At 39.3% G+C, this 166644-nt stretch carries 154 protein-coding genes, 5 tRNA genes and 1 pseudogene (1 of these 160 running past the window's edge); 45 read left to right on the top strand and 115 right to left on the bottom strand.

Features of this window, described 5'->3' with window-relative positions; genetic code table 11:
• From FPV17_RS20815 to FPV17_RS20835, 5 genes are all read right to left on the bottom strand, one after another.
• Positions 1-272 carry the 5' portion of a distal tail protein Dit gene (locus tag FPV17_RS20815; protein ID WP_060704390.1) on the bottom strand. It extends 478 nt beyond the left edge of the window, so only the first 272 of its 750 coding nucleotides appear in the window; its start codon is at positions 270-272; its stop codon lies off the left edge, out of view.
• Between the two features lies 1 nt (position 273).
• Positions 274-2058 (bottom strand): phage tail protein, encoded by a 1785-nt coding sequence (locus tag FPV17_RS20820; RefSeq protein ID WP_144560296.1) that lies wholly within the window; start codon positions 2056-2058, stop codon positions 274-276.
• Positions 2058-2189: a hypothetical protein gene (locus tag FPV17_RS22565; RefSeq protein WP_307188675.1), complete on the bottom strand. Its 132-nt coding sequence runs from the start codon at positions 2187-2189 to the stop codon at positions 2058-2060. The genes FPV17_RS20820 and FPV17_RS22565 overlap by 1 nt, the downstream gene beginning before the upstream one ends.
• 104 nt (positions 2190-2293) lie before the next feature.
• Positions 2294-2743: a hypothetical protein gene (locus FPV17_RS20830; RefSeq protein WP_035397348.1), complete on the bottom strand. Its 450-nt coding sequence runs from the start codon at positions 2741-2743 to the stop codon at positions 2294-2296.
• Positions 2733-3161: a hypothetical protein gene (locus FPV17_RS20835; RefSeq protein ID WP_055736180.1), complete on the bottom strand. Its 429-nt coding sequence runs from the start codon at positions 3159-3161 to the stop codon at positions 2733-2735. Before FPV17_RS20835 ends, FPV17_RS20830 begins: the two co-directional genes overlap by 11 nt.
• Before the next feature lie 217 nt (positions 3162-3378).
• On the opposite strand from FPV17_RS20835, the gene FPV17_RS20840 reads away from it, so the two are divergent.
• Entirely contained in the window at positions 3379-4239 is an 861-nt protein-coding gene (locus FPV17_RS20840) for an SHOCT domain-containing protein (protein ID WP_060704386.1), read from the top strand.
• Positions 4240-4646: 407 nt separating this feature from the next.
• Here the strand turns inward: FPV17_RS20840 and FPV17_RS20845 are convergent, their stop codons facing one another.
• Positions 4647-5867 (bottom strand): IS110 family RNA-guided transposase, encoded by a 1221-nt coding sequence (locus tag FPV17_RS20845; RefSeq protein ID WP_246117084.1) that lies wholly within the window; start codon positions 5865-5867, stop codon positions 4647-4649.
• A gap of 367 nt (positions 5868-6234) precedes the next feature.
• Between FPV17_RS20845 and FPV17_RS22310 the strand changes: the two genes are divergently transcribed.
• Positions 6235-7116, top strand: coding sequence for an SHOCT domain-containing protein (locus FPV17_RS22310; protein WP_246117085.1), 882 nt, complete (start codon positions 6235-6237; stop codon positions 7114-7116).
• Positions 7117-7155: 39 nt separating this feature from the next.
• Here the strand turns inward: FPV17_RS22310 and FPV17_RS20855 are convergent, their stop codons facing one another.
• The 6 genes from FPV17_RS20855 to dcuS all read right to left on the bottom strand — a co-directional run bounded on the left by FPV17_RS20855 (position 7156) and on the right by dcuS (position 13543).
• On the bottom strand, positions 7156-7548 hold the full coding sequence (locus FPV17_RS20855) for an ArpU family phage packaging/lysis transcriptional regulator (RefSeq protein ID WP_038484369.1): 393 nt from the start codon (positions 7546-7548) through the stop codon (positions 7156-7158).
• A 79-nt stretch (positions 7549-7627) separates the two neighbouring features.
• Positions 7628-8398: an N-acetylmuramoyl-L-alanine amidase gene (locus tag FPV17_RS20860; RefSeq protein ID WP_055736176.1), complete on the bottom strand. Its 771-nt coding sequence runs from the start codon at positions 8396-8398 to the stop codon at positions 7628-7630.
• A 168-nt stretch (positions 8399-8566) separates the two neighbouring features.
• Positions 8567-9730: an NAD(P)-dependent malic enzyme gene (locus FPV17_RS20865; RefSeq protein WP_144560297.1), complete on the bottom strand. Its 1164-nt coding sequence runs from the start codon at positions 9728-9730 to the stop codon at positions 8567-8569.
• 20 nt (positions 9731-9750) lie between these two features.
• Entirely contained in the window at positions 9751-11109 is a 1359-nt protein-coding gene (locus tag FPV17_RS20870; protein ID WP_095151005.1) for a 2-hydroxycarboxylate transporter family protein, read from the bottom strand.
• Positions 11110-11205: 96 nt separating this feature from the next.
• Positions 11206-11919 (bottom strand): response regulator, encoded by a 714-nt coding sequence (locus FPV17_RS20875; RefSeq protein WP_144560298.1) that lies wholly within the window; start codon positions 11917-11919, stop codon positions 11206-11208.
• Complete coding sequence (gene dcuS / locus FPV17_RS20880) at positions 11912-13543, bottom strand: DcuS/MalK family sensor histidine kinase (RefSeq protein ID WP_144560299.1); 1632 nt, start codon at positions 13541-13543, stop codon at positions 11912-11914. Before dcuS ends, FPV17_RS20875 begins: the two co-directional genes overlap by 8 nt.
• Before the next feature lie 1264 nt (positions 13544-14807).
• On the opposite strand from dcuS, the gene FPV17_RS22610 reads away from it, so the two are divergent.
• From FPV17_RS22610 to FPV17_RS20895, 3 genes are all read left to right on the top strand, one after another.
• Positions 14808-15014, top strand: coding sequence for a lactococcin 972 family bacteriocin (locus FPV17_RS22610; protein WP_246117086.1), 207 nt, complete (start codon positions 14808-14810; stop codon positions 15012-15014).
• Between the two features lie 74 nt (positions 15015-15088).
• Positions 15089-17242 (top strand): DUF1430 domain-containing protein, encoded by a 2154-nt coding sequence (locus tag FPV17_RS20890; protein WP_144560300.1) that lies wholly within the window; start codon positions 15089-15091, stop codon positions 17240-17242.
• Positions 17239-17856 carry an ABC transporter ATP-binding protein gene (locus tag FPV17_RS20895; RefSeq protein ID WP_144560301.1) on the top strand — a complete coding sequence of 206 codons (618 nt, stop codon included), beginning with the start codon at positions 17239-17241 and terminating at the stop codon, positions 17854-17856. The genes FPV17_RS20890 and FPV17_RS20895 overlap by 4 nt, the downstream gene beginning before the upstream one ends.
• 79 nt (positions 17857-17935) lie before the next feature.
• Here FPV17_RS20895 and FPV17_RS20900 read toward each other — a convergent pair whose 3' ends face one another.
• From FPV17_RS20900 to FPV17_RS20920, 5 genes are all read right to left on the bottom strand, one after another.
• The gene (locus FPV17_RS20900) at positions 17936-19558 is read right to left on the bottom strand and encodes a catalase (RefSeq protein ID WP_144560302.1); all 1623 of its coding nucleotides are present in this window, start codon (positions 19556-19558) and stop codon (positions 17936-17938) included.
• 106 nt (positions 19559-19664) lie between these two features.
• Positions 19665-21380, bottom strand: a complete 1716-nt coding sequence (locus tag FPV17_RS20905) for an ABC transporter ATP-binding protein (RefSeq protein ID WP_144560303.1) — start codon at positions 21378-21380, stop codon at positions 19665-19667.
• 76 nt (positions 21381-21456) lie between these two features.
• Positions 21457-22272, bottom strand: coding sequence for an endonuclease VIII (nei, locus tag FPV17_RS20910; RefSeq protein ID WP_144560304.1), 816 nt, complete (start codon positions 22270-22272; stop codon positions 21457-21459).
• A 35-nt stretch (positions 22273-22307) separates the two neighbouring features.
• Entirely contained in the window at positions 22308-23243 is a 936-nt protein-coding gene (murB, locus tag FPV17_RS20915; protein WP_144560305.1) for a UDP-N-acetylmuramate dehydrogenase, read from the bottom strand.
• Between the two features lie 277 nt (positions 23244-23520).
• On the bottom strand, positions 23521-24141 hold the full coding sequence (locus tag FPV17_RS20920; RefSeq protein WP_035397316.1) for a flavin reductase family protein: 621 nt from the start codon (positions 24139-24141) through the stop codon (positions 23521-23523).
• A gap of 658 nt (positions 24142-24799) precedes the next feature.
• On the opposite strand from FPV17_RS20920, the gene FPV17_RS20925 reads away from it, so the two are divergent.
• The 6 genes from FPV17_RS20925 to FPV17_RS20950 are packed head-to-tail and all read left to right on the top strand — an operon-like array spanning position 24800 to position 31384.
• Complete coding sequence (locus tag FPV17_RS20925) at positions 24800-26353, top strand: ABC transporter substrate-binding protein (protein ID WP_186370685.1); 1554 nt, start codon at positions 24800-24802, stop codon at positions 26351-26353.
• A 52-nt stretch (positions 26354-26405) separates the two neighbouring features.
• On the top strand, positions 26406-27323 hold the full coding sequence (locus FPV17_RS20930) for an ABC transporter permease (protein WP_060704380.1): 918 nt from the start codon (positions 26406-26408) through the stop codon (positions 27321-27323).
• A gap of 14 nt (positions 27324-27337) precedes the next feature.
• Positions 27338-28261: an ABC transporter permease gene (locus tag FPV17_RS20935; RefSeq protein ID WP_144560306.1), complete on the top strand. Its 924-nt coding sequence runs from the start codon at positions 27338-27340 to the stop codon at positions 28259-28261.
• 13 nt (positions 28262-28274) lie between these two features.
• A complete protein-coding gene (locus FPV17_RS20940; RefSeq protein WP_035397313.1) occupies positions 28275-29264 on the top strand; it encodes an ABC transporter ATP-binding protein in 990 nt (329 codons plus the stop codon).
• Positions 29261-30238: an ABC transporter ATP-binding protein gene (locus FPV17_RS20945; RefSeq protein ID WP_144560307.1), complete on the top strand. Its 978-nt coding sequence runs from the start codon at positions 29261-29263 to the stop codon at positions 30236-30238. The genes FPV17_RS20940 and FPV17_RS20945 overlap by 4 nt, the downstream gene beginning before the upstream one ends.
• A gap of 21 nt (positions 30239-30259) precedes the next feature.
• Positions 30260-31384: a M20 family metallopeptidase gene (locus FPV17_RS20950; RefSeq protein ID WP_144560308.1), complete on the top strand. Its 1125-nt coding sequence runs from the start codon at positions 30260-30262 to the stop codon at positions 31382-31384.
• Positions 31385-31986: 602 nt separating this feature from the next.
• Here FPV17_RS20950 and FPV17_RS20955 read toward each other — a convergent pair.
• The gene (locus FPV17_RS20955) at positions 31987-32253 is read right to left on the bottom strand and encodes a hypothetical protein (protein ID WP_144560309.1); all 267 of its coding nucleotides are present in this window, start codon (positions 32251-32253) and stop codon (positions 31987-31989) included.
• Between the two features lie 96 nt (positions 32254-32349).
• On the bottom strand, positions 32350-32658 hold the full coding sequence (locus tag FPV17_RS20960; protein WP_144560310.1) for a hypothetical protein: 309 nt from the start codon (positions 32656-32658) through the stop codon (positions 32350-32352).
• A 1904-nt stretch (positions 32659-34562) separates the two neighbouring features.
• Between FPV17_RS20960 and FPV17_RS20965 the strand changes: the two genes are divergently transcribed.
• Both FPV17_RS20965 and FPV17_RS20970 read left to right on the top strand, forming a co-directional pair.
• The gene (locus tag FPV17_RS20965; RefSeq protein WP_144560311.1) at positions 34563-35330 is read left to right on the top strand and encodes a DUF421 domain-containing protein; all 768 of its coding nucleotides are present in this window, start codon (positions 34563-34565) and stop codon (positions 35328-35330) included.
• A 54-nt stretch (positions 35331-35384) separates the two neighbouring features.
• Entirely contained in the window at positions 35385-36278 is an 894-nt protein-coding gene (locus tag FPV17_RS20970) for a diacylglycerol/lipid kinase family protein (RefSeq protein WP_060704637.1), read from the top strand.
• A 38-nt stretch (positions 36279-36316) separates the two neighbouring features.
• Here FPV17_RS20970 and FPV17_RS20975 read toward each other — a convergent pair whose 3' ends face one another.
• Complete coding sequence (locus FPV17_RS20975) at positions 36317-37000, bottom strand: DsbA family oxidoreductase (protein WP_144560313.1); 684 nt, start codon at positions 36998-37000, stop codon at positions 36317-36319.
• A gap of 1054 nt (positions 37001-38054) precedes the next feature.
• Here FPV17_RS20975 and FPV17_RS20980 point away from each other — a divergent pair.
• Both FPV17_RS20980 and ribD read left to right on the top strand, forming a co-directional pair.
• Complete coding sequence (locus FPV17_RS20980) at positions 38055-38918, top strand: oxidoreductase (RefSeq protein WP_051667692.1); 864 nt, start codon at positions 38055-38057, stop codon at positions 38916-38918.
• 13 nt (positions 38919-38931) lie between these two features.
• Complete coding sequence (gene ribD / locus FPV17_RS20985; RefSeq protein ID WP_246117087.1) at positions 38932-40035, top strand: bifunctional diaminohydroxyphosphoribosylaminopyrimidine deaminase/5-amino-6-(5-phosphoribosylamino)uracil reductase RibD; 1104 nt, start codon at positions 38932-38934, stop codon at positions 40033-40035.
• A gap of 33 nt (positions 40036-40068) precedes the next feature.
• Here ribD and FPV17_RS20990 read toward each other — a convergent pair whose 3' ends face one another.
• Both FPV17_RS20990 and FPV17_RS20995 read right to left on the bottom strand, forming a co-directional pair.
• On the bottom strand, positions 40069-42084 hold the full coding sequence (locus tag FPV17_RS20990) for a hypothetical protein (protein WP_144560314.1): 2016 nt from the start codon (positions 42082-42084) through the stop codon (positions 40069-40071).
• 8 nt (positions 42085-42092) lie between these two features.
• The gene (locus FPV17_RS20995; protein ID WP_144560315.1) at positions 42093-42773 is read right to left on the bottom strand and encodes an ATP-binding cassette domain-containing protein; all 681 of its coding nucleotides are present in this window, start codon (positions 42771-42773) and stop codon (positions 42093-42095) included.
• An 80-nt stretch (positions 42774-42853) separates the two neighbouring features.
• Between FPV17_RS20995 and FPV17_RS21000 the strand changes: the two genes are divergently transcribed.
• Entirely contained in the window at positions 42854-43483 is a 630-nt protein-coding gene (locus FPV17_RS21000; protein ID WP_035393360.1) for an NUDIX hydrolase, read from the top strand.
• Between the two features lie 16 nt (positions 43484-43499).
• Here FPV17_RS21000 and FPV17_RS21005 read toward each other — a convergent pair whose 3' ends face one another.
• From FPV17_RS21005 to brnQ, 4 genes are all read right to left on the bottom strand, one after another.
• Positions 43500-44045: a GNAT family N-acetyltransferase gene (locus FPV17_RS21005; protein ID WP_035393361.1), complete on the bottom strand. Its 546-nt coding sequence runs from the start codon at positions 44043-44045 to the stop codon at positions 43500-43502.
• Between the two features lie 116 nt (positions 44046-44161).
• Complete coding sequence (locus FPV17_RS21010; RefSeq protein WP_035393364.1) at positions 44162-45094, bottom strand: nucleoside hydrolase; 933 nt, start codon at positions 45092-45094, stop codon at positions 44162-44164.
• Between the two features lie 73 nt (positions 45095-45167).
• Positions 45168-45482, bottom strand: coding sequence for a CHY zinc finger protein (locus tag FPV17_RS21015; RefSeq protein ID WP_060705526.1), 315 nt, complete (start codon positions 45480-45482; stop codon positions 45168-45170).
• Positions 45479-46825, bottom strand: coding sequence for a branched-chain amino acid transport system II carrier protein (gene brnQ / locus FPV17_RS21020; protein WP_144560316.1), 1347 nt, complete (start codon positions 46823-46825; stop codon positions 45479-45481). The genes FPV17_RS21015 and brnQ overlap by 4 nt, the downstream gene beginning before the upstream one ends.
• A 170-nt stretch (positions 46826-46995) precedes the next feature.
• On the opposite strand from brnQ, the gene FPV17_RS21025 reads away from it, so the two are divergent.
• The gene (locus FPV17_RS21025) at positions 46996-47265 is read left to right on the top strand and encodes a 4a-hydroxytetrahydrobiopterin dehydratase (RefSeq protein WP_246117088.1); all 270 of its coding nucleotides are present in this window, start codon (positions 46996-46998) and stop codon (positions 47263-47265) included.
• A gap of 117 nt (positions 47266-47382) precedes the next feature.
• Here the strand turns inward: FPV17_RS21025 and FPV17_RS21030 are convergent, their stop codons facing one another.
• From FPV17_RS21030 to FPV17_RS21050, 5 genes are all read right to left on the bottom strand, one after another.
• Complete coding sequence (locus FPV17_RS21030) at positions 47383-47772, bottom strand: hypothetical protein (protein ID WP_060705528.1); 390 nt, start codon at positions 47770-47772, stop codon at positions 47383-47385.
• A 94-nt stretch (positions 47773-47866) separates the two neighbouring features.
• Positions 47867-49261 (bottom strand): sensor histidine kinase, encoded by a 1395-nt coding sequence (locus FPV17_RS21035; protein WP_144560317.1) that lies wholly within the window; start codon positions 49259-49261, stop codon positions 47867-47869.
• Complete coding sequence (locus tag FPV17_RS21040) at positions 49258-49941, bottom strand: response regulator transcription factor (RefSeq protein ID WP_144560318.1); 684 nt, start codon at positions 49939-49941, stop codon at positions 49258-49260. Before FPV17_RS21040 ends, FPV17_RS21035 begins: the two co-directional genes overlap by 4 nt.
• Positions 49938-50903, bottom strand: coding sequence for a YncE family protein (locus FPV17_RS21045; RefSeq protein WP_144560319.1), 966 nt, complete (start codon positions 50901-50903; stop codon positions 49938-49940). The genes FPV17_RS21040 and FPV17_RS21045 overlap by 4 nt, the downstream gene beginning before the upstream one ends.
• 72 nt (positions 50904-50975) lie before the next feature.
• Positions 50976-52139, bottom strand: a complete 1164-nt coding sequence (locus FPV17_RS21050) for an MFS transporter (RefSeq protein ID WP_144560320.1) — start codon at positions 52137-52139, stop codon at positions 50976-50978.
• Positions 52140-52445: 306 nt separating this feature from the next.
• Here FPV17_RS21050 and FPV17_RS21055 point away from each other — a divergent pair, with 306 nt between their 5' ends.
• Entirely contained in the window at positions 52446-53873 is a 1428-nt protein-coding gene (locus FPV17_RS21055) for an aldehyde dehydrogenase family protein (protein WP_144560321.1), read from the top strand.
• Positions 53874-53909: 36 nt separating this feature from the next.
• Here the strand turns inward: FPV17_RS21055 and FPV17_RS21060 are convergent, their stop codons facing one another.
• The 7 genes from FPV17_RS21060 to FPV17_RS21090 all read right to left on the bottom strand — a co-directional run bounded on the left by FPV17_RS21060 (position 53910) and on the right by FPV17_RS21090 (position 62812).
• The gene (locus FPV17_RS21060; RefSeq protein WP_144560322.1) at positions 53910-54452 is read right to left on the bottom strand and encodes a glycerol-3-phosphate responsive antiterminator; all 543 of its coding nucleotides are present in this window, start codon (positions 54450-54452) and stop codon (positions 53910-53912) included.
• Entirely contained in the window at positions 54452-56104 is a 1653-nt protein-coding gene (locus FPV17_RS21065) for a glycerol-3-phosphate dehydrogenase/oxidase (protein WP_144560323.1), read from the bottom strand. Before FPV17_RS21065 ends, FPV17_RS21060 begins: the two co-directional genes overlap by 1 nt.
• A gap of 156 nt (positions 56105-56260) precedes the next feature.
• Positions 56261-57757 carry a glycerol kinase GlpK gene (gene glpK / locus FPV17_RS21070; RefSeq protein ID WP_144560558.1) on the bottom strand — a complete coding sequence of 499 codons (1497 nt, stop codon included), beginning with the start codon at positions 57755-57757 and terminating at the stop codon, positions 56261-56263.
• A gap of 23 nt (positions 57758-57780) precedes the next feature.
• Positions 57781-58485: an MIP/aquaporin family protein gene (locus FPV17_RS21075; protein WP_144560324.1), complete on the bottom strand. Its 705-nt coding sequence runs from the start codon at positions 58483-58485 to the stop codon at positions 57781-57783.
• A 278-nt stretch (positions 58486-58763) separates the two neighbouring features.
• A complete protein-coding gene (locus FPV17_RS21080) occupies positions 58764-60431 on the bottom strand; it encodes an SLC13 family permease (protein ID WP_035393379.1) in 1668 nt (555 codons plus the stop codon).
• Between the two features lie 82 nt (positions 60432-60513).
• On the bottom strand, positions 60514-61215 hold the full coding sequence (locus FPV17_RS21085; RefSeq protein WP_052007541.1) for a response regulator: 702 nt from the start codon (positions 61213-61215) through the stop codon (positions 60514-60516).
• A 16-nt stretch (positions 61216-61231) separates the two neighbouring features.
• Positions 61232-62812: an ATP-binding protein gene (locus FPV17_RS21090; RefSeq protein ID WP_144560325.1), complete on the bottom strand. Its 1581-nt coding sequence runs from the start codon at positions 62810-62812 to the stop codon at positions 61232-61234.
• A gap of 247 nt (positions 62813-63059) precedes the next feature.
• Between FPV17_RS21090 and FPV17_RS21095 the strand changes: the two genes are divergently transcribed.
• Genes FPV17_RS21095 through FPV17_RS21105 form a run of 3 tightly spaced genes read left to right on the top strand, consistent with a single transcriptional unit; the run spans position 63060 to position 65151 of the window.
• Positions 63060-63956: a DMT family transporter gene (locus FPV17_RS21095; RefSeq protein ID WP_144560326.1), complete on the top strand. Its 897-nt coding sequence runs from the start codon at positions 63060-63062 to the stop codon at positions 63954-63956.
• A 14-nt stretch (positions 63957-63970) separates the two neighbouring features.
• Positions 63971-64525 (top strand): cysteine dioxygenase, encoded by a 555-nt coding sequence (locus FPV17_RS21100; protein ID WP_144560327.1) that lies wholly within the window; start codon positions 63971-63973, stop codon positions 64523-64525.
• Between the two features lie 11 nt (positions 64526-64536).
• Positions 64537-65151, top strand: coding sequence for a YdcF family protein (locus tag FPV17_RS21105; protein WP_035393383.1), 615 nt, complete (start codon positions 64537-64539; stop codon positions 65149-65151).
• A 70-nt stretch (positions 65152-65221) separates the two neighbouring features.
• Here FPV17_RS21105 and fakB read toward each other — a convergent pair whose 3' ends face one another.
• Complete coding sequence (gene fakB, locus FPV17_RS21110; protein WP_035393385.1) at positions 65222-66067, bottom strand: DegV family protein; 846 nt, start codon at positions 66065-66067, stop codon at positions 65222-65224.
• A gap of 289 nt (positions 66068-66356) precedes the next feature.
• On the opposite strand from fakB, the gene FPV17_RS21115 reads away from it, so the two are divergent.
• The 3 genes from FPV17_RS21115 to FPV17_RS21125 are packed head-to-tail and all read left to right on the top strand — an operon-like array spanning position 66357 to position 69669.
• Positions 66357-67790, top strand: coding sequence for an oligosaccharide flippase family protein (locus FPV17_RS21115; RefSeq protein WP_210244249.1), 1434 nt, complete (start codon positions 66357-66359; stop codon positions 67788-67790).
• The gene (locus FPV17_RS21120; protein WP_144560329.1) at positions 67784-68590 is read left to right on the top strand and encodes a glycosyltransferase family 2 protein; all 807 of its coding nucleotides are present in this window, start codon (positions 67784-67786) and stop codon (positions 68588-68590) included. Before FPV17_RS21115 ends, FPV17_RS21120 begins: the two co-directional genes overlap by 7 nt.
• Positions 68587-69669: a glycosyltransferase gene (locus FPV17_RS21125; protein ID WP_144560330.1), complete on the top strand. Its 1083-nt coding sequence runs from the start codon at positions 68587-68589 to the stop codon at positions 69667-69669. The genes FPV17_RS21120 and FPV17_RS21125 overlap by 4 nt, the downstream gene beginning before the upstream one ends.
• A gap of 50 nt (positions 69670-69719) precedes the next feature.
• Here the strand turns inward: FPV17_RS21125 and FPV17_RS21130 are convergent, their stop codons facing one another.
• A complete protein-coding gene (locus FPV17_RS21130) occupies positions 69720-70058 on the bottom strand; it encodes a hypothetical protein (RefSeq protein ID WP_144560331.1) in 339 nt (112 codons plus the stop codon).
• A gap of 262 nt (positions 70059-70320) precedes the next feature.
• Here FPV17_RS21130 and FPV17_RS21135 point away from each other — a divergent pair, with 262 nt between their 5' ends.
• Genes FPV17_RS21135 through FPV17_RS21155 form a run of 5 tightly spaced genes read left to right on the top strand, consistent with a single transcriptional unit; the run spans position 70321 to position 75351 of the window.
• Positions 70321-71709, top strand: coding sequence for an O-antigen ligase family protein (locus FPV17_RS21135; protein ID WP_144560332.1), 1389 nt, complete (start codon positions 70321-70323; stop codon positions 71707-71709).
• Complete coding sequence (locus FPV17_RS21140) at positions 71706-73067, top strand: UDP-glucose dehydrogenase family protein (protein ID WP_051667697.1); 1362 nt, start codon at positions 71706-71708, stop codon at positions 73065-73067. Before FPV17_RS21135 ends, FPV17_RS21140 begins: the two co-directional genes overlap by 4 nt.
• 16 nt (positions 73068-73083) lie before the next feature.
• Complete coding sequence (locus tag FPV17_RS21145) at positions 73084-73464, top strand: hypothetical protein (RefSeq protein ID WP_144560333.1); 381 nt, start codon at positions 73084-73086, stop codon at positions 73462-73464.
• Positions 73461-74210, top strand: coding sequence for a glycosyltransferase family 2 protein (locus FPV17_RS21150; protein WP_246117089.1), 750 nt, complete (start codon positions 73461-73463; stop codon positions 74208-74210). Before FPV17_RS21145 ends, FPV17_RS21150 begins: the two co-directional genes overlap by 4 nt.
• A gap of 40 nt (positions 74211-74250) precedes the next feature.
• Positions 74251-75351, top strand: coding sequence for a glycosyltransferase family 4 protein (locus tag FPV17_RS21155; RefSeq protein WP_144560335.1), 1101 nt, complete (start codon positions 74251-74253; stop codon positions 75349-75351).
• Between the two features lie 306 nt (positions 75352-75657).
• Here FPV17_RS21155 and FPV17_RS21160 read toward each other — a convergent pair whose 3' ends face one another.
• From FPV17_RS21160 to FPV17_RS21190, 7 genes are all read right to left on the bottom strand, one after another.
• Positions 75658-76662: a DUF4179 domain-containing protein gene (locus tag FPV17_RS21160; RefSeq protein WP_144560336.1), complete on the bottom strand. Its 1005-nt coding sequence runs from the start codon at positions 76660-76662 to the stop codon at positions 75658-75660.
• Positions 76637-77179, bottom strand: a complete 543-nt coding sequence (locus FPV17_RS21165; RefSeq protein WP_144560337.1) for an RNA polymerase sigma factor — start codon at positions 77177-77179, stop codon at positions 76637-76639. The genes FPV17_RS21160 and FPV17_RS21165 overlap by 26 nt, the downstream gene beginning before the upstream one ends.
• A 108-nt stretch (positions 77180-77287) precedes the next feature.
• Positions 77288-78142, bottom strand: a complete 855-nt coding sequence (locus tag FPV17_RS21170; protein WP_035393406.1) for a mechanosensitive ion channel family protein — start codon at positions 78140-78142, stop codon at positions 77288-77290.
• A 28-nt stretch (positions 78143-78170) separates the two neighbouring features.
• Positions 78171-79034 (bottom strand): STAS domain-containing protein, encoded by an 864-nt coding sequence (locus tag FPV17_RS21175; RefSeq protein WP_060705544.1) that lies wholly within the window; start codon positions 79032-79034, stop codon positions 78171-78173.
• A 167-nt stretch (positions 79035-79201) separates the two neighbouring features.
• Complete coding sequence (deoD, locus tag FPV17_RS21180; protein WP_035393411.1) at positions 79202-79915, bottom strand: purine-nucleoside phosphorylase; 714 nt, start codon at positions 79913-79915, stop codon at positions 79202-79204.
• Between the two features lie 164 nt (positions 79916-80079).
• Positions 80080-81063: a ring-cleaving dioxygenase gene (locus tag FPV17_RS21185; protein WP_035393413.1), complete on the bottom strand. Its 984-nt coding sequence runs from the start codon at positions 81061-81063 to the stop codon at positions 80080-80082.
• Positions 81064-81245: 182 nt separating this feature from the next.
• Positions 81246-83090, bottom strand: coding sequence for a UbiD family decarboxylase (locus FPV17_RS21190; protein ID WP_144560338.1), 1845 nt, complete (start codon positions 83088-83090; stop codon positions 81246-81248).
• A gap of 181 nt (positions 83091-83271) precedes the next feature.
• On the opposite strand from FPV17_RS21190, the gene FPV17_RS21195 reads away from it, so the two are divergent.
• Positions 83272-83682, top strand: coding sequence for a hypothetical protein (locus tag FPV17_RS21195; RefSeq protein ID WP_144560339.1), 411 nt, complete (start codon positions 83272-83274; stop codon positions 83680-83682).
• A gap of 55 nt (positions 83683-83737) precedes the next feature.
• Here the strand turns inward: FPV17_RS21195 and FPV17_RS21200 are convergent, their stop codons facing one another.
• The 6 genes from FPV17_RS21200 to FPV17_RS21225 form a co-directional block, all read right to left on the bottom strand.
• Positions 83738-85666, bottom strand: coding sequence for an FtsX-like permease family protein (locus tag FPV17_RS21200; RefSeq protein WP_144560340.1), 1929 nt, complete (start codon positions 85664-85666; stop codon positions 83738-83740).
• Positions 85659-86417: an ABC transporter ATP-binding protein gene (locus FPV17_RS21205; RefSeq protein ID WP_144560341.1), complete on the bottom strand. Its 759-nt coding sequence runs from the start codon at positions 86415-86417 to the stop codon at positions 85659-85661. Before FPV17_RS21205 ends, FPV17_RS21200 begins: the two co-directional genes overlap by 8 nt.
• A gap of 103 nt (positions 86418-86520) precedes the next feature.
• A complete protein-coding gene (locus tag FPV17_RS21210) occupies positions 86521-87528 on the bottom strand; it encodes a sensor histidine kinase (RefSeq protein ID WP_246117090.1) in 1008 nt (335 codons plus the stop codon).
• Positions 87525-88214 (bottom strand): response regulator transcription factor, encoded by a 690-nt coding sequence (locus FPV17_RS21215; RefSeq protein WP_035393423.1) that lies wholly within the window; start codon positions 88212-88214, stop codon positions 87525-87527. Before FPV17_RS21215 ends, FPV17_RS21210 begins: the two co-directional genes overlap by 4 nt.
• 126 nt (positions 88215-88340) lie before the next feature.
• On the bottom strand, positions 88341-88982 hold the full coding sequence (locus FPV17_RS21220) for a 3-oxoacid CoA-transferase subunit B (protein ID WP_035393426.1): 642 nt from the start codon (positions 88980-88982) through the stop codon (positions 88341-88343).
• A 1-nt stretch (position 88983) separates the two neighbouring features.
• Positions 88984-89688 carry a CoA transferase subunit A gene (locus FPV17_RS21225; RefSeq protein WP_144560560.1) on the bottom strand — a complete coding sequence of 235 codons (705 nt, stop codon included), beginning with the start codon at positions 89686-89688 and terminating at the stop codon, positions 88984-88986.
• Positions 89689-89873: 185 nt separating this feature from the next.
• Here FPV17_RS21225 and FPV17_RS21230 point away from each other — a divergent pair, with 185 nt between their 5' ends.
• Positions 89874-90461, top strand: a complete 588-nt coding sequence (locus FPV17_RS21230) for a DUF6944 family repetitive protein (RefSeq protein WP_144560342.1) — start codon at positions 89874-89876, stop codon at positions 90459-90461.
• On the opposite strand, the gene FPV17_RS21235 is transcribed toward FPV17_RS21230, so the two are convergent.
• Positions 90458-91450, bottom strand: a complete 993-nt coding sequence (locus FPV17_RS21235) for a sodium:calcium antiporter (RefSeq protein ID WP_144560343.1) — start codon at positions 91448-91450, stop codon at positions 90458-90460. The two genes, FPV17_RS21230 and FPV17_RS21235, sit on opposite strands and share 4 nt — an antisense overlap.
• Before the next feature lie 101 nt (positions 91451-91551).
• Between FPV17_RS21235 and FPV17_RS21240 the strand changes: the two genes are divergently transcribed.
• Both FPV17_RS21240 and FPV17_RS21245 read left to right on the top strand, forming a co-directional pair.
• Positions 91552-93342, top strand: coding sequence for a prenyltransferase/squalene oxidase repeat-containing protein (locus tag FPV17_RS21240; protein ID WP_144560344.1), 1791 nt, complete (start codon positions 91552-91554; stop codon positions 93340-93342).
• A 96-nt stretch (positions 93343-93438) separates the two neighbouring features.
• Complete coding sequence (locus FPV17_RS21245; protein WP_144560345.1) at positions 93439-93720, top strand: hypothetical protein; 282 nt, start codon at positions 93439-93441, stop codon at positions 93718-93720.
• Between the two features lie 82 nt (positions 93721-93802).
• Here the strand turns inward: FPV17_RS21245 and modB are convergent, their stop codons facing one another.
• The 5 genes from modB to FPV17_RS22120 all read right to left on the bottom strand — a co-directional run bounded on the left by modB (position 93803) and on the right by FPV17_RS22120 (position 97572).
• Positions 93803-94468, bottom strand: a complete 666-nt coding sequence (gene modB, locus FPV17_RS21250) for a molybdate ABC transporter permease subunit (protein ID WP_035393433.1) — start codon at positions 94466-94468, stop codon at positions 93803-93805.
• The gene (gene modA / locus FPV17_RS21255; RefSeq protein ID WP_035393435.1) at positions 94469-95212 is read right to left on the bottom strand and encodes a molybdate ABC transporter substrate-binding protein; all 744 of its coding nucleotides are present in this window, start codon (positions 95210-95212) and stop codon (positions 94469-94471) included.
• A 250-nt stretch (positions 95213-95462) separates the two neighbouring features.
• Positions 95463-96497 carry an aldose epimerase family protein gene (locus FPV17_RS21260; RefSeq protein ID WP_035393438.1) on the bottom strand — a complete coding sequence of 345 codons (1035 nt, stop codon included), beginning with the start codon at positions 96495-96497 and terminating at the stop codon, positions 95463-95465.
• 21 nt (positions 96498-96518) lie between these two features.
• Positions 96519-97340 carry an SPL family radical SAM protein gene (locus FPV17_RS21265; RefSeq protein WP_144560346.1) on the bottom strand — a complete coding sequence of 274 codons (822 nt, stop codon included), beginning with the start codon at positions 97338-97340 and terminating at the stop codon, positions 96519-96521.
• A 70-nt stretch (positions 97341-97410) separates the two neighbouring features.
• On the bottom strand, positions 97411-97572 hold the full coding sequence (locus FPV17_RS22120; protein WP_158331941.1) for a hypothetical protein: 162 nt from the start codon (positions 97570-97572) through the stop codon (positions 97411-97413).
• A 150-nt stretch (positions 97573-97722) separates the two neighbouring features.
• On the opposite strand from FPV17_RS22120, the gene FPV17_RS21270 reads away from it, so the two are divergent.
• Together FPV17_RS21270 and FPV17_RS21275 are read left to right on the top strand one after the other, a co-directional pair.
• Positions 97723-98028, top strand: coding sequence for an ArsR/SmtB family transcription factor (locus FPV17_RS21270; protein WP_035393441.1), 306 nt, complete (start codon positions 97723-97725; stop codon positions 98026-98028).
• Between the two features lie 37 nt (positions 98029-98065).
• Positions 98066-98953 (top strand): cation diffusion facilitator family transporter, encoded by an 888-nt coding sequence (locus FPV17_RS21275; RefSeq protein ID WP_144560347.1) that lies wholly within the window; start codon positions 98066-98068, stop codon positions 98951-98953.
• A gap of 11 nt (positions 98954-98964) precedes the next feature.
• Here the strand turns inward: FPV17_RS21275 and FPV17_RS21280 are convergent, their stop codons facing one another.
• The 9 genes from FPV17_RS21280 to ku form a co-directional block, all read right to left on the bottom strand.
• Positions 98965-99570 (bottom strand): hypothetical protein, encoded by a 606-nt coding sequence (locus FPV17_RS21280; RefSeq protein WP_144560348.1) that lies wholly within the window; start codon positions 99568-99570, stop codon positions 98965-98967.
• A 129-nt stretch (positions 99571-99699) separates the two neighbouring features.
• Positions 99700-100650 (bottom strand): ABC transporter substrate-binding protein, encoded by a 951-nt coding sequence (locus FPV17_RS21285; protein WP_035393446.1) that lies wholly within the window; start codon positions 100648-100650, stop codon positions 99700-99702.
• Between the two features lie 421 nt (positions 100651-101071).
• Positions 101072-101560 carry a tetratricopeptide repeat protein gene (locus FPV17_RS21290; protein ID WP_060705557.1) on the bottom strand — a complete coding sequence of 163 codons (489 nt, stop codon included), beginning with the start codon at positions 101558-101560 and terminating at the stop codon, positions 101072-101074.
• A gap of 195 nt (positions 101561-101755) precedes the next feature.
• Positions 101756-104392, bottom strand: a complete 2637-nt coding sequence (locus FPV17_RS21295; RefSeq protein ID WP_144560349.1) for a glycosyl hydrolase — start codon at positions 104390-104392, stop codon at positions 101756-101758.
• A gap of 378 nt (positions 104393-104770) precedes the next feature.
• Entirely contained in the window at positions 104771-105115 is a 345-nt protein-coding gene (locus FPV17_RS21300) for a c-type cytochrome (protein WP_035393452.1), read from the bottom strand.
• 124 nt (positions 105116-105239) lie between these two features.
• Positions 105240-105398, bottom strand: a complete 159-nt coding sequence (gene fbpA, locus FPV17_RS21305) for a Fur-regulated basic protein FbpA (RefSeq protein WP_144560350.1) — start codon at positions 105396-105398, stop codon at positions 105240-105242.
• Between the two features lie 157 nt (positions 105399-105555).
• Positions 105556-106131 (bottom strand): hypothetical protein, encoded by a 576-nt coding sequence (locus FPV17_RS21310; protein WP_144560351.1) that lies wholly within the window; start codon positions 106129-106131, stop codon positions 105556-105558.
• A 133-nt stretch (positions 106132-106264) separates the two neighbouring features.
• A complete protein-coding gene (locus FPV17_RS21315; protein ID WP_144560352.1) occupies positions 106265-106558 on the bottom strand; it encodes a hypothetical protein in 294 nt (97 codons plus the stop codon).
• 175 nt (positions 106559-106733) lie between these two features.
• Positions 106734-107561: a non-homologous end joining protein Ku gene (gene ku, locus FPV17_RS21320; RefSeq protein WP_144560353.1), complete on the bottom strand. Its 828-nt coding sequence runs from the start codon at positions 107559-107561 to the stop codon at positions 106734-106736.
• A gap of 95 nt (positions 107562-107656) precedes the next feature.
• Between ku and FPV17_RS21325 the strand changes: the two genes are divergently transcribed.
• Complete coding sequence (locus FPV17_RS21325) at positions 107657-109459, top strand: DNA ligase D (RefSeq protein WP_246117221.1); 1803 nt, start codon at positions 107657-107659, stop codon at positions 109457-109459.
• A gap of 304 nt (positions 109460-109763) precedes the next feature.
• Here FPV17_RS21325 and rpsN read toward each other — a convergent pair whose 3' ends face one another.
• Entirely contained in the window at positions 109764-110033 is a 270-nt protein-coding gene (rpsN, locus tag FPV17_RS21330; RefSeq protein ID WP_035393467.1) for a 30S ribosomal protein S14, read from the bottom strand.
• A gap of 107 nt (positions 110034-110140) precedes the next feature.
• Positions 110141-110713 (bottom strand): TetR/AcrR family transcriptional regulator, encoded by a 573-nt coding sequence (locus FPV17_RS21335; protein ID WP_038486359.1) that lies wholly within the window; start codon positions 110711-110713, stop codon positions 110141-110143.
• A gap of 199 nt (positions 110714-110912) precedes the next feature.
• Here FPV17_RS21335 and FPV17_RS21340 point away from each other — a divergent pair, with 199 nt between their 5' ends.
• Together FPV17_RS21340 and FPV17_RS21345 are read left to right on the top strand one after the other, a co-directional pair.
• Entirely contained in the window at positions 110913-112937 is a 2025-nt protein-coding gene (locus FPV17_RS21340; RefSeq protein ID WP_144560562.1) for an efflux RND transporter permease subunit, read from the top strand.
• The gene (locus tag FPV17_RS21345; protein WP_144560355.1) at positions 112934-114733 is read left to right on the top strand and encodes a YhgE/Pip domain-containing protein; all 1800 of its coding nucleotides are present in this window, start codon (positions 112934-112936) and stop codon (positions 114731-114733) included. The genes FPV17_RS21340 and FPV17_RS21345 overlap by 4 nt, the downstream gene beginning before the upstream one ends.
• A 53-nt stretch (positions 114734-114786) precedes the next feature.
• Here FPV17_RS21345 and mqo read toward each other — a convergent pair whose 3' ends face one another.
• Complete coding sequence (mqo, locus tag FPV17_RS21350; protein WP_144560356.1) at positions 114787-116304, bottom strand: malate dehydrogenase (quinone); 1518 nt, start codon at positions 116302-116304, stop codon at positions 114787-114789.
• Between the two features lie 674 nt (positions 116305-116978).
• On the opposite strand from mqo, the gene FPV17_RS21355 reads away from it, so the two are divergent.
• Positions 116979-117533 (top strand): methyltransferase family protein, encoded by a 555-nt coding sequence (locus FPV17_RS21355; protein WP_246117222.1) that lies wholly within the window; start codon positions 116979-116981, stop codon positions 117531-117533.
• Between the two features lie 20 nt (positions 117534-117553).
• Complete coding sequence (locus tag FPV17_RS21360; RefSeq protein ID WP_144560358.1) at positions 117554-119065, top strand: phytoene desaturase family protein; 1512 nt, start codon at positions 117554-117556, stop codon at positions 119063-119065.
• 209 nt (positions 119066-119274) lie between these two features.
• On the opposite strand, the gene FPV17_RS21365 is transcribed toward FPV17_RS21360, so the two are convergent.
• Together FPV17_RS21365 and mmuM are read right to left on the bottom strand one after the other, a co-directional pair.
• Complete coding sequence (locus FPV17_RS21365) at positions 119275-120321, bottom strand: YdcF family protein (protein ID WP_035393483.1); 1047 nt, start codon at positions 120319-120321, stop codon at positions 119275-119277.
• Between the two features lie 47 nt (positions 120322-120368).
• A complete protein-coding gene (gene mmuM, locus FPV17_RS21370) occupies positions 120369-121307 on the bottom strand; it encodes a homocysteine S-methyltransferase (RefSeq protein ID WP_144560359.1) in 939 nt (312 codons plus the stop codon).
• A gap of 544 nt (positions 121308-121851) precedes the next feature.
• On the opposite strand from mmuM, the gene FPV17_RS21375 reads away from it, so the two are divergent.
• The gene (locus FPV17_RS21375) at positions 121852-123963 is read left to right on the top strand and encodes an alpha-amylase family glycosyl hydrolase (protein WP_246117091.1); all 2112 of its coding nucleotides are present in this window, start codon (positions 121852-121854) and stop codon (positions 123961-123963) included.
• Between the two features lie 182 nt (positions 123964-124145).
• A complete protein-coding gene (locus FPV17_RS21380; protein WP_144560360.1) occupies positions 124146-124643 on the top strand; it encodes a DinB family protein in 498 nt (165 codons plus the stop codon).
• 182 nt (positions 124644-124825) lie between these two features.
• Here FPV17_RS21380 and FPV17_RS21385 read toward each other — a convergent pair whose 3' ends face one another.
• From FPV17_RS21385 to FPV17_RS21420, 7 genes and pseudogenes are all read right to left on the bottom strand, one after another.
• Entirely contained in the window at positions 124826-125686 is an 861-nt protein-coding gene (locus tag FPV17_RS21385; RefSeq protein WP_186370687.1) for a DUF2785 domain-containing protein, read from the bottom strand.
• Positions 125640-126833, bottom strand: a pseudogene (locus tag FPV17_RS21390) (HesA/MoeB/ThiF family protein). The gene FPV17_RS21385 and the pseudogene FPV17_RS21390 overlap by 47 nt, the downstream one beginning before the upstream one ends.
• Positions 126834-127436: 603 nt before the next feature.
• Positions 127437-129302: an AAA family ATPase gene (locus FPV17_RS21400; protein ID WP_144560364.1), complete on the bottom strand. Its 1866-nt coding sequence runs from the start codon at positions 129300-129302 to the stop codon at positions 127437-127439.
• Between the two features lie 20 nt (positions 129303-129322).
• Positions 129323-130504 carry a hypothetical protein gene (locus FPV17_RS21405; protein ID WP_144560365.1) on the bottom strand — a complete coding sequence of 394 codons (1182 nt, stop codon included), beginning with the start codon at positions 130502-130504 and terminating at the stop codon, positions 129323-129325.
• Between the two features lie 89 nt (positions 130505-130593).
• Complete coding sequence (locus FPV17_RS21410) at positions 130594-131538, bottom strand: DUF4062 domain-containing protein (RefSeq protein WP_144560366.1); 945 nt, start codon at positions 131536-131538, stop codon at positions 130594-130596.
• Positions 131539-131848: 310 nt separating this feature from the next.
• The gene (locus FPV17_RS22460) at positions 131849-133366 is read right to left on the bottom strand and encodes a flagellin N-terminal helical domain-containing protein (RefSeq protein ID WP_144560367.1); all 1518 of its coding nucleotides are present in this window, start codon (positions 133364-133366) and stop codon (positions 131849-131851) included.
• Positions 133367-133454: 88 nt separating this feature from the next.
• Positions 133455-133691 (bottom strand): carbon storage regulator, encoded by a 237-nt coding sequence (locus tag FPV17_RS21420; RefSeq protein WP_144560368.1) that lies wholly within the window; start codon positions 133689-133691, stop codon positions 133455-133457.
• Positions 133692-133912: 221 nt separating this feature from the next.
• On the opposite strand from FPV17_RS21420, the gene FPV17_RS21425 reads away from it, so the two are divergent.
• Together FPV17_RS21425 and FPV17_RS21430 are read left to right on the top strand one after the other, a co-directional pair.
• Positions 133913-134464 (top strand): hypothetical protein, encoded by a 552-nt coding sequence (locus FPV17_RS21425; RefSeq protein WP_144560369.1) that lies wholly within the window; start codon positions 133913-133915, stop codon positions 134462-134464.
• 72 nt (positions 134465-134536) lie between these two features.
• Positions 134537-135445 carry a hypothetical protein gene (locus tag FPV17_RS21430; RefSeq protein WP_144560370.1) on the top strand — a complete coding sequence of 303 codons (909 nt, stop codon included), beginning with the start codon at positions 134537-134539 and terminating at the stop codon, positions 135443-135445.
• A gap of 602 nt (positions 135446-136047) precedes the next feature.
• On the opposite strand, the gene rlmH is transcribed toward FPV17_RS21430, so the two are convergent.
• The 24 genes from rlmH to FPV17_RS21550 all read right to left on the bottom strand — a co-directional run bounded on the left by rlmH (position 136048) and on the right by FPV17_RS21550 (position 155092).
• Complete coding sequence (gene rlmH / locus FPV17_RS21435; RefSeq protein WP_035396849.1) at positions 136048-136527, bottom strand: 23S rRNA (pseudouridine(1915)-N(3))-methyltransferase RlmH; 480 nt, start codon at positions 136525-136527, stop codon at positions 136048-136050.
• A 120-nt stretch (positions 136528-136647) separates the two neighbouring features.
• Positions 136648-136794, bottom strand: a complete 147-nt coding sequence (locus FPV17_RS21440) for a CxxH/CxxC protein (protein WP_078440283.1) — start codon at positions 136792-136794, stop codon at positions 136648-136650.
• Between the two features lie 115 nt (positions 136795-136909).
• On the bottom strand, positions 136910-138130 hold the full coding sequence (locus tag FPV17_RS21445) for a S1C family serine protease (RefSeq protein ID WP_035396854.1): 1221 nt from the start codon (positions 138128-138130) through the stop codon (positions 136910-136912).
• A gap of 199 nt (positions 138131-138329) precedes the next feature.
• Positions 138330-139124 (bottom strand): MBL fold metallo-hydrolase, encoded by a 795-nt coding sequence (locus FPV17_RS21450; protein ID WP_035396856.1) that lies wholly within the window; start codon positions 139122-139124, stop codon positions 138330-138332.
• Between the two features lie 42 nt (positions 139125-139166).
• Complete coding sequence (locus FPV17_RS21455; RefSeq protein ID WP_035396858.1) at positions 139167-140030, bottom strand: two-component system regulatory protein YycI; 864 nt, start codon at positions 140028-140030, stop codon at positions 139167-139169.
• Positions 140027-141370, bottom strand: a complete 1344-nt coding sequence (locus tag FPV17_RS21460) for a YycH family regulatory protein (RefSeq protein WP_144560371.1) — start codon at positions 141368-141370, stop codon at positions 140027-140029. The genes FPV17_RS21455 and FPV17_RS21460 overlap by 4 nt, the downstream gene beginning before the upstream one ends.
• Positions 141367-143241: a cell wall metabolism sensor histidine kinase WalK gene (gene walK, locus FPV17_RS21465; RefSeq protein WP_035396865.1), complete on the bottom strand. Its 1875-nt coding sequence runs from the start codon at positions 143239-143241 to the stop codon at positions 141367-141369. The genes FPV17_RS21460 and walK overlap by 4 nt, the downstream gene beginning before the upstream one ends.
• Positions 143242-143246: 5 nt before the next feature.
• The gene (gene yycF, locus FPV17_RS21470) at positions 143247-143954 is read right to left on the bottom strand and encodes a response regulator YycF (protein ID WP_035396867.1); all 708 of its coding nucleotides are present in this window, start codon (positions 143952-143954) and stop codon (positions 143247-143249) included.
• A gap of 195 nt (positions 143955-144149) precedes the next feature.
• Positions 144150-144222 (bottom strand) — tRNA-Thr (locus FPV17_RS21475).
• Between the two features lie 3 nt (positions 144223-144225).
• A tRNA-Phe gene (locus tag FPV17_RS21480) sits at positions 144226-144301 on the bottom strand.
• A gap of 46 nt (positions 144302-144347) precedes the next feature.
• Positions 144348-144424 (bottom strand) — tRNA-Asp (locus tag FPV17_RS21485).
• 25 nt (positions 144425-144449) lie between these two features.
• Positions 144450-144521, bottom strand: a tRNA-Glu gene (locus FPV17_RS21490).
• A 10-nt stretch (positions 144522-144531) separates the two neighbouring features.
• Positions 144532-144607: transfer RNA gene (locus FPV17_RS21495), tRNA-Lys, on the bottom strand.
• 211 nt (positions 144608-144818) lie between these two features.
• Entirely contained in the window at positions 144819-146105 is a 1287-nt protein-coding gene (locus FPV17_RS21500; protein WP_035396869.1) for an adenylosuccinate synthase, read from the bottom strand.
• A 117-nt stretch (positions 146106-146222) separates the two neighbouring features.
• Positions 146223-147584, bottom strand: a complete 1362-nt coding sequence (gene dnaB / locus FPV17_RS21505; protein ID WP_144560372.1) for a replicative DNA helicase — start codon at positions 147582-147584, stop codon at positions 146223-146225.
• Between the two features lie 63 nt (positions 147585-147647).
• Positions 147648-148091, bottom strand: a complete 444-nt coding sequence (gene rplI / locus FPV17_RS21510; protein ID WP_035396871.1) for a 50S ribosomal protein L9 — start codon at positions 148089-148091, stop codon at positions 147648-147650.
• 2 nt (positions 148092-148093) lie between these two features.
• The gene (locus tag FPV17_RS21515) at positions 148094-150058 is read right to left on the bottom strand and encodes a DHH family phosphoesterase (RefSeq protein ID WP_035396873.1); all 1965 of its coding nucleotides are present in this window, start codon (positions 150056-150058) and stop codon (positions 148094-148096) included.
• Between the two features lie 31 nt (positions 150059-150089).
• Positions 150090-151025, bottom strand: a complete 936-nt coding sequence (locus FPV17_RS21520) for a DUF2232 domain-containing protein (RefSeq protein ID WP_186370689.1) — start codon at positions 151023-151025, stop codon at positions 150090-150092.
• Between the two features lie 164 nt (positions 151026-151189).
• Positions 151190-151423: a 30S ribosomal protein S18 gene (gene rpsR, locus FPV17_RS21525; protein ID WP_035396877.1), complete on the bottom strand. Its 234-nt coding sequence runs from the start codon at positions 151421-151423 to the stop codon at positions 151190-151192.
• A gap of 25 nt (positions 151424-151448) precedes the next feature.
• Complete coding sequence (ssb, locus tag FPV17_RS21530; RefSeq protein WP_035396879.1) at positions 151449-151931, bottom strand: single-stranded DNA-binding protein; 483 nt, start codon at positions 151929-151931, stop codon at positions 151449-151451.
• A gap of 38 nt (positions 151932-151969) precedes the next feature.
• On the bottom strand, positions 151970-152257 hold the full coding sequence (rpsF, locus tag FPV17_RS21535; protein WP_035396881.1) for a 30S ribosomal protein S6: 288 nt from the start codon (positions 152255-152257) through the stop codon (positions 151970-151972).
• Between the two features lie 394 nt (positions 152258-152651).
• Positions 152652-153752, bottom strand: coding sequence for a redox-regulated ATPase YchF (gene ychF / locus FPV17_RS21540; protein WP_035396883.1), 1101 nt, complete (start codon positions 153750-153752; stop codon positions 152652-152654).
• A 49-nt stretch (positions 153753-153801) separates the two neighbouring features.
• Positions 153802-153999 (bottom strand): DUF951 domain-containing protein, encoded by a 198-nt coding sequence (locus FPV17_RS21545; protein WP_035396885.1) that lies wholly within the window; start codon positions 153997-153999, stop codon positions 153802-153804.
• Between the two features lie 64 nt (positions 154000-154063).
• Positions 154064-155092 (bottom strand): YkvI family membrane protein, encoded by a 1029-nt coding sequence (locus tag FPV17_RS21550; RefSeq protein ID WP_035396888.1) that lies wholly within the window; start codon positions 155090-155092, stop codon positions 154064-154066.
• A gap of 84 nt (positions 155093-155176) precedes the next feature.
• Between FPV17_RS21550 and yyaC the strand changes: the two genes are divergently transcribed.
• Entirely contained in the window at positions 155177-155806 is a 630-nt protein-coding gene (gene yyaC / locus FPV17_RS21555; protein WP_246117092.1) for a spore protease YyaC, read from the top strand.
• Here the strand turns inward: yyaC and FPV17_RS21560 are convergent.
• The 11 genes from FPV17_RS21560 to rpmH form a co-directional block, all read right to left on the bottom strand.
• Complete coding sequence (locus tag FPV17_RS21560; RefSeq protein ID WP_144560374.1) at positions 155803-156948, bottom strand: aminotransferase class V-fold PLP-dependent enzyme; 1146 nt, start codon at positions 156946-156948, stop codon at positions 155803-155805. The genes yyaC and FPV17_RS21560 overlap by 4 nt on opposite strands.
• Before the next feature lie 53 nt (positions 156949-157001).
• Entirely contained in the window at positions 157002-157868 is an 867-nt protein-coding gene (locus tag FPV17_RS21565; protein WP_035396890.1) for a ParB/RepB/Spo0J family partition protein, read from the bottom strand.
• A complete protein-coding gene (locus tag FPV17_RS21570) occupies positions 157861-158622 on the bottom strand; it encodes a ParA family protein (protein ID WP_035396917.1) in 762 nt (253 codons plus the stop codon). The genes FPV17_RS21565 and FPV17_RS21570 overlap by 8 nt, the downstream gene beginning before the upstream one ends.
• A gap of 195 nt (positions 158623-158817) precedes the next feature.
• Entirely contained in the window at positions 158818-159675 is an 858-nt protein-coding gene (gene noc, locus FPV17_RS21575; RefSeq protein WP_144560375.1) for a nucleoid occlusion protein, read from the bottom strand.
• Between the two features lie 110 nt (positions 159676-159785).
• Entirely contained in the window at positions 159786-160499 is a 714-nt protein-coding gene (rsmG, locus tag FPV17_RS21580) for a 16S rRNA (guanine(527)-N(7))-methyltransferase RsmG (RefSeq protein WP_144560376.1), read from the bottom strand.
• 10 nt (positions 160500-160509) lie between these two features.
• Positions 160510-162399, bottom strand: coding sequence for a tRNA uridine-5-carboxymethylaminomethyl(34) synthesis enzyme MnmG (mnmG, locus tag FPV17_RS21585; RefSeq protein ID WP_035396897.1), 1890 nt, complete (start codon positions 162397-162399; stop codon positions 160510-160512).
• A gap of 131 nt (positions 162400-162530) precedes the next feature.
• Positions 162531-163901: a tRNA uridine-5-carboxymethylaminomethyl(34) synthesis GTPase MnmE gene (gene mnmE / locus FPV17_RS21590; RefSeq protein WP_035396899.1), complete on the bottom strand. Its 1371-nt coding sequence runs from the start codon at positions 163899-163901 to the stop codon at positions 162531-162533.
• Between the two features lie 128 nt (positions 163902-164029).
• Positions 164030-164662, bottom strand: a complete 633-nt coding sequence (gene jag / locus FPV17_RS21595; RefSeq protein ID WP_035396902.1) for an RNA-binding cell elongation regulator Jag/EloR — start codon at positions 164660-164662, stop codon at positions 164030-164032.
• Positions 164663-164676: 14 nt separating this feature from the next.
• The gene (yidC, locus tag FPV17_RS21600) at positions 164677-165492 is read right to left on the bottom strand and encodes a membrane protein insertase YidC (protein ID WP_144560565.1); all 816 of its coding nucleotides are present in this window, start codon (positions 165490-165492) and stop codon (positions 164677-164679) included.
• A 13-nt stretch (positions 165493-165505) separates the two neighbouring features.
• Positions 165506-165904 carry a ribonuclease P protein component gene (gene rnpA / locus FPV17_RS21605; RefSeq protein ID WP_035396904.1) on the bottom strand — a complete coding sequence of 133 codons (399 nt, stop codon included), beginning with the start codon at positions 165902-165904 and terminating at the stop codon, positions 165506-165508.
• 66 nt (positions 165905-165970) lie between these two features.
• Positions 165971-166108 (bottom strand): 50S ribosomal protein L34, encoded by a 138-nt coding sequence (gene rpmH / locus FPV17_RS21610; protein WP_035396906.1) that lies wholly within the window; start codon positions 166106-166108, stop codon positions 165971-165973.
• Positions 166109-166644: the final 536 nt, after the last annotated feature.

The raw sequence follows: 166644 nt of genomic DNA on the forward strand, positions 1-166644 counted from the left end.
TCTCGTTCATCATGAAAAATAAGAGGCTTAGGCTCAGCACGATTGAGTAAACGCGCAATCTCCCTTACCTTTTCACGAAAATCCGAACGATTTGCACCAGCAATTGTAACCGAAATGGTAATCATCAACGCTGCATCTTGTTTTCCGAAAAAAAAGGAGCCATTTCTTCCGAATATAGACATGGAACGAATTTCGCGAGCTGGCAAAATAGGCCTTTGAATGTGATGAACGATTAAAGATTGACTAAAATCAAATCCGTCATACGTGAACATATTATCGGCCTCCTTTTGCTCTCATCGTAGACACATGTCTCCGACCAAGTTCTGTGTCCATAAATGGAGCTGTAATTCTTGCAATTTGTTTTCCTTCTAGGTGTACCGGAACCTCGACAGTTAACCGATCTTGTAAAGAGGATCGACTCAGAAAATCTGGCTGTTGACGGGCCATTAAATGTTGTTCTAACCGGTCAACTCCACGACCTAAGAAATTCCCCCCTTGAATCGTAGGCAACGACAACGCATTCGTTAACGCCCGCTCAATAACAGGTAAGTCCCCTTCTACAGAGTCTTTAATCGGCCCTCCGAAATTTAAGCGGTGAATGTCTTGCAGTGGCCCTTCCTTTGCTGGAGAAAACGGGAGAAAATCACGAATCTTTCCTGCCACATTTGAAATGGCACTCGTGACCGACCCAATTGCACTGGTAATACCTTGAGCAATACTTGTGACGATGTTACGGCCTGCATCTCGGAACCGACCGATAAAGCCCATAACCGTTTGGAATGCACGTTGAATGCCATTTGAGATTGCGCTTCGTATCGCTGTCATGGCTGTCGTTACACTCGTACGAACTGCATTAAAAATGGACAGAAAGGTCGTTCTAATTGCATTAAGACCCGCTGACACTGCAGAGCTTGCAGCCGAAATACCTGTTGTAATGAAGTTTCGAATAAACGAAATAACTGACGTCACGACTGAGCGAACTGCATTGAATACCGTCATGAAGATCGTTCGAATCGTGTTTAAGATTGTCGTGACAACCGTTTGAACAGCTGTCATCCCAGTCGATATAAGATTCCGTATAAATGTCATTACGGTTGTAACAACTAATCGAATAGCATTGAATTGCTCTTGGAAGTATGATTGGATACCTACTAAAGCTGTCAAGAAAAGTGTCGATATCCATGTCCACATGCTTTTAAACACACCTTGCAAACTTTTAAATAACGTACTGGCTACCTTTACAATTTTCCCAATTAGTACGAGCTGCACTAAATTCCAAATCGCTTCTAACGCACCGAAGAATAATTGTTTTATCCCTTCCCACATTAAGGAGAAATCCCCCGTAAATAAGCCAGCAAAGGTTTTAATTAATCCCATAATGATGTCGAGTGCACCAGAGATTACGCCTTTAATATTTCCCCACACTTGCTGAATCAACGCAGCCACAAACGGCCACACAAACTTCATTAAGGCTAAAATCCCGTTCATAATAGGCTCAATAATACTGAGTATAAAGTTAAATACATTTGAAACAGCTTCCATGACTTGTGCGCCATGCTCATCCCAAAACTGCTTAATTGTCGCCAGTTTTTCAGCTACAAATGAAGCAATCACGCTAACGACCGTTTGAATAACAGACTGAATCGTCTGCCACACTTGAATGACGCCGTTTTTAAATGTTTCATTCGTATTCCATAGATACATGAAGCCTGCTGCAAGAGCGGCAATGGCGGCGGTGACTGCAAGGACTGGCCCTATAAAAGAGGCTACAGATGTTCCTAAAGTTATAAAGGCAACCTTTATAAAGTCAATGACTGCTTTAAAACTTGTAAAAGCTTCCTTTACTGCCACAATACTTAATAATAATCCACCAAAACCTGTCAAAAGACTAGCCAAGAATCCTCCCCAATCAGCCTCTCCTATTTTTTGAGTAATTGTTCCAAAGGACTCTGCAATTTTAGTTAAATTCTTTTGTAAATCTTCTAAAGCCTTACCATGTTTTTTAACGTCATCAAAGTCTAGTGTTAAGCCTGCAGATTGTCCAATTTGAACTGCCATTATATTCCTCCTTTCCATTTTTTCGATTCTTCATTCATTTTGTCTTGATCCCATTCAGCCATGCTTCGATTCTTTTTATCTTGTAAGAACCGTTGAAATGCACTATCTTCAGGTAATCCTCTAACAAACACTAAGAACCGTCTCCATGAGAGACGGTTCTCAAATCCCTCTTGAGTTAAATGAATGCGATAAAACCTGTAAAAGTCAGCCTCTAATGCGGCCCACCCCCAAATAATTATCCGTGAATCTTGGTTTTTTTTTGTGTTTTTGATGATTGAGCACTTGTACCTTTAACGTCATAACCCCATAGTTTCATAATGTCTGGAACGATATGTTGAAACACAAAATTCACTCCAGCTTTTGATTGTTCTAAGTGGCTGAGAAAAGCTTTTCCTAGCATTAGTTCAATAAACTCATACATCTTTTCTTCTGGTACCGACATTTGTGTTTTTCCTTTTACCTTCTGCACACAATGTCGGAAATAGAAGGTAGCAAATTGGAAAGGCATTTCAGTTGGAATCTCAAAATACTCACCAGCAAATTTGACGTATTGATGCTTTTGTTCATTTAACTGTTCAGCCAGTGCATCGTCATAGTCAGCTACTAATTGCTCTTGTTGGATTTCCGCTAGCTCTTCCACCTTTTGATCTAGAAGTTCTAAACGTTCTTCTCTATTATTCGCCACCAGGAGCACTCTCCTCCGTAATCGCTTCTTTTGTATTTACACGGAATTCGCCTGAAAAAGTATATACCCCCTCAGACACTGAACCCTCTTCTTCATAGGTAGTAAAAAATCCAGTAAGCGCATAGCCTGAACCAGTAGAGTCAGTGTGCTTAATAACCGCTTCTTGACCTAGTTCCGAGACGCGTTTTAATTCCGATTGTCCATCATCATCTAGAAGAGCAATCCCTTCCATTGATACGGTTTCACCTACAGACGCGGCAATAAATTTTTGACGAAAAACGCCCCCACCATCAACCGTGTCACCTAAACCGGTCACATCCGCTTCTTCAACTTCTAGTGAATGTGTAAAGGACGTTAGCTTTGCCACCACTTGTTCATTTACTTCTACTCGTGTTCCTGCAAACTTCTTTTCAGCCATGTTAACTCCTCCATAATAAGTGAAATACTATTCGTTATTGTTGGTGTGCCGGCACGAACGTATATTTAACGAATAATGTAGCTAGATACTAGATGTTTTGCTACAACTCTACTTTAATATAAGAACACACGTTCTGTTTTGCCGATTTTCTGCCACGTTTATGCCACTTATCTATGTTAAACTCTTAAATAAAGATATTTAGAAAGGACGATTCTTCATGTCACAAACTTTTAAAGGCTCTCGATCGACCCTAACCATTGAGGACGACAAACTAATTATTAAACACAATAAAATAAAAAGCTTAGGTGGTGGCGCTCGAAAAGAGATCGTTATTCCCTTTAATGAGCTCGAAAATGTTATCATTAGAAAACCAGGAATTGTTTCAGGATTTTGTTATCTTCAACGCAAAGGTGCCTCTCCAGATATATCAAGATTTCAAGCAACAAACGATGAATTCTCTATAGTACTTACTTTTTCTTACCATTACAAACGATTTTTAAAAGCAAAGAAACTTATTGAGACCAAATTAGAAAACGTTGACACCGCTTCAGAGTCAGAGCTTGATCGTATTTACCACGCTCTTATTTCGGATCCAGATCAGTCTATTAAATTTGCTGGCTATAATGGAAGCTTAGAAATTACAAGAGACAACGTTACAATTTTATACAATGGATTTCTTCATAGTGGCGGCCGCGGTCAGAAAACCATTCACATAAAAGAAATTAATAGTATATCAATATCGAGAGAAGCCATCGTTAGCGGGAAAATTCAGCTTCACTACAATGGGTTTCAAGATAGAAGGAATGGAATACTTGCTTCTGCAGCAAATGAACTAAGTATTACAAACATTAACGAGTACAATCGTTTCTTACAGGCAAAAGAACTTATTGAACGGATTAAACATTACCATGACTCATATAATGAAACTGGTTATGACAATAGCTACAACCAATATGCCGAACCTGTGCATACTCCCCGCTCTACCGCAGACGAACTTCGAGAGTTTAAATCGCTTTTAGACGAAGGTATTATTACGGAAGAAGAATTTGAACAAAAGAAAGCGCAGTTACTTCGCTAATGAATTGAGAGGCTGGGACATAACTAAAAGTAGTATTTGAAAAGACGAATAGTTTAAAATATGCTGAGTAGCACCGCTACAGGAGAATCGTTCGCTTTCCGGGGACACGGCCTCAGCCTCCTCCGTGGAAAACCCGCCACTCCAGAGTCTTCAGACACGTGCTGATCCCCCAGGAGTCTTCCGATTCTCCTTCCGCCAATTTTCATATAAAACAAACGACGAACGTTCCTATTTTCAGGAATGTTCGTCATTTTGGTCTGTCTATCTACTTTTGTCCCAGCCTCTTTCCTACGTTTAGTCAATAGGGTTTTTATAATAATTCTGATGATGTTATTTTTAAATCTAGGCATAGGAAATAAACCTTATCCCTGTCTATTTTTAAATAAGGTTCCTATGGTATACTACAGTTATTGGTCCATTGAGACCGCGTGCGAGTAATCGTACTCTGTATGATTCCTAGCCATGGAATACATACACTTTATGAGCTTGTTCATACAAGCGACAACGGCAACCTTGTCCTTCTTGGGGGTAGGTTGCTTTTTTAATTTGTAATAATACTCGACAATATGATTAGGAGCTGCTTTCTGCTGGCGGATCATGTTCCGAATGATGAGATATAAAATCTTTCTCCCTTTGGGATTTCCACGTTTATTAATATGGTCTTGTCCATGATATTTGCCAGATTGATATCTGCGGATATCAATTCCCACGAAGGCGTTCACTTTTTTGTGATTTGAGAAGCGGGACAGATCACCAAGTTCCCCCATCACAAGAGCTGCACTAATTTCTCCAATACCAGGTACGCTAAGAAATAAATCAAACTCAGGAAGGTTTTTGGCCTCCTCGATCAGTTCTTTAGATACGCGTTCTTTTTCTTCTAAAAGATGAAGAAGCTGACGCGCATAGTATCGTACCTTTTGAGTTTGAACACTCTCTGTAGAGACGGCTGGGTAAGAAGAGTGAGCGTAGCTCATGATCTCGACTGCTTTCTGTTTTGCGCGATTCTGTGAAATGTTTTTTAACGTATGATTGATGAGCTGATTTTTAATTTTTGTGATACTCGACCTTAAAACAAGATCGGGATGAGGAAAGAGCGCAATCAGACTTAAAGCGTAAGGTGTAATTCGACTCGAGAAAAATTGTTCAAGCTCTGGGAAACTAAGCTGGAGTGCATTGTGTAGATACATACGCATCCGTTTAATTTCCTCTTCAATCTCTTGATAAAAACGCGAGAGGTCACGCAGATGTTGATAGATGATGGATTGCGTTTGATTTTCCTCTCTTCTGTGAAGGGAATGAGACTGAGCTAATAAGTGGGCATCGTGTTTGTCGGTTTTCCAGCTTCTGAGTGTCCCTTGCTCAAGCTGTTTTTTAGCCTCTAACGGATTAAGAATACAGTAACGTAAAGCATTCCTTTGGCAAAACGTCTCCACTGGTTTAGAATAAATCCCTGTGGCTTCAAAGACAACGGTCACACTACCTGGAAGGGTCTGAATGTGATCGAATAGCTGTTGAAATCCTAGTTGATTATGAGCAATTTCTTCTTCGTACAAACATCTTTGGTCTTGATAAATGACCGAGTAACTTTTCCCCATTGATACATCTAAAGCGACTACAAACTCCATCATTGTTCCTCTTTTCATTTAGCATTGAAAGGTCTTCACTTAATCATTCCGATTCTAATTTCCTCTACACGAGCTCAATGGCCCCAACATACTTAAACCTGATTCAGTAATGAAAGTGAAGAAGCTCGGTTTTTAATACGGATTCTAGATCCTTGAGGCTTAGGTCGAGCTTTCTTTCACCTCTCACTATACGCCTAAACGAAAAATAGTGGGTAAGATTCATCCGTCGATGATCTTACCCACTAATCTTAGTATGTTTTTTACAACAAGTGTCGAGATGTATTCAAACGCTCTACAGCCTCGTCTTTAAGAGGTTATACTATGTTAAACTACTCTAAACAATCATTTTATTGAGAAAGGACGACTCTTCATGCCACACGTTTTTAAGGGAGCTCGATCGACTGTTACCGTTCATGATGACAAACTCATAATAAGGCACGGACGATTCAAGACGTTTGGCGGTGGTGCTCGAAAAGAGGTTATTCTGCCTCTTAATGAACTTGAAGATATGGTTTTTGAGAAGCCCGGTTTTTTTCCTGGTTTTTGCTATTTTCGACGTCTAGGAGCTTCACCAAATCGAACGCGGCTTGAAGCAGCGAGTGATGAGTATACGGTTATGCTTCATTCTTCACAACATTATGTGCAACTTCAACAAGCAAAAAAACTCATTGATGATAAACAAGCACACATTGAGCCTGCAACAGAGCTTGAAGTTGATCGCATGTTTGATCGTATCGTTATGGACTCCTCTCATTCCGTTGCTTTCGATGGTATGTATGCTTCATTAGAATTAACTATGGAGACTGTCACCATTTCCTATAAACGCTTGCTTCCTTCTGGTAAGCCAAACACTACGATAATTTCTATATCGACTATCGATTCCATTACATTATCAACTGACAATGCAGGAAACGGGCTTTTTCAAATTCATCACGATAGTCAGTCTTCAAGCAGTTTACATACAGGTACTACAGAATTAAGTGAATTTCGTATTGGTAACATTAATGAATCTACTCGCTTCTCAAAAGCTAAAGAACTAATGGAACGACTAAACGTTCATTATAAAGCCAATCATAAAATACGTTACGATCCAAACGTTGACACAAATGAAAGAAAGTATATAAATTATCCAAGATCTCCACTCACTCCCCGCTCTACCGCTGATGAACTTCGCGAGTTTAAAGCCCTTTTAGACGAGGGCATTATTACAGAAGAAGAGTTTGAACAGAAGAAAGCCCAGTTACTTCGCTAATGAAATGAGCCCCTCGTTTGGATACGAGGGGCTTGCTTTTCACACGATGTAACCAGCTACGCCCATTAAATAATGAAGTTTCGCTAATGCTTTTGTTTTCAACCTGTAATACTGCCTCTCACTAATCATCATTTCCATGTATACTTGATAATCAAAACGGTCCTCTTCTAAGTAACGTCGAACGATTAATTCTCTTTCTACTTCGGAAAGTCGGTTAATACATTCCTGGATAACATCCAAAAATGCTTGACGTTCTGTTTGTTCTTGCTTCATTTCATCTTCTTGCTGCGTGAAAAAAGGTTTGCTACTCCCTGTTGAAAGTAGCGTGTACTGTGCAGTCACTTTTGGCATTTCGTCGTATGCAAGCGTAAGCTTATCTAAGTTATATTGTGCTAGCACTTGTTCTACTTTCTGCTTCTCTTCCTTTTGCAACGCAAGCCCCCCTTTACTTAGCAAAGAGAACCAATTCGTTAAAAATCAAAAAAGACGAAGTCATCACCTCGTCTTTTTTTTAACTACTTATCACAACCGCATCATATCCACGCCCACGCAGTTCATTCGCCAATGCATCCGCATTTGCTCTCACAGAAAAAGCACCTGCCTGTACAAGGAAAAGAGAACCACTTTGGACAATAATGGATTCATATCCATCTGCACGTAAGCGAGCCTGCTGTTGATCAGCATTGGCACGAACCGAAAACGCACCAACTTGAACACGATATATGGTGCCACCACCACCGCCGCTTCGCTGTAAATTAAACGCTTGCGCCAATCCGTTGACATGGCCTCTTGCTACACGATCCAAGAACGCTGGACTTCTTAACAAGTCTGCATCTGCAGCTCGATCAATAAATAGGTTTTCTGTTAATATCGCAGGCATAGTAGACGTGCGTAATACTGCGAAGTTGGCTCTTTTTTGGCCTCGGTTCGTCACGTTTAGTTGCTGCATAATCGCTGGATGGACAATCCCCTGTATACGTGCTGTTTCAGCCCCTGCATTCGTATGAATAAAGGACTCAAATCCTGTTCCACCACCTGCATTAATGTGAATAGACATAAAGTAGTTCGCATTCCAAGCATTTGCCTGCTGGGTACGATCACTTAAACTGACAAACACATCGCTTGTTCGACTCATACGCACTTCTACACCTTGATACTCACTTAGTAAAATGTCGCGAATACGCGTGGCTATTGAAAGGTTTAACGTCTTTTCCTGTAGGCCATTCCCTACTGCACCTGGGTCACTTCCACCATGTCCTGGATCTAAAAATATTCTTGTCATTTGTACATCCCCCTTATCAATTAGGTGCTCGTCCACATTCTCACTCGAATTGCGAAAAAGCATGCAGCGCTATACGCCACATGCTATTCTTATTCAAAATCTATTGATGTGTAAGGGTGTTTGCTAGACTATTCATAAAAACAGGCATTTCACTGCTAGACTAATAGCTTAGTATGAGGGTTGCATCTCTTTAGCCTCGTTAGCAACAGCTTCCGCCACAACGGTTGCAATTCTTTTATCAAACACAGAGGGTAGTATCTGTTCGGCTTCTACTGTTTCAACTAATCCTGCGATGGCTGTTGCAGCTGCAAGCTTCATAGACGTCGTAATCGCCCCTGCCCGGCTATCCAACGCACCACGAAAGATGCCAGGGAAGGCAAGCACATTGTTAATCTGGTTCGCAAAATCTGAACGCCCTGTCCCTACCACCGCCGCCCCGGCAGCTTTTGCCTCCTCTGGATATATCTCTGGTACTGGATTCGCTAAAGCAAAAACAACAGCATCTGCATTCATCATGCTCACATGATTTTTAGAAAGGGCCTTTGGTCCAGAAACACCAATAAAGACGTCTGCTCCATTTATGGCTTCATTTAACCCACCAGTTAGCTGCTTTGGATTTGTTTTTTGTGCTACTTCTCGTTGGCGAGGGTTTAGCCACGTTTCTTCTTGTTGAATAATCCCTTCTAAGCTTACGAGTGTGACATTGCTGTAGCCTGCTTCAAGTAAGAGTGAAGCTATGGATAAGCCTGCTGCACCTGCTCCATTAATGACAATCTGAGCTGATGCATCTTTTCGAACATATTGCAGTGCATTTATTACTGCCGCTAGCACAACAATGGCTGTACCATGCTGATCATCATGAAACACTGGAATGTTCAGCTCATCTTGTAATCTTTTTTCAATCTCAAAGCAGCGCGGTGCAGCAATATCCTCTAAGTTAATGCCGCCAAATGTTGGGGCAACCGCCTTCACAGTCTGAATAATCTCCTCGACATTCTTTGTATCGAGACAAAGAGGAACAGCATCTACACCAGCAAATTCTTTAAACAGAACCGCTTTTCCTTCCATTACAGGTAGCGCTGCTTCAGGGCCAATATCTCCTAAACCAAGGACGGCAGAGCCGTCTGTCACAATAGCCACTAAATTTCCTTTAATGGTTTGGTCATATACAGCAGATTTATCTTCTGCAATAAGCTTGCAAGGCTCTGCTACACCAGGTGTATACGCAAGACTCATATCGTATTCCGTTGTTAAAGGAACCGTACTCTTTAGCTCCATTTTCCCTTTTCTATGCAAAGCAATGGCTTCTTGCTTTAATTGACGTGTTTCCATGAAACACTCACTCCTTTTCTTTATAAACCTAACCAGCGTAAAATAAATGTTGCTAAGATGACCGTACCTGCTCCTCCAAGACGTGTAGCGACTTGGGCAAACGGCATAAGACTCATCCGATCAGATGCAGACAAGATCGCCACATCTCCTGTCCCCCCTAGCCCACTGTGGCAACCTGTCACAATAGCCGAGTCAACAGGATGCATATTCATCCATTTTCCAACAATATAACCGGTTGTGACCATCGTCACGACAACGGACGCACATATCAATACATAGGAAACGCTAATGATTCCTGCCACATCTTCAAGTGGAATAAATAAAAGCCCAAGTCCAACCATAAGAGGCCATGTAAAGCTCGTCGATACAAATTTATATAGATGGAAAGCACCTTGTTCCAGCTGGGACGGGATCAGCTTAAAGATCTTACAAAAAGCTGCGATAAGTATCATTAGAATCGCTGCAGGAATATGAAGGCTGCTCTCCATCAAATGCCCAAACACGTAAAAGCTACAGGCAACTAATAGACCAGCCCCCATTAAGCTGAAATTAACAGGTTTATTGTCATCCACAGAGGTAGGGATTCTATCCCCTTTTGTTTTAACGAGAACGCCATTACCTGTAAGATGCTGCTTTCTTAGACCTAACTGCTTTAATAAAGCAGCGCATATGATCGCAAAGATGTTTCCAATAATGGCAGCAGGAATCATTTGCGAAATTAAATCCGCTACAGGTGTTCCTAGGATGGCACTGTATCCAGCAGATAACGGTAGAATGCCTTCTCCAATTCCACCAGCTAGAATCGGGACAACAATAAAAAATAACGTATGCTTTGCTTCATACCCAAATAACATACCAACACCTACGCCTGCTGCAACCGCCGTTACCGTGCCGAGTACAAGCGGCACAAGCATTTTCGTGATGCCTTGCATGAGCACTGTCCGATTCATGCCGAGAATACTTCCTGCTACAAGACAAGCAATATAGAAATAAAGGAAATTCGAAGTTGTCATTAAATTTGATACAGCATTCACAGTTGTTTCATTTAATAAGTTAAAAAACATAAACGCTGATGGTACGAATAGAGCTAGAATAGCCGGTCCACCGATACTACGAAAAATAGGAATACGCGATCCAATTTCCCCTAATAACATTCCGACAACCATAATGATGGCAAAGCCACCAATCATATCTGCAGGTAACTTTTGAAAATAGGCAGCTAATAATACGATTGTCGCAACAGCAACATAAATAGGAACAGGCAACACGCCAATTTTCCAATGTATAGGGTTCCAACGTTGAGATTTAGAATCATTTGTATGATGACTATCAGATGTAACCGTTTTTAATTGTTCCAAGCTGAACACCTCCTGCTTCATACTGTAATAGTAGGAGGTCGGTCGTTTTTTAGATAGATTTTGTAAATAAGAACCTTCTTTTTGAAACTAAAAAAAGCAGCTCAATGGTAAGCTGCTTCATAAAAATGCTTTTATACGTTGCTTGTGTTCATATTTAAGCTTATAAAGATGAATAGGCCTGCCAATCGAACCATAAGTAGGCTGCAGCTCAAGCACATCCCATTCAAGTAAAAATGTTAGATATTTTTTCACTGACACACGGGAAATACACGCATGTAAGGCTACATCTTCTGTAGAGAAGCTATTTTGACCAACTCGTTCTATTGCTTGCCATACCTGTCCAAGTGTTTCCTTAGTCAAACCCTTTGGCAGGTCGATTTTTGCGTTTTTTTCGTTATCTTTTCGAAACCACAGTTCATCTAATTCTTGCTGACTAACCGGCTCTTCCTTCGTCCAAATGGTTTGCTTCTTCTTAAAATGCATGAGCGCTTCTTGAAAACGTTCAAATTGATACGGTTTTATTAAGTAGTCAACGGCACCATGGCGTAGTGCGGTCTGTATGGATTCTTTATCAGATGCAGCGGTTAATACGATCACATCAGCCGCCACACGCTGTTGCCGTAATTCCGTTAACAATGTCAAGCCATTCTCTCCTGGCATGTAAACATCTAATAAAATAAGACGTATATGTGGATAGTGAGTAAGAGCTTTTCTCGCCTCCTCTACATTTCTAGCGTGAGCCACTAACTGGAAACCAGCTACATCTTTAAGGTAATTGGTTGTTACTTCAGCGACCATAGGATCATCTTCTACAATGAGCACGTCAATCATCAGTATCGCTCCTTTTTATTTCGTGCAGTGGCATAAATACCGCAAATGTTGTTCCTTGTCCCTTTTCGCTTTGAACCGTCATAGAGCCTTGTATCTGTTCAACACTTTGCTTTACTAAAGACAATCCGTAGCCACGGTTCAACCCTTTTGTAGAGTAGCCCTGCTCATACATGTTTTGTAATTCATCTGCATTCATCCCTGGCCCATTATCGGAAATATAGATAATCAGCTCTTCTTCTATAACAAACAACTTTAAGCGAACGACTCCTTTCTCTTGATTCACCACTGCATCAAATGCATTATCAATCAAGTTTCCAAGAATCGTTGTTAATTCCAGTGCTTGTTCATTTGTAGCGAATGATTGAATTGCTGTGTCTATGGAGATGTCTAACTCTACACCTCGTTCACGCGCATAGCTTTTCTTTCCTAGCAATAAGCCTGCTAAAACAGGCTCTTTTAATTTTATCGTTACTTCGTTCACTTCTACTAATTGATTTCCTGTAATTTGCTGCACGTAGGACTCTAGCTTTTCATATTCCTTAGAATGAAGCATTCCTAAAATGATTTGCATGCGGTTCATAAATTCATGGGTCTGTGAACGGAGTGTAGACGCATACGTTTTCACCCCTGTTAATTGCTCTGCTAGCTGCTTCATTTCAGTCTTATCCCGAAACGTGGCAATTGCTCCAATGATGTGATTGTTCAAATGAACAGGTACACGATTCACAACGATCGTCAAGTTATTCAATGACTGCTCTTGGTTGTATTCAGGCTTACCACTCTCTATCACATGTCTAAGTCTAGAGTTTTGCATATACGTTTCTACTTTTACACCGACTGCATTTGGTGGCAGGCCAGCACGTTCAAAGATCGTTTGAGCGGATTTGTTTACGAGGGTAATACTCCCTGTTGCATCCACTGCGATCATACCTTCTATCGTCGATTGAAGCATGGCGCTTCGCTCTTCCAGTAATGTGGCAATCGCTTTTGGCTCTAAGTTAAAAAGGGTTCGTTTAATATAGCTTGCTAACCATATTGCCCCGACTAAACCTACTAATAAGCCAAAGAAAGTACCGATGAATAAGTTCGTCCGATTAGCAGAAACTGCTTCTTCTACCTTATCGAGTGAGATTCCCACTGCTACGGCACCAATTTGTTGCTGTTGTTCATTATGAACGGGCGTAAACGCACGCAGCGAACGTCCTAATGTCCCTTCTGAAATGGATAGGCTTTCTTCTCCAGTGGTTAGTACCGTCTGCTCATCTCCACCAACAAAATGAGCTCCGACTTTCTCTCTTTCAGGATGGGCATAACGAATACCATCCATGTTCATCACAACAATAAATTGAACATCTGTCTCATCCATCAGTGTTTCTATATAGGATTGAACCGATGTTGCCTCTTCTTCTATAAGTGCCTCTTGCACAATGGGTGTCAATGCCACAACCTTTGCTAACTGCTGCGCTTTGTTTGTTTGGTTTTCCTCTACTTCTTCTTCAATTGTATTGTGGACAAGTAAGTCTGTGACAAGCAAAGAAAGAATCACAACAATGAAGACGAGCAGAAAAATCGTTGTTTTTAACGTTAAGCGGACGCGCATCATATTAGCCAAACGATTACTCATCTATATGGGTCCTCCATTCCTTACAGTTTCCCTCGCAGTATAGCATAAAGGAAGGGGTGGGGACGCAGGCAGTCGACAATCATGGTAAAAATTGTATCGCAAAATGATCTTTTTTCGTTATAATAATGTATCATCATTTACGCTTTATCAACATATATAAAGGAGCAGAAATCATTGTCAAACTACTCATCTTCAGAACGTGCGCTACATAGCAAAGAAGATCTTGTTCGCTTGCTCTTCGTTTGTATTGTCGGGCACTACTCGGTTTTCTTGATAAATATTCAGCCTATTTGGATTTTTTCTTTTTTTGATACAACAACTGATTTTTGGCTCGTACTGCTTACATTCATTGCGTTTTATAGCCGCACAAAAAGAACTGCCGCGCTAAACACTTTTTCTTTTTACTTTCTATGGTTGCTGCTTATTATACAACGTATTACCTTACACTCTATTTTGTACCGTGGTCATTACTCACCTTCTGGATCATATGCGCGCTCATTGTGCCTATATACAGTCTCTTCATTCATCATGCGCGGCAAAATACAATTGTTTCAATGCTCATTATGAGCATACCGATCGCTTTATTAATGCAAAGAGGGCAATATCTTTTATCAGATTGGGTCAGAGACTCGACCGTTGACATCGTCATCCTGTTTAACGTTTTGTCGGCGCTTCTTATTTTCATACTGCTATCCCGCGGTTTGAAAAATAAACTAATCTTATTCGTTTTATCGGCATTGTTTTTCTACCTATTTGAGTTTCTATATGTTTTTCAATATCTTCCTTTTTAGTATGTAATCGAAACTAAATTCCTTTGAAAGTTTAGCAAGCAGTGTGATCTCCACAAACTTTTGTGGAGAGAGTGTCCAAGTGCTGTTTGTTCTTTATGATAATGACTTCAGACCCGAATTTGCGTAAGCTACCTTTTAGATATGCCATCAATGATATGCGTTAAATGTGTAAAAAAAAAAGTATCTTTCAGAAAATGACTTAATTTTACAATAAATCATGTTATATTAACCCTAACAACTATGAAACTACATAAAAAACTTAATAAGGAGATGATTAGAATGAAGAAAACGTTCTAAAGAAAAGTACGGTCGGTGCAGCTCTAACAAGTATCATTGTAGCAGGAGGGTTCTTAAGTGCTTCTGCAGAAGACACTCCCAATCAGTCGGAATTAATAACTGAAGATTTCGGTATAGCGGAAAGTTACGTTAGTGATGATCCTAATGAAATTTCTACATTAGCAACGTCTGGAAATATGGACGGCGGCTATTGGATTAGAGGGAAGAGAAATGGTGATGTAATATCTGAGTATAAACACTATAAGAAAGAAGGACGAGCATCCGTTACAAATGGTAGAGGGTATCATGACGATGGTGGATGGAAGGCTAAAGAAAAATGGAGTAGAGCTTCTAAAGATTGGACATTTAGAGGTATTAATAAAGCTTATTATGATAATAGATAATTTCCCTAGCTACTAACTATAGTGATAGTACAAGAGTATGATACTCTTGTACTTATTTTAACGGAGGTTATAAAGTGAAGAAAGCATTAAGTTTTTTATTAATTCTTGTATTTTTCTTAAGTACCTACCTTTTCGCTGGTTTATTAGAAGAGTATAAATTTGATACACTTCTATATAAAGATAGAAGCGCAGTAGCATTTAACTTTTCAGATTATGAAGAAGATGCAAATGAATTATTGCAGCAAGCAGCACGTGAGTATAACGTGAGTATTTCCAAATATGTCTTTATTGATCCAGAAACAGCACGAATATTTACAACAGATGTGACCTTAAATAATCGTATTAACCTTCTTGAAGGTATTTTTCCTGAACAAGGATCAAAACAGTTTATTACAACAGAGGAAACTAGTAATAACAGTAGCGGTTATTTTCAATCTGGAAATCGGAACGTTTCTTTAGATGTTTATCACTTGGAAAGTCAAAGACAAGCAGCCGCAAGTGGCATTTATTATCTTGAAGGTGATCGTACAGAGTCAATCATGCAGGTAATAGCTTATATGGAATCAAACGGTGTATTTGCTGAAGTGATGGAACTTCATATATCTCCTGTCGTTATTGAAGAGCCACTCGCTTTTTCTTTAACACCATTAGCAATCTTTTTAACAGCACTTGGTATCGTTGCGTTTTACTTCATGAATAGAAGTGGCGAAATTATTTTGTTGAAAGTGAATGGCTATTCTTATCGAAAAGTAGTTTTTACATATGCAAAAAAACTAGCTCCAGCTTTGTTAATAGCCGCTGTGATCGGCTACTCTCTTTTTAACGCTGCAAGTTTTTTAGTAAATGGGTACGTCACGAATTTTTTATCTTTATTAGGCTACTACCTAATCCTTTTTGCTATCGTTGTTAGTATGATTTTACTGTTTTCATCGCTTCTATTAGTTTTCTTTTACTTCTTTGTTAACAATTATCAAGCATTAAAAGGAAAGAAACCGTATAGTGCTTTAATGGCAATCAGTTTTGTGTTGAAAACGGGATTCTTATTAGCGGTTTTATTCTCATTAGCTCAATTAAACTCAACCCATTCATCTCTGAAAGAATACCAAAATAATCTTCAAATATGGGATCAAACAGAGAATCTATATAGAACCAATTTAATGTCCACTGGTTCAGTTAGTCTAGAAACTGAATACGAACAAAATCAAAATCTCAAGAATGTCTACAGCGATTTAAACGAGCGTCTAAATGGTTTTATTATGGATGCAAGTAACTATGAACTTATGGGCGACGGGCGTTACTTATATGAAGCGAATACAGAAGGAGAGAGAACTGAAACTAATCCAAGTGGAAAAACGATAACAATCAATGAAAATTACTTAAATTATAATCCTATAGAGGCAGTCGAAGGAACAGTAGAAAACCAGTTCATTGATGAAGAGAAAACACTTAACCTTTTAGTTCCTCAATCTCTTGAACGTTACGAAGAAGAAATCAAAGATAACTTCCAAAACTATTTCTATTTTCAAGCTGTAGAAGTAGAGAATATATACAATGAAGCAAGAAATTCAGAAGAAAATACGACTCCTTTAGAAGCGTACAATATAGAAATAATCTATGTTAAGGACGGTCAAAAATATTTTACATTTAATCCCGAATACGAGGGCAGTAGTGAATATTATGTCGAAAATCCAATTGCGATTGTCGATAATGGACAATTTGATTCTTCATATTATATGAGCTACCTGTCCAGAATTTACTATTTTTTCACAGAAGATGAAAATCCATTAGGCGAATTGGATACCATTGCAGCAGAAAATAATGCTTCTGCACAAATAAACAGTATTGAGTCTATATACGATACATATGGACAGACAATACAGCAGCTTATCACTACTCAATACTTTCTCTTAGTTGCGATTATTCTCTTGTTTATCGGCGTGTTTACGATGAGCATTTACTACACACTTTGTTACTTTTATAAAAACTCAATGAAGATACTTATGCAAAAAATTCATGGCTTTACACTTCTAAAAAGCCATAAATATTTGTTTTTATTACACCTATTCGTTTATATTCTGCTGCTCATTGTTGCGGTTTCTCTAGAACAGTCTCTCTTATTTATTATTTTGTTACTAGGTTTGCTTTTAGATACGCTCTTAACAGTCTTTTTAAGTAAGCGTTACGAAAAAATCATGCATGTAAAATTAAAGAAAGAGGGTCAACTATGATCACAGCTAATCGAATATCAAAGTCTTTCAGCAAGAACACAATACTTCAGGATTTTTCTTTAACCATTAATCAAGGAGAGTTTTTGTCTCTAACTGGAGAAAGTGGAACAGGGAAAACGACTTTAATTAACTTGTTAAGTTTATTAGAAACACCTGACAATGGCGATATTACATTTGACGGCATTAAAAATCCGAATCTAAAACAAAGGATGCTCTTGCAAAGAAATCAATTTGGCTATTTGTTTCAAAATTTCGCTTTAGTAAGTAATGACACTGTCGAGAGCAATATTAAGCTATCGTTAGCTTATCAGAAAAAAGGAAATAAACAGGAGAAAATAAGAGATGCCCTTGATAAAGTAGGATTAGCGGGTTATGAGAGGAAAAAAATATACACTTTAAGCGGTGGTCAGCAGCAGCGTGTAGCGCTTGCAAGAGTCATTGCCAAAGATCCTACATATATATTTGCAGACGAACCTACTGGTAATCTTGATGTCAAAAATAGAGATCTTATTTTTGACCTCCTACTCTCTTTAAATAAAATGGGGAAAACGATTGTAATGGTAACACATGATTTAGAGTTAGCTGCTAAAACTTCTCAAAGCATCAATTTATAAATTAAATCAACTTTTAAAACACCCTCCGCGCCTCCACTTGTGACAGTGTGTACGCGAGAGGGTGTTGCTACTTACTTAATTAATACGGATCAGAAGGCTGACTGTCGCTTTGCGCTTCGTCTACTTTCTCTGCTTGACGGTCTTTCATGCTTTCTCGCTCTTTATGAATGGCTTCTTTTAGTCGCTTCCCATAATCCGCATCCGCTTCTGTTACATTCGTAATCATTTGTTCTCGTACGGCATCATGAACATCTGCAAGAGCGGAAGATAAATTGGAAATTAACTCGTCCTTTTCCCAATCCGCTAAGCGACGGTATGTTTCGCCCGCTTGTCCAAAGTTGTTCGGCCGGTCGATTGCCTCACCTTTCACTTCACCAGATACATGCGGTGTATGTTCTTTGCCTGTTTTTTCTGCCTCTTTTAACCCACCGATTACAGACGGCTCATAGTTAATATGGGGATTGTTGCTAGGCGGTGAATCCACTTGATACGTCATCTGTCCATCCCGCTGATTCGTCGCAACGCGCTTTTTAGGTGCATTTATCGGTAGCTGCAAGTAGTTTGCACCGACACGATAACGCTGTGTGTCTGAATAAGAGAACGTACGGCCTTGTAAAAGCTTATCATCAGAAAAATCTAGTCCATCCACTAGCACACCTGTACCAAATGCCGCTTGCTCTACTTCTGCAAAGTAGTTTTCTGGATTTTTATTTAACACCATTTTTCCAACTTTATGCCATGGGTATTGATCCTTATACCAAAGTTTCGTTGGATCAAGTGGATCAAAATCAAGCTCAGGATGATCATGGTCTTCCATAATCTGAACATAAAGTTCCCATTCTGGATAATTGCCTTCTTTAATTGCATCATACAAATCTTGAGTTGCATGGTTAAAATTCTGACTTTGAATTTCATCTGCTTCTTTTTGCGTTAAGTTTTTAATGCCTTGAACAGGCTCCCAGTGGTATTTCACAAGAACTGCTTTTCCTTCTTCATTTATCCAACGGTAGGCGTGAACACCAGACCCTTGCATAGTTCGATAGTTTGCAGGAATGCCCCAAGGAGAAAACAAAAACGTAATCATATGAGTCGCTTCTGGGCTTTGTGATACAAAATCAAAGAACCGTTCCATACTTTGACGATTTGTCACTGGATCAGGCTTAAAGGCATGAACCATATCAGGAAACTTTAATGGATCACGAATAAAGAAGATTTTTAAATTATTACCAACTAAATCCCAATTCCCATCTTCTGTATAAAATTTAATCGCAAACCCTCTTGGGTCTCTCAATGTTTCTGGTGAATGTGTACCATGAATGACAGTTGAAAATCGAACGAATACAGGGGTTTGCACTTCGGTATTTGTAAATACTTTTGCTCGTGTATAGGTAGAAATTGCTTCGTCTCCAACTTTTCCATACGATTGAAAATAGCCATGTGCACCGGCTCCTCGACCGTGTACAACGCGTTCCGGAACACGTTCTCTGTCAAAGTGACTTACTTTTTCTAAGAAATCATAGTTTTCAAGTGTTGTTGGACCACGGTTCCCTACCGTACGAACGTTTTGATTGTCCTTTACAGGGTGACCTTGACGATTGGTAAGCGTTTCGTCTTTTTCATTCGCTGCTTTACGCTTGTCGAGAGAGTCGCCTGCACCTGTCACACCTGTTCCAAATGAGGGGGACTTATGTTTCTCATCCATTTTACACAGCTCCTTTATCATTCTTTCATCTCTATCATTACCAAATGAAGGGAGCCTATTCACCAAAAAAGCAAATCATCCTAGAATGATTTGCTTCTCCATTTTACTATTGTTTAATTTGAATACTATTTAACGTTGCAAAGACACCGTTTTTCTCTATTAATTCATCGTATGTTCCTTGCTCAACAATACCGTCTTTTGTCACAACGACAATATGATCTGCATGACGAATGGTTGCCAGTCGGTGCGCAATTACAAGTGTTGTACGATCCTCAGCCAGTTCTTTTAGTGATTGCTGAATGAGCGCTTCTGTCTCCGTATCTAAAGCAGATGTCGCTTCATCTAAGATTAAGATTGGAGGATTTTTCAAGAACGTTCGTGCAATGGCAATACGCTGCTTCTGTCCGCCAGATAGTTTCAAACCACGTTGACCAATTTGCGTATCATATCCATTCGGAAGGGACTCAACAAGCGCATCTAAGTTCGCGAGTTTTGCAGCATGGTAAATGTCTTCATCGGTTGCGTTTAAATTACCGTAACGAATATTTTGTCTCAACGTTCCCCCGAATAAAAAGACATCTTGCTGTACAATGCCAATTTGCGAACGGAGCGATTCTTTCGTCATATCCGTAATATTGATGCCATTAATCGTAATCGTCCCACTATTAATATCGTAGAATCGTGGAATTAAAGAACTAATGGTTGTTTTTCCAGCTCCAGATGGACCAACAAAAGCAACTGTTTTTCCTGCTGGAATGACTAAATCAACATTCTTTAATACTGGTCGGTTTTCTTCATAACCGAACGTGACATTGTCAAATTCAATGGCACCATCTAAAATAGGCGCAGGTGTTGCGTCATCTTTATCAACAACATCTACTTCTTCATCCATTAATTCAGTGAATCGCTTAAAGCCAGCCATTCCTTTTGGATATAATTCAAGTATGGCACTGATTTTCTCAATTGGCTTGAATAAGATATTGATGTATAGAATGAAAAGAACAAATTCCCCTACATCAATCGTCTCAACATAAAGTAGCCATGCACCGTAAATTAGCACGGATAAAATCATTAAACGTGTCGCCAAAAAGATCCCTGAAGACGTGTAGCCCATTACTTTATACCCGCCTACTTTAGCATTACGAAAGCGTTTATTGTTTTCACGGAACGTCTCAACTTCATGAGCCTCATTCGTAAACGATTGAACGACACGCATACCAGATACGCTGTCTTCTACTCGTGCGTTTACATCACCAATTTCTGCATACATCTTTCTCCATGCTTTATTCATTTTAATATTGGTATATGTAATTAAAGCAATTAAAATGGGAACAAAAATTAAAGCAATAAGTGCTAAGTTTGGATTTACATAGAACATGATGCTAAATGCACCAACGAACGTCATGACCGCAATAAATAAATCTTCCGGCCCATGGTGCGCGAGTTCGCCAATATCAAATAAGTCATTTGTAATTCGACTAATAATATGACCTGTTTTTGTGTTATCAAAGAAGCGAAACGACTGCCGCTGTACACTTTCAAATAAATCTTGTCGCATGTCTGTTTCAATATTGATTCCTAACTTATGCCCAAGGAAGTTTACATTGTACTGTAAATAAGCACTAATTAAGTAGGTAGCCAATAAACCTCCGGACACCCATACAACGGTTCCCCATTCTTGTTCAGGCAATAGTGTATTAATAAACCACTGCACGACAAGCGGGAAAATTAAATCTAAAATTGCCACTACGATGGCACTAAAAAAGTCAACATAAAATAAGCGCTTATGCGGAACGTAGTAAGCAAAAAAGCGTTTTAACATGATTTACCTCTCTCTCTGCCTAATCAGCAGACCCCTCCTTAATTTAACGAAAGGAAACAAAAAATGCAAAGGTTATTTACTGACAATAAGGACAATAATACAATCTTCGTCCATTTTTCGTTACTTTCACAATCGTTTCCCCACAGGCATAGCATAATTTACCTTCACGGTTAAACACATAGTGGCGATAATCGCGACGCTTTTTCCCTGCATTCCTTAATTCAGTCGCCAATGCATGCTCCACGGTTATGCCTTCTGTTTCATAAGAGCGCTCCGGCAACGTAATAAGTGCTTCTGCCATCGCATGTTGCTGCTCATCTGAACAGTCACTTGGTTTAGCATCAGGGGAGATGCCTGTTACATAAAGCAGTTCACTTCGTAAATAGTTGCCATTTCCAGCTACGAAGCTTTGATCTAGCAGTAGAGCGCTCCACGATCGGTTTTTAAACGCGCTTGATTGCATACGCTCTAAAAGGATGGATTCGGTTACGTCATCAGACAAAACATCTGGTCCGGCTTTCGAAATAAACGGATGGTTGACGAGCTCGTCTGTTTTTAGAACATCAATATCAGACGCACTATACAGCAGCGCTGCTTTTTTTTCTGTATAGAGCGCCAAACGTAACTGCCGTTTTGTTTTTGGATACGTAAACGCCTTTCGGATCATCCATTTTCCATATAATTGATTATGTGAGTAAATGCTATATCCATTAGAAAAATGAATAAGCATGGCTTTTCCCTTCGTTCGTACCGCCTCTACCTTAGCAGCCACCAAATGGTCTTCGTGTTCTTTTAAATGTGGAAAAGCAAAATAGACTTCAACAAGTGTTTGTCCTTTGACAGCTTGTTCCACTTCAAATGCGGCTCTTCTAATTTCTGGACCTTCCGGCATGACGCTCCTCCCTACATAAAAGGAAGCCCCGTTAATTACTCATTAACAGGGTCTTCAAGATCTTCTCCTATTGTAATGACTTCCGTTTCCAGCATAACGCCAAACGTTTCATGTACTTTTTCACGCACATATTGAACGAGATTCATGTAATCTGTCGCTGTTGAGCCATCGACATTCACAATAAAACCAGCATGCTTTTTTGATACTTCAGCCCCGCCAATTCTTGTACCTTGTAAACCACTTTCTTGTATTAACTTTCCTGCGAACATTCCCGGTGGTCGCTTAAAGACACTGCCACACGAAGGGTATTCGAGCGGTTGCTTTGTCTCTCTTGCAATCGTTAGTTCATCCATTTTTTGTTTAATTTGAACTGCATCGCCTTTTTCAAGTAACATCGTACCTTCTAACGCAATATAACGTTTTTTCGAGAACACGCTTTTACGGTAGTCAAACTCAAACTCATCTTTTTGAAGTGTGAGAAACTCGCCTTCTTCCGTTAGTACAAGCACACTGTCCAGTACGTCTGCAATTTGACCTCCGTAGGCACCAGCATTCATATAAAAAGCACCGCCAACGGTTCCTGGAATACCACATGCAAATTCAAGACCAGTTAACGACTGAGTTAACGCTTCTCTTGAGGCGCCAATAATGGTCGCACCTGTTTGCGCAATCATTTTTGTTCCTGCAATCGTAATCTGATTTAACTGTTTTAGGCAGAGGGTAATGCCTCGTATTCCACCGTCTTTTACAATGACATTTGATCCGTTCCCGAGTAACGTAACCGGAACTTGATGGGCATGCGCAAATCGCAAAACAAGCTGGGTCTCTTCATAGGTGTTTGGCGTAATAAATAAATCTGCTAAACCACCCATTTGCGTATACGTATGCTTGTAAATTGGTTCGTCTTGTCGTACCACTTCATTCGGTAGTTCATTTAGTAATGCTTCACAGCGTTCTATATATTCGTTCATTATCATCGTCCTCTAATTAAGGTCATCATTCACTTACCTTTTAAACGATATGCCTAGTGTACCTATATGCATCCGTTATGGTGAATGTGCCCGATTTGCCTCCTTTTATACTACACAGGATAGGCGTAAACAGTATCTTCCCTATTATGAAGGAAAACCTTACAAAAAAACAGACCAAACTTCTAATTTGGCCTAAGCACACTGACAAACATAATGGAATTCTGCCTCAGAGAATGATGCCTACATTTAGTTGAATAGGTTTCGGTAAAACCCCGATCTATTCCGGTCGTTTTAATGAAAAGAATTCACCTAATCCGGCGTAGTTCGGTCCAGATAGACGTGCAACAGGCTTCAACTGGGCAGGAAGTACGTAATTCTTTTCTTTGTCATATACGGTTTCGTCTAAATGCATCACCTTTACTCTAGCGATAAGTAAGTCGAACGATATTTCTCCTTCATCGTTATGAATTGGCAAGTGTGATTCAAGCTGGCATTCAAAACGTACTAAGGCCTCTTTAATTCCTGGTACTTGAATCGACGTGCTCTCTACAAGACTAAGGGAGGTTAAATCAATTTCACTTTCCTCAGGCTTTAGCGTAGCAGCCGTTTGATTCATATCGGACACAAGTTCCTCGTGAACCGCATGAATAACAAGCTCCTTCGAGGCAACTGCATTTCGAGCTGTATCTTTCATCATTCCATTTTTTCTCCCTACAGCAATTGAAAGCAACGGAGGATCACCAGCCAACATGGAAAAAAAACTAAAAGGAGCTGCATTCGTTTTTCCGCTCTCAGTAGATCTTGTCGTCACAAACGCAATTGGACGTGGAATCACTGTACCACTTAAAAGTTTATAGCGTTCTTTTGCCGTTAAATTCATTACATTAATTTCATGCATCTACGAATTCCTTTCTCACTTAGGTTAATTATCTCGTTATCGATAGATTAGAAAAAAAAAGCCAGCGGATTCCCTAATGATCCTTAAACAGGTAGTATGTTCCAGTGAATGAATCCTTCGTATTGTCTCTTAAAAAATATTTATTTGATTTATTTTATTATACAACAACGCTGTTTTACAATCGTTTCTCTTTAACCATTTCATCGCTCCTATCCTCATCATGTTGTTAAGAAATTCGCTTTCTATATCCAATTAGAATTTATTTTATTTGTATATAAAAAATGTCATGTTCACCTTGTAAGCGCTGTTGATCTTTTTCCGTACGCAAACTAGCTCTTTTTTCTAGTTTCTAACAATCAACTGTTTAGAGACGAATATTCATTTCTATTCCCAAATCAATTTTCGTAAAATTCATACGCTAGCTTTACAAAATCTCAAATTGAATGAAGTAAAAATTTAGTAAAATAAACTTTTCTACTAAAGTTTTTTTCTGTTTTTGTTTTTAAAACGCTAATTGACTGAATTTTATATAGTCGTTATACTCTGGAATAACTTTCTCATCTTTTTTCATTTTTTCTAACACTTTTTTTAATGATGAAGCTAAAGATGAAACTGTTACTGCAAGAATGGCAACTTATGCGAGAAGGGGGAAACGTTTTTGAAGAAGATTAGTGCATTACTTTTAGGGGTCAGTGTATGTTTAGCAGCATGTGGAGGAGAGACAGAAGATGTTCAGTCTCTTGATGAAGGAGCTGCCTCTATTGATGAAGAGAACAGAACATTAACCATTGCTTTAGGAACTGATGTCGTCTCGTTTGATATTCATGATCATAATAATACGTCTACCGAGGCTGTGCACGACAACATGTTTAACTATTTATTTAAACGGGATAGCCAAAACGAGATACAACCAGAACTTGTAGATACGTATGAGCACATTGATGATGTAACGGTAGAAATGACATTAAAAGAAGGAGTCACCTTCCACAATGGCGATCCACTAACGTCAGAAGACGTGAAGTTTACACTTGAACGTGTGGCAAATGATGACACATTGCAAGAGTATCCTAACTATCGTCAAATAAAAGAAGTGGACATTGTTGATGACTTAACATTCCGAGTCATTACGCATGAAGAGGAACCTTCCCTATTCCACCGACTATCGAGATTGGGTTCAAGCATTCTTCCAAAAACGTACATAGAAGAAGAAGGATGGGATCACTTCTTAGCTAATCCGATTGGAACAGGACCCTACCAGTTTGAGGAATGGGTACGCGATTCACAAGTTGTCATGACGCCATATACTGAATATTTTGAAGGTGAAGTGGATGAATGGGATGAAGTCATTTTCCGTGTCATACCAGAAAATTCTACACGCGTATCTGAACTTTTAACTGGCGGTGTGGATATTGCCGTTAACGTACCTCCTGCAGATTGGGACCGTGTTAATGGAAATGCAGGTACATCGATGGCATCAGAAACGTCTAACCGAACGATGATGCTCATTCTCCGTGCTACAGAAGGGTTTCCAACAGCTGATGTTAGAGTTCGTCAAGCACTCAACCTAGCTATTAACAATGAGGCTATTACAGAGAACGCCCTTCGAGGCGGGGGCGTACCAACAAGAACGAGAGTTGCTCCTGGCAATTTCGGAGCGGAAGAATCCTTGTATGATTCATATGATTATGATGTCGAACAAGCTCAAGCCCTTATGGATGAAGCTGGTTACCCTGATGGATTTGAAATGACGCTACATTCCCCGCGTGGACGCTATTTGCAAGATGCTGAAATCGCAGAACTTGTAGGCGGCATGCTAAAAGCCATAAATGTAGAGGTTACGGTTGAATTTATGGAGTGGAGTAATTTCGTGGAAATGCGTCAAGCTGGCACGAACAAAGATGCTTATTTAATTGGTTTAGGTAACTCCATGTTTGATGGCGCGTATGCAGTGGACTGGTATCGAGGAGATCGTTTCGTTGGTGAAACGGACTATCAAAACGAAGAAATAGATGCATTGCTTGATGCTTCTGCAATCAATATGGATGATGCAGAGCGTGCTGAACAGATTCAGGAAATTCAGCGTATTGCTAATGAGGAACAGCCCCACATTATGCTTCACCAAGAAACCGTCAATTATGGAGTCAATGATCGGGTCAACTTCTCACCTGCAATGGATGAAATGATTTATGTTCCATCCATCTCAAAAAACTAATTGTAACGGCCAGGGAAATCCTGGCCTTTCCTAAGAAAAAGGAGGCGACGATTTGGGTTTATTTTTATTGAAACGCCTTGCGCAAATCATCCCTGTTCTACTTATTATTTCGTTTATCGTATTTGCACTTGTTTTTATAGCCGGTAATCCTGTGGCGCTTATGCTGCCGGACGATGCCTCTCAAGAAGATATTGCTCAATTAACCGCTTCTCTCGGTCTTGATAAACCTTTTATTGTCCAGTACGGTCACTATTTACTTAACTTGGTACAAGGAGACTTTGGGGAATCATTTCGATACAGCACAAGTGCACTGCCTCTTGTACTCGAACGACTTCCAGCCACATTGGAGTTAGCTATAGCAGCAATGATTATTGCTGTTACGGTAGCCATTCCTCTTGGTATTTGGTCTGCTACACAACAAAATACACCGTTAGACTTACTTGCTTCAGGCGGAGCAGTACTTGGAAAAGCCATGCCTAATTTCTGGTTAGGTATTATGCTCATTTTACTGTTTTCTGTCACGTTGGGATGGCTACCCGTATCAGGAAGAGGAACATTCGCTCATTTACTTTTACCTGCCATCACACTTGCAACTGGCATTGCAGCCGAAATTACACGGTTGCTACGCTCCAATATGATCGAAATTTTAAATCAAGATTATATCCGCACTGCTAAAAGTAAGGGAATTCGCAATCTTTTTGTCGTTTACAAACACGCATTTCGTAATTCATTAATCCCCCTAATTACCATCACCGCACTTCAAACGTCAACGGTGGTCGGTGGGACGTTAATTACGGAAACCGTCTTTTCTTGGCCTGGTCTTGGACAGTTGTTAATACAAGCCGTAAATACAAGGGATATGGCTATTGTTCAAGCATGCGTATTTGTCATTGCCATTCTAGTAATTTTAATGAATTTGCTTGCTGACATTTTGTACAGGCTGTTAGATCCGCGGATTAAATATGACTAAAGGAGGCCTTCTAAATGGCTTTACAACCAGAACCGCAACTGCCTGGCTCTCAACAACTAAGTACACCTATTAGGAAAGGACGACTCAAACGCTGGAGTCAATTGTTGTGGCGAAGTAAGACAGGGACAGTTGGTTTTTTTATCGTTGTTGCTGTCATTTTAGTGGCAGTTTTTGCTAGTGTATTAGCGCCTCACGATCCGAATGAAATTAACCCCATTAATATGTTACAGCCACCAATGTGGATTGAAGGAGGCTCCATCAGCCATATCCTAGGAACCGATAATCTTGGACGGGATATATTGAGCCGAATTATTTACGGTTCCCAAATCTCTTTATTAGTCGGAATAGCTTCCGTTGTTGTTGCCGGAATCATCGGTGTCACAATCGGCATCATAGCTGGCTTTTACGGAGGATGGATTGATTCCATTTTAATGCGATTAGTCGATTCTTTTTTGTCCATCCCTAATATCTTATTTGCTCTTGTTATTTTAAGCGTATTTGGTCCAAGTGTCTGGACGCTCATATTTGTTCTTGGGGTAACAAACTGGGTAAATTACGCGCGACTTGTTCGAGGTGAAGTACTCTCAATTAAAGAAAGGGAGTTTGTAAAAGCAGCTCGTTCTATCGGTGTAAAGAATCGGGTTATTATGTATCGTCATTTATTACCGAATGTCATCTCTTCTTTTATTGTTATCTCCACCTTAAGTGTCGCAACCACCATTATTTTAGAAGCGTCTTTAAGCTTCCTTGGTTTAGGTATACAGTCACCTGATATTTCTTGGGGCGGCATTTTAAGTGACGGACGGGATTATTTGGCAACAAGCTGGTGGCTCGCAACATTCCCTGGATTAGCCATTACAGTAGCAGTATTAGGAATAATTTTTTTAGGCGATTGGCTTCGCGATGTTCTCGATCCTCGTAGCCAAACCCGTCGGTAAGGAGAAGGTAAACATGAGCGAAGACGTTCTTTTGTCAGTAGAAAACCTGCAAACACATTTCTTTACAGAGAATGGTGCTGTTCCGTCTGTGAATGGTGTATCCTTTTCAATTAAACACGGGGAAACAGTTGCAATCGTAGGCGAATCGGGTTGTGGTAAAAGCGTGACTTCCTTATCAATAATGGGACTTGTGTCCTCCCCAGGAAAAATTGTCGGCGGTTCCGTTATGTTTAATGGTCAAGATTTGATTGGCATTAGCGATAAGCAGTATCGTAAATTAAGAGGCAACGACTTATCGATGATATTCCAAGAACCACTCACCTCTTTAAACCCTTTATTTACAATAGGAAATCAGTTAGCAGAAGTAATCTTACTACACCAAAATGTATCAAAAGAGCAAGCGAAAGAAAAAGGCATTGATATGCTTAAAAAAGTCGGAATTCCGCGCGCTGAAAAGGTCTACCGTTCCTTCCCACATTCCTTAAGTGGTGGTATGAGACAGCGTGTGATGATTGCAATCGCACTTGCTTGTAGCCCTAAATTACTCATTGCTGACGAACCTACTACAGCTTTAGATGTGACCATCCAAGCACAAATCTTAGGGTTAATGCGTGATTTAGTTCAAGAAAACGATACAGCGATTATGCTCATTACTCATGATCTTGGCGTTGTAGCAGAAATGGCAGATACTGTAATCGTTATGTACGCAGGGCAAGTAGTTGAAGAAGCCAATGTCTTCACTTTATTTGAGCATCCGGCTCACCCTTATACCCAAGGACTTCTTGCCAGCACGCCTAAAATTAATGAGCTTGAAGAGGAGTTAAACTCTATAGAAGGAACGGTCCCAACCCCTGATACCATGCCAACCGGCTGCCGTTTTTATCCACGTTGCCCTCAAGCGATGGAACATTGCGCTGTCGAAGCACCTCCATTGTTTGTAGCAGAAACCGGTCAGCGTGTCCGTTGTTGGCTTTTCAGTGAAGAGGAGGCAGCATCCATATGAGGGACGTATTATTAGAAACGAAAGGCTTAACTAAACACTTTGATGTAAGTGAAGGTTTTTTAAAACGAGATAAGAAGCTACTTCGTGCAGTTGATGGCGTTGATCTTACAATTTATTCTGGAGAAACACTTGGAATTGTAGGTGAATCTGGTTGCGGTAAATCTACACTTGGAAATGTATTAATGCGCTTGCTTGAACCAACAAGCGGAAGTCTTCTGTTTGAAGGTACTGATTTCTCATCCTTAAAGGGAGAGTCGTTACGAAAAAAGCGCGCTGATATTCAAATGATCTTCCAAGATCCATTTTCCTCCTTAAACCCACGAATGACGGTTAAAGATGTCATTGCGGAACCGCTAAAGACTCATAAAGTCGAATCAGGAAAAACCATAGTTGAGCAAGTGTATGAATTGATGGATGTTGTTGGACTTGATCGTTCCTACGCAAAACGTTATCCTCATGAATTTAGTGGCGGTCAGCGTCAGCGTATTGGCATTGCTCGGGCTATTGCTCTGAAACCAAAACTCATTATTTGCGATGAACCGGTGTCTGCTTTAGATGTTTCCATTCAGGCACAAATTTTAAATTTAATGGCGCGTTTACAAAAAGAATTTAACCTCACTTTCCTATTTATTGCACATGGTTTGCCTGCAGTTAAACATATTAGTGACCGAATCGCTGTGATGTATTTAGGTAAAGTCGTAGAACTTACTACAAAACAAGCACTATTTGAACGTCCAATGCACCCTTATACAAAGGGATTAATTAGCGCCGTACCTGTTCCTGATCCAAAAGAAAGGGACAAACGAGAGCGCATTGTTCTTGAAGGCGATATGCCAAGCCCTGTTAATCCCCCATCTGGCTGCCGTTTTCATACACGCTGTGCAAATGCGCAGGAAAAATGTGCGATTGAGGAACCTGCTTTTCTTGAAAGAGAACCAGGTCACTTTGTAGCATGTCATTATCCACTACATTAATCCGTTAAAGAGGTGATTACAATGAAGATCGCGTCAACAGAAGAGATGTTAAACATGCTAGAAAAGCTCGTTAACATTGATAGCGGATCTTATCATAAAGATGGCGTTGACCGAGTTGGACAACAATTAATCGACGCTTATCAAACAATCGGTTTTCATGCAGACATACATGAACAACACACATACGGCAATCATATTGTTCTTATGCATCACGAAGCAACAGAGCCAGACATCCTAGTTGTTGCGCATATGGATACCGTCTTTTTAGAGGGCACAGCGGCAGAACGACCATTTCACATTGTTGGTGAGCGCGCTTATGGACCAGGTGTCATAGACATGAAAGCAAGTCATGTCACAACGTTCTCTGCGTTACAAGCACTTCTGAATGCTAATAAGGAAGCCGCTAAAAACGTTGTTGTATTGCTAACGAGTGATGAAGAAATCGGCGCACCATCAGCGCGGAAGCTGATTGAGGCACAAGGTGCAGGCAAGAAAGCCGTGCTTGTGATGGAACCAGCTAGAAAAGACGGTTCCCTCGTCACGTCACGTCGTGGTGGCGGTAGATATACCTTGAAAGTCACAGGAAAAGCGGCTCATTCAGGTATTGAACCAGAAAAAGGACGGAGCGCGATTGAAGAACTTGCGCATAAGACGATTAAGCTACATCAGTTATCTAACCACGAAGAAGGCATTAGCGTAAATGTGGGGATTAGTAAAGGCGGTACATCAATCAATACTGTCGCTGATTATGCCGAAGGGAAAGTTGATATTCGCATTACCACTCAAGACCAAGCAGCACCTTTAGCAAAAGCTATAGAGAACATATGCGCTCAGCCTGATGTTCCTGATACGTCAATAGAACTTGAAGGCGAGATTACCCGCCCGCCAATGGAGCGAAACGAGCAAACCATTGCTCTATATGAAATCATTAAAGACGTTGCTTCATCATTAAATATTGATTTAACAGAAACAAGTACGGGGGGCGGATCGGATGCTTCTTTCACTTCTGCACTCGGTATCCCAACAATTGATGGAATGGGACCAATTGGCGGAAATCAGCACAATGACGAGGAATATTTAGAGATTGGTTCACTCGTAGAACGAACAAAGTTGCTTGTATTAACGATTGAAAGGTTAAGCAGTTAAATTCAAATCATTGTCTAAGACCAGAAATTAACAATGAACGTTTTAAAAAAATGCGGTGACGCCTACTGAAAAAGGAGCCGCATTTTTTGTATTAAGTTAAAAAGAACAATAACGAACCTATTCCAATATTAGTTCAGAAAATTAAGTTTTATTTCCACTCGAATGAATCTCATAATCCTTATATCGCTTTATAAATCCGAACATGCCTACAGGATGTAGGTACCAGACGTTGCCACACGACGTGGCGTTCTTAGCGTGGTTTCTTTGCAGCGGGAACGGCACCAGCCACTTCCACTCATATATATTTGCTCCTCTGCCTTCGGGCGCGTGCTGTACCCGCTGGAGTCGTCGCTCATTTCAGAAGTTAATATAACGAATACCTTTGTAATTATGTCGATGATTGTTCGTTATATCTCTTTTCAAAAGTAGTTATGAAATTGACTCACTTCTCAACTTTTTGAAATAACGACAATTATTGACCGGCGCTAAAGACCCATCATTTTGTCGTTTACTGTGAACTGAAAAATCAGGTTAATCTCTGACTTTCAATTCGATTTGAGGAAAAATGTTATCATAATGCTTCTTGACAGACACCTCAATGATCAAGTTTTGATCCAACTGAGTTTCAACTTCGAGCACTTCACTTTGAAACCCAAATTGAAGGCTCCTACGCTGGAATCAAAGTTTAAATAGACGGTATGCTTTCCCGGACCAATGGGAAGACTCACTTCTTTCCCTCTCGAAATATCTCCAAAATATTCTTCGTCAATATAAATGTCAAAACGGCGCTGCCAGCACAATAATTGGTTTTTTCGTACTAATGTAAGCCGTGATCCAGTTGGCGGATGCTGTTCCATTTGTGTAGACATTGAGTCCTCCTCAATAATTTTTTTGTTGTTCTCGTCATTTTAATTGAGTTAGTTAAAAAACGAAATAAAGTACAGAGAGATCTCCAATCGATCAACTCACCGTTGAAGCAAATCAAAAATAAAGGATACAACTGTAATTCCTAGCACAACAACAAAAAAACCAATAACGATAAAAAAGATAATATAGAAAATAAATAGTAAATTTACAGTCAATGAATTGTACTGCTTTCGGAGCCAATAATATAGAAAATAGGAGAGTCCTCCTCCAGTGGTGTGGTAAAAACCATTCCATATTTTCTTTAAAACAGTATCAGGGTTTTCAATAACACAGCTTTCGTAAATCCGCCTATAAACAGCACTGTAAAATAAAAGCCCCATTCCAGCAGAAATATTGAGTGCATACATACAGCAGATTCAAAAGTATATAAAGAGTTCAAGGGAATAAATAAACACGTATGAATCACATCCGAAATCGTTAATAGCATTAGATATTTCTAAGAATATAAATGAAGCTAAGTCCATTTAGAAACCTCAACACTTTCAAATAAATTCTTATGAAAAAAGCCATTCAATAAAAGCCAAACCCACTGTAGCAAGAGGAATTCCAATAGAGATAAAAGCTATTAAGTACAGCAGAAATACAAGCTTTGCAATCCCTAGTTTGTATTTTTTTATTAGCCAGAAATAAAAAAAGTAAGAAAGCCCCCCACCACATACATGATAAAAAAGATTCCATATTCTCTTTATTGTCGAATCGGGATCCTTTATAAGAAAGCTTTCATAAATAAGTTTATAAAGAGGACTCCAAATTAATAAACCTATGCCAGCGGAAATAGTAAGGCCGACAGCTATAAAAAGAAACGCAGATAAGAAAAATTGGACTAAAAACATGGTGCAACCCTCAAATTCAGCATCAATTGTTTAAGGAAAAATCGCTTCAATAATTGAGACAATAAACATTAGAAATAAAAATCCTACACAAAGATATAAAATCAAATAGAGAAGAGAAACTAAATTTGATGTGAAATAAGCGTAACGTTTATGTAACCAATAGTATAAATGATAGGAGAGGCCTCCACCTATAATATGGTAAAAAATGTTCCATGCATTTTTCATCTTATTATCCGTTTTTTCTATAAGAAAACTATCATAAATGTGTCTGTAAACTTTACTCCAAATTAAGAGCCCCACTCCAGCAGACACATTTAATGAGTAGGATGTTATTAAAAAAATATATAGAATTAATTTTACTGTTTCTATAAATAACTGGACCACTTCCTTTTAAAATATATTCTTTATAAAAGGGCGTTTTTTAGGGGGATATTCTTGTGATATTGGTTTTTTCATACTAATATCAGCCGTGATCCAGTTGGAGGGTGCTGTTTCATTAGGTATGTACCTATTGTTAGATCCCGGCATGCTCCAGAATTTCACTTTGCTCAAGGAACGTAATTAAGATCTTATGTTAGAACTTGTTTTGTTTTGCTGTTCATTATAAACGAGTTAGTTAGTTAAAAACGAGACAAGGTTTAAAGCAATTGTAAGACCTAAAATTGAAAAAGGAATAGAAGCAATGAGGTAAAGAGAAAAAAATAGCTTAGTCTTAGGAATAGAATGACGATCTTTTAGCCAAAAATAAAAGAAATAAGATACACCTCCGCCCGTTAAATGATAAAAGAAATTCCAACTTTTTTTAAGGGGAGTATTAGCATCCACAAACATCAAACTGTTATATGAAAATTTAAAGGGTTTTTCCCAAACCAATAAACCAAAACCGGTTATAAAAATCATCCCAAAAGTAATGAAAAGAAAAAACGTTAAAATAAGTTCCGTAGTACTAATAATAACTCACGTCCTTATAAATCTTAGATAAAGTGGAAGATTTTTTCTACTAAAGTCAATATGACATTATAAAAAATACTCAATATCAGTAGAGACATATATAGCATACATAAAGCTGATGCAAAAGGGTATAAAAAACCTAAAGAGCACTTTTCACGTCTAATGAAAGATCCAGTTAATTGATGTTGCTAAAATGGTAGTGAAAATAAGACCGAACAATATAAAAATAACAAGGTATAGAATGAATAAAAGATTGACAGTCAATGAATTGTACTGCTTCCTTAGCCAATAATAGAGAAAATAGGAGAGTCCTCCTCCAGTGGTGTGGTGTCCCAGCCTCTTTCATATTAAGCGCCTTTTTTCTCTTCAAGTTTTGTCACGTCATTTAAAGGCCGTTTTGACCAGTATGGTGCCATAATGGGACCGGTAATACACCCTCGTCCTCCATAGAAGGAAGAGGATGTTTTTTGTTACATTCAATCGCGTTTTTTAATCAAGTTGCCCCTAACAAAAGGGCTATTACCAAGCCGATTTGGAATAATTGCATGTTTCTTGATTCTTTCGCTCATACTTTAAACGAGGTGATCGGCTTGGACCAACTACTGTCCACACTTATACGTACGGTAATTATGTTTATCGCCGTTTTAATTTTCTTTCGCTTAACAGGAAAAAAAGAGCTTGGTGAAGTAAGTGTTCTTGATGTCATCATTACATTAATGATTGCTGAATTAGCTGTTGTTTTAATTGATGATCCTGAACTGCCTCTATATAGAGGGTTGGCACCTATTGCTCTTCTCATTCTCCTGCAGCGTATCTTCACTTATTTACAAGTAAAAAATCAAAAATTTCGAGATCTCGTCGATGGAGAACCAGTCATTATTATTAAAGATGGACAATTTTTACAGGAAAACTTATCGGATCAGAATTACAATATTGATGATATTATGTTGCAGCTACGGGATAAAAACATTGCTGATGTACAAGAAGTTGACTGGGCGATGCTTGAAGCCTCTGGTACATTATCTATTTTTAAAAAAGGGGATAACACACCCTTTACCTTGCCTTTGATTATGGATGGTGTGCTGCAAAAAGATCACTTAAAAATCCTAAACCTTACGGAAGAATGGGTTCATCAACAGCTAAATAAGAAGGGCATCGTTGCCGTTGAGCACGTTTTTTACTGTAGTTACTTCAATAACACATTTGCCGTTCAGAAAAAAACGATAGCACCGTAGTTGAAATGAAATAAAAAGGGTATAGATGTATAGAAGAGGTGAAGTCACGTGACCATGTATACGAAAGCACTGCTCATTTACAATCAAGCAGCTGGACAAGGTGAACTAGAAGATTTACTTAAAGACATTGTTCCTAAATTAGCCCCTTCCATAAAAGAATTCACTTTATACCAAACCGAAAAAGCAGGAGACACGGAAGCTCTATGCGTGGAGAATGGAAGCAAAGTGGACTTAATCCTCATTATGGGTGGAGACGGTACGGTTCACGAATGCGTAAACGGACTTATGCAGCAGGCTGGTCGCCCAATCGTTGGTATTTTACCAACAGGAACATGTAACGATTTGTCCCGTTCATTGAACTGTTCAAAAATAGACGATGCAGTGGATGCTATACTTGCTGGCAACACTACCGACATTGATATCGTTAGCCAAAACGATCGTTATTTCAGCAATTTCTCTGGAATTGGCCTTATTACAGAAGCATCAAAAGAAATTGAGGAATCAACTAAAGAATCGTTTGGTAAATTAGGCTATATCATTAGTGCCATCCGCTCCCTGAAAGAACCCACCCCTTTTTCATATGAATTAACAACCAATACAGGTGTAAAGAAAAGTGGAGAAGCGGTTATGATCTTGGCTATGAACGGTCAATACATCGGAACGGTTGGCTTGTTTAATGACGTTATCTCTTTAAACGATGGCATCCTTCACATGTTTATCGTGAAAGAAGCAGGCGCAACGTTGCTAAAGAATATGTATAATCAAGCACGCACAGACGAAGGATGGCTCGATCATCCAGAGCAATTGGAAATGCTTGATGTCGAACAGTGTTCTCTTATTACATCACCTGTTCTTGATATTGATAGCGATGGAGAAAAAAAAGATACCACACCAGTAACGTATCGTGTTCATGAAAAAGCATTGACCTTCATCCATCACCAACAATAAAAAGAGGAATCCAATAAGTGTTGGATTCCTCTTTTGGTTTAACAGCTTCCATCTGAACATGTATCGCCTTGATTCACTACTTGAATCTGAGAGGCATCTTCTTCTTTTACCTTTTCTAACACTTGAAGGAACGCCTCTTTAGGCTGAGCTCCTGAAACAGCATATTTTCGGTTAAAAACAAAGAACGGAACGCCTTGAACCCCAATTTGGCTTCCTTCTGCCTGATCTTGCATCACAACGTCCTTATACTGATCGCTGTCTAATACGGCATTTACCTCTTCTTTCCCTATACCTGCTGTTTCCGCAATCGCTATTAGCGTTTCTCGATCGCCAACATAACGCCCTTGGACAAAATGCGCGTCCAATAGCGCCTCCATTACTTCTCCCATTTTCCCTTTTTCTTTCGCTAAATGGCTTAAGCGATGAGCATCCATTGTATTCACAACTCGGACACTCTCTAGATGATAGTTTAAACCTACTTCTTTGGCCTGAGCAGTGACTTGACTATTCATTTCTTTTGCCTTTTCAACAGGGACATTGTACTTTTTCGCAAGAACCGTCACCATGGACTCTGTCGAGTGCTGTGGTGCACTAGGGTCAAGCTGAAAACTTTTAAACGTCACGTCAACAGGTTGATCAAATTCATCTAAAGCCTGCTCAAACTTTCTCTTTCCGATATAACAAAACGGACATGCAACATCCGACCAAATCTCTACTTTCATTCTTCATTCGCCCCCTTCTTTTTATACGATATACCCATCAATAAACAAGTGCAACGGATGTGCTTTTAATCACCGTTTTATATCCTTTTAAAAAGAAATTATAAAAAAAAGTGATCCAATGTGATCTCTCCTGCGTTAGCTAGGTAAGTAAAAACAATAAAGCTTTTTAAAAGGAGGTTCTGTCATGTTTACAGATATTCTCGTTCAAGCTTTTGAATCCGTTTCTAGCATTATCGGTACTCTTGGTTAATTTTCTTTTTCCTTATTTTCAAACTGGAGGTGGACCTTATGTTTACAGATATTCTTGTTCAAGCTTTTGAATCAGTTTCTAGCATTATCGGTACTCTTGGCTAATTCTCTTTTTCCTTATTTTCAAACTGGAGGTGGATCTTATGTTTACAGATATTCTTGTTCAAGCTTTTGAATCAGTTTCTAGCATTATCGGCACTCTTGGCTAATTCTTTTTTTCTTATTTTCAAACTGGAGGTGGATTTTATGTTTACAGATATTCTTGTTCAAGCTTTTGAATCAGTTTCTAGCATTATCGGTACTCTTGGCTAATTCTCTTTTTCCTTATTTTCAAACTGGAGGTGGATCTTATGTTTACAGATATTCTTGTTCAAGCTTTTGAATCAGTTTCTAGCATTATCGGTACGCTTGGCTAATTCTCTTTTTCCTTATTTTCAAACTGGAGGTGGATCTTATGTTTACAGATATTCTTGTTCAAGCTTTTGAATCAGTTTCTAGCATTATCGGCACTCTTGGTTAATTCTCTTTTTCCTTATTTTGAAACAGGAGGTGGATCAAATGCTCACAGACGTACTTACACAACTTTTTGAATCGGTGTCTAGCATCGTGGGAACTCTTGGGTAATCAATATGAACGGGCAGTGATCCTTATCGCTGCTCGCTTTTTTTGTTTTTAACACGCCAAAGCACTATACACGGCTACCTCCTCCAATGGCTCCTAACGTCTTTAGCAACCTTCTTTTTGGCAAACCCTCATAAGACTAGTGTAGTATGGAGACAGTGATTGCTTAAAAGGAGCAAATGATATGAAGCATACAGCGCTTATTACCGGTGCAACAAGCGGAATTGGCTTTGAAACAGCCAAGTTTTTACTAGCGAGCAACTATCGGGTAATCATTGCCAGTCGAAATAAAGAAAAAGGGGAAGCCACCGTTAGACTTCTCCGCTCTTATGGAGCTGTCTCTTTTTCTTTCCTCGATTTAGGGAACCTTTCTTCCATTCAAACCTTTTCAGAAAGCGTACCATTTTCAAGATTGGATTTACTTATCAATAATGCAGGGGTTATGATTCCACCATATGAGCTTACAGTAGACGGTTTTGAAAGACAGTTTGGTACGAATCATCTTGGTCACTTCGCATTGACCGGGTATCTTTTGCCACTCTTAACTTCTACTCCTTCATCCCGTATTGTGACGATCACAAGTATCGCTGCCATTAAAGGAACGATTCAGTTTGCTAATTACAATGGAAAGTATGGTTACAATCCGATGACCTTTTACCGACAGAGTAAGCTTGCCAACTTTTTATTTGCTCGAGAGCTGGATCGACGTTTAAAAGTACATCAAAAATCCACTATTAGTGTCGCTTGCCATCCTGGGCTAGCTTATTCAAACTTGCTCTCCAAAGGCTCAGGCAAGAAAGCACATTGGTTGATTCGCAGCATTTTACCCTATCTTGTTCAATCAGCTGAACAAGGCGCTGCATCGACATGTTATGCTGCCACAAATGCCACGCTTAACGGCGGAGAATGGATTGGGCCTAGTGGCTATAGGGAATGGTACGGGGAACCTAAACCTCAAACAACTGGGGATACTATTTTTAATAAACACCAAGCACAGTCTTTATGGTCGCTGTCAGAAAAACGAACCGGTATCTATTATTTATCGTAAGGAGTGTTTACTTATGTCTGATCAAATGTATATGAAGCTAGCCCTTGAAAATGCAAAAGCCATGCTAGGTCAAACAGGGGCAAACCCTATTGTCGGCTGCGTACTTGTAAAAGAAAGTCGAGTGGTTGGAATAGGTTCTCATTTAAAAGAAGGAGGGCCACATGCAGAAATTCATGCGCTTCAAATGGCGGGTGAGCATGCAAAAGGTTCAACAGCTTATGTTACCCTCGAACCATGCTCACACACAGGTAAAACAGGTCCTTGCGCAGATGCTTTAGTGAAAGCCGGTGTAAAGAAAGTCGTAGTCGCTTCACTTGATCCCAACCCTAAAGTAGCTGGTAACGGAATAAAACGTCTCAAAGATGCTGGCGTTTTAGTCGAAGTTGGCTTATTAGAAGAAGATGCTACACAATTAAATGAAGTATTTAACTTTGCTATCGTTCAAAAAAGACCGTTCGTGACGTTAAAAGCTGCTGTCTCCCTTGACGGGAAAATTGCTACGAAAACGACTCACAGCAAATGGATTACATCCCCTACTGCACGGGAAGATGTACATCGACTTCGAAGTGAACATCAAGGTATTATTGTCGGCATTGAGACCGTCTTAAAAGACAACCCCTCATTAACGGCTCGTATTCCTAATGGAAGAAACCCGGTTCGCATTATCGTTGATTCGCAAATGCGTATACCGTTAGACTGTAACGTAGTCAATGATGAGGAAGCCCCTATCTATCTCTTTACCTCTGCTGCACCAGCTCATAGAGCCAAAGAAGCCGCATTAAAAGAGAAAGGTGTACACATCTTTTACACAACGAATCAGGAGAAGGTCGATGTAGATGAGATGCTTGCTACGTTATTCTCAAAAGGCATCACCTCAACGCTTCTAGAAGCGGGTGGCACATTAAATGCTGCTTTTCTAGAGCAACAACACGTACAGAAATGTATTCTTTATATCGCCCCAAAACTTATTGGTGGACGAGATGCACGAAGCTTTTTTGAAGGAATCGGTATCGAAACAATGGATCAGGCGATTCCGCTAAAGTGGGCAGAAAGCTCCGTTATAGGACCTGACCTAAAGATTGTCGCTTATCCTCAATATGAAAATAAAAAAACCTAAATGCGCTCTACATGGCTGCATTTAGGTTTTCGTTTATTCAGAACGCCATTGTTTTTTCGCTTTTACTTTCTTAAGCAAAGGGAAGCCTAATGAAAACAGAATCATTGTTAGTACAAGCACAATCGGGACAACCTGTATCATTAGTAACCTAAAGCTCGTTCGCTGTGTTTCCACAAACCATGTGGCGTGATGCCCATTTTCAATAAACGTAAGAAACGGATACTCGTTTAAATAGTTCGTGAACAATTCATATTCAAATTCGTTAATGGATAAGTCAGTCGGAATCAAATAGACTGGCATGTACAGTTGTTCGTCTACCTTTGTTTCAGTAACATAAGATTGAGGCAAAATGAACGTTTCATAGGTGAAAAAATGCTCTTGTTCTACACTATAGGCACGAAATGGTAGCGTTTCTTCATCTGTCATGAACTCAAAGCTGCCATGATCATCATAGATTATTTGCTGAAGCGCTACTTCTTCACCTTCAAGATAAACGGGCTGTTGGTAACTAAATTTTGCTGACTCTTTCCATGGAAAATGAATAATTGAAGGTGCATCACCTTGTTGAAATGACGCTATTTCCTCCATGCCTAATTGCTTTAACACCTTTGGCCACTCATCGTCTTCTACCGCTAATACTTGAGATGCGAAAAACAGATCTCGTTCATCTTCTAGTCCATTTACAATCCAATCTTGGAGCCCCTTTAAATGCAAAGCCGAAACACCGTCACGAGCCAATGCATCTGTTAAATCGTCAAACTGATCGATGGCTCTTCTATCTAATAAATGAGCGCTTGTATACGGTTGTTTTTCTAAATAATGATCATAAAGATCATCACTGACTTCATTTTCACTATGGAATTGGTTATAGTCCACTACAGATTGAATGAAAGGTATCATTAAGACTGAACAACTAAGCCCAATTAAACTTGAAACAATGAGGGTTGTTGTTCTATTCATTTGTTTACTTACAAAGAAAACAAGAATGAACCATATTGTAAGAAGGATACTGGCGATGATCATATAGGTGTAATCAATAGGTATATGCATTTGATTATTTACATGGTCTTGACGATAGAAGATTGAAACACCTATTACGTGGCTCCATCTCTCGCCAACATACTGAAAGGCTATATAAGCTATAAAATAACTGATGCTGACTAAAAGCATGGCAACGATACTAAACAATACGATACAAGCCAATGTTGTTTTCTTCGGCGACAAGCCATAGTACATGGCCGTTGACAATCCAGCACGAAAATCAAACAATGACAGAAGTTGCACGGCAAGCCATGCTAGGATGATCATATTCAATAAGAGGAGTAGACTATAAAACACGATGATGGTACTACCCTCCGAAAGCTTCTCAAAAGGTGGATTTTGATAAACCGGTTGGCGTTGTATGGTGATGTCAAAAGTCTCCTTCAAATCAGAAGAAACAGTTGAAACCGAATCCATTTCTACTAATCCAGCAATATAGCCTTCCTCTACCTCTCCAACGGTTAGCGCTGAATAAGATGCTTGATAAGCTTGCAGCTCTTCATATACACCTGTAATCGTAATATCCTTTCGATCGCCTGTGCTAGACTCAAATGTAAGTTGGTCACCAAGTGAAAAATCTTCATCGATCGCATAAAATTGATAGCTATTAATAACCCATTCATGTTCATTCTGTGGCCACTCTCCAATAAGAAGAGTCGTCCCATTTTCATGAAAATAAGGTTCACTATTCCTTTGGACGATTACCGTTGCTCCCTCATATGTATACGCCTCTGGCTTACTTTTTACATATGGTTGGTAAACGGAATCTAAATCCATGAATCGATCAATTTCTGACTTACTTAAATCGACTTTAGACTGAATTGAATAAAGGCCTAAGTTCCCTCCATCACTTGATAGCTGGTTAACCTTATTTGCATGAATGGCAACTTGCAAACTAAAAAACAACGACGTAAGTAACACTATAAGCAATAGTACGTAAACTAAAAACAACCGAAATCCTTTCTTTGACTGAAAAGCTGTGCGATTGCCCATTAAAAAATAAATCATCTTCATTCCTACTCTTGCACCCTTCCTCGTTCTAGGCGCGAATGATCCTCTAATACTCCGCCCTTTATAGACAACATTCCGTGAGCCTGCTCTGCTTTTTCTAGCTGAGATGTTGTGAATAGAAAGGTGATTTGTCTTGACCACGTATATTGAATGAGTTTTTTTAACATCGTAGCATCTTCTGGCTCTTCCATTAGGACTAGAGAAGGGCTCATCCAGAGAGCACGGATCATTCGTACCAGTTCCTGTTCAACAGTGTCAAGATCTTTCACGTATTTATGGCAAAGATGTTCTGCATGAAAATAGGCGAGCAATTGTTTTAAGTGCTCTTTATTTGCATAAGCCTTTTTGTTTAGCCACTTATTCACCTGTAAATTTGCTTCAACCGTCGCTTCAGTATGTAACAATGTTCGACTTGATACAAAGCCAACTTCCTCTCTGCGTATACGAGCTGCTTCTTCTTCATTCACATTTGTTATCGTATGTTGACCAATCGTAATTTCACCACGACTTGGTTTTTTGATTCCTAACAATAAATCCATCAGCCATTCTCTCTCATGCTGATTTTCTAAAACGATTCCAACCGCTTCACCATGGCGAATGGAAAAGGTAATATCCTCTAAAATCATCTTTTTTCTGTAAATAACCCTTTCATTTACTGATAATTGTTTAACACGGACATACTGCAAATGCTTGCTCCTTTCTTAAAGAATGAATGTTTATTCTTATGCTATACTAGACTCTGTTAGCGTATAGAGGAGGTTCCATTATGAATAATGAAATGATTTCGTATTTTACTCATGCTAAAAAGCCGCTCGGGTCGACCAGTCGAGAACAAATTCACCAGAACGGGTTATGGCATGAAACGTTCCACCTTTGGATGATAAATAACAACAATCGAGAACCCCAAATCTACTTACAACTCAGAAGTCAGACAAAAAAAGATTTTCCGAATTTATTTGATATTACAGCTGCTGGTCACTTACATTCTAAGGAAACAACACTAGATGGCTTAAGAGAAGTCGAGGAAGAACTCGGTATAGCGTTATCATCAGACGACATATACTTTATTGGTCAGTTTCTAGATAGAATTCATACAAAGCCATTTCTAGATAACGAAATCGCTTCTTCTTACGTTCATTTTACATCCCAATTGATAGAGTCGTTTTCGCTACAGAAAGAAGAAGTAGCTGGAATGGTGGCTATACCTTTTCACCAATTCAAAGAGGTGTGCTTTGGTTTGTCCAACTCAATGGTCGCCTCCGGCTATAAAGAAGAGGGAAATCAGCGCATCGCTCTAGAGTACGAAATCACGCTAGATGATCTTGTTCCCCATTCCCTCTCTTACTTAAAGCAAACGGTCATTGCATTGGAAGACGCGCTACAGCGTCAAGTTTAAAAAGGAGTCGAGAGCCTTATCCCTCTCGATCTTCTCGCAAACAGCCCATAATAAGCTGGTCATAGTAAATACCTTTTACACACTCGGCTCTTCTTAACCTTCCTTCTATTTTAAATCCACACTTTTCGTACGTTCTTAGAGCAGCATCGTTTCCACTCCATGTATCTAGCTGTACACGCTGCAAGTTCAAATCTTGAAATAAAAATTCCACAAGCAAATTCAACGCTTCCGTCCCATATCCTTTTCCCCGTTCACTCTCAACACCAATGGAAATACCAATTTCAGCACTTCTTGCAATCGGATTTACATCTCGATAATCACAGTTTCCAATATGCGTATTGGTCTCAGCTACATAAATAGCAAAAATGTTTTCCGTTTTCCTCTCTTTTATGACTCGTTTATCATAGAGCGCTTCTACTTCTTCCATTGTCACATGACCATAGAGCGCAGCATAAGAACCCGCAGCTAAACGAGCGGTGTTTTCATCATTTCTCCACGTAACTTGTCTAATAAAATCTGTCTTCGATGCTGGTCGTAATTCGATTCGGTTTCCTTTGATCAAACACAAAACTCCTTTTAATATAATTTTCCTTCTTTTCTGTCATATATAGATATGTTCCATATGTTTTCATAAACATCACCCTTCCGTCTCATGTATAACATAAGTATACCAATGTTTTATTCGCCTGCATAGAAACTGAACATCGCTTTTTCGTAATCGTTTAGCAGTTGTTTTTGATTAATCGTCCACGCAATCTTTTGTTGTCCAATTGGACTATCTGGTCTTAAATCCATAAACGTCATTCCCGTTGCTTCCCCTGTGGTAACCACTTCAATATCACGATGTACGTATGTTGCTAAAGATGGATTTGCCATAATAAGGAGGGGAACAATGTCATGAATAGGTGGCCCAGATAGTTGAGGTTGTTTTTCTTGATAGTAGTTTATATATACAGAGAGAATCGCTTGAATGGTGCTCCCAAAAGTAGAGTGACTTGTTAAGCGTTGAACGAGAGGAGGAGTTACTATCGCCTGTGATGTAACGTTTAAAGGTGTGATGGTTGTTTGAAGGAATTGAAAAATAAAACGTGCACTGACAGAATCGCCATAAATATTAGCTTCAGCTACAGGCGTACGATTACCAGGAACGAAAAAAGCCCCGCCCATAATAAAGACATTTTTCACCTGATTGAACTCGTTCTCATATAAATTCAACGCACTCGCCAACGCCGTCATTCTTCCTAACTCTATAATGGTTAGCTGCCGATTATAGGTCGTAAGAATGGAACGTATGGTGTCGAAACCCAATCGATTTCCTGGGAAATGATGTTCAGGCATGATAGAGCCAAGCCCTGCTTCTCCATGAATGTCAGGGTAAGACACTTCTTCAAACTCTGAAAAAGAACGAAAAGCAGCAGGGATCACTGGTATATGAGACATCCCTGCTACTTTTAATAGATATTCTGCGTTTACTGTGGACTGGTCTTTTGTAACATTTCCATAGCTAGTCACAATGCCAACTAATTCAATCTGTGGGTGCATGATGGCTAGCATAATGGCCATTGCATCATCTATTCCTGGATCACAGAATAACAAGACATAATGCTTCATGTACTTGCCCCTCTCTCAATGTCCTACATTATTTTATGAGAAGCAGTACCGAATCATACTCGTTCCTTTCCCTTTAACAATCAAAATATAGATGATTATGCAATGAACAGTTTGGGTTAAAAGCGACATAACAATGTGGACATTGATCAGCGTTCAAGTACTGATGAATCGTTAACAGCTCTTTACAAACTCCACACATAATGGCCTGTTGCTCAAAAGCTGTTTTTGACCATTGGGTTCGTACATGCTCAACCGCTTCATCATGGCATTTGTAACATGGATAAAAGTCATGGCAACACGCAAACTGAATAGCTACTACATCAACCGCTGTCGAATAGTGAACACAGCGTGTCTCTGTATCAATTACTCTTCCCTTTACTACCTTCAATCTCTAGGCTCGCTTCCTTTAAATACCGGACTTAAGAGAAGACCAATGACAAAGCCAATTAAAGCCGGCAACGCCCATGCAAAGCCAATATCGTCAAAAGGTAGTGGAACTGCGCGTAAGAAATTCCATGATTCATTTGCAGCCATTAAGCCTTCATTAATAGAGACAATGGCCGTAAACAGGACGGTCATTTGGTAAACAATACGTCTTCTTTTAAATAATGGCTCAAGGAACGCTAGTAGAATAAGCACAATAGCTATCGGATAAATAAAGACTAATACCGGGATAGAAAATTCAATAATTGTGCTTAACCCAAAGTTTGATATACCTAAGCTAAATAGGGTAAAAATAATTACAAACGCTTTGTATGAAAGGCTAGGAAAGAGCTTGTTGAAATAGATAGAACAAGATGAAATTAAGCCCGTTGCAGTTGGGATACACGCTGCTAAAATAATTAAGCCTAATAAAATATTGCCACCTAAACCGAAGTATTCAAATGAGACACTTGCAAGAATTCCTGCTCCTGAGTCAGCTGAAATAGCCGAAGCACTAATGGCACCAAGATAACCAAGGCCTGCATAAACGGTACCTAGACAGATGGCAGCAATAATTCCCGCTTTCCATGCTGTTCGCTTCACAATCCGCTGATCCGTCACGCCAAAATCTTTTATTGCTTTTACTACAATAATACCGAACACAACTGCTGCAATTGTATCCATTGTTAGATAACCTTCCGTAATTCCGCGGAAAAATGGATAATCATTGAAAGAAGAATCAACAGGTTCAAGATACGTTCCTAAAGGGTTAAATAAGACCGTTACAAGTAAAATAGCAATAACAAGTAATAAAAACGGCGTAATAATTTTTCCAATACGGTCAACAAATTTTCCTGGACTTAGTGATAAATAAAATACGATAGCAAAGTATGCAACTGAGAAAAGAAACAACCATAGCGGACTAGATGCATTAAGGCTCTCACTTCTTTCAATAAATGGAAGAATACCAATTTCATAGGATACCGTTCCCGTACGAGGAACCGCAAAAAACGGGCCAATCGTTAGAAAGGTTAGAGCTGTAAATCCTATCGCAAAATAAGGATGAACTCTACGTCCAAGGCCTTCAGCGTCATCACTTCCTACGTACGTAATTGCCATAACACCAAGTATAGGTAAACCTACCCCTGATATTAAAAATCCTATAATCGCTGGCCATGCATTTGATCCAGCACTCTGACCCAGCTCTGGTGGGAAGATTAGATTACCTGCACCAAAGAAAAGTGAAAAGAGCATCAACCCAATATAAAGTGTTTGCTTGTTTGATATACCACTTAATTGGTTCATCATGTCACCTCTCTGTTTAAATTATCTGACTAATTATGTCATTTGAGAATTGTATCACATTTTGTCAAATTATGTCCATATAATTTTCATGTAAAATCTTCCTTCAAAACAGATGGTTAGTATGTGAACAAAACAGGTATAAAGAAAGACATACTTTTTTAGGAGGAATGATTTTGGGTCAGTTAATAAAAGAAGCCGAAAAATTAGAACACTGGACAGTTGAAGGAGAAACTTTAATCAGAAGTTTTTCTTTTGATGACTTTTTAGCCGGGATAGATTTCGTCCAAAATGTTTCTGCCTATTCTGAAGGAGCTCAACACCACCCCTATATCATTATTGACCATACGACCATCACCATTAAATGGACAACAGTTGATAAAGGGAAGCTTACACAAAAAGATCTTGACGCTGCTAGAGCCTGCGATCAATTCTATTCGCATTAATTGATGGATAAGCCAGTAGTGATTCACGCATTCTGCATGAATCACATAAATCCCTCAGCAAAAAAGACTATCCTTTCCCCATTTATAGGGTGTGGGTAGTCTTTTTATCTATTCTGCCTACTCCTCTTTTGAACTTGATAAAAACGCTAGTATGGCGAAAAGGAAAAAGCTAACAACAACCGTCATGCCTCCACCAATATAGAGCCCAAGCTGTAGCGCATTCGGAATAGCAAACGGTTCATTTGTATACAGCCACATACCGACTGTAAGAAGCACAGCACCAACGATGCCTGTCCACGCTTGCAAACTTGCTAGTAGCTGTTGCTTCGGCTTATAGAGCTTATGAAAGACACTCCAAGCAAAAAGGGTTAACCAGCCTAAAACAAGAACATGGGCATGAATAGCAGATAACGCATAAGATCCGCCTCCTGCCATATGCGCCCCCATCATCACACCCCATAAACCAAATAACGAGGACACGATTAACAATAGCTTTGAATGGTTCATTACGTAATCTCCTCCTTTATTTAATATTATAGCTATTCCTTATGAACGGATATACTTTAAAGGGAAAGACAGGTACCTACTGAATGCCAGATCATTATCCATCGTATTCTTCTAAAGTAAGGACAATTTCCGTTCCTTCGTTTTCAATTGAATGCAGTTCAAATGAGCCGTTGTGCTTCGCGATAATTTCCTGAACGATGGATAGCCCTAACCCAGTTCCCCCATCCGTACGACTTCTTCCTCTTTTCACTCTAAAAAACCGATCTGTTACGTTAGCGACATCCTTTTCAGGAATGCCAAATCCTGTGTCTTTTACAATCACCTTCGCCTTTCCATCCTCTACGGACAAGGTGATTGTAATGGGATGACCGCTATTGCTATAGGCGATTGAATTTGTTAATAAATTTATAAATACTTGCTTCATTCGGTCACGATCTGCTACCACAATACTTGCTTCGTCTAAATCAAGCTGAATCGGTATGAGCTTCTCATCTGCCCGAATACGAACGGTGTCAACAGCTTCTCGAATTAGTTCAGCAAACACAAGCGGCTGCTTATCCAGTGTATCCCCGTCTCCCTCAAGTTGAGCAAGATCAAGTAAGTCATTGACTAATCGATTCAGTCGATTAGCTTCTTGGGTGAGTACCGTCAATCCTTTTTTCTTATCAATGACCCCTTCTTCCATTCCTTCTATATAGCCAATCATATAACTAAGGGGTGTCCGGAGTTCATGAGCAACATTTGCTAAAAACACACGACGATTTGATTCTACTTGGTCCAAAGAATAGGCCAATTGATTAATTGAATTGGCTAACAGTACAAACTCGTCTTCAGACCGAACGAGCTGAATACGTGCAGAAAAATCACCTGACTCCATTTTCTCCGCAACTTGCTTCATTTTTAAAAGTGGCCCTACAAGCTGTTTTGTCAGGCGACTACCCATAAATAAAATAACTCCACCTGCTAATGTAACAATGAGTACAAGCCACCATGCGACGTTTGAAAATAACTCGTATAAGTCGGTGAGAGGTTGTGAAATAAACACCGCTCCCTCAAGACGGCCATCTTCCCCTATAAATGGAATCGCTACTCCAATTAATTCTTGTTGGAACCGTGGATGCTCCCGTCTCACATAGACTGATTCACCTTGCAATAATACTTGTCTCTCAGCGAATGAAATCAATTCTTCACCGAAATCATCTTCGAAAGGCGCTCCTCCCGCAAGCTCCATCGGATCTTCTGTTACCACATAATGGGCATCTGATGTTTCCTCTGACCAATCGAGAAATTCATAAAAATCCTCAGTCAATCCTTCTTCCTTGTAAAAGGCTGCAAGTGCTTGTCCTTTACGCTCAAATTGGCTAATTTGCTGATCGACATATAGCCGTTCATATAAAAAAAAGATCAATAGGCTCGATAGAACCATAACAGCAAGAACCGTTAATCCTATCCCCATCCAGACCTTCTTCTTGATTGAAATTGATTTCATTCATTTTCTCCAAACTTATAGCCTATTCCCCAAACGGTTTGAACTTTTTTTCCGTTCTCTCCTAACTTAAGGCGCAATGTCTTAATATGGGTATCAACAGTTCGCAAAGAGCTTGTACTAAGATCACTCCAAATTTGTGTAAACAAGTGTTCTCTCGTAAACGAACGGTTTTTATGTTCAGCTAAATACACAAGTAAATCAAATTCTCTTCTTGTTAACGGGACCTCGTCCTCGCCTACAAATACCATTCGCGCGTCACGATTAATTTGAAGGTCATGAAAGACCAGACGATTTGGCTGTTCATTCATTTGATACGAGCGTCGCAGTGTTGCTTCTATCCTAGCCATTAGTTCCCTTGGACTGAAAGGCTTCTCCATATAGTCATCCGCACCAAGCTTTAATGCTTTTACTTTGTCTTCTTCATGACTTCGAGCCGTGAGCATGATGACTGGTACGGCATACTGTTCGCGTATAGCCTTACACACTTCAAAGCCATCTGTTCCTTCCATCATAATATCAAGGATAACGAGATCAATGGGATGCTGTCCAAGGAGGCGTAAAGCGTCTGTACCGCTCCCTGCTTCTAAAGGTCGGTATCCTTCCTTCTTGACATACGTTGATACAAGTTTTACTAAATCCGGCTCATCATCAACAATAAGGATCGTTCGTTCTCTACTCATTTTACCTCCCCTGACACGACTGCATATGGACCTGCTCCGACTTCAATATCTGATTGTTTTTCCAGTGTTTCGCTTGATAGAAAGGTTAATGAATGGCTATCAAAATTACTAACAACAATAACCTCTTCATCGACTTGAATATAATTAGGATTATGACCAACGTCTGATGTCGCTACTACTTCATCGGACCCACCATTAATTTTATACAGGTGATCATTGCCATGCGCAATCGCGTAAATGATTCCATTTTGACCATCTCCATCAATTGCAATAGGCATTAAGCCAATATCTACGGTACCTACTTTTTCACCTGTTTGGACATCGTAACGGTCGATTTGATGGTTTAACTGTCCTGTTGGTCCATGACCACCGATCCAAAGATTGTTGTCTTCTACATACATACCCGACGCACGATCTAATACAGAAAATGACTCTTTCATGTCTAATGATTCCCTGTCTACTGTAACGATTACGTTATCCTCTGCACATAGGGCAAACAATGTACTTCCTTCTATCTCTAATTCTGTAGCCGGGCACGCTAATTGCATATCTTCTAGCCGCTCACCTTGCAACGTTCGCCATTCTACCTTGTTTATTGTAGCGTAAGCTATCATAAGAGAGTCTCTTTTAGCATCATACATTACATCACTTACGGGCTCATCTAACTCGACGATAGGTGAAACCTTTCCAGTCTCTAAGGAAAAAGTCGAAAGCATGCGAGACTCGTTTGACAAGAAAACAAATTCTGTATCATTTATCGCAATCAATTGCTCCCAAATGGTTGAAAGTGCTGTTATTTTCTCTACTTCTAGATTTTCTTTGTTAATAAAAGCCAGCGTAGGTTCTTTCACATGTGAAACAATGTAATAGGAGCCGCTCTTTTGAGGAATATCGATTTGTTCACTCTGGCAAGCAGAGAGAAAAGCCATCATTATTGCAGCAATTGTCATGAAACGTAACAACCCTTTTCTCCCTCCTTTTTTCCGCATCAGTATAGCATATAAATGTGAAATCTATACGAAGTACAGAGAACCTTACCCGAGTTTGTTCTTCACTTCCTCTACTTTGGCTGGCCTACCTAGAAGATACTGAACAATGCCCATGCTAATAATAACTACAATTAGAACATAAAGGGCTGGTTTAAACGTTCCAAACACATCAAACAAGGTTCCAACCGCTAACGGCCCTAAGGCAGCAAAAATATAGCCACCACCTTGATTTAGCGCCGATAACGCACTTGCTTTATCGGCTGTATCCGTTTCAATAATGGGGATCATAAGGGCTAGTGGAAACAACCCTCCAGCACCAAACCCAATTAATCCTAAAGCAAGTAAAGGATGAACACCAACAAGCAAACAAATAACACCGACTAATTCGATTGCACTGCATCCGATAAGAGCAGGGGTAATGTAACCATACTTTGAAACAATACTCGGTAGCACCAGCGATACGGGAATTTGAATAAATTGAAAAACCGTTACCCCTGCTGCTGCCATCGCTGTAGAGTAACCGAAGCTCATGACAATGGGTGCTGCCCACGCTGTTACAGTATAGAAGACCGTTGCCATGAACCCGAAAAATAGTGTAATCAGTAACGCACGTTTATCCTTAAAAGGCAGTGTTGAATTGGTTGTCTTCAACGCTGTTGGTCGCTTTTGTATTAAGCCGATCCAAGCAATTAGCGCGAATACTCCTAAGGCGCCCCAAACAGCTAGTGCCAGCTGCCAGTTTCCTGAAAAGCCATCATAAACAGGAACAGCAAAGCCCGTAGCAATTCCTGCACCTATAACAAGGGATACAGAATAGACGCTGACAAACCCAGGTTTTGTAGGGAAATGTTGCTTTATAAATCCTGAAAGAAGTGGACCCGCTAAACCAATGCCAATCCCAGCTAAGAAAGCTGTTACCACAAGCAACATAACAGAGCCAACGACACCCCTCATCAAGGTTGCGACAGTAATAAAAATTAATGAAACAAATATAGCTCTTTCTAAACCGATTTTCTTACTAATAACAGCCGCAAAAGGCGAAAAAATCCCCATACATAAAACAGGCAAAGTTGTCAGTAAGCTTGCTGTCGCTCCACTCATACCGAGTGAGTCTTGAATGGATTCTAATAAAGGTGAAATCGATGTAATGGCTGGTCGCAAATTTAATGCAGCCAAGGTTAAAGCAAGCAAATAATAAAACGTACGCATAGTCTCTCCTGCCTCATTTTCTTTTTCTCTCTCTTTGCAAAGAATACGTAAAAATCTTTTGACTCGTCAAGTTTGTAGAACTTATTTAATTAGATTCACGTACTTATTTTGCTTCTACCATTTTACAAAAAAACGCATAAACAAATACAATAAAATTTCTCATTTTTAAGATATTTGGGTTTCACTTTTTTAAAACGTCCGTTACAATAATGTTATGTTGTAATGTTTTATTGTTTCTTAAGAGGGTACAAAACTGTAGAGATCTTTTTTCCAAAACTTACAAGCTTATGTGAAGGAGCGATTAGTGTGCGTAACCAAACTCAACATTTCATTAACGGTGAATGGATTGATTCAACCGACTCTAAAACCATTGACGTTATTAATCCAGCAACAGAAGAAATAATCGGTCACGTTTCTGCAGGTACTAAAGAAGATGTTGATAAGGCAGTTTCCGCGGCAAAAAAAGCATTTCCATCATTTTCAACCTCTACAAAAGAAGAACGGATTCACTGGCTAGAAGCGATTGCTGAAGGATACAAAAAACGAAGCAAAGAGCTAATTGATGTCATGACTGACGAGCTTGGTGCACCACTTTCCGTTTCAGAGAACGTTCATTTTAAAATGGGGCTTGCTCACTTCAAACAAGCAGCAAAAGCTTTAGAAACCTTTTCATTTTCAGAAGAAAAGGATGGCCACACACTTGTGAAGGAAAGCATTGGTATAAGTGGGCTGATCACGCCTTGGAACTTCCCCACAAATCAAACAGCAACAAAAATTGCAGGCGCCATTGCAGCGGGTAGCCCTGTCGTATTAAAACCAGCTGAAAAAACACCGTATGCAGCGATGATTCTTGCCGATATTATTCATGAAGCAGGCGTTCCAAAAGGTGCCTTTAACCTCGTTAACGGTACTGGCGATGTAGTAGGAGATGCCATTAGCTCGCACCCAGATATTGATTTTGTATCCTTCACTGGTTCTGGGGCTGTAGGTGAGAAGATCATGCAGAACGCCTCTAAAACGATTAAGAAAGTTGCGCTAGAATTAGGTGGCAAATCACCGCTTGTCATTTTAGAAGATGCAGATATGGGCGAAGCTGCCAAGACAGCAGCTTCAAATATGTTCTTTAATACTGGGCAAGTTTGTACAGCTGCCACACGTATTCTCGTCCCAAAAGCAAAAAAAGACGAATTTGAAAAAGCGATGAAAGAGGCGGTTGCTTCCTTTTCAATGGGGAACCCAAAAGAAGAAGGTCATACAGCGGGACCTCTTGTTTCAGAAGGTCAGTGGAAAACCGTTCAATCTTATATTCAAAAGGGAATTGACGAAGGCGCCACTGTATTAGTAGGTGGTACCGGAAAGCCTGATGGATTAGATACAGGCTATTTTGCAAAGCCAACTGTCTTCTCAGATGTTTCAAACGACATGGTTATTGCGCAAGAAGAAATCTTTGGACCGGTGCTTTCCATTATTTATTATAGCGATATTGATCACGCCATTGAGATTGCCAATGATACTGTCTACGGACTAGCAGGCTACGTCTTTGGGCAAGATCCAGATAAATTACGCTATGTTGCTTCTCGTATTCGCGCAGGGCAAATTACGATAAACAACGCACGTACAGACTTTAACGCTCCGTTTGGCGGTTACAAACAATCCGGCATTGGACGTGAGTGGGGCGAATTTGGTATTGAAGAATATCTTGAAGTGAAAGCTGTACTCGGCATGCCCTCATAACCTAAAAAAGCAGGCGCTTCCTCGCGCCTGCTTTTTTCAATTCCATAATTCTTTTCTTGACGTTGTAACCGCTCTTGCCCCAGCTTGAAGAGCGGTTTGAATGTCATCTACGGTTGTAATTAATCCTCCTGCAATGACCTCTATCCCTGTTTCTTCTCGAACTTTTTTTATATAGTCTGGCAAGACACCTGGCAACACTTCAAGAACATCTGGCTTTACTTCTTCCACTTGCTGATAACTTGTTTTTAACGCCATCGTATCAAGTAAAAAAATACGTTGGATCGCCAAAATGTTATTTTTCTTTGCGGTCTTTAGCATATTTGCTCTAGTTGAAATGACACCTGTTGGACGAATGGTCTGACAAATAAATTCTGCAGCATACCGGTCACTCTTTAAACCTTGCACGAGGTCAGCATGTAGAAGCATCTTTTTCCCTGCTTCTTTCGAAAGCTTTTTCATTTTTGCCAAAAGCGATAAATGCACATCAAGGACGACAAAGTAAACCCCTTCTTCCTTCATCACACGCTCAAAATCTTTCATGTTGTTTACTGCAGGTAATAATTGTTGACCATCAAACATTAATGTAAGCTCCTCAACGTAACTAGATTTACTTGTTCATTTAGTTCTTCACTGTAGCGTTGTTTCTCTTCTTCTGACCATTGTAGCAAATCACTCATCGCATTTAAAATACGATCTTTATACGCATCCACTTGATCGATGTCAAACAGCAAATACGATACTCGTCGCATCAAGAAATCAACTGCTGTTACTGTCATCTCTTGCTCTATTCCATAGCGAAGCATCGCATATAAAGACCCAGGCAAGTCGTACTGATTGTTCTCCTCTATATAGGAAAACACAGCTGGGGCATTAGAACCGTAGCGTTCTGCGATTTCTTGTGCTTCGTCTTGCGTTAAGCCTTTTTCTACTCCGTCTCGAATCATCTTTTGTTTAAAGGCTTCATATTTAGCTGATCCGCCAACATGGCCGCCTGATAAAGCCATTTCTTTTGTTTGACAGCTCGGATAGCTCTTTCCTGTTTCTTTAGTAAGTTCTCCTGCTGCAATCGTGACAATGGTATCTGCCATTTTTCGATAGCCTGTAAGCTTGCCTCCTGCAATGGTCATGAGACCGCTTTTAGAGTGGAAAATTTCATCTTTTCTCGAAATCTCTGAAGGGTCTTTACCGTCTTCGTGAATAAGCGGACGAATTCCAGACCAGCTTGATTCAACATCTGTTTTCGTTAAATGGTAACCTGGGAACAATTGATTCGTTGCATCAAGAATATAGTTAACGTCATCGATTGTAACACCTGGCTCAGTTTGATCGCCTTTGAAGTTTGTATCTGTTGTCCCTACATACACCTTTTTCCCTCTTGGAATGGCAAACATCATTCTGCCGTCGCCAAAAGGGGTATCAAAATACACAGCGCGATGTAAAGGTAGGCGTTCTTTTGAAACAACTAAGTGAACGCCCTTTGTATGATGAATGGACTTCCCTTCCCTCGAACGATCTTGTTCTCGTAAAGTATCTACCCAAGGTCCTGTTGCGTTAATGATTTTTCTTGCATAGATTTTTACACTTTCACCTGTTAGACGATCTGTTGCCTGGACGCCAACTAGCTTTCCATCTTCGTAAAGAAACGAATCTGCTTTCACATAGTTAATGAGCTTTGCACCGCGCTCCGCAGCACTTTTCGCCACTTCCATCGTTAAACGAGCATCATCTGTACGGTATTCTACGTACATCCCAGCTCCCTTAAGCCCTTCACTTGCTAAAATACTTTCTTTCTTTAATGCTTCTTTCGCGTTCATCATCGTCCGACGTTCGTCTTTTTTCACTCCGGCTAAGCGATCATATACAGATAATCCTAGCGACGTTGTAAAGGAGTTAAACGTTCCTCCTTTATAGAACGGGAGCATCATTCGAACTGGTTCTGTTACATGGGGCGCATTTTCATAAACAATGGCCCGCTCTTTTCCAACTTCTGCAACGAGTTTAATTTCAAATTGCTTTAAGTAGCGTAAGCCACCATGTATTAATTTCGTAGAACGACTGGATGTTCCTGCTGCAAAATCTTGCATCTCGATTAACCCTGTGTTTAACCCTCTTGTTTGTGCATCCAAAGCAATTCCTGTACCTGTAATTCCTCCACCAATGACTAATAAATCTAGCTGTTGCTCTTGCATGCTTTGAAGTGTGTCCGCTCTTGTAACTGTTGAAAATGGCATTGTTTTCCCTCCTAAGAAAATACAAAAAGAGGGGACCACAACATTCTCAAGCAGGCAGTTTGCCTACTTAAGTGCTGTAATCCCCTCATCGTCTCAAAGATTTTATCATTAACTTGTTACTCTTAGTGTACGCCTTTTTCTTTCGTTCGTAAAGTATTACGGTTTGAACGTCATTGTTGCGTCAACCGCTTTTTTCCAACCACTGTACAATTCGTTTCGTTCTTTCTCCTTCATATCAGGGCTGAACGAACGATCCATCTTCCATTGTTTCGCGATATCTTCCTTACTTTCCCAGACGCCGACTGCTAGTCCTGCAAGGTATGCAGCTCCTAATGCCGTTGTTTCTGTGACAGAAGGAATTTCTACTGGCGCATCAAGCAAATCGCTTTGAAACTGCATAAGGAAGTTGTTGGCTACTGCACCACCATCTGCTCGAAGTTTCTTCGATTCAATTCCAGCATCGCTCTCCATTGCTGTCATAACATCTTTCGTTTGGTACGCAAGGGATTCAAGCGTGGCGCGAACAATATGAGATCGCTCGGTTCCACGGGTTAATCCAAACATCGCTCCTCTAGCTTCACTGTCCCAGTAAGGTGTGCCTAAGCCAACAAAGGCAGGAACTAAGTACACACCATCTGATGACGTAATGCGTGTGGCAAGCTCTTCACTTTGTGGTGAATTTTCGATAAGCTGAATGCCATCGCGAAGCCACTGAATCGCTGATCCTGCTACGAAGATACTTCCTTCAAGCGCATACTCCACTTTGCCATCGATTCCCCATGCAAGGGTCGTTAACAGACCATTCTTCGATTCCACTGCTTTTTCGCCTGTATTCATTAGAATAAAGCAACCCGTACCATACGTGTTTTTGACCATACCTTCTTCAAAACAAGCTTGTCCAAAGAGAGCTGCGTGCTGGTCTCCTGCTACACCTGCAATCGGAATATTTTCACCAAAGAAATGATAGTCTACCGTTTCTGCATACACTTCTGAAGAGGAGCGTACTTCTGGTAACATACATTTTGGTATGTCTAGAATCTCTAATAATTCATCATCCCATTTTAACTCATGTATGTTGTACATGAGTGTCCGTGCCGCATTCGTATAATCGGTAACGTGTGCTTTTCCTCCACTTAGCTTCCAAATTAACCAAGAGTCAATGGTTCCGAAGAGAAGCTCTCCTTTTTCCGCTCGCTCTTTCGCACCTTCTACGTTATCTAAAATCCACTTTACTTTCGTTCCTGAAAAATAAGGGTCGATCAGTAGTCCTGTTTTCTTTCTAAACAGCTCATTATGGCCAGCATCTCGTAATTCTTTACAGATGCCTGCGGTTTGCCTAGATTGCCATACTAACGCATTGTATACCGGCTTCCCAGTTGCCTTGTCCCACACAACGGTTGTTTCACGCTGATTCGTAATGCCGATCCCTGAAATGTCTCCAGGCTTCACATCAGATTCAGAGAAAATCTCGGCAATAACCGCTAGTACAGATGTCCAAATTTCATTTGCATTATGTTCCACCCAGCCTGGCTTAGGAAAATACTGCTTAAACTCGCGCTGGGCTGTTTGCAGCATCTCCCCTTTATCATCAAATAAAATGGCCCTCGAACTTGTTGTACCTTGGTCAATTGCTAAAATGTATTTTTTCTTCATCATTCGTTCCTCCTCATCTCATTTTAAAATATCATTGTATAGGCGAATGCACCAATGACACCACCTGTAATTGGACCTAAAATAGGAATCCATGCATATGCCCAATCCGATGGTCCTTTTTTATTAATGGGTAAAAGAGCGTGGGCAATCCTCGGTCCGAAATCACGGGCTGGATTAATCGCATACCCTGTAGGTCCCCCAAGAGAAAGCCCGATAGCAATAATCAGTACACCAACGACAAGAGGGTTTAAGCCCTCACTGAATGTATTCGCACCGATTGCGAGTAGTCCAAATACTAATACAGCGGTTCCAATTAGTTCGGATCCAAAATTAGACGGTGTATGTTTAATCGCTGGCGCTGTTGCGAACACACTAAATTTAGCACCAGGATCGTCTGTTTTTTTCCAATGCGGGTAGTAATGTAAAAAGATAACAACGGCCCCAGCAATAGCACCCAGCAATTGTCCGATAATGTAGCCTGGAACCTGATTCCATGGGAACTCTCCAATTGCAGCAAAACCGATTGTTACCGCAGGATTTAAATGCGCTTCACTTACTGTTCCTGATACGTACACACCTAACGCTACCGCAAAACCCCAACCAACGGCAATCGTTAACCAGCCTGCACCCTCAGCTTTTGAATCTTTTAAATTAACTGCAGCAATAACACCTGCACCAAATATAATGAGTATCATCGTTCCTACAAATTCGGCAATAACTTCAGCCATTTTTGTTCCTCCTCTACTTCATCTGAGAAGCGTACGCACAAAAAAGAACAGCCTTTTTCACAGATTCATTACAGTCCGCAAAAAAAGCTGTTCCTCATACACTCATCAGCTACTTCTATTAACATGGTGCCATTATAGTATGAACAAGCTTATTTGTAAACGGATTCAATGATTCTTTCCCTATTCTTTCTACATATAAACAATTTTTCCTTTTTAAATAAAGGAAGATAAAAAGAGATGCATAGATTAAGAATCTTCTGCATCTCTCATGAACGAGGTTAATCAAGAATTTCGGTTGGGAATGTTGACAAGTCTACACCCATTACAAGCGGAACTAAGAGATAAACCGCTAACACAATAATCGCTGTAGCAAATACATTCAGCCAAAAGCCGGCTCGTACCATTTCAATAATTTTTATTTTCCCTGTTCCAAAAATAATCGCATTTGGCGGTGTTCCAACCGGCAACATAAACGCACAATTTGCTGCCATTGCACAAGGAATCATAAGAGCAAACGGATGAATATCAAGTGCAACTGCAAGTGCCGCCACAACAGGTAAAATCATGGTTGCTGTTGCCGTATTTGATGTAATCTCTGTTAGCATCATAATCAATAACGTCGCTCCACCAATGATAAGGAGCATATGAAGACCATCTAAAATTGTTAACTGATCTCCTAACCAACCGGAAAGACCGCTTGATTGAAATCCAGAGGCAATGGCTAGTCCTCCACCAAATAAAAGAAGCACGCCCCAAGGAATCTCTTTTGAATCGCTCCAATCTAAAATACGTGAAGAAGCTTTTGCAGGGATTAAGAATAAAAGCATTGTTGCGATAATGGCAATCATTCCATCTGAAACTCCTGGAAGCTGAACAATTAGCGCCTCATCGCCAGACCATAAAAATTCTCGAGATATCCACATAAATGCGGCAAATAAGAAAACTCCACCGACAATTTTTTCTTCATAAGCAGTTTTACCAAGCTTTTGTCTTTCTTGCGCAATTAACGCTTTCCCACCTGGCAATGTCTTAATACTCGTTTTGAAACTAACTGTACCGAGATAAAACCATGTGAACAAAAGAAGTAAGATGACAACTGGAACGGCAAAGAGCATCCAAGTACCAAAACCAATTGAAATTCCAAAAATAGTGTCAAGCTGCGCAGCAAGAATAATATTAGGTGGTGTTCCAATTAATGTCCCGAGACCCCCAATTGTACCTGCGTACCCAACACCAAATAATAATGATTTCTCAAACTTAGGTAAGTCACGTTTATGCTCATCTTCTTTCAATGCCGCTGCTACTTGTGCAGTAATAGCCAATGCCATCGGTATCATCATCATAACAGCAGCTGTGTTAGACACCCACATTGAGAGAAAGCCTGTCGCAATCATGAAACCTAACAGAATTCGTTGTGTACTTGTACCAATGACTGAAATAATAAATAATGCCACTCGTTTGTGTAAATCCCATTTTTCCATCGCCGTAGCAATAAAGAAACCACCTAGAAATAAGAAAATGATGTCATTTCCATAAGAAGACGCTACATCAGACCCTTCCATTGCCCCAGTTATCGGTAGTAAGATAAGCGGCATTAATGAAGTAGCTGGAATCGGAATTGCTTCAGTCATCCACCACGTTGCAATCCAAAGCGTCACCGCTAATACTCTTTGCCCATCAGCTGACAAACCTGCTGGTTCAAAAAATAACATGGTTAAAACAAATAGTAATGGTCCAAGCAATAATCCAATCAGTTGCGCCCTAGAATAAGGCTTCTTTTTTTGATTGTTTTCAGGAGTTGCGTTGTTCTTACGTTGTTTCATTTCTTTATGATCAGCTGCTTCTTTTCTTAAAGCAGCAGAGCCTTTGTTTGCATATGAGAAGATATTTAGAAGGTCTTTCGTACGTTCAGATTGTTGCCATAATCGATCCCATACAAGCCTCATTGTCATTCCTCCATTCATTGAAAGCGTTTACTTATTTTTTCATGAACTTGGACAATGGTCTAGTTTTTTTAATTAAACGAAATCAACTTTTTAATCGAAACGCCTTCCCTGCTTCCAAAATACGGTAGCGATTGTATGGTCGCCCATGCGTTAAATAGACAAGATCTTTCTCGATCAACGCTTGTTCATGAAAGTAGCGTAAGTATTTTCGGAGCGAAACATGAGAAATGCTTGTCCGCTCCTCTAATTCCGCAGCTGTTTGCCAGTTTGTATCATCTAATGCTTCTAAAATCCTCTTCGCCGTTACTTCTGTAATGCCTTTTGGCATATGTACTTTTTCTATGAGTTGGTTTGTTTCATTTCGTTGAAGCAATTTGTCTATTTCTTGTTGAGCAAATGATGGTTGCTTCGTTTCTTGTTTTATAAGCCGGTAGCGTTCAAGAGCTTCTTTAAAGCGCGCAAAGGTAAATGGCTTTACGAGATAATCAATGACACCAAAGCGGTAGCCTGTTTGAACCGTATACGCATCATTTGCGGATGTAATAAGAATTACATCGACATTCCGTTCCTCTAAGCGCACTTGCTTTAAGATATCTAACCCATTCCTGTCACCTATATACACATCAAGTAACAATAGATCTGGTTTGTGTTCTTTCACTTGCTGTAAACCCTCTTCAAACGTTTGTGCACTTGCTACCAATGTAAATCCTTCAACTTTTTTAAGAAAAAGACTGTGGAAATGTGCAATCTCTTCCTCATCTTCAACCATTGCTACACGAATCAACTTGTTCTACCTCCTTTCATGTCCCTAATGGAATATGGATCGTAATAATGGTACCTTTACCTTCTCTTGATAAAAGGTCAATCGTTCCACGAAAACGAGAGACTTCTTTTTTTACATTCTCTAACCCGTAGCCATGATCTCCCTTTTTTGTCGATTGTCTTTCTTGATTAGGCGAAAAGCCTTTGCCGTTATCTTCAATGACATAGCGAAGAACGCCGCCTACTTGCTTAATCGTGACAATAATATACGTTTCTCGATGATTGAGACTAGCTTCCGCTGCATTGTCCATGGTGTTCCCAATGATCGTAATCCATGCATCAATTAGCTCTGAAGATAGTTTTGGCCAAGGTGTACCTGACTGGAACAGAACGTTAATACCTTGCTCTTCTAGCACGCTTGTTTTTCGAGCTAAAAACTGCGCTAAACTTTTATCAGACACTAATTTGCTAATTTCATCTGGTAATTGGCTATTCTTCTTTTGCTGATAGCGTAAAGATAGATTTTCAATATAGTCTTTTAGTTCACTATATGATTCGGTTTCCACCATTGCACTAATAATGTGTAGCTTGTTCATAAACTCATGGGTTTCGCTCCTTAAGCTTTTGGCGTAAGTTTCTACTCCACTTAAACGTTTTATAATATCATCTAACTGATTCTTTTCACGAAATGTGGCAAGCGCACCAATACAGAGATCTTGATAAAAAATCGGCACCTTTGTCACAACTGCTTCTAAATCACTTCGTTGATAAACTACATCATAGCTCCCTTCACGCTGTTCCATCACTTCTTCCAATTTAAGTTCTGGCCACACTTCATGGACCTTTTTCCCTTCCACAGATTCTTCATGATTGGTTGCTTTTAAAAAGGTTGTAGCAGCGCCATTAATGGCGATGATTTCACTGTCTTCATTAATCGCGATCACGCCTTCACCCGCTGCTTCTAAAATGGCTTCACGCTCATTTACAAGCCGTGCAATTTGCTGAGGTTCAAGCCCGTGAAGCTGCTTCTTAATTCGGTTTGAAAGAAAATAGGCACCGATCATCCCAACAAGTAAGCTCCCGCTTGCACCAGCTACTGATGTAAGAATTGCCTGGTTTTCAGCCTCGTTAATAGCATCAGTAGAAATTCCCACCGAAACGGCACCAATTAATTCACCTGTTTGACTATAAACAGGTTCAAAAGCTCGAACAGAAGGACCTAAAAAACCAACAGCTTCCGAAATATACGACTCTCCTTCAAATACTAAGTCCGCGTCACCACCTACGAACCGTTCCCCGATACGATCCTCAACCGGGTGGGTGTAGCGCTTTTGATCCGTATCCATCACGACAATATACAAGAACTCATTTTCTTCTCGAATTGCCTCAGCAAGCTGAATGAGCTCATCTGTCGTTTCGTCTGCTTCAAGGGCAGATACAACTGCTGGATGACTCTGCAAGTGGCTGGCGCTAATTTGAACTTTATCAGCCAGCTGTTCTCGTGTTAACGTTGCTTGTTGAAACGCGCTAAATAATCCAAATAATAACAACGCTACTAGGACAATGCTAGCACTTAATAACATCGTTTGCGTTCTAAGCGTTAGTGGTTCTTTTTTCATCTCCGTTCTCCACCTCTAGCCATTTTATCTGTTAAAATCCGAGCATCTTGTACTTACAAGTTTAATTTTTTTTTTTAAGAATGTATAGATTTCATTCAAACGGTAAGAATGAGTAGCGTATTCCCCTATCCCCCTTAGCTCCCAACAAATGTTGGGAGCTTTTTTTATCGCTTGGACATTTCTCTTTTCCTTTTGCATACAATTCAAAAAGAGTTTCACTTTTGCTTTTTGAAGGAGATACGTGTTTATGCGTTGGTCTAGTTCTGTTTTAACTGCGGCTTTATTTGCTTTTTTAGCCGTCGCCTTTTGGGGGATATCGTTTGTAAACACTAAGGCACTGCTTGTAGAGCTTACGCCTAGTACAATCTTGATCAGTCGTTTTGCAATCGGTTCTCTATTTCTATTTTTATTTTTAATCATATTTCGCTATCCTCTTAAATTGCCTTTATACTACCTTCCGCACCTCTTTATTCTTGGGACTCTCGGTGTGTTTATACACCAATGGTTACAATCAACGGCATTGTTAACCATTCAAGCTTCTGAAGCGGGCTGGATGATTTCCCTGATTCCTATTTTCACGTGTGTACTTGCAGTTTTTTTTCTTCATGAACGATTCACACGTCTAAAAGGAATCGGCATGCTTCTAGCACTATTAGGTGTCCTGCTCATTACGAACCCTACGCACATTTCATCTTTCCAGCCGGGCTATATGCTCATGTTTCTTAGCACGATTAACTGGGCCGTTTATTCTTTGCTTTTAAAAGGGCTCCGTATACCATTGCCGCCTGTGACCATTACGTTTTATATGTGTTTAATCGGTACATGCCTTACCTTCCCACTCGTACAGGTTCATACGAGCATCAAGGAATTAACGTCGCTTTCCATGAACGGATGGAGTCATTTGCTTTTTCTAGGGGTGTTCGTTTCGGCGGTTGCCTACTTCTTTTGGGCAAAAGCCTTGAAGCAACTACAAGCATCAACCGTATCTAGTTTTCTTTATATTGAACCGGTAGTAACGTTTATCGCGGCAGTCTATGTTTTAAAAGAAAAAGTTCTACTTCTAAGTATTGTAGGGGGAATCATAATTATAGGAGGAGTCTTGCTGTCAAACCACGGTTTAACTCAGCCGAAAAACAGGGAATAAGAAAGGAGACCATTATGTTCGAACGCCATATAAGCAACTGCTTGCGTCCTCTTAATAAACCAAGTATTGAAAGACTACGTCAAGCATTGCTAAAGCTGAACGCAACCTATGATGAGTTAGCTCCTTACATTCAATCAAGCAGGGAAAAGCCTTACTATCGCAAACTGCTGTTCCAATCTAAACAGGTTGAACTTTTACTCATGAATTGGTCTGGCCTTGATTGTGCTCCCCATGATCACGGTGCATCTTATGGATGGATTCAAGTGATCGAAGGCAACGTGTCGAATCAGCTTTTTAAAGTGAAATCAAATGAGCTGCCAGAGCTATTCGTTGAGAAACGCTATAAACAAGGGAAAACATTTTTTGCCCCTAAAAAAAGTGTGCACCGCATGGAAGGCAACAAAGGGTTGTTAACTCTCCACTTATACGCTCCACCTATTTCAGGGATGAAAGTGTATGATTTAGAAAAATGTGCCGCCTGTGTCGTATCAGATGATTGTGGTGCCTGGTGGCCAGAAGATCAAAAGCAGCGGCTCAAAGTTATTCAATTAAATCAAACGCCGAAATAAGGAGGAATTCGATGCATCTCTCTCAGTTAAATACAGCCGAGCTTACAGACGCTCAAATCACCGAACTTCTCTATCATTCTACTTTTGACGATGGACAACAGGGAGATTGCATCTTCGTTCCAGGAAGCAGTAAGGCTGTCGACTATAAAGTCCCAAAAGCGATTCAACTCTATCAGGAAGGACGGGCTAATAAACTATTGTTCTCAGGAGGTGTATCTTGGGATGCTTCCAAGAAACCAGAAGCGGTGATGATGCAAGAACGAGCACTTCAAAGCGGCATCCCTGAGGAAGCGATCTTAATCGAAAAAGAGTCGCTACACACAAAAGAAAATGTTCTGGCTTCTCTCCTCGTTCTCGATCGTGCTTACTACTTGCATCATGTAAAGCATATCATCATCGTCACCTCTAGCATTCATATGTTAAGAGTGTGGTTAACGATGCGCACGTATATGCCAAGCTGGATCACGTACTCTTTTGCCTCTGTAGATGATCGGAGCACAAAAGAAGGGAATTGGTTTCTGTCACCTCATAGTCGCAAAAGAGTCGAAGCAGAAGTGCAGAAGCTTGTACGCTATGCAAGAATAGGGGCCATTATTGATGAAGACATTTCCATTGGCGATGGATAAGCCGAAAAGCCCTCCAATGTTGCCACTTTTTCAAGTGCCTACTTTGGAGGGACCATAATACGATCATGTGTTAGTTTGTGTAATACATAAGTGCAATGGCACCAGGCCCTGTGTGGGTGCTAATGATTGGAGAGGTTTCCAGTATGGACGATGAGAAATGTTGTCGGACTTTTCTTAAACGATCCAACACTTGCTCACTAAACGTTTCGGCTTCAATATGAGCTACACCGACATGTTTAATCTCCTTCTCTTCTGTTTCTTTTGCAAATGTGTCTGTTAGAAATTCAAGCACTTGCTTCTGGGAGCGCTTCGTTGCTACAGGAGTATACGAACCGTCTTGTAAGGAAGCAATTGGCTTTATTTTTAATAATGAACCAAGGAGCGCCTTCCCTTTTCCAATTCGACCGCCTTTAGCCAAGTAGTCTAACGTATCGACAACAATATATAAAGAAGTCTTCGATCGAATATCAGCAAGCTCACTTAGAATGTCCTCAAGGCTTGTCCCTTTATTTGCTAGTTCCGCCGCGCGTGTCACTTGAAAAGACAACGCAATTGAAATGAAACGAGAATCAACCACAGTCACTTTACCATCACATTCATCTGCCGCCATTTGTGCAGATGCAACGGTTCCGCTCATCGCACTTGTCATATGAATAGATAAAACGTGCGTATCAGGCTCACTTAAGAGTTCCTCATAAACCCGGACGAATTCCCCAACCGGAGGCTGAGAGCTTTTTGGAAGGTCTTCGCTTGTCACAAGCATGTGCGCAAACTCTTTCTTCGTTAAATCGACTCCATCTAAATAACTTTTACCATTAATGTTTATTGATAACGGGACAACGGTTACCCCTAACTCTTGTAAGATCGATGCATCTATATCGCAAGTGGAATCCGTCACAATTTTGATTTTTGTCATTAAAATCTCCCTTTAATAAGGCATTTTGTGAACGCATAACATACGTTGTTTGTAGTATGACACACGTGCACCTGAGTGTAAACGCTCTCTTAAAAAGCGCAATTATACGACTATAGAAAAAAGTATGAACGTAATCGTTTTCGTATTATTTTAGAGTTACCTATTTCTATGAATAAATTGTAAAGATTGTAACGTTCATTTATCCATTGTAAAGTTGAGCTTTTTTTCAATTTCCATTCTCTCTGCTACAATCTTTTCTTGAAGAGCAAGGAAAAGAGGGATGAACAGCTTGTTAACGAAACACGCTTTTGCTTACTTATTATCGCACGGCATACCTGCCATTGTGGGCTTTTTAGGAATCGCTATTTATTCTCGCTTACTTAGTCCCACAGAGTACGGTCATTATGCATTCATTTTTGCAAGTGCAGCAATTGTGAATGCTGTCTTGTTTGAATGGTTAAAGGTTAGCGTCTTGCGCATTCAACAACAGCACGAATTAGGCCGTGCTTACTATATGACTGTGAAAATCACATTTCTTTCACTGATGCTCATTAGTGCTTTATTTGCACTGATACTGACGTTCGTCTCAACCGTTGCCACCCTCGAACTTGTACTTATTATATTGCTTTTGTCCTGGAGTCAATCGTGGTATCAACTACACCTTTCTTTACTTCGGTCAGAGTTAAACCCCCTTGGATATGGGAAAGTAGCCTTCGCCCGTTCCGTAATCGGATTGCTATGTGCAACAATTCTTATTTTCTTTGACTTTGGAGCAACAGGACTTGTTACCGGGTTCATCATCGGCCTACTGCTCTCTGTTTTTCCAATGACCCTGAGGCGCTTTGGATTAACACTAGCACCGTCCACATTTAACGTCTCATTAGTAAAACAGTTTGCAAGCTATGGTTTGCCATTAACCATTACGTTACTGCTAGGTATTGTTATCCATCAATCCGATCGATTAATCATTACGGCTATGCTGGGAATGGAGGCTACCGGAAACTATGCCATTGCCTATGATTTAACGGAACAAACCATTTTTACTTGTATGCTCATTATTAACTTGGCAGCTTTTCCGATTGCTATACGTGCATTTGAACAGAAAGGTGAACGTGCTGCTCATCAACAAGTAAAACGTAATACAGAGATGCTGTTAGCAGTTGGTCTCCCGGTCACAATAGGATTCATTGTCACAAAAGACTTTATCGCAAGCTTTTTTTTAGGCGCTGCTTTTCAAGAAACGGCACGCATCCTGATTCCTTATATAGCTGTTGGTGCTTTTCTAAAAGGCATTAAACTATACGCAATTGATACAGTCTTTCACCTTACAAAACAAACAAAGCTCCAAATCATACCAGTTATTTTAGCCGCCGTCGTCAATGTTGCCTTGACGATCATCCTTATTCCACCATATGGACTTGAAGGTGCTGCTATAGCGACGGTTTTAGCCTACGCTCTCGCAATTACCATAAGCTGGATTTTGCTCATCATTCAGCGCATTCCCTATCTTTTTCCGTTTAAAGAATTTGTAAAGGTTTTGTTAGCAAGTGCTGCCATGATCGTAAGTTTACTTCCTTTTCATGACGAGAGCGGCTGGGGGATGTTTCTCACACGCGTTTTCATTGGCATTTTCACTTATAGCCTTGTTTATGCTGCCCTTCACTACTACCAAATTAAAGCATTTATTGAGAATCGAAACGAGAGGAAGAAACGTATATGTTAACAATCATTATCCCTACCTTAGGAGAACGCAAACAAGAATTTAACCGACTTCTTTCTAGTCTCGAAACACAAACGATGCCTGCGCTTGAACTGATTATTGTTTCGCAAAATCATCATGAACTAGTAAGTGAATGGCTGACACCTATTACGATTTCTTATAGGCATATTCGATTACAGGAGAAAGGCTTATCGAAAGCGAGAAATGCAGCCCTACCTTATATAAACGGAGATCTTGTTACGTTTTCTGATGACGACTGCTGGTATCCAAACCATGCAGTCGCCACAGTACATAAGTACTTAAAAAACGACAGCGACGGCTGTTGCTTTCAGATTTTCGATCCTGAAATGAATGAGACCTACAAGAACTATCCAAAAAAACCATCTTCTACTGTCAATGGCCGAATGTTGTTTCGAAAATCCTCTATCGAGCTTTTTTTTAAAACCGAAGCCATTGCCTCTTTACGTTTTCATGAGTCATTCGGTCTTGGAAGCCATTACCCAAGCGGTGAAGAGAATTTATTTTTACAGCAATTCACAACAGGAAAAAAGCGGCTTGCTTATTATCCTGAAACGATTGTTTATCATCAAAAGCCAACAAAACAATCGAGGCTTTCAGAGAAACAACTCATTAGTAAGGGCCCTTTGTTTAAAACCATGTACAACACACCTATAGGACTACTTTTACTTACTGCGTTATTCATTAAAAAAGCGGGTTCCATTAAGCAACCAGTCAACAGTTATACGAAAGCTGTGAAAGCAATGCTCTCATTTAGCGAACAGCCAGAAAGGGGGACAAAATGAAAACCATAGCCTTTATTCTCTATTCATTCGATGCTGGTGGTGTTGAACGGATGACCCTACACCTAGCAGAAAACTATATCAAACGAGGTTACAAGGTTGACCTTGTCGTTATGCATCCATCTGGGGAATATACTGATTCTGTTCCAAGTGGGGTATGTATTGTCCCCTTATCAAAAGTGAAAGCTAGAGCGGCATTGCCTGGGCTCATTTCCTATTTCCGTAAGAAGAAACCAGACATTATTTGTTCAGCAAAAGATTATCTAAATGTGCTCGTTATTCTCGCCAAAAAAATAAGTCAATTAAAAGCAACATTGATTGTGTCTAGCCGCGTTCATCTAAGTGAGCAAGCGAAGCAAGATCCATCTGCGAATCGAACAAAGAAATGGGTATTACGAACCTATCGGTATGCCGATCACGTTGTAGGCGTTTCCCGCGGGGTATCCTCTGATATTCAAGCCATTGCCCGCTTACCGGTTGTTCATACGATTTATAATCCTGTTATCACAAGATCATTAAGTGAGAAGATGAATCAGCCTATCCATCATCCATTTTTATCAGATTCGTCTTTACATGTTTTCGTCACAGTTGGCAGACTACATAAACAGAAAGATTATGTAACATTACTCCGAGCCTTTGCGCTTGTGCATAAACGCAACCCTCATACGGCGCTCATTCTTGTCGGCGACGGAGAAGAACGTGAAGACTTGGAAACCTTTGTAGTGACAGCCAAACTACAGAATGCCGTCAGCTTTGTTGGCTACCAACACAACCCTTATCCCTATATGAAGCAAGCAGACGTATTTGTATTATCTTCCTTATATGAAGGTTTCGGGAATGTGTTAGTAGAGGCAATGGCCGCTGGGACGCAAATGGTCTCTACCGATTGTCCAAGCGGTCCAAAAGAAATTTTGAAAGATGGCATGTATGGACACCTTATTCCTGTTGGCAACTATGAAGCATTAGCAATGGCTATGGAATCTGCTCTTTTAAACCCTGTTCCTGCGGAAGCGTTAATTCAGAGAGCACATGATTTTACCGTAGATACATGTGCAAACCACTATGAAAAACTTTGGCTATAAAAAAACTAGACAGGACAGCTCACGTTAAGAGCCGTTCTGTCTAGTTTCACTTACGGAAAAACAAGATTGTCAAGCTTGTGAATACCGTTTTCCTCTACCCAATCAGCTACATAAAGAAGCTCATCCTCTACTGTATAACGGTAAATCCGTTCATCCATTAATACGTAACGCGTTTGTTCATGTTCATATAGCCTTTGCTTGAACGCTTCATACGTCTCAGTATCCATGTCGCTTTCGACACTCGCAAATGACAGAAATTGCTCTTCGGTTAATGTATGTAGATTGTTTCGCAAGTAACTATCCCCCTCTAATGTTGAGCGCACGGTCAGTGTTTGCTCGCCACACCCTACTAGAAAGAGAAACGACAGAACGATCATCACCTTTTTCATTTCAACTCAGCTCCCAGCAAACCATTTCCCTTACTATATCCCGAATGATTTAAGGAATAAAGAGGACTCATTTTCAATTGTAAAGACGGTTTCTGGCTTTCCAAGAAACAGAATCCTCATTTATCAATACATGCGTCTATTTTCGTTAAATTCGTAAATGTCCTTGGCTCCGAATCTTCATTTTTTCTTTAAGAAGCCTTTATAAATAACGTTTCTTACCGTGTTACGATGACGACAGTTCAAACGTGAAAGGATTCAGACGATGCACTCACTTAACTACACACTCACTCGAAGACAGACTTTACCTATTTATAGCGTCATGACCCTCTATGCCGCTTCTGCTCCCGTTGCTGTTACAAGTATAGTGCAGCATCTCATACCAATACCCGGTTCTGTTTTGCTTACATTTCTAGCGTTAGCGCTGTTCCTAGTAGCGTTGTTTACAGAGCGACAACCGGTTTCTATTACAGAATTGAATCGGATAGGGCTTCTTGTGTGTGGCGCCATTGCGATACCAGCTATTGCTTCGCTCACTGGTGTCGCCTTTGCCTTGGTCTCCATTCAATCTGTCGAATATACAGCGTACGTGAATCATTCTTTACTCAACAGACTGATTAATCTTTCTTTATACATTGTGTTGACATTCGTTGTTCTTATCTTTATTCGTAGAGATGTTCAACAAACGAACACATCCCTTCTAAAAGGCTATACAATCGGAACGTTTCTTCTCGCACTCGGAGGTATCTGGCAGTTTTTACATTTTACGATTGGCTACCCTATGCCCCTGTTCGATACTCGAGCTTATGTACATAGCGTTAACCAAGACGTGCTGTTTAATTTCAGGATCACTTCTTTTACAGACGAACCAAGCTTTCTTGTACCCTTCTTACTAGATGGTCTCATTATTGGAACACTTATCATGACTAGAAAAACATACGCTTTGTTTGCAAGTCTGACCATTCTCGTTTTACTACTCACTTTTTCAATTAGCGGTTATGTGAATGTTGTCGTCATTGGGCTTGTAGCCATGCTATTGCTGTTTACTAGAAACATGATCCCAAAGAAAATGATTCTAACGATTATAGGCGGTTTGTTTCTACTCATTACTACCTTATTCCTTTTACTACCACAAGCCTTTATAGCCTTATTCATGCCGATTCTTGGCCGGGTTGATGGTCTTTTTGATGTCATGCACCATAGCAGGCTCTACATGCTCGTCTTTCCGTTCGTATGGCTCTTCGACTACTCGTTCATGAATACACTCTTCGGCTTTGGCCCTGGAAGTTACGATTTCCTAGCACGAACGAAATTTCTTAGTCACCAAGGGGCTGTTAGCGGAACGTCAAACAATGTCTTTGTTGATCTCCTCTTTGAACACGGCTTGCTAGGGGGGTTGCTATTCACAATGAGTTTCATTGCAATTTCCTTTTATTTATGGAAAAAGCGCAATATTCACCTTTATTACAGCATCGCATTGATTTTATGGATTCACTTAGGTGTAACAAGCCTATACAGAGCTGATTTTGCCTCACCCCGATTTTGGCTCATCATCATGATCGTTGTTGGTTTACTAGAACTTGCTAGACAGAAACGATACTTACCAAATCACGTACCGAACATTTTTCAGAAAGCGAAGGTGACTTCTATATGAATGTATGTGTAATTGGAACTGGCTATGTAGGCCTTGTCACAGGTGTATGCTTCAGCTCTCTCGGGCACAACGTTGTCTGTGTTGACCACGATCTCGATAAAATTAATAGCTTAAGATGCGGTGTTGTGCCAATTTATGAGCCTGGTTTAAAAGAGCTTATGAATAAAAGCACAAAAGCGAACAACCTTATTTTCACTACCGATTTAGAAGAAGGGATGAACGAAGCAACGATCATACTAATCGCGGTGGGCACACCTGCAAATAAAGATGGATCTGCCAACTTGACGTATATCAAACGAGTGGCATTAGAGATTGGTCAATACGTTCGACCAGGTATGACAATCGTAACAAAAAGTACAGTCCCGGTTGGTACAAATAAAAAGATTAAGCAGTGGGTGTCATTCAGTAGCGGTCACCAACAGTTCTCGATTGCATCATGCCCTGAATTTCTACGAGAAGGGAACGCCATAAAAGACACATTAGAGATGGAGCGTGCTGTTTTTGGTGTAGAAGACGTTCAAGCCGAGCTCGCTTTACGAGCCTTGCATAAACCCATTAATCCCACAATTATCGTGACAACAATTGAAACAGCTGAAACAGCAAAATATGCCGCAAATGCCTTTTTGGCCACAAAGATTAGCTTCATTAATGAAGTAGCAAATGTTTGCGAAAGCGTCGGTGCTGATGTAGAAGCGCTTGCACGAGTTATGGGTCTTGACCACAGAATCGGTACATCCTTCTTAAAAGCCGGGGTAGGCTACGGCGGATCTTGCTTCCCAAAAGATACACAGGCGTTCATTCGAATTGCTGCAGAGGCAAATTATCATTTACAGATTGTTCCTGCTGTCGAACGTGTCAATCACGAACAGCGCTACCGCCTTTTAGCGAAACTTAAAAAAAGCTGCCCCATACTGGCTGGAAAACGAATTGCCATTTTAGGTCTAGCATTTAAGCCACACACCGATGACATGAGAGCTGCTCCTGCACTCGATATTATTCAAGCCTTACTAAGTGAGCAAAGTAGTACGATTGCTTACGATCCCGTTGCATCAGACCAAGCGAAGCGCTTGCTACCAGATGTCGTTCTTGCTTCTTCTTGGCAAGAAGCTGTAAAAGAGGCAGATGCGGTTCTAATTTTAACAGATTGGGCTGAATTCAAATCCATTGATTTAGAAGAGCTAAAGGTACTTATGCGTGATTCTGTTGTTATTGATGGACGGAATTTATTTCATCCTGAAGAAATGAAACAGCAAGGATTTTATTATGATTCTGTCGGTCGAGCACAGGTTGATGGACGTCTCTCTCAAAAGAAAGAGGCACCATCACCTTCATTGACGGCTCAAACTGGAACCCATTAGAGGAGGCATTTCTGCGATGAGACAAGTGGGATTAAGCGCCCTTGCTTTATTCTTTTTAAGTGGATTCTTTTTCCTCGATAGCAACAATGCTGATCCTTACCGAGAAAAAGAGGAACCTATTAACCAGCAGGTAGTTGAAGAAATTATCCGCTATCATCGTGCAGCTGCATTCGTTATCAATGAAAAGGATACAACGCAGTTCAATCATCACTTCTCACGTGAGTTAACCGAAAAAGAAATGCTTTTATTTCGCTCCATTGATCACTCAATGGAACCAATGATTACAACACAGCTCAGTCACACCGTCACCTTACGTTGGTCTGACATCGATGTCCATTATGAAAACAGATCAAATCGCTGGTATATTACATCCGTTTCGGAGGTGAAGTCAGAGTGAAGGAACCACTCGTATCCATTATTACGCCCGTCTATAACTGTGAGCGTTATTTAGCAGATACCATTGAGTCCATACTAAGCCAAACGTACGAAAATTGGGAATTATTGATTATTAATGATGCTTCTCACGACGGAAGTAGTGAGATAGCCAAACACTATCAATCTAAGGACCATCGGATTCACCTTTTTCACTTGTCCAGTAATAGCGGCGCGGCTGTCGCTCGTAATCTAGGCTTAACACGTGCTACAGGCAAATATGTCGCATTCCTTGATGGAGATGACCTGTGGAAACCGCAAAAATTAGCTCGTCAAGTACACTTTATGGAAAAAAACAACTACCTTTTTACGTTTACAAGCTATCGAATTATGCGCGAAGATGGCCGGGAGCGACATAAGGTTGTACCTGCTCCTAAACAAGTATCGTATGACAAACTGCTATCAAACACGATTATCGGTTGTTTAACTGTCATGATTAATCAAGAAGCGTTAGGCAAGCTACAAATGCCAACCATTCGAACAAGACAAGACCTTATGTTATGGCTAGCTATCTTAAAAAATGGCCATATCGCCTATGGTATGAACGAAGAACTTGCAGCCTATCGTAAAGTTGGCGGATCCATTTCAAGTAATAAGTGGAAAGCGGCTAAACAAAACTGGCACATATACCGCAAGCATGAGGCACTGCCACTACTTAAATGCTGTTTTATTTTTTGCAGCTATGCGTGGAACGGTGTAAAGAAACTATAACCATTCATAACACTAGACGTAGCACAGTGAGGAGAACAACATGGACTCGTTCATTATTGCATCCCTAATTAGCTTTATCTCCACTATTCTTGTCACACCGTTCATGATTCGTATTGCCCACAGGTTCGGTTTTGTCGATAAACCGAACGAACGAAAAGTACATCGAACTGCCATGCCACGTATCGGTGGTGTTGCTTTTATCATTGGTACGCTTGCTGGCATGCTCTTTTTAACGGATCTTTTTGAAGCCGACGTTCGCACAACATTCTTTATTCTACTTGGCTCTGTTCCGTTACTAATCATCGGCTTACTAGACGATCGTTTTATTCTAAAAGCAAGGTATAAACTAGTAGCACAATTACTAACTGCACTAATCGTTGTTAGCTCTGGTTTAACCATTGAATTTATATCCATTCCATTTGGTGACCGGCTAGACTTTGGTATTCTTAGCACCGTCATCACGGTTTTTTGGCTCGTAGCCATTATGAATTCGATTAACTTGATTGATGGACTTGATGGGCTAGCAGCTGGTGTAAGTATTATTGCCTTAGCAACAATGCTTGTTTTAGCGACAGGCAATCCTGCTGCATATGGGTTAGTCTTCGCATTTGGTGTACCCTTAATCGGTAGCGTCAGTGGTTTTCTCTTCTACAACTTTCATCCTGCAAAACTATTTATGGGGGATACTGGCTCTTTGTTTCTCGGCTATATGATTGCCGTTCTATCAATTGTCGGGTTGTTTAAAAGCGTGACGATGATTAGTTTGATCATCCCACTCCTCATTCTTGGTGTTCCTATTATGGATACGTTCTTTGCGATTATACGCAGGAAGCTCAATCATCAAAACATCGGTTCTCCTGACAAAGGCCATCTCCACCATTGCCTATTAAAAAAAGGATACGGCCATCGGCAAGTCGTTTTAACCATTTATGGAGTTAGCATCCTCTTTGCTTGTGCGGCACTCTTAATGTCCATGTCTAATTTATGGCTTTCCCTTCTACTCCTATTGATCGTCACTGTGCTGATCCAGCTTTTCGCAGAAATCATTGGCTTAATTGGGGAGAAACGCCAACCATTATTAAACTTAATAAGGCGGCGATTCAAACGAAAACACCCAAAAATGGTCATGCGAAGTAAGTGAAGCGGGTGGATCAATTAGAGCCAACCCTTTTCTAAAAAGGGTTGGTTTTGTGATACGATAACTATGAATGAAAAGCTGGACAAATTGTTCAAGTTATGAGGTTTATCGATTTGCTTGTCACCGAGCATGCCACTATAAAGAAAAATAAGGTTAATCCACTATACTTCACGAGCTTGGATGAATTACAACAGAAAAATGAAGTATCCTCCATTATGTTATGGAACAACTCACGAATCGATTGAATTGCTGCTATTGATGATACAATGTTACAAGAGGTAAAAAAGCAGTCTATAGTAGACTGCTTTTTTACCTCTCTTTCTCCATCTCTACCTCTTCAATCAATCCATTTGGACCGAAGAATTCTACAATGAATGTTGTGCCTTCTGCGAAAGACGATAACGGAAAATTCCCTCGATATTGAACGTTATTTCCTTCTGTTGTTATCGAGTAAGTAGCGTCCGTAATGGTTTGTCCATCTGGGATACGAACATGCACTTCAGGAACATCCCACTCATTTTCTCCTAATTGTTGCTGAACGTCTGGTTTAAACACAAACGCTAAATCTAAGTTTGTAGCCGATACCTCTGTGGTCACGAATTCAACGTTAGCAGGCTTTTCTACAGGTCGATATTCAACAAGTAGCTCTCTTTCTGTGTTCTCAAGATTAAATAACCATTCACCATCAATCTTCTTTACTTCATTTCCTTGGAATAGATTAATCGACTCCACCGACAATAGAGCATTTTCGAGTTGCGGAAACGGACGGTCAGTTCGATTCTCAAAAAGGTATTCAATTTCTGCTAGTCCATATTTAGTTAACAGCTTACTACTTGTATACCCACTGCTTACATAACCAGCTTCTGTTCCACGTAATGGTTTAGTGTCCGGTATTTGTTCAACCACGTACTCATCGTCTCCATTTTTGATGCGAAAATCGATACTGACATCTGTTACATCTTCTAGTACTGTCTTATCATCAAATTGAATAGTGAAATGAGTCCCCATTTTACGCTCATCAATAAAATGATGGGCTAATGTAAGGGTGACGTCTTCATCACGTGCCATACTCTCCTCTGCAGTACCGTATCCATTTGCTACTGCCTTTTCTACCCCTGGGTCATTGCTATAAAATAGATCTTTAATGGAGGCCTGCACATCTTCATTTGTCGCCATACCAATTACAAACAGACCAACGGCTGTAAGAGACACCTGTTTCCAAACACGAAAACGTCTTTTTTTCTTCCCACGTACTTGAATTTCACGATAGGCTTGGTTCAACGACTCACTAACAATTTTCGGTAACTGCTCCATGATTCTGCACTCCCATCCCTATTTCATAATAATGCTTCTTTAATTCGGCTCTTCCTCTCGATAAATGAGATTTAATAGTTCCTTCTGATTGGTTTAATAGCTGGCTAATTTCTTTTGTCGTATAGCCAGCTGCATAATACAAGGTAAAGATGTTGCGCTGTTCTTCTCTAAGACTGTTCACTGCATCTTTAAATTCAATGTCCGAATACTGATTTTTAGCCGGCTTCATGAGATAGTCATTTAAATCAACTGCCGCTTGGGTCTGTTTTTTCTTCGTTAAACTAGCACATTTGTTTAGTAATATTCGAAAAAGCCATGTATGAAAATACTCGCTTTTTTTTAATTTATGTAGCTTCTCAAACGCAGTCATCATCGTATCTTGCAACACATCAGCTATATCTTCATCCTCTTTTACAATACGTTTTGCTGTTTTATACAGCACCTCTTCATATTGTTTAACGAGAGTGACAAACGCTTCTCCATCTCCTTTTTTTGCTCTTTTCACCAACTTCTCCATACAATCCCCCTTGCTTGCTTTTATCTTACACTTATTAGACCATGTAAGAGATCAAAAGGTTGCAAAAAAAAAATCCTTGCAGCTTCACACTGCAAGGATTGAACTCATTTATGCTTCTTTTTGGTGTACCGTCACTTGTTGGTATGGAACATCAATTCCTTTTTCAGCAAAGGAATCTAAAATGACACGGCGAATTTCTCGCTCTACGCCCCACTGCATGACCGGCTTACATAACGCAATCACGCGAATAACAGCGCCAGATTCACTTATTTCCTGTATACCTAGCATATCCGGCTTCTCGATCATGTTTTCGTTTCTATCATAAACAACAAAGCTAGCGTCCATGATCAGTTGCTGTAACTTCTCAAGGTCATGTCCATACGAAACACGCATATCTACTACGGCATATGAATTTTCTTTTGAATAGTTTTTCAGATCCTCAATATGACCATTTGGGATAATGTTGACTTCACCTGTCCAGTCTTGAATCTTGGTGACTCTAAGCCCAAAATCAATGACTGTTCCTGTGTATTGACCGGTTGTAATGTAATCACCAACGGAAAATTGGTCTTCATATAAAATAAAGAATCCTGTAATTACATCTCGGACCACGTTCTGTGCACCAAAACCAATTGCTAGACCTAGTACACCTGCCCCCACGAGGACGGATGCAAGGTTAAACCCTAATTCATCTAGTACCAGTAAAATAGCAATAAAATAAACAACATTGGCTACAACACTATGTAGCAATGACGTTAAGGTTTTACTTCGTTGTTCTGATACATTGACATACTTTCCTTCACGCTTTTGTAAAATCTGGGTAATGACTCGCTTTAATACCCCTAATAGAATTCGCGCCAGTACTAGAATAACAATGACTTTTACAAGGGTACTTACAACAGCAAGCCAAAACTCCGTATCCGATAAGAGCGCATACGTGGAGTTCCATAAATCATCAAACATAGAAACCTCCTAGAATAAATAGCATCACTTATTCTTTATCCGCACTTACATCTTTTAAAACATAGCCTATTTTCATTAAAGCTGCTTCAATGGTTTTGACATAAGCGACATCAAGCTTTACAAGTTGATCGCGAATTGTATTTTCATGAGCAAGCTGGACGGGAACTCCGGATAACATGACTTTTACACCCATTAGTCTTAATGCAGAAATTAATGAATGAAGCAGTACGGCAAAATTTGTATCGCTATACTTTATTTGAGATAAATCAATAATAAAATGGTTAATACGGTGATCTAATGCATAGTTTAATGTGTCTTCTAAAATTTTCTTCCCACGGCTTTTATTAATATTACCTTGCAAAGCCAAAATTGCTAAGCCTGAGCGAATCGGTATAATTGGCACACTTAACAGTTCGATATCCGCAAAGGTTTCATCAAGCTCAATAATATAAGACAAGACTTCCGCTATTGTTTTCAAGAACTCTACATCTTCTTCACTAAAGTGTTTTTCCGCATGGTCCATGACGCATAAAGTACCGAAAATATCCCCGTTCATGCTTTTTAACTTTACACCCATAAAGCCTCGAACATGCCACTCTCTTGAGGCCACTTGATCTTGCGTTTTCGGATTTGTCATTAAGTTCTCAACGGTGGTATACTCTTGATCGCTTTCAAATACTTGCTTACAGCTTGATTCATAATAATCAATCTCTACATCTTTAGAAAGGATCGTCTCCTTCTCATTAAATGCGTTGACGATCTTAATTTGTTCATCTTCTTTTCTAGCGATATAAGCAGTGTTTACACCTAATTTATTTGAAACAAGCTTGAACAGCTTGTTTGAGACTTCTATTACGGAATCGTAGTTTGAATGGTACTTCGTTTCGTCCATATATTCTGCTCCTTTTATTACCTAAGCGTGGATGTCTGTTTTTAAGCGCTCTTCCTCCATACCCATTTATACATAAATAAAACCTCTTTTTGCTTTTTTTAAGTACATACTACATTTTTTTAGGTAAACAAAAAAGGTTTGGCACCAGCCAAACCTTTCACAAAGTATTATTCACCTAGCTCAAGTGCAATCTCCATCATTTTTGTAAATGATGTTTGACGCTCTTCCGCTGTTGTTTCTTCTTGCTTATAAATATGATCGCTTACTGTTAAAATGCATAAGGCGTTCACACCAGCTTCTGCTGCATTCATGTATAATGCCGCTGCTTCCATTTCAATACCAAGGATTCCCATTTTACGCCATTTATCATTTGCTTCTTTATCGGCACTGTAGAACGTATCACTCGAAAGAATATTTCCAACGTGTACCGGATATCCTTTCTCATCAGCAATATGCTTTGCTTTTTCAAGTAAAGAGTAAGAAGCAACTGGTGCATAATGACCTGGAATATGGTACTGGCTTACGTAGCTCGAATTCGATGAAGCACCCATTCCAATGATAATATCGTATAAATCTAAATTGTCCTGTAAAGCACCACAAGAGCCGATACGAATTAAGTTTTTAACACCGTATATATGAATCAATTCCCAAGAATAAATACCCATTGATGGCATACCCATTCCCGTTCCCATTACAGAGATTTTTTTACCTTTGTATGTGCCTGTGAAGCCAAGCATATTACGAACACTATTAAATTGTACAACGTCTTCTAAAAATGTTTCTGCGATAAACTTTGCTCTTAATGGATCACCTGGAAGAAGAACCGTTTCTGCAATCTCACCTGTTGGGTTAATATGAGCGGTTTGTTTTACTTCTGACATATCCTAACAACTCCTTGTTTGTTTCACTTATTATGTGAAAAAATACAATTTCCATTACTATGCTTACTACATCATCATAGACAAACTCCGGCTAAATCGCAAAGATTTCTGTGCTAATCAAGCAAAAAACTCCCCTTCACGTGACAAAGGGGAGCACAACTGCTTTATTCGTATTCTTTTTCAAATGTTTTCGTACTTCTTGTTGTATCAATTGGACGAACCGCGCTTTCAATTTGTTCACGCTGTGGCTCAAGAAATGGCGGAAGTGAAAGCTTCTCACCAAGAGTCTCGTAAGGCTCGTCACCCATAAACCCAGGTCCATCTGTTGCAAACTCAAACAAGATTTGCGGCGAGACTCTTGCATAAAGAGATTCGAAAAAGTGACGATTCACATAGCCAGATGTTTGGAAGCCAAGTGACTCTAAATGCTTCGTCCACTCATCGAGAACAGCACGATCTTCTACTCTAAACGCGGCATGGTGCACGGTTCCAAAGCCTTGTTGAGCACGTGGTAAGATCGCGTTATGCTCTACTACAATTTGTGCACCATTTCCACCTTCCCCTACTTCGTATAGATAGCGAGAACCTTCATGGGCAATTTCTTTAAACTGCAAAGCATGTTCTAATACTTGTTTAAAGAAATCCACATTCGCAACTCTTACATAAATAGGACCAAGACCGGTAATGGCATATTCTAGTGGAATAGGACCGTCTTGCCACGGAATGCCAGACTCTACACCTTGATTAGTTTCATCAGAAACGAGCTGATACTGTTGATCATCGAAGTCTACAAAAGACAGTGTTTTTTTACCAAACTCCTCTTTAACACCTGTATGTTTCACATTTAAGCGGTTAAACCGTTTTTCCCAGTATTCAATCGCTTCATCGGTTGGTACGCGGAAAGCCGTTTTAAAAATCTCATCTGTTCCGTGTGACCCTTTTTGGATTCCTGGGAAGTCAAAGAACGTCATGTCCGTTCCAGCATTCCCTTTATCGTCCGCAAAGAACAGATGATACGTCTGAATATCATCTTGGTTAACTGTTTTTTTCACCAGTCTCATCCCAAGGGTATACGTAAAAAATTCATAGTTTTTTTCCGCGCTGCTTGTAATGGCTGTTACGTGATGAATACCTTTTAATTGATTCATGCTAGGACCTCCTCGGTATCTAACTTTCCTTTTATCTCTAATTCAATTATAACTAATTCGAGATAAATGTCAACAATGAGACGTTTCATGAGGAAACAAAATTGAAAAAACGCGCTCTGACAGTCGTTTTCGTACTAAACGGTACATCCTCGACGTCATGCGCGTTCGTTTTTCCCTTTATATCATTGTTGTCTGTCTTCTTCTGTTCTTGAGAGCACGCTGTTTTTTTGAAAAAAACGGTCTACTCGTCTCTCTACCTCTTCGTCTTCTACAAGTGGTGGTGCATGGTGTGGTTTAAGTCGCGCATCAATAATGACGGCATCACACCCCCAATGTTTATGCTTCATAAAAGCATTAACGCCGTGAATATCGTGAGAAGGGTTGCTTCTTGTAAACGTCGCCCAAAGGAAATTCTCAAGTGAGTCACTTAAAAACTCACTGTCATCACATAGAACGATAAGAGGACACCGCTCCATATTCACCTCTTCTAACCTTTTTGTAAACTGGTTCATTTCCGCCTCTATGACCTCATAGTCTGTAAATCCTTTTTCAAGCTGAACAGCCACCACTCCTGGCATAACCAGGCTAGCACCTTCAATTCCGCTTACTTGTTTCATTCCGTTAGGCACTTGCTTACAGAGCTCACGCTTTTTATCTCCATAAGCTGCAAACGTTACCTTACTGCCTCGATTTAATCCTGTTCCGCTGTAATCTAACGTATCCATTGTTGCGTTCGCTTGGAAATGGAGATCCCGTCTTAAATCAATTCGCTCTAAAATATGTTGAATGAATGCTGCTTCGTCATGAATATCAATCGATTCTTCTTCTTCAGCTGTTAAGAATAAATATTTCGCTAAGCTTAGCTGACCAAAACCTAAGATGCGATTGGCAATCGTCAATAACTCTGTTGGCTGATTCACTTTCTCAAACGGCGTGTATCGTTCACTCCCAATGGCGAATAGAAGCGGGTGAACACCAGCAGCATCTACAGCGTGCACAGCCTTAACACCTGGTAGTTCTTGCGTTACTGCATCTCCTGTAATCTCATGAATCAAAGCGCCAAAACTTGTATCTTCTTGCGGCGGTCGACCAACCACCGTAAATGGGTAGATAGCCCCTTTTCTTCCGTACACTTTATGAACTTTTAAAACCGGGAACTCATGAGTTAAACTGTAATAGCCTAAATGATCACCAAAAGGTCCCTCTGGCTTTGTATCATCTGGATAGATGTCTCCTGTAATGACGAAATCAGCATCATGGCTAATACAGTAACCATCTTCATAGCCATAGCGAAAACGACGATTCGCAAGTAAGCCAGCAAATAACATCTCACTTAACCCTTCCGGCAGAGGCATAACAGCGGCTAATGTGTGTGCCGGAGGACCTCCAATAAAAATACTGACTTTTAACGGTTCATCGCGTTTAACGGCTTTTGTTTGATGAACACCGATACCGCGCTGAATTTGATAATGTAAGCCAACCTCTTTCCCAACTTGATAATCATTTCCATCAAGCTGAACACGATACATGCCTACATTAGCCGACATGATGCCTTTCTTGTCAGGGTCTTCTGAATAGACTTGTGGGAGCGTAACAAACGCCCCCCCATCATCTGGCCATGATTGAATAAAGGGAATGTCGGTTAGTTCGATTTCTTCTAACTTAGAGCCATTCAAGCCTGATTTTCGCATCGGCAATGCCGTTAACGCTGAGACACCATTTCCAATATGGCGAAACGGACTCTTAATAGCTTTCATTGGATCATCACGAAGGGCGATAATGTCTTGCACTTTGTCCCAATTATGGCGAAACATGAATTTGCTTCGTTCAATGGAACCAAATAAGTTCGCAACAGCCGGATAACGTGACCCTTTTACGTTTTCAAATAGTATTGCTGGTGCCCCTTCTTTATAGGCTCTTCGTTGAATGGAAGCCATCTCTAGATAAGGATCTACCTCTTCTTTAATACGGACAAGATGACCGTGCTTTTCCAGATCAAGCACACATTCCTCTAGACTTTGATACATGTACTTACCTCCTACAAACATTCTTCTACTTTCTATTATGCTTGCAGGATGAAAAAAGAGTCAATTCTCACTACTAGGAAAGACGCTTCTAAGAAAAAATAAATCGCTAAAAGATAAATATTTATTGATAATCAATATATATTAGTGGATAATAGAAAAAAATCAGAGATGGGGTTATTTCATGAGAACAAGATTAACTGGGCTATATACCTCCGTTTTTATCTTTATCTTATCCGGTTGTTTTAACGAAACGGTTGAAGAGGAAGGTCTTGCAATGATCACTGTCACAAACATGGCATCATTTCCTGTTTATGGTTTTGAAATAGCCTATGAAAATGGGTATTCAGGTATGGCTTATGCAGATGGTTCACGATTAGAAGAAGGTGATTCTTTAGACTTTACGTTTACAAAAGGAGATGGTTATCACGAAGACGGCTTAGGGGACGTCACCTTTTTCGTCAAAATAGATAGTGAAGAAAATGCTTATCCTATTAAAGGCACCTTTCCGTTAGAAGCCTATGAGGATCAGTGCTATACCTTTACTTTAACCGGGGATAAAATAGAAAATGCACAAATGTATTTAGAACGTTAAGAAGCTTGTCAAAAGCCTCCAGGTAGGAGACTGATGAACAAGCTACTAACACTCATTATAAGGATTCACGGATAATTTTCTTAGAGTGGCTGACTGATAGAATGCCAAATACTGAGTACAGTGCTGTGTAAAGGGTCATCACAATAAGCATTGGGATGTGCATCTCATTCCCAAAAATAAACCAGCCAGAGCGAACTGCAAAGTAACTATGCAGTAAACCAATCAACAATGGAATGCCGAAATTGTAAAGCTGACGAACTTTAATCCCTTTAAGCAAGTCTTGATTCGTAAATCCTAACTTTCGAAGGATCGTATAGTCAGGGCGATCCGCTTCACTCTCATCCATTTGTTTGATGTAAAGAATACAACCTGACGTGAAAAGAAACGCGAATCCAAGAAAGCCTACAATAAACATGACTAAGCCCATTTGTTGCTTTTGTTCCTGTTCACTGGCAAGTTGGCCGATTGCCAACTCACGAAAGCTTTCGTTATGATCCATAAACCATTCGTTGGCTGCTTCTAATTCCGCAGCATCTTCTATATTAATAGCAAACTCCATTCGTATGTCTTCAACGCTAGTAAGCTCTTGATAGACCTCATCGGCTACAATTAAAGTAGGCAAACCACCAACAGATAGAATATAGTTCACGACAGGCTCTTCTTTCTTGCCAATAAATTCAAGGTTATAGTGATCGTCTCCATTAAAAATGGTGATGTCCCCAGAATCCCCGAACTGCATGAAAATTTCCAGCATAGGAGCCATTGGTGTTAAAAAGACATCCCCCGCTTGGACAGTCACTCCGTCCACATCTTCATCGCTGACTACAGGTAAAGACATTTCTCGTGGATTAATGTAAAGATCATCACTCTCATATTCTAATAAATTCTCCACATCGACATTTAATGCCTTCACTTCTATATCGTGAAGTGAATACGTTAGGCCTTCTTCATCAAGAAACGTGATCATCTCATTTCGATCCTGTTCTTCTAAGAAGCCAAAATCATTTGGCGCATTAAACAAGGCATTTTGATTCGCTGAGTAATAGGAAATGTAGCTTAATGACAATAAACCAATGGCTAATGCCGAAACGGTTGTAATAATTGTTAACAGCAAAGCACTTGATTTCATTCGAAACATAATAGACGAAAGGGATAGAACTTTCACAACGGACATATATCCTGCTTGCTTCTTCCGTACGATCTTGGCCAGTAACGACACTGACCCTCTATAGGACAAGTACGTTCCTAAAATAACTGAACCTAATGTGTAGCCCATGCCAAGAAAGAGAATACTCGGCGATCCAGCAAAGGTGTCACTTAACAAGATGGTTGATACATAATAGCCGCTACCGATTAATGCGATTCCAACTATTCCAGTAATAATTTCCCATACACTTAGCTTTTTAACAACAATCTCTGTACGCTTACGAAAATGGAACAGTTGAAGAACCGTATGTCGCTTTAGGAATAAAGCATTCGCTACTACGACAATAAGATAAATTCCTAGAAAAACGAGTAACGTTTGTAACAACGCTGTACTTGAAAAATAAAGAGAAACGATTTCTTCTACACCGATAATGTTTAATAAAATCATTGTGACGAGCTTTGCTAAAAGAAACCCTGCAATGATACCAATCATAAGGGAAATGAGGTATAAATACATAATCTCAATACTAATCAACTGAAATACGCGTCTTTTTGTCATACCAATTAATTGAAGCAATCCAAGCTCCTGACTTCTACGCTTAATCATCAGATTATTGGCGTACAGCAGGAAAAAAGCCAGAATGAAAAATAGTAAAACCGATGCCGTTCCAATACCAGCAGAACCACGTGTTGACTCTTCCACCGCCTCCATTGCAGGTGCATAACGCAATGTAACAAACGCAAAATACAACGCTACACTAAAGCTAATGGAAAAAAAGTAAATCCCATACGTACGCGCATGCTTTTTTAAATTTTTTAGAGCTAATGTGTTACTCATCGTGAACGCCACCTAAAACAGCTTGCGTTTGGATAATATCTTTAAAAAACGCCTGCCTTGACTGCCCGCCTCGTGTCAGCCTTGTATAAATTTGACCATCTTTAATAAAAACAACGCTACTGCCATAGCTTGCTGCAGTCGGATCATGGGTCACCATCATAATCGTAGCATGTCGTTTCTCATTCAGTTCGCTTAATGTTCCTAGTAAACCTGAGGCTGCTTTCGAATCAAGCGCTCCTGTTGGTTCATCAGCAAAAATAATACTCGGCTCGTGAATGAATGCTCTTGCAGCAGAAGTTCGTTGCTTTTGTCCGCCAGACAATTCGTTCGGGTATTTGTCGGCTAACTCTTCAATTCCGAGTTGTGTTGCAATGGTTTCAAACCTTGCCGTTGCTTCTTTTTTACTGATTTTCTGAACCGTTAAAGGGAGCAAAATGTTTTCTTTAACGGTTAATGAATCAAGTAAGTTATATTCCTGAAAAATAAATCCTAATTCTTTTTTTCTAAACTCCGCCAGGTGCTTTTCTTTTAAGTGGGTTAGCTCCATACCGTTAACTAAGATCGACCCTCCGCTTGCTTGATCAATCGTAGACAGAACGTTTAATAACGTCGTTTTTCCAGAACCGGAGGCACCCATAATGGAGACAAATTCACCTTGTTTAATTTTTAAATCAATGTTTTTTAATACTTCTTGCTTATTCCATTTGCTTCCATAGTTTTTTGTTAATTTGCTTGCCTGTAAAATGTCCATCGTAACACTCCTTCTTTCTCTACTTGTACCTTCAGTATAGGAGCTTTCTCTTTAAGATTCCTGCGAATGAGCGAACAATATACAAAAGCATGTGACAGTTTTGTCACATGCTGGTCAATTCAATGAAAGAATTTCTACGTGGGAATAGCAGCTGAGCTGTTGTTCCTTTATTTAAAGTAGACTGGATGCTAAGTCTAATTGATAAGCCATCCGCTACTTTTCGCGCTAAATAAAGACCCATTCCCGTAGCGGATTGTTCATTGTGGAGAGTTGTGGACGTAAAGCCTTTTTCAAAGATGCGAGGCAAATCGTGGTCAGCAATTCCTTTGCCTTCATCAATAATTTCAAGCACGGTCTGCTCATTTTTAACATAAGACCGAATATGAATATCTCCACCGTTAGTATACTTTATCGCATTTGACAACAACTGCCTAACGAGAAAGGATAGCCACTTGCCATCGCTATGAACCATTAATTCATGCAGTTCAAGCTCAATGCCAATGCCTTTTTGCATACACCAATTCTGGAAGGTTCGAATCTCTTCATATAGTAGCCGTTCTAACTCGATTTTTTCCATATACAAATCATTTTCGATAAATTCCATTCGTTTTTGGTACAACTGTTGATCCAGTAACAAATGTATGCGGAGCCACTCGTTTTGCAACGCGGCCTTTGTTCCCTTGTCATCAAGCCGATCAATGACTAAACTCATTGTTGTTAAAGGGGTTTTCACTTCATGGATCCATGCCATCATTTCATCTTTATCATGATCGACTTGTCGACGGTGTGCAATATACTTTTGTGAAAGATGACTACGCTGTTCTTCAAGTGCCGTTTCGACTACTTCTTCAAAAGGGGTTTGTCCGTCAGGTAAGTCTGACAGTTGTTCATACTGATTGTACTGCTCCAGCTGCTTATAAAATCGTGTCTCTTTATAATAGCGGTAAATAAGAAATCCACTAAAAAGAATAGCCGTCAGTAACAAAGGATAGCCTACTTGCTCCAAAGACAGGCTTTGATCGAGATAAGCGACAAACAGAATTAATCCGTGTACAAATAAAATAAAGCTAATCCACGCGACTCGTTCTTTAAGAAAACGTCTTATCATCATGCGCCCTCATCAACAGCCATATAGCCTTGCCCAACCTTTGTTTCAATAAAGGTTCCTAGACCAATTACTTCTAATTGTTTTCGCAAGCGATTAACATTAACCGTTAGTGTATTATCACTTATAAATCGTTTATCGTCCCATAACTCTTTAATTAATTCATCTCGACTAACAATGTGATTTCTCTTACTGAGCAAAATTTTCAAAATGAACATTTCGTTTTTCGTTAATTCTACTTTCGTATCGTTGGACGTTACAGTATTGTTTTCAACATTAATGATTGCGCCTTGCCACGTCAGCGTTGTTCTCTGTTCTTCATGATTATAATTATAAACACGACGTAATGTAGCTTGAACTTTCGCAATAAGGACATCAAAGTGAAATGGCTTTTGAATATAGTCGTCTGCCCCTAACTGCATGGACATGACGTGATCAGTTGGATGCTCACGAGACGATAAGAACAAAATGGGGACAGTAGACTGGGCTCGAATCATTCGACACCAGTGAAAGCCATCATACTTTGGCAGTTGGATATCGATCAAGATCAGATCTGGTTTAACGCGAATAAACGTCTCCATCACCTCTTCCCAGTTTTCAACGCCATAGACATGAAAATCCCACTGTTGCAACTGCTGTTTAATTTCTTCAAAAAGTGCTCGATCATCTTCAATTAACAAGATTTTAGACATCTCTTCACGACCTTTTACTTGCCTAACGTATTGTTTCTTTAGCTTAATCTGATTCAAGGACAATTGCAAACAAGGTACAAAAAAGATCTATCAACATGTTATTGATAGATCCTAATCTATAAGAACCTACACACCAATTCCTACTTGAAATTCAGCTTCAGTTGCTCGTTTCACTTCATCAAGTGTGACACCTGGTTGCAGTTCTAACAACGTCATTGCATTAGCTTTAAACTCAAACACGGCTAAATCGGTAATTAATAAATCAACAACACATTTACCTGTTAACGGTAAAGTACATCCTTTCTTCACCTTTGATTCACCATATTTGTTGGTATGATCCATAATGACAACGGTTTTTTTAGCCCCTTGAACAAGGTCCATCGCTCCGCCCATTCCCTTGACCATTTTTCCTGGGATCATCCAATTTGCTAAATCTCCTGTTTCTGAAACTTCCATTCCACCTAGTATGGCTAAATCAATATGCCCGCCTCGTATCATCGCAAACGACTCCGCACTATCAAAATACGAGGCACCTTTTTTTGCTGTAACCGTTTCTTTCCCGGCATTAATTAAGTCAGGATCTACTTCCTCTTCTGTAGGATAACGGCCAATACCGAGTAGTCCGTTTTCTGACTGAAGCATGACGCTGACTTCATCAGGAATGTAATTTGCAATTAAGGTAGGCATACCAATCCCTAAATTCACACACATTCCATCTTGCACTTCCTTTACCGCACGATCAATAATTCGTTTTCTTGATTCGTTCATTTCATGCCCCCTCCTCAACTAGTACAGTCCGGCGCTCAATTCGTTTTTCATATTCATGACCGACAAACACGTGCTGAACATACACACCTGGTAAATGAATATCATCTGGCTCTAGCTCTCCTATTTCAACAAGTTCCTCCACTTCCACAATCGTCACTTTTCCAGCAGTTGCCACTAAAGGATTAAAGTTTCGTGACGTTTTTCTGAACACAAGATTACCGAAGCGATCCGCCTTCCATGCCTTTACTAATGCCACATCACCTACAATGCCTCGCTCCATAATATAACGCTTGCCTTCAAACACTTTTTCTTCCTTCCCTTCAGCAACTGGCGTATCTACTCCCGTCGCCGTATAAAAAGCCGGAATACCAGCACCACCAGCACGAAGCCGTTCTGCTAATGTACCTTGAGGAACGAGTTCAACCTCAAGTTCTTGACTAAGAAACTGTTGCTCGAATTGTTTGTTTTCACCTACGTAGGAAGAAACCATCTTTTTTATTTGCTTATCTTCTAGTAGTATTCCTAAACCAAACTCATCAACGCCACAATTGTTACTTACAACCGTTAATCCTTTAACCCCTTTTGCTTTTACTGCTGCAATTAAATGTTCCGGAATACCACATAAACCAAATCCACCTACAACAAGTGTTTGCTCGTCCTTAATCTGACTCATTACTTCGTCTAAAGAACCTATGACTTTATCCATCATGCAACCTCCTTCAACTTAAGACAACCTATAAAAGCGCTTTCATGTTTATTCTACCAGTATCACACGTTCTTTTCCAATTACGTTATGGAGTATTCATCAATAACTGATCACAAAAACTAGGCGTACCCCTTCTCCGCTTCTGAATAAACTAGTTATTAGCCTAGCAAAAAGGGGGTATCAAGATGTCAACCGAAGTGAAGGTACTTTTTGGAGCATGGTCGCAAGCAATTGGTACAGTCATTGCGGCAATTGCTGATACCCCCAATAAAGCACTTACGCCTAAACAAATAAACGATCTTGGCCTTTATGGCAATGCACTCCAAGCTACAGGAAATGGCCTTCTTGCAGATACAAATGCGTTTGGTTCACTTAATCAAGTTGGAAATGCGGTACAAGCAACCGGGAACACCATCATTGTAGGTGCTCTTGCCTTCCCATTGGAAGAAAATCTAGAACAAAATTTAATTATAAAAGGAAATTTGATTCAAGCTGTTGGTGGCTCTGTTTCCTTTAATGAAGACTTAAAAGAAGAGGTCAGCATCGCTGCACTATATGCTGTCAGTGGCGATTTTCTACAAGTAGTTGGAAACGGTATTCAAGCCTATGCAGCGATAGCTGACTTTATTGTTGATGATGACGAAGAATTCGTTAATGCTGTAGGTAGCTGGATTCAAGCAACTGGTGCTGTCTTAGCTGCGTTAAGCGTTTCAAAATCATACACTTCTGTTACTGAAGAGCCAAGCGATGATTCACTCATAAGCAAGGGTTAACCATATACGTAAAGTAAAACAATGGATGTGACATAACCCACAGCGACTATCGTTGACGGTAGCCAAAACAATCGACCAAGCTTTTCATTTTTCCATATACCGTAGAGCACAACAATTGTTAATAACAGTAAAGCAACCATTGTAATCCAATTACTTAAGCTAGCATCGCGAATTAATACACCATCTCGATAAAAGAGATCTGCTAAAGCAAGTAAATTTAAATTGAACATATTACTACCTACAATCAAGCCAACAGCAGCACTGAATTGATTTCGTTTAACAGCTAAATAGACAATAGAGACTTCTGGCAAAGACGTAGCACCTGCAATGAGAATCGAGCCTACAAAGGATTGCCCTAATCCACTTTGAACGGCAATCTCATCGCCTAGAATCGTTAAGTAGGAACCCGCTGCCAAAATAATTAACGCTACAATCACAAAGCGAATGATGGCCCCTTTCAATGACATTGATACTTTTTTCGCTGCAGGGGGTTCATCTGGCAATAGATCTTTTTTATTCAAATAATACAAACCACCAAAATATAAAAGGACAATCAGCAAGACATCCACGCCCATGCCAAAAACAGATAAGGATGACCGTGCAATTAGAGAAATGGCAATGATCATCGTTAATAAAAGCCCCAATGCTCCAGGCATCGCGTTTTTCGGCGCTAAATGGGTATACATTCGTTTACGACGAAACCATAGATCTCCAAAAGCAAGGACCGTCAAATTAAACAAGTTGCTCCCAATCACATTTCCTACTGCTAAATCGGGACTATTAATGACACCCGCAGTAATATTTGTTGTTACTTCTGGTAAAGAAGTAGCACCTGCAATTAAGACGGCTCCAGTGAAAAAACCAGTCATGCCCGTACGTAATTGAATGGTGTCTGCATATGTAGATAACTTTATTGCTGCAAAAACGGTCACTGCTGCGAGAAGAATAAATAAGATATAGAGCATCACATCGTTAACTCCTTTTTTCACTCCACCTGGGTAGAGCACCTTTCAGACTTTTGTCTTCTTACATAGGATGCACAAGAAGCCGTTTTTTACGCTTTAATTGCTACAAGTTTGGAGGTACTTTTATGAACCTGATTAGTCGATTGACTCAGAAGCAATCGTTACTAACCGAGCAGCTGATTCGTTATCAGCAAGAGGACGGCTCATTTCGACTATGCTTTGAATCAGGTACGATGACCGATGCGTATATGCTTTTACTCTTGTCACATTTTAACCAGGAGTACACCTTACAAAAGAAAATAGCTCATCGCCTCTTACGTACACAGTCCGAACATGGCTATTGGAAACTTCACGAAGACGACTTAGGTCACCTTTCGTCTACAATAGAAGCCTACACCGCTCTATATGTTTCAGGATTTGCGAAGAAAAGCGACTCTTCTATGAAAGCAGCTGAATCATTTATAGTAAAAAAAGGCGGTGTAGAAAATGCACACATTGCCACAAAGACGTTATTGGCCTTGCATCACTTATACCCTTGGCCAACGCTTTTTCCGCTACCGCTTTTTTTAGTCCAGCTACCAAAATGGGTACCATTCAGTTTCTATCGGTATAGTGCCTATGTTAAAACCCATTTTGCAGCGCTACTCATTTTAGGCCATACCCGTTTCCATGTAAAAAGAAAACACAACCGGCACATTCAGCATCTTTATATAAGTTCTAAGCATCTCCAGTTGCGCAAACGGAAACGATTACTCTTGTCATCCTATACGAAAGCAGCCTTTCAGAAAGCGGAAAGCTATATTTTACGTCATATTGAACAAGATGGAACGCTTCACAGCTATTCTAGTGCGACTTTTCTAATGATGTATGCGCTATTCGCACTAGGCTATAAAAAGCAGTCTCCTATCATGGAACAAGCTTTAGAGGGATTGAAGGCTCACCTTTATACGGAAGGAGAAGAGGGTCACATCCAAAATTCTCCCTCAGCCATCTGGGATACCGCGTTAATTGCAACAGCTATTCAGCAGGCAAACACGGATGATAAGGAAACGCTCCTACGTTCATCCATTCACTACATTTTATCCAATCAGCAAAGAAATGGCGGTTGGGGTTTTTCGACAAGCAATTCAACCAATCCTGATGTAGATGACACACACGCATGCTTACGCTTCCTATCACCGCATCTCCATTTACCTGAAACGAAGCGTGCTTGGCGAGATGGGTTTTCTTGGCTATTAAGCCGACAAAATCGTGATGGGGGCTGGGCTGCGTTTGAAAAAGATAGCTGGGCCGCTTTGTGTTTGCCTCTTGAAAATGGAGCAGATACCATTATGGATCCATCTTCTCCTGATTTAACTGGCCGAACGCTGGAATGCCTTGGAAACTACGGTCATTTATCAGCTAAACATCCTTCTGTTGAAAGGGCTATTATGTGGCTTGAGAAAAATCAGCAAAAGGAAGGAAATTGGCAAGGAAGATGGGGTGTCTCCTATATTTATGGAACGTGGGCTGCCGTTACAGGGATGCGTGCTGTCGGTGTACCGATTGATCATGAAAGCTTACAGCATGCTCGACGTTGGTTGGAGTCCGTTCAACTACTAGATGGTGGTTGGGGCGAGTCATGCAAAAGTGATGTGGAGCAGCGCTTTATCCCTCTACAGTTTTCCACAATCGTTCATACAGCTTGGGCGTTAGATGCGTTAATTTCACTATACGATCGACCAACAAAACAAATGGACGATGCGCTTACACTCTTAATGGACTGGGTTATGACTTCTTCTATCCGCTCGACTTACCCGACTGGAGGAGGGCTTCCTGGTCAATTTTATATTCATTACCATAGCTATCCGCTTCTCTGGCCTCTTGTCACACTTAACAACTACAAGCAAAAATATATGAAAACAAAGGCGGAATAAGCAAGAAATTAGCCCTGTCCAAAGACTCCTTTTAAACATAAAGTAAAGGAACACACACGTGTTAAACCGACTGATTGATATATGAAAGGAGTTCCCATGAGCACAATTGATCCTCAATTAATGCATGCGTTTCGCTCTAAAATGAAAAACCCGCGACATTTCCACAATGTGTGCAAAATCTTATGTCGTCAACGGCGTGGAGATTTAAAACAGTACGGTCGTTGTTGTTCGATGATTGATGAGTTATCTCATTGCTTAGGTGTACCTATTTCGAGAGAGCAACGAGACCGACATGCAAAATGGCTGATGAATTGTAATGTCGATCCTAAAAACCGTCAACATCGCCATGATATGTGGGGCCTAGTTACAGGTCGTTAACCGCAAAACAAAAAAAGCGTTTAGGCAAAGAAAGCAATACATTCTTACGAATATTGCTATACTTCCTTAACGCTTTTTTATTCTAGTTAGACTGTTTTAACCGCTGCACAGTTGCTAAAAGAAGGAACGAGAATAAGACGATGGAGGCTACCCAATAGATTGCCATTAACGTATTCCCGGTTTCAACTGCTAAATAAATACTAATTGGAATCGTCTGTGTCACCCCAACAATGCTTCCTGCGAACATAAGCGTAGCACCAAATTCACCAAGAGCGCGTGCAAACCCAAGGGTAAAACCTGAAACAAGGGATCGCCATGCTAAAGGCAGGCTTACATAGCGGAAAACCGCCCATTCACTCGCACCCATTTGCCTCGCTGCATCTTCAAGTTCGTCGTCAACCGATTCAAATCCATTCATTAATACTTGATAAATTAATGGAAACGCCACTACAGTCGCTGCAATAACCGCAGCAACTAGTGTAAACACAATTGGCTGATTAAACAATTGTTCATACCACTGTCCGATAAGACTGCGTCGACCAAAGAGCACAAGCAAACCAAACCCAATAACAGTCGGAGGCAGGACAAGCGGTAACATGAGAGCCGTTTCAAGCATGATCTTTCCTTTGAAAGCTCGTTTCTTTAACAGCCAGCTAGCCAGGAGAGCCAATATGAACGCCAGTACACTCGCTATACCTACAACCTGTAAAGAAACAAAAATAGGTGTCCAAAATCGAGGGTCCATCATTTATTCACCTTTCTGAAACCCATACGATTCAAACGTGGCCATCGCCTCGTCCTGTTGGAGCCACTCATAGAGATTAGCCGCACTGTTATTCGTCGTTAACAATCCAATTGGGTAATGGATAGAATCATGGCTATTTGCAGGTGCTTCCGCTACTATGGTTACTGCATCTCCTGCCACACGTGCGTCGGTTTCATACACAATCCCTACATCGGCATTCCCTGTCTGAACATATGTAAGAACTTGGCGTACATCTTTTCCAACAATAAGCTTATCCTCTATATCAGCGAAAATCCCCATAGATTCAAGGGCTTGTTTCCCGTATCGACCAGCAGGAACGGTCTCTGTCTCGCCGATCGCGAGCCCTTGATACGGAGCCGTAGTAAGGTCTGCCCAACTCGTCAATGTTGAGGCGATTTCTGGTGTTGCAATTAATACAAGCGTATTCTCTATTAAGTTAGTAGAGCTTTTTATCCCCTCTGCTTCTACCACTTCTTCCATATCCGCAATCGAAGCAGATAGAAACAAATCGGCTGGTGCGCCTTGAATAATTTGTTGACGTAGTTGACCAGAAGAGCCATAATTCACGGTTATGTCTACATCATGATCTTGTTCATAAATTTCAATTAATTCATCTATAGCATCATTCAAGCTAGCTGCGGCCATGATCATCACTTCCTCTGTTTCATTAGATGAGCAACCCACTAAGCCAACTCCTATAAACGTGACAAGTAGCCTTTTCTTCAAAAAAACCCCTCACATCTGTCTCTTTTTCCGTAGTATAAGGTATATCTATTTCTATGTAAATCTATCAAGTCTCCACATATCAGCATTATCCGTGAATAAGTCTATAGAGCGAAAGAACAACTATCTTTACATCACATTCATTAAGAAGTAACTCACTTAAGTGTAGCTAGCCTCGTGAAGGAAAACCATGCCGATCTTTGAGTTGGCATTGAAAAAGCCGCACACCCAACAGGTACGACTTTTTATCCCCTTATTCAGCCGAAAATCGGTAAACGGTTTCATGTTTATAAACATCTTCCGGTTTCAGCCAAATAGATGGTAATCCTTTATGTTGGAGAGCGGCCGGGTGTCCCTGCGTTTCTAAACATAAGCCAGCGTGCTTTTCTATCTTTTTGCCTTCTTTTAGAAGCAACTCGTCCTCCAAACTATTTCCTGTGTAAAACACAACACCTGGCTGTGTCGTTCTCATCACAAGCTTACGCCCAGACTCTTCATCATAAATAACAGCTTTGACCTCTTTGGTATGATCCAACAAAAAATAATGATCATATCCATTCTTTGCTACCTGCAGCTGATGGTGTGTTAAATGAATTCGTTCACCAAGTCTTTTTTCTGATCTAAAGTCAAACGGTGTATGAGTAGTTGAGCGAATAAATCCAGTTGGAGCAAGGGTTTCATCTAGTTCCAAGTAGCTATCACTTTCCAGCATAATCACGTGATTTAATACCGACCTTTTCACCCCACCTGTAAGATTAAAATACGTATGATTCGTGAGTGTAACAGGCATCATTTCATCTACCGTTGCATGATAATCAATAATCCATTCATTTTCATTTGTAACGATGTATGTAATCGTCGTTGTGAGCTTTCCAGGATAATGATCCATTTCCATTTCTTCCGCTGTTAGAATGGCACCAACCCGATCTTCATGCTGAAAAAGAGTCACGCTAAACAGCTGTTGATGCAAGCCATTCCCTCCACCATGCAGATGATGATGACCATCATTTGCTGATAGCGTATGTTTTTTTCCGTTTTTTATAAAACAAGCATCCTTTATCCGACCTGCAACTGGCCCAATTAACGCGCCGAAATACGGCTTATTTTCTTTATAATGAGAAAGATCTGCATAAGAAAGGACGACATTTTCATGTACACCTCTCTTATCTGGGACGATTAAATCCGTCACGATCCCTCCAAAGTTAAGAAATTTTAAACACATGCCGTGATCATTTTCAAGAATCGTTTCTGTCCATCCGTTACTTGTTTGCTGGTTTATTGCTTTCATGAAAAACCACTCCTTCAACCTTTAAGGTAGAAATCCCTCTTTACTGATGAAAAGTTGATTCTCTGAAAAATACTTAAGAAAACGACGTTTCACCTTCCATATGGCATCTCTCTCATACCATTTCTCTAGCCCTAGTTCAGTATAAAGTGAAGCCATTTTAAGCTTTTCTGTACGCTTGCCTCCTGAACCATCACCCATAAAAAAATCATCTATACAGACACGGTCCACTACATCTGCCAACATTTCAGGAAACGCTTTTGAACTCGGCAGTAGGGGCGCTACTGTCGCTTGAATTGGAATTCCGTTCTCTTTGAGACACTGTAACGCTTTTACTCTTCCTTGGATCGGAGGTGCCTGAGGTGCAAACTGTTTTCGAATAGCATCTGAATCCGTTTCAATGGTCATACTTACACGCACGCGATTACCTAGACGTTTCAATAGGTCCATGTCCCTTGTCACAAGGGCGCCTCTTGTTTGAATGAATAAAAAATCTGGTTGTTCCCTTACCATGGCTTCAAGCAAGGATCGAGTGACCCGCTCTCGATGTTCAATTGGCTGATAAGGATCTGTGCTTGAAGACATAAAGATTGTCACTGGCCCATGGTTCTTTGCACGACGTATTTCTTTTTCTAGAAGCGAAGCTATGTCTCTTTTAATAGTAACCCAATTTCCCCATTCTTCCTCTTGAAACAGTTGAACGGGCATTTGCCTGACATAGCAATACGAACAAGCAAAGGAACATCCAACGTATGGATTTAAGGTGTGAGAATAGCCAGCCAAAAAACCACTCGCTTTAGTTAAAATTCGTTTCGGTTGCGATTCCCTAATAGAAAGACCTTTCATCTTACTCACCCCTAACCACTCGCTCCCCATAAAAAGAAAACGATTACATAATTCTCTTCTCTTACACTTTTCACATTCGCTTGCGATTCCAATCAACAAGTAGCCCTAGCACTAGTCCTAAACTAATATACAGAACATAGGAGTTTGTAAATAAGCCAAACGAAAACCCTACTGTAAGGCCTATTATGGTCGCGCTACCTAACCTTAGCGACTTGCGTTTTCTGCCATTCATTCGTTCTTCCCCTTACCGTTTTTGTTACAAGTAGTCTACCATGCGTCGTGTAAACAGAAAAGCGATCACACTCTTCTTCGAATTAGTTGAAAACAAATCATTATAATGCTAATATGAGCATATAATCATATATTGAAATGAGGGAATGCAATGTCAACATCCTATAATGATCTTGATCAAGAAACACTGTTCATTGTTTCTCAAAGCTTTAAAGCCTTAAGCGATCCAACCCGGATTCGAATTCTTCATTTACTGGCAAACAAAGAATGCTCAGTAGGCGAAATTGTTGAACACCTTGAACTAGGGCAGTCTACTGTTTCTCATCAACTACGATTTTTGAAAAATTTAAGACTTGTTAAATCAAGACGTGCTGGAACAACGATTTATTATTCACCTCAAGATGAACACGTACTCGACATTTTAGAGAAAACCATTGAACACGCCACACACGATTAAACAAATTGAATCCTATTAAATGATAAGGAGGGATACAATGGGTCACCATCACCATGGACATAGTCACCACCATTCTACTGGTCAAGCAAATAAACGAAACTTACTCTTTGCCATGCTCATTATTGGTAGCTGGATGTTTATCCAGTTCATTGGCGGTTTGTGGACAGGGAGCCTCGCTCTTTTAGCTGACGCCGTTCACATGTTTAATGATTTTGCTAATCTATTTATTAGCTTTCTTGCTATTACACTTGCAGCAAAAGCGGCAACAAAGACAAGAACGTTTGGGAACCATCGCTATGAAGTACTTTCCTCGTTATTAAACAGTGTCATGTTGCTAGTCATTGCGTTTTTTATTGTTCGTGAAGCGATTGGACGATTCATTGAACCTGAAGAAGTCATGGGCAGTGGCATGATTGTATTAGCGTTTATTGGATTGCTTGCCAACCTTGGAGCCATGTATGTACTTATGCGTGGCGATGTAAAAAATAACTTGAATATGCGCGGCGCTTATTTACATGTTTTGAGCGATACATTAGGTTCTGTTGCCGCTGTACTCGCAGGCGTCATTATTTTAACAACTGGTTGGTATCTAGCCGATCCTATTTTAAGCATCGTCATTGCCTTAATGATTGCTTTATCGGCAATACGGCTTCTTAAAGACACCTTGCACGTGCTTATGGAAGGTACCCCTAAGTATATTGATATTGACGAAGTAAACGCTAAAATACTTGCAATTGATGGCGTTAAACGTGTTCATGATCTCCACGTTTGGACCATTACTTCTGGGATGGATCGCTTAAGTGCTCATGTCGTCATTGACGCTGACAAGAAAATTGACGCACAAGACGTACTTATGCGCGCAAACGATTATTTTCAACATACACTTCATATCGAAAACACGACGATCCAAATTGAACGAGAATAAGAAAGGAACAGCTAAACGCTGTTCCTTTCTGGCTGTACCTTTACATTGAGCAGAGGATTTGGTTCGTACCTTGACGCAAGGGAATGAATGAAGAGTTGAATTTCATTAAATAGCTTCTCTTCAATTTGATTTCGTTTTTTCTTCGCTTCTTCATCAGGCAAGAAGTGATGCGTGTTTGATGCTTGACACCATAAAGGCAGTAGCCGAAACACCGTAGCAGCTTCATGATAAAAATCAGCTTCGTAATGAGTAAATGGGATATCCATATTTATTCCGTCTGACCGTTTGACCATCCACTGTCCATTTACAAAAAGCAGCTCCTCATTCTCTAGCTCAAAGACGATTCGAATGGCTTTTTGTCCTAAATGAAAGGTCGTTTTCGTACCCATTAAATTATAAGTCTTTTTTATGTCATCGACTGCCTCGCCTGCTTGCCTTAACTCTTTTTCTATCGCTTTACACATCGCGATTAGTAAATCTTTATATTCATCATTCTCTGTTAGCTTTTTTTCAATTTGTTTGATCTTTCTCATCTTCATAAGCCGGGGATGTATAAATGCATTGTAAACAAGTAAGAATAGCAACACAATTCCACTAATCCATATAAGCTCCGTCATGTTTAAACAGCTCCTGAACAGCAAAGTCTATCTTTCTATTATAAGACATTTAACGAAGTCATGAAAAGGGATAGGAGAAAGGGAATGGTTTACATATAAAAGAGTAGGTGATCCACCTACCCTCCTTTTTTATTCCCCTTCAATAATGGCCTCATAAACAGAATCAATCGTTTGCATATTCGCTTGAAACCCATTGTATAACCAGCTACTAGTTCCTGAACGGTTGTAGATATTCCCTTGAGCTACTGCTGGAATATTGGTCCACACAGCTTCTGACTCTAACGTCTCAATCGTTTCCGGATCGCTATCAATTAAGAATAAGTAGTCAGCGTCAAGCTCAGCTACCGCTTCCAACGAAACAGGATTCCAGTGCGCTCCTACATCTTCGGGTAAATCTGCAATCATGTTTGCAGGCGTGAGCTCTAAATCTTCAAAAAGTACTGCCCCACTCGCTACATCAGGTGCTACAACATAATAGTTACCGCCAATAACCCATAAAGCTGCAACTTTGCTATCCCCAATTTCTGCTTGAAGCTGTGCCTTTACATCCTCTACATGGGCATCATACTCATCCACTGCAGCCTTTGCTTCACTCTCTTTTTGTAATACATCTCCTAAAAGAGTCAAAGTCGCTCGCCAATCATCTTTTGTTTCATTATCAATAACGTAGGTAGGTGCTATCTTATTATATTGATCATAGCTCCCTCCTGCTGCTGAGTCTTCCCCCCAAGCAAAAATTAAATCAGGCTCTGCCTCCATAACAGCTTCTAACGGTAGCGTCGAATCAATCGGTTCAACGCCTTCTAAATGCTCTTCTAAATAAACTTGCGTACTGGCTCTACTGGCAACTGACCATTGACGCACCGGTGTCACGCCGAGTGTGACAAGTGGGTCTTCTACATAAGAACCTAGTATTCTTTCCGGATTAGCTGGGATGGTGACGTCATTTCCGACTTTATCAGTAACCGTTCTAGGTTGCTGTTGTTCTTGCGACTCTCCGTCAATTGAATTATCGGAACCATCGGAACAAGCCACTAAAAAGGCCATTCCTAATGCAGTAAAAAGCAATGATCGATTCATTCGTTTAACTCCTTCATAGATCTACTACTGTTATAGTATTGATAATGATTTTCATTGTCAATACTATTTTGTTAAAGTCTACAAAAAAGCACTAAAACTTATAGAACCGAGCTTGTTTAATAAAAAGCACTTCTTTTTCTATTTTCTTCATTACTATCGTCCCTTATACTTATCTGTATCAAGCCTCTGTAGCTCTAGAAGGGAAGAGCGCCGGAAAACAAATTGTATAAACCGGGTCGCAAGGCAAGGGTTTCAGAAGCACCGAAAAGCAAATTAGCTGAGACAGGTGGAATTCCTGTCGGTGAAATTCCGTAGGGAAGCGTGTTCTCCCCTAGCCTATGCTTACGAAAGGAGTGCGGGTTCGAATCCCGTCAGAGGCTTCCCCCATCCACATCTGATGATAATTCTAAAACCATCGTTTTTATACCCAAATTCGATTTAACTGTTTTGAATACAAAGCCAGGGCATTACGATACTGGAGAATATTTTGATCCTGTGTTGTTTCAAGTAGACACGTTAGTAACACTTCCATCGCTTTTTCATGTTCTCGAACGTTATAAAGGGTTAACGAATAAAAGACTTTCAAGGCATTGTCTTCTGGAAATTTCGTTAAACCGAATTCTAGCGTTGATTTAGACTCTTCGTACATTCCAAGCGTTCTATATGTACTGCCAAGTCCTAAAAAGGCACCTTTTAACTCTTCTTCGTCTAACCCAAGCTCAATCGCTTTTTCATAGTGAGGATACGCTTTTTTCTCATTCCCTTTTGAATCATAGGTTGATGCGAGGTAATAGTGAAGATCACCATCATGAGAGTTGCCTTCGAGCCATTTATGTAGGTGTTTAAAAGCATCGCTATCGTTCCCTTCACGTAAAAGCAAGTCGATAGTCTCTTTTTGCTGTTGGTTCATAAGAATCTCCTTAACAAATCAATTTTACTCTTGTCTCTACTATAACAGATAAAGATAATTAATTATCTAAATAAAATGAATTAATACACTTTATGTTGCACGTGAAACAACTGAGTAAATGAAAAATAACCCCTTTGCACGTAAATCGACTTAACGACTTACGGAAAGGGGTTTACAATCATTCATGTTCTACGTTCATGGATACGTAAACCATTCGGATTCGTATTGAGGTCCGTCTTTTTCATACGTGAAACGGAAAGAAAGTGATTTGTTCTCCACATCAGGTAGCATTAAAAACCACTTACCATTTTCTTGTTGCATGCGTACATTTTCTTGATTCCCATTATTGATTCGATAATGAAGGTCCACATAGCGGGCAGGCGTATTCGGCGTAAATGTAATCACTCGGTCTGATTGACTTTGTTCAATCGAAACCGTGAAATCTCCTCGTTCAATGACATTCCCGTCATCTCCTGGCTCTTCCGGCTCCTCTGGTGGATTTGTTGGTGGTGGCCCACTCCCTTCTTGACTGACATAATAACTATTTCCGTCCACAGTCGCTTCATGTCCGTCCGAGAACAAGACTGTGCGTGCTTCATCGTCATAATTATAGGCAACATAGACACTTTCACCATCTTTATTAAAGACAGCGTAGGTCGGAATGTTTGCTGTGATTTCTGGATTTACTTGTCCGAGAGAAGCTAAACTTGTAATCCACTGATAGGTCTGTGCTTTTGTACTTCCTCTTTCAATAATCGTTTCATCCCCTGGATCAAACTCTGTGTAGTCATCAATCCTTTGCTCCATTTGTCTCTGGGCATCATTTGGATCGGTTAACGCACGGTAGCTCCAAACCATATTCGACCACCAATTCCAATCCTCTGACCCATTTGTTTGCTTTAACGCTTGATAAGCTCGCTCTACATATTCAGGGTGATGGCCAAGGTAGAGTGCCCCTCCATGGATGGGTAGCCAGTTAATCGCATACTTTTCTACCGCCCCCGAATTCCACCACGTTGCGTGATCCATTTTTCCGCCCCAATTAATAGTGACAATTTCTGGTCCATATTCAGGAGGATGGATTTCATCATACACATCAAAGAAATATTCGTTAATGGCGCTCATTTCAGTTGTATACAAATAAATCGCTCGATCTAACAATTCTTGATCATTTGTTGCTTCTGCCCATAAAATAAGATTGGTCCAAGCATGCATCGCTTCAGAAGAAGATTCTTGGTTATTACCAGAATCAAACGTCGCTAATCCATCTGCCCACGAATGTCCTGAATAAGGGTCAAACATACGTAAATACGGATACATCGGATCTTCACGATCAGCTGCAAAATCTCTTATAAGTTCGTTAACCATTCCTCCCCATTCATCATCTTGTGCCCAATCTGGGTTTGTCCTGGCTACTTCGGCAGCTGCTTTCACAAAATAACCGTAATGAAAATGATGATCATTAATCCTTACAGCGGAACCATGCGCTGCATGATAACCTAATAGCGTTCCCCAGTTTTCATTATAGTAAAAAAGGTTTTCTCCTTTTATCGCATTGTTCTCATCTGTTGATCGTAGCCAATCTTCTAGATGGCCCTGTAATTCTTCTCTAAATTCATCACCTAGCTCCTGCTCACCAAGCTGATCGGCAAGAGGTGCTAAGTTTGAAAGCTTCCCTAAATATTTTCCTAGTTCATACGTATCTTGACCAGTCGGATAATCATTTCTTGCTTCGTGCAAATAGCCACTTAGCCTGTCTGTATCAATACCTGCATTCGGTAAACTTGGCAACACACCTGTATACGTAAGGCTTGTTTCAAATTCACTTCCTTCGATTAGCTTCATATCGCCTCGAATGGTAAACAAATTCAGTCCGTCTACAAGATCTCCTGAAGATAAATGTCGGTATTGATGTGGATACAACGCAAGCAGCGTTCCGTTATCCCCTCCTGCTACTGCCTCCGTTTTCGCAGAGTACGTTGTTTTCACTTCATTCGTCTCATGGTTTACAGCATAATCAGCTCGGGTCTCACGAACAACAGAATAGGCATGCTCGGCAAAAAGCGCCAACGTCTCTGCATCTGTATTTGGCAGTTTGGCTACACTAATAAATTCAGACGGATTCTCCCACTGTTGGCCGTTCGTTTCCCAGTTCGATCCCTCTGGTGCAAAGGCCGCATACTGTTTATTATCATGGGTTGAAAAGCCAATGATATGTCCTTGCTGCGCCCAAATCTGAGGGTTTTGTGGAAAATCAATGACAGCATGTCCGCCTGTATATTCAGCGTAGATATATGGAATGCCCACACCGTATGTAAAGGCTAGTGATGCATTATCTTTTTCTGCTAACGATCGAACGTGCCAATCACCATAGTCATCTACTTTCGCATCATTAAAGTTACTTTCATTTGAGTGGCCAATCGTAAAATCCGTGGAAATGGCTCCAACGATATGCCATGTTCCTGCACCACTGTTCTCATGAACAACGACATTATGTGGAGCATCGTAAAAGACGTTCAGTCCCTTTTCGTTTTGTCTGACACTAAATGGATGGGGGTAATGATTATTTGCATACGTATCAACCGCAAGTGAACTCCACCATCGGTTAGTCGGCATTGGTCCTTCTACACGATCCGTTCGATAGATTGTTTCGGGAGGCTCCTTTTGTTGATCCGCGTAACCTGGATCACCGATGTTATCGAAATCAATTGGTGGATACTGTAAAGAAAAGCTTCCTTTCCCTACTTCTTTAACCGCTTGATTGGCGAAACTTGATTGAAACGGAAAGAGTACAATAAGTGCTAAAACGAACCAGAACCATCTTTTTTTCATCTAATTACCTCCAATTTGTTTTTTGTTTCATATCTACCTTCACATCTGCATAAAATGAGCATGTCCCCTTAATCACTTCCCCTACTCTACGCAGAAACGATTTCTGAATCCATCGAAAAACGTCGACCCTTTATTGGGAAATAAAAAAAGAACATGCATCAGAAATAATAACATTAGTGCTTACGATCAAGCAGGATGTGCTACGCTCTCTTACGCTACGACAACAAGCTACAAGAAATGGTTACAAAACACTTATTCTTTCACCAAAGAAGATTGGGAAACAAAAGCTTACTCATTTTATATGTTTTAGAAATTTGTCAAATGTGCTTTAAATACAAAAAAAACTACTCATTCGTTGAGTAGTTTCTTTAATAAAAATTATTGATCAGCTAACCACATGGACAAATTATCCACTTCATCTTCCTCTAATTGGGATTGAGCCGGCATGCTTCCTCGCCCATTTACAATGATCTCTCTAATCTCGTTAGAAGATAAGTTGTTGTTAGCAAGAGCAGGACCCGTTCCACCTTCATTTAAACCAGCATGGCATTGAATACAGCTTTGTTGATACGTCTGTTCAGCTAACGCCTCATCGTACTCTCCAACTTCACTCGTTCCATCATCGGTTCCGTTTTCCGGTTCTGGTGCTTCCGCTTCATCACCATTTCCACCACACGCCGTTAAAAATAACGTTAGTCCAGCTAATACCATCCATTTTTTCATAAACATTCTCCTTTTATGGTTACGGTTTCACCTTTTTAAAAACATGCTTATAAAATATAAGCTAGTACCATTATTGTTAACCGATTTATGGAGAAACTAACCTTCTTTTTTAGAGTTTGATGGTTTATTTTTCTTTCTCGACCATGAAGCGAAGATAAGCATCCTCAACTTCTGCATACCTTAATTCGTACAAATGGGTATCTTTATATTTATAAATACCTGCCTTCAGCAGTTTATCAATCATTTTTTCTTGTCTTTTCTTAATAAGCTCTTCTTCTGTCATTCATGCATCACCTGTTCTAAACAATTCTATCTCCATCATACCATATCTCTGTTTAAATTAAATTAATTTTACCCGATTAGTAGGATTAATAGATAAATAAAGTGACGTCATTTCCATCACTTATCCTCAATCTATGTAGATAAAAATATAAAAAGCATTATTTAGCATTGTCAGCCTCTTCGCCTACAACTGTAGAGTTTGATTCCTCAGGATCAACGTTATTAAAACCATTTATATCAATAAATTGCGCAATACTATTTTTATCTTTATCCGCAACAAGTAGGTTAAATTCGGAAATATTAATAAAAATAGCATCTATTTCTTCTTTTGATAGTTTCTTCTCTACAACAAATTGAGTTTGGAATGTTGTATGATAATTTTCGGGAGTTTCTGCAGGAACAAATTCACTCTTTGAACCATTCAATAGCTCATGCAAATCATTAGGGTATTCTAAAGAAAAGTACAGTTCTTGGTAACCATTAGTCAATAGATCGTATAGATCTGTATCTATTTCGTAGCCCATATTAAAAAATAGTTCCACTTCTTCATCAACATAGTCTACGTTAAATGAAGTAATGTTAAATTTTGGAGGTACTATTTTATTTTCTAAAGAAATTGTTGGTTGTGTAGTTTCAGAATTTGTATCGTGATCTCCTTCGACTACACCTTCATTATTATGACAACTGATTAACAGAAATACAGTAACAAGTAATGGAATTGTCTTTAAAAGCATGTGCACACCCTCCATACATTTAAGTTACATTTACTGTTTAACTTTATCACTCCAGGTGAAAAAACGTAAAGAATCTAACGTTCTTTACCCTCGTAGATTAATCCCCTCACGTGTCATCAACTTGTATAAATCGTCAACCTCTATAGAGAGGGACAACCTTTGTATACGTTTGAAAATTGGCTTTTTCATCTTCGTCTTTAAAAAAAGTAAGAATCTCTAAATACGTTACCCTCGACAGTTTCTCTTCTAGAAGACTTGTCATTGCCTTATCATTTACTGCTGACAGTAACATCATATTTCCATAAAACCATTCAAATGCTTTTGAGCGGAATCCCTTCTTTTCATTCCATTCGATATACTGGCAAGCACTTTCACTAAACCTGTATTTTTGCTCTATTAATTGCTGGACGACTTCTGATTGTTCCACGAAAAACGTACCCCTTTGTTCTTGCTAGTATCCTTAGTATAAAGGAGCAGACACTTCTAAGGAAATGGGGATTATAGGGAATCAAGGGTACGGTTTTACTTTCTTTCAATGAAGAAAACAATAAGAAACTCGCTTTGACTTTAAGCGAATTTCTATCGTTACAGTACAGCTTAGCCTATGCATTCTTCTTTGTTTTTGCTGTTTTTTTCTTTGCAGGGGCTTTCTTCTTTTTTGTTTTATCAATGGATGCTTGAAGAGCAGACATAATATCGGTTACATTTGAAGTGTCTTTCGCTTTTTCGGTTGTTGTAACAACTTCCTCACCAGACTTTTTCTTTTCAATTAAGTCCATAAGGGCGTGCCGATACTCATCTTGATAGTTATCAGGATCAAACGATACTGTAAGTTGATCAATGAGCATTAAAGCTGCATCCAATTCTTTTTTTACGATCTTTTGCTCTTGAGGTACATTTGGAACATCTTCCATTTTCCTTACTTCATCAGGAAAATGGATGGTTTCCATCATCAACCCATTTTCATATACGCGCACAATAGCAAGCTGTTCTTTTGAACGAATGATTATTTTGGCAACTCCAATCTTACCCGACTGAACCAGCCCTTCACGTAATAACCCATAGGCTTTGTTTCCACCGGAATCAGGTGCTAAGAAATAGCTTTTTTCAAAATAAATCGGATCAATCTCTTCTAATTTAACGAAATCAATAATTTCTACCGCTTTGTCCTCTTGTTCTTTCTTGAGCTGTTCTAAATCCTCTGCATCAAGGACAACAAACTTATTTTTTGCATACTCATATGCCTTCACAATATCTTCGTTCTTCACTTCTTCATCGCAATCGGGACAAACTTTTTTATAGTTTATCGGGATATGACATTTTTTATGAAGTTGTCTTAATTTAATGTCTTTGTTTTCCGTAGCGGTATGGAGCTTAACAGGAATCGTAACGAGGCCAAAACTAATGCTCCCTTTCCAAACTGTGTGCATGCAGTCACATCCTTTTTATCCTTAATATGCAGGAAAAGCTAATAATTTATGTGTCGAGGGAAAAACTAACTCGTGAGGTGAGATGATTGAAACCAATGTTAGCTACAAATGCATCTACTATTCCTAAAGGAGACCAATGGTCATATGAGGTAAAATACGATGGATTTCGTTGCTTGCTTCATTGGGACGAGGACGGACCAGCATTATACAGTCGGAATAAAAAAGAATTATCGAAAGCATTTCCAGAAATTATTCATGCATGCTTACAGATTGAAGAGAAAGTAAAAAAGCATCTTCCACTTATTTTAGATGCAGAGATTGTATCATTAGTGAACCCTTATCAAAGTAGCTTCTCTATTGTGCATCGACGCGCAAAACTTCGTACCAAAGAACAAGTTACGATCTATTCCCAACGCTTGCCTGTTTCCCTTATGATTTTTGATCTATTAATGGAAAAAGGCATTCCTTTAACAGACCTTCCGTTAAAGGATCGGAAACGAAAGTTGAATGTACTTCAAAGCCAGACACCAACGTTAGCCATTATTCAACCCTATAAAAACCCTAAAGAGATAGAGACGATTGTGAAGAAATACAATGGAGAAGGCATTATAGCGAAAAAAAACACAAGCACTTATGTGCCTAAACGATCCTCCCAGTGGGTCAAGATAAAGAACTATCGCTATGTTCATGTCATTTTAACAGAGTACGATAAACAAAATGGTTATTTTCAAGGCGGGGTGTATCAAGAAAATACATACGTTCCTATTGTTCAGTTTTCCCATGGTTTAAAGACTGAAGACCGAAAAGCGTTAGCCACTCTTTTTGAAAAAAACGGGGAACGTGTCGGCAAAGAACGGTGGTCTTTACCTCCTTCTATTTGCGTGAAAATTGGTTGCATTAGTTTTGATGGCGATCAACTTAGAGAACCGTTTTTTCAATCGTTTTTACTAGAAGAAAAGGTGGAGGATTGCACGTGGCAAAACCTTCTTTCTCAGCTACAGCCTTTGCCTGCCAACGTGGTGATTACGAGTGAGAATAAACCGATTTGGCCAGCTATACAATATACAAAAATGGATTATTTGCAGTACTTACATGCGGTTGCATCAACTATGCTCCCTTTTTTAACAAATCGGCTACTTACAACTATTCGTTATCCTCACGGTGCCGAAAGCGAAGCCTTTTATCAAAAAAATTGCCCAGATTATGCACCCGAATTTATCCTTACACATAACCGTGACGGCATAAACTATATTGTGTGTAACTCCCTCGAGTCGCTACTGTGGTTAGGGAATCAGCTCGCGCTAGAATATCATCTTCCTTTTCAGAAGAACGATCAGTCATGTCCTTCAGAAATTGTGTTCGACTTGGATCCGCCTAGTGTGGAACAATTTTCTCTTGCTGTAAAAGCAGCTCTAGCGTTAAAGGAAGTAATTTCATCCTTTGGCTTAATGGTTTACATCAAAACGTCGGGAAATAAAGGCTTGCAGCTATACCTGCCTTTACCAGAAGAAACCTTTACTTATCAAGAGACAAGGGTTTTCTGTCAGTTTATTAGTAGGTATGTGGTAGAACAGCATCCAGAACATTTTACACTTGAACGCTTGAAAAAAAATCGAGCAGGACGATTATACGTTGATTATTTGCAGCATGACGAAGGAAAAACCATCATTGCGCCTTATTCGCCTCGTGGACATAGCCGTGGTTTAGTTGCCACTCCTCTATATTGGGAAGAGGTAACAAATCAATTGAACCCCTCCCTTTTTACACTGACACATGTTGTAAGCCGTTTAAAATTAGAGGGAGACCCTTTTCGAACGTTTCGAGAAAATGTACATGAGCAAGGAAAGCGATTTTCAGATGTTCTTCTACATCTACAATCACTCCTTTCTAAAACGTAAACCTCTATAAAAAAGGAAGCCCATTTAACAACGGCTTCCTTGCTTCTACTTATTCTTTTGTTGATCCTTTTTTATTGCCTTTTGCATACTTTCCTTGTCTACCGTATTCCTTGTTCTCTTCTTTTGTTCGTTCATCTCCTCGCTTACCCATAACGATCGCCTCCTTAGTGATTTACATACTGAGTACCCGTCAGCGATTGAGCTAAACATCCTATTTGAACGTTTTTCACAAAGCATAATTGGGCTAGCGCAGTATTTGGATTGCTTAGTTAGGAATGATTACGATTTACATTATAAAAAAATTTTACCAACTTGCTTTTTTCACACCAGGAATTTGACCTTTATGCGCTAGTTCGCGGAAAGCAATACGTGATAATTCAAAATCCCGGAGTACACCTCTTGGTCTTCCAGTCACGCGACAGCGTCTCGTTAACCGTGCTGGAGAAGAATCTCTTGGTAGTTTTGCAAGAGCAATGTAGTCTCCTTTTTCCTTTAATTCTTTTCTTTTCTGAGCGTATTGTTCAACCAATGCTTGACGTTTCATTTCCTTTGCAACTTTTGATTTCTTAGCCATTTCTTTTACACCTCTTTCTTATAAATCGTAATGATTACGAATTATAGCAGTGTTTTTCTTTTTTGACAACCCTAAAGAGCCAGATACAATGACCTGGCTTATCGTACTTATTTTTTTCGAAACCCTGACAAACCAAAGTTAATAAATTGATGAATCAGTCGCGCCATCTCTTGAGGCGATTCTTTCTTCCCATTCACTAGCCAACTTTCAATTGTATCGACTCCTCCGCTTACAACCAAAAGCGGTATGTATTCGGATAGATCATCACCTAATTGATGTTCTTCCATCCATTTTTTCATAATAAACTCTTGAATAATTCCTATCACTCGTTTTTTAAAGGACGTATCGCCGTTATCACTTAAAAGAATTTGGCATTGCTCACTCCGCTCTGCAACATATTCTAATATTTTGGTCGACATTTGCAAGACTTCATCCTGTTTTTTATAGTTATATTGATTGAGCGTGGCATACATATCATCAAAAAGCTCTTTTCCAATTTTATCGAGTAGATCATGGGCGTCAATATAGTGGCTATAAAATGTTGAACGGTTAATATTAGCCATTTCACATAATTCTTTTACGGTTACAGATGAAATCGGCTTCTCCTTAAGCAACTTCATTAAAGCCTCTTTTAATACCATTCTCGTAAACTGTTTTCTGCGGTCAATTTTTTCTGACAACGTATTCACAACCTTTTCACAAATTTATCCGACATTTTCTATTGATCTGTTGTTCTGCTAACACATTTTATCCAACTGTTTGTTGTATAGACAACACCGTGTAGATATAATGTTAAAAGAATTTACGATATTGTCAACATAGGGTGGGGGAAATGGATTGCTTGTTGAAAGAATTATAAAACATAAGAAATCTGTTGTGATGGTTTTTGCTGCGTTAACACTGTTAGCAATCATTGGACAATTTTTTGTTTCAACCAATTACAATATGGTTGATTATCTACCTGATGATGCTCCCTCTACGAATGCGCTAGAGGTAATGGAAAATGAATTTACAGCATCTATTCCAAACACGAATGTACTAGTAAAAGACGTCAGTATACAGGAAGCACTGTCGTATAAACATGAGTTAGAAAAAATGAATGGAGTCGAGGAAGTTCTTTGGCTTGATGACCTTGTTGATTTACAAATTCCACTTGAGATGGTTGACAGGACGACGCTTGAATCGTATTACAAAGACGGTAATGCCTTGTTTTCTTTAACCATTACAACCGGAGAAGAAGTGGAAGCAACAGATGCTATCTACGAACTTATTGGTGAGGATAACGCGATTTCTGGTGAGGCTGTCAATAATGCCACGTCTCAAAACATGGCGGTATCAGAAACCATCTATGCAGCTGCATTACTTGTCCCGGTTATTATCATTATTTTAGTTCTGTCGACTAATTCTTGGGCAGAACCCCTCTTTTTTCTTACTGCCATCGGAGTTTCTGTTTTAATTAACCTAGGTTCCAACATCTTTCTTGGTGAAGTGTCGTTTGTTACACAATCTGTTGCACCGATTTTGCAGCTTGCCGTTTCCCTTGATTATGCCATCTTTTTGCTACATAGCTTTAATGATGAATTAGCCAAAGGGAAGAAGCCTGAACAAGCAATGGCCGCTGCTATGAGAAATTCATTTCCTGTTATTTTCGTAAGTGCGGTTACGACGTTCTTTGGCTTTATGGCTCTAATGTTCATGAACTTTGAGATTGGCGCAGACTTGGGCTTAAACTTAGTTAAAGGAATTGTCTTTAGCTTCATCTCTGTTGTTGTCTTCCTACCTGCTCTTACGTTGTTTTTATACAAATGGATTGAAAAGACGCGCCACAAATCTCTTGTGCCTAGTTTTAAAGGGGTTGGAGCGAAATTACTGAAATTACGTTATCCAGCGCTTATCCTTGTCTTTTTGTTAATTGTTCCAAGCTTTATTGCTCAAGGGAGTACCTCTTTTATTTATGGGCTAGGTGATTTACCTGACACAACTCGTGCAGGTGCAGATGCAGCATTGATTGAAGAGACATTTGGTGAATCAACACCACTTGTTGTTCTTGTGCCTAATGATGATATTGCAAAAGAAGCAGAATTGGTAAGTCAGCTTGAAGAGCTCGCTTATGTTGATTCTGTCATGTCTTATACGAACGTTGTCGGTACAGGGATCCCTGCTGAATTTCTGGATGATTCGATTATCAGTGAATTTCAATCAGAACAGTTCAGTCGAATTATGGTTTTTACAGATGCAGGCGTTGAGGGCGATATTCCGTTTAGCTTAGTTGAAGACGTACGTGCATTAAGTGAATCGTATTACGGAGATACTGCCTACACCCTTGGGGAAAGCGTGACACTTTATGATATGAAAGAGACTGTCACCGTTGATAATCAAGTTGTTAATACCATAACGGTGGTAACGATCGCCCTTGTGTTAATGATCACATTTAGGTCGATCTCCATTCCTATTATTCTGCTTGTTACGATCCAATCAGCTGTATGGATTAATTTAGCGATTCCCTATATGACAAATGATTCGCTCGTATTTGTTGGCTATTTAGTTGTTAGTACGGTGCAATTAGCCGCAACCATTGATTACGGTATTCTCCTTATGGAAACGTACAAACACCATCGTCAAAAAATGCCAGCATACCCTGCAATGAAAAAAGCCCTTGATGAGAAACTATTTTCCATCATTATCTCAGCAGCGATTCTTTCAAGTGTTGGTCTTATTCTATGGATTACATCTACGAATCCAACGGTTTCTTCTATTGGATTATTGTTAGGTCGAGGTGCCATTTTAGCCTTTATCCTTGTTGTTGTCCTGTTACCGGCACTATTGCTTGTTGGTGATAAACTCGTGAAAAAGACGACGTATCGATCAAATTTCTATGAACAAGAGGAGGAGACGGAACGATGAGAAAAAGATGGACGATTGCCACTGCTGTATGTGTTCTTGTGTTTACATCCCATTCTTACGTTTCAGCAAATACAGAAGCAGAAACAGGGACGATTGAAAGCAAAGATGAAGTTGTCTATGCGAATCTATTTGCTAATGGTGGGATCCAGGAACTCTACATCGTCAATGCGCTAACAGTTACTGAAGAGGGGCTGATTTCTGATTATGGCCAGTACGATACCATCACGAATTTGACGGATTTGTCAGCAATTGAACAAAAGGATGAAGAAATTACATTAAACGCGCCTGTCGGGACCTTTCACTACCAAGGCAATATTCAAAAGGATCCCCAGCTACCCTGGGATATAGAGATTCGCTATCTATTGGATGGCGACCAACTAGACGCTGAGGACATCGTTGGGGAAAGCGGAACATTTGAGCTTGAAATAGACATTTCGCAAAACGATACGATGGATGAAGCATTTTTTGACCATTACCTCCTACAGGTATCGGTTCCACTCAATAGCGATCTTTTTACAGCGATTGATGCACCAGACGCAACTATTGCCAATGCAGGTAAGAATAAGCAGCTTGCGTTCACCGTAATGCCAGAAGAAGGAGCCGAACTCCGTCTTTCTGCTGAAGCATCTGCTATTGAACTTGAAAGTATTGAGATTTCAGCATTACCTTCTTCATTTGCCATTGATATGCCGGATACGGAAGAGCTAACAGGTGAATTTGATTCCTTAACTGGAGCGATTGGTGAGCTTGCTAACGGCGTCGGTGGCCTTAAAAACGGCATTCAAGAATTATCCTCCGGTTTAACGGAGCTGGGAAAAGGTTCTGCACAGTTTCAAACTGGTCTTACCGACCTGTCTTCAAGTGGGAGTGACCTCGTTACGGCTTCCAGTCAGCTGCAAGCTGGTTTAAATGAAGTGAATACCGCATTAAACGGAGCAGAAGATGACCTTAGCTTTGATATGGGTACAGAATTAACAAGCGGCCTAGATGAACTTGTTGCAGGCTTACGCGAGCTGGCAGGAGGGCTAGATACACTCGGTGCCCATCATCAACAAGGCTATCAGGCACTTGAAGAAGCCATGAATCAACTTCCAGCAGCTACACTATCAGAAGAAGCAATCGGCAAGCTATATGAAACAACAGAAGATCGTGAAACCCTTGATGTTTTAGTGGATTCTTACACTGCTGCGCAAACGGTTAAAGGTACGTTTGATGCAGTTAAAGAAGCGTTTACCTCTGTCCAACCGGCGTTACAAGAAATGAGTACTTCCGTCACAGACATGGCTGATGGGTTACATACAATGTCCCAATCCTTGTCTGCAGTCGCCGACTCGTTTGATGCAGATGCTGGCTTAGGCGAATTGACGAACGGCATTTCCCAGCTCGCCAGTCAATATAGCCAGTTTCATGAAGGTCTCGCTTCTTATACTGGCGGCGTATCTAAAGTAGCAAATGAATACAACCAAATCCATCAAGGGATTCAAGAATCTGCTACTGGATCATCACAGTTAGTAGATGGCGGCGCGTCCCTACAGGCAGGAATGAATGAACTGCATGATGCTACTGCAGAAATACCGGAACAGATGCAGCAAGAAATCGATGACATGATCGCCCAATATGACAAATCAGATTTTGAACCTCGATCGTTTGTTCACGAGAACAACGACGACCAAGTCGAGAATGTCCAATTTGTTATTCACACCGAGCCTTTAACAAAAGAGGAACCCTCTCCTGAAGTGGAGGAGGAAGAAGAGCCTAACATCTGGCAACGTTTTTTAAACCTTTTCCGCTTTTAAAAGGTACACAAAAAGAATCCTTACACCTTGAACAGTGTAAGGATTCTTTTTATTTAAGCTAAATGTTCCTGAGAAGGTACGTACGACTCTTCAAGCTGTAAATCTCGTGCAGTCGATGCCTGAATTTCTTTAAATAAACTTGGATGGCTCATTAATAATTTTCCATAAGAAGGAACCATCTCTTTGATTTTCGCCTTCCATCCATCTATTTCTGATGGAAAACATTTTTCTAAGATTTCAAGCATCACATGGACTGCTGTCGATGCACCTGGTGAAGCACCAAGTAATGCGGCAACGGAACCATCATCTGCCGTGACCACTTCTGTTCCAAACTGAAGGGTTCCTCTTCCGCCTGCTTCCGTATCTTTTATAACCTGCACACGCTGACCAGCAACGATGATCTCCCAGTCTTCACTTTTCGCATTCGGAATAAATTCCTTTAATTCTTCCATTCGCTTCTCATTTGATAACATGACTTGTTGAATTAAATAGCGGGTTAACCCTAATTCTTTAAACCCTGCTCCCAGCATGGTAAAGAGATTATTAGGCTTAACAGAACCAATCAAATCAAAGTATGATCCGGTTTTAAGAAATTTAGGAGAAAATCCAGCAAACGGACCAAATAATAACGATTTCTTATTATCAATATACCGTGTATCTAAATGCGGAACCGACATTGGTGGAGCCCCTACTTTTGCTTTTCCATATACTTTCGCATGATGCTGCTCTACGATTTCAGGGTTGTTACAGACGAGAAATAATCCGCTTACAGGAAATCCACCAATTCGACGTGATTCAGGTATTCCTGTCTTCTGTAATAACGGCAAACTACCTCCACCAGCACCAATAAAGACGAACTTAGCTGAATGATTTTCCGTTTCTCCAGTATTGATATTTTGAACTTTCACTTTCCAAGAGCCATCGGCTGCTTTCTTCAAATCTTTTACACTATGCTCATAATGAACAGCGACGTTCTCATTTTCTAAATGGGTAAATAACTTACGTGTTAGCGAGCCAAAATTCACATCTGTACCTGTGTCGATTTTCGTTGCGGCAATAGGTCCATCCGTTTCTTCACGGCCTTCCATTACAAGAGGCATCCATTCTTTTAACACTTCAGGGTCATCACTAAACGCCATTCCTTCGAAAAGAGGGTTGTCTGATAACGCTTCCATACGTTTTTTTAAAAATAAGCCATTCTTTTCACCTTGAACCATACTAATATGTGGAATGGGCATAATAAACTCTTTAGGATTTTCAATTAGCTTTTTTCTTACAAGATAAGACCAAAATTGTCGTGAGAGTTGAAAATGCTCGTTCACCTTTACAGCCTTGCTTATATCAAGTGATCCGTCCGGCTTTTCCGACGTATAGTTTAATTCGCACAGTGCTGCATGACCTGTACCAGCGTTATTCCATTCATTCGAGCTTTCTTCCCCTGCACTTTTTAACTTTTCGAAAACCGTTACTTTCCAGTCTGGTGCTAACTCTTTTAATAACGTACCTAGCGTCGCGCTCATCACTCCAGCGCCAATTAAAATAACGTCTGACTTAGTTTCTCTATAGCTCATTTCGCTCATCCTTATGTCCATTAGTCATTAGAAAAACCTCTATTATCTAATAATAAACTATTTCTGACAGATAAAAAAGGTGTGAACTACCCAAAGATTGTTTTTTCTCAGAAAAACCCGAAATAACGGCGATTTTCTCTGTTTTCTTAGTATTCCACATCTTATTTGAATATACACATCATAGTGCTTTTCACTACCATTTGGCAAGTAAAAGTTAAACACTGCCTTTTTTCTGTAAAGGTCCCACAATGATGCTTCCCTTCTAGTTTATGTCTCTTTGCTTATCCATATTAAAGTGAATTATGAGAATAACCCTTTGACGACTTTGAAGAAAAACCCATATAATGAAATCATTCCAAATTTGTACACGAAGGGTTGAATCAATGAAGAAATTACTTTTTTCTTTTTCTGCCGGGTTGCTTACTTCTATTACTGTTTTTTCTCTAATCCGCTATTTTTTTCTAAAGTCGATTAAAGAGAATAGGAAGCTGCGAATGAATACTGGTTGTCTTGTTTTAACGTACTAAGAGAAAAAAGACCCAGACTTTCGTAACTGAATAAACGTTGATAAAAAAACTTGTACTTTTTTTCTGTACAAGTTTTTTTATATGTGGTTTTATTTTGTGCCGTTTGTACATACGTATAACGTAGGACAGGGAGGTGAGGCATTGTCAGTGGTTGACGGTCTTTTCTTTTTTTTGACGGTAATGTGGGTGTCTGAATTTCTTTTTTTTCGAGGAAAATCAAAGCAAGAGCCTGGTGATTTGAAGGAAAACAAAAGCTTTCATTCGATCTTGGCGTGCACGGTTCTTAGTATTACGAGCTGTGTTCTTTTACATCAAATCGGTTGGACCCTGTTCGATCTTTCGATTCTTTCAAGCTTAGGCGTCGTTCTATATAGCCTTGGTATCGGCTTGCGGTATTGGTCCATGTTTGTCTTAAGGGATCACTTTTCAAGACATGTTCATGTAACAGCAACAATGGAATTAGTTAGCCATGGTCCTTACCGTCTTATGCGCCATCCGCTATACACAGGCTTATTTCTTTGCGTTCTAGGCATCTCCATTTATCTTGGGACGATCATTGGGATCCTCCTTTCCGTTGTCATTATGGCACATGTACTCAAAAAACGAATGGTAATAGAAGAAAAAATGCTTACAGCAACACTGCCCAAACAGTATGAGGAATGGAAACAAAAACGCTGGATTTTGCTTCCTTGGGTCTATTAATAGAAAAAGGTGTGTGAGATATGACGAAAAAACGAATTGTGATCGTAGGCGGTGGCTTAGGAGGGTTATCGGCGGCAATTAGTTTAGCTTCACAAGGACACGATGTAACAGTGCTTGAAAAGAATGAACGTATAGGCGGCAAATGTAATATTCGCAGCGGTGAGGGCTATCAGTTTGACACTGGTCCATCAATCTTAACGATGCCTTGGGTGTTAGAAGCATTATTTAACCGAGCGGGACGTGATGTTCATGACTATATGGAGATTGAACGAGTTGAACCTCAATGGCGTACCTTTTTTGAAGATGGTGTATCCATTGATTTAAAAGGCGACTTACCCGACATGCTAGATGAAATAAAAAAAGTTGCACCTGATGATGCCGCCCCTTTTATGAATTACTTAAACTACAGTGCACAAATGTATGAGCTGTGCATGAAAAGCTTTTACAACAAAAGCATCTCAGGTCTAAGTGAACTTCGTAAACTTCATTCATTACGAGAGCTTATGGCATTTGATCCGATGAAGACGTTAAACGAAGGCACCGAACGTTATATTAAAGACCCACATATTAAACAGTTTATTAATTTTCTCGTCATGTACGTTGGCTCGTCTCCTTACCAAGCTCCAGCTGTATTGTCTCAGCTTGCTTATGTTCAGTTCGGTCTTGGTAATTTCTACGTAAAGGGTGGCATGTACAACATTGTACGTGGAATGGAGCAATTGCTAACAGAACTAAACGTAACGATTCGTACAGAAACCCCCGTAAAAGGAATTATTCAAGTCGATTCCGTTGCAAAAGGGGTGCGCTTAGAGTGTGGGGAAGAAGTACATGCCGACATCGTCGTGTCAAATCTCGAAGCGATTCCAACCTATCGTCAATTGTTAAAGGAGCATCCACAACATAAGACACAGGCAAAGAAGCTAGAAAAGTTCGAACCTAGTGTGTCTGGACTTGTTCTCTTGCTCGGGCTAAGACGAGAATACCCACAACTCGCCCATCATAATTTTTTCTTTTCAAAAGATCCAGAAGAAGAATTCAAACAAATTTTTGAAGAAAAACGCCCAGCTGACGATCCCACTGTTTATATTGGCATTTCGTCTAAATCAGATCCTAGTCAAGCGCCAGAAGGGAAAGAGAATCATTTTGTTCTGACTCATGTGCCACCACTTAAAGAAGGCGAGACATGGGAAAAATATAAAACGAGCTATCGAGAAACGGTTATTAGCAAATTAGAGCGGAATGGACTAACCACTATAAGAGAGGATATTGAGTTTGAAATGACCTTTACACCAGATGATCTACAGTCTCTGTACGGGGCTAATGGAGGATCCATTTACGGTGTCGTTGCAGATAAAAAGAAAAATGGCGGGTTTAAAATTCCTAGCAAAAGTGAGCTCATTTCTCAACTCTATTTTGTCGGTGGTTCCACCCATCCAGGCGGAGGTGTCCCAATGGTTACCCTCTCAGGTCAGCTTACGGCAGACTTAATTGCAGAAGAGCTAACCATTCAGCAAAAAACAGCTGTGCGATGACAAAGTAAAAAGGCTATTTGCAAGTAAAAGCTGCAATGAGAGGCTGGGACAAAAGGTTCTTAGTCGATGAAAAAGCCGAACTATTGTCTGAAATGCCCTAAAGGCATGCAGTTATAGTTCGGCTTTATGTTTTAAGATAAGTTAATATACATATCTTTATTCGGCAATAGATAGGCTTAAGTTAGTTATGTCCCAGCCTCTTTCCTTTTTTATTGATAATCAATAAACAAATAACTAAAAACAGAGAGACATAGAGATAGAAGGAGAATACTAGCAATAACGATCATATGTCGTTTTCGCTGGAGTGCTACAATCGCAATATATTCTCGCACCATCGCATTTGGCCAGTAATAAAGAGCTGTTTTACTACCAATTCCTTGACTCTTTAAGCCTGCTTTTCTCGCATACAGACCTGCTCGAAAGAGATGGAAGTTATTCGTGGTAAATATGCTTTCGTAGTTGCCGTCAGGTCGTAGCTGATCCATCAATGCTTTTGAAAATGCCATATTTTGATACGTATTCAGTGATTGCTTTTCTTGAAGCGTATCCTCGGCAGGAATACCATGTTGTATCGCATATTCTTCCATTGCTTCAGCTTCAGATCGATTCTCATCTGATCCTTGTCCACCTGAAAAAATAATCTTAGGCGGGGTCGTTACCTTCTTCTGTTTATAATAAAAGCCCATCGCTTTGTTGATTCTACTTGCCAATAGTGGTGGTACATCATCGTTTATTAATCCACTCCCCAATACGATAATAAAATCTTGGTTATGTTTTGGTCGATTAAATTGATACAAAACGTAAGCCGTAAAAAAGTTCAAGAGATGAATAAAAAAATAAAAAGCTATGATATAAACACTACTAAACAAAGGTCGAAAATGAACAGAAACGTATTGAGAAAGATCCAGTCCATTTAGAAGAAACAAAAGAATGAATCCAAGACCAGTGAGCATTGTTAGTGAATTAGCAAGCTTCTTCCCCTCTCGCTGCATAAGTAGCTTAGCATTATATAAAAGACCTCCCACCAAAGCGACACTACCAAAAGGAATCAAAATGACTAGCGCAACAACCGGGAATAAAATGAGATACTCTGAATACGGATAGTCCGTCCGCAATACTAGCACGAAGCAAAACAATAAAAAAGAAACAATACACGCATTAAACAAGAAACCATTGATCATTCTTCTAGGGTCTCTTCTATATGAAAACAAAAACAGAAGAAACATAATGGCTGAAAACCCGCCTATCCAGAGCATATAAGCACCCCTCCTACTCGGTTTAATACGTACCTTAGCGATCATACTTATTTATGACGCGCCCAATCGGCAATTGCCTCAATATCTTCAGGCTTTGTCCTACAACAACCACCTATTATCCTAGCTCCTGCTTCATACCAGCTTTTCGCACTAGTAGAAAATGGTTGACTAGAGAGGACTTCGTTCCATTGCTTACTCGATGCATCATAGGCTTCACCTGAATTCGGATAAACGATGATTGGTTTAGCCGTTTTACTCTTTATTTCTTTAATCAGTGAATGAATAAAAGTCGGCGCAGAACAGTTTATACCAATTGCTGCTACTTGCTCCTCCTTTGCTAGCCACCTTGCACAATCTGCCATTTTTTCTCCACTACTAATATGAACTCCGTCTTGTGCACTAAAACTAACCCACGTATAAATGTGAGGAAATTCCTTTAATACCCTTATTAGAGCCTTCGCTTCTTTCAGACATGGAATCGTCTCACAAGCTAAAATTTCAGCACCAGCTTCAATGAACAGACGAATCCGCTCTCTGTGAAACGAAACGAATTGATCTTCGCTTACTTGATAATCACCTCGATATTCAGAGCCATCTGCTAAAAACGCACCGTAAGGACCTACTGATGCAGCCACTATAGGTTTAGGTCTTCCATATCGATTCTCTTCATCGCTCCAAAAGTCATCACGGGCTTTAACCGCAATGTGAACAGATTCTTTAAGTAAACGAATTGCCTCAACTTCACTTAAGCCCCTATCCTTATATCCCTCTACTGTAGCTTGATAGCTAGCGGTAATGGCACAATCTGCACCCGCAGCAAAATAATTTGTATGTATTTGCTTAATTAAAGTAGGCTCCTCCATTAACACTTTTGCGGACCATAATGGATCGTTTAAATGACACCCGTGGGTTTCAAGTTCCGTCGCCAAAGCACCATCTAAAATCATCATTGGAAAGTGAGTTAGAATTTTTTCGATTGGATTCATGTGATATCCTTCCTCTCTTATTCGATTGTTCTTGGCACTACGTATGTTTCTTTAACTGGTTGTTGAACTATCTTAGTCCGAGTGTAAAGTTTTACATTTCAAATGATTGTAGATCATTTACAAGCATGATGTCTGTATTGAAGAAAAGCAGATAGAAAAAAGTATACCATTAATCAAAATGTTCCTCATTTTGTTTTTAGCAGCTTCAGGTAATTCTTCCACAGTCTCCACCTGTAGCACAAAGTGGTTCTCATAGTTTGAAAAATCCTATCAACGATTAGTGTAATTGAAAACCATTCAGCGCAAACGTTTGCTCTAGATTGATCAACCAGTGCTACATAAATGGTATTAAACGTATTTTTAGTCCTAATGACCTATTTACGAACACAGTGTCCATAAGATATTAATAAATGAACAGCATATCTTCACCAATTTAAGGGCAATGCTTTTGGTTTTTTACAAACAACCCCGTCTTTTATTCTAAAAGGCGGGGTTGTTTTATTTTATATACGTTTTATCACAATTTGTTGAAGGAGGAATAGAGTTGAACTGTTTAAAAGGTTTTTTGAAAACGATTTCATTATGCTTTATCTTTTTCTTACTTCTTTCTTTACCTACTGTTGCGGAGGCTGACGTAACAAACAAAGTCAATTACTCAAAAGATGTAATTTACCAGATTGTTACCGATCGATTCTCTGACGGGAATCCTGGCAACAACCCTTCAGGCGCTATCTATAGTCAGAACTGTATAGATCTCCATAAGTATTGTGGTGGGGACTGGCAAGGGATTATAGACAAAATCAATGACGGTTACTTAACTGATTTAGGCATTACGGCACTATGGATCTCTCAGCCGGTCGAAAATGTTTACGCCTTACACCCAAGCGGCTATACCTCCTACCATGGATATTGGGCTCGAGATTACAAAAAGACAAACCCTTACTATGGGAATTTCGATGACTTTGATCGTTTAATGAGTACCGCACATAACAATGGGATAAAGGTAATCATGGATTTCACGCCAAATCATTCATCACCTGCACTTGAAACAAACCCTAACTATGTTGAAAATGGTGCGATATATGATAATGGCGCATTATTAGGCAACTATTCAAATGATCAACAAAACCTCTTTCACCACAATGGCGGAACAGATTTCTCTTCATATGAAGATAGCATCTACAGAAACTTATATGATTTGGCAGACTATGATTTAAACAACACAGTCATGGATCAGTATTTAAAGGAGTCGATTAAGTTCTGGTTAGATAAAGGGATTGATGGTATTCGAGTGGATGCCGTTAAGCATATGTCAGAAGGGTGGCAAACCTCTTTAATGAGCGAAATCTACTCGCATAAACCTGTTTTCACATTTGGAGAATGGTTTTTAGGATCAGGTGAAGTTGATCCCCAAAACCACCACTTCGCCAATGAAAGTGGTATGAGCTTATTGGATTTCCAATTTGGTCAAACCATTCGTAACGTCTTAAAAGATCGCACAAGCAACTGGTATGATTTTCATGACATGATAAAAAGTACTGAAAAAGAGTATAACGAAGTCATTGATCAAGTAACCTTTATTGATAATCACGACATGAGTCGTTTTTCGGTAGGATCATCTTCAAACCGTCAGACAGATATGGCGCTTGCTGTCTTGCTTACTTCCCGTGGTGTACCGACGATTTACTACGGCACAGAGCAGTATGTAACAGGTGGCAACGACCCTGAAAATCGCAAACCATTGAAAACATTTGATCGGTCTACCAACTCCTATCAAATCATCAGTAAACTTGCTTCACTACGCCAAACAAATTCCGCCTTAGGCTATGGCACTACAACTGAACGTTGGCTGAACGAAGACATTTATATTTATGAAAGAAAGTTTGGCAATAGTATTGTATTAACTGCTGTCAATAGCAGTAATAGCAACCAGACGATCACTAATTTAAACACCTCTTTACCTCAAGGGAACTATACAGATGAACTACAGCAACGTTTAGATGGAAACACGATTACTGTTAACGCCAATGGCGCCGTAAATTCCTTTCCATTACGAGCAAATAGCGTAGCGGTTTGGCAAGTAAGCAACCCCTCTATGTCTCCTCTAATCGGCCAAGTGGGTCCTATGATGGGTAAGGCCGGGAATACCATAACAGTAAGCGGTGAAGGATTTGGTGATGAGAGAGGAAGCGTTCTCTTTGATTCAACCTCTTCTGAAATTATTTCTTGGTCAAATACAGAAATAAGCGTAAAGGTGCCTAATGTAGCAGGCGGTTATTATGATCTATCCGTCGTAACTGCAGCAAACATAAAAAGCCCTACTTACAAAGAGTTTGAAGTATTGTCAGGCAATCAAGTCAGTGTCCGCTTTGGTGTTAACAATGCCACAACGAGCCCAGGAACCAATTTATATATCGTTGGGAATGTGAGCGAGCTGGGGAATTGGGATGCTGATAAAGCAATTGGACCTATGTTTAACCAAGTGATGTACCAATACCCAACGTGGTACTATGATATCAGCGTTCCTGCCGGAAAAAACCTTGAATACAAATACATTAAAAAAGATCAGAACGGTAACGTTGTCTGGCAAAGTGGCAATAATCGAACCTATACGTCACCTACTACCGGAACAGACACGGTCATGATTAATTGGTAACGAAAGAGTAGATACAACCCCATTTTCAATTGTAGAAAATGGGGTTGATTGATAGAGAAAATCCTATAATACTTTCCTTTCTAATCAAACCATTTTATTGAGTTGCGTAGATGTTGATAAAAAGTTCATTTAAAGATATTATAGATATATATAGTCTGTAAATTACGAATTAAGGAGGAGCAATGAATAATTATAAGGTTCAATATGATCTGGTCCGTCGTTCAAGAGATTTATTATTTACCTATTGTGAATCAATGAAACCAAGCGATTACCTTAAAAAAGTTGAAAGACTAGGGGAGCATTCTATACCGAGTCTACATTGTCATGTCTCCGACGCTTATCGAATTTGGATTGGCAAACGTGCTTTAGGAAAATCAGTGGAAAAAACCCCGCCTCAAAAGATTACATCTGTTGAACAGATGCGTAAAGTCTTTCATAAGACAGATGAAATCGTTTATGAATTTCTTGAGAACTTTACAGCTGATTGGAATCAAGCGAGTCAAGATACGTGGAATAGTAATAGTGCAGAGCTCACCGAATTATGGTTGTTTACACATACTGTCACTCATGAATTTCATCACAGAGGACAAATCGTTAAGATAGGTCAACAGCTTGGCTATAAGCCACCAAAGCTCATTTTGCCGAAACCAATTAAGAAGGAAAATTGGAATTTAGAATGAAAATAATATTACGTTACAATGATATTAAAAACAACAGGATATAAGTTAAATTTTGTTGTTTCAGTTTGCAATAGAAAAACAAAAAAGGCTGAAATTCAACCTTTTTTGAATGTATTATCCTAAACATTAAGTTACTAAGACTTTATATTTTTTTAAGACTTCGATTTTCAAATGGCATAAACCTAATCCATTTTAATTAATAAATCATTTTTAATAAATTGATAATAACTTAAATCTATAACTTGTAAAACTCTACCCAGCGAATTTAAATAAATATTAAAATTTTCTTTATCTAGAAAACTAATCCTTAAATAAAGACTTCGTATAAGAGATTTTATATTAGATTTTATAGTATACTGTTTTTCATAATCTAAGCTAGCATCTACTTCGCTTAAATCATTTAACCACGCATCAAAATCTTCAATCTTTAGTCGGTTCTTGAAAATTATCTTCACCAAAACATTGACTATTCTTTCATCTTCTTCGTCTTTTAAAATATATTCGTGTGTAGAAAATTTTATTGAAATAACATTCAAAACCTTTATCCGATCTTCTCTATTTAGATGATCGATCAACTGGTATAAGGTATCGGCAGTATGAGCAATACTATGTGCCCACCCCTTTCCACTGACGTGACCTCTGAGATCTATTTCTTTAGTCATATAATCAACAGTCTTATTAATGATAGCTCTCACTTCTTCCGTGGAGAATATACTTTTCTTGTTATGTATATACATTATAGGGGCTAATAAAAGAACTGAAAATGACCTTTTAAAAATTGAATCAGTACCTTGTTCTCCAATTCGATAAAATAAAAATTCATTACATATTAACTTTTCTTTTAGATGTTTTATCTCTCGCTCCTTGAGAAAACCCTCTATTATCCAATATGAGAGTTGAGTATAAATAAGGTCATCTCTTAATTCACTATCTGTTGTACCTAATTGTTTTAATGACTCTTCTACCGTCTGTTGTAAATTTGTGTCTACATGTGGTTTAAAATTGTTTTCTTTTAGCTTCAGTAGATTGTCTTTCAATATCACGATTTAAGCTCCTTTCTTTACTGCAAAAACTACATATAGGTTCCCATTCCTCTTCCTTAATAATTTGTCCGGTAATGAAATCTATTAAAGTTCTCTTTCCTAATGATATTGGTTCGCTTGTTTTTAGTATCAACCTTAATGCTTCCATACAGATTAAGGATGCAATCATACTTATATGTGGAAGAATTGCAGCATTATTATTCTCTAATTTAGAGGTAGCCTCATGTAATTCTTTGTTTACTTCTAAATGCTTCTTGTAAAAGCATGCTTTACAAGGGCTTTCACCAGGAACTACAGTAAAATATTGACCTAAAGTTATGCCTGTTCCACCTGATATATAAGGGACACCCAACTCTTGGCATCTGTTATTTACCCATAAAATAATATCAACTGGGGGTGAATCCGCTGCACATATAACTAATTCAACATCCTTATTGATTAAATCTTTTCAATCCTCTTCACAGTTTATTTTTCTTTCATATGAATTAAAATTAATACTAGAATTGAACTCTTTTAGCCTTTCTATACCTATGTCTGTCTTTTTCTTTCCTATATTATTTTCAGAATAAAGTATTTGCCTGTTTAGGTTCTTATGTTCAATATCATCAAAATCAACTGTTACAATATTGCCCACTCCTAACCCGGATAATTGATAGAGTACATTACTCCCGAGCCCTCCCATACCTATAACTAAAACTTTAGTCTCACATAACTTTTCTTGGAAACTAAATTTAGATTTATTCAAATTACTGAATGCAGAAAAATAATTTATGTTATTATTGTATTTTTTTCTAAGTATTTCAGATTCATTAGCAAAAGTATCTTCTCCGTTCTCTAATACTCCCATATCGTTTAAAGATTCAATAATTTCTTGTATCTCAGTAAAACTTATTGGATAATCAATTTTCATGCAATTATATATGTTCTCTACATTATTACTCCCATCCAATAAGTCTATCAGTTTTATAAATAAATTATTCTCATCTTCAATTTCTACTGCAAAATTTGGTTCATCCCCTATCTGAAATCCATGTGAAAATTTTATCACTGGATATATATGTTTCAATTTCGGCTTCATAAAAACCCTCCATATTAAGTAATTATAGATACAAAAATTGGTAATGATGTAATGGAGATATTTAAACATTTAAACGATGAGGGTAGAACAATAATAGTGATTACTCATGGCGTAGATGTTGCACAATATGCTAATAGGGAATTTTTAATGAGAGATGGTCAGTTAATGGAAGCTAATTAATTAAATAAATCTACAATATTTTAATTAATCAAAGGAGAAAAAAATGAACATTACTTGGACACCGTATTTTTTATTTTGTATATTAACACTTATGTTTATTCTTATTCAATTTGACATCATAATTAATTGGTCTGAATACTCAACTTTTAGGAAAGTTATTTTTTAATTCTAGTATTTTTGTTTATTGCTAATCTATTATTATTTCTTCCAAGAAATAAATAACATAACGCACAATCATTAAAAAGTATTTCGTTTATTTAAAAGCTGTATAGTCCAGTTTATAAGAATCTAATTTATCAACTTAATAAAAAGTCACATTATAAAGAGAAGAAGTCTAAAATTGGCTTCTTCTCTCCCAACCTCCCTCACTTATGATAAGGCTCACCTTGTTGGATGTAAGTGAGGTTATATAATTAAAAATAAATTTCACAAAATGCATTTTGAAAATAACTTTTTTCTCCATTTACGTCTAGGGATATTAATTTTGTAAAACTATTGTTTAAAACCCAGCTCATTTAGAATAATTGATTTTAAATTATTAACTTCAATAGTTTTCAATTTAATGCACTCTCTGACCAGCAAATGAATGAATCTATCATATTTAATACCTTCTACAAATTGATTTACAAATTCCTTTAATATATCTCTTCCAGGTGGAAAGTCCTTCCATATAGTTTCCCAGTTTTCCATAATATAATTCTTTTTTTTATCTAGATTAACCATTATACTACTATCACCAAGTATATCATTTATTCGCTCTTTTTGAGCAACTACTCTTTCTTTGAGTCTTTCCTCTAAATTCTCGCCCCCCACATGAAAATTGAATTTTCTTAACTCTTCGTGTAATTCAAACGCTATCCACTGGGCTATAACATCATCTCTTTGACTATCAGCAATTTCTTTTAATTTAATCTCAATCTGATTCGAATTATTAAATATATCAAGACCTAAATTCTTTATGACATTTAAAATTGCATCACCAATTAAAAAATAATTTTCAATATGATACTTTGGGAGTATATGGATTCTTTGGTTAAGCTTTACCCTAAGTTCTTCTATTTGAGAGGTTATTAAGAAATCTTTATCTCTAATTAAATAAAAATCGGATGCTTTACTCGCCTCTGTTAATAAATCTACTACAGCATTACTTACTCTCATTAGATTATTTATACCCGTAGACTGGACAAAACTTATATGTTCTTTATAATCATCAAATAATAATTGAAAAAATTCTTTATCCGTTTTCCCCTCGACAAATATAACCTTTTCAGATATTAATTGTAAACCCACATTTGCACCTAATGACTTAAAAGTTTCAAACTTATCTTCATTACTAATAAGCCTAAACATTTGGTTTTCACCTGAATAATGAACAATTTGAAAAACATCTTTATAATTTGCAGAATCCAAAATTTCGTAAGAATGGGTTGCTAGCCAAATTTGATTATTACCCTGTAATTGCTTCAAATGTGAGGATAATAATTTTTCTAAATTAGCATTAAGGTGCAATTCCGGTTCATCATATAAAAATATATAGCTTTCTGCCTGAATCCATTTTAAATTGACGAATAACATTACTATCTCTTTCTCTCCCGAACTAAGTTCGTCTATGTCATGTATTAATTCATCGTATTCTATAGGAAAGGTTAACCCGGAAATATCTCTCTTTACACCTAAAAACTTTTTAGGTTTAATATAAGAGTTAATTATGTGAACTAACTCTTTAAGTTCATTCCCTATATCCCCACTTTCAGCTACTTTGATTAAATCATCAAAGTAAATAGCTACTAAGTAATCTTTTACCCTTTCAAACCTATTGTCATTTTCATTTCTTCTACTATATTTACTATATCTTCTCTCATCATCTTCTTCATAGTATCGTGCTAACGAGCTTAGATTTATTTCTTGATTTGATTTCGATGCTAAATTCCTATTGGCATTAATATGGTTAATTTGGGAGAATTTATTGCCCTTTAGCAACAATTCTCCTAACTCATTGTCAAATCTGCAGTTGTTTATATTATTATAATCAAGTTTTCCGGTAACTAAATCTTTATCAGCTTTAAGAAAGGATTTCTCCTTTTCTGATAGTTGAAAAGTAATCTCAATTTCCCCCTTCTGGGTTTCATCTCCGAAGGGGGTATTTGCCATCATTAAATCGATTCTTCTTTGTATTCCATTTTTTAAATCACTTATATAAATACGTTTTACCAGTCTTTGAAATTGCTTAATTGCATTAAATATTGTCGATTTACCCACTCCATTTGGACCTGCAATAACTACAAAATCAGGTATATCATCCATTTCTATATATCTAATTGCATTGTAATTACGTATAATTAATTTTTTTATTTTCATTATAATCCCCTATCTTAAAATTAAAAAGTACTTCTCATTTCCATTTCAATATCCTTGATATTATCTAACCAAGTACCACAACTATCAATAAAATTAAAAAGTCCTAATAAGTAATTAAAAAAGTTAGCTACATCAATCACTTCATTATTAAATTTATACTCGTTACTATATGAACAAGGGTACCTAAACATATCGCCTTGTTTATCTAGGGCATCTAGAGAAATAATATAGCTCTCTGCTAAATCAAGTGTTTCTTCATCTTGGTGGTCTTCTTGGGCATAATGTAATAACATTGGTTTAATTGACTTCCACAAGTCTTTATACAACAAATGTGAGTTTCTTTTCCTTCTTATAATTTTCTCATCAATATTTTGATACATCTTTATATGAAGTAGTCTTTTTAGTCCTATCTCAATAGCATTTCTCATTAAAAAAACAATTGGATAAAATAATGCTTCATCTCTTGATTCTTTAAATTGTGTAAATAAAAATTCTGCAACCCTACGATATCCTGTAACTTGCTTATAAAATCCATCACTCAAAGGCGAATCCCATAAATAGCAATTATGAATGGCTGAGTTTGCTAATTTTATAAATACCGGCTCCTCTGAAAGGTTTAGTTTAATTTCATTATACCAATCCCCGTAAATTATTTTGTTTAAGGCACTATAACAATATATAAGTCGAATACTCATATAATATATGTCCAGTGACTTTTCGCCATATTGTTGCAAAAAATCATCCTTAAAAGGATACCTAAACAGATCAGAATTTGAATCTACTACTTCTATACTTTCTAAATACTGCTCTATCCACATTTGTTCGGATTCCGTTAGCTCAACAATCCCATATCTCTCTTTAAATATCATATACAATCCAAAAACATTGTGTTTTTCTGCAATAAATATTTTTTGTAATTCGCTCTTACTAGTTCCTTTAATGGCTAAACCAGCCTTAATTAATAATTCTATAGCTTGGCGCAACATATAAACTCCAGGAAGAAACCAGGTGTCATACTTGCTATTATTATTATGAGAACTTTCTATAACCTCTTTTAACACTATATAGCCTGCATTCATATAATTTTTTGATAAATTGGCATAGTCAACATTAGGTTTTTTAGTCCACTTTACATATATTTTCATCTCTTCGTTTAATACTGTTTTTATTTCTTTATTTTTTTTAATCCAAACAAGACTCAATTACATTGCTCCTTTTAAGTTGGTTTCAATTAAGAACCTTACAAAATAATCTTAGATTAATTTGAATCAATCATCCTTTTTAAGTCTTTTCAAAATGGTAAATCTTGCTTTGACATAGGTGTTGTTGATTGTTTAGGAAACATAGATTTGATACTAGAGACAGCTTGCTGATTATCAAAGATAATTTTTTTTAATTTTTTATACACTGTTGGGCTCATTGAGTACAATCTTGCATTACCGTGATCAGTGAATTCCTCTATATCAATAATTTCACGTTGAACAATTTTGGATAGCGCTGCTTCATACCTTTCACTTAAATAGTTCTCTAAGTTATTCTTATCTTCCCACTTTTGAATTGCTAAAACGGTTTCATCAGCCATCCATCTTGCCCCAAACATTCGAATTTCATCTTCAACAACAAAAATAAGGAACAATTGTTCATCTTTATCAAACTCTATTTCGCAAAATATATCAATTTCTGATAAATTATTTTTTACTGAATTATTTTTTACTTCAACTTCTAAATCAGCTGCATCTACCAATCTTCTTACTTCTTTTGTAATAAAATGTCGTATTTTTCTAGTATCATAGGTTCCGTATAATCCACGTTCATTGTTAGATAAATGCTCTCTATATTTTGATACTAATCTACGTTCATCAATTAATTCCTCTGGTATAGGATTATCTATAAAGAAAATCCCTATTCCTCTTTGATGTTTTTCATAAAAAACATTAATTTCCTCAATAGTACCCGATTTATTATTTGCTGTTCTTGTACCAATCTTATTTCCAAATATAGCAATTAATATATCACTAGATCTTACTATTTGTTCGTTAATTATTGCCTGACCACTTGAATTAACTGCATAAGAAGCTGTTGAATTGTTCTCCCATCTAATAGGCATTAAAACAATGTTGTTCGTGTCACTATGTTCATTATTCCAATCTAAGATTAATCTTTCGACCTCATTTCGCTGTTCAAGAACATCGCTAGGAGATGCTATAAATATCTTGATTAACTTTACTAATTTCATAGAGTTTTAAACACCCCTTAAATTTTTGAGTCCTTATTATTTTCTGTGAAACTGGTTTATTTTGACCTTTTTTGTTTTTCATTAAATTTCCTGTCACATTGAGGAATGCAAATTGACGCATCCTCTAGCCTTTCAAAAATCAATTTATTGGTCTTCCTTTTTTCGTTTAGAAATATTTTCTTCTATTGTAACTATTATAAGCACCAATTTACCATATTTTTCTCCAAAAACGGAAAAAAGAGGACAAAAATTATCGTTTGTCCTCAAAACTTTATTATTTGATTTGTTAACCTAGAAGCTGCAACACTTGCTACGGTGCTTGGTTCGCTTGCGCAAGCATAGATTGTGATGCTTGAGACAAGATGTTTTGTTTCGTGAACTCCATGATTACCTTTGCCATGTCTACATCACGAATACGTGATTCAGCAGCTTGAAGATTTTCAGAAGAGTTGTCAAGGTTAGAGATTGTGTGCTCAAGACGGTTTTGGCCAAGTTGAGAACGCTCCTTAGATACATTGTCAATAGCAGTTTGAAGAGTAGTGATTGCAGCAGACGCACTCTCATGTGTAGATACATCCAAAGCATTTTCAGTTTGAGCATTACTAGTTCCATCAGTAACTTTTAGGTGCTCATTTAAGCCACCTTTAGATGTAATGCCTAGTGCAGATGCTCTCATATCAGAAATATTGATTTGAAGACTTTGTCCTGTATTAGCACCAATTTGGAGTTCTGATTTGAATTCAGCCGGGTTAGCTTTTACAGAGAAAGAATTTCCACTAGCAACATCTTCAGTTAGAGTAATTGAATCATTATTCACTGCTGCAGTTACTGCTAAATCACCACTACCATTGATGCTCTTCAGTAAATTCGTAGTGGTTTCTGTTGAATTACTACCAATTACAAATTGGTTTCCAGTAGGTTCACCTTCTTCAATTGCAGTGAATCTCACCCCATTGATCTCAATAGATTCTCCGGCCTTGAAGTTTTCTGTAATAGTTATAGATGTTTGTCCTGTTTGTGCTACAGTAGCATCTCTACCACCTGTTAAACCTTGCTCAGATAGATTACCAACTGTTCTATCTCCATCAGTAATTTTTAGACTAACAGCGTTCTTAACATCTTCTGATGCGCTATTATATAAATCTTGAATATCCTGTTGAGTTAACTCAACTGTGGCACCATCTTTAACGCCTGCTGTAATGATAATTTTACCTTGATCAATACTTATACTCGCATCTACATCCTCATCCAGATCAGGATTATCCGTTACTTCAATACTTAACCCATTTCCTTCCACATCTGAATCTTTAGCAGTAAAGGTCATTCCAGCATGAGTTGTAGATGCTTTTGTTGCTTCAGTAGCTAATTGACTTGTTCTCCCTTGACTGACATCAACAGAACCTTTACCTTCTTGACCTTGAAGCAATTTTTTGTTGTTAAATTCAGTCGTATTGCCAATACGATTAATCTCTGATGTTAATGAATTAATCTCATCTTGAATGTTTTGTGTATCCTGTTCAGTATTTGTACCATTAGAAGCCTGAGTTGCAAGCTCCCGCATACGTTGAAGTATATTTTGAGTTTCGGTCAAAGCACCCTCAGCGGTTTGAATCATGGAAATTCCATCTTGGGCATTACGACTTGCTTGATCCAAACCTCGAACTTGCGCGCGCATTTTTTCAGAGATCGCAAGTCCAGCAGCGTCATCGCCGGCACGGTTAATGCGAAGACCTGAAGATAGTTTTTCTTGTGCCTTTGCCGCCATTCCTTGATTTACGCCAAGTTGACGGTGAGCGTTCATTGCGCTCAAGTTGTTGTTGATAATCATTTCTTAACACACCCTTATGTTTTTTATTTTTCAACATCGATACGGTAAAGCATTTATTCACACTCGCAGAATTGCGAAGGTTTGACCATTAATCTAATTGATTCTGATTGCTCTCTTCTTGCTGTGCTACGAAAATTTCTCCACGAATAATTGGAATGTGCTTAGGTACATCGAAATGAAGTTTTACAGACATACCTTCTACTTTGACCAAAGTAACCTTAATATCGTCTCCAATCATTACGGACTCATCTACGCCTCTTTGCAAAACTAGTCCCGTGTTATACAGTTTTTTGTGCTTAGGCTTTCGATTACCTTTTGGCTTCATCTCATGCCCTCCTTGGCTGTGTATTACTTTTTTAAAATTAAAGGGCTTTTTGTTCGAGAAATTATTAAACTCCTCTACACTATAAAATTTTTTATCAAATTGTGTCGTATCAAGGCGAATTATATTTCAAATCTACATGAACTTGTTGAAAAGTAGTTACAGAAGCGTATAATGAAAAATTGTCACTTCCATGTGATAAAAACAAATTCTTGGGGGAAATTATGAAAAAAATATTAGTAAGTAGTATTATTGCATCTGCGGTATTTATTGGTCTTAACAATTCATCAGCTTTTGCTGAGGAAATAAGTATTTCAACTGAACATCAACAGGTTATTGAAGATAATTTATCTGATGACCTAAGTGAGAATGAAATGAAAAATCTCAATAATACTATTGATTTTGCTGAGACTTCTAATGAAGAAATTGGAGCACGTTTTGTTACTCACGCAGCGAGAGGAACCGCAAAAGCAGTTGGTGTAAGATCGGGGGCAAAATACATAGTATCTGCGGCAGCTGAAACACATAGGTTGAAATTTGGTTGGACCGTAACGGCAACAGCTGAGCTATCAAATTATAACAACGGTAACCACACTCATAAAATTAAAGGGTCAACCGACGCTGCACTTGGTGGAAAAAAAGCTACATCAATTATTAACCGAAATATGTCGTTAAGTTCAAAGGGAAGTGCCTATTGGGCTAAGGGGATACATACGGCAGCCTATGGTGCGCAAATTGACTCTGGTGTAACTGGTGATATAACATATCTTAGATAAGAGATTTAGTATTAAGTAAAAATAGTGGTGGAGGGAGTTTACCTCCACTACTTTTAAGAAAGAGAGTTTAGTATGAAGAAATTATTTAAATTTGCTTTTATAGCATTATCTATATTTATTTTTCATGCCTGTACGAGTATAGAACAGGATGTGCAATATTCTCAAGTTGAATCAACTGAATCAGTAATTAAAGAAAATAAGGACCATTTTAAATATCTAGATGAACAAGCCATTAAAGCTGGTATACAGAATAGAGTATATATTGAAAGTGAACAATTTAATGAGAAAGTAGTTGGTAAACATGATAAATATTACCCTATTCACATTAAAGATGATTCCATTCGGGATAATTTAAATTTAGAAATTAGTATTGATAATTCAAAGGATGAAAAATTAAATCTAATGCTGTATTTTTTTATTGAAGGTGAACTTAATAGCTTTAGTAAATTTGAAGCAGTTGCAAATACAAATAGTACATTCGAAATGCCTTTATATACGGATACAAAGGACTTAGAAGAAATTACTGTCGTACAGATTGACTTAGACGCTGGTGAAAAAACATACAGTGAACTTAACGCGAGTGTAGCTCGTATTATAGTTTCAGATAATGAAGATATATTCGAGGATGAAAGTATAGAAGTTGTTTCGCGATCAGAAGAATTTAAAAGTCACACTTATGAGATCGAAGATGATTCTAAAGGCGGACATACTCACAAATTATTAGTTAGTAGTGGAAACAATTTTATGAATATAACGGTCACTCACTTTACTGAAGACGGTGAATATAGTAATTTAACTTTTAATGAAGAGATAAAATCAGAAGAAAGTATTTCTTATAACATTAATAGAATTGATGGGAAAAGAAACTATTTACTAATACAGAATAATTACGGACTAGAAGTTATATCAGATTTAAAATCAGCTATTATTCAAGATGTTGATTATATGACGACAGATGGTTATATAATAGAGATTTATTAAGGAGGGAGAGCTTGACTAACAAAGAGATAACGATTTATCAAATTTTTTGTGGCACGGGTTTGTTTATTTTTTTGTTGTTAAGTCATGAAATTAATTCAATAATCATTAAAAAATTGTTATCAAACCAAATACTTTTTGTATCAGCCAACAACATTCACATAATTATAAACCTAACTTTCGTTTTAATTTTATTGTTGTTAGAAAATAAAAAGAAAGATGCCTTTTTAATGAAGGTAGATAATAAAAAATACTTGACATTACCTTGGTGTTGCTTTTTTATCTTTAGTCTAGGGTTAACTTTTGTTCTTGTGAGTTTAAATCTCTTTAATAAGACCGCAGTTTTGATATTGGTCTCTTTAATGTCTATTTTTATATATTATCCAGTTTTCACAACTCTTCGTTTCTTTTTATTTAATAAAAGAAATAACCTTTCAAATAATAGAAACTCCTTAATCGCTGCATACATAGCACTAATTATCATAGTTTTTCTTATTTAAACCGTTGATTTTTAGTGCTACACCTGCATTTTTTAAGACATTCTATTGTTTATCCAACCGAATTCATTTAATTTTTTTATATTTTTCCAATATACACAACCTCATTTACTTATGGTACGGTTCTCCTCTATTAATCCGGAAACTCCTATAAACCTGCTCCAGCAAAACGAGCTTCATCAACTGATGAGGGAACGTCATTTTAGAAAAAGAAAGCCATTCATCCGCTCGCGCATAGACATTATCAGAAAGTCCGAGTGACCCGCCAATCACAAAAGCGATTTTACTTTTTCCGTATGTACCGAGCTGCTCAATACTTTTAGCAAGCTGCTCGCTTGTCTTCATTTTTCCTTCAATTGCTAGGGCAATGACGTACGTATCTGCATCAATTTTTGCAAGGATCCGTTCTCCTTCTTTCTTCTTGACGATACGCATGTCTTCTTCGCTTAAATGCTCTGGTGCTTTTTCATCTGCTACTTCAATCTCTTGGATTTTAGCGTAGGCGCTAAGTCTTTTTTTGTATTCGTCGATCCCTGAACGTAAATATTTTTCCTTCAGCTTCCCAACAGTAATGACACTAATATTCACTTGTGTATAACTTCCTTTCCCATTTCCTTTCTCCTGTTATCCTCTGTGTATAACACAAAAGTGAAGAGGATAACACTTATCCACATGATTTATCCACATATCAACAATGTGGGTATCTGATTATTTTGTTAGTGTATAGACTGCTTTTTCTTCGCAAAATTGGCATGTTCGTGGTTCTTTTGCTTGTTCGACAATGGGTGCCGTTTCCCATTCATCCACAGCGACATCCAATGCTAGTTCAATATGCTCTTCACATGCTGCTATCATCGTGCACGTCCTTCCATTTTTCATTCTTTCAGTATAGCATTTTGTTATCCACAGTCCAAAGCGTTCTTGCAAAAAAAAGAACCCCTTTCTTTATGAAAGAGGTTCACTTACCGTCTTATACATCTGGTTGCTCCGTTAGTGTCACATCAACGGTTTCTTCTGTACCGCCACGATAAAGGGTAACAGAGATCGTATCACCAATAGTATTTTCACGATAGAGCATATGTCTTAAATCTTGTGCATTTTCAATGGTTTCACCATCAATGCCAACAATGACATCTTGCTCTTGGATACCTGCGTTTGCAGCCGGGCTACCAGGGGAAACGTTCACTACCACAATTCCTTCGGTTATATCTTCAGGTAAGCCAAGGGATTCCTGCAGTGCAGCTGTTGGAAATTCATTTAAATTACGTAAGGTAATGCCTAGAGAAGGTCGTCTTACCTCTCCTGTTGTCTCTAATTCTTCAATAACAGGCTGGACAATTGCAGATGGAATGGCAAAGCCTAATCCTTCCGCAACACCGGAAATTTTCATTGAATTAATGCCAATCACTTCACCATTTATGTTAATTAATGCACCACCACTGTTACCAGGGTTAATGGCTGCATCTGTTTGCAGTACTTCGGCATTCCAATCAGCTTGACCGTTTCCAGTCGTATCAATTGGAATACTTCTTTCTGTTGCGCTAATAATCCCTTGGGTGACGCTACCAGCAAATTCTAGGCCCAGTGGGTTTCCAATTGCAATCGCCGGCTCACCAACGCTTAATGAATCGGAATCACCGAATGAAGCGACTGTATCAACATCATCGGAACTAATTCGTAGTACAGCTAAATCTGTCAATTCGTCTTCACCAATCACTTCTGCTTCTACTCTCGTGCCATCGGTTAAGGCTACTTCTACTTCCGTAGCACCATCAATGACGTGTTGGTTTGTTACGATGTATGCGTATTCCCCTTCTGCTTTATAAATCACACCTGATCCAGTACCACTCTCGCTTGCATCCCCTTCACCGAATAAATCGGATTGCTGAAGATTAATGACACCAACAACCGCATCGGAAACTTCATTCACAATATCCGTTACAGCGGAATTGACATCTAAATTAATGACATTTGAATCGACTTGTTCCGTTTGAGGTTCAGCAATGGTATCTGTATTTTCTTCAACATTGTCATCGAATGGAGCTAGGTTTGACAATAATGGTGAGGCAATCAATACAAGCGCTGCACCGATAATTGCCCCGCCAAAAGCAGAAAATCCTGCAACTTTACCATTACTCGTTCCTTGCTTCGGTTCCTTATAGCGAGAATCATTTCCATCGTAATAACCCATTGCCCTTTACCCCTTCCATTTCAGCTCTCTAACCATTTTCCTACATTATACCCATTTAACCTAATTCTTCTAGGTTAAAACCGGGAATTAAATGATTTTTGTAGTTCTTTTAACATTTGTTTAGAAAGAGAGGCTAATCATGAGAAATAAACAAAATTTGTATGGTCTATTACGTAACTATTTACGTTTTTCGTTGCTTTTAAACCACGCACAATGCGGTTGGGCTATATGGGTCAGTGTCATGAAGATGAATGGCTTTCCCTACTTGATGACCTTCTTGTTCAAGCACTTGTTTAACGGTCATTCGTGCTAAATCTTTCATATTGTTATCTAAGCTTAAATGAGCAAGATACACATGAATCGGCGTATCATCGACTATATCGTGTAATGCTAGAGCAGCATCTTCATTTGACACATGCCCCATATCGCTTAAAATGCGTCTTTTTACATTCCATGGATATCTACCAACCCGTAGCATATTTAAATCGTGGTTGGATTCAAACACGTATGAATTCGCACCAGCGATGGTTTTTTTTATCCGTTCGCTCACATAGCCCATGTCTGTTGCAATCACAAGCTTACGCCCTTCATGACGGAAACAGTAAAACATCGGATCAGCAGCATCGTGGGACACACCAAATGATTCTACTTCAAGATCGCCGAATTGTTTAACTGTTTCTTGATTAAAATGGAATTTTTGATCGGTGTTTAATTGACCGATTTGCTTTTCCATCGCTTTCCACGTTTTTTCGTTCGCGTAGATTGGCAAGTTGTGTTTACGGGCAAATATGCCTGCACCTTTTATATGGTCACTATGTTCATGGGTCACAAGTAAGGCATCTAGTTGCTTTGGATCACGATCAATCTTTTTAAAGAGCTCGTCCATTTTCTTTCCAGTTAACCCTGCATCCACTAAAATTTTTTGCGATGGAGTCTCCACATACATCGCATTTCCTGTACTACCGCTTGCAAGCACACTGAAACGCATAGCCATCTTACGTCCTCCTTAATTCTATTACTCTCTCAAAAAAGAGGATCACTCACTTAAATCATCTTCAATTTCTTCATTTGTTTGTGATTCGTCTGGATACCATTGATGCTGTTCTGAAAGTATTGCATTTACAAGGTAAATTCTCATATCCTTTTCTTCTGCGTCAGCACCCGAACGATCGACTGTTACTGCCCACATAGGAGAGAAGAAGCGGGGTGTCTGATCGGATAAACTATAATAGCCAAATTCGATATGCTCAATCGTATTATTCATTGATAGGTAATGGTTATCTAATAGTACTCGTATCGCTGTCATATACGGGGTCATATCCCGCTCGTCTCGATTTTCACTGAAGCTATAGCGTTGTTGTTCATAGCCAATCACTTCATCATCGTCATTTAGCTCTACTGTTAATGCTTCATCGTTATCGATGTACGTTTCAACTTGATTATACATTTGATTAAAATGAAGAAAGTTGCCTTCTCGTCTAGAGAATACGTATTCCTCACCATAAAGAACATGCTCTGCTAGTAAGGGCGCAAACGCTTCTTCTGTATTCGCATTTAATACTTGGCTAATATTAACCGGATCTTCTAGTTCAACTCGAATCACGTTTGAAGATTGACCAATCGTTTCCACTGAATGGCCGCTATTTTCTAGCTGTTCGATTTCTTCATTTGTAAAGCTTACTCTCGAACCCTCAAGCACGACCCCTCTTGCATCAGATGTATTTACATCTTCATCGGGGAGAGTGATATTGTTATCATCAAGACGTTCGACAATTTCTGGCGCTTGTTCAATACTTTGCAATTGACCTTCCATCACACGATCGACAAACTGCCAGCCTAAGAAGATATTTAACAGCAAGAATACTACAATAAAAATAGATTTTGTTCGATTCCAATTCATTCTGTTAACTCCTCGTCAGATCTAACAACAGCTTCCCATTCTCCATCTAGTTGATAAAACCAAGTTGGGGTTAAGTCGGCACGCTTACTACTTGTCATCGTGGCTTTATAGCCTAAACGAATATCGGTTACATCTTCCCATAAAATGGTTGAGCTTTTTTTCATCTGATTGACAGCATCTAAACCAGACGAGACTTCTCTCTCTTGCTCTGTATACCGATCTTCAAGCTGGAACAGAGGGCGCCCCATACTCACGACTTGTGTACCAGCTCGAGTGACGTACATCTTCATTCGATCCTGGTCACTACTCGTTGTGGTTAAACGATGTTCAAACACTGGTAAATGATTCACATATAACCGAAATTCAGCTTGATCGGTTGCATCTTTTTTATTCACTTGATCAATGGCATATTGATCTGTCCATCCACCCGTTACATTAATAAACTCTTGAGCAACTTCTACAATGTGGCGATTGCTTTCCTCTTGACTATCTGTAGAGTATGGATACGAGTAATTTAAATAAGAAATGGTACTATCATGGGTCACTGTTCGACTGCCATCTGTAAACAAATATTCCCCGTTTAATTGATTCGCCCTAGGCACATCCGTATCGTTGAACAATCGCTGATTAATCAGCATAGGCATCTCTTCATCGTTTCTTAATCTGTAATCATAAATTCGCACAACTTGCTTTTCAGTTGGCACATAAATGTCATTGCGTAACAACAGATAAGTTGAATCATTTTCTTTCACAACCTCTGTTGCTAGTTCAGACTCTGTATCTGTTGCATAAATTAAGTTTTTTAAATCGCTTGCGGGCATCGTTGTACGTAATGACATAAACTCTTCTTTTTCAGAAGAGGCAAAGGTGAAATTAACGGTGTCCTCTTCTGTCACATAAATAAGTAATCGATTCACTTCTCGACTTGTATTCATTTGATCGTAATTCCCGTCAAAATAAGCCAAGAGCGACTGTAATGGTAGCTCATCTGGAAACCGTAATTCAATGCCCTCTGCACTTGTTGTCACTGGATCTGCTGATATCGCATGTTCAAACTGATACTGACGCAATGTCGTAAGCGTTTGATCATACCGACTATTCAACGGATTCATTAGCGCATACCCTTCCAAGTCTTTGTGCAAAATCACCGAGCTAGGCTGAATAAGATCCGTTATTAATCGCTCTTCCCCTATCATGGAATCTGCATAATTCCCGCTCTCACCTGATTCACTCTCTAACGCTTGAAGATTTGGCTGATACGTCCATAGCTGGTAGGTAAAAAACAAACTTAAGCCAATTAACGCGACTAAAGTGGCTGTTTTAAACTGTTCGTATTTCACACTTTACCTCCTTTAAACGTGGAGTAAGGCAATGTTATATAAATGGTCGTTCCTTCATTGTATTCACTATTCACCCAGATTTCTCCTTCGTGCGCCACAACATATTCCCGGGCAATCGCTAAGCCAAGACCTGTCCCACCTACATTTCTCGCTCTTGCTTTATCCACACGGTAGAAACGTTCAAAGATCTTGTCCTGAGACTCGGTCGGGATTCCCATTCCTTCATCTGAAATACTGATTCTTGCTTTGTTTCCTTGATGAAGTAATGTAATGCTGACGTTTCCGCCTTCTGGTGAATACTTAATGGCATTCGATATAATGTTATCCAGCACTTGCGTTAATTTATCTTCATCAATTTTTGCAAATGTCGGCTGCTTGACAATATGACGATGAAAAACAATATCTTTGTCCTTTACAACCATCTCAAAACGCTCGATAATTTGATGCAAGAATGAACCTAATTCAACCCAGCGTAAATCCATCTCGTAATCATTGGAATCAATACGAGAAAGCTGGAGAAGATCATTTACTAATCGAATCATACGGTCTGTTTCTTTTTGTGTAACGTTAAGAAAGTGCGGCGCAATTTCCTTGTCCTCTATCGCACCATCTGCAAGTGCTTCAAGGTAACTTTTCATCGTTGTTAGCGGTGTCCTCAGTTCATGAGATACATTTGCCACAAACTCACGGCGTTCACTTTCTATTTTTTCTTTTTCCGTTACATCGTGAAGAACCGTAATTAACCCATTCATCGGTCCGTCATCTTCTTGGATAGCAGAGAAGTTTGCCTCTAATAAAACCAATTCCTCACCATGACTAAAATCAAGTAAAACCGATTCATTCTTCTCGTATAAATCATAAATGCTTTGCGTTTCATCCATATTCAATACGTCAATAATAGGTTTTCTTAATACATGCTTTAAGGAGATTCCTAATAATTCCTCTGCACGTCGGTTCATCAGTATAATTAAACCACTTTGGTCGGTAGCTACAACTCCGTCGGTCATATGAGCAAGAACCGAACGAAGGCGCTTCTGTTCTCGGTCCCTCATAAGTGTTGTATCATGGAGCTTATTCGTTAGCTCGTTAAATGACATTGCGAGCTGACCAAGCTCATCTGATCCGTACACCTTTACCTGTCTTGAAAAATCTCCGTGCCCCATCCGTAAAGCTTGCCTACGCATGTCCAGAATGGGCGCTGTAATGGTTCGAGCCACCAATATAATCACAAAAAACGTAATTAATAGTGCAATAGTTGAGGCAACTATAAAGATTTGGTTGATCGACTGGGCTTGATCTGTCACTTCTTCAATCGAAGCTTCTACGTAGACAGCGCCTTGAAGTTCGGTTGCTTCCGTATTTCCTCCATCAAGAGAAGCGTTGGCAAAGTCTTCATTTGGTCGAATGGGCTGTGCTTTCACAAAATAACGTTCTTGGTTCTGCTCATTAATGCGCTGATCGCTCAATGATGATCCACCTGTAATTGCTCTTCTAACAATTGTTTGCTCTGTTAGCTGACCAATACGTGTCTGATCATTTGGATCAGAACTTGCAAGCAATACAAAATCTTTCCCGATAATTTGCGCTTTCCCGAACCGAATGTTTTCATCTGTTTGTGGGAACGTCTCATTTAAAAGCGTGTTTAAATTTTCCTGCGTGTCTGAATCCTCGTCAATTAATTCACGTGCCGCACTGACTGTAAGCAAGTTAACCCGATCGCTAATGACAGTTTCGTAGTTATCCATTAAACTTCGCTCAAGTGAATTTGAGAAATAAAAACCAATAATCTGCATGGCAAGAACAATGAGCAACATGTAGATAATAATGAGCTTAAAGCGTATGGACTTAAAAAAGCCTACGTTTTGATCCATTTACCTTACTCCTGATTATCCTGTGGTGCTAAGAAATAGCCAACACCTCTACGCGTCATAATCCAAGTAGGATAGCTTGGGTTATCTTCGACTTTTTCACGTAAGCGTCGCACGGTAACATCCACGGTTCGAACATCCCCAAAGTAATCGTAGCCCCATACAGCTTGTAAAAGGTGTTCTCGTGTCATCACTTGTCCAATATGCTTTCCGAGATAATGAATTAATTCAAACTCTCGATGTGTTAAATCAACTGCTTCCCCACGTTTTCTTACTTGGTATGCATCAGGGTGAATAGACAACTCACCAATATGCATTTCTTTTGATGAAGAGCCTGTTTCTTCGACTGCAACTTGCTGACGTCTTAGATTCGCCTTTACCCGTGCTAACAACTCCCGTGTACTAAATGGTTTCGTCACATAGTCATCAGCACCTAATTCTAAACCTAATACTTTATCAATCTCTGAATCTTTAGCCGTTAGCATAATGATTGGTAAATCAGATTGTTTACGTACTTCTCGACAGACTTCCATTCCGTCCTTATATGGAAGCATAATATCAAGTAACATAAGATCCGGCTTACGCTCATTCACTTTTTCTAGTGCTTCGTTTCCATCATAAGCACACTCTACGCTAAACCCTTCTTTTTCTAAATTAAATTTCAATATATCTGCAATTGGTTTTTCATCATCAACAACTAAAATATATTTATCCATTCTTTTTACCTCCTGGATCAGTAGTATCTATTTATTTATTCCATTAAAATTTATGTCACTTAAACAAAACACCAGCCACTGCTGATGTTTTCACTACAAAAAAATTGCCCGGGGAATAACGACATCCCTCGTACTAGTTTAACATATCTACCAAAAACAAAAAGAACTTTATGCATTCACATAAAGTTCTTTCGATGCCGGCCAGAGGACTTGAACCCCCAACCTACTGATTACAAGTCAGTTGCTCTACCAATTGAGCTAGACCGGCAAGTGGTGGCTCGGGACGGAATCGAACCGCCGACACACGGATTTTCAGTCCGTTGCTCTACCAACTGAGCTACCGAGCCTTACTTATTATACATCATGATTATTTCAACAATGACGAAGAAAAAATGGCGGTCCGGACGGGACTCGAACCCGCGACCTCCTGCGTGACAGGCAGGCATTCTAACCAACTGAACTACCGGACCATTTGTGTATGTATTTATATAAAAGTGACCCGTACGGGATTCGAACCCGTGTTACCGCCGTGAAAGGGCGGTGTCTTAACCGCTTGACCAACGGGCCACTGTAAAAATGGTGAGCCATGAAGGATTCGAACCTTCGACCCTCTGATTAAAAGTCAGATGCTCTACCAACTGAGCTAATGGCTCAAATACCAAACTGAGCAGACGGTGCAATAAGCAAGCCGTGTTTCGTCATATCCTCTCGACGACAAGATTTATAATATCACATATAAATCATCTGCGCAATACTTTTTTTAAAACTTTTTTCTATAACGTGCTTGGCTCATAAATTCAGTCTTAAGCATACTGAAAAAAAAGGGAAAACGCAAGCTTTTCCTTACGCTTTCCACATAATTCATTATGCAAAGACACCACGGACAAGATTTGTTTGATTCCGATCCGGACCAACAGAAAAAACTGTTAATGGAATACCCGTTAATTGCGTAACTCGTTCTAAGTAATGACGCGCATTCTCAGGCAAGTCTTCCAATGTTTTGGCCCCTGTAATATCTTCTTCCCAACCTGGTAACTCTTCATAAACAGGCTCACACTCTGCTAGTACATTTAGACTTGCAGGAAATTCATCCATGATTTCGCCTTTATAACGATAGCTTGTACAAATTTTTAGTGTTTTAATCCCTGTTAAAACATCAATCGAGTTAAGGGATAAATCTGTAATCCCACTTACACGGCGTGCATGACGAACAACAACACTATCGAACCAACCAACACGTCTTGGTCGTCCAGTTGTTGTTCCGTATTCACGGCCAATCTCACGGATTTGATCACCTGTTTCATCATGTAACTCAGTTGGGAAAGGACCGTCACCCACTCTAGTCGTATAGGCTTTAGATACACCAACAACATGATGAATTTTAGATGGTCCTACACCAGATCCAATTGTCACTCCCCCAGCAATTGGGTTAGATGACGTAACGAATGGGTATGTTCCTTGATCAATATCAAGCATAACGCCTTGTGCACCTTCAAAAAGCACACGCTTCCCATCATCTAATGCGTCATTTAGTACAACAGATGTATCCACGACGTATTTCGCAATTTGCTGACCATATTCAAAGTATTCTTCAACAATGTCATCAACAGAAAAACCCTCTGTTTCATAATACTTTTCGAAAAGACGATTCTTTTCTTTCAGCACGGAAGCTACTTTTTCTGCAAACGTATCTTTTTCAAGTAAATCAGCAATACGAATGCCAATACGAGCCGCTTTGTCCATATAAGCAGGACCAATTCCTTTTTTCGTAGTTCCAATTTTATTAGCGCCTTTGCGCTCTTCTTCTACAACATCTAATTTTATATGATAAGGTAAAATAACATGCGCTCGATTTGAGATTCGTAAATTACTTGTATCTACGTCTCGCTCGTGTAAATAAGCTAGCTCTTCTACAAGTGCTTTTGGATCAATAACCATACCGTTTCCAATCACACATGTTTTATCTTTATAGAAAATCCCTGAAGGAATCAAGTGAAGTTTATATTTCTTGCCGCCAAAAACAATTGTATGGCCAGCATTGTTTCCACCTTGATAACGAGCCACAACCTCTGCTTTTTCAGATAAATAATCTGTAATTTTGCCTTTTCCTTCGTCGCCCCACTGTGTTCCTACAACAACAACTGAAGACATACCGACACCTCCACGCTCATTTAAAACCATTGTAAGTATAGCAGGTCAATTCCAGAGCGTCAATGAAATCCGAACATTGATCTCTCTAATGACCTTTTCATTCGTTTAAAATCTATTTTACATTGGTGGCATGTCGTTTTCGTCATGCCTACGGTCCAAATTAACGAATTTATTGTATTCTTTTACAAATGCTAGTTCAACTGTCCCTACTGGACCATTACGTTGCTTAGCAATAATAATTTCAATTGTATTTTTGTTTTCTGTTTCTTTATCATAGTAATCATCACGATAAAGGAAAGCAACAATATCTGCATCTTGCTCGATACTTCCTGATTCACGAATATCAGACATCATTGGCCGCTTATCTTGTCTTGATTCTACTCCACGAGAGAGCTGAGATAATGCTATAACTGGCACTTCAAGCTCACGAGCGATTGCTTTTAACGTTCTTGAGATTTCCGATACTTCCTGCTGACGATTTTCACCACTTCGGCCATTTCCTTGAATGAGTTGTAAATAGTCAATAAGAATCATGCCTAATCCACTTTCTTGCTTCAATCGCCGACATTTTGCTCGTATCTCACCAACTTTTACACCTGGAGTATCGTCAATATAAATTCCTGCTTTTGATAAAGACCCCATTGCCATGGATAGCTTGTGCCAATCTTCTTCATCTAATGCGCCTGTTCGCATTCGCTGCGCGTCTATATTTCCTTCTGCACAAAGCATTCGTTGTACAAGCTGACTTGCGCCCATCTCTAAAGAAAAGATTGCGACGTTTTCATCGGTTTTCGTTGCGACGTTTTGAGCAATATTTAATGCAAACGCCGTCTTCCCTACAGAAGGTCGTGCCGCAACAATAATAAGATCGTTTCGTTGGAAACCTGCCGTCATCGTATCGAGCTCAGAAAATCCTGTTGCAATGCCCGTTATGTCACCCCGAGATTGTTGTAGCACTTCAATCTGATCATACGTTTCTAGTAAAACATCTTTAATTTGAACGAAATTTGATGAGTTTTTTTGCTGCGCTACTTCTAGAATCGTCTTTTCTGCATGATCGAGAATGGCACCTACCTCATCCTCGCTTGCATAGCCGTCTTTCACGATATCTGATGCTGCACGAATTAAGCGTCTTAATAATGATTTTTCTTCTACAATACGGCTGTAGTAATCCACATTCGTTGCTGTTGGAACCGTTTCAGCAATATCTGTTAAATAAGCGACACCACCAACATCGTCGAGCCATTGCCTGCCCTGAAGATCTGCCGTCAACGTGACTAAATCGACAGGCTCACCTTTTTCACTAATATCAAGCATCGCTTCATATATTCGTTGATGACTAGCACGGTAAAAATCCTGCGGAAGCAGTCGTTCACTTGCCGTTGTGAGCGCCTGTTCTTCAAGTAAAATGGAGCCAAGGACGGCTTGCTCTGCTTCAATATTTTGTGGGGGCGTCCGGTCATTTAGAAGATCACTCATAAGGTTTACTCCTTTTGTAATAGTTAACGGAAATGAAGCTGACTCGTTTTGAGTCAGCTTCTCTTATACTTCCTTCACATGAACATTTAATACAGCTGTTACCTCTGGATGAATCTTAATCGGCACTTTTGTATAGCCAAGTGAACGGATTGGTTCATCTAATTGAATTTTGCGCTTGTCAATTTTCTTGACTTCTTTTTGTAAAGCTTCTGCAATTTGCTTGGTTGATACAGCTCCGAATAAGCGTCCACCCTCGCCTGCTTTTGCAGGAATGGTAATCGTTAATTCTTCTAATTTCTGTTTAAATGCTTGTGCGTCTTCAAGCTCTGCTTGTGCTTTTTTATCTTGACTCTTTTTTTGTGCTTCAAGATCTTTAATGTTTCCGGAAGTCGCTTCCTTCGCTAACTGGTTTGGAAGCAAGTAGTTTCTTGCATACCCTTCCGCAACGTCTTTTGTTTCCCCTTTTTTACCTTTGCCTTTTACATCTTTCAAAAAAATAACTTTCATCGTTACGAACCTCCTTCAAATCCATCGTCTATCGCTTGTTCTAATCGATCTTTTACTTCTTCTCTCTCGGCATCTTCTAGTTGTGTTGCTGCGTTTGACAAATGTCCTCCACCGCCAAGACGTTCCATAATGACTTGCACATTGATATCGCCGAGGGATCGAGCACTAACTCCGACTCGGCCATCGCCTCTTTTACAAATAACAAATGAGGCACGAACACCACTCATTGTTAAAAGCGTATCGGCTGCTTGGGCAATAATGATCTGATCGTATGGCTCATCATCATTTGCCATTGCAATCGCATACCCGTCTCGGTAGACATAGGCATTTTCCATCAGCTTAGAGCGGCGGACATAACTCGCTAAGTCTTCTTTTAAAAGCTTCTGTACAAGGGCTGTATCTGCTCCATTTGCTCTTAGGAACGATGCAGCATCAAAGGTACGTGCACCAGTACGAACCGCGAAGCTCTTTGTATCAACGGTAATACCCGCAAGTAACGCTGTCGCTTCTAGCCGGTCCATTTTAAATTGCATTGGTTGATACTCTAATAGCTCAGTGACTAGCTCTGCTGTAGAAGAAGCATAAGGTTCCATATAGACAAGTACCGGGTCATGTACGAAGTCTTCACTTCTGCGATGGTGGTCAAGTACGATAATGCGGTCAACCATTTGCAATAATTTAGGTTCAATGACCATGGATGGTTTATGCGTATCCACAATTACAAGAAGGGTTTCTTTATCAGCAATTTGTACCGCCTCTTCAGGTGTAACAAATTGATTCCATAAATGTTCTTGCTGTTTCACTTCGTCTAGTAACCGTTGAACATCAGCATTGGTATCTTCTTCATCAAGTACAATAAACCCTTCGCGATCATTCAAGTCTGCCAGTTTCAAGACACCCAGAGAGGCACCAATTGCATCCATATCTGGTCTATTATGACCCATGACGATCACTTTTTCGCTTTCTTTAACGAAATCACGCAAAGCATGGGAAATCACTCGCGCTCTGACTCGAGTTCGCTTTTCTACAGCATTTGTCTTTCCTCCATAGAATCGAACACGTCCATTTTTCTTCTTTATTGCTACTTGGTCTCCACCACGTCCTAAAGCCAGATCGAGACTAGATTGAGCTAACACACCAAGCTGCTTTAACGAAGCTTCTTCTGTACCTACACCAATACTAAGGGTAATGGGTGCTTTTTCCTTCGCAGTGATGTCACGTATTTCATCAAGAAGTTCAAAACGATTCTCTTCTAACAGTAGTAATGTCTTGTGATTCATTACTGCTAAAAACCGATCTGATGATGTTCTGCGTAAGTAAATGTCATAATCATTTGCCCAGTTATTTAGTGCCGTAGTGACTTGGGCTAGCAAGCGACTACGAATTTGGTCGTCCATGCTTTGGGTTACTTCATCGTAATTGTCTAAATAAATATGCGCAATTAACGGTAGCATATGGTCATACCGCTTCTGCGTTGTTTCTTTTTCTGTAACATCTACCACGTAAATCAGTCGTTCGTTTTGTTCAAACGTAAAGTGATAATAGCCAGATTCAAACTGTATGGTTTCTTCTGCGGTATCATCTTGGATATACTGCTGTAAATCTTTATGAATAACAGTTACATCCATTCCATTTAACCCTGTTCCAAAGCGCTCTTGTATAAATGGATTTGTCCATTGAATGGTTCCACTTTCATTATAAAGAACAATTCCAACAGGAAGCTTTGTTATCGCTTCATCACTTGCTTTATTCACTCGGTACGAAAGCGTTGAAATATACGTATCAAGATAGTGGTCGTCCTTTTTCTTTGCTCTAAAGTAAAAAAACACCCAGATAAGTAAAAGTACTGTTACACCAACACCAGCTTCCCACTGATTAAACGTAAGCCAAGCCGTTAAAGCTAAAACGAGGGTAAATAGAGTGATGACATACGTATGCTGCCACCACGGCTTGTTCCAATTAGGCATGAATGTCATCTCCTACTCATTGCGGCCAAATTTATTCCTTCAATCGATCTCTTAAGCGCAACATCAAATCCATCAATCCGATAATCTTTATGAATAGTATCGTTAACTGCATAACCAACATCAACAGTACAAGACCAATCGTGACAATCACAATTGCTGCTTTCGATGCCTTTTTATCATACATATAGGTTTGGATAAACGATAGACCTTGTATAAGAAGAAAAATACTAAAGATGTTAAACCCTATTAACGAAATGCTCGCCATAAGAGAACCCTGCTCAAACGAAATGAACCCTAAAAGCATAAACAAAAAGTAGAAAGCAATGATATATTTCGGAAACTGCCAGTTACGAAAGGCAGGAAGTTTATCATATTGTATTCCTACACGTTTATACATAAGCGTAGACAGTCCATAAAGGATAAACCCATACATTGTACCGAATACGAGGAGTAAAAACGGCATCATATTTTGTAGCATTTGCATATATTCTCGAATAAACGCGTCATCGTATACATCAACAGCAAACGACTCAGCTAGCCTTTGGGTTTCTACTAACGTTTCTCTAACTGCACCTAAAATTGACACATCATATAAACCTTCAATGACCACATAGATCATCGCTAAAGATAAGAACGGCGCAATGATAAACACGGCTATTCGTTCAACCGCCGACTTCCTCATATATTGATAGTAACCAACGAGTACACCGATTAATGCGAAACAAACTGGAACCAGTATTATACTTGAAAAAACAAGCGATAACCCAACAGTCGCCACTGTCGCCAAACTGGCGACCATCGTTCCTGTTTTCAATCCATATACTGCCGTTATATAAAGAAGCGGTAATGGAAGTGCGATAAATGCAAGTGTATTGATTAAAGGAATACCAGTAACAAGCAGAGTATACAATAGAACAAACAGTAACCCGTTTATGATCCCTCTTGTTACAACTTTCTTGTCTTCCAATTCGTCACCTCTTTTAAGCGTGCAAGCTGTTTCTTCCCACAGCCTTTATCTATTTTATCGCAATTACTCTGAAAGTAAAAGCGAGTTCAATTGAAATTAAAAAAAGAGAGCAATCAAACTGGCTTTTCGAAAGCCGGCTTAATCCACCCTCTTTTATCGCAACATTAATTTACTTCGTTTACGTAAGGAAGTAAAGCAATTTGACGGCTGCGCTTAATTGCAACAGTCAATTTACGTTGATATTTTGCAGATGTTCCAGTTACGCGACGTGGAAGAATTTTACCACGCTCAGAGATGAAACGCTTAAGCAAATCAACATCTTTATAGTCAATGTGCGTAATTTTGTTTGCTGTAAAGAAACAAACTTTTCTACGCTTTGGACGACCGCGACGTGCCATAAGACATTCTCCTTTCTATTTGTTATTAGAATGGTAAGTCATCATCAGAAATATCAATTGAACCATCATTTGAAAACGGATCATTGTCGTAACCGTTTGAGCGATTACCACTTGAACCTGCGTTCCCTGAACCTGATCCATAATTTCCTTGAGAACCACCGAAGTTTTGGTTTTGATTGTTTTGGCTATTACGAGGTTCAAGGAATTGAACACTCTCAGCCACAACTTCAGTTATAAATACTCGTTTTCCTTCATTGTTATCATAACTGCGGGTTTGAACTCGTCCATCAACGCCTGCTAAACTTCCTTTTTTCAAGAAATTCGCTACGTTTTCTGCTGGCTTTCTCCAAACAACACAATTGATGAAATCCGCTTCTCTTTCCCCTTGTTGATTAGAGAATGGACGATTCACTGCTAGCGTAAAGTTCGCTACAGCAACGCCATTCGGGGTAAAACGAAGCTCAGGGTCACGGGTTAATCGGCCAACAAGAACAACACGGTTTAACAATGCGATCCCTCCAGCCTAGCTCGTTTATTTTATCGTTATTATTGTTCGTCTTTTGTAACAAGGACACGAATAACATTATCATTGATTTTAATCAGACGATTAAATTCATTGATTGCTTCAGTGTTCGCTTGTACGCTAATAAGAACGTAGTAGCCATCTTTGAAATCATTGATTTCATAAGCTAAACGTTTTTTACCGATCTCTTCTACCTTTAAGATTTCAGCACCGTTATCAGTGAGCACTTTGCTGTAGCGCTCAACGATTTCTTTGTTTGCTGCCTCTTCTAGGTTTGGAGCGATAATGTACATAATTTCGTACTTACGCATTCCATTCACCTCCTCTTGGTCTAAACGGCTCTGTTTGTAAAGCAGAGCAAGGAGCAAAAACTAATTCACTCACATTCAATGATTATATCATTTTAGAAATTAATGAGCAAGCTTCAAATTAAAATCACCTGCCTTTATATAAAAAGTAGAAAACAGTTTGGGAAGAATACATGAGGGTCTTGCGAAGATTTCTAGGAGCTTACTTAATTATTACGCTCTCTTTTTCTAAATTCCTTCTACCTTGTAAACGATATTTTTCGACAACGTCTTTTTTACCTCCTATCAAAAAAGAGCTGTACAAAACGTACAGTCTCTTGTTCTTTCGCTATTTTCATTCGGAAACATGGAACCTGTCTCTACGCAGTGCCAAAGACGGATTCAACTAACGTACTTCTTATACATTAAAACGGAAATGGATCACGTCGCCATCTTTAACGACATAGTCTTTTCCTTCAAGCCGGACTTTGCCTCGTTCTTTTGCAACCGCCATTGTTCCAGCATCAACTAAATCAGAATACGAAACGGTTTCTGCACGAATAAAGCCACGTTCAAAGTCTGTATGAATGATTCCTGCAGCCTGAGGTGCTTTTGTTCCATTGCGGAACGTCCATGCTCTCACTTCTTGTTCACCAGCAGTAAAATACGTTTCTAGTCCAAGTAAAGAATAGGCAGCACGAATTAACTGATCAAGACCGGATTCTTCAATCCCTAATTCTTCCAAGAACATTTCTTTTTCTTCACCTTCAAGTTCAGCAATCTCCGATTCAATCTTTGCACATACCACAATGACATTGCTATTTTCCTGGTTGGCAAACTCTTTCACTTGCTTCACATAATCATTATCTTCTTCAGCAACAAGATCATCTTCAGAAACGTTTGCAACATATAAAACAGGCTTACTGGTTAATAAGTGAAGCTGTTTTACAATTTTAAGCTGATCGTCATCAAAATCAATGCTACGTGCAGGCTTTTCGTTTTCAAACGCATCCTTTAGAAGCTCAAGTACAGCAAGCTCTGCAACGGCTTCTTTATCTTTCGTCTTTGCTAGTTTTGCTACTCGTGTGAACCGCTTATCAACTGATTCTAAATCAGCCAAAATCAATTCTAAATTAATGACTTCAATATCTCTTAACGGGTTCACGCCACCAGACACATGGGTAATGTTATCGTCCGCGAAACAACGAACAACATGGGAAATCGCATCCACTTGACGGATATGAGATAAGAATTTATTTCCTAACCCCTCACCCTTACTCGCGCCTTCCACAATTCCAGCAATATCTGTAAATTCAAAAGCTGTTGGTACCGTTTTTTTCGGTTTCACAAGTTCTGTTAGTTTATTTAAACGTGAATCTGGTACTTCAACAATCCCTACATTCGGGTCAATCGTACAAAAGGGATAGTTTGCAGATTCAGCACCAGCTTGTGTGATTGCATTAAATAAGGTCGATTTTCCAACGTTTGGTAAACCAACAATTCCTGTCGTTAAAGCCACTTCCGTCACGTCCTTTTATTTATCGATTCTCAAATCCGAACATTATTGTTTACTCGTTCTCAGACTCGATTACTTTTTTTAGCTTCTTTGAGAAATCCCGACGTGGTAGCATAACACTATGTTGACAACCTAAGCATTTTATACGTACATCCATTCCCATGCGGATAATCTTCCAACGATTTTCCCCACAAGGGTGCGGCTTTTTCATTTCTACGACATCATGTAGCGCAAATTCCTTGTTTGCCAATGTTCTTTCCTCCTTCGGGTATTTCTGCTTGTATTATACACGAAGGAGTGCTGCCTTTGTAGTGTCAGCGCTTCTTTTTTGTAGCAGGATGTCTTAAAATGGGGTACAACAGTAGCGCAGCAAGGATATATAAATTTAAAATGCCGTATAAAGGATACAGAATTGAAATTAATGTGGAGAAGCCGAATAGTGTCAATGGTGCCATTAGTGCAACGAGCAACAACGCTATTACCCACGGCTCACCAGTTACTTTCACTCGAATACGAGATAGTAACCCTAATACACCTGAAGCAGCTGTTGTATAAATGGCTAGCCATAATACCAGTGAGATTGCTAATACCATTACTGATGGATAATGCTTTAAAATAACGAATAATGGTATCTCATAGAAGATGATCTCTTGAGCAACAGTAAGCAAGGACTCGTTGTAAATATACGAAACCGTTCCTAAAATAACGCCACTTCCGATACTCGCAATGTAGATTTCCCCGCGATGGTTAATTTGGTTTCCAACAGCGCCTAATACAGCGATGATAGGCAAAATATTTAAGGATGTAAACGTTAACGATGATGGCCAATTTTTCTGTTCCTGTAAATTAAACGAAAATGTAAATCCAATAGAGTGTTGATAAACAAGTAAAACCGCCAATAAGCAAACAATTAGAATAGGAATAAGAAGCGCATTTATTTTTGTCATACCGCTTGTACCTTTTATAAAAATAATGACAACAAGCAACCCGTTGACGATAATACCAAGCCAAGTTGGAATATGATAGACTTCGAGAGTGGCTCCAGCCCCCGCAAGCATGATGACAGTTACTGAAAATAAATAGAGGATAATCATTACGTCATAAGCCTTAGCTAAGCGCTTTCCTAATACTTTTTCTAACACAGGTAGATAATGAGTGGTTTGTTCTTTTTTAGATACCGTTAAAATAACAGCACAGCTAATGGAGAAAAGGACAGCAAACAATACGATAGCTAGTCCGCTTTCGGCACCAAAAAATTCCCATAACTCTCTCCCTGAAGCATAACCTGCCCCAATAATTGTTCCTACTATTAAAAACATCCACTTTAATCCATTTCCCCACAAAATCCTCACCCTCGCTGTTTCAGCATGTATAGATTTTCTAGAAATCTACTATACTGTTACTACTATGGTGAAGGAGTTAAAAATATGAGTACAAACCTTTGGCCTTTTAGAAAAAAAGTGTTTTCCAAACGTATGCATATTGATGATGATTTATTTACACAAGAACTAGGAAAGTCCTTACTTTTATTTTGTCGTCAACACTCAGCAAAAGAACTTGTTGTCGCTTGTATTGGTACTGACCGTTCTACTGGCGATGCGCTTGGTCCGCTTCTTGGAACAATGCTACAGAAGCGTCATCTAACTCAATTTACTGTTTATGGAACATTAGAAGCACCTCTTCATGCGGTAAACTTAGAAAATCGATTAAAGGATATTCATGAACTTCATCCTCATGCTTTTCTCATTGCGGTTGATGCCTGTTTAGGACGGCAAGGACATGTTGGATCGATCACGCTTTCGAATCAATCATTAAAGCCAGGGGCAGCTATGGGGAAGTCTTTGCCTGAAGTTGGCGATTGTTCTCTTACTGGAGTAGTAAATGCTGCTGGTCTGATGGATTTCCATATACTTCAAAGCACTCGTCTTCACGAGGTCATGACAATGGCTGAAAAATTACAAACCCTCTTTACTTATGTGGATGCGCAACTGAAACAATCGACCCAAAAAAAACACCCTTCTCTTTTTCAAAAGAAAGGCATTTTCACTGAGCTTTAAAACGATGTTCCTATTTCCTTTAGTGCATTAATAAGGACACGAACATCTTCCTTTGTCGTATAAGGTCCAAAGCTCACACGTACCAACCCTTTGTCAATCGTTCCAAACCACTCATGTAATTTTGGAGCGCAGTGTAAGCCAGCTCTAACAGCAATTTGATAATGTTGATCAAGAATAATGGCACACTCTTGACTGCTTAACTCAGCAAAGGCGAAGGAAACAACCGCTAGGCGACCCTTAGCTACTTTTGAACCAACAAGTGACAGGTTCACATTCGCAATCTCACTTAAAAAATAATCGACCAACTGCATTTCATGCTGATAAATTGCCTCTGTTCCTCCTAAATATTCAAGCTCATCTAATCCAGCCCCGAGCCCTACAATAGCAGGCGTATTTAGAGTGCCAGCTTCATACCGCTCCGGCCACGTATTTGGCTGATCTTTAATTTCAGAACTATGACCAGTACCGCCATAGGTCATTGGCTTTAAATGATAGTTACCTTTGGATACTAAGATACCTGTACCTTGAGGACCTAATAATCCTTTGTGACCAGGGCAGGCAAGCAGATCAATACCATCTCTCTCCATATTAATGTCAATTGTCCCTGCTGTTTGTGATGCATCAACGCAAAGGATTGCTCCAACAGATGCTGTTTTTTCAGAAATCGACGTTAATGGAACGATTTCCCCTGTAACGTTTGAAGCATGATTAATTACGACAAATTTCGTTTTATCGTTAATCGCTTCAACTACACTAGCAGCCGTTTCCTCACCTGTTTTCCCGCCAGCAAATCGAATAACGATACCGGCTTGCTTTTCCATTGCATATAATGGTCTAAGGACCGAATTATGTTCAAAATGAGTTGTAACGACTTCATCTTTATTAGAAAACGGAAATCCGAGAATAGCTTGATTTAACGCAAACGTTGCATTCGAATAAAACCAAACGTGATCTTCTGATGGCGCATGGAAAAATGTCGCCATTTTTTTCCTTGTTTGCAAAACCAATTCAGAGGCTTGTCTAGCTAGAGAATGCCCTCCTCTTCCAGGGTTTGCACCGTGCATTTCCATCGTAGCGACAACCGAGTCAATCACTCGTTTCGGTTTAGGAAATGAGGTAGCGGCGTGATCAAAATAATACATGTAATTCTCTCCTTTCAAAAAAGAAGCCGCCTCTTTAAGGAGGACATGCTTCTTTATTCTTTCGATTGTATTAAAATATCTAAAATTCTCTCTAAATCATCTTCAGAAAAATAATCAATCTCTATTTTCCCTTTTTTCTTCCCTGGTTTGATCATGACCGATGTCCCAAGCGAATCTCTTAAACGCTCTTGATGATTTTTAAGAAAAGGAGACAATTTCACTTTTACTTCTCTTGTTTCACGTGGAACATGTTCATTAATCTCTTGAACTAATTTTTCAACTTCTCGAACGCTGAGCTTCTCTTGAAGAACATTTTCAAGCACTTGAGATAATTTCTCTTTATTTTGTAATCCGAGTAATGCTCTACCATGACCCATACTTAGTTTACCAACAGATATAAACTCTTGAACCACTTTAGGTAGCTGCAACAACCGCATATGGTTGGCAATATGTGGCCTACTCTTCCCTAACCGCTTTGCCAATTGTTCTTGTGTGCTATTTGAGTAGCTCATCAGTTTTTCGTACGCAATGGCTTCTTCAATCGGATTCAAGTCTTCCCGCTGTAAATTTTCAATTAACGCAATTTCCATCATTTTCTTTTCATCTAAATCTTGAATGATAACAGGAATTTGATCTAATCCAGCTTGTTTAGCTGCTCTAACACGACGTTCTCCCATTACAATTTCATAATCTTTAATAGATTTTCTGACAGTAATTGGCTGTAAAATGCCATGTTCTTTAATCGAATCACTTAATTCTTTTAAAGATTCTTCTGAAAATGTTTTTCTTGGTTGATACGGGTTTGGTCTTACTTCAGATACAGAAATAAATGTGACTTGTTCCTGATTTTGTTCACTTTCGTTCGGAAAAAAAGCTTCTAATCCTTTACCTAAACCTTTCTTTCCAATCGATTTAACCATTTGCAACCACTTCCTTTGCTAAGTCTATGTACACTTCTGCTCCACGTGACTTCGCATCGTATTCAATGATTGGTTTTCCATAACTTGGTGCTTCTCCAAGACGAATGGTTCTAGGGATAATCGTATCAAATACTTTATCTCGAAAGTACTTTTTCACTTCTTCAATAACTTGAATACCAAGATTGGTTCGTGCATCCAACATTGTTAGCAGCACACCTTCAATCGCTAACGATGTGTTTAAATGTTTTTGCACCAATCGAACGGTATTTAAAAGCTGGCTTAAACCTTCTAAAGCGTAATATTCACATTGTACTGGGATAATAACAGAATCTGACGCTGTTAACGCATTAATTGTTAGCAAGCCTAATGACGGTGGACAATCAATAAAGATATAATCATACGTTTCTTTTAATGGTGTTAAGGCTTTCTTTAAACGAACTTCTCGTGAAATCGTTGGCACGAGCTCAATTTCTGCACCAGATAACTGTATCGTCGCAGGAATTACATCTAAATTACTTACACTCGTTGGAAAAATGACCTTGCTAGCCGGTACATCATCAATAAGGACATCATAGATACATTCATCCACATCCCCTTTTTCAACACCTACTCCACTCGTTGCGTTACCCTGTGGATCTATATCAACTAGAAGTACTTTTTTTCCTAAATGAGCTAAACATGCTGCCAAATTCACTGAAGAAGTTGTCTTCCCAACGCCGCCTTTTTGGTTTGCGACAGCGATAATTTTTGACACTTGGACACCTACTTTCCTTCGTTGCAGAAACATTCTCTCTTTATTTTCTTGCATTAATTGAGATTCCCTAAAAAAAGTCATTAACTGAGCATAGGATGCCCACTTAACCTTCACTTGGAATAGATTACTTTTATTTTAGCATAAATCGACGATAAACCTATTAAAAAAAAGACCTATCTTTATGTAATAGATAGATCACTTTTTAGGTATTCGGATGGTAAATTGGTAAAAATCATCATTATCTTCTTCATCTGTATCGACCTTCAGCCCCGTTTTCATCACCATATCCACAGACTGACGGATCGTATTCATCGCAATCCGCATATCTTTTGGATACGATTTACGGGTTGCTTTTTTCTTTTTTGGTTCATCTTTTTCTTCAAGATCCGGATAAAGGAACTGTTGAACGCGTTCTTCTGTTTGCTTCACGTTTAACTGTTCTGCAATAATTTGTTCTAAAATAACTTCTTGCGCCTCGTGATTACCTTTTAACCCAATAAGTGCTCTAGCATGGCGTTCTGAAATAAAGCGATTTAAAATAGCGTCTTGCACTTTTTTTGGCAAGTTTAATAGTCTTAGCTTGTTTGCAATCGTTGATTGTCCTTTTCCAAGACGTTGCGCAAGACTCTCCTGTGTTAACTGATGAATTTCAATTAACTTCGCATAAGCTGTGGCTTCTTCAATAGCCGTCAGTCCCTCACGCTGTAAGTTTTCAATTAAAGCAATTGAAGCTGTCTGTGAATCATTAAACTCTTTTATAATAGCAGGTATTGTTTCCCAACCTAAAGACGAAACGGCTCTAAACCTCCGCTCACCTGCAATGATTTCATACTTCTCTTCTCTAATACGCACTACAATTGGCTGAATAATTCCATGTGTACGAATGGTTTGTGCTAATTCAGTAATTCGCTCTTCATCAAAAACCGTTCTTGGCTGAAAGCGATTTGGCACAATGTCTTCAACTGGAATTTGCTTCACTTCTTCGTTTTCGATTAAATCACCATCGTCATGTTTATCATTTAAGCCAAATAGGCGTGAAAACGATTGCTTCATCGCCTCAGACACCACCTTTTATTAAATAACCATCATGTATAGTTCGACACCTATAAAAGTCATTCCTTTGTTTAAATGAATTTGTTCCACGTGAAACCTTTACGTAACGTTTAAACAATAGGTTGTTTGTTCGGCATTCCAGGTTTTCTAGGATACTTTTTTGGTGTTGTTTTTATTTTTTTAATCGTAACAATATGACGGTCACTCTGTTCAACTGGTAAAGAAAAGAAATGGTTGCTTTCTATTTGTCCACCCAATGTTGTAATAGCTTTTTCCCCATCATTTAACTCTTGATTAGCGCCTGCTGCTTTTAACGCAATAAAAGATCCATCTACTTTAACAAAAGGAAGACAAAGTTCTGCTAAAACAGACATACGCGCAACCGCTCTTGCTGTCACAATATCATAATTTTCTCTATGCATCGCATTTTTACCTGCTAATTCAGCACGATCATGGTAAAAAGAGACATTTGTAAGTCCTAATTCGTCTGCTAAAAACGTTAAAAAACCAATTCTTTTATTTAAAGAATCAATAATCGACACGTGTAAATCAGGATAAAGAATTTTTAAAGGCAAACTCGGAAACCCTGCTCCTGCTCCAATATCCAATACAGATTGATTAGTAAAAGGAAAATAAAAACTAGGTGTAAGTGAATCATAAAAATGCTTTAAATAAACGTCATCTTTAGCAACAATTGCTGTTAAATTGATTTTTTCATTCCACTCAACAAGCAGTTCAAAATAACGGTTGAACTGCTCCTCTTGAGTAGATGAAAGCACGATATTTTTTTCAGCAAGTAATTCTGGAAATTTCTCGAAACTCATATAAACAACCTCACGATGATGTTTTGGCAAGACGTCCTTGTTCCAAATAAACAAGTAAAATCGATACGTCTGCAGGATTAACGCCAGATACACGGGAAGCTTGCCCTACAGATAAAGGTCTAACCATTTTTAATTTTTGTCGCGCTTCCGTTGCAAGCCCTTGTATAGCATCATAGTCAAGGTCTTCAGGGATTTGCTTACGCTCCATTTTCTTTAAACGTTCAACTTGCTGCCACTGTTTTTCGATATACCCTTCATACTTCACTTGAATTTCAACTTGTTCGCACACGTCCTCATCAAGCTGTTGATCAGGGTGCGGCACAATGTTCATCAAATCGTTATACGTCAATTCTGGTCGCTTCAATAGCGCTTCTGCTTTAATTGCCTCACTCATAGCGTTTGACCCTAACTGGGTAAGAACTTCATTCACTTGAGATGATGGCTTCACGATTAATCCTTTAATACGCTTAATCTCTTGTTCGACTGCTTCTTTTTTGTGTTTAAACTGAGCATAGCGCTCTTCAGAAATTAAGCCTAGGTCATAGCCTTTTTCCGTTAAGCGTAGGTCTGCATTATCATGGCGTAAAATTAAGCGGAATTCAGCTCTAGACGTAAGTAAGCGGTAAGGCTCATTTGTACCCTTTGTAACTAAATCATCAATCATAACGCCAATATAAGCGTCTGAACGATCTAAAATCAACGGCTCTTGTCCTGCTACTTTTCGTGCTGCATTAATTCCTGCAACTACCCCTTGTCCAGCAGCTTCCTCATAGCCCGATGTGCCATTAATTTGTCCAGCTGTAAAAAGCCCCGGTACTGCCTTTGTTTCCAAAGTCGGCCACAATTGTGTAGGAACAATGGCATCATATTCAATTGCATATCCAGGGCGCATCATTTTCACATGTTCAAGACCAGGAATGGATTTAAGCATAGATAGCTGAACATCCTCTGGTAAACTTGTTGATAAACCTTGCACATATACTTCTGTTGTGTTTCGACCTTCCGGCTCTAGAAAAATTTGGTGTCGTGGCTTATCATTAAAGCGGACAATCTTATCTTCTATAGACGGACAATACCTTGGTCCTGTTCCTTCTATCATACCTGAATACATTGGTGAACGTCCAAGATTTTCATTAATAATTTCATGTGTGTCCGATCCAGTATAGGTTAACCAACATGGAAGTTGATCGGTAATATACTTTGTGGTTTCATAAGAAAAAGCACGAGGCTTATCGTCCCCTGGCTGTATTTCTGTTTTTGTATAATCAATTGTGTTCCCATTTACTCGTGGGGGCGTTCCTGTTTTGAAACGGACAATGTTAAATCCAAGTTCTTTGAGGTGGTCAGACAGCTTAATGGATGGCTGCATATTATTTGGACCTGATTCATAAGATAGCTCACCTAAAATAATTTTACCTTTTAAATAGGTACCTGTTGTAATAACGACAGCTTTCGCACGATATTCAGCACCTGTATTGGTCATAACACCGCGACACTCGCCGTCCTCAATGATTAGTCGATCAACCATTCCTTGACGTACTAATAAATTGTCTTGTTCTTCTAGGGTTTTTTTCATTTCATGTTGATACTGGAATTTATCAGCTTGCGCGCGTAAGGCACGAACCGCCGGACCTTTACCAGTATTTAACATTCTCATTTGAATATGGGTTTTGTCGATATTCCGCCCCATTTCACCGCCTAAAGCGTCTACTTCACGAACGACAATCCCTTTTGCAGGACCGCCTACAGACGGATTACACGGCATATACGCAATCGCATCTAAATTTAACGTAAGCATAAGCGTGTTCGAACCCATCCTCGCAGCAGCAAGACCTGCTTCCACTCCTGCATGACCTGCTCCGATGACAATCACATCAAACGAATCAGCTTGATAATTCATATATGCTCGACTAGATCGTTTCTCTAGTCTCCCTTCCTTTCAATAAAAATTTTTGAGTATCTGAAGTACATCAGTTCGCTCCTAACGCTCTCGTTACTCAACGAACTCGACATCCACAATTCTTAGAGGAGTTATTTCCCTAAACAAAATTGTGAAAACAACTGGTCAATTAAACTATCTTGCACATCTTCTCCAATAATTTCTCCCAAAAGCTCCCAGGTTCGTGTCACATCAATTTGGATAAGGTCGACTGGGACATCCATCTCTGTAGCCTGTAGCGCGTCCTCTGCACGTCTTCTTGCTTCGTTTAACAACCCTATATGCCTAGCATTTGATACGTAAGTTAGATCTTGACCTTCAATATCTCCAGCGAAAAACAATTGTTTAATTGCCTCTTCTAATTGGTCAACACCCTCATCATGAATTAATGACGTTGTTACAACTGGTCGCCCGTTGGCAAATTGATGCACCTTTTTAATATCAATCGCTTGTTTTTGGTCGGTTTTATTGACAATAATAACGACATCCATATCTTCAACGGCTTCAAAAAGCGCTTCGTCTTCCATCGTTAACGGTTCACTGTTGTTTAATACGAGTAAAATTAGCTCTGCCTCTTTTAAGGCTTTACGTGAACGCTCAACCCCAATTTTTTCAACAATATCTTCTGTTTCGCGAATACCTGCTGTATCAATCAATCGAAGAGGTACACCTCTTACATTAACGTACTCTTCTAATGTGTCTCTTGTTGTTCCCGGAATGTCTGTAACAATCGCTTTTGATTCGTGTACAAGACTATTCATTAAGGAAGACTTCCCTACATTTGGACGTCCGATAATAGCCGTTGCTAATCCTTCACGCAGTACTTTCCCTTGCTTCGCAGTAACGAGAAGATGATCAATTTCTACTAGAACTGGCCTCATCTTTTCGCGAATAATCTGTTGTGTCATCGTTTCTGCGTCATACTCAGGGTAATCAATATTGACTTCTACTGCAGCAACAGTCTCTAAAAGTTGTTGTCTAAGGTGTTGAATCTTTCCTGACAACCTTCCCTCTACTTGTCTCATCGCTACGTTCATTGCCTGATCTGATTTGGAACGAATTAAATCCATCACACCTTCTGCTTGAGAAAGGTCTATTCTCCCATTTAAGAAAGCACGCTTTGTGAATTCTCCCGGCTCAGCCAACCGAGCACCATGTGACAATGCTGCTTGTAACACGCGATTAACAGAAACCAACCCTCCATGACAGTTAATTTCAACGATGTTTTCTCGCGTATACGTTTTTGGTCCATGCATAACAGTGACCATAGCCTCTTCAATGACTTCATTACTCTCGACTAGGTGCCCGTAAGTAATGGTGTGCGTCTTTACATCACTCAATTTTGTTGTTCCTTTAAAGAGCTTGTCACTAATGTCAATTGCTTGATCTCCACTGAGCCGGACAATTCCGATAGCGCCTTCTCCAAGTGCCGTAGATATTGCTGCGATTGTATCCACATTCATCACCCCCGTAAAATACAGCTTCAACTAATAAGAATAGCATACGCCTAGTTGAAAAGCCATTGCTTCAATGTGAACTTTCTCTTCCAGTTTTTATGGCTCCATAAAAATAAGAAGTGCTTCTGCACTTCTTATTTTTTCGGTTCAACAACAACATGTCGCTTTGAACCGTTTCCTTTTGATTCAGTTGTGACAATCTGACTATCCGCTAATGTTGTATGAATGACTTTACGTTCCCGAGCAGACATTGGCTCAAGTACCACTTTTTCCTTTGTTGTATGTGCCTTTTGACTGATTCGAATGGCTAATTGACGCAAAGTCTCTTCTCGTTTTTCCCTGTAGCCACCGGCATTTAAGCGAATACGAGAGGTATCGCTTGTGTCATGCTTAGCAACAACTAAATTTGTTAAATGCTCTAAAGAATCAAGTGTTTGTCCTTTTTTTCCAATCAACTTTCCTTGGTCATCACTTTCAGATGTCACAAGGTCCAATGCAACATATTTCCCATCACGTTGATGATCTACCGTAACGTTAAGTCCCATTAATTCGGCTGTTTTTAAAAGAAAGGATTCAGCAACGTCTTCGGTTTTAGGTTTTACACGAACTTCAATTACTGCAGGTTTTCCACCAAATAATCCTAAGAAACCTTTTTGCGGTTCTTCAATTACGTTATACATTAATTGATCTTTTTTTACATGAAGTTCATCTAATGCTTTTTGTACAGCTTCATCAACAGTCCGACCTTTTACCGTCTTCGTTGCCATAGGATACCCCTTTCTTATTTCCGTTTTTTCTTGTTTTTCTTCTTCTTATTTGAACTCTTATTTTTTGCGTTTGATGAATACGTACCCTTTGTTGTGCTTTGATTAACACCGACAGTAGATTCCAACCCTCTTTTTCCTGTATTTGGTCCAGTAATAAAGTAGGTTTGTGCAATCATGAAGATGTTTCCTACTACCCAATACAAAATAACAGCAGCTGGTAAGAAAATCCCGATTACTAAAATCATAAACGGCATAAGATATAATAATATTTTTGCTTGTGGATTATTTTGAACCATCATCATTTTTTGCTGAACGAATGTTAACACAAACGCCAATATCGGTAAAATAAAAAATGGATCTGGATCACTTAATTGAAACCAGGCAAAGGATTCCCCTTGAAAATTCTCAGTACGCATAATCGCATGATAAATAGCAAGAAATATCGGCATTTGAATCAAAATAGGTAAACAACCTGCAAAAGGATTTACTTTATGTGTTGCAAATAATTTCTGCATTTCTTCATTTAATTTTAACCGTGTATTTTGATCTTTTGCGCTATACGTCTCACGTAATTTCTGCATCTCCGGCTGCAACTGCTGCATCGCCTTCATGCTTTTCGTTTGCTTCACCATTAATGGCAGTAAAATGAATCGAAATAAAATGGTTACAATGATAATGGCAAATCCATAGCTATTTACCCAGTTTGCAATGAAGATAATTAATTGTGATAACGGATACACAAAGAAGGAATTCCAAAAACCTGAGCTCTCTGATGTAATAGGCTCGTTAATATTAAAACAGCCAGATAAAAAAAAGAGCATCCCCGTCATGACTACGAGCCAGCTAATTCGTTTCACTTTCTTTTCTTCCTCCTAGCTGTCGATTTTCTTTATTTTGTTGAACACGAACAATCATTTTTGATTTTCTAAGTACATGCTCCAAGCTACTTTTAATTTCATGGTACGTCATGTCTTTAACTGGATTTCGGGCAATGACAACATAATCGTAATTATGCTTTAGTTCACCCTGAATTTGAGTAAATACTTCACGTACAAAACGTTTAATCCGATTTCGACAAACAGCATTTCCCACTCTTTTTGAGACAGATAATCCGAGGCGCAGTGAATCTTGTCCTTCTTTCGGCAAGATATAAAGAACAAATTGACGGTTGGCCATTGATGATCCTCTATTAAAGACAGCCGAAAATTCTTCATTTTTTTTAATACGTTGCTCTTTTTTCATTCGTCTCACGACCCTCTTGGCTCAAATAATGTATATAACCTGAAAAAGACCACTGATGTCAGTGGTCTATGCAGACAATACTTTTCTTCCTTTTTGACGACGGCGAGAAAGAACTTTACGTCCATTTTTCGTAGCCATTCTTGCACGGAAGCCGTGATTCTTTTTACGTTTACGGTTATTTGGTTGGAACGTTGGTTTACCCATGTATTCCACCTCCTTCGAGGATTTAGATCTTAAGGCACTCCTAAAAATTATATAGATGTATGCCCGTATGTGTCAAGTCTTTATTCTAAACTTCTTTTAAACCTCTTTTTTCACTTCTTAACAAAGTCTCTCTCTTCCTTTGTGGACATATTTTTATTCACAAACGGTTATCTACACGTTATCGACAAAGATTTACACATATCTTGTATTGTGGACAACACTAAAACACTACATCCTGTATTTTGTGGATAAGTTCATCCTTCCATTGCTACTACAGCTTTTTTTTGCTATGATATAAGAGATTTCTTTCGTGGACAATGTGAGTACTAAAGAACCTGTCCACAGCCTGTGGGTAAGGTTGTGGACAGGTTCTTTCCATCTGTTTATTTTGTTATCCACAGTTTGTTGAAGTCGTTGCTTTTCTACGTGACATCCTATAATATGAATGTTTCGTCGTATATATTCGTCCGTATATTTATACCACTACTTATACAAAAGTTGTACAGTGTGAGAATGTCGCAGAAGGAGGGGCTTTT

Source organism: Shouchella miscanthi, assembly GCF_007725405.1.
Taxonomy (GTDB): domain Bacteria; phylum Bacillota; class Bacilli; order Bacillales; family Bacillaceae_D; genus Shouchella; species Shouchella hunanensis.

What these genes read in the sequence shown, in the direction of transcription:
- FPV17_RS20820 (WP_144560296.1), bottom strand. Translation starts at nt 2,058, where the DNA reads ATGGCAGTTCAAATTGGACAATCTGCAGGCTTAACACTAGACTTTGAT.
- FPV17_RS20835 (WP_055736180.1), bottom strand. Translation starts at nt 3,161, where the DNA reads ATGGCTGAAAAGAAGTTTGCAGGAACACGAGTAGAAGTAAATGAACAA.
- FPV17_RS20840 (WP_060704386.1), top strand. Translation starts at nt 3,379, where the DNA reads ATGTCACAAACTTTTAAAGGCTCTCGATCGACCCTAACCATTGAGGAC.
- FPV17_RS20845 (WP_246117084.1), bottom strand. Translation starts at nt 5,867, where the DNA reads ATGATGGAGTTTGTAGTCGCTTTAGATGTATCAATGGGGAAAAGTTAC.
- FPV17_RS22310 (WP_246117085.1), top strand. Translation starts at nt 6,235, where the DNA reads ATGCCACACGTTTTTAAGGGAGCTCGATCGACTGTTACCGTTCATGAT.
- FPV17_RS20860 (WP_055736176.1), bottom strand. Translation starts at nt 8,398, where the DNA reads ATGACAAGAATATTTTTAGATCCAGGACATGGTGGAAGTGACCCAGGT.
- FPV17_RS20865 (WP_144560297.1), bottom strand. Translation starts at nt 9,730, where the DNA reads ATGGAAACACGTCAATTAAAGCAAGAAGCCATTGCTTTGCATAGAAAA.
- FPV17_RS20870 (WP_095151005.1), bottom strand. Translation starts at nt 11,109, where the DNA reads ATGAAGCAGGAGGTGTTCAGCTTGGAACAATTAAAAACGGTTACATCT.
- FPV17_RS20875 (WP_144560298.1), bottom strand. Translation starts at nt 11,919, where the DNA reads ATGATTGACGTGCTCATTGTAGAAGATGATCCTATGGTCGCTGAAGTA.
- dcuS (WP_144560299.1), bottom strand. Translation starts at nt 13,543, where the DNA reads ATGAGTAATCGTTTGGCTAATATGATGCGCGTCCGCTTAACGTTAAAA.
- FPV17_RS22610 (WP_246117086.1), top strand. Translation starts at nt 14,808, where the DNA reads ATGGACGGCGGCTATTGGATTAGAGGGAAGAGAAATGGTGATGTAATA.
- FPV17_RS20895 (WP_144560301.1), top strand. Translation starts at nt 17,239, where the DNA reads ATGATCACAGCTAATCGAATATCAAAGTCTTTCAGCAAGAACACAATA.
- FPV17_RS20900 (WP_144560302.1), bottom strand. Translation starts at nt 19,558, where the DNA reads ATGGATGAGAAACATAAGTCCCCCTCATTTGGAACAGGTGTGACAGGT.
- FPV17_RS20905 (WP_144560303.1), bottom strand. Translation starts at nt 21,380, where the DNA reads ATGTTAAAACGCTTTTTTGCTTACTACGTTCCGCATAAGCGCTTATTT.
- nei (WP_144560304.1), bottom strand. Translation starts at nt 22,272, where the DNA reads ATGCCGGAAGGTCCAGAAATTAGAAGAGCCGCATTTGAAGTGGAACAA.
- murB (WP_144560305.1), bottom strand. Translation starts at nt 23,243, where the DNA reads ATGAACGAATATATAGAACGCTGTGAAGCATTACTAAATGAACTACCG.
- FPV17_RS20920 (WP_035397316.1), bottom strand. Translation starts at nt 24,141, where the DNA reads ATGCATGAAATTAATGTAATGAATTTAACGGCAAAAGAACGCTATAAA.
- FPV17_RS20935 (WP_144560306.1), top strand. Translation starts at nt 27,338, where the DNA reads ATGGCTTTACAACCAGAACCGCAACTGCCTGGCTCTCAACAACTAAGT.
- FPV17_RS20940 (WP_035397313.1), top strand. Translation starts at nt 28,275, where the DNA reads ATGAGCGAAGACGTTCTTTTGTCAGTAGAAAACCTGCAAACACATTTC.
- FPV17_RS20945 (WP_144560307.1), top strand. Translation starts at nt 29,261, where the DNA reads ATGAGGGACGTATTATTAGAAACGAAAGGCTTAACTAAACACTTTGAT.
- FPV17_RS20950 (WP_144560308.1), top strand. Translation starts at nt 30,260, where the DNA reads ATGAAGATCGCGTCAACAGAAGAGATGTTAAACATGCTAGAAAAGCTC.
- FPV17_RS20955 (WP_144560309.1), bottom strand. Translation starts at nt 32,253, where the DNA reads ATGTCTACACAAATGGAACAGCATCCGCCAACTGGATCACGGCTTACA.
- FPV17_RS20960 (WP_144560310.1), bottom strand. Translation starts at nt 32,658, where the DNA reads ATGTATGCACTCAATATTTCTGCTGGAATGGGGCTTTTATTTTACAGT.
- FPV17_RS20970 (WP_060704637.1), top strand. Translation starts at nt 35,385, where the DNA reads ATGTATACGAAAGCACTGCTCATTTACAATCAAGCAGCTGGACAAGGT.
- FPV17_RS20975 (WP_144560313.1), bottom strand. Translation starts at nt 37,000, where the DNA reads ATGAAAGTAGAGATTTGGTCGGATGTTGCATGTCCGTTTTGTTATATC.
- FPV17_RS20980 (WP_051667692.1), top strand. Translation starts at nt 38,055, where the DNA reads ATGAAGCATACAGCGCTTATTACCGGTGCAACAAGCGGAATTGGCTTT.
- ribD (WP_246117087.1), top strand. Translation starts at nt 38,932, where the DNA reads ATGTCTGATCAAATGTATATGAAGCTAGCCCTTGAAAATGCAAAAGCC.
- FPV17_RS20990 (WP_144560314.1), bottom strand. Translation starts at nt 42,084, where the DNA reads ATGATTTATTTTTTAATGGGCAATCGCACAGCTTTTCAGTCAAAGAAA.
- FPV17_RS21000 (WP_035393360.1), top strand. Translation starts at nt 42,854, where the DNA reads ATGAATAATGAAATGATTTCGTATTTTACTCATGCTAAAAAGCCGCTC.
- FPV17_RS21010 (WP_035393364.1), bottom strand. Translation starts at nt 45,094, where the DNA reads ATGAAGCATTATGTCTTGTTATTCTGTGATCCAGGAATAGATGATGCA.
- brnQ (WP_144560316.1), bottom strand. Translation starts at nt 46,825, where the DNA reads ATGATGAACCAATTAAGTGGTATATCAAACAAGCAAACACTTTATATT.
- FPV17_RS21030 (WP_060705528.1), bottom strand. Translation starts at nt 47,772, where the DNA reads ATGAACCATTCAAAGCTATTGTTAATCGTGTCCTCGTTATTTGGTTTA.
- FPV17_RS21035 (WP_144560317.1), bottom strand. Translation starts at nt 49,261, where the DNA reads ATGAAATCAATTTCAATCAAGAAGAAGGTCTGGATGGGGATAGGATTA.
- FPV17_RS21040 (WP_144560318.1), bottom strand. Translation starts at nt 49,941, where the DNA reads ATGAGTAGAGAACGAACGATCCTTATTGTTGATGATGAGCCGGATTTA.
- FPV17_RS21050 (WP_144560320.1), bottom strand. Translation starts at nt 52,139, where the DNA reads ATGCGTACGTTTTATTATTTGCTTGCTTTAACCTTGGCTGCATTAAAT.
- FPV17_RS21060 (WP_144560322.1), bottom strand. Translation starts at nt 54,452, where the DNA reads ATGTTTGATGGTCAACAATTATTACCTGCAGTAAACAACATGAAAGAT.
- FPV17_RS21065 (WP_144560323.1), bottom strand. Translation starts at nt 56,104, where the DNA reads ATGCCATTTTCAACAGTTACAAGAGCGGACACACTTCAAAGCATGCAA.
- glpK (WP_144560558.1), bottom strand. Translation starts at nt 57,757, where the DNA reads ATGAAGAAAAAATACATTTTAGCAATTGACCAAGGTACAACAAGTTCG.
- FPV17_RS21075 (WP_144560324.1), bottom strand. Translation starts at nt 58,485, where the DNA reads ATGGCTGAAGTTATTGCCGAATTTGTAGGAACGATGATACTCATTATA.
- FPV17_RS21080 (WP_035393379.1), bottom strand. Translation starts at nt 60,431, where the DNA reads ATGAGGCTTGTATGGGATCGATTATGGCAACAATCTGAACGTACGAAA.
- FPV17_RS21090 (WP_144560325.1), bottom strand. Translation starts at nt 62,812, where the DNA reads ATGAAAAAAGAACCACTAACGCTTAGAACGCAAACGATGTTATTAAGT.
- FPV17_RS21095 (WP_144560326.1), top strand. Translation starts at nt 63,060, where the DNA reads ATGCGTTGGTCTAGTTCTGTTTTAACTGCGGCTTTATTTGCTTTTTTA.
- FPV17_RS21100 (WP_144560327.1), top strand. Translation starts at nt 63,971, where the DNA reads ATGTTCGAACGCCATATAAGCAACTGCTTGCGTCCTCTTAATAAACCA.
- FPV17_RS21105 (WP_035393383.1), top strand. Translation starts at nt 64,537, where the DNA reads ATGCATCTCTCTCAGTTAAATACAGCCGAGCTTACAGACGCTCAAATC.
- fakB (WP_035393385.1), bottom strand. Translation starts at nt 66,067, where the DNA reads ATGACAAAAATCAAAATTGTGACGGATTCCACTTGCGATATAGATGCA.
- FPV17_RS21120 (WP_144560329.1), top strand. Translation starts at nt 67,784, where the DNA reads ATGTTAACAATCATTATCCCTACCTTAGGAGAACGCAAACAAGAATTT.
- FPV17_RS21125 (WP_144560330.1), top strand. Translation starts at nt 68,587, where the DNA reads ATGAAAACCATAGCCTTTATTCTCTATTCATTCGATGCTGGTGGTGTT.
- FPV17_RS21130 (WP_144560331.1), bottom strand. Translation starts at nt 70,058, where the DNA reads ATGAAAAAGGTGATGATCGTTCTGTCGTTTCTCTTTCTAGTAGGGTGT.
- FPV17_RS21135 (WP_144560332.1), top strand. Translation starts at nt 70,321, where the DNA reads ATGCACTCACTTAACTACACACTCACTCGAAGACAGACTTTACCTATT.
- FPV17_RS21140 (WP_051667697.1), top strand. Translation starts at nt 71,706, where the DNA reads ATGAATGTATGTGTAATTGGAACTGGCTATGTAGGCCTTGTCACAGGT.
- FPV17_RS21145 (WP_144560333.1), top strand. Translation starts at nt 73,084, where the DNA reads ATGAGACAAGTGGGATTAAGCGCCCTTGCTTTATTCTTTTTAAGTGGA.
- FPV17_RS21155 (WP_144560335.1), top strand. Translation starts at nt 74,251, where the DNA reads ATGGACTCGTTCATTATTGCATCCCTAATTAGCTTTATCTCCACTATT.
- FPV17_RS21160 (WP_144560336.1), bottom strand. Translation starts at nt 76,662, where the DNA reads ATGGAGCAGTTACCGAAAATTGTTAGTGAGTCGTTGAACCAAGCCTAT.
- FPV17_RS21165 (WP_144560337.1), bottom strand. Translation starts at nt 77,179, where the DNA reads ATGGAGAAGTTGGTGAAAAGAGCAAAAAAAGGAGATGGAGAAGCGTTT.
- FPV17_RS21170 (WP_035393406.1), bottom strand. Translation starts at nt 78,142, where the DNA reads ATGTTTGATGATTTATGGAACTCCACGTATGCGCTCTTATCGGATACG.
- FPV17_RS21175 (WP_060705544.1), bottom strand. Translation starts at nt 79,034, where the DNA reads ATGGACGAAACGAAGTACCATTCAAACTACGATTCCGTAATAGAAGTC.
- deoD (WP_035393411.1), bottom strand. Translation starts at nt 79,915, where the DNA reads ATGTCAGAAGTAAAACAAACCGCTCATATTAACCCAACAGGTGAGATT.
- FPV17_RS21185 (WP_035393413.1), bottom strand. Translation starts at nt 81,063, where the DNA reads ATGAATCAATTAAAAGGTATTCATCACGTAACAGCCATTACAAGCAGC.
- FPV17_RS21190 (WP_144560338.1), bottom strand. Translation starts at nt 83,090, where the DNA reads ATGTATCAAAGTCTAGAGGAATGTGTGCTTGATCTGGAAAAGCACGGT.
- FPV17_RS21195 (WP_144560339.1), top strand. Translation starts at nt 83,272, where the DNA reads ATGAGAACAAGATTAACTGGGCTATATACCTCCGTTTTTATCTTTATC.
- FPV17_RS21200 (WP_144560340.1), bottom strand. Translation starts at nt 85,666, where the DNA reads ATGAGTAACACATTAGCTCTAAAAAATTTAAAAAAGCATGCGCGTACG.
- FPV17_RS21205 (WP_144560341.1), bottom strand. Translation starts at nt 86,417, where the DNA reads ATGGACATTTTACAGGCAAGCAAATTAACAAAAAACTATGGAAGCAAA.
- FPV17_RS21210 (WP_246117090.1), bottom strand. Translation starts at nt 87,528, where the DNA reads ATGATGATAAGACGTTTTCTTAAAGAACGAGTCGCGTGGATTAGCTTT.
- FPV17_RS21215 (WP_035393423.1), bottom strand. Translation starts at nt 88,214, where the DNA reads ATGTCTAAAATCTTGTTAATTGAAGATGATCGAGCACTTTTTGAAGAA.
- FPV17_RS21220 (WP_035393426.1), bottom strand. Translation starts at nt 88,982, where the DNA reads ATGAACGAATCAAGAAAACGAATTATTGATCGTGCGGTAAAGGAAGTG.
- FPV17_RS21225 (WP_144560560.1), bottom strand. Translation starts at nt 89,688, where the DNA reads ATGGATAAAGTCATAGGTTCTTTAGACGAAGTAATGAGTCAGATTAAG.
- FPV17_RS21230 (WP_144560342.1), top strand. Translation starts at nt 89,874, where the DNA reads ATGTCAACCGAAGTGAAGGTACTTTTTGGAGCATGGTCGCAAGCAATT.
- FPV17_RS21240 (WP_144560344.1), top strand. Translation starts at nt 91,552, where the DNA reads ATGAACCTGATTAGTCGATTGACTCAGAAGCAATCGTTACTAACCGAG.
- FPV17_RS21245 (WP_144560345.1), top strand. Translation starts at nt 93,439, where the DNA reads ATGAGCACAATTGATCCTCAATTAATGCATGCGTTTCGCTCTAAAATG.
- modB (WP_035393433.1), bottom strand. Translation starts at nt 94,468, where the DNA reads ATGATGGACCCTCGATTTTGGACACCTATTTTTGTTTCTTTACAGGTT.
- FPV17_RS21260 (WP_035393438.1), bottom strand. Translation starts at nt 96,497, where the DNA reads ATGAAAGCAATAAACCAGCAAACAAGTAACGGATGGACAGAAACGATT.
- FPV17_RS21265 (WP_144560346.1), bottom strand. Translation starts at nt 97,340, where the DNA reads ATGAAAGGTCTTTCTATTAGGGAATCGCAACCGAAACGAATTTTAACT.
- FPV17_RS22120 (WP_158331941.1), bottom strand. Translation starts at nt 97,572, where the DNA reads ATGAATGGCAGAAAACGCAAGTCGCTAAGGTTAGGTAGCGCGACCATA.
- FPV17_RS21270 (WP_035393441.1), top strand. Translation starts at nt 97,723, where the DNA reads ATGTCAACATCCTATAATGATCTTGATCAAGAAACACTGTTCATTGTT.
- FPV17_RS21275 (WP_144560347.1), top strand. Translation starts at nt 98,066, where the DNA reads ATGGGTCACCATCACCATGGACATAGTCACCACCATTCTACTGGTCAA.
- FPV17_RS21280 (WP_144560348.1), bottom strand. Translation starts at nt 99,570, where the DNA reads ATGACGGAGCTTATATGGATTAGTGGAATTGTGTTGCTATTCTTACTT.
- FPV17_RS21285 (WP_035393446.1), bottom strand. Translation starts at nt 100,650, where the DNA reads ATGAATCGATCATTGCTTTTTACTGCATTAGGAATGGCCTTTTTAGTG.
- FPV17_RS21290 (WP_060705557.1), bottom strand. Translation starts at nt 101,560, where the DNA reads ATGAACCAACAGCAAAAAGAGACTATCGACTTGCTTTTACGTGAAGGG.
- FPV17_RS21295 (WP_144560349.1), bottom strand. Translation starts at nt 104,392, where the DNA reads ATGAAAAAAAGATGGTTCTGGTTCGTTTTAGCACTTATTGTACTCTTT.
- FPV17_RS21300 (WP_035393452.1), bottom strand. Translation starts at nt 105,115, where the DNA reads ATGAAAAAATGGATGGTATTAGCTGGACTAACGTTATTTTTAACGGCG.
- fbpA (WP_144560350.1), bottom strand. Translation starts at nt 105,398, where the DNA reads ATGACAGAAGAAGAGCTTATTAAGAAAAGACAAGAAAAAATGATTGAT.
- FPV17_RS21310 (WP_144560351.1), bottom strand. Translation starts at nt 106,131, where the DNA reads ATGCTTTTAAAGACAATTCCATTACTTGTTACTGTATTTCTGTTAATC.
- ku (WP_144560353.1), bottom strand. Translation starts at nt 107,561, where the DNA reads ATGCACACAGTTTGGAAAGGGAGCATTAGTTTTGGCCTCGTTACGATT.
- FPV17_RS21325 (WP_246117221.1), top strand. Translation starts at nt 107,657, where the DNA reads ATGTTAGCTACAAATGCATCTACTATTCCTAAAGGAGACCAATGGTCA.
- rpsN (WP_035393467.1), bottom strand. Translation starts at nt 110,033, where the DNA reads ATGGCTAAGAAATCAAAAGTTGCAAAGGAAATGAAACGTCAAGCATTG.
- FPV17_RS21340 (WP_144560562.1), top strand. Translation starts at nt 110,913, where the DNA reads ATGGTTTTTGCTGCGTTAACACTGTTAGCAATCATTGGACAATTTTTT.
- FPV17_RS21345 (WP_144560355.1), top strand. Translation starts at nt 112,934, where the DNA reads ATGAGAAAAAGATGGACGATTGCCACTGCTGTATGTGTTCTTGTGTTT.
- mqo (WP_144560356.1), bottom strand. Translation starts at nt 116,304, where the DNA reads ATGAGCTATAGAGAAACTAAGTCAGACGTTATTTTAATTGGCGCTGGA.
- FPV17_RS21360 (WP_144560358.1), top strand. Translation starts at nt 117,554, where the DNA reads ATGACGAAAAAACGAATTGTGATCGTAGGCGGTGGCTTAGGAGGGTTA.
- FPV17_RS21365 (WP_035393483.1), bottom strand. Translation starts at nt 120,321, where the DNA reads ATGCTCTGGATAGGCGGGTTTTCAGCCATTATGTTTCTTCTGTTTTTG.
- mmuM (WP_144560359.1), bottom strand. Translation starts at nt 121,307, where the DNA reads ATGAATCCAATCGAAAAAATTCTAACTCACTTTCCAATGATGATTTTA.
- FPV17_RS21380 (WP_144560360.1), top strand. Translation starts at nt 124,146, where the DNA reads ATGAATAATTATAAGGTTCAATATGATCTGGTCCGTCGTTCAAGAGAT.
- FPV17_RS21400 (WP_144560364.1), bottom strand. Translation starts at nt 129,302, where the DNA reads ATGAAAATAAAAAAATTAATTATACGTAATTACAATGCAATTAGATAT.
- FPV17_RS21410 (WP_144560366.1), bottom strand. Translation starts at nt 131,538, where the DNA reads ATGAAATTAGTAAAGTTAATCAAGATATTTATAGCATCTCCTAGCGAT.
- FPV17_RS22460 (WP_144560367.1), bottom strand. Translation starts at nt 133,366, where the DNA reads ATGATTATCAACAACAACTTGAGCGCAATGAACGCTCACCGTCAACTT.
- FPV17_RS21420 (WP_144560368.1), bottom strand. Translation starts at nt 133,691, where the DNA reads ATGAAGCCAAAAGGTAATCGAAAGCCTAAGCACAAAAAACTGTATAAC.
- FPV17_RS21425 (WP_144560369.1), top strand. Translation starts at nt 133,913, where the DNA reads ATGAAAAAAATATTAGTAAGTAGTATTATTGCATCTGCGGTATTTATT.
- FPV17_RS21430 (WP_144560370.1), top strand. Translation starts at nt 134,537, where the DNA reads ATGAAGAAATTATTTAAATTTGCTTTTATAGCATTATCTATATTTATT.
- FPV17_RS21440 (WP_078440283.1), bottom strand. Translation starts at nt 136,794, where the DNA reads ATGATAGCAGCATGTGAAGAGCATATTGAACTAGCATTGGATGTCGCT.
- FPV17_RS21445 (WP_035396854.1), bottom strand. Translation starts at nt 138,130, where the DNA reads ATGGGTTATTACGATGGAAATGATTCTCGCTATAAGGAACCGAAGCAA.
- FPV17_RS21450 (WP_035396856.1), bottom strand. Translation starts at nt 139,124, where the DNA reads ATGGCTATGCGTTTCAGTGTGCTTGCAAGCGGTAGTACAGGAAATGCG.
- FPV17_RS21455 (WP_035396858.1), bottom strand. Translation starts at nt 140,030, where the DNA reads ATGAATTGGAATCGAACAAAATCTATTTTTATTGTAGTATTCTTGCTG.
- walK (WP_035396865.1), bottom strand. Translation starts at nt 143,241, where the DNA reads ATGGATCAAAACGTAGGCTTTTTTAAGTCCATACGCTTTAAGCTCATT.
- yycF (WP_035396867.1), bottom strand. Translation starts at nt 143,954, where the DNA reads ATGGATAAATATATTTTAGTTGTTGATGATGAAAAACCAATTGCAGAT.
- FPV17_RS21500 (WP_035396869.1), bottom strand. Translation starts at nt 146,105, where the DNA reads ATGTCTTCAGTTGTTGTTGTAGGAACACAGTGGGGCGACGAAGGAAAA.
- dnaB (WP_144560372.1), bottom strand. Translation starts at nt 147,584, where the DNA reads ATGAGTGATCTTCTAAATGACCGGACGCCCCCACAAAATATTGAAGCA.
- rplI (WP_035396871.1), bottom strand. Translation starts at nt 148,091, where the DNA reads ATGAAAGTTATTTTTTTGAAAGATGTAAAAGGCAAAGGTAAAAAAGGG.
- FPV17_RS21515 (WP_035396873.1), bottom strand. Translation starts at nt 150,058, where the DNA reads ATGCCTAATTGGAACAAGCCGTGGTGGCAGCATACGTATGTCATCACT.
- rpsR (WP_035396877.1), bottom strand. Translation starts at nt 151,423, where the DNA reads ATGGCACGTCGCGGTCGTCCAAAGCGTAGAAAAGTTTGTTTCTTTACA.
- rpsF (WP_035396881.1), bottom strand. Translation starts at nt 152,257, where the DNA reads ATGCGTAAGTACGAAATTATGTACATTATCGCTCCAAACCTAGAAGAG.
- yyaC (WP_246117092.1), top strand. Translation starts at nt 155,177, where the DNA reads ATGAGTACAAACCTTTGGCCTTTTAGAAAAAAAGTGTTTTCCAAACGT.
- FPV17_RS21560 (WP_144560374.1), bottom strand. Translation starts at nt 156,948, where the DNA reads ATGTATTATTTTGATCACGCCGCTACCTCATTTCCTAAACCGAAACGA.
- FPV17_RS21565 (WP_035396890.1), bottom strand. Translation starts at nt 157,868, where the DNA reads ATGGTTAAATCGATTGGAAAGAAAGGTTTAGGTAAAGGATTAGAAGCT.
- noc (WP_144560375.1), bottom strand. Translation starts at nt 159,675, where the DNA reads ATGAAGCAATCGTTTTCACGCCTATTTGGCTTAAATGATAAACATGAC.
- rsmG (WP_144560376.1), bottom strand. Translation starts at nt 160,499, where the DNA reads ATGAGTTTCGAGAAATTTCCAGAATTACTTGCTGAAAAAAATATCGTG.
- mnmG (WP_035396897.1), bottom strand. Translation starts at nt 162,399, where the DNA reads ATGAATTATCAAGCTGATTCGTTTGATGTGATTGTCATCGGAGCAGGT.
- mnmE (WP_035396899.1), bottom strand. Translation starts at nt 163,901, where the DNA reads ATGAATGTGGATACAATCGCAGCAATATCTACGGCACTTGGAGAAGGC.
- jag (WP_035396902.1), bottom strand. Translation starts at nt 164,662, where the DNA reads ATGGCAACGAAGACGGTAAAAGGTCGGACTGTTGATGAAGCTGTACAA.
- yidC (WP_144560565.1), bottom strand. Translation starts at nt 165,492, where the DNA reads ATGACGGGGATGCTCTTTTTTTTATCTGGCTGTTTTAATATTAACGAG.
- rnpA (WP_035396904.1), bottom strand. Translation starts at nt 165,904, where the DNA reads ATGAAAAAAGAGCAACGTATTAAAAAAAATGAAGAATTTTCGGCTGTC.
- rpmH (WP_035396906.1), bottom strand. Translation starts at nt 166,108, where the DNA reads ATGGGTAAACCAACGTTCCAACCAAATAACCGTAAACGTAAAAAGAAT.